The organism is Kumtagia ephedrae (assembly GCF_003012745.1).
Taxonomy (GTDB): Bacteria; Pseudomonadota; Alphaproteobacteria; order Rhizobiales; family Rhizobiaceae; genus Kumtagia; species Kumtagia ephedrae.
The window spans coordinates 1-191,279 of sequence record NZ_PXYK01000008.1; the positions used below are offsets into that span (position 1 = coordinate 1).

Annotated in this window: 172 protein-coding genes and 2 tRNA genes; 102 read left to right on the forward strand and 72 right to left on the reverse strand. The window is 66.9% G+C overall.

Annotated features, from left to right (window positions below):
- The first annotated feature begins 199 nt into the window (after positions 1 to 199).
- The 8 genes from fabD (at position 200) to gmk (ending at position 6,917) form a co-directional block, all read left to right on the forward strand.
- Positions 200 to 1,135 (forward strand): ACP S-malonyltransferase, encoded by a 936-nt coding sequence (gene fabD, locus C7I84_RS09915; RefSeq protein WP_106772022.1) that lies wholly within the window; start codon positions 200 to 202, stop codon positions 1,133 to 1,135.
- Positions 1,136 to 1,150: 15 nt separating this feature from the next.
- Positions 1,151 to 1,474, forward strand: coding sequence for a hypothetical protein (locus C7I84_RS09920; protein WP_106772023.1), 324 nt, complete (start codon positions 1,151 to 1,153; stop codon positions 1,472 to 1,474).
- A gap of 7 nt (positions 1,475 to 1,481) precedes the next feature.
- Positions 1,482 to 2,219: a 3-oxoacyl-[acyl-carrier-protein] reductase gene (fabG, locus tag C7I84_RS09925; RefSeq protein ID WP_106772024.1), complete on the forward strand. Its 738-nt coding sequence runs from the start codon at positions 1,482 to 1,484 to the stop codon at positions 2,217 to 2,219.
- Positions 2,220 to 2,437: 218 nt separating this feature from the next.
- Positions 2,438 to 2,674 (forward strand): acyl carrier protein, encoded by a 237-nt coding sequence (locus C7I84_RS09930; protein ID WP_106772025.1) that lies wholly within the window; start codon positions 2,438 to 2,440, stop codon positions 2,672 to 2,674.
- Between the two features lie 37 nt (positions 2,675 to 2,711).
- Positions 2,712 to 3,974 (forward strand): beta-ketoacyl-ACP synthase II, encoded by a 1,263-nt coding sequence (fabF, locus tag C7I84_RS09935; RefSeq protein WP_106772026.1) that lies wholly within the window; start codon positions 2,712 to 2,714, stop codon positions 3,972 to 3,974.
- Between the two features lie 79 nt (positions 3,975 to 4,053).
- Positions 4,054 to 5,259: an endolytic transglycosylase MltG gene (gene mltG / locus C7I84_RS09940; RefSeq protein ID WP_106772027.1), complete on the forward strand. Its 1,206-nt coding sequence runs from the start codon at positions 4,054 to 4,056 to the stop codon at positions 5,257 to 5,259.
- Between the two features lie 116 nt (positions 5,260 to 5,375).
- Positions 5,376 to 6,266, forward strand: coding sequence for a YicC/YloC family endoribonuclease (locus tag C7I84_RS09945; RefSeq protein WP_106772028.1), 891 nt, complete (start codon positions 5,376 to 5,378; stop codon positions 6,264 to 6,266).
- Positions 6,267 to 6,269: 3 nt separating this feature from the next.
- Positions 6,270 to 6,917: a guanylate kinase gene (gmk, locus tag C7I84_RS09950; RefSeq protein WP_106772029.1), complete on the forward strand. Its 648-nt coding sequence runs from the start codon at positions 6,270 to 6,272 to the stop codon at positions 6,915 to 6,917.
- 99 nt (positions 6,918 to 7,016) lie between these two features.
- On the opposite strand, the gene C7I84_RS09955 is transcribed toward gmk, so the two are convergent.
- On the reverse strand, positions 7,017 to 8,504 hold the full coding sequence (locus C7I84_RS09955; RefSeq protein ID WP_245428372.1) for a winged helix-turn-helix domain-containing tetratricopeptide repeat protein: 1,488 nt from the start codon (positions 8,502 to 8,504) through the stop codon (positions 7,017 to 7,019).
- Positions 8,505 to 8,672: 168 nt separating this feature from the next.
- On the opposite strand from C7I84_RS09955, the gene C7I84_RS09960 reads away from it, so the two are divergent.
- A complete protein-coding gene (locus C7I84_RS09960) occupies positions 8,673 to 8,888 on the forward strand; it encodes a hypothetical protein (RefSeq protein ID WP_106772031.1) in 216 nt (71 codons plus the stop codon).
- Between the two features lie 106 nt (positions 8,889 to 8,994).
- On the opposite strand, the gene rsmA is transcribed toward C7I84_RS09960, so the two are convergent.
- From rsmA to lptF, 6 genes are all read right to left on the reverse strand, one after another.
- Positions 8,995 to 9,825, reverse strand: coding sequence for a 16S rRNA (adenine(1518)-N(6)/adenine(1519)-N(6))-dimethyltransferase RsmA (rsmA, locus tag C7I84_RS09965; protein ID WP_106772032.1), 831 nt, complete (start codon positions 9,823 to 9,825; stop codon positions 8,995 to 8,997).
- The gene (pdxA, locus tag C7I84_RS09970; protein WP_106772033.1) at positions 9,822 to 10,838 is read right to left on the reverse strand and encodes a 4-hydroxythreonine-4-phosphate dehydrogenase PdxA; all 1,017 of its coding nucleotides are present in this window, start codon (positions 10,836 to 10,838) and stop codon (positions 9,822 to 9,824) included. The genes rsmA and pdxA overlap by 4 nt, the downstream gene beginning before the upstream one ends.
- A 337-nt stretch (positions 10,839 to 11,175) precedes the next feature.
- A complete protein-coding gene (locus C7I84_RS09975; RefSeq protein ID WP_106772034.1) occupies positions 11,176 to 12,114 on the reverse strand; it encodes a SurA N-terminal domain-containing protein in 939 nt (312 codons plus the stop codon).
- An 87-nt stretch (positions 12,115 to 12,201) separates the two neighbouring features.
- Positions 12,202 to 14,649, reverse strand: a complete 2,448-nt coding sequence (locus tag C7I84_RS09980; protein ID WP_425351319.1) for an LPS-assembly protein LptD — start codon at positions 14,647 to 14,649, stop codon at positions 12,202 to 12,204.
- Positions 14,649 to 15,737: an LPS export ABC transporter permease LptG gene (lptG, locus tag C7I84_RS09985; RefSeq protein ID WP_106772036.1), complete on the reverse strand. Its 1,089-nt coding sequence runs from the start codon at positions 15,735 to 15,737 to the stop codon at positions 14,649 to 14,651. Before lptG ends, C7I84_RS09980 begins: the two co-directional genes overlap by 1 nt.
- Positions 15,734 to 16,933 carry an LPS export ABC transporter permease LptF gene (gene lptF / locus C7I84_RS09990; protein WP_106772037.1) on the reverse strand — a complete coding sequence of 400 codons (1,200 nt, stop codon included), beginning with the start codon at positions 16,931 to 16,933 and terminating at the stop codon, positions 15,734 to 15,736. The genes lptG and lptF overlap by 4 nt, the downstream gene beginning before the upstream one ends.
- Positions 16,934 to 18,035: 1,102 nt before the next feature.
- Between lptF and C7I84_RS09995 the strand changes: the two genes are divergently transcribed.
- The 6 genes from C7I84_RS09995 to C7I84_RS10020 all read left to right on the forward strand — a co-directional run bounded on the left by C7I84_RS09995 (position 18,036) and on the right by C7I84_RS10020 (position 22,783).
- Positions 18,036 to 19,529 (forward strand): leucyl aminopeptidase, encoded by a 1,494-nt coding sequence (locus C7I84_RS09995; protein WP_106772038.1) that lies wholly within the window; start codon positions 18,036 to 18,038, stop codon positions 19,527 to 19,529.
- A gap of 13 nt (positions 19,530 to 19,542) precedes the next feature.
- A complete protein-coding gene (locus C7I84_RS10000) occupies positions 19,543 to 19,992 on the forward strand; it encodes a DNA polymerase III subunit chi (protein WP_106772039.1) in 450 nt (149 codons plus the stop codon).
- A 43-nt stretch (positions 19,993 to 20,035) separates the two neighbouring features.
- Positions 20,036 to 20,641 carry a hypothetical protein gene (locus C7I84_RS10005; RefSeq protein WP_245428373.1) on the forward strand — a complete coding sequence of 202 codons (606 nt, stop codon included), beginning with the start codon at positions 20,036 to 20,038 and terminating at the stop codon, positions 20,639 to 20,641.
- Positions 20,638 to 21,495, forward strand: a complete 858-nt coding sequence (locus C7I84_RS10010; RefSeq protein ID WP_106772174.1) for a 23S rRNA (adenine(2030)-N(6))-methyltransferase RlmJ — start codon at positions 20,638 to 20,640, stop codon at positions 21,493 to 21,495. Before C7I84_RS10005 ends, C7I84_RS10010 begins: the two co-directional genes overlap by 4 nt.
- 131 nt (positions 21,496 to 21,626) lie before the next feature.
- On the forward strand, positions 21,627 to 22,064 hold the full coding sequence (locus C7I84_RS10015) for a hypothetical protein (RefSeq protein WP_106772040.1): 438 nt from the start codon (positions 21,627 to 21,629) through the stop codon (positions 22,062 to 22,064).
- A gap of 8 nt (positions 22,065 to 22,072) precedes the next feature.
- On the forward strand, positions 22,073 to 22,783 hold the full coding sequence (locus tag C7I84_RS10020) for a ribonuclease T2 family protein (RefSeq protein ID WP_106772041.1): 711 nt from the start codon (positions 22,073 to 22,075) through the stop codon (positions 22,781 to 22,783).
- Positions 22,784 to 22,856: 73 nt separating this feature from the next.
- Here C7I84_RS10020 and C7I84_RS10025 read toward each other — a convergent pair whose 3' ends face one another.
- Positions 22,857 to 24,017: an acyl-CoA dehydrogenase family protein gene (locus tag C7I84_RS10025; protein WP_245428374.1), complete on the reverse strand. Its 1,161-nt coding sequence runs from the start codon at positions 24,015 to 24,017 to the stop codon at positions 22,857 to 22,859.
- A gap of 193 nt (positions 24,018 to 24,210) precedes the next feature.
- Between C7I84_RS10025 and C7I84_RS10030 the strand changes: the two genes are divergently transcribed.
- A complete protein-coding gene (locus C7I84_RS10030; RefSeq protein WP_106772042.1) occupies positions 24,211 to 24,903 on the forward strand; it encodes a winged helix-turn-helix transcriptional regulator in 693 nt (230 codons plus the stop codon).
- Positions 24,904 to 25,015: 112 nt separating this feature from the next.
- Entirely contained in the window at positions 25,016 to 25,612 is a 597-nt protein-coding gene (locus tag C7I84_RS10035) for a glutathione S-transferase family protein (RefSeq protein WP_106772043.1), read from the forward strand.
- A gap of 133 nt (positions 25,613 to 25,745) precedes the next feature.
- Here the strand turns inward: C7I84_RS10035 and C7I84_RS10040 are convergent, their stop codons facing one another.
- Positions 25,746 to 26,414, reverse strand: coding sequence for an outer membrane protein (locus C7I84_RS10040; protein ID WP_106772044.1), 669 nt, complete (start codon positions 26,412 to 26,414; stop codon positions 25,746 to 25,748).
- Between the two features lie 377 nt (positions 26,415 to 26,791).
- On the opposite strand from C7I84_RS10040, the gene C7I84_RS10045 reads away from it, so the two are divergent.
- The 5 genes from C7I84_RS10045 (at position 26,792) to C7I84_RS10065 (ending at position 31,060) form a co-directional block, all read left to right on the forward strand.
- A complete protein-coding gene (locus C7I84_RS10045; RefSeq protein WP_106772045.1) occupies positions 26,792 to 27,556 on the forward strand; it encodes an SDR family oxidoreductase in 765 nt (254 codons plus the stop codon).
- A gap of 17 nt (positions 27,557 to 27,573) precedes the next feature.
- Positions 27,574 to 29,634 carry an excinuclease ABC subunit UvrC gene (gene uvrC, locus C7I84_RS10050; RefSeq protein WP_106772046.1) on the forward strand — a complete coding sequence of 687 codons (2,061 nt, stop codon included), beginning with the start codon at positions 27,574 to 27,576 and terminating at the stop codon, positions 29,632 to 29,634.
- Positions 29,635 to 29,734: 100 nt separating this feature from the next.
- Complete coding sequence (gene pgsA, locus C7I84_RS10055) at positions 29,735 to 30,331, forward strand: CDP-diacylglycerol--glycerol-3-phosphate 3-phosphatidyltransferase (protein WP_106772047.1); 597 nt, start codon at positions 29,735 to 29,737, stop codon at positions 30,329 to 30,331.
- Entirely contained in the window at positions 30,328 to 30,594 is a 267-nt protein-coding gene (gene moaD / locus C7I84_RS10060; protein WP_106772048.1) for a molybdopterin converting factor subunit 1, read from the forward strand. Before pgsA ends, moaD begins: the two co-directional genes overlap by 4 nt.
- A 4-nt stretch (positions 30,595 to 30,598) precedes the next feature.
- Positions 30,599 to 31,060, forward strand: a complete 462-nt coding sequence (locus C7I84_RS10065) for a molybdenum cofactor biosynthesis protein MoaE (RefSeq protein ID WP_106772049.1) — start codon at positions 30,599 to 30,601, stop codon at positions 31,058 to 31,060.
- Between the two features lie 12 nt (positions 31,061 to 31,072).
- Here C7I84_RS10065 and C7I84_RS29515 read toward each other — a convergent pair whose 3' ends face one another.
- The 3 genes from C7I84_RS29515 to C7I84_RS10080 all read right to left on the reverse strand — a co-directional run bounded on the left by C7I84_RS29515 (position 31,073) and on the right by C7I84_RS10080 (position 34,061).
- The gene (locus C7I84_RS29515; RefSeq protein WP_120785116.1) at positions 31,073 to 32,566 is read right to left on the reverse strand and encodes a calcium-binding protein; all 1,494 of its coding nucleotides are present in this window, start codon (positions 32,564 to 32,566) and stop codon (positions 31,073 to 31,075) included.
- Positions 32,567 to 32,808: 242 nt separating this feature from the next.
- On the reverse strand, positions 32,809 to 33,231 hold the full coding sequence (gene ndk, locus C7I84_RS10075) for a nucleoside-diphosphate kinase (protein ID WP_106772050.1): 423 nt from the start codon (positions 33,229 to 33,231) through the stop codon (positions 32,809 to 32,811).
- Positions 33,232 to 33,368: 137 nt separating this feature from the next.
- Positions 33,369 to 34,061: a glutathione S-transferase family protein gene (locus C7I84_RS10080; protein ID WP_106772051.1), complete on the reverse strand. Its 693-nt coding sequence runs from the start codon at positions 34,059 to 34,061 to the stop codon at positions 33,369 to 33,371.
- Between the two features lie 68 nt (positions 34,062 to 34,129).
- Here C7I84_RS10080 and C7I84_RS10085 point away from each other — a divergent pair, with 68 nt between their 5' ends.
- The gene (locus tag C7I84_RS10085; RefSeq protein ID WP_106772052.1) at positions 34,130 to 34,642 is read left to right on the forward strand and encodes a DinB family protein; all 513 of its coding nucleotides are present in this window, start codon (positions 34,130 to 34,132) and stop codon (positions 34,640 to 34,642) included.
- Between the two features lie 8 nt (positions 34,643 to 34,650).
- On the opposite strand, the gene vapC is transcribed toward C7I84_RS10085, so the two are convergent.
- On the reverse strand, positions 34,651 to 35,052 hold the full coding sequence (vapC, locus tag C7I84_RS10090; RefSeq protein WP_106772053.1) for a type II toxin-antitoxin system VapC family toxin: 402 nt from the start codon (positions 35,050 to 35,052) through the stop codon (positions 34,651 to 34,653).
- Complete coding sequence (locus tag C7I84_RS10095) at positions 35,049 to 35,249, reverse strand: type II toxin-antitoxin system VapB family antitoxin (RefSeq protein ID WP_106772054.1); 201 nt, start codon at positions 35,247 to 35,249, stop codon at positions 35,049 to 35,051. Before C7I84_RS10095 ends, vapC begins: the two co-directional genes overlap by 4 nt.
- A gap of 104 nt (positions 35,250 to 35,353) precedes the next feature.
- On the opposite strand from C7I84_RS10095, the gene C7I84_RS10100 reads away from it, so the two are divergent.
- The 4 genes from C7I84_RS10100 to C7I84_RS10110 all read left to right on the forward strand — a co-directional run bounded on the left by C7I84_RS10100 (position 35,354) and on the right by C7I84_RS10110 (position 39,928).
- Entirely contained in the window at positions 35,354 to 37,231 is a 1,878-nt protein-coding gene (locus C7I84_RS10100) for an ABC-F family ATP-binding cassette domain-containing protein (protein WP_106772055.1), read from the forward strand.
- A 55-nt stretch (positions 37,232 to 37,286) separates the two neighbouring features.
- Positions 37,287 to 37,412 (forward strand): hypothetical protein, encoded by a 126-nt coding sequence (locus tag C7I84_RS30850; protein WP_280954220.1) that lies wholly within the window; start codon positions 37,287 to 37,289, stop codon positions 37,410 to 37,412.
- A gap of 82 nt (positions 37,413 to 37,494) precedes the next feature.
- Positions 37,495 to 37,761, forward strand: a complete 267-nt coding sequence (locus C7I84_RS10105; protein WP_106772056.1) for a toxin-antitoxin system HicB family antitoxin — start codon at positions 37,495 to 37,497, stop codon at positions 37,759 to 37,761.
- A gap of 43 nt (positions 37,762 to 37,804) precedes the next feature.
- Complete coding sequence (locus tag C7I84_RS10110) at positions 37,805 to 39,928, forward strand: molybdopterin-containing oxidoreductase family protein (RefSeq protein WP_106772057.1); 2,124 nt, start codon at positions 37,805 to 37,807, stop codon at positions 39,926 to 39,928.
- A gap of 27 nt (positions 39,929 to 39,955) precedes the next feature.
- On the opposite strand, the gene C7I84_RS10115 is transcribed toward C7I84_RS10110, so the two are convergent.
- The 4 genes from C7I84_RS10115 to purM are packed head-to-tail and all read right to left on the reverse strand — an operon-like array spanning position 39,956 to position 43,381.
- Positions 39,956 to 40,480, reverse strand: a complete 525-nt coding sequence (locus C7I84_RS10115; protein ID WP_106772058.1) for a SixA phosphatase family protein — start codon at positions 40,478 to 40,480, stop codon at positions 39,956 to 39,958.
- Between the two features lie 58 nt (positions 40,481 to 40,538).
- Positions 40,539 to 41,570, reverse strand: a complete 1,032-nt coding sequence (locus tag C7I84_RS10120; protein WP_207770989.1) for a phytanoyl-CoA dioxygenase family protein — start codon at positions 41,568 to 41,570, stop codon at positions 40,539 to 40,541.
- 45 nt (positions 41,571 to 41,615) lie between these two features.
- On the reverse strand, positions 41,616 to 42,320 hold the full coding sequence (gene purN / locus C7I84_RS10125; RefSeq protein ID WP_106772059.1) for a phosphoribosylglycinamide formyltransferase: 705 nt from the start codon (positions 42,318 to 42,320) through the stop codon (positions 41,616 to 41,618).
- Positions 42,317 to 43,381, reverse strand: a complete 1,065-nt coding sequence (purM, locus tag C7I84_RS10130; protein WP_106772060.1) for a phosphoribosylformylglycinamidine cyclo-ligase — start codon at positions 43,379 to 43,381, stop codon at positions 42,317 to 42,319. The genes purN and purM overlap by 4 nt, the downstream gene beginning before the upstream one ends.
- Positions 43,382 to 43,531: 150 nt before the next feature.
- Between purM and C7I84_RS10135 the strand changes: the two genes are divergently transcribed.
- The 7 genes from C7I84_RS10135 (at position 43,532) to iolB (ending at position 51,390) form a co-directional block, all read left to right on the forward strand.
- Complete coding sequence (locus tag C7I84_RS10135; protein ID WP_106772061.1) at positions 43,532 to 44,089, forward strand: CDP-alcohol phosphatidyltransferase family protein; 558 nt, start codon at positions 43,532 to 43,534, stop codon at positions 44,087 to 44,089.
- A complete protein-coding gene (locus tag C7I84_RS10140; RefSeq protein ID WP_106772062.1) occupies positions 44,061 to 45,224 on the forward strand; it encodes an AI-2E family transporter in 1,164 nt (387 codons plus the stop codon). Before C7I84_RS10135 ends, C7I84_RS10140 begins: the two co-directional genes overlap by 29 nt.
- Before the next feature lie 52 nt (positions 45,225 to 45,276).
- Positions 45,277 to 45,975 carry a DnaA regulatory inactivator HdaA gene (gene hdaA, locus C7I84_RS10145; RefSeq protein WP_106772063.1) on the forward strand — a complete coding sequence of 233 codons (699 nt, stop codon included), beginning with the start codon at positions 45,277 to 45,279 and terminating at the stop codon, positions 45,973 to 45,975.
- A gap of 438 nt (positions 45,976 to 46,413) precedes the next feature.
- Positions 46,414 to 48,342, forward strand: a complete 1,929-nt coding sequence (locus C7I84_RS10150; RefSeq protein WP_106772064.1) for a bifunctional 5-dehydro-2-deoxygluconokinase/5-dehydro-2-deoxyphosphogluconate aldolase — start codon at positions 46,414 to 46,416, stop codon at positions 48,340 to 48,342.
- 76 nt (positions 48,343 to 48,418) lie between these two features.
- Positions 48,419 to 50,269 (forward strand): 3D-(3,5/4)-trihydroxycyclohexane-1,2-dione acylhydrolase (decyclizing), encoded by a 1,851-nt coding sequence (gene iolD / locus C7I84_RS10155; protein WP_106772065.1) that lies wholly within the window; start codon positions 48,419 to 48,421, stop codon positions 50,267 to 50,269.
- Positions 50,270 to 50,365: 96 nt separating this feature from the next.
- Entirely contained in the window at positions 50,366 to 50,578 is a 213-nt protein-coding gene (locus tag C7I84_RS10160) for a hypothetical protein (RefSeq protein WP_106772066.1), read from the forward strand.
- Positions 50,578 to 51,390 (forward strand): 5-deoxy-glucuronate isomerase, encoded by an 813-nt coding sequence (iolB, locus tag C7I84_RS10165; RefSeq protein WP_106772067.1) that lies wholly within the window; start codon positions 50,578 to 50,580, stop codon positions 51,388 to 51,390. The genes C7I84_RS10160 and iolB overlap by 1 nt, the downstream gene beginning before the upstream one ends.
- Positions 51,391 to 51,409: 19 nt before the next feature.
- Here the strand turns inward: iolB and C7I84_RS10170 are convergent, their stop codons facing one another.
- A complete protein-coding gene (locus C7I84_RS10170; RefSeq protein WP_106772068.1) occupies positions 51,410 to 51,616 on the reverse strand; it encodes a hypothetical protein in 207 nt (68 codons plus the stop codon).
- Between the two features lie 9 nt (positions 51,617 to 51,625).
- Positions 51,626 to 51,886 carry a hypothetical protein gene (locus C7I84_RS10175; protein ID WP_106772069.1) on the reverse strand — a complete coding sequence of 87 codons (261 nt, stop codon included), beginning with the start codon at positions 51,884 to 51,886 and terminating at the stop codon, positions 51,626 to 51,628.
- 102 nt (positions 51,887 to 51,988) lie between these two features.
- Here C7I84_RS10175 and C7I84_RS30000 point away from each other — a divergent pair, with 102 nt between their 5' ends.
- A complete protein-coding gene (locus C7I84_RS30000) occupies positions 51,989 to 52,159 on the forward strand; it encodes a hypothetical protein (RefSeq protein WP_165816040.1) in 171 nt (56 codons plus the stop codon).
- A gap of 45 nt (positions 52,160 to 52,204) precedes the next feature.
- Here C7I84_RS30000 and C7I84_RS10180 read toward each other — a convergent pair.
- From C7I84_RS10180 to C7I84_RS10200, 5 genes are all read right to left on the reverse strand, one after another.
- Positions 52,205 to 52,281, reverse strand: a tRNA-Arg gene (locus C7I84_RS10180).
- Positions 52,282 to 52,325: 44 nt separating this feature from the next.
- The gene (locus tag C7I84_RS10185) at positions 52,326 to 52,631 is read right to left on the reverse strand and encodes an ETC complex I subunit (protein WP_106772070.1); all 306 of its coding nucleotides are present in this window, start codon (positions 52,629 to 52,631) and stop codon (positions 52,326 to 52,328) included.
- A gap of 24 nt (positions 52,632 to 52,655) precedes the next feature.
- Positions 52,656 to 52,732 (reverse strand) — tRNA-Pro (locus C7I84_RS10190).
- 92 nt (positions 52,733 to 52,824) lie between these two features.
- On the reverse strand, positions 52,825 to 55,917 hold the full coding sequence (locus C7I84_RS10195; protein WP_106772071.1) for a calcium-binding protein: 3,093 nt from the start codon (positions 55,915 to 55,917) through the stop codon (positions 52,825 to 52,827).
- Positions 55,918 to 56,224: 307 nt separating this feature from the next.
- On the reverse strand, positions 56,225 to 57,397 hold the full coding sequence (locus C7I84_RS10200) for a cystathionine beta-lyase (protein WP_106772072.1): 1,173 nt from the start codon (positions 57,395 to 57,397) through the stop codon (positions 56,225 to 56,227).
- A gap of 367 nt (positions 57,398 to 57,764) precedes the next feature.
- Between C7I84_RS10200 and C7I84_RS10205 the strand changes: the two genes are divergently transcribed.
- The 5 genes from C7I84_RS10205 to C7I84_RS10225 all read left to right on the forward strand — a co-directional run bounded on the left by C7I84_RS10205 (position 57,765) and on the right by C7I84_RS10225 (position 62,692).
- Positions 57,765 to 58,793, forward strand: coding sequence for an amino acid ABC transporter substrate-binding protein (locus C7I84_RS10205; RefSeq protein ID WP_106772177.1), 1,029 nt, complete (start codon positions 57,765 to 57,767; stop codon positions 58,791 to 58,793).
- Positions 58,794 to 58,851: 58 nt separating this feature from the next.
- On the forward strand, positions 58,852 to 60,042 hold the full coding sequence (locus tag C7I84_RS10210) for an amino acid ABC transporter permease (protein WP_106772073.1): 1,191 nt from the start codon (positions 58,852 to 58,854) through the stop codon (positions 60,040 to 60,042).
- A 1-nt stretch (position 60,043) separates the two neighbouring features.
- On the forward strand, positions 60,044 to 61,201 hold the full coding sequence (locus C7I84_RS10215; RefSeq protein ID WP_106772074.1) for an amino acid ABC transporter permease: 1,158 nt from the start codon (positions 60,044 to 60,046) through the stop codon (positions 61,199 to 61,201).
- Between the two features lie 16 nt (positions 61,202 to 61,217).
- Positions 61,218 to 62,021, forward strand: coding sequence for an amino acid ABC transporter ATP-binding protein (locus C7I84_RS10220; RefSeq protein WP_106772075.1), 804 nt, complete (start codon positions 61,218 to 61,220; stop codon positions 62,019 to 62,021).
- Between the two features lie 95 nt (positions 62,022 to 62,116).
- The gene (locus C7I84_RS10225; protein WP_342587160.1) at positions 62,117 to 62,692 is read left to right on the forward strand and encodes a TIGR02117 family protein; all 576 of its coding nucleotides are present in this window, start codon (positions 62,117 to 62,119) and stop codon (positions 62,690 to 62,692) included.
- Positions 62,693 to 62,794: 102 nt separating this feature from the next.
- Here C7I84_RS10225 and C7I84_RS10230 read toward each other — a convergent pair whose 3' ends face one another.
- Positions 62,795 to 64,021, reverse strand: coding sequence for an FAD-dependent monooxygenase (locus C7I84_RS10230; protein WP_106772076.1), 1,227 nt, complete (start codon positions 64,019 to 64,021; stop codon positions 62,795 to 62,797).
- Between the two features lie 22 nt (positions 64,022 to 64,043).
- Positions 64,044 to 64,292, reverse strand: a complete 249-nt coding sequence (locus C7I84_RS10235) for a zinc-finger domain-containing protein (protein WP_106772077.1) — start codon at positions 64,290 to 64,292, stop codon at positions 64,044 to 64,046.
- 150 nt (positions 64,293 to 64,442) lie between these two features.
- On the opposite strand from C7I84_RS10235, the gene C7I84_RS10240 reads away from it, so the two are divergent.
- Together C7I84_RS10240 and ppx are read left to right on the forward strand one after the other, a co-directional pair.
- Positions 64,443 to 66,665: an RNA degradosome polyphosphate kinase gene (locus tag C7I84_RS10240; RefSeq protein ID WP_106772078.1), complete on the forward strand. Its 2,223-nt coding sequence runs from the start codon at positions 64,443 to 64,445 to the stop codon at positions 66,663 to 66,665.
- Positions 66,665 to 68,179 (forward strand): exopolyphosphatase, encoded by a 1,515-nt coding sequence (gene ppx / locus C7I84_RS10245; RefSeq protein WP_106772079.1) that lies wholly within the window; start codon positions 66,665 to 66,667, stop codon positions 68,177 to 68,179. The genes C7I84_RS10240 and ppx overlap by 1 nt, the downstream gene beginning before the upstream one ends.
- A gap of 43 nt (positions 68,180 to 68,222) precedes the next feature.
- Here the strand turns inward: ppx and C7I84_RS10250 are convergent, their stop codons facing one another.
- The 7 genes from C7I84_RS10250 to add form a co-directional block, all read right to left on the reverse strand.
- A complete protein-coding gene (locus C7I84_RS10250; protein WP_133170082.1) occupies positions 68,223 to 68,462 on the reverse strand; it encodes a hypothetical protein in 240 nt (79 codons plus the stop codon).
- A 192-nt stretch (positions 68,463 to 68,654) separates the two neighbouring features.
- On the reverse strand, positions 68,655 to 69,056 hold the full coding sequence (locus C7I84_RS10255; RefSeq protein WP_106772081.1) for a DoxX family protein: 402 nt from the start codon (positions 69,054 to 69,056) through the stop codon (positions 68,655 to 68,657).
- Between the two features lie 112 nt (positions 69,057 to 69,168).
- Positions 69,169 to 70,104 (reverse strand): ABC transporter permease, encoded by a 936-nt coding sequence (locus tag C7I84_RS10260; RefSeq protein WP_106772082.1) that lies wholly within the window; start codon positions 70,102 to 70,104, stop codon positions 69,169 to 69,171.
- Positions 70,105 to 70,111: 7 nt separating this feature from the next.
- The gene (locus tag C7I84_RS10265) at positions 70,112 to 71,164 is read right to left on the reverse strand and encodes an ABC transporter permease (protein ID WP_106772083.1); all 1,053 of its coding nucleotides are present in this window, start codon (positions 71,162 to 71,164) and stop codon (positions 70,112 to 70,114) included.
- Between the two features lie 2 nt (positions 71,165 to 71,166).
- Positions 71,167 to 72,759 carry an ABC transporter ATP-binding protein gene (locus C7I84_RS10270; RefSeq protein WP_245428375.1) on the reverse strand — a complete coding sequence of 531 codons (1,593 nt, stop codon included), beginning with the start codon at positions 72,757 to 72,759 and terminating at the stop codon, positions 71,167 to 71,169.
- A gap of 23 nt (positions 72,760 to 72,782) precedes the next feature.
- A complete protein-coding gene (locus C7I84_RS10275) occupies positions 72,783 to 73,898 on the reverse strand; it encodes a BMP family ABC transporter substrate-binding protein (RefSeq protein WP_106772084.1) in 1,116 nt (371 codons plus the stop codon).
- A 26-nt stretch (positions 73,899 to 73,924) separates the two neighbouring features.
- Complete coding sequence (gene add, locus C7I84_RS10280; RefSeq protein WP_165816041.1) at positions 73,925 to 74,965, reverse strand: adenosine deaminase; 1,041 nt, start codon at positions 74,963 to 74,965, stop codon at positions 73,925 to 73,927.
- 258 nt (positions 74,966 to 75,223) lie between these two features.
- On the opposite strand from add, the gene C7I84_RS10285 reads away from it, so the two are divergent.
- The 13 genes from C7I84_RS10285 to C7I84_RS10345 all read left to right on the forward strand — a co-directional run bounded on the left by C7I84_RS10285 (position 75,224) and on the right by C7I84_RS10345 (position 89,929).
- Positions 75,224 to 75,499: a hypothetical protein gene (locus tag C7I84_RS10285; RefSeq protein WP_245428376.1), complete on the forward strand. Its 276-nt coding sequence runs from the start codon at positions 75,224 to 75,226 to the stop codon at positions 75,497 to 75,499.
- Entirely contained in the window at positions 75,496 to 76,215 is a 720-nt protein-coding gene (locus C7I84_RS10290) for a Rieske (2Fe-2S) protein (protein WP_106772086.1), read from the forward strand. The genes C7I84_RS10285 and C7I84_RS10290 overlap by 4 nt, the downstream gene beginning before the upstream one ends.
- Entirely contained in the window at positions 76,215 to 76,847 is a 633-nt protein-coding gene (locus C7I84_RS10295; RefSeq protein WP_106772087.1) for a glutathione S-transferase family protein, read from the forward strand. Before C7I84_RS10290 ends, C7I84_RS10295 begins: the two co-directional genes overlap by 1 nt.
- Before the next feature lie 61 nt (positions 76,848 to 76,908).
- A complete protein-coding gene (locus tag C7I84_RS10300) occupies positions 76,909 to 78,711 on the forward strand; it encodes an adenine deaminase (RefSeq protein ID WP_106772088.1) in 1,803 nt (600 codons plus the stop codon).
- Between the two features lie 3 nt (positions 78,712 to 78,714).
- Positions 78,715 to 79,635 carry a LysR family transcriptional regulator gene (locus C7I84_RS10305; protein ID WP_106772089.1) on the forward strand — a complete coding sequence of 307 codons (921 nt, stop codon included), beginning with the start codon at positions 78,715 to 78,717 and terminating at the stop codon, positions 79,633 to 79,635.
- A 110-nt stretch (positions 79,636 to 79,745) separates the two neighbouring features.
- On the forward strand, positions 79,746 to 80,246 hold the full coding sequence (locus C7I84_RS10310; RefSeq protein ID WP_106772090.1) for a thiamine pyrophosphate-binding protein: 501 nt from the start codon (positions 79,746 to 79,748) through the stop codon (positions 80,244 to 80,246).
- Entirely contained in the window at positions 80,243 to 80,851 is a 609-nt protein-coding gene (locus C7I84_RS10315; protein ID WP_106772091.1) for a thiamine pyrophosphate-dependent enzyme, read from the forward strand. The genes C7I84_RS10310 and C7I84_RS10315 overlap by 4 nt, the downstream gene beginning before the upstream one ends.
- Positions 80,852 to 80,874: 23 nt before the next feature.
- Entirely contained in the window at positions 80,875 to 82,482 is a 1,608-nt protein-coding gene (locus tag C7I84_RS10320) for a GMC family oxidoreductase (protein ID WP_106772092.1), read from the forward strand.
- Complete coding sequence (locus C7I84_RS10325) at positions 82,479 to 83,876, forward strand: amidohydrolase family protein (RefSeq protein WP_106772093.1); 1,398 nt, start codon at positions 82,479 to 82,481, stop codon at positions 83,874 to 83,876. Before C7I84_RS10320 ends, C7I84_RS10325 begins: the two co-directional genes overlap by 4 nt.
- Entirely contained in the window at positions 83,873 to 84,739 is an 867-nt protein-coding gene (locus C7I84_RS10330; protein ID WP_106772094.1) for an aromatic ring-hydroxylating oxygenase subunit alpha, read from the forward strand. The genes C7I84_RS10325 and C7I84_RS10330 overlap by 4 nt, the downstream gene beginning before the upstream one ends.
- Before the next feature lie 17 nt (positions 84,740 to 84,756).
- Positions 84,757 to 87,891, forward strand: a complete 3,135-nt coding sequence (locus C7I84_RS10335; RefSeq protein WP_106772180.1) for a molybdopterin cofactor-binding domain-containing protein — start codon at positions 84,757 to 84,759, stop codon at positions 87,889 to 87,891.
- A complete protein-coding gene (locus C7I84_RS10340) occupies positions 87,891 to 88,427 on the forward strand; it encodes a (2Fe-2S)-binding protein (protein WP_106772095.1) in 537 nt (178 codons plus the stop codon). The genes C7I84_RS10335 and C7I84_RS10340 overlap by 1 nt, the downstream gene beginning before the upstream one ends.
- Positions 88,424 to 89,929: an aldehyde dehydrogenase family protein gene (locus C7I84_RS10345; RefSeq protein ID WP_106772096.1), complete on the forward strand. Its 1,506-nt coding sequence runs from the start codon at positions 88,424 to 88,426 to the stop codon at positions 89,927 to 89,929. Before C7I84_RS10340 ends, C7I84_RS10345 begins: the two co-directional genes overlap by 4 nt.
- A gap of 80 nt (positions 89,930 to 90,009) precedes the next feature.
- On the opposite strand, the gene C7I84_RS10350 is transcribed toward C7I84_RS10345, so the two are convergent.
- The 6 genes from C7I84_RS10350 to C7I84_RS10375 form a co-directional block, all read right to left on the reverse strand.
- On the reverse strand, positions 90,010 to 90,429 hold the full coding sequence (locus C7I84_RS10350) for a DoxX family protein (RefSeq protein ID WP_106772097.1): 420 nt from the start codon (positions 90,427 to 90,429) through the stop codon (positions 90,010 to 90,012).
- 102 nt (positions 90,430 to 90,531) lie between these two features.
- Positions 90,532 to 91,929 (reverse strand): class II fumarate hydratase, encoded by a 1,398-nt coding sequence (fumC, locus tag C7I84_RS10355; RefSeq protein ID WP_106772098.1) that lies wholly within the window; start codon positions 91,927 to 91,929, stop codon positions 90,532 to 90,534.
- A 374-nt stretch (positions 91,930 to 92,303) separates the two neighbouring features.
- Complete coding sequence (gene groL / locus C7I84_RS10360; RefSeq protein WP_106772099.1) at positions 92,304 to 93,947, reverse strand: chaperonin GroEL; 1,644 nt, start codon at positions 93,945 to 93,947, stop codon at positions 92,304 to 92,306.
- A 63-nt stretch (positions 93,948 to 94,010) separates the two neighbouring features.
- Entirely contained in the window at positions 94,011 to 94,307 is a 297-nt protein-coding gene (groES, locus tag C7I84_RS10365) for a co-chaperone GroES (RefSeq protein ID WP_106772100.1), read from the reverse strand.
- 318 nt (positions 94,308 to 94,625) lie between these two features.
- On the reverse strand, positions 94,626 to 96,464 hold the full coding sequence (locus C7I84_RS10370) for a pilus assembly protein TadG-related protein (protein ID WP_245428377.1): 1,839 nt from the start codon (positions 96,462 to 96,464) through the stop codon (positions 94,626 to 94,628).
- 195 nt (positions 96,465 to 96,659) lie between these two features.
- Positions 96,660 to 97,082: a hypothetical protein gene (locus tag C7I84_RS10375; protein WP_106772101.1), complete on the reverse strand. Its 423-nt coding sequence runs from the start codon at positions 97,080 to 97,082 to the stop codon at positions 96,660 to 96,662.
- Positions 97,083 to 97,266: 184 nt separating this feature from the next.
- Here C7I84_RS10375 and C7I84_RS10380 point away from each other — a divergent pair, with 184 nt between their 5' ends.
- The 3 genes from C7I84_RS10380 (at position 97,267) to C7I84_RS10390 (ending at position 100,050) form a co-directional block, all read left to right on the forward strand.
- Positions 97,267 to 98,118: a TIGR01459 family HAD-type hydrolase gene (locus tag C7I84_RS10380; RefSeq protein WP_106772102.1), complete on the forward strand. Its 852-nt coding sequence runs from the start codon at positions 97,267 to 97,269 to the stop codon at positions 98,116 to 98,118.
- A gap of 12 nt (positions 98,119 to 98,130) precedes the next feature.
- Positions 98,131 to 99,117, forward strand: a complete 987-nt coding sequence (locus C7I84_RS10385; protein WP_106772103.1) for a bifunctional riboflavin kinase/FAD synthetase — start codon at positions 98,131 to 98,133, stop codon at positions 99,115 to 99,117.
- 114 nt (positions 99,118 to 99,231) lie between these two features.
- Entirely contained in the window at positions 99,232 to 100,050 is an 819-nt protein-coding gene (locus tag C7I84_RS10390; RefSeq protein ID WP_425351320.1) for a MipA/OmpV family protein, read from the forward strand.
- A 24-nt stretch (positions 100,051 to 100,074) separates the two neighbouring features.
- Here C7I84_RS10390 and C7I84_RS10395 read toward each other — a convergent pair whose 3' ends face one another.
- Together C7I84_RS10395 and parS are read right to left on the reverse strand one after the other, a co-directional pair.
- Positions 100,075 to 100,509: an RES family NAD+ phosphorylase gene (locus C7I84_RS10395; protein ID WP_106772104.1), complete on the reverse strand. Its 435-nt coding sequence runs from the start codon at positions 100,507 to 100,509 to the stop codon at positions 100,075 to 100,077.
- A gap of 2 nt (positions 100,510 to 100,511) precedes the next feature.
- Entirely contained in the window at positions 100,512 to 100,964 is a 453-nt protein-coding gene (gene parS, locus C7I84_RS10400; RefSeq protein ID WP_245428378.1) for a type II RES/Xre toxin-antitoxin system antitoxin, read from the reverse strand.
- 290 nt (positions 100,965 to 101,254) lie between these two features.
- Between parS and ileS the strand changes: the two genes are divergently transcribed.
- Both ileS and C7I84_RS10410 read left to right on the forward strand, forming a co-directional pair.
- Positions 101,255 to 104,353 (forward strand): isoleucine--tRNA ligase, encoded by a 3,099-nt coding sequence (gene ileS / locus C7I84_RS10405; protein ID WP_106772105.1) that lies wholly within the window; start codon positions 101,255 to 101,257, stop codon positions 104,351 to 104,353.
- Between the two features lie 172 nt (positions 104,354 to 104,525).
- The gene (locus C7I84_RS10410; protein ID WP_245428379.1) at positions 104,526 to 105,191 is read left to right on the forward strand and encodes a hypothetical protein; all 666 of its coding nucleotides are present in this window, start codon (positions 104,526 to 104,528) and stop codon (positions 105,189 to 105,191) included.
- On the opposite strand, the gene C7I84_RS10415 is transcribed toward C7I84_RS10410, so the two are convergent.
- Positions 105,192 to 105,644: a nucleoside deaminase gene (locus C7I84_RS10415; RefSeq protein ID WP_106772184.1), complete on the reverse strand. Its 453-nt coding sequence runs from the start codon at positions 105,642 to 105,644 to the stop codon at positions 105,192 to 105,194.
- Between the two features lie 73 nt (positions 105,645 to 105,717).
- Here C7I84_RS10415 and C7I84_RS10420 point away from each other — a divergent pair, with 73 nt between their 5' ends.
- The 5 genes from C7I84_RS10420 (at position 105,718) to C7I84_RS10440 (ending at position 112,177) form a co-directional block, all read left to right on the forward strand.
- Positions 105,718 to 107,949, forward strand: coding sequence for a pseudouridine synthase (locus C7I84_RS10420; protein ID WP_106772107.1), 2,232 nt, complete (start codon positions 105,718 to 105,720; stop codon positions 107,947 to 107,949).
- On the forward strand, positions 107,950 to 108,504 hold the full coding sequence (rsmD, locus tag C7I84_RS10425; RefSeq protein WP_106772108.1) for a 16S rRNA (guanine(966)-N(2))-methyltransferase RsmD: 555 nt from the start codon (positions 107,950 to 107,952) through the stop codon (positions 108,502 to 108,504).
- Between the two features lie 97 nt (positions 108,505 to 108,601).
- Positions 108,602 to 109,972 (forward strand): M16 family metallopeptidase, encoded by a 1,371-nt coding sequence (locus C7I84_RS10430; RefSeq protein WP_106772109.1) that lies wholly within the window; start codon positions 108,602 to 108,604, stop codon positions 109,970 to 109,972.
- A 22-nt stretch (positions 109,973 to 109,994) separates the two neighbouring features.
- On the forward strand, positions 109,995 to 111,335 hold the full coding sequence (locus C7I84_RS10435; RefSeq protein ID WP_106772110.1) for a M16 family metallopeptidase: 1,341 nt from the start codon (positions 109,995 to 109,997) through the stop codon (positions 111,333 to 111,335).
- A complete protein-coding gene (locus tag C7I84_RS10440; protein WP_106772111.1) occupies positions 111,335 to 112,177 on the forward strand; it encodes a patatin-like phospholipase family protein in 843 nt (280 codons plus the stop codon). The genes C7I84_RS10435 and C7I84_RS10440 overlap by 1 nt, the downstream gene beginning before the upstream one ends.
- Before the next feature lie 8 nt (positions 112,178 to 112,185).
- On the opposite strand, the gene C7I84_RS10445 is transcribed toward C7I84_RS10440, so the two are convergent.
- Positions 112,186 to 113,616, reverse strand: coding sequence for an MATE family efflux transporter (locus C7I84_RS10445; protein WP_245428380.1), 1,431 nt, complete (start codon positions 113,614 to 113,616; stop codon positions 112,186 to 112,188).
- Between the two features lie 212 nt (positions 113,617 to 113,828).
- On the opposite strand from C7I84_RS10445, the gene C7I84_RS10450 reads away from it, so the two are divergent.
- The 6 genes from C7I84_RS10450 (at position 113,829) to lpxK (ending at position 119,494) form a co-directional block, all read left to right on the forward strand.
- Positions 113,829 to 115,205 carry a TldD/PmbA family protein gene (locus C7I84_RS10450; RefSeq protein ID WP_425351321.1) on the forward strand — a complete coding sequence of 459 codons (1,377 nt, stop codon included), beginning with the start codon at positions 113,829 to 113,831 and terminating at the stop codon, positions 115,203 to 115,205.
- Positions 115,192 to 116,001 carry a 3'(2'),5'-bisphosphate nucleotidase CysQ gene (locus C7I84_RS10455; RefSeq protein ID WP_106772113.1) on the forward strand — a complete coding sequence of 270 codons (810 nt, stop codon included), beginning with the start codon at positions 115,192 to 115,194 and terminating at the stop codon, positions 115,999 to 116,001. The genes C7I84_RS10450 and C7I84_RS10455 overlap by 14 nt, the downstream gene beginning before the upstream one ends.
- An 88-nt stretch (positions 116,002 to 116,089) precedes the next feature.
- Entirely contained in the window at positions 116,090 to 116,347 is a 258-nt protein-coding gene (locus C7I84_RS10460) for a DUF4170 domain-containing protein (RefSeq protein WP_106772114.1), read from the forward strand.
- A complete protein-coding gene (locus tag C7I84_RS10465) occupies positions 116,344 to 117,132 on the forward strand; it encodes a lysophospholipid acyltransferase family protein (protein ID WP_106772115.1) in 789 nt (262 codons plus the stop codon). Before C7I84_RS10460 ends, C7I84_RS10465 begins: the two co-directional genes overlap by 4 nt.
- Positions 117,129 to 118,457, forward strand: coding sequence for a lipid IV(A) 3-deoxy-D-manno-octulosonic acid transferase (gene waaA / locus C7I84_RS10470; RefSeq protein ID WP_106772116.1), 1,329 nt, complete (start codon positions 117,129 to 117,131; stop codon positions 118,455 to 118,457). Before C7I84_RS10465 ends, waaA begins: the two co-directional genes overlap by 4 nt.
- Positions 118,458 to 118,477: 20 nt before the next feature.
- Positions 118,478 to 119,494, forward strand: coding sequence for a tetraacyldisaccharide 4'-kinase (gene lpxK / locus C7I84_RS10475; protein WP_106772117.1), 1,017 nt, complete (start codon positions 118,478 to 118,480; stop codon positions 119,492 to 119,494).
- Here the strand turns inward: lpxK and C7I84_RS10480 are convergent.
- On the reverse strand, positions 119,491 to 119,727 hold the full coding sequence (locus C7I84_RS10480; protein WP_106772118.1) for a DUF2093 domain-containing protein: 237 nt from the start codon (positions 119,725 to 119,727) through the stop codon (positions 119,491 to 119,493). The genes lpxK and C7I84_RS10480 overlap by 4 nt on opposite strands.
- Before the next feature lie 245 nt (positions 119,728 to 119,972).
- Here C7I84_RS10480 and C7I84_RS10485 point away from each other — a divergent pair, with 245 nt between their 5' ends.
- From C7I84_RS10485 to C7I84_RS10495, 3 genes are all read left to right on the forward strand, one after another.
- Positions 119,973 to 120,746: an amino acid ABC transporter substrate-binding protein gene (locus tag C7I84_RS10485; RefSeq protein WP_106772119.1), complete on the forward strand. Its 774-nt coding sequence runs from the start codon at positions 119,973 to 119,975 to the stop codon at positions 120,744 to 120,746.
- A gap of 208 nt (positions 120,747 to 120,954) precedes the next feature.
- Positions 120,955 to 121,635 carry an ABC transporter permease subunit gene (locus C7I84_RS10490; protein ID WP_106772120.1) on the forward strand — a complete coding sequence of 227 codons (681 nt, stop codon included), beginning with the start codon at positions 120,955 to 120,957 and terminating at the stop codon, positions 121,633 to 121,635.
- A complete protein-coding gene (locus C7I84_RS10495; protein ID WP_106772121.1) occupies positions 121,632 to 122,378 on the forward strand; it encodes an amino acid ABC transporter ATP-binding protein in 747 nt (248 codons plus the stop codon). The genes C7I84_RS10490 and C7I84_RS10495 overlap by 4 nt, the downstream gene beginning before the upstream one ends.
- Positions 122,379 to 122,384: 6 nt before the next feature.
- Here the strand turns inward: C7I84_RS10495 and mutL are convergent, their stop codons facing one another.
- Positions 122,385 to 124,214, reverse strand: coding sequence for a DNA mismatch repair endonuclease MutL (gene mutL / locus C7I84_RS10500; RefSeq protein ID WP_106772122.1), 1,830 nt, complete (start codon positions 124,212 to 124,214; stop codon positions 122,385 to 122,387).
- Positions 124,215 to 124,300: 86 nt separating this feature from the next.
- Positions 124,301 to 124,738, reverse strand: a complete 438-nt coding sequence (locus C7I84_RS10505) for a YqaA family protein (protein ID WP_106772123.1) — start codon at positions 124,736 to 124,738, stop codon at positions 124,301 to 124,303.
- 250 nt (positions 124,739 to 124,988) lie between these two features.
- On the opposite strand from C7I84_RS10505, the gene C7I84_RS10510 reads away from it, so the two are divergent.
- Positions 124,989 to 125,453, forward strand: a complete 465-nt coding sequence (locus C7I84_RS10510; protein ID WP_133170083.1) for a hypothetical protein — start codon at positions 124,989 to 124,991, stop codon at positions 125,451 to 125,453.
- Positions 125,454 to 125,593: 140 nt separating this feature from the next.
- Entirely contained in the window at positions 125,594 to 126,271 is a 678-nt protein-coding gene (locus C7I84_RS10515) for a superoxide dismutase (RefSeq protein ID WP_106772125.1), read from the forward strand.
- Between the two features lie 64 nt (positions 126,272 to 126,335).
- Here the strand turns inward: C7I84_RS10515 and C7I84_RS10520 are convergent, their stop codons facing one another.
- From C7I84_RS10520 to C7I84_RS10535, 4 genes are all read right to left on the reverse strand, one after another.
- The gene (locus tag C7I84_RS10520) at positions 126,336 to 127,091 is read right to left on the reverse strand and encodes a polysaccharide deacetylase family protein (protein WP_425351322.1); all 756 of its coding nucleotides are present in this window, start codon (positions 127,089 to 127,091) and stop codon (positions 126,336 to 126,338) included.
- A 79-nt stretch (positions 127,092 to 127,170) separates the two neighbouring features.
- A complete protein-coding gene (locus C7I84_RS10525) occupies positions 127,171 to 127,683 on the reverse strand; it encodes a hypothetical protein (RefSeq protein WP_106772127.1) in 513 nt (170 codons plus the stop codon).
- A 13-nt stretch (positions 127,684 to 127,696) separates the two neighbouring features.
- The gene (locus C7I84_RS10530) at positions 127,697 to 128,080 is read right to left on the reverse strand and encodes a hypothetical protein (protein WP_133170084.1); all 384 of its coding nucleotides are present in this window, start codon (positions 128,078 to 128,080) and stop codon (positions 127,697 to 127,699) included.
- Between the two features lie 456 nt (positions 128,081 to 128,536).
- The gene (locus tag C7I84_RS10535) at positions 128,537 to 128,899 is read right to left on the reverse strand and encodes an SPW repeat protein (RefSeq protein ID WP_106772129.1); all 363 of its coding nucleotides are present in this window, start codon (positions 128,897 to 128,899) and stop codon (positions 128,537 to 128,539) included.
- A gap of 272 nt (positions 128,900 to 129,171) precedes the next feature.
- Here C7I84_RS10535 and C7I84_RS10540 point away from each other — a divergent pair, with 272 nt between their 5' ends.
- Positions 129,172 to 130,362, forward strand: coding sequence for a glycine C-acetyltransferase (locus tag C7I84_RS10540; protein WP_106772186.1), 1,191 nt, complete (start codon positions 129,172 to 129,174; stop codon positions 130,360 to 130,362).
- A 229-nt stretch (positions 130,363 to 130,591) separates the two neighbouring features.
- Entirely contained in the window at positions 130,592 to 131,635 is a 1,044-nt protein-coding gene (gene tdh, locus C7I84_RS10550) for an L-threonine 3-dehydrogenase (protein ID WP_106772131.1), read from the forward strand.
- On the opposite strand, the gene C7I84_RS10555 is transcribed toward tdh, so the two are convergent.
- Positions 131,626 to 132,036 carry a type II toxin-antitoxin system VapC family toxin gene (locus C7I84_RS10555; RefSeq protein WP_106772132.1) on the reverse strand — a complete coding sequence of 137 codons (411 nt, stop codon included), beginning with the start codon at positions 132,034 to 132,036 and terminating at the stop codon, positions 131,626 to 131,628. The genes tdh and C7I84_RS10555 overlap by 10 nt on opposite strands.
- Positions 132,033 to 132,287 (reverse strand): type II toxin-antitoxin system Phd/YefM family antitoxin, encoded by a 255-nt coding sequence (locus tag C7I84_RS10560; RefSeq protein ID WP_106772133.1) that lies wholly within the window; start codon positions 132,285 to 132,287, stop codon positions 132,033 to 132,035. The genes C7I84_RS10555 and C7I84_RS10560 overlap by 4 nt, the downstream gene beginning before the upstream one ends.
- Before the next feature lie 206 nt (positions 132,288 to 132,493).
- On the opposite strand from C7I84_RS10560, the gene C7I84_RS10565 reads away from it, so the two are divergent.
- Positions 132,494 to 133,003, forward strand: coding sequence for an HPP family protein (locus C7I84_RS10565; RefSeq protein ID WP_106772134.1), 510 nt, complete (start codon positions 132,494 to 132,496; stop codon positions 133,001 to 133,003).
- Here C7I84_RS10565 and C7I84_RS10570 read toward each other — a convergent pair whose 3' ends face one another.
- Positions 133,004 to 133,489: a MarR family winged helix-turn-helix transcriptional regulator gene (locus C7I84_RS10570; protein WP_245428381.1), complete on the reverse strand. Its 486-nt coding sequence runs from the start codon at positions 133,487 to 133,489 to the stop codon at positions 133,004 to 133,006.
- Positions 133,490 to 133,636: 147 nt separating this feature from the next.
- On the opposite strand from C7I84_RS10570, the gene C7I84_RS10575 reads away from it, so the two are divergent.
- The 3 genes from C7I84_RS10575 to C7I84_RS10585 are packed head-to-tail and all read left to right on the forward strand — an operon-like array spanning position 133,637 to position 135,491.
- Positions 133,637 to 134,662: a fumarylacetoacetate hydrolase family protein gene (locus C7I84_RS10575; protein WP_106772135.1), complete on the forward strand. Its 1,026-nt coding sequence runs from the start codon at positions 133,637 to 133,639 to the stop codon at positions 134,660 to 134,662.
- The gene (locus tag C7I84_RS10580; protein WP_245428382.1) at positions 134,659 to 134,943 is read left to right on the forward strand and encodes a hypothetical protein; all 285 of its coding nucleotides are present in this window, start codon (positions 134,659 to 134,661) and stop codon (positions 134,941 to 134,943) included. The genes C7I84_RS10575 and C7I84_RS10580 overlap by 4 nt, the downstream gene beginning before the upstream one ends.
- 11 nt (positions 134,944 to 134,954) lie before the next feature.
- On the forward strand, positions 134,955 to 135,491 hold the full coding sequence (locus C7I84_RS10585; protein WP_106772136.1) for a DinB family protein: 537 nt from the start codon (positions 134,955 to 134,957) through the stop codon (positions 135,489 to 135,491).
- Here C7I84_RS10585 and C7I84_RS10590 read toward each other — a convergent pair.
- Positions 135,486 to 135,719 carry a hypothetical protein gene (locus C7I84_RS10590; protein WP_106772137.1) on the reverse strand — a complete coding sequence of 78 codons (234 nt, stop codon included), beginning with the start codon at positions 135,717 to 135,719 and terminating at the stop codon, positions 135,486 to 135,488. The genes C7I84_RS10585 and C7I84_RS10590 overlap by 6 nt on opposite strands.
- A gap of 149 nt (positions 135,720 to 135,868) precedes the next feature.
- Positions 135,869 to 136,978 (reverse strand): 4-hydroxyphenylpyruvate dioxygenase, encoded by a 1,110-nt coding sequence (hppD, locus tag C7I84_RS10595; protein WP_106772138.1) that lies wholly within the window; start codon positions 136,976 to 136,978, stop codon positions 135,869 to 135,871.
- A gap of 128 nt (positions 136,979 to 137,106) precedes the next feature.
- On the opposite strand from hppD, the gene C7I84_RS10600 reads away from it, so the two are divergent.
- Positions 137,107 to 137,574 carry an Lrp/AsnC family transcriptional regulator gene (locus C7I84_RS10600; RefSeq protein ID WP_106772139.1) on the forward strand — a complete coding sequence of 156 codons (468 nt, stop codon included), beginning with the start codon at positions 137,107 to 137,109 and terminating at the stop codon, positions 137,572 to 137,574.
- Between the two features lie 217 nt (positions 137,575 to 137,791).
- Positions 137,792 to 138,985, forward strand: a complete 1,194-nt coding sequence (locus C7I84_RS10605; RefSeq protein ID WP_106772140.1) for a M14 family metallopeptidase — start codon at positions 137,792 to 137,794, stop codon at positions 138,983 to 138,985.
- A 181-nt stretch (positions 138,986 to 139,166) separates the two neighbouring features.
- Here the strand turns inward: C7I84_RS10605 and C7I84_RS10610 are convergent, their stop codons facing one another.
- Both C7I84_RS10610 and C7I84_RS10615 read right to left on the reverse strand, forming a co-directional pair.
- Positions 139,167 to 139,505 (reverse strand): protein tyrosine phosphatase family protein, encoded by a 339-nt coding sequence (locus C7I84_RS10610; protein WP_106772141.1) that lies wholly within the window; start codon positions 139,503 to 139,505, stop codon positions 139,167 to 139,169.
- A gap of 116 nt (positions 139,506 to 139,621) precedes the next feature.
- Positions 139,622 to 140,623, reverse strand: a complete 1,002-nt coding sequence (locus tag C7I84_RS10615; RefSeq protein WP_106772142.1) for an aldo/keto reductase — start codon at positions 140,621 to 140,623, stop codon at positions 139,622 to 139,624.
- 114 nt (positions 140,624 to 140,737) lie between these two features.
- Here C7I84_RS10615 and C7I84_RS10620 point away from each other — a divergent pair, with 114 nt between their 5' ends.
- Complete coding sequence (locus C7I84_RS10620; RefSeq protein ID WP_106772143.1) at positions 140,738 to 141,634, forward strand: LysR family transcriptional regulator; 897 nt, start codon at positions 140,738 to 140,740, stop codon at positions 141,632 to 141,634.
- A 33-nt stretch (positions 141,635 to 141,667) separates the two neighbouring features.
- Here the strand turns inward: C7I84_RS10620 and aztD are convergent, their stop codons facing one another.
- The 4 genes from aztD to aztA form a co-directional block, all read right to left on the reverse strand.
- Positions 141,668 to 142,879, reverse strand: coding sequence for a zinc metallochaperone AztD (gene aztD, locus C7I84_RS10625; RefSeq protein ID WP_106772144.1), 1,212 nt, complete (start codon positions 142,877 to 142,879; stop codon positions 141,668 to 141,670).
- A gap of 304 nt (positions 142,880 to 143,183) precedes the next feature.
- Positions 143,184 to 144,128 carry a zinc ABC transporter substrate-binding protein AztC gene (aztC, locus tag C7I84_RS10630; protein ID WP_106772145.1) on the reverse strand — a complete coding sequence of 315 codons (945 nt, stop codon included), beginning with the start codon at positions 144,126 to 144,128 and terminating at the stop codon, positions 143,184 to 143,186.
- A gap of 17 nt (positions 144,129 to 144,145) precedes the next feature.
- Entirely contained in the window at positions 144,146 to 145,015 is an 870-nt protein-coding gene (gene aztB, locus C7I84_RS10635; RefSeq protein WP_106772146.1) for a zinc ABC transporter permease AztB, read from the reverse strand.
- A 296-nt stretch (positions 145,016 to 145,311) separates the two neighbouring features.
- A complete protein-coding gene (gene aztA, locus C7I84_RS10640) occupies positions 145,312 to 146,097 on the reverse strand; it encodes a zinc ABC transporter ATP-binding protein AztA (protein ID WP_106772147.1) in 786 nt (261 codons plus the stop codon).
- Positions 146,098 to 147,162: 1,065 nt separating this feature from the next.
- Between aztA and C7I84_RS10645 the strand changes: the two genes are divergently transcribed.
- Complete coding sequence (locus C7I84_RS10645; RefSeq protein WP_106772148.1) at positions 147,163 to 148,278, forward strand: NAD(P)/FAD-dependent oxidoreductase; 1,116 nt, start codon at positions 147,163 to 147,165, stop codon at positions 148,276 to 148,278.
- A gap of 37 nt (positions 148,279 to 148,315) precedes the next feature.
- A complete protein-coding gene (locus C7I84_RS10650; protein WP_106772149.1) occupies positions 148,316 to 148,660 on the forward strand; it encodes a RidA family protein in 345 nt (114 codons plus the stop codon).
- Positions 148,661 to 148,916: 256 nt separating this feature from the next.
- On the opposite strand, the gene hutC is transcribed toward C7I84_RS10650, so the two are convergent.
- Positions 148,917 to 149,651 carry a histidine utilization transcriptional repressor HutC gene (gene hutC / locus C7I84_RS10655; RefSeq protein WP_106772150.1) on the reverse strand — a complete coding sequence of 245 codons (735 nt, stop codon included), beginning with the start codon at positions 149,649 to 149,651 and terminating at the stop codon, positions 148,917 to 148,919.
- 11 nt (positions 149,652 to 149,662) lie between these two features.
- Positions 149,663 to 151,018 carry a formimidoylglutamate deiminase gene (locus tag C7I84_RS10660; RefSeq protein WP_106772151.1) on the reverse strand — a complete coding sequence of 452 codons (1,356 nt, stop codon included), beginning with the start codon at positions 151,016 to 151,018 and terminating at the stop codon, positions 149,663 to 149,665.
- A gap of 74 nt (positions 151,019 to 151,092) precedes the next feature.
- Here C7I84_RS10660 and hutI point away from each other — a divergent pair, with 74 nt between their 5' ends.
- The 8 genes from hutI (at position 151,093) to C7I84_RS10700 (ending at position 168,946) form a co-directional block, all read left to right on the forward strand.
- The gene (hutI, locus tag C7I84_RS10665) at positions 151,093 to 152,328 is read left to right on the forward strand and encodes an imidazolonepropionase (protein ID WP_106772152.1); all 1,236 of its coding nucleotides are present in this window, start codon (positions 151,093 to 151,095) and stop codon (positions 152,326 to 152,328) included.
- Positions 152,325 to 153,857 (forward strand): histidine ammonia-lyase, encoded by a 1,533-nt coding sequence (hutH, locus tag C7I84_RS10670; RefSeq protein ID WP_106772153.1) that lies wholly within the window; start codon positions 152,325 to 152,327, stop codon positions 153,855 to 153,857. The genes hutI and hutH overlap by 4 nt, the downstream gene beginning before the upstream one ends.
- Positions 153,858 to 153,983: 126 nt before the next feature.
- Positions 153,984 to 154,796, forward strand: a complete 813-nt coding sequence (hutG, locus tag C7I84_RS10675) for an N-formylglutamate deformylase (protein ID WP_106772154.1) — start codon at positions 153,984 to 153,986, stop codon at positions 154,794 to 154,796.
- A 92-nt stretch (positions 154,797 to 154,888) separates the two neighbouring features.
- On the forward strand, positions 154,889 to 156,559 hold the full coding sequence (hutU, locus tag C7I84_RS10680; RefSeq protein ID WP_106772155.1) for a urocanate hydratase: 1,671 nt from the start codon (positions 154,889 to 154,891) through the stop codon (positions 156,557 to 156,559).
- Entirely contained in the window at positions 156,556 to 157,143 is a 588-nt protein-coding gene (locus C7I84_RS10685; RefSeq protein ID WP_245428383.1) for a HutD/Ves family protein, read from the forward strand. The genes hutU and C7I84_RS10685 overlap by 4 nt, the downstream gene beginning before the upstream one ends.
- 250 nt (positions 157,144 to 157,393) lie before the next feature.
- Positions 157,394 to 165,964: a glycoside hydrolase family 94 protein gene (locus C7I84_RS10690; RefSeq protein ID WP_106772156.1), complete on the forward strand. Its 8,571-nt coding sequence runs from the start codon at positions 157,394 to 157,396 to the stop codon at positions 165,962 to 165,964.
- 219 nt (positions 165,965 to 166,183) lie between these two features.
- On the forward strand, positions 166,184 to 167,959 hold the full coding sequence (locus tag C7I84_RS10695) for a glucan ABC transporter ATP-binding protein/ permease (RefSeq protein ID WP_106772157.1): 1,776 nt from the start codon (positions 166,184 to 166,186) through the stop codon (positions 167,957 to 167,959).
- 198 nt (positions 167,960 to 168,157) lie between these two features.
- Positions 168,158 to 168,946: a heme ABC transporter permease gene (locus C7I84_RS10700; protein WP_106772158.1), complete on the forward strand. Its 789-nt coding sequence runs from the start codon at positions 168,158 to 168,160 to the stop codon at positions 168,944 to 168,946.
- On the opposite strand, the gene C7I84_RS10705 is transcribed toward C7I84_RS10700, so the two are convergent.
- The 5 genes from C7I84_RS10705 to C7I84_RS10725 all read right to left on the reverse strand — a co-directional run bounded on the left by C7I84_RS10705 (position 168,933) and on the right by C7I84_RS10725 (position 174,306).
- Positions 168,933 to 169,169 (reverse strand): Lrp/AsnC ligand binding domain-containing protein, encoded by a 237-nt coding sequence (locus C7I84_RS10705; protein ID WP_106772159.1) that lies wholly within the window; start codon positions 169,167 to 169,169, stop codon positions 168,933 to 168,935. The two genes, C7I84_RS10700 and C7I84_RS10705, sit on opposite strands and share 14 nt — an antisense overlap.
- Before the next feature lie 98 nt (positions 169,170 to 169,267).
- Positions 169,268 to 170,290, reverse strand: a complete 1,023-nt coding sequence (locus C7I84_RS10710) for an aldo/keto reductase (RefSeq protein WP_106772160.1) — start codon at positions 170,288 to 170,290, stop codon at positions 169,268 to 169,270.
- Between the two features lie 60 nt (positions 170,291 to 170,350).
- Positions 170,351 to 171,268, reverse strand: a complete 918-nt coding sequence (locus tag C7I84_RS10715) for a carbohydrate ABC transporter permease (protein WP_106772161.1) — start codon at positions 171,266 to 171,268, stop codon at positions 170,351 to 170,353.
- A gap of 172 nt (positions 171,269 to 171,440) precedes the next feature.
- Entirely contained in the window at positions 171,441 to 172,556 is a 1,116-nt protein-coding gene (locus C7I84_RS10720) for a carbohydrate ABC transporter permease (protein ID WP_245428384.1), read from the reverse strand.
- 103 nt (positions 172,557 to 172,659) lie between these two features.
- Positions 172,660 to 174,306, reverse strand: coding sequence for an extracellular solute-binding protein (locus tag C7I84_RS10725; protein ID WP_106772162.1), 1,647 nt, complete (start codon positions 174,304 to 174,306; stop codon positions 172,660 to 172,662).
- Positions 174,307 to 174,560: 254 nt separating this feature from the next.
- Here C7I84_RS10725 and C7I84_RS10730 point away from each other — a divergent pair, with 254 nt between their 5' ends.
- The 5 genes from C7I84_RS10730 to rbsK all read left to right on the forward strand — a co-directional run bounded on the left by C7I84_RS10730 (position 174,561) and on the right by rbsK (position 177,732).
- A complete protein-coding gene (locus C7I84_RS10730; protein WP_106772163.1) occupies positions 174,561 to 174,833 on the forward strand; it encodes a CopG family ribbon-helix-helix protein in 273 nt (90 codons plus the stop codon).
- Complete coding sequence (locus C7I84_RS10735; protein WP_425351323.1) at positions 174,830 to 175,114, forward strand: type II toxin-antitoxin system RelE/ParE family toxin; 285 nt, start codon at positions 174,830 to 174,832, stop codon at positions 175,112 to 175,114. The genes C7I84_RS10730 and C7I84_RS10735 overlap by 4 nt, the downstream gene beginning before the upstream one ends.
- A gap of 134 nt (positions 175,115 to 175,248) precedes the next feature.
- Positions 175,249 to 176,298 (forward strand): ABC transporter ATP-binding protein, encoded by a 1,050-nt coding sequence (locus tag C7I84_RS10740; protein ID WP_106772165.1) that lies wholly within the window; start codon positions 175,249 to 175,251, stop codon positions 176,296 to 176,298.
- Between the two features lie 53 nt (positions 176,299 to 176,351).
- A complete protein-coding gene (locus tag C7I84_RS10745; RefSeq protein WP_106772166.1) occupies positions 176,352 to 176,804 on the forward strand; it encodes an RbsD/FucU family protein in 453 nt (150 codons plus the stop codon).
- Between the two features lie 4 nt (positions 176,805 to 176,808).
- Positions 176,809 to 177,732 carry a ribokinase gene (gene rbsK / locus C7I84_RS10750; RefSeq protein ID WP_106772167.1) on the forward strand — a complete coding sequence of 308 codons (924 nt, stop codon included), beginning with the start codon at positions 176,809 to 176,811 and terminating at the stop codon, positions 177,730 to 177,732.
- On the opposite strand, the gene C7I84_RS10755 is transcribed toward rbsK, so the two are convergent.
- Positions 177,729 to 178,541, reverse strand: a complete 813-nt coding sequence (locus C7I84_RS10755; RefSeq protein ID WP_106772168.1) for an SDR family oxidoreductase — start codon at positions 178,539 to 178,541, stop codon at positions 177,729 to 177,731. The two genes, rbsK and C7I84_RS10755, sit on opposite strands and share 4 nt — an antisense overlap.
- A gap of 179 nt (positions 178,542 to 178,720) precedes the next feature.
- Between C7I84_RS10755 and C7I84_RS10760 the strand changes: the two genes are divergently transcribed.
- Together C7I84_RS10760 and C7I84_RS10765 are read left to right on the forward strand one after the other, a co-directional pair.
- Positions 178,721 to 180,343 carry an LTA synthase family protein gene (locus tag C7I84_RS10760; protein WP_425351324.1) on the forward strand — a complete coding sequence of 541 codons (1,623 nt, stop codon included), beginning with the start codon at positions 178,721 to 178,723 and terminating at the stop codon, positions 180,341 to 180,343.
- Positions 180,340 to 181,641: a capsule biosynthesis protein gene (locus C7I84_RS10765; RefSeq protein WP_106772170.1), complete on the forward strand. Its 1,302-nt coding sequence runs from the start codon at positions 180,340 to 180,342 to the stop codon at positions 181,639 to 181,641. The genes C7I84_RS10760 and C7I84_RS10765 overlap by 4 nt, the downstream gene beginning before the upstream one ends.
- Before the next feature lie 30 nt (positions 181,642 to 181,671).
- Here the strand turns inward: C7I84_RS10765 and C7I84_RS10770 are convergent, their stop codons facing one another.
- Both C7I84_RS10770 and C7I84_RS10775 read right to left on the reverse strand, forming a co-directional pair.
- Complete coding sequence (locus tag C7I84_RS10770; RefSeq protein WP_106772171.1) at positions 181,672 to 183,072, reverse strand: aminotransferase class I/II-fold pyridoxal phosphate-dependent enzyme; 1,401 nt, start codon at positions 183,070 to 183,072, stop codon at positions 181,672 to 181,674.
- Entirely contained in the window at positions 183,069 to 190,538 is a 7,470-nt protein-coding gene (locus C7I84_RS10775; protein ID WP_106772172.1) for a type I polyketide synthase, read from the reverse strand. The genes C7I84_RS10770 and C7I84_RS10775 overlap by 4 nt, the downstream gene beginning before the upstream one ends.
- Between the last annotated feature and the right edge of the window lie 741 nt (positions 190,539 to 191,279).

Genomic DNA, 191,279 nt, shown 5'->3' on the forward strand with positions numbered 1-191,279 from the left:
AGGATGGCGCGCGACGAAACGGCGGGACGGGTCATAAACGGCTCCGATCTAGCGAAGCCGCCCATGAATCACACATCACACCTGATCCGCTACCCCAACCGCGTTAACCTGAAGCGATTGCCCTGCGAATCGCCCGGCCTGCCCTTGACTTTCGCGGCGGCCTCGCGCGACAGGCAGGCCGCAAAGGCAGGAGACCATCATGGCGATAGCGTTCACCTTTCCCGGGCAGGGCAGCCAGGCCGTGGGCATGGGCAAGGATCTGGCGGCGGCTTTCCCCGAAGCCAGGGCGGTGTTCAACGAGGTCGACGAGGCGCTCGGCGAGAAGCTTTCCACGATCATGTGGGAGGGCCCCGAGGAGACGCTGACGCTGACCGCCAACGCGCAGCCGGCGCTGATGGCGGTGTCGCTGGCCGCGGTGCGCGCTCTGGAGGCGCGCGGCTTCTCCTTGAAGGACAAGGTTACCTATGTCGCCGGCCATTCGCTCGGCGAATATTCGGCGCTCGCCGCCGCCGGCACGTTCTCGATCGCCGATACCGCCCGGCTGCTGCGCATCCGCGGCAACGCCATGCAGAAAGCGGTGCCGGTGGGCGAGGGCGCCATGGCGGCGATCCTCGGGCTCGCGCAGGATGACGTGGAAGCTGCCTGCGCCGAGGCCGGGCCGGGCGTGCAGATCGCCAACGACAATGGCGGCGGGCAACTGGTCATCTCCGGTGCCAAGGCGGCGGTGGAGAAGGCCGCGGCGCTGTGCACGGAGAAAGGCGCCAAGCGCGCCATCATGCTGCCGGTCTCCGCTCCTTTCCATTCGGCCCTGATGGCGCCGGCGGCGGAGGCCATGCGCGAGGCGCTGGCGGCCGTGGCAAAGTCGCGGCCGGTCGTGCCGGTGGTGGCCAATGTGGTGGTGCGGCCGCTCACCGATGCCGACGAGATCGCTCGGCGCCTGGTCGAGCAGGTGACGGGCCAGGTGCGCTGGCGCGAGACGGTCGAATGGTTCGGCGCCAACGGCGTCACCACGCTTTATGAGGTGGGCGCCGGCAAGGTGCTGTCGGGGCTGGCGCGGCGCATCGACAAGGAGATCGCGACGGCTTCGATCGGCACGTCGGCCGATGTCGAGGCGGCGCTGATTGCTTTAGGCTGACGAAGAGCCGGGCCTATGTTCACCAGGCGGCAAACGATCAGACTTTGCTTTGTGACGGTTGTCGCATTTCTGGTGTGGACGGTAGGCGGTTGGCTAATTCTCAAAGATCAGCCGGAGGCTGCCCCGGCAACCCAACTGTTTACAATGGCTGGAATGGCCATGTTGTTATTCGCAATCCTGCTTACATTCTCCATCTTTTTCTCCAGCCTGTTCCATCTGTCTTTCGTCGCCACACGTGCCGACGACATGGTCAGGAACTATGGCCACCTCATGTATTATGTTTTGTGGAAAGAACTGCAGGATCACATAGACGCGTGCGCAAAGGCTAACCCGAAGTGAGGAAAGAATGTTCGATCTGACCGGCAAGAAAGCCCTCGTCACCGGCGCCACCGGCGGCATAGGCGAGGCGATCGCCCGCACCCTGCACGCCCGGGGCGCCATCGTCGGCCTGCACGGCACGCGCGTCGAAAAGCTCGAGGCGCTGGCCGGCGAACTCGGCGAACGGACAAAACTGTTCCCGGCCGACCTCACCAAGCGCGACGAGGTCAAGGCGCTCGGCCAGAAGGCGGAGGCCGATCTCGAAGGTGTCGACATCCTGGTCAACAATGCCGGCATCACCAGGGACGGGCTGTTCGTGCGCATGTCGGACGCCGACTGGGATGCGGTGCTGGAGGTCAACCTGACTGCGGTTTTCCGCCTCACCCGCGAGCTGACGCATCCGATGATGCGCCGCCGCAAGGGCCGCATCGTCAACATCACCTCCGTGGTCGGTGTCACCGGCAATCCCGGCCAGGCCAATTATTGCGCCTCCAAGGCCGGCATGATCGGCTTCACCAAGTCGCTGGCACAGGAGATCGCGACCCGCAACGTGACCGTCAATTGCGTCGCGCCCGGCTTCATCGAATCGGCCATGACCGGCAAGCTGAACGACAAGCAGAAGGAGGCGATCATGGCCGCCATCCCGGCCAGGCGCATGGGCACCGGCGCCGAAGTCGCCGCCGCTGTCGCCTTCCTCGCTTCCGACGAGGCGGCCTATGTCACCGGCCAGACCATCCACGTCAACGGCGGCATGGCGATGATCTGAGCGCCGCGGGCGCTGCCGCGCCGCGCCTCGTTCGCGGCACGGCCTGCCGCGTTTTCGCCTTGGACGGCCCAGTATTTTCGTGTAATGCGCGAGACAAGGGACGAGGAAGACAATCCCCGACAGCAACGGCCGCGCCGTGGCAAACGCCATCTTTCAGCTTGATTAGCGGCACTCCGCCCGCTAACGAAGGCCACTAACCTGAGACGAAGGAAGCCAACATGAGTGACACCGCAGAGCGCGTCAAGAAGATCGTGGTCGAGCATCTCGGCGTCGACGCCGAGAAGGTGACGGAAGCCGCGAGCTTCATCGATGATCTGGGCGCCGACAGCTTGGACACGGTCGAACTCGTCATGGCTTTCGAGGAAGAATTCGGCGTGGAAATTCCGGACGACGCGGCCGAGACCATCCTCACCGTCGGCGACGCGGTGAAGTACATCGACAAGGCCTCGGCCTGATTTCCCGGACATGCCGTCAACGCATCGGGAAACTGCGATGAGGCGTGTCGTGGTCACGGGTCTTGGTCTGCTGTCGCCGTTCGGCGTCGGTGTCGACCATAGCTGGAGCCAGATCCTTGCCGGCAGGAGTGCCTGCCGGCGGGTCGACAGTTTCGACGTCGAGGATCTTCCCTGCAAGATCGCGCATGTGATCCCGCGCGGCCCCGGCAACGAGCATGCCTTCGATCCGGAAGCCTATCTGGAGCCGAAGGAGCTGCGCAAGATCGGCGATTTCATCCTGTACGGGATCGCGGCGGCCGACGAGGCGCTGAAGGATGCCGGCTGGGAGCCGAAGTCGGCCGAGGACCGCAACGCCACCGGCGTGATGATCGGTTCGGGCATCGGCGGCATCGACGGCATCGCCGACAACGCCATCCTGCTCAAGGAGCGCGGCCCGCGCCGCATCAGCCCGTTCTTCATTCCCGGCAACATCATCAATCTCGTCTCCGGCCAGGTGTCGATCCGCCACGGCCTCAAGGGGCCGAACCATGCGGTCGTCACCGCCTGCTCGACCGGCGCGCACGCCATCGGCGACGCGGCGCGGCTGATCATGTTCGGCGATGCCGACGTGATGCTGGCCGGCGGCGCGGAAGCGCCGGTGACGCGGCTGTCGCTGGCCGGCTTCGCCGCTTGCCGGGCGCTCTCCACCGACCGCAACGACGCGCCCGAGACGGCGTCGCGTCCGTTCGACCGCGACCGCGACGGTTTTGTCATGGGCGAGGGCGCGGGTGTCCTGGTCCTTGAGGAACTGGAGCACGCCAAGGCGCGCGGCGCGAAAATCTATGCCGAGATCGTCGGCTACGGCCTGACCGGCGACGCCTATCACATCACCGCCCCGGCGGAGGACGGCGACGGCGCCTTCCGCTGCATGGCCGCCGCGGTGAAGCGTGCCGGGCTGCAGCCGGCCGATCTCGACTACGTCAACGCGCACGGCACCTCGACCATGGCCGATACCATCGAGCTTGGCGCGGTCGAGCGGCTGGTCGGCAACGCGGCGTCGAAGATCTCGATGTCGTCGACCAAGTCGGCGGTCGGCCACCTGCTCGGTGCCGCCGGCGCGGCGGAGGCGATCTTCTCGATCCTGGCGATTCGCGACAACATCGCGCCGCCGACGATCAACCTCGACAATCCGGAGCGTGAAACCGCGATTGATCTGGTGCCGCACAAGGCGCGGTCCCGGCCGATCGACGTGGCGCTGTCGAACTCCTTCGGTTTCGGGGGGACGAACGCGTCGCTGGTGTTCCAGCGCTTCGACGGCTGAGCGCCGGCTGGCTGCGGCCCGCCGGGAATTTTGCCATATTCGCGCCTAGTCTCTCGGCGCGATCAGGTTTTTCGAGGCGATGAGCGACACACAGACACCTCCTGCCGAGTTCGGACGGCGGCCCGAGCCGCCCAAGCCGGAAGAAGAAGCGGCGAAGCCCAAGGCTGCGAGCGAGGCGCTGCGCCCGCAGCCGGCTGCGCAGCCCGCCGCGCCGCGCCGGTCGCGCGCCTCGCGCAACCAGATCGTCGTCTTCATGAATTTCCTGATCTCGCTGGTGATGCTGGCGATCGTGGCGGCCGGCGCGGCCGTCGTTTTCGGCAAGCGCGCCTTCGAGGCGCCCGGCCCGACCACCGAGGCCAGGACCTTCCTGGTCAGGCCGAACAGCGGCGTCGGCCAGATCGCCACGCAACTCGAGCAGAACGGTCTGATCAGCGACGCGACGGTGTTCCGCCTGGGTGTGCGCAGCTATGGCGGCGAGGCGACGATGAAGGCCGGCGAATACGAGGTCCAGGCCGGCGCCTCGATGCACGACATCATGAAGCTGCTGCAGAGCGGCCGCTCCATCATGTATTCGCTCACCATTCCCGAGGGCCTGACCGTCGCCCAGGCGTTCCGCCGCATCGCCGAGGCCGAGGCGCTCGCCGGCGACATGCCAACCGAGATCCCGCCGGAAGGCAGCCTCGCCGCCGACACGCAGCGCTTCACCCGCGGCGCCGAGCGCAAGGTGATCATCGACAAGATGCTGGCGCAGCAGAAGGCGCTGATCGAAGAAGTGTGGGCCAAGCGCCAGCCGGACCTGCCGGTCGCCGACGTCAACGAGTTCGTGACGCTCGCCTCCATCGTCGAGAAGGAGACCGGCATCGATGCCGAGCGCCCGCAGGTCGCCGCGGTCTTCGTCAACCGCCTGCGCAAGAAGATGCGGCTGCAGTCCGACCCGACCATCATCTACGGCCTGTTCGGCGGCGCCGGAAAGCCGGCCGACCGGCCGATCTACCAGTCCGACATCGAGAAGCCGACGCCCTACAACACCTATGTGATCAACGGCCTGCCGCCGGGGCCGATCGCCAATCCGGGCCGCGCCGCGCTCGAGGCGGTGGCAAATCCGGCCGACACCGAAGACCTCTATTTCGTCGCCGACGGCACCGGCGGCCATGTCTTCGCCAGGACGTTGCAGGAGCACAACCGCAACGTCGCGCGCTGGCGCGCTTTCCAGAAGCAGCAGGCCGAGGCGGCCAAGGCCGGCGCTCAGGACGGGGCCGGGCAGGAAGCGCAGCCCGCCCAATAGCTAGCGCGCCCACTGGACGGGACGGCGCGGACGCTTTACCGCATAGAATGGTCCTCCCGGGCCCGCCGGCGCCCGGGGAATGACGCCTTGGCTTTTTGCTGGAGGTAACCGGCGCCATGAACCTACAGAGCATGACCGGCTTCGCGCGCTCGACCGGCGACTTGGACGGCACGTCGATCGCCTGGGAGCTGAAGTCGGTCAACGGCAAGGCCGTCGAGATCAGGCTGCGCCTGCCGTCGGGCAGCGACCGGCTGGAGCCGGCCGTGCGCCAGGCGGTCCAGCGACGCTTCGCCCGCGGCAATTTCCAGGCGACCCTGACCATCGGCGCGAGCGGTGCGGCTGCGGCCGTGCCGGTCGTCAACGAAGCCTTTTTGAGGGATCTCGCCGGGCTCGCCGTGCGGCTGACCGAGCAGTTCGGCGTCGCTCCGGCCAGCGCCGACGGTCTGCTGGCGCTGCGCGGCGTGCTCGAGCTTCCCGAGGCGGCGGAGACCGAGGAGAGCCGCGCCGCCCTCGATGCGGCGACGCTCGCCGTGCTCGATCGCGCCCTGGACGATCTCGCCGAGGCACGCAAGGCCGAGGGTAAGGCGATCGGCGAGGTGCTTTCCGGCCACATCGCCGCGATCGAGGCGCTGACGGAACGCGCCGAGGCCGATCCGTCGCGCGAGCCCGCCGTGATTCGCGCCCGCATCGCCGAGCAGGTGGCGCTGCTGATGGACGCGGCGGCCGGCCTCGACGAGAGCCGGCTGCACATGGAGGCGGCCTTCCTTGCGACCAAGGCCGACATCCGCGAGGAGATCGACCGGCTGAAGACGCATGTGGCCTCCGGCCGCGCGCTGCTCGCCGCAGGCGGCCCGGTCGGCCGCAAGCTCGACTTCCTGGCGCAGGAATTCAACCGCGAATCGAATACATTGTGCTCGAAATCGAACGCCGGAACGATCACCGCCATCGGCCTCGAGCTCAAGGCGGTGGTGGACCAGTTCCGCGAGCAGCTACAGAATCTGGAGTGACCGATGGGCGACGTTCCTGCAGGCATTCGCCGCCGCGGGCTGATGCTGGTGCTGTCCTCGCCTTCGGGCGCGGGAAAATCGACGATCGCGCGCAACCTTCTCGAAAGCGATCATGAGCTCAGCCTGTCGGTCAGCGTGACCACGCGGCCGCGTCGCGGCAGCGAGATCGACGGGGTGCACTACCACTTCGTCACCCAACGCGAGTTCGACCGGCTGCGCGATTCCGACGCGCTGCTGGAATGGGCCGAGGTGCACGGCAACTGCTACGCCACGCCGCGCGAGCCGGTTGAGGCGGCGATGGCGGAAGGCCGCGACATGCTGTTCGACATCGACTGGCAGGGGGCGCTGCAACTCAAGGACAAGATGCGCGCCGACATCGTCTCCATCTTCATCCTGCCGCCGTCCATGGCCGAATTGAAGAGCCGGCTGAAGCGCCGCGCCGAGGATTCGGAGGAGACGATCGAGCGCCGGCTGCAGAACGCCCGCCTCGAGATCGAGCACTGGCGCGATTACGACTACGTCGTGATCAACCGCGATCTCGATCGCGCCTTCGCCCAGGTACGCGCCGTCGTCGCCGCCGAGCGCCTGCGCCGCGACCGCCGGCCGGGCCTGTTCGACTTCGTCTCGGGGCTACTCGACGAGAAGGTGTGAAGGGGCGGGGGCCGAAAGCGACGTTCGACAGGCGCCCACGACCGCCAGACGCGGACGCTACTGCATGCCTGGACTTCTCGCCGTCGAGACCTGCTGGCGCTACGGGTCGTCGCGGGCCGCAGCTGAGGCGAAGCTCATGTCCTGATCGACGCGCCGCAGGATGGCGCGATAGCGGCTGAACACGGCGGGATCCTCGAAGAAATCCAGTTCCCAGTCGGCGATCGCGTCGATGTCCAAGCCCGGCCAGTTGGCCTTGAGTTTTGCCAGCGTGTCTTGTGCCTGTCTGGTTTCGCCCAACTCGGAGTGGCAGATGACCAAGCGAGCAAGCGACCACGATGGAATGGTTGGCATTTTCGCGTAGCAGGCGATCGCCTCGCGATATCGCCCGGCCGTCGACAGTATGATGCCGCGAAAGTCCTCGTACCATCCCACCGCGAACGGGTCGCGGCGCTGGGCTTCGTTGATCCCGCCAAGCGCCTCGTCCGGCCTGCTGGTGTAGCTGAGCAGGAGAGCATGGATGCTGAGGATGAACGGGTCGTTCGGGTTGAGCGCGATCGCACGGTCAAGACTGATTTCGGCCTGTCTGAACTCACGCAGATACAGGAGGGCAAATCCGGTGGCGAGATGCCCGTACGCCTCGTCGGGGTCAAGCTGCAACGCGGTTTTTGCCATCTCCAGGCCCGAATGCAGATGACGCGGGTCGTCATAGACCCAGTAGAATTTCATGGATTCGACGAAACCGAGCATGGCGTGGGCGGCTGCAAAGCGCGGATCGAGCTTGACCGCCAGGCGCAGAAAGTGCTCCGCCTCATGCGCCGTGTCATAGACGGCCGCCAGCGGCAGCGCCCGCAGATAGAATTCATAGGCCGACATGTTGTCGGTCGGCCGGGCCCTGGCCCGCGACGCGATCGCGGTTCTGGCCTGCCGGGCCAGGCGGGCGGCGATCATCTGGGTGATTTCGTCCTGGATGGCGAAAATGTCGTCAAGGTCCCGGTCGTAGCGCTCGCCCCAGATATGCGCCGCCGAGGACGCGTCGATCAGCTGGACGGTGACCCGAACCCGGTTGCCGATCTTGCGCACGCTGCCTTCGACGACATACTGGACGCCAAGCTTCTTCGCCACGCTGGCCGGGTCGTTCGCCTTGCCGCGGAACTGGAAGGAGGAGTTCCGCGCAATGACTAGGAACTCCCTGAACTTGCCGAGCTCGGCGATGATGTCCTCGGTGATCCCGTCGCTGAAATAGTCCTGCTCCTGGTCGCCGCTCATATTGTCGAAGGGAAGTATGGCGATGGACGGTCTGGCCGGAGCCTCCGCCGCGGCCACCAAGGGTTTGGGGCCGGCATATTTATACCCACGGCCATGCACGGTTGCGATCATCTCGGCGGGCAGCAGCTTTCGCAGCGCCGAAATGTGGACCTGCAGCGTGTTCTCCTCCACCACCAGGCCTGGCCAGGCCGCGTCGAAAAGCTCGGCCTTGCCGATCACGTCGTCCGGCCTGTCGAGCAACATGGCGAGGATGTCGAAGGACCGGGCCGAAAGCTCCACCGGCCCTTTCGGCCCCAGCAGCAGCCGTTCGGCTCGTTTCAAACGATAGTTCCCAAACTCCAAGTCCATTGGCCGAGAACCCATCCCTTGCGGGCAGGATAGCTCAAGTCGGCCCGCAAGGCGAACTTCAGCGCTGTTCAGGACTCTTCAGGTCCGGACCAAGGACCTGAGTGGGACGCGGTGTCATCCTCGCCGTAACAGGAGGGCACCATGACCGACATCTCCAAGGCCCCGATCGCCACCCGCCGCCCTGGCCTGCCGCGGCCAGGCGTTCCGAGACTCGGCATCGGAGCATCGCTATGGGAAATATTCGCTCTGTGGAACGATGCGCTCAAACTGGCCTATGTCGACCCCTACACCAGTCTGCGCCGCCAACCGCAGGTCGTCCCGGACGACGATCTCGATGGCCGCGATCCCAGTTGGTGAACTGCAAGTCCCAGTCGAGCAAACCGTCAGTCAGCGCGGGCTCTGGCACCGGCCGCCGTTCTCGGCGCGCGAGACATGGGACTTCGGCGCATGTCCAGACGTCCGCTCAAACCAGATTCGCCAGCCTGACAAACTCCTCCACGCTCAGCGTCTCGGCCCGCCGCGTGCCGTCAATGCCGGCGGCGTCCAGCAGCCTCTCCCCGCCCAGACTCTTCAAACTCTGCCGCAGCATTTTTCTCCGCTGCCCGAAGGCGGCCTCGGTGACGCGCTCCAGCTTGCGCATATCCGCCGGCAGCGGGTTTTCGCGCGGAAAAATGTGGACGACGGCCGAGGTCACCTTGGGCGGCGGGGTGAAGGCGCGTGCCGGGATGTCGAAGGCGATGTCGGCGCGGCTGCGCCAGCCGGCGAGCACGCCGAGCCGGCCGTAGGCGTCGGCGCCCGGTTGGGCGACGATGCGCTGCGCCACCTCCTTCTGGAACATAAGCGTCAGCGAGCGCCAGAAGGGCGGCCATTCGGCCACCGTAAGCCAGCGGACCAGAAGCTCGGTGCCGATGTTGTAGGGTAGGTTGGCGACGATTTTTACCGTCTCGCCCGGCGCCAGCGCGGCCATGTCGACCCTCAGCGCGTCGGCCGCCACGACCTCCAGCCGGCCGGGATAATGCGCGGCAATCTCGGCCAGCGCGGCGAGGCAGCGCTCGTCGCGCTCGATCGCGACCACCCGTTTTGCGCCGTGCATCAGCAGCGCCCGGGTCAGCCCGCCGGGGCCGGGACCGACCTCGATCACCGTCGTGTCGGCGAGGTCGCCGGCCGTCCGTGCGACCTTGCCGGTCAGGTTGAGGTCGAGCAGGAAATTCTGGCCGAGCGCCTTTTTGGCGTGCAGTCCGTGCCGCTCGATCACGTCGCGCAGCGGCGGCAGGCCGTCGGCGGCGAGGCTCATGCGGCGCTCCGCGCGGCCATGTCGCCGGCGAGTTTTAGCGCCGCCACAAGGCTGTCCGGCTTGGCCACGCCCTTGCCGGCGATGTCGAAGGCGGTGCCGTGGTCGGGCGAGGTGCGGATGAAGGGCAGGCCGAGCGTGACGTTGACGGCGTCGTCGAAGCCCAGCGTCTTGGCCGGGATCAGCGCCTGGTCGTGATACATGCAGATCGCCGCGTCGTAGGTTTCTCGGGCGCGGCCGTGGAACAGCGTGTCCGCCGGCAGCGGCCCGCGCGCGTCGATGCCGGCGGCCCGCAGCGCCGCGACGGCCGGGCGCACGACCTCCTCGTCCTCGCGGCCGATCGAGCCGTCCTCCCCGGCATGCGGGTTCAGCCCGGCGACGGCCAGCCGCGGTCCCGCGATGCCGAAGCGGCGCGCCAGCTCGGCGGCGACGATCTCGCATGTCTCGACGATGTCCCCGGTCGTCAGCGCCCTGGGCACGGCGGCGAGCGGGATGTGGATGGTGACCGGCACGGCGCGCAGCTTTGGCCCGGCCAGCATCATCACCGGCCGTGCCTCGACGCCGGTGCGTGCTTTCGCCAGCTCCGCCAGATATTCGGTGTGGCCGGGGAAGCGGAAGCCGCCGTCGTAAAGCACCTTCTTGGCGATCGGGCAGGTGACCACGGCGGCGGCGTCGCCCGCAAAGGTGTCGGCCACGGCCCGGTCGATCGATTCGAGGATGCCCGGCACGTTCGCCACGTCCGGCCTGCGGGGATCGTCGTGAAATTTTGCCGCGAGCGGCACGATGGGCAGGGCTTCGGCAAAGCGCGGCGCGGCTTCTCCAGGCTCCACCTCCGCCAAGGGAACCTCCATGCCGAGCCGCTTCGCCCGCGCCGCCATCAACGCGGCGTCGCCGAGCAGATAGAAGGCGGGCAGTGCGTGCTGCCTGCGCGACAGCCAGGCGGCGAGCGCGATCTCCGGACCAATTCCCGCCGGGTCGCCGACGGTGAGGGCCAGGGGGAGGGGGTGATGGGTCATGCTGGACGGCCTTGCTCTGCACCGCTGGAGCATCTCGTTGCCGGTAGGGCATGGATTCTAGGGTCTGCGCCTTCGCTGCGCTCCGGCTTCGCCTGGGATGACGAAGGCGATTGGGGCCAACGCCAATCACCAACGTTGGAGATTGGCGGAGAACGCATTTCACTTCGTCATCCTAGGGCGGAGCAGGCCGAAGGCCGTCGCGAAGACCCTGGGATCCATGCCGTACCGGCGACGACATGCTCCGGCGATGCAGAAATCACAATCCGTGGGCTGGCGCCATACCATCGCGCGCAAGGCGGTCGCGATTCAACGCGAAACCGAGATTCGCCCGCGCGCCTTACCGCTCCACGATCTTGGCGCGTCCCCTGAGCTCGGCGATGTATTTCTTGTCGAGCTCTTCCGCCTGCTGGTCTTCCGTACCTTCGGCCTGGAACACCGACTTGGCCACGCGATCGTCGGAGACCTCGCGGGCGTTGCAGATGCCGATGAACTCGACGCCGCGGTCGGTCTCGCGCACCTGCGTGGCGCCGCCGGTGCGGGTGGCCTTGATCTGCTCGGCCCAGTCCTTCGGCAGCTCCGGCGCGAGCACCCGGCCGACGTCGAGCACGGTCACGTCGACCAGCCCCTTGGCGAATTCGCGGGTAGTGTTGCAGCCGGTGAAGCGGGCGCGCATCGCCTCGGCCTCGCGCTTGCGCTTGGCCACATTGCCCTTCTCGCCGGCCGGCACCACGAAGATCACCCGCTGCAGCGTGTATTCGGTCGCCGACGGCTTGCTGCCGCCCTGCTGCAGCATGCGGCGCACCGCGTCCTGCTCGCTCATCGTTCCGCCCTGCGAGCGGAAGCGCGACGACAGCGCCTGGTTCCAGCCGAGCTGGGTGCGGATGAAGTCCTTGAAATGCTCGGGCGTGACGCCGGCCTGGTTGAAGACGCCGTCCAGCTGCTTGGCCGTCATCTTGTTGCCTTTGGCGAAACGCTCATAGGCCGTCTGGACGTTGGCGTCCGACACACGGATGCCGAGGCGGCGGATCTCGGCCTGGCGCAGTGTCTGGTCGACCATCTCGTCGCCGGCCATCTTGGCCAGGTCGCCCTTCTTGCGCTGCAGTTTCAGGAAGGCCACGCGCCGCTGCACGTCATAGCTGGTGACGGCGGTGTTGTTGACGACGTATTTGATCTCGCTCGCCCTCGCCGGCGTTCCCGAGAGGGAGACGGACAGCGCCGCGACCGAGGCAAGGATCGCGATGTTGAGCGACAGAAGCGTTTTTCTCACGGAGGCCATCCCTGCGGATCTGGTTCCCATTCTTGCCGTTGATCTAATCCGGTCGTTGGCCGAATTCTGGGGCGAAACGATGGCGCCGGCGACGATTTACTGCACGAAGGCGGCATTGCTGGCGCTGCTGGCGCCGCTGTTGCCGATATCGCCCAGCGTCCTCAGCGAGATGTTGAACCCGAAGGTCCGCTCGTCGTCGTCCTCGCCGTCGGCATCGCGCGTGGTCGACATCGTCAGCGTATAGGAGAAGCACTCGTCGTCATAGGCGAAGCCGAGCGAATCGGAGACGAGCACGCTCGACTGGAAGTCGTAGGTGCCGGAGCCGAACACCCGCCAGTTCTCGCGGAAGCGCAGCGAAGCGCCGGCCGAGACCTCATGCCGGTCCTCGCTGAAGCCGTAGAGCGGCTGCGCCTGGATGAAGGTGTAGTTGCTGGTGACCGACACCGTGCCGTTCGAATAGCCGGCCTTGGCTTCCACCCGCCGCACCTCGAAGGTCTGCTCGTCGAAGCGTCCGCTCAGCGACGCCGAGGCGCCGAACGGAGTGGCGAAGCCGACCAGGCCGACGAAATCCGACCGGTCGGTCTCGAGGCCCGAATAGGCGCCGGCATGGACGAGGTCCGGCGAGGCGAAGGAATTGTCGCCGCCGAGGTGGTAGGACTGGCCGAACAGCGCGTTGGTCGACCAGCCATTGTCGTAGCTGCCGCTGTAGCGCAGGCCGATATTGGCGCGAGAGCCGCCCTCGATGCGGTCGTAGCCGGAGAACTTGTCGCGCTCGAACAGCGTGGCCGCGTCGAACACGAAGCTCTGCGCGTCCTCGTTGGGGATGCCGAAGCTGCGGGCGTAGTCCTCGTCCGGACGGGCGAAGACCTGCGCCATCGGCTCGAGCACATGCGAAGCGCTGACGCTCGAGAACAGCACCGGCCAGCGCAGTTCCATGCCCGCCGTCGCCATCAGCCGGTAATAGGCGGACTGGATGTCGGTGCCGATGCCGGTAGCCGGCGTGTTGGCGAGCGCGTTGATCGCCGCGACCGACGCGTCCGACTGATCGACATAGGTGCTGTCGGCCTGGAAGCCGAGCAGCGGCGTGACCACCAGCCCGCCGTCGGTGATGATCGAGCGCTTCCACTCGGCCTCGGCGGTCACCCGCGTCGAAGTGCCCTCGATGCCCGGGATGACGTCGCCGCGCTGCTGCCCGTCATAGAGGTTGTCGAACGTGTCGTCGTCGAGCTCCTCGCGATAGATGGAACGCGCGTTGAGGTCGATCTGCAGCTCGCCGCCCATGACCGGCTCGTCGGGGATGTAGGCATAGTCGAAGCTCGGCAGCACCCAGGGCTGGTACTGGTCGACCGACAGCGGATCGCCGTTGAGGTTGTCCTCCTGGACGTCGAACTTCATGCCGCGCAGGTCGAAATAGTTCCGGTCGTGCAGTCCGGTCAGGTAGATTTCGGAGCGGTGGGTATATTGGCTGAAGCCCTCGATGCCATAGGTGCGCGAGAAGTTCTTGTCGCTCTGCAGCATGATGTCCCATCCGAGCTGCCAGCGCGGATTGAGGTCGAACTGGCCCTTGCTGCCGACCATGCCGCGGAAGCGGTTCGGGTTGCCGTCGGGACCCGAATCGACCGTGTCGGCGTCGAACTCGTCGGGATTGGCCTGGTGGATGCCGGCGATCTTCAGGCTGTACTGGCCATTGTCGAAGCGCTGCCGCCACTCCGCCTCGCCGAGAAAACCCTGCTTGGTGTAGCCGGTGCCGGAAACCGTCAGGTCGTAGGTCGGTGACAGGGCGAAGTAGTAGGGGACGGTCACCCCGACGCCGAGATCCGAATCGATACGCACCGACGGCATCAGGAAGCCGCTCTTGCGCTTCACCGTCGGGTCGGCGATCTCGAAGGCCGGCAGGCTGGCGATCGGGAAGCCGAAGAACTCGAAGCGCGACTGCTCGAAGCGCACGGTCTTGGCCTTGCCGTTCCAGATGATCTTCTTGGCCTTGATGCGCCAAATCGGGGCGCGGTCGGGCTGCTCCTCGCAGGGCGCGCAGGCGGTGTAGACGCCGTTGTTGAAGGTGGTCAGCAGCCCGCCCTTGCGCTCGGCGCTCTCGGCCGCGAAATAGGTCTTGTCTATGGTCTCGACGCGCAGCGCGTTGACGAAGCCGTCGGCGAAATCGTCGGTGATGTCGATCTCGTCGGAAAAGACCTTGGTGCCGGTGCTGTCGATGATCTGCACGCCGCCGCTCGCCACCAGGCGCGACGTCTTGCGGTTGTAGCTGACGCGCTGCGCCACCAGCTTGTTGCCGCCATAGTCGATTCGCACGCCGCCGACCGCCGTCACCATGTCGGCGTCGATGTCGTAGACCAGCGTGTCGGCCTCCATCAGCATCTGCGAATCGCTGGGAACCTCGCCGCCCATGCGTTCGGCCAGGTCTCCGATTTCCTGCGCGCGCACGCCTTCGGCGGCGGTGCCGAGCAGAAGCGCCAGCGCCAGCGCGGTCGAGCCGTAGAGGCCCGCGATTCGCGCCCGCCCGCGGCTATGTGCAACTCCGGACGCCACTAGCCGTCTTCCTTGTAAAGCAGGAATGTAACCCCGAAAAACAACGCAACCACCACCGGCAACCATGCAGCGACATAGGGCGGCACGAATCCGGCGTTGCCAAATGCCCTCACAAGAACGGAGACAACATAAAGCAGAAAGCCCGCCATCACGCCACCCAGAATCATCGTCGCCGACTGCCCCAGGCGGGCGAAGCGCATCGACACCGTCGCCGCGATAAGCGTCATGGCGACCAGCAGCATCGGCAGCGCCAGCAGCGAGTGGAACTGCATGGCGAAGGCGTTGGCCCGCAACCCGAACGAGCGGGCGACCTCGATCTTGGAGGGCAGGTCGAAGAAGGGAATCGTCTCCGGCCGCGCCAGCCGCTCCTGCACGAATTCCGGCTTGAGGTTGGTGGGCACCCGGTCCTCGGCCAGCGTCTCCACCTTGGCGCCGTCGCGCATGCGCCGCACCCCATCCAGCTCCCAGTAGCCGTCGCGCAGATAGGCGTGGCGCGCGTCGCGGCGCTCGACGATGTCGCCGTTGGCGTCGATCGAGAAGAACACCGCGTCGGCCAGCTCGACACCCTGGTTGAGCACGGCGCGCGCGCCGATGATGGTGTCGCTGTCCTCCGTCTTCTGCCGGATCCATGGGGCGGAGAAGGCCGAGACCTTGTTGGACGAGCCGGAGCGGATCTGCGTCTCCAGCAATTCGGACTGCGAGAACCCGCGGGCGGCGAGCGGGTTGAGCAGGAGCACGATGATCACGCCGAAGGCGAACGCGCCCAGGCAGGGTGGCAGCAGGAACTGCCAGGCCGAGACGCCGGCGGAACGGGCGATCACCAGCTCGTAGGTGCGGTTGAGCGAGATCAGCGTCGCCATCGCCGAGAACAGCGCGATGAAGGGCACGGCCTGCAGCAGGATCATCGGCACCCGGAACAGCGACACGCCCAGCGCCGACAGGAAGGTGAAGCCCGGCAGTCCCGACGTCCGGCTCGACAGCTCGGTGAAGTCGATCAGGAAGACCAGGGCGAACATGCCCAGGAAGATCCAGAAGGTGATGACGGCGTAGCGGCGGAAGAAATAGCGCCCGAGCGTGATGCCGATCATGCCCGCCTCCGCGCGGCGCCGCCGTTTCTCAGCCGGTTCCAGAAGCTCGACAGGCGCTCTCCCAGACCGCCGCTGTCGACCAGGCGGTCGGTCCAGGAGACGGGCAGTTCCATCGTGCGGTTGGCGTGGATGAACCAGCCGGCGACCGCGACCGCTCCGAACGGCACGAGATAGATGGCCGGCGTCAGCCACGCCGCCGTCTGCGCCTGGTTGGTGACGAAGAAGCCCAGCCAGCGCACGAACAGGCAGATGGTGATCGCCGTGATCAGCGGATTGATCCGGTTCTCCCGGTGCGAGCGTGCATCGCCCGCCACCGCCAGCGCGATGCAGGCGAAGACGATCGAATAGAGCCATTCGCTGAGGCGGCGGTGCAATTCCACCCGGAAGGAGCGCGGGTTCTCCTGGAACACGCGGTCGTTCGGATCCGGGTCGAGCAGATAGGCGATGGTCCGATCCTTCGGATACATGGTGATCGATTCGGACGCCTTGGAGAAGGCCGAGAGGTCGAAGGCATAGGAGCTGAAGCGCACGATCGACACGTCGCCCGACGGCCGCTTGCGGTGCACGACGCCGTCGCTCATCACCAGCAGTTGCTTGCCCTGGTCGTCGTCCACCACCGCCCCGGTCTTGGCGTAATAGACGAGGTCGATGCCCTCCTCGCGCGAATCGGCGACGAAGATGCCGCCGAGCCGCCCGTCCGGAAGCCGCTCGCCGACCTGCACGAACAGCCCGTCGTCGACCCTGCGGAAGGTGCCTTCCTGGATGACCAGCGACAGAAGGTCGGCGCGCGCCGCCGCGACGAGATGGCGTCCGCGCTCGCGCGCATAAGGATCGACGGAATTGTCTATGGTGAAGGACAGGACGCTGGCGGCGGCGGCGAGCAGCAGGATCGGCTTCATCACCGTGCCGCGCGAGGCGCCGGCCGCGTTGATCACCACCAGTTCCGAATCGGTGTTCATGACGCTCAGCGTCTGCGCCACCGCGATCACCAGGGCGAAGGGCACGACGATGGTGATGATCGAGGGCAGGATCAGCGTCGCGATCTCGAAGAAGGTCAGCGCCGACTGGCCGTTGTCGGTGACGAGGTCGATGCGGGTCAGCACCTGCGTCGTCCACACGATCGCCAGCGTCCAGAACAGGGCCGCGGCGAAAACCTCCACCGTCCGCCCCAGGATGTAGCGTTCAACGACTTTCATCTACGCGGCGCGATCCTTGTCGGCGGGGTCTCTCGGCGGCTGCCGAAGCGGCCGAAACTACCCGCCCTCATTGGGCAAGACAATCCTGCCGGAAAGATGACGATCGTCGCAGGCAGTCCCGGCTGTCTCGAATTGTCGGCATCTTTGGATAAGAAAGCGGCAACCGACATGGTGAACGCATCGCTAATGGTTGCCTCCGCTGTCGGCCGGCATGCGCACCGACATGCCGCGGAAGATGGTGAGCGCAAAGCCCGCCGGCAACAAGCGACTCACTTCACGTAAGGGCAGGGCTATCGCATATGAGTATCGGAGGGGCAGACAGCTCTGCGTCGTCATTCCGGGGCCGCGCAGCGGAACCCGGAATCCAGAGTGCGGACGCTGCTCGAAATTCCTGGATATTTGCGAGGTCTCGCTTTTCCTTCGACACCAACGCTATGGATTCTGGGTTCCGCTGCGCGGCCCCGGATTATCATCGGCATATGCGATTTGCCCTGGCACGTAAGGGGATGGAAAAACCGCACAGTCCAGGACAAGCCCTGTCTTTTCAGCCTTTTGCAGCTTTCGTGACGAAAATCCCGCCCATTTTATCCCCATCCCCTCCGCCTCCTTTATGGTTTCACCCAGTCCCTCCTGCGGGAACGCCGATCATGACGGTGGTCTGCGGGGAGGGGCCGGTGTCCGGAAGGTAGCGGCTAACGTGGCCGCGAGGGCCGGCGCTGCTTCAGAGTTCCAACGATCCCGTCTTTGAGCGGGACGGGGCTCCGGTATGGCCTCAGGAGCCGTCATGAGCGGGATATCGCCGGCGTCACCTGAGCCGGAGTAGCGAGTACGATCCCATGACCCGGAAATGAAGCGGCGAAGAAGCACCGGACGGGCGGCCGAAAGGTCGCATATAAAATTAGATGAGCGATCTCGCGGCCGCCCGTCTTCCCATCGAATCCAACCCGACCGGCAAACCGGCCGGAGGGCGAGTCATGCGCGGGGGAAGCCGCATGGCCGGCCGTGGCGAGGCGCCAGGCAGCCCCTTCGGCTTGCCAAACCGGCTCAAACCGGCGAAATGTCGTTCGGGGGACCACGTCACTCGGCTGGAATTGGGGCATAGATGACTTCTCGACCGACCATCACCTTCGCCAGGTTCGCCGCTCCGAAGAAGGGTATGGCCATCGTGCTGGCCCCGGAGGCGGGCGACCTCGGTGCTGCCGCCAAGGCCTGCGATCCCGGCAACGTGCTTCCCCGCGCCTTCGCGGTTGCGGAGTTTCGCGGCCGCTTCGGCAGCGCCGTCGACGTGATCGCGCCGGAAAAATCGCCGCTCGACCGGCTGATCGCCGTCGGTGTCGGCAAGACCGCCACGCTCGTCGAATCGAGCTGGCTTCGCCTCGGCGGCACCATTGGGGCGCAGCTCAGGCGGGCGCGGGACGTGATCGTCGTGGCCGAACTGTCCGGTTTCGCCATCGGTGCGGCTGAGACCGCCGACATTGCGGCCGGCATCCTGCTCCGGAGCTACAGTTTCGACACCTACAAGACCCGCAAGGACGAGGCCGATGGCGGCGCGCCAGACAAGCCGGCGCGCATCGTCGTCCAGTGCGCCAATCCGGCGGCGGCCAGGAAGGCGTTCGTGCAGGCGGAGGCCGTGCTCGACGGCGTCCTGCTGACGCGCGACCTGGTCAACGAGCCTGCCAACGTGCTCGGGCCGGTCGAGTTCGCGGCGCGTGCCATCGAGCTGCAGACGCTCGGCGTCAAGGTCGAGGTGCTGACCGAGCGCGAGATGCGCAAGCTCGGCATGAACGCGCTGCTCGGCGTCGCCCAGGGCGCGGCGCGGCCGCCGCGGCTCATCGTCATGCACTGGAACGGCGGCAAGCCGAAGGACAAGCCGGTCGCCTTCGTCGGCAAGGGCGTCGTCTTCGATTCGGGCGGCATCTCGATCAAGCCGGCGGCGGGCATGGAGGACATGAAGGGCGACATGGCCGGCGCCGCCGCCGTCCTCGGCCTGATGCGTGCGCTGGCGGCGCGCAAGGCGAAAGCGAATGTGATCGGCATCGCCGGCTGCGTGGAGAACATGCCCGACGGCAACGCGCAGCGGCCCGGCGACATCGTCACCTCCATGTCCGGCCAGACCATCGAGGTCATCAACACCGACGCGGAGGGGCGGCTCGTGCTGGCGGACGCGCTCTGGTACTGCAACGACCGCTTCCAGCCGCGCTTCATGGTTGACCTGGCGACGCTCACCGGGGCGATCATGGTCAGCCTCGGCAATCACTATGCCGGGCTGTTCTCCAACAATGATGAACTGGCGCAGCGCCTTTTCACCGCCGGCCAGATCACCCAGGAACGCGTCTGGCGCATGCCGCTCGGCAGCGAATACGACAAGCTGATCGACACCAAGAACGCCGACATGAAGAACACCGGCGGACGCAATGGCGGCGCCATCACCGCGGCGCAGTTCCTGCAGCGCTTCGTCAAGGAAACGCCCTGGGCGCATCTCGACATCGCCGGTACCGCCATGGGCTCGCCGGCGACCGAGATCAACCAGTCCTGGGCCTCCGGCTTCGGCGTCCGCCTGCTCGACCGGCTGGTGCGCGATCACTACGAGGCATAGAATCGCAGCGGGCATGGCCGAAATCCTCTTCTACCACCTGACCGAATCGACGCTCGAGGACGCGCTGCCGGCGCTGCTGGAACGGACGCTGCAGCGCGGCTGGCGTGCCGTCGTGCAGGCCGGCAGCCCCGAGCGGCGCGACAGCCTCGACAGCCATCTGTGGACCTATCGCGACGATGCCTTCCTCGCCCATGGCAGCGACCACGAACCGCATGCCGAGGCCCAGCCGGTGCTGCTGACCACCGGCCAGGACAACGGCAACCAGGCGACCGTGCGCTTTGTCGTCGACGGCGCCAGCCCGCCGCCGGCCGAAAACTACGAGCGCATGGTCTTCATGTTCGACGGCCACGACGCCGCCCAGGTCGAGGAGGCCCGCGCCCAGTGGAAGACGCAGAAAGCGGCCGGCCACGCGGTGACCTACTGGCAGCAGACGCCGGAACGGCGATGGGAGCGCAAGGCATGATGCGGCGCGTCCGCCGCGGGCATGGCGTGGGAGCCGCCGCGCCATGCTGATGCGCATCGCCTTCCTGCTGCTCTTCCTGATCGGCGCCGCCGTCGGCCTGGTCTATCCCTGGGCGATCCGCAATCTCGCCGGCCACGAGATCGGCACCTGGCGCGTCTACGAGGCGGGCAGCGGCTTCCGCGCGATCGACGCGCGGCTCGGCTCGACCGACGCGCCGGTAAAGGCCTTCCTCGACATGAGCGCGGCCATGCCGACCGGCGCTTTGCCGGGAGGCCGCGTGCTCACCGTCACCGCCTCGACGCAAGGCCGGACGGTGCTTGCCGAAACCGTCGATCTTTCCGCGGCGGAGCGGCGGGAGGAAGCGCCGCAGGCCCTGCACCAGCTCTGGCGGCTGCCGGCTGGCACGCTTCCGGCGATCGAGGACGGCGACTACAGCTTCGTCGTCGGCCCGGGCGATGCCGAGGGCATCGATATCCGCTCCGTCGACCTGCTGCTGCTCGGCGGCGGTGGTGCCTATGACGAGCGGGCGCAGCCGGTCGGTTTCTCGATCATGGCGATCGGCTTCATCGGCTTCGTCCTGTCCTTCCGCCGCCGCGGCAAGGATGGCGGCCAGCCGCCGGCGCCGCGTTGGGGCCGCGGCGGGACGTGAACTACCGCCACGCCTTCCACGCCGGCAATTTCGCCGACGTCGTCAAGCATGCGGTGCTGGTTCGGCTGGTCGAATACCTGAAGAACAAGGAAAAGCCCTTCCGCGTCATCGACACGCATGCCGGCGTCGGCCTCTACGACCTTTCGGGCGGCGAGGCGCAAAGGACCGGCGAATGGCGGGCCGGCATCGGCAGGCTGCTCGACGCGCCGCTGCCGGGCCAGGCCGCCGCGCTGCTGGCGCCCTATCTCGACGCGGTCGCGGCAGCCAACCCGGGACGGGACCTGCGGCACTATCCCGGTTCCCCGGCGATCGTGCGCCACCTGCTGCGCCGCCAGGATCGGCTGACGGCGATCGAGCTGCACCCAGACGATGCCCGCGACCTCGCCGCGCTGTTTGCCGGCGACCACCAGGTACGCGTCATCGCGCTCGACGGCTGGCTGGCCCTCGGCGCCCATCTGCCGCCCAAGGAGAAGCGGGGCCTGGTCCTGGTCGACCCGCCCTTCGAGCTGGGCGGCGAGTTCGACCGGCTGGCGGCTGGCCTCGCCAAGGCGCACCGGCGCTGGCCGGGCGGCATGTTCGCGCTTTGGTACCCGGTCAAGGACCGCGCGGCGGTGGCCCGTTTCGCCGAGGACCTGCGCGGGGCGGGCATCCCGAGAATCCTCGACATCCGCTTCGCCGTCCGCCCGCCCTCGACCGAGCCGCGCCTCGACGGCACCGGCATGGTCGTCGTCAACCCGCCCTATACGCTGGAGGCCGAGCTGCGCCTCCTGCTTCCGGCGCTGGAGCCGGTACTCGCGGAAGCCCCCGGCGCCGGCTGGTCGGTGGAATGGCTGGCCGGGGAGGGGCCGTCCTGATGTCCATCGCGGCAGGGCGCACCGCTGCGAAGCATCGGCCGAAGGTTGCCGGGTGCTTGACCCGTATCCGGCGATTGCGCCATGGTGGCCGCGGGTGGCAAAGCTCTTTCAGGACCGTTCGCGAGGGACCCATGTCGCATGTCGTCAAAACTCTGGCCGTGGCCGCGCTGGCGCTTGCCGGACTGGCATGGACGTCGGTCGCCGAGGCAGCCGATCCCGCGGTGGGCCTGTACCGGGGCGCGGGGCCCTGCGCCGACCAGCGCTACCTGAACAAGATCGCCTCCCGCTTCGACTATCAGGTCCGGCACGTGCCGAATCTTCCGGACGTCGCGATTACCGATTTCCGCGACATCTACGAGCGCCGCTACCAGCCCGAGAGCGAGGACTGGCCGATCTCGCGCCGCTATTGCGGCGCCACCGTCATTCTCTCCGACGGCCACAGCCGCAACATCTGGTACCTGATCGAGGGCCGCATGGGCTTCATCGGCATCGGCCACAATGTCGAGTTCTGCGTGTCCGGCTTCGACCGCTGGTACGTCTATAATGGCGGCTGCCGCGTCCTGCAGTGATTCGCCCGATGCCGCGCCGGCCGGCGGGCGTGTTCTGCCGCGCCGCGGCGCTGTTGCTCGTCCTGCTGGCCGTCGGCTGCGAGCAGGAAGCCAAAGCGCCCGAGAGCGGCGGGCCGGTCGCGGCGCCGGCGCAAATCCCCCAGGGAAGCGGCTTCGATTTCTACGTGCTCGCGCTATCCTGGTCGCCGAGCTATTGCGAGGCCGAGGGCGAGAACGCCAACCGCCAGCAATGCAATACCGGCCGGCCCTACGCCTTCGTGGTGCACGGCCTGTGGCCGCAATTCGAGCGCGGCTTTCCGGCCGACTGTCCGGCCGGCGAGCGCGACGTCGCTGCCGACACGATGCGCTCGCTCTACGACCTGATGCCGTCGGCCGGCCTGATCCGGCACCAGTGGCGCAAGCACGGCAGCTGCTCCGGCCTGTCGCAGTCCGACTATTTTCGAGTGCTGCGCTCGGCGCGCGAGAAGGTGATGGTGCCGGAGGAGTTCCGGCATCTCGACGACTACCGCACTCTGGCGCCGGGCGAGGCCGAGCAGTCGTTCCTGAAGGCCAATCCCGGACTGGCGGCCGACGGCATCGCCGTCACCTGCGACCGCCGCTACCTGCGCGAGGTCCGCATCTGCATGACCACGGACCTGCGCTTCCGCGACTGCCCCGAGGTCGACCGCCGCGCCTGCCGCGCCGGCAAGGTGGTGATGCCGCCCATGCGCGGAGGATAGGTCGGCCCGCGATGCCGCGCGTGCCTAAGGCGGCGCGGCATCGCTCCATTGCCCGTCGAATGGTGGCGGACAATCAGAATATCGTCGCCACCGGCAGTCCGAGCGCCATCGCGCCGGTGTATTCGGCCTGTGGGCCGGCCTGCAGCGGATGGAAGCGCGCGCCCTGCACGTCACGAAAGCAGCGCTCCAGGCCGTTGCCACGATAGAAGCTGGCGCCGCCGGCGAGTTCCATCGCCAGCTCCACGGTGCGGATCGCATTCTTCGCCACCAGCGAGCGGCCGATCATCACCTCGTTCACCGATTCGGCCGACGGCGCGTTGCGCTCCACCGTTTCGATCATCCAGCGGTGCGCGAGTTGCGCCGCCCTGAGCGTCGTGTCCATCTCGCCGGCGAGCCGCATCGCGTGCTGCGCCTGCCGCTTGCCCTTGGCCATGCCGAGGGCGATGTCGCGGGCGCTTTCGGCGACGCCGAGATAGACCGCGTAGATCAGCGGGAAGGCGATAGTGGCGATGATCTGGAACAGCGGATGCCATTCGCCGCTCTTGCGCTTCACCGCCACGCTGGCGTCGGGCACGAACAGGCCCTCGATCAGCACGTCGTTGGAGCCGGTGCCGCGCATGCCGAGGCTGCGCCACGTGTCGAGGACGGTCACGCCGGGCGCCGCCATCGGCACGGGGAAGTGGATGACGGCGTCGGGCTCGCCTTCCTTGTGGACGACGGCACCGGTCATCAGCACATTGCCGGCCGCCGCGCCCGAGGTGAACACCTTTCGCGCCGAGATGCGGTAGCCGCCGTCCACCTTCTCCGCCTTGCCGGAGCCGGCGATCCAGTCGGAGCCGCCGCTGGAGAGCAGGACGATGCGCTCGCTGGCGACCCGCTTCAGCAGAGGCTCGACCGCCACGGCGTTCTGATGGCGCCAGCGCCAGGCGGGGATCGCCACCTGGTGAGTATGCATGGAGAAGGCGAGGGCCGTCGAGCCGCAGTGCCGGGCAAGCTCGCGCAGCATGGCGGCGAGGTCCCGAACCTCGGCGCCGCCGCCGCCAAGCTCGGCCGGCACGCCGGCTTCCACCAGCCCGGCGGCCTTCAGCGCCTGGTAGTTGTCTGCCACGAACCGGTCGTTTTCATCGACCTCGGCAGCACGCTCGGCGAAATCGGCGCCGAGCCGGCGCGCCGTGTCCACCAGATCAGCTCCCCTTGTAGTTGTGACGCTTTCCTTCTGCATTGGATTGGTCATTGCCTGTTTCTCCCTTGGCGGAATGCCATTGGCCGAAGATCATACGGCCTTGGATCGAAGACAAGTTCAGGAACTGTACCAGTCGAGGGGTAAAGAAAAACGATGGCGCAGCGATGCGCCCTCGGCCACAATCAAGTTCTTGGCAGGAGAATGCTTCACCATTATTCTGCGTCGGTTGTTCGATGGAGGTTTTATGGAGGACCGTGGTGGATATGGGCAGTTCTGCCCGGTCTCGATGGCGGCCGAGATTCTGTGCGCGCGCTGGACCGTTCTGGTGATCCGCGAATTGCTGTGCGGATCGCGGCGCTTCAACGATCTCAGGCGCGGGGTTCCGCGCATGTCGCCGGCGCTGCTGTCCAAGCGGCTGAAGGAGTTGGAGAAAGCCGGCGTGATCGCAATCGTCCCGCGGGACGGCGGCGCGCCGGAATACCGGCTCACCCCGGCTGGAGAGGAACTCGAGCCCATCGTTCTGTCGATGGGTTTCTGGGGCCATCGCTGGGTGGAATCGCGCCTGTCGCTGAAGAATCTCGATCCGTCGCTGTTGATGTGGGACATCCGCCGCAGGCTCAATCCGCAACCGCTTCCGCCGAAACGCTGCACGATTCAGTTTCAGTACCCCGAACTGCCGGAGGCGCAGCGCAACTGGTGGCTGGTGATCGAGAACGGCACGGTCGACCTCTGCGGCTTCGATCCTGGTTATGAGGTCAACCTGCTGGTGCGCAGCTCGCTTCACACCATGACGGCGATCTGGATGGGGATCACGCTCATCCCCTCCGCGCTTGCGTCGCGGCAGCTCGAGCTGGAAGGCGAGCGGCCGATCGCCAAGGCGATCCAGATATGGCTCGGCCTGAGCGGCTTCGCCAGCGGCCAGAGAGCCGTCGCTTGACAGGCATGGCCACTGTTCTGGCGCAGAGAAAGCCTGTTGCTGGCGCGGTTTGGCATGTTGCCTGCGGCGGTGTCGCGCAATAGCGTCCGCGGCAGTCCCCTGGAGAGCCGAAATGCCGAAGGTGCTTTATTCGCCCGCGTCCCCCTACAGCGCCAAGGTGCGCATGGCGGCCGCCTATGCCGGGATTCCGCTGGAAGCGGTGAAAGTGGAGACGGGGCCGCAGCCGCCCGAGCTCACCTCGGTGAACCCGCTCGGCAAGATCCCCTGCCTGGTCACCGATGACGGGCAGGCGGTCTACGACAGCCGCGCCATCACCCAGCATCTCAACCGGATTTCCGGCAACGCTCTGTTTCCGCGCAACGCGGCAAAGCGGCTCGATGCGGAACTGCTGGAGGCGCTCGCCGACGGCATCTGCGACTGCGCGCTCGCGCATGTCTACGAGCGCCGCATGCGCCCGGCCGAGAAGGTGCACCAGCCCTGGCTCGACCTGCAATGGTCGAAGGTCGTGCGGTCGCTCGACCTCTTGAACGGCCGGCTGCCGCGGCTCGGCAAGAAGCCGACCGCCGGCCATATCGCGCTGCGCGCCTGCCTCGGCTATCTCGACCTGCGCTTCGTAGGCCAGTGGGAGCGCGGCCGCGCCAAGCTGAAGCGCTGGGCCGCCCGCTTCGACGAGCGCTTTCCGGAGCTGAAGCCATACCTGCCGGCGTGAGCCCGGCAGGGGATGCAGTTGATTTTGGCCAGGCTTGTTGATCCTGTCGAAACTGGCTGCGTCCCCGGTGTTTGCTCAAAGAAAAAGGCCGGGCTTGCGCCCGGCCTTTTGGCAGTAACCCTGTCGGCTGCGATCAGAACTGCAGGCCGAGACCGACCTGCACGCGGTGGTCCTTGGCATCGACCTTGCCCGAACCCGTACCGGTGGAGAAATCCTCGCTGCCGTAGTCGGTGTAGCGATACTCGACGCGGCCGAACACCTTCTCGGTGATCTTGACGTCGGTGCCGACGCCGGCGGTCCAGCCAAGCTGGGTCTGCGAGTCCTTCTCCCCGCCTTCCTCGACGGACATGCGCTTGGCGGCGCCACCGGCGGTGACGTAGCCGAGCACGTCGGGGGTCAGCGTGTAGCCGAGGCGGGCGCGCAGCGAGCCGTCGACGCCGCCCTTCACCTCGGTGCCGGCATTCGAGCCCTCGACGCCGCTGTAGCCGACGTCGCCCTCGACGCCGGCGACGATGCCGCTGCCGGTGTCAACCTGATAGCCGAGGAACGCGCCGCCGACGAAGCCGTCGGTGTCGATCTTGTTGTTGTTGGTATCGTCGTGCGAGCGTCCGGCAAAACCGTAGCCGGCGGTGACGCCCGCATAGGCGCCGCTCCAGCTCGCGACCGGCGCCACTTCCATGGGAACGGCCGGCTGCGGGGCTTCTTCGATGACGTCGGCGGCATTGGCTGCGCCGATGCCCACCAGGGCGGCGAGGCCGAGGGCCGCCGCGACCGGGCGCGCGAATTTGATAGATGCAGACATTCAACTTCTCCTTACCCACAGGATACTCAGGACACTGTGGTCACGTTCAAGAAGAGCCGGCCCGAGGCGGGAGGAGACGGGCAGGACTCGACGGTCCGAATGTCGTGGGCAAATGCGGCCGCAGCGCACCCTAACTTTGATGATTCCCGGGCGCGAATGCGGCCGAAATCCGACGTGACATTCCGGCAACATGGCCTGTCAGCAGGGTCGCTGCCGCCGGCGCCTGGCCGCTTGGTGCAAGGGGTCCGTAGCCCTATATTGCGGCTGCCGGTGCGCCGGTTGAGCTGCTCGCACCGCCGGACGAGGGTGATTTCGCCACATTCCCGCCCGATGAGCGAACACCTCGTAAACGAATCTGTCTGAGCGGGAAGGTGACCTTGTCTGAAACACGGACCAACGTGCTGGTGACCGGAGGGGCGCGCCGTATCGGCCGCGCCATCGTCGAGGACCTGGCGAGGAACGGCTTCGGCGTGGCGATCCACTGCCACCGCTCGCGCGACGAAGCGGAGCTTCTGGTTCAAACGATTCGCGCCGCCGGCGGCGCCGCGGCGGTGGTGACGGCCGACCTGAGCGAGCCCGATGCCGCGGCCGCCCTGGCCGGAGAGGCGGAGGACCGGCTCGGCCCTCTGTCGATCCTGGTCAACAACGCGTCGATCTTCGAGCCGGATACGGTCGCGGATTTCGACTGGGAGCTTTGGGACCGTCACTTCGCCATCCACCTCAAGGCGCCGGTCGCGCTGGCAAGGGCGTTCGCCAAGCGCCTCCCAGCGGAGGCGGAGGGGCTCGTCGTCAACGTCATCGATCAGCGTGTCCTGCACCCCAATCCGCGCTATTTCTCCTACATGCTGTCGAAATCGGCCCTGTGGACGGCCACCATGACCATGGCGCAGGCTATGGCGCCGCGCATCCGCGTCAATGCGATCGGTCCCGGCCCCACCTTCGCCAGCAGCCGGCAGCAGGCCGCCGACTTCGCCGCGCAGGTCGACGGGCTGATCCTCAAGCGTCCGCCGGCGCCGGCCGAGTTCGGCGCAACCGTACGCTATCTCTGGGAGGCGCGCTCGATCACCGGCCAGATGATCGCGCTGGATGGCGGCCAGCATCTTGCCTGGGAGACGCCGGACCTGGCAGGCATGACCGAATGAGTGCTCGCCAGCTAAAGATGCCGCCGATCCCGCGCAAGGACAGCGCGGCGGAGGACATTGCCGGCTACCTGCCCGACGCCGAGGCGGACGAGGAAGAGGATATTGTCGTCGAGCCCGCGCCAGCCGAAGGTCCCGATCTGCCGTTCACCGCCATCGACTGGAGCGGGCAGGCTGGAGAGGCTGCTGGCAAGGCGGGCGCCGACGTCATCCAGGCGCTGGTCAAGCGGCTGCCCAACGCGCCCGGCGTCTACCGTATGATGAACGCTGCCGGCGACGTGCTCTATGTCGGCAAGGCGCGCAGCCTGAAGAAGCGTGTCACCGCCTACGCGCAGGGCCGCTTCCACACCAACCGCATCGGCCGGATGGTGCGCGAGACCGTCACCATGGAATTCGTGGTGACGCGCACCGAGATCGAGGCGCTGCTGCTCGAAGCCAATCTGATCAAGCGCTTGCGCCCGCGCTTCAACGTGCTGTTGCGCGACGACAAGTCGTTTCCTTATATCGTCGTCACAGGCGACCATCCGGCGCCCGGCATCTTCAAGCACCGGGGCGCGCGATCGCGCAAGGGCGACTATTTCGGCCCCTTCGCCTCGGCCGGCGCGGTCGGCCGCACCATTAACGCGTTGCAGCGGGCTTTCCTGCTAAGAACCTGCACCGACTCGGTTTTCGAGACGCGCACCCGGCCCTGCCTGCTGTTCCAGATCAAGCGCTGCTCGGGTCCGTGCACCGGCGAGATCTCGCCGGTCGACTATGCCGAACTGGTGGGCGAGGCGAAGGACTTCCTGTCCGGCCGCAGCCAGAAGGTGAAGACGCAGATCGGCGCGGCCATGCAACTGGCCTCCGACGATCTCGATTTCGAACGTGCCGCAATCTACCGCGACCGCCTCGCGGCGCTGTCGCATGTGCAGAGCCATCAGGGCATCAACCCGCAATCGGTCGAGGAGGCGGACGTCTTCGCCCTGCATCAGGAGGGCGGCCAGAACTGCATCCAGGTGTTCTTCTTCCGCACCGGCCAGAACTGGGGCAACCGCGCCTACTTCCCAAAGGCAGACCCCGCCTTGGAAGCGGGCGAGGTGCTGGGCTCCTTCCTCGCTCAGTTCTACGACGACAAGCCCAGCCCGCGGACGATCCTGCTGGCGCAGCAGGTCGAGGAGCAGGAACTGCTCGCCCAGGCGCTGGCGACCCGGGCCGGCCACAAGGTGTTGATCGGCGTGCCGAAGCGCGGCGAGAAGAAGGACCTCGTCGACCATGCGCTGCAGAACGCGCGCGAGGCGCTGGCGCGGCGGCTGGCCGAGACGTCGACGCAGGCGCGGCTGCTGGAAGGTCTGAAGGAAACGTTCGGCCTGGAAAAGATCCCGACGCGCATCGAAGTCTACGACAACTCGCACATCATGGGCACCAACGCCGTCGGCGCCATGATCGTCGCCGGACCGGAAGGCTTCGTGAAGAACCAGTACCGGAAATTCAACATCCGATCGACCGAGATCACGCCCGGCGACGATTTCGGCATGATGCGCGAGGTCATGGAGCGCCGCTTCTCCAGACTCCTGAAGGAAGAACAGGAGAACGGCGCTTCCGCCGGCGACGATGCGTTGGCCGAGGAGAACGGCAACGGCGCCTTTCCGGCCTGGCCGGACGTCATCCTCATCGATGGCGGGCAAGGGCAGATGTCGGCGGTGCGGGGCATTCTCGACAAGCTCGGCGTCGCCGGACGCGTCACCGCCATCGGCGTCGCCAAGGGCGTCGACCGCGATGCGGGGCGGGAGCGGTTCTTCGTCGCAGGCCGCGAGTCCTTCACCTTGCCGGTGCGCGATCCCGTGCTCTATTTCGTCCAGCGGCTGCGCGACGAGGCACACCGCTTCGCCATCGGCTCGCACCGCGCGCGCCGCAAGAAGGAGATGACGAAGAACCCGCTCGACGAGATCGCTGGAATCGGCCCGGGCCGCAAACGCGCCTTGCTGATGCATTTCGGAACCGCGAAAGCGGTCAGCCGGGCGGCGATGGACGACCTGATGGCGGTCGACGGCATCTCGGAATCGGTCGCTCGCGCGGTTTACAATCATTTTCACGAGAATTGATGCGGCTTCGCCCTAATTGTGCCTTGGTCCAACCGACTTGGCCTGTTGACCCGCTGCAACACCTTCTGATTTGAGTACGCAGATGGCTACGACGGAAAAAATGGCAAAGCGCGCGTTCAACCTTCCGAACATGCTGACCTACGGGCGCATACTCGCTGTGCCGCTGGTCGTGCTGTGCTTTTTCCTGGAGGGCCGGCTGCAATCCAGCGAGTTCGCACGCTGGAGCGCTTTCCTGATCTTCATCGTGGCGAGCCTGACCGACTATCTCGACGGCTATCTCGCCCGCGCCTGGCAGCAGACCTCCAACATCGGCCGCATGCTCGACCCGATCGCCGACAAGCTGCTGGTGGCGACCTGCCTGCTGCTGCTTGCCGCCGACACCGATCATCGCGGCGGCATCGCCGGCTGGTCGCTGTGGGCGGCGATCATCATCCTGTGCCGCGAGATCCTGGTTTCGGGCCTGCGCGAATACCTGGCCGAGCTCAAGGTGAGCGTGCCGGTGACGCAACTCGCCAAGTGGAAGACCACGGTGCAGATGGTGGCGATCGCCTTCCTGCTGCTCGGGCCGGCCGGCGACAATATCGTGCCCTACTGGACGCAAACCGGTCTCGTCCTGCTTTGGGTGGCGGCCCTGCTCACCCTATATACCGGCTACGACTATTTCCGCGCCGGGCTGAAGCACATCGTCGACGAATGAGCGAGCAAACCGTCAAGCTGATCTATTTCGCCTGGGTGCGCGAGCGCATCGGCCGTTCCGAGGAGGACGTGGCCCTGCCGGCGCAGGTCCGGTCGGTGCGCGACCTGCTCGCCTGGCTGCAAGGGCGCGGCGACGAATATGCGAACGCGCTGCGCCATCCCGAGGCAATCCGCGTCGCCATCAACCAGGAGCATGTCGACCACCGCGAGGCTGTCGCCGGGGCGCGCGAGATCGCGCTGTTCCCGCCGATGACCGGAGGCTGATCCGGTGGCAGTCGAGCCGACCGTGCGCATCCAGCGCCGGGATTTCGACGCCGCCGCCGAGAGCGCGCGGCTGACGGCCGGCCGCTCCGATGTCGGCGCCGTCGTCACCTTCACCGGTCTGTGCCGCGACGAGGCGGGCACGCTCGCGGCGCTGGAGCTGGAACATTATCCCGGCATGGCCGAGGCCGAGATCGGCCGCATCGCCAGGCAGGCGGCCGAACGCTGGCCGGTCAGCGGCCTGACCGCCATCCACCGCTTCGGCCGCATCGAGCCGGGCAAGAACATCGTCCTGGTGGTCGCGGCCTCGGCGCACCGCGAGGCGGCGTTCGCGGCCGCCTCCTTCGTCATGGACTACCTTAAGACGCGCGCGCCCTTCTGGAAGAAGGAGCATCGCCGCGACGGCAGCAGCGGCGACTGGGTCGAGGCGAAGGCGGCGGACGACGCCGCCGCCTCTAGGTGGAAGTGAGCCTGAGCCGGCTCAGGCGAACAGGAAATCCGAGTTCCATTCGAGCTGCCACAGCTGCAGCCCCGACAGCAGGATCGAGCCCGAGCCGACCTGCAGCAGCACGCCTTCCGACGTCTGCACCGCGCCGGCCTGCACCTGCGCGAGCGTCGCGTCGGTCCAGGTGAAGTCGATGCGGTCGGCGCCGTTGCCGAAGTCGGTGATCGTATCGTGGCCGTTGCCGTAGTCGAACCGCACCAGGTCGGCGCCGGCGCCGAGCGTGAAATTGTCGTTGCCTTCGCCCAGCACGACAAAATCGTCGCCGGCACCCGCCTGGATATTGTCGTCCCCGGCTTCGCCCCACAGCACGTCGTTGCCGTCGCCGCCCTCGATATAATCGTTGCCGTTGCCGCCATAGACGATGTCGATGCCGGCCTCGCCGAATAGGCCGTCATTGCCGTCATTGCCGGACAGCGTATCGTTTCCGTCGCCGCCGAAGAGGGCATCGTTGCCGCCATCGCCGGTCAGGGCGTCGTTGCCGGCCTGGCCGAAGATCGAATCGTCGCCCAAGCCGCCGGAGATGCGGTTGGCGGCCGCCGATCCGATGATCGTGTCGCGAAAATTGCTGCCGGTCACGTTCTCGATGCTGATGAAGCTGTCGCCCTGGGCGTCGCCGCCGGCGCCCGCTCCCGAGGTGAGGTTGACGTCAACGCCGGCGCTGGAAGTCGAATAGGTCGCCAGATCGGTGCCGGCGCCGCCGTTCAGCACGTCGGCGCCCTTGTCGCCGCGCAGCGTGTCGTTGCCGTCGCCGCCCAGCATGGTGTCGTTGCCGTCGCCGCCGAGGAGCTGGTCGTTGCCGGAACCGCCATCGAGCTTGTCGTGGCCGCCCAGGCCGTAGAGCTTGTCGTTGCCGGCATCGCCGACCAGCACGTTGTTGGTGGCGGAGCCGCTTATCAAATCGGCATGCGCGGAGCCGATGGCATATTCGATCGAGATCAGCTGGGCGTTGGTGCCGGTGCCGGTCGCCGTTCCGGTGGCGAGATTGACGGTGACGGCGGCCGTGTGCCCTCTGAACGAAACCGTGTCCGTGCCCGCCCCGCCATCGACGATTTCACGCGCGCCGCCGGCCGCGTTCGGGCCGGGCAGCAGCGTGTCGTTGCCGCTGCCGCCGAAGAGCTGGTCGGTGCCGTCGCCGCCGAAGAGCTTGTCGTTTCCGATGTCGCCCGTGAGTTTGTCGTCGCCGCCATATCCGTAGATGATGTCGTTGCCGGCCCTGCCGTTCAGGGTGTTGTTGAAGTCGTTGCCGTAGATCGTGTCGTCGCCGGAAAGGACGAGCGGCATGATGTTGGCCAGATTGGCGAGCAGCGTCGCCTTGGCTATCGACAGGCCGCTGACCTGGAACTGCGGAAGCGTCGAGTGAATGTAGCTCGAGGCATAGCTGAGGGCGGTCACGTTGTTGGCCGCGTCGAGCGTGACCGAGACCTTGCTGGGCACCGTCGTCGGGCTTGACGCGGGTGCCGTGAAGGTCATTCCGCCTGGAAAGGTGGTCGTCGACCACCCCGAAAGGGAAAGCGTTTCGGGAAGAGAGCCCGCCTGGGTTTGGCTGGCCGGATTTGCAACGCCCAACTTCACGACTGCCACGACACATCTCCTGATTGAGTTCAGGAGGCTTCAGTGCAGTATCCGGATGCAGGCGGCAAGAAGATAGTAAAGATAACGTTAACGCGGAACCTCTGACGGCTCCGCGTTAACCATCGCCGTTCGGCTTGGGATCAGCCGACGATCTCGGTGTCGGAGAACCAGTAGCGGATCTCCTGCGCGGCGGTCTCCGCGCCGTCGGAGCCGTGCACGGAATTCTCGCCGATCGACAGCGCATGCACCTTGCGGATGGTGCCCTCGTCGGCATTGGCCGGGTTGGTGGCGCCCATCACTTCGCGATTCCTGGCAATGGCGTTCTCGCCCTCGAGGACCTGCACGATGGTCGGACCGGACGACATGAATTCGACGAGCTCGCCGAAGAACGGCCGCTCCTTGTGCACGGCATAAAAACCCTCCGCCTCGCGGCGGCTCATCCACACGCGCTTCGACGCGACGACGCGCAGGCCGGCCTCCTCGAGCATCTTGGTGATCGCGCCGGTGAGGTTGCGTCGGGTCGCGTCGGGTTTGATCATCGAAAACGTGCGTTCGATCGCCATGATATGTCCTTGTCAAGCGTGAAAGGGGAAGGTGGCGGTGCGTATACAGGCCGTCCGATCCCTTGCCAAGGGGCCGGTTGCCGCGCGGGGCGGGTTACCGGCCAGCTTCCGGGAGCCTGGGCCGGACGCCGAGGTTTTCAGGTTGCCGCGCTGACGCTTCGCCCGAGGCCACCATGAAGGTCGAGGCAGCGCTCGAACCAGACGGCGACCGGGTCATCCGCCAGGAGAACCTGGAACGGCGAGCTGATGCGCATCCACTGGAAGGCGCCGAAGACGATGTAGTCGGCGAAAAGCGGCGAGGCCCCGCCGATGAACGGCTGGTAGGCAAGCATGCTGCGCAGCGGCTCCAGTGTTGCGCGAAAGGCGGCGAGCCGCCTTTCCCGGTCGAGGGGAACTTCCTCCAGCCTTTTGCCGAAACGCTTCTCGCGGCTGTCGCGGAAATAGGCCTGGTCCTCCGCTGCCAGCATGGAATGGATATCGAGCAGCGCCGCCGCGCCGAGATAGGGATGGACGGTAAGTTGCGACCAGCGCTCGATGAAGCGTGCCGCAGCGATGCCGCCCGGCCCGCCGAACAGGCTCGGGCGCGTGGGATAGGTCTCATCCAGGTAGAGCGCGATCGAGAAGGAATCAGGGACGACCTTGTCGCCGTCGCGGATCACCGGGACGGTTCTGGAGATGCCACCCTCGATCGCTCCGACCCGGGTGAACGGTACGGTCCGGCGTTCGAAATCGAGTCCCTTGTGCGCCAGCGACAGCACCGTCTTCCAGCAGTGCGGGCTGAAGGGGCGCGACGTGTCGGCGCCGGCGAGTTCGTAGAGGAGGATGGTCATTGGCGGCCCGTGTCCTTGCGGATAAGAGGAGCGTGACTGTCGCCGCACCGAGCCCGGAAGGGAAGCCGATGAAGCAGCATTTCCAGATGTTCGCCGCCTACAACCGTTGGGCCAATCAGCGCGTCTACGACGCTGTGGCCGAGTTGACGGCGGAGGAGTTTTCACGCGACACCGGCGCGTTCTTCACGTCCGCCATGGGCACGCTCAACCATCTGCTCGCCACCGACCGCATCTGGATGAAGCGTTTTACCGGCGAGGGCGACGCGCCGGCCAGGCTGGACGCGATCCTGCACCGGGATTTCGCGCCGCTGCGCAAGGCGCGGATCGCCGAGGACGACCGCATCGTCGGATGGATCGCCGGCCTGGGCGAAGAGCAGTTCGCCGGCCGTTTCACCTACATCACCGCCACCGACGTGCGCACCATCTCGCAGCGGCTGGCGCCGGCGCTGGCGCATCTGTTCAACCACCAGACCCACCATCGCGGCCAGATGCACACGATCCTGACGGGCCTGGGCAAGCCGTCGCTGACGCTCGACCTCATCTATTTCCAGCGCACCGACGAGGGCAGGGCGTTTGCGTGAGACCGGGGTCACACCGAACGATTGTAGGCCTTCAGGCCGAGTTCGGATTCCATGGCGATGAAATCGCGGTCGTTGTGCAGCAGCGGCACGTCGTTTTCGATGCACCAGGTGGCGATGACGACATCGACTGTGCCGCGAATGGTTACACCCTTCGCGCGCAGCCTGCGGTAGTTCCCGGCAGCCTTGAGGGCAATCTCCATCCCGCACAGGTCTCTGGACGGAAGGCGCAGCAGCGCTGACGCGACCAGCTTCTCTTCCCTCGCGCCCTTGATGCCTTGCAGGACTTCCGCGGCGATCAGGTCGCCGACGAGAACTTTCTTCGCCGCCAGCAGATCATCCAGAGCGAGAGTATCCGTTGAGGCGTGCTGTCTGAAGAACGCGACCCATACCGATGTGTCGACGAGGATCAAAAACGGTCACGCCGCATTGCGTCGAGGTCGCCCTCCCATTCGACCTTGCCCCGCAAGCTGCGCAAAACATTGATGGCGCGCTGCTGCCTCAACTGATCGCGCACGGCGTTGTTGACGGCTTCTTTCATGGTCCTGGCGCCGGTCATGGCCATCAACTCTTTCACGGCCTTCTCGTCGATATCAATGTTCGTGCGCATGCCGGCTCTCGATGTGTATTGTCGTTGCCAGTATACACATCGCACCATATTTGTTCAACGCCCGCCTTGCCCTTGCTCCAGCCTTCGGCCAAAAGCGCAGGGCCATGCTGACCATCACCGATCTTTCGCTCCGCGTCGCCGGACGGCTCCTCCTCGATCATGCCTCGCTCTTCCTGCCGGAAGGCACGAAGGCGGGGCTGGTCGGCCGAAACGGCACGGGCAAGACCACGCTGTTCCGCGCCATCACCGGCGATCTTTCCAGTGAGACCGGTTCGATCGCGCTGCCGAAGAACACGCGCATCGGCCAGGTCGCTCAGGAGGCGCCCGGGACAGAGGAGCCGCTGATCGACATCGTGCTGTCCGCCGACAAGGAGCGCGCCGCGCTGCTGGCGGAAGAGAAGACCGCGACCGACCCGGAGCGCATCGCCGAGATCCACATCCGGCTGGCCGACATCGACGCGCATACGGCCGAGGCGCGCGCCGCTACCATTCTCGCCGGCCTCGGCTTCGACGCCGAGGCGCAGCAGCGGCCGGCCTCGTCCTTTTCCGGCGGCTGGCGCATGCGCGTGGCGCTGGCCGCGGTGTTGTTCTCGGAGCCGGATCTGCTGCTGCTCGACGAGCCGACCAACTATCTCGACCTCGAAGGCACGCTGTGGCTGGAGACCTACGTCGCCAAATATCCGCGTACGGTGCTCCTGATCAGCCACGACCGCGACCTGCTCAACCGCGCCGTCAACTCGATCGTCCATCTCGACCAGCAGAAGCTGACCTTCTGGCGCGGCGGCTACGACCAGTTCGAGCGCCAGCGTTCCGAGCAGCTTGAACTGCAGGAGAAGAGCCGCGTCAAGCAGGAGGCGCAGCGAAAGCACCTGCAGTCCTTCGTCGACCGCTTCCGCGCCAAGGCGTCGAAAGCCAGGCAGGCGCAGTCGCGCATCAAGGCGCTGGAGAAGATGAAGCCGATCGCGGCCGCGATCGACGACACGGTGCGGCCGTTCAACTTTCCCGAGCCGGTGAAGACGGTGGCTTCGCCGATCGTGGCGCTGGACGGGGTTTCGGTGGGCTATCAGCCCGGCAGCCCCATCCTGAAGAAGCTGTCGCTCAGGATCGACGCCGACGACCGCATCGCCCTGCTCGGCGCCAACGGCAACGGCAAGTCGACCTTCGCCAAGCTTCTGGCCGGGCGGCTGAAGGGGGACGCCGGCACGATGACGATCGCGCCCGGACTGAAGGTGTCGATCTTCGCGCAGCACCAGCTCGACGACCTCAGGCCGGAAGAAAACGCCTACGAGCATGTGCGCCGCATGATGCCGGAGGCGCCGGAATCGAAGGTGCGGGCGCGCGTCGCCCAGTTCGGGCTGACGACGGAGAAGATGAACACGCCGGCCAAGGATCTGTCGGGCGGCGAGAAGGCGCGGCTGCTGATGGGGCTGTCCGCCTTCGACGGGCCGAACCTGTTCATCCTCGACGAGCCGACCAACCACCTCGACATCGACTCGCGCGAGGCGCTGATGCTGGCGCTGAACGATTTTCCCGGCGCCGTCATCCTGATTTCCCACGACCGCCACCTGATCGAGGCGACGGCCGACCGGCTGTGGCTGGTCAAGGACGGCGCGGTGAACCCGTTCGACGGGGACATGGCCGACTATCGGCAGATCGTCACCGGCGTCTCGGCCGACCGGCGCGAGAAGCGCGAGGCGGAGAAGGCGTCGAAGGCCGACCGCCGCCGCGAGGCGGCCGCGCGCCGCGCCTCCGCCGAGCCGCTGGCCAAGGAAATTCGCGCCACCGAGGCGCTGATGGACCGGCTGCGCAAGCGCATCGACCAACTCGAGGACCGGCTCGCCGATCCGGCCGTCTACGAGAAGGACCCGACGACGGCCACCCAACTCGCCAAGGAGCGCGCGCAGCTTGCCGCGCAACTCGGGAGCCAGGAAGAGCGCTGGCTGGAGATGTCGGCGGAGTATGAGGCGGCGACGGCGGAGTAGGCGACTTTTTGTTGTATATTACCGGCTTCGGGCGGCCGACGACAAGGTCTTCCGAATGGTGGCGAGCGTACCGCTTTTCCTGGAATACGAGGCGGTTCTGACACGGCCCGAGCATTTGCTGGCGACGGGACTGAATGTCGGCGCGGTCGCGGGTTTTCTGGATTATCTGGCTGCATCGTGACCTTCAACTCTGGGCATTTTGCGCCGGCCTCGCGTTTCGGGATCGAGATAGTTACTCCAGCGGAACTGATGAGGAGACTGGCATGACCAAAGCGAACTACGCCCTGCGCCTCCAGCCTTCGCTCAAGAACGCGGCCGAGCGCGTCGCCTCGGCGGAAGGGACGAGCCTCAACCAGTTCATTAACGTGGCGGTCGCGGAAAAGCTCTCTGCGCTGGAGACCGAAGAGTTCTTTCGCAAGCGCGCCGCCCGCGGCGACCGCAAGACGTTCCTGGCGTTTCTCGACGCAGCCGGCCACGAGCCGCCGGAAGACGGGGACGTCTTCGCGCCGCAGCCCGGCAATAAGGAATAGCTGGCCCTACGCACGCCTGCAGAAAATTGCTAAGCGTCGCTTCATGAACCAGCACGCCCGCATCGCGTCAGCAAAACTCAAGATTGGCCATTCGGCCTGCCCGCACGACTGTCCGTCGACCTGCGCGCTCGACGTCGAGCTGATCGACGAGCGCACCATCGGCCGCGTCCATGGCGCCAAGGACAATTCCTACACGGCCGGGGTCATCTGCGCCAAGGTGGCGCGCTATGCCGAGCGTGTGCATCATCCGGGCCGACTGCTGAAGCCGCTGGTGCGCGCCGGCGCCAAGGGGGAAGGCGCCTGGAAGGAAGCGAGCTGGGAGGCGGCGCTCGATCTGGTCGCCGAAAAATTCGAGGCGGCCGAGGCGAAGTTCGGCAGCGAGACCGTCTGGCCCTATTATTACGCGGGCACGATGGGGCTGGTGCAGCGTGATGGCATCCACCGGTTGCGGCACGCCAAGAAATATTCCGGCTTCTTCGACACCATCTGCACCAATCTCGCCTGGACCGGCTGGGTCATGGGCGCCGGCGCGCTGCGCGGCGCCGATCCGCGCGAGATGGCGAAGTCCGACTGTGTCGTCATCTGGGGCACCAATGCTGTGGTCACCCAGGTCAACGTGATGACCTACGCCGTGCGCGCCCGCAAGGAGCGCGGCGCGAAGATCGTGGTCGTCGACATCTACGACAATCCGACGGTGAAGCAGGCCGACATGGGGCTGATCGTCAGGCCGGGCACCGACGGCGCGCTCGCCTGCGCGGTCATGCATGTGCTGTTCCGCGATGGTCTTGCCGATAGGGCCTATCTGGAGAAGTACACGGACGATGCCCGGGGGCTGGAGGAGCACCTGCGCACGAGGACGCCGGAATGGGCTTCGGCGATCACCGGGCTTTCGGCCGCCGAGATCGAGGCTTTCGCGCAACTGGTCGGCACGACGCAGAAAACCTTCTTCCGCCTCGGCTATGGTTTTGCCCGCCAGCGCAACGGCTCGGTGAACATGCATGCGGCGCTGTCGGTCGCCGCCGTCACCGGCTGCTGGCAATATGAGGGCGGCGGCGCCTTCCATTCCAATTCGGGCGTGCTGAAACTCAACACCGAGCTGCTGGATGGCGCGCGGCTGCGCGACCCGAACATCCGCTTCCTCGACCAGTCGCGCATCGGTCCGATCCTGACGGGTGCGCCGGAAGCGCTGAACGGCGGCCCGCCGGTGACGGCGATGCTGATCCAGAACACCAACCCCGCCAATGTCTGCCCCGAGCAGCGGCTGGTGAAGAAGGGGTTTCTGCGCGACGACCTGTTCACCTGCGTGCACGAGCAGTTCATGACCGATACGGCAAAACTCGCCGACGTCGTGCTGCCGGCCACCATGTTCCTGGAGCACGACGACATCTACAAGGGCGGCGGCAACCAGCATGTCACGCTCGGGCCGAAACTGATCGAGCCGCCGGAAGGGCCGCGCCCCAACCATTTCGTCATCGAGGAACTGGCCAGACGGCTCGGCGTCGCGCATCTGCCGGGCTTCGGCATGACCGAGCGCGAGCACATCGAGGTGATGCTGGAAAAGAAGGGGCTGGGCACGTTCGACAGCTTCCGGGAGGAACGCTGGGCCGACCTCCAGCCGGATTTCGAGACCGCGCATTTCCTGAAGGGTTTTGGCCACGCCGACGGAAAATTCCGGTTCCGGCCGGACTGGACCGGCACGGTCGCGCCTAACCGGCCGCCGAGGAGCATCGGCATCCAGGGCGATGTGGCGCGGCTTCCGGAATTCCCCGACCATGTCGAACTGATCGAGGTTCCGGACGCCGAGCACTCGTTCCGCCTGGCGACCTCGCCGGCGCGCTCCTTCCTCAATTCCAGCTTCACCGAGACGCCCGGCTCGCGCCAGCGCGAGGGCCGGCCGGAGTTGCTGGTCCACCCGGAGGACGCCGCGGCGCTCGGCTTCGAAGGCGGCGACCGCGTCGAGATCGGCAACCGGCGCGGCGAGGTGGTGCTGCATGCAAAGCTGTTCGAGGGGGTGCGCCGCGGCGTCGTCATCGCCGAAGGCATCTGGCCGAACGACGCGCACGAGCGCGGCGAGGGCATCAACGTGCTGACCGGCGCGGACGCGCCGCCGCCCTATGGCGGCGCGGCGTTCCACGACAACCGGGTGTGGGTGCGCAAGGCGGCGTGAGGCCACGCTTGGTCGCAGTGTTCGCAGCTAAGGCCCCTGGTCTAAATCCTTCGGCCGCAGGCAATGGGTGAGCCGCGCCGTGCCGAGGCGCAGGTCTGCCCAACCGGCATCGAAGACGAGACGGGCGAGGGCGGCCGTCGGAAATTTCTCATCGAGCTGCTTCAGGGCGAGGGCGTCCGACGCGGGGGCGGCGAGCTGCTTTGCCAGATCACCGAGCCCGGGATTGTGGCCGAGCACCAGCAGCGTGCGGATCGCTCCGGCCGTCTTTCGCAGTTCGTCCAGCACCTGCTCCGCCGATGCCTCGTAGAGTTCTTTGCAGAATTCGACCTGGGGCGTCTCCGGCAGTTCGGCCGCAACAAGGTTCCAGCTCTGCACGGTGCGTCGGGCAGGCGACACGAGCGCCGCGTCCGGCAGCCAGTCACGCCAGGTGAGTTCGCGCCCCATTCGAGGCGCCGCCTTCATGCCGCGCAGGGCGAGCGGCCGGTCGAAATCGTCGAGCGTGTCGTCGGCCCAGCTCGACTTCGCATGGCGAAGCAGCAGCAGCGTCTTCATGCAGCTATCCTTTGATGCAGCGCATTTCGCTGCGTCCAGAACGAGGCACCTCGGCCGATCAGGCTCCGGAACGCTGCCATGGACTGACACGTCCGACCTTCTTCCAGATCCGCCGCGTCAGGCCCAGGCTTACGAGCAAGTCCTCCATCCACCAGCCGATCTGTAGCTTCCGCCCGTGCACGAACGGCAGCAGGGCCGTGTCCAGGAAAGTCAGCGGATTGAACGGGTTCGGCCGCATCGAGGCATAGATCTCCACACGCGTCGACGGCCGCAGCGACAGACCGCGTGCATGCAGGCCGAAGGTGTCGGCCACCACCAGCGTGTTTCCGGGGACGGCGAAGGTATGCCTGCCCGGCAGTCGCAGGATCGGGAGCTGTTCGTCGGCGACGCGGAATGCGCCTCCCTTGGTGACCTTCCGAGACGCGAGCACGCTCCGGCGCTTGTGCCAGGCCTGACGCCGCTTCGTCGGCCGATGCGAGCCGGGCACGTAAGTGAACGGCCCCTGATCCGGTTCGACGCCATGGAGGAAGAACCAGGCCTTCATCGTCGGGTGGAATGTGTCCATGTGCAGCTTCGTCTGAGGGTCGGACCTGGACCCGCCCGACAGTGCGAAGATCGTCTGGATGCAGACGATCGGCTCGGCGTTGAAGCCGCCGATATAGCGGGTGAGACCGCGCCACTCGGCCGATTCGAGCAGCAGGCGCAGATGCGGCGCCCGCGCCAGGACTGCCGGCGTGACCGCGATGCGCCGGGTCACGGCGTTGCCCTCGATCATGTCGCGGGCGGGTGCCGTGAGCACGCGGATTTCCTCGACCAGCGCGGCATAGTCGGTTTCCTGGAGGAGGTTGCGCTTCTCGACGAAACCGTGTTCGGCAAAGAAGGCCCGATCCACCTCCGGCACGAGCCTTGCCAGCCGGCCACGCCGCATGTCGGCGATGCGATGCGCAAGGCGCATCCGCCAGACATGCAGCCCCCGCCGGTTGAGGCCGGCGTCTCCAATCAGCGGGTCGGCGAAGGACTTGTAGCCCGAGACCAGCCTCAGCGCCGACAGCGGAAAAAGCAGATAGCCGAGTGGCCCGCGGAGATTCATCAGGGATGCCTCATGACCTCGCGCCTGATGGGTCGCAATCCATGCTCACGGCGTGAACCGTGCCAGCGCCTCCAGGTCGATCTGGCCGGCCGACGCTACCAGGGAATCGAGCGCGGCCATCTCCGAGACAACCGGGGTGGAAGGATCGAACACGGTCGCGCCGCTCACCATCCGGGCCTTGCCCTCGGCGACCAGCTTCAATGCCCGCGGATAGAGGCGATGCTCGGCCTTCAGCACCCGAACAGCCAGCGTGTCGGCGTCGTCGTCCGGCAGCACCGGCACGGCCGCCTGCGCTATGATCGGCCCGCCATCCATCTCCGCCGTCACGAAATGCACGGTGCAGCCATGGATACGCACGCCCGCTGCCAGGGCCTTGCGATGCGTGTCGAGGCCCCTGAACAGCGGCAGCAGCGCCGGGTGGATGTTGATCATCCTGCCCTGCCATTCGGCGACGAAGGCGTCGGTCAGGAGCCGCATGTAGCCGGCCAGGCAGACGATCTCGGTACCGAAGGCATGCAGCGTCGCATCGATCGCCTGATCATGCGCTTCCTTGCCGGAATAGTCGGATCGGGGCACGACCCGGATCGGGATGCCGGCGGCCTCGGCAACGAGCAGGCCGGCAGCGTCCGCCTTGTCGGAAATGACGCCGACGATTTCGGCGGGGAAGTCGGCCTCCTTCGCGGCGGCGATCAGCGCCGCCATGTTCGAACCGCGTCCGGAGATCAGGATGGCGACGCGCTTACGGGTCATAGGTCGAGCGATCCCCGGTAGATGACGCCGGCGTCGCGCCGCGGCACGATGCGGCCGACCGGCGTCACCGTCTCGCCGGCTTCCTGGAGCACCGCCGCGACCTGTGCGGCCTGTCCGGCGGCCACGACGGCGATCATGCCGATGCCGCAATTGAAGGTGCGCATCATCTCCTCCGGCGCCACGCCGCCGGTCTTGGCCAGCCAGGAGAACACCGGCGGCACGTCGATCGCGGCGAGGTCGAGCTCGGCCGAAAAATCCTTCGGCAGCACGCGCGGGATGTTGTCGGGAAAGCCGCCACCGGTGATGTGCGCCAAGGCCTTGATGCCGTGCGTGCCCCGGACAGCCTTGAGGATCGGCTTCACATAGATGCGCGTTGGCTCCAGCAGCGCCTCGCCGAGGCTGGCTCCGTCGGCGAACGGCGCGGGATCGCCCCAGCCGAGGCCGGACATTTCGACGATGCGGCGGATCAGCGAAAAGCCGTTGGAATGGGCGCCGGAGGAGGCGAGGCCGAGCAACACGTCGCCCTCGACGATGTCGTCGGTGGGCAGCAGCTGGCCGCGCTCGGCGGCTCCGACGGCGAAGCCGGCGAGATCGTAGTCGCTGCCGTGATACATGCCGGGCATCTCGGCCGTCTCGCCGCCGATCAGCGCGCAGCCGGCCTGCCGGCAGCCGGCGGCGATGCCGGCGACGATCGCGGTCCCCTGGTCGGGATCGAGCTTGCCGGTGGCGAAATAGTCGAGGAAGAACAGCGGCTCGGCACCCTGGACGACGAGATCGTTGACGCACATGGCGACGAGGTCGATGCCGATCGTGTCGTGCCTGCCTGAATCGATGGCGATCTTCAGCTTGGTGCCGACACCGTCATTGGCGGCGACCAGCACGGGATCGGTGAAGCCGGCGGCCTTCAGATCGAAGAGGCCGCCGAAGCCGCCGATTTCGCCGTCGGCGCCGGGGCGCCGGGTCGACCGCACCAGCGGCTTGATCCGCTCCACCATGTCGTTGCCGGCGTCGATGTCGACGCCGGCCTGGGCATAGGTGAGCCCGTTTTTCTGCCCGCTCATCGCTTGCTTCCCGGCTGTTCGCAGACCCGGCTCTTCGCATGAACCGTATCGCCTCGCAAGGCGGCCAGTGCAAGCGCGGCTTCTGGCACTTGCGGGTTGCCGGCCTCTCGACCATGTATGCCAATGGAATGATTTGGGGAGAAACGGTTCGTGACCATCCCGAACCTGATCACCATCCTGCGTTTCCTGCTGGTGCCGGGCGTCGTATACGCCATGCTGTCGGGGCGCATGGACTGGGCCTTCGCGGGTTTTGTCATCGCCGGCGTCTCCGACGCCGTCGACGGCTTCATCGCGCGGCAGTTCAACCAGCGCAGCGAGTTCGGTGCCTATCTCGACCCGGTCGCCGACAAGCTGCTTCTGGTCAGCGTCTTCGTCGTGCTCGGGATGATGGGCGAGCTGCCGCTGTGGCTGGTGATCGCGGCCGTAACCCGCGACGCGCTGATCGTCACCGCGGTCATCCTGTCCTCCGTGATGGCGCGGCCGGTGGAGATGAAGCCGCTGCTGGTCTCCAAGGCCAACACGGCGCTGCAGATCGTGCTGGTGATCGTGGTCCTCGCCGAACTCGCCTTCCGGACCGATTTCGGCTGGCCGCTCGACGGCCTCGTCTATCTCTGCGGCCTCTTGACCGTCGCTTCCGCAGCGGCCTATCTCGTCGCGTGGCTGAGGCACATGAACGGCTATGGCGAAAGCACGACAACGCAGCGCTGAGGCTCCCGCCGGGGAAGCACCGTCGGGCACGCTCCAGCGCCAGATACGGTTCTGGATCATCGCCGCCGTAATCGTCGCGTTCTTCCTCTACATCTTCAGCGAGATCCTGCTGCCCTTCGTCGCCGGCATGGTGCTCGCCTATTTCCTCGATCCGGTCGCCGACAGGCTGCAGCGGCTCGGCCTGTCGCGCCTCATGGCGACCATCGTCATCCTGATCACCTTCGTCCTCGTGCTGGTGATCGCTCTGGTGATCCTGGTGCCGCTCCTCGCCTCGCAGCTCTCGGACTTCGCCGCCAAGGCGCCGGAATATCTGAGCCGCCTGCAGGCGCTCATCACCAGCTTCGACCCGCAGTGGCTGGAACGCCGCTTCGGCGTCAGCGCAAACGACCTGCGCGAGGGCCTGAATTCGCTGCTCGCTTCCGGCGCCGGCTTCGTGACCACCATCTTCACCTCGATCTGGAGCTCGGGCATGGCGCTGGTCAGCGTCGCCGGCCTGTTCGTGGTGACGCCGGTCGTGGCGTTCTACATGCTGCTCGACTGGGACCGCATGGTCGCCAAGGTGGACAGCTGGGTTCCGCGCGACCACGTCGGCACGGTCCGCCAGATCTTTGCCGATATCAACGCTGCGACGGCAGGCTTCGTGCGCGGGCAGGGCACGCTCTGCCTGGTGCTCGGCATCATGTATGCTGTCGGCCTTACCTTGACCGGACTGAATTTCGGCATCCTGATCGGCCTGTTCGCAGGACTGATCAGCTTCATTCCCTATGTCGGCTCGCTGGTCGGCCTGACGCTTTCGATCGGCGTTGCCTTCGTGCAGTTCTGGCCGGACTGGCTGATGATCCTGGCGGTGGCGGTGGTCTTCTTCATCGGCCAGTTCATCGAGGGCAACATCCTGCAGCCGCGGCTGGTCGGCAAGAGCGTCGGCCTGCATCCGGTATGGCTGATGTTCGCGCTGTTCGCCTTCGGCGCGCTGTTCGGCTTCGTCGGTCTGCTGATCGCCGTGCCGTCCGCGGCGGCGATCGCCGTGCTGGTGCGCTTCGCCATCTCGCGCTACCTCGATTCGCCGCTTTATGTCGGCCACTCGCAGGACGAGGCGCCGCCTGTGCGTGCCGGCAGGTCCGAACCCGTGGACTAGCGGCCATGGTTGCCTTCCTTCCCGCCGCCGCCCTTCGGGGCGCGTGAAAGACATGCCCATGCCCGACCGCCCGCGGCAATTGCCGCTCGACCTCGGCCACGTCGCCGGCCTCAGCCGCGACGACCTCGTCGTCTCCGCCGCCAACCGCGATGCCCTCGTACTGGTGGAGCGCTGGCCCGACTGGCCGTCCCCCGTGGTCGTGCTCGCCGGCCCGCCGGGGTCGGGCAAGTCGCACCTGGCCGCGATCTGGCGCGAGCGTGCCGCCGCCGCGCCGCTCAGCGCCGAAGCCGTCGCCGAGGCGGGCACACGCGAGGCGAGGCTGGAGTTCCTCGTGGAGGACGCCGACACGCCGCGCCTCGATCAGACCGGGCTGTTCCACCTGATCAACCGCGTGCGCGCCGGCGGCGGGCATCTGCTGCTCACCGCGCCGCGCTTCCCCTCGGCATGGAGCGTAACGCTCCCCGACCTCGCCTCGCGGCTCAAGGCGGCGACCGTGGTCGAAATCCAAGAGCCCGACGACCAGTTGCTCGCCGGCGTCATCACGAAACTCTTCGCCGACCGCCAGGTGGAGGTGGAGCCCAGCGTCGTGCAGTTCCTGGAACGGCGCATCGAGCGCTCGCTGTCGGCGGCCATCCGTATCGTCGGCCGGCTCGACGCCATCGCCCTGGAACGCAAGTCGCGCATCACCCGCGCGCTGGCGGCGGAAGCGCTGGCGGAGATGGAGCACGGCCGCGGGGAGCCGGGTATCTAACGCCGGCAGTCGGCTCCTCCGGACGGCGGTCCTGCCGATCGGCGCGGTCGCCGCCGGCCGAGCCTGCATTGCCGACAATCCCCGGCTAAGGCTTTGGTGGCAGCCGGGGGCGAACGGCGCTCCGTCCGCTTCTCCTCGCATGGAATAAGTCGTGTCGATGTTGTTCGCGTCGGCGCGATGTCCAGGAGCGATCCGCGTGGACAAAGCCGGCAGACCGGACCCGATCGCAACGCGGTCGCGGAGCCATTCTCGACCAGCCGCCCGTCCGGCGCCCGCCTTGGTCACCAGCCGTTACAAGTCCAACGGGTCGCCTGGCTGGGCGCCGTCGCGTGGGGGCCTCTGCTGCAATGGAATATAAATTCCATGTTGACTTGGCTAGGGAGTTATCGTTTCATTCTGTTGGTGAGGCAGGGACGGCTGAGCGAACCGGAGGCGATCATGGCGAATCCGCAGGACCAGGCCGCCCTGGACGTCATCACGATCGGCCGCGTCTCGGTCGATCTTTATGGCCAGCAGATCGGCTCGCGTCTCGAGGACATTGCTTCCTTCGCCAAGTCGGTCGGCGGCTGCCCGGCCAACATCGCAATCGGCACGGCGCGTCTCGGCCTGCGCTCGGCGCTGCTGTCGCGCGTGGGCGACGAGCAGATGGGCCGTTTCGTGCGCGAGCAGTTTTGCCGCGAGGGTGTTTCGGTGGATGGCCTCGTCTCCGACAGGGATCGCCTGACGGCTCTGGTTCTGCTGGCGGTGGAGGAGGAGGGCGTCTCGCCGATGATCTTCTACCGCTCCGACTGTGCCGACATGGCGCTCGACGAGCGAGACGTCGACGAGGCCTTCGTCGCCTCCGCCCGCGCGATCGTGGTCACGGGCACGCATTTCTCGCGGGAAAATACCGAGGCGGCCCAGCGCAAGGCGATCCGCATCGCCAAGGCGCATGGCCGCAAGGTGGTCTTCGACATCGACTACCGTCCGAACCTGTGGGGGCTCGCCGGCCATGCCGCCGGCTTCGAGCGCTATGTGAAATCCGACCGCGTCTCGGCGCGGCTGAAGACGGTGCTGCCGGACTGCGATCTGATCGTCGGCACCGAGGAGGAGATCATGATCGCCTCCGGCGCCGACGACGTTCTCTCCGCATTGCGGGCGATTCGCGCCGTTTCGCCGGCGACCGTGGTGCTGAAGCGCGGTGCGATGGGCTGCATCGTCTATGACGGCGAGATCAGCGACGACCTGGAGGGCGGCATCGTCGGAAAGGGCTTTCCGATCGAGGTGTTCAACGTGCTCGGCGCCGGCGACGCCTTCATGTCCGGCTTCCTGCGCGGCTGGTTGGGCGGCGAGAGCCTGGAGACCGCCGCGACCTGGGCCAATGCCTGCGGCGCCTTCGCGGTCTCGCGGCTGCTGTGCTCGCCCGAATATCCGACCTGGACCGAGCTGCGGCATTTCCTGGAGCATGGCAGTCCGCATCGGGCGCTGCGCAAGGACGAGACGATCAGCCACATCCACCGCGCCACCACCCGCCGCAAGCACATTCCATCACTGATGGCGCTGGCCGTCGACCATCGGGGCCAACTCGAAGCTGCCGCCGAGGCGGCGGGAGCCGCGCCAGAGAAGATCGGGCAATTCAAGGTGCTGGCTGTGAAGGCCGCCGCGCGAGTCGCGGCCGGACGGGAAGGCTACGGCATGCTGATCGACGAGAAGCATGGCCGCGACGCCATGTTCGAGTTCGCCCGCCATCCCTTCAGCTGGCTCGGTCGACCGGTGGAGCTGCCCGGCTCGCGGCCGCTGCGCTTCGAGTTCAGCCAGGATCTGGGCTCGCAGCTGGTCGAATGGCCGGTCGACCATTGCATCAAATGCCTGTGCTTCTATCATCTCGACGACCCGGCCGAACTGAAGGCCGAGCAGCAGGACAAGCTGCGGGCGCTCTCGGACGCCGCCCGCAGGGTTGGCCGCGAACTGCTGGTCGAGATCATCGCCGGAAAGCACGGGCCGCTTGCCGGCGATACGGTCCCGCGCGCGCTGGAGGAACTTTATGGGCTCGGCATCAGGCCCGACTGGTGGAAGCTGGAGCCGCAGGTCTCCGCTGCCGCGTGGCGGGGGATCGGCGCGACGATCGAGCGCAACGATCCCTATTGCCGCGGTGTCGTACTGCTCGGACTGGAGGCGCCGGAGGAAGACCTCATGCAGGCGTTCGACGCCGTTGCCGATGTCCCGGTGGTGAAGGGCTTTGCCGTCGGCCGCACGATCTTCGCCGCTTCCGCCGAGCGCTGGCTGGCCGGAAGGATCAGCGACGAGGAAGCGATCGACGAGATGGCCGGGCGTTTCGGGCGGCTGACCGAGGCTTGGCTTTCGCAGCGCGAGCCGAAGGCGGCGTAGCAGACCGACTTTGTGGTGGCGGGGCCGCCTAGCCTATCTTCGTCGCTCGCTTCGAGACGGCACGGGAGGAAAAGACATGAGCAAAACCATCCGCCTCACCATGGCACAGGCCCTGACGCGCTACCTTGCCGCCCAGATGACCGAAATCGACGGCAGCAAGGTGCCGCTGTTCGGCGGGGTATGGGCGATCTTCGGTCATGGCAATGTCGCCGGCATGGGCGAGGCGCTCTATCAGCAGCGCGACAGCCTCCCCACCTTCCGCGCCCACAACGAGCAGGCCATGGCGCATGCGGCGATCGCCTTCGCCAAGGCGCATTTCCGCCGCCGCATGATGGCCGCGACCACCTCGATCGGCCCGGGCGCGACCAATCTGGTGACGGCCTGTGCGCTGGCCCACGTCAACCGCCTGCCGCTGCTGCTGTTGCCCGGCGACGTCTTCGCCAACCGCAGGCCCGATCCGGTTCTGCAGCAGGTAGAGGATTTCGGCGACGGCACCGTCTCGGCCAACGACTGCCTGCGGCCGGTGTCGCGCTATTTCGACCGCATCACCCGGCCCGAGCAGATCATCACGGCGCTCGGCCGCACGATGCAGGTGCTGACCGATCCGGCGGAGTGCGGGCCGGTGACGCTGGCGCTCTGCCAGGACGTGCAGGCGGAGGCTTATGACTATCCGGAAAGCTTCTTCGCCGAGCGCCTGTGGCTGCCGCGTCGTCCGCGGCCCGACCGGCGCGAGCTGGAGGCAGCCGTCGCGGCGCTGAAGCGGGCGCAAAAGCCGCTGATCATCGCCGGCGGTGGCGTGCTCTATTCCGGCGCATCGCAAAAGCTCGCCGCCTTCGCCGAAAAATTCGGCATTCCGGTCGGCGAGACGCAGGGCGGAAAATCGTCGCTGCCCGACAGCCATCCGCTCAATATGGCGGCCCTCGGCGTCACGGGTACCACGGCGGCCAACCGTCTGGCCGCCGAAGCCGATCTGGTGCTGGCCGTCGGCACCCGCCTCCAGGACTTCACCACCGGCTCCTGGGCGCTGTTCAAGCGCGACAGCAAGGCGATCGTCGGCCTCAACGTGCAGCCTTTCGATGCCGGCAAGCACCGGGCGCTGCCGCTGGTGGCCGATGCCGCCGAAGGCCTGGACGCGCTGGCCGATGCCTTGGAGGGCTGGAAGGCGCCTGGCGGCTGGGTCGAGACGGCGAAGCAGGGGAAGGCGGACTGGCGTTCCGTGGTCGAGCGCGTCACCGCCTCGACCAACGTTCCGCTGCCGTCGGACGCGCAGGTGATCGGCGCGGTGCAGCGCGCGCTCGGCGAGGAGGTCGTCCTGCTGCACGCGGCCGGCGGCCTGCCCGGCGAGTTGCACAAGCTCTGGCGCGCCGGCTCCCCCGGCTCCTATCACGCCGAATACGGCTATTCGACCATGGGCTACGAGATTGCCGGCGGGCTCGGCGTCAAGATGGCGAAGCCGGCGCAGGAGGTGGTCGTCATGGTCGGCGATGGCTCCTACCTGATGCTGAATTCCGAGGTCGCTACTTCGGTCATGCTTGGATTGAAGCTGATCGTCGTGCTGCTCGACAATCGCGGCTTCGGCTGCATCAACCGGCTGCAGATGGCGACCGGCGGCGCCAGCTTCAACAACCTGCTGGGCGACACCCGCCACGAGATCTTGCCCGACATCGACTTCGCCGCCCACGCCGCGAGCCTGGGTGCGATCTCGGAGAAGGTGGCCTCGATCGCCGGCCTGGAGGCGGCCTTGGCCAAGGCGCGGGGCAACGACCGCACCACCGTCGTGGTGATCGACACCGACCCGCTGGTATCGACCGACGAAGGCGGCGCCTGGTGGGATGTCGCGGTGCCGGAAGTGAGCGCGCGCGAGCAGGTGGTCGCGCGCAGGCGCGACTATGAGCAGGCACTGGAGCGCCAGGCGATTGGGGATTGAGGCCGGCCGTTCCGCCTTCGGGATTAAGCTATCCGCGGATCGAAGCGATGCGCTAGAAGGGACGGCGCGACCTTCTCGATCCGATGGCAGGCCTTGATGACCAAAGACACCGACCACCCGTTCCTCCGCCCCCTCTGGCGCCGCGTCGCGCTGGTGGTCTTCTGCGCCGCCTGGGCGGTCTGGGAGTTCTCCAACGGCGAGACCTTCTGGGGCACGCTGGCCGCCGGCATGGCGGTCTACGGCGCCTGGATTTTTGTCATTTCCTACAAGGCGCCCGTGGACGGGCCGACGGAAGAAAGGAAGGAGTGATGTCGAAACTCCTGGTCAGGCCGAAGGGCGGCAACGGGCTGCTCGCCAAAGTCACGCCGGAAAGCGCCGGCTGGCGCTATGTCGGCTTCGAGCTGCACCGGCTCCGGCCGGGAGACACGGTTTCCGCCGAAACGGGAGGGCAGGAGGCGTGCCTGGTGTTCGTCAGCGGCCGCGGCCGGGCGACTGCGCAAGGCCGGGATTTCGGCCTGCTCGGCGAGCGCATGTCGCCCTTCGACGGCAAGCCGTGGTCGCTCTACGTGCCGCAGGACTGCGACTGGTCGGTCACGGCCGAGACGGATCTCGAGCTTGCCGTCTGCCTGGCGCCAAGCCTGGGCGGCGGCCTTCCGGCCCGTGTCGTCGGCCCCGACGATGTCAGCCAGGAGGTGCGCGGCAAGGGCACCAACACGCGCTATGTCACCAACATCCTGCCGGAGGGCGAGCCGGCCGATTCGCTGCTGGTGGTCGAGGTGATCACCCCGGGCGGCCACACCTCCAGCTATCCCCCGCACAAGCACGACCGGGACGACCTCCCGACCGAATCCTACCTGGAGGAGACCTATTACCATCGCATCAACCCGCCGCAGGGTTTTGCCTTCCAGCGCGTCTATACCGATGCCGACGCGGACGGCAGGCGCTCGCTTGACGAAACGATGACGGTGGAGGACGGGGACATCGTCATCGTGCCCGAGGGCTATCACCCCTGCGCGGCCTGCCACGGCTACGACCTGTATTATCTCAACGTCATGGCCGGCCCGACGCGCACGTGGAAGTTCCACAACGCACCCGAGCACGCCTGGATGCTCAAGGCGTAAGGCCGCCGGCCGGCAAAGCTCAACTCGTGCGGGCTGAGCGGGATGCGGCGCGCGGGGCCGTTCGACGCTTGGCTGCCGGCTTGCGACCATTGCTGCCGGCCCGGGCCGGCCGGCGCGGGGCCTCGGGCACCGGCTCGAAGTCGGACGGGACGGCGTTCAAAAATTCCTTGCCTATCCGGTAAGCCGCATAGAAAGCGGCGCCGGCGATAACGAGGCGGATCACCATCGCTTCCTCCTAGCGGTCCACGAACTTGTTGAAGCGGCTCGGCTTGCCGTCGCCGGTCTTGTCTTGGTGCAGGAAAGCCAGCCGGTTCTTGTCGAAGATGTCGAAGAACTCGTCCCATCCGATATGGTCGAAATTCTCCTCCTTCTCACCGAAATCGATCCGCAGCACGCCGCCGCTGCCGCCCGTGCGGACCACGGCGGGTTTGCCGTCGCGCTCCTCGGTCCATTTCCTGATTTCGGCGTGGTCAGTGGTGGTGGTCGCTTCGCTCATCGGAACCTCCATGTCGTGCCCGACTAACGGGTGTCCGCGCTACGGGTTCCGGGAACCGCCGCCGCCCTGCGTCATTGATTCCGCAGCCGAAGGGAGACCGACATGGCTGACATCCTCGATTTCAGCGCCGACCGGGTGTTCGTGAGGCCAGCCGAACGCGGCTGGATGGTGCGCATCGTGGAGGGCGGCCGGAGGATGGACTATGCCTTCGAGCGCAAGGCGTGGGCGGAGATTTTCGCGCGCTACGAGCGGCAAAGGATGTTCGGGAGATGAGCGTGCCGGAGCGACGCTATAACCCATTGAAAAAGAGAACGAATTTGGCGATCCCGACAGGATTCGAACCTGTGACCATCGGCTTAGAAGGCCGGTGCTCTATCCAGCTGAGCTACGGGACCGTCGCGCCTGGGCGCAGCCGCACGGGTACTGCGAAACTGTCCCGTCAATGCGTCCAGGGTATCTTGCGGTCATAGCGGAAATTCTCCGCATAGGAAATCTGCCGCCGCTTGGCTTCCTTGGGCTCCTGCACGCGATAGGCGAGGCCATGCTTCTCGGCGTAAGCCACCGCTTCCTCGCGCGTGTTGAAGGTCAGCCGGATCTGGCTCTTCATGTCGGAGGAGGTGGTGTAGCCCATCAGCGGGTCGATCTTGCGCGGCGTTTCCGGATCGAATTCGAGTACCCAGTAGCCGGTCTTGGCCGTGCCGGACTGCATGGCGGTCTTGGCGGGGCTGAAAATGCGCGCTGACATCGGTTCCCTCATGCATGCTGCCGCTGGTCGGAGTGGCAGGATTCGAACCTGCGACCCCCTGATCCCAAATCAGGTGCGCTACCAGGCTGCGCTACACTCCGATGGTCGGAACCCCTAGTGAAGCGGACGGCTTCGCGCAAGCGGAAAACCGTCGCAGCGATCTCGTGACTGTCGCAGGCGGCCGGGGCGTCCGCTAGATGATGACGAAGTCGGCCACCGCGACTGTCGGCGCTCCGGTGAGTGTCGCGATCACGATCGCCGCTCCCGCGCCGCTGCCGTCGGCGTCGTAGCGCAGGATCCCGGTATCGGTCTCGTAGAGGAAGCGATGGTCGACGGTCGTCGCCGTGCCGGTCGTGTCGGCGAGGAACCGGTTCGCGGCCAGTGCGCCAGCGGGCAACCCTCCGAAGACGGAGCCGGTGAAGCGGAAGTAATCGTCGTTGCCGGCCGCGCTCGGCGAAAAGTCCCTGATCGTGTCGCCGCCATGAGCCGTCGAGGTGTAGTCGAAGCCGTCATTGCCGCCCCCGCCGGTCAGCGCGTCGGCACCGGTGCCGCCAAGCAGCGTGTCGTTGCCCTCCATGCCTTGCAGCGTGTCGTTGCCGCTGCCGCCGAGGAGCCGGTTGACGGCGGCGTCGCCGCGCAGCACGTCGCCGAACTTCGTGCCGGTGACACGCTCGATCGACACGATGGTGTCGAGCGCCGCCTCGCCTTCGGCGGCAAAGGAGGCGTCGAGGGCAAGCTTGATGCGCACCGTCGCCACGTTGGCGTAGGTGATGGCGTCGAAATCGTCGCCGCCGTCGAGCGTGTCCGCCCCATCGCCGCCTTCCAGCGTATCGTTGCCTTCCCCGCCGTCGAGGCTGTCGTCGCCGGTGCCGCCGATCAGCGTATCCGTGCCGTCGAGCCCCGAGAGCGCGAAAGCTGCGTCGAGCACCGTCATCACGTCTGCGTGGGCGGAGCCGATCACGGCTTCCACGTTCACGGCGCCGTCGCCTGCCGCGCCGTCGGCGCCCTGCAGGACGGAACCAACCTGCGTGATCGTCACGCCCGTTGCGCTTCCGCTGTAGTCTACGGTGTCGTAGCCTTCGCCGCCGTCGAGAATATCGGCGAAACCGGCGGCCACGAGCGTGTCGTCGCCGCCGCGACCGAACGCCTGGCTGACCGATCCCCAAATCTCGAGCCGGTTGTTGTTGGCGTCGCCGAAGAGATCGGCGCGGTTGGTGCCCAGGTAGCTTACGTTCTCGATCGAATCGAGCGTGTCGCCAGCCGCGGCCTGTCGGTTGAGCGCTGCATCCTCGAGATCGACCAGCAGATCCGTCGTACCGAGTGCGTCGGAATAGAGGACCGTGTCGATGCCTTCATCGCCATGGAAGGCGTTGATGCTGTTGTTGGCTTTGAAGACGTCGTTGCCCGCCTTGCCGTGCGCTTCCGCCCAGTTGTAGAGCGTGTCGTCGCCGCTCCCGGCGATGATGATCTCGACGCTGGTGAGCACGTCGTAGCCGATGTCGTCGCCGTCGGCGATCGTGATGCCGGTCGTGTAGGTGGAAACGACGTCCGCGACCGAGAAGCTGTAATCCACGGTGTCGTTGTCGGCGCCGCCATAGGCGGTGTCGTTGCCTGTGCCCGGCAGCAGGATGTCGTCATTGTCGTCGCCATATAGCGTGTCGGCGCCGTCGCGGCCGGCAAGCGTGTCGTTCCCGTCTTCTCCCTCCAGAATGTTGGTATTGGCGTCGCCCTGGATGATGTCGCCATCATATGTGCCGATGACGTTCTCGATCGCGGAGAGCTGATTGACGTAGACCCCCTGGGTCTGGTCGACCGCGCGCTCCAGATCGACATCCACGCCGGATACCGGAAACTGATAGCTCGCGGTGTCGATGCCGCTGCCGCCGTTGAGCGTATCGCGACCGCTGTCGCCCTGCAGGAAATCGTTGCCGTTGCCGCCATTGAGCACGTCGTCGCCGAGTCCCCCGTAAAGCGTGTCGTCCTCGCCGTCGCCGTACAGCGTGTCCATCTCGGTACCGCCGTAAAGTGTATCCTTGTCCTTCCCGCCACGCAGGGTATCGACGCCCTCGCCCCCGTCCAGCGAATCGTCGCCGTTTTCGCCGTGCAGCACGTCGTTGCCGCCGAGGCCGGTCAAGACGTCCTTGCCGTCGCGCCCATACATCGTGTCGCCCTTGCCGGTACCCTCGATGGTGTTGGCGCTCGAATTGCCGGTCGCCTTCATGGCGGCGGTCCCGGTGTAGTCGAGGATCTCGATGTTGACTGGCATGGTGAAGACGGCCAGCGCGGTCTGCACCGTGTCGGTGCCGTCGCTGAGAATCTCGTTGACGAGGTCGCCGCTTTCGACGCCGACATAAATGTCGTCGCCGTCGCCGCCCGCAAGGATATCGGCCTGGCCGCCGCCGATTAGTGTGTCGTCGCCGTCGCCGCCGGCAAGGCTGTCCGAATCTGCGCCGCCGTCCAGTCTGTCATCGCCGTTGCCGCCGCTCAGCACGTCGTTGCCACCATTGGCTTCGATGAGAAAGTTCTCCCAGCCGTGCTGATAAAACGGGCTGTCCAGCGAATTGACCTCGATGGTGTCGGCAAAAGCGCCACCCTCGACATGGACGGTCACGTCGCTGCCGCCGTAATATTTGCTGCTTTCGATGGTCACATCGTTGATCGCGCTGACCAGGAGCATCGATTCGATGCCGGTCATTGCGAGCGTGAACGTTCCGGCCGACAGCATGACGAGCGTGTCGTAATCCGCACCGCCGTCGATCCTATCGCCGTCGATCTCAGCGACGGTACCGGAAAAATCGTCGTCGTCATCCCCGCCGAGCGCCTCTTCGATGCCGGAACCAAGGTAAAACCGGTCGTCTCCTTCGCCGCCGGTGTACTTGCTGCCGCTGCCGCCGCCGGTAATCGTGTCGTTGCCGTCCTCGCCCTCGATCCAGATCGGCAGAGGGGAGGTTACATCGGAGGCGTCGATGGTGTCCCATCCGCCGCCGCCACGCGTGATCAGGCGATAGACCGCCGTGCCGGGTGTCGAGGTCACCATGCTGTCGGGGATCTCGACGATATCGCCGAGGTCGTCGAAATAGAGGAATTCGACGCTGCTCACATTGGCCAGGGCGTTCCAGCTGCCCCAGGCAAGCAGCTGGCCGCCTGAGAAGTGGATCTCGTCGGCAGCAGTTCCTCCGATAATGACATCGTTCGACGAGAGTTTGCCGGTCTCGAAATAGTAGTAGTTGACCTCGTTCGGCCCGATGAATTTGTCGTCCGAGCTGGTTCCGTAGAATTTCGCCATGATCGCCTCGCAGTGGTCGAATGCGAAAACAATGCGGCATGCAGTTCGAAAATCTGTTTGTGGCTAACCTGCCCTTGCCTTGTTTCTGGACTGTGTCGCCGGAAACGCGGAAAGTCCGCGTTGGGCATTCATGCTGGAACGGAAATGCACGGGAACCCGGCCGGGTGCTGTTCAGTCGTTGCAACGATGACGGACTTCACCGCCGCGCACGATGGACCACGGCCTGATCCGGGGCCGGGCCTGTTTGTACGCGTTTCCGAAGGTCAGAAAGCCAGCCTGGCAATCAAATGACGCTCTGGCGCCGCTTCTATGCCACGGCCGCTGCGGCCAGCGCGCACTCCAGATCGGCCTTGAGGTCGTCGACGTCCTCCAGGCCGATCTGCAGGCGCAGCACCGGCCCGTCATACTGGCCGGTGGCCATGGTGCGGTCGGTGAGCCGCACCGGCACGGCGAGGCTTTCGAAGCCGCCCCAGGAATAGCCCAGGCCGAAGATTTTGAGCGCGTCGAGGAAGGCGTGGGCCTGGCGAACGCCGCCGCCGACGAGCACGATCGAGAAGATGCCGCTCGATCCGGAAAAATCGCGCTTCCAGATCGCATGGCCGGGATGGCTGGGCAGGGCAGGGTGCAGCACGCGGGCGACGCCGGGCTGCTCCTCCAACCAGCGGGCGAGCGTCAGCGCGCTCTCCTGATGGCGCTGCAGCCGCACGCCCATGGTGCGAAGCCCGCGCAGCGTCTGGTAGACGTCGTCCGGGCCGGAGCAGCAGCCGAGTGTGTTGAACGTCTCGCACAGCGTTTCCCAATGCGCCTGATTAGCCGAGACCGTGCCGATCAGGACGTCGGAATGGCCGGCCGGGTATTTGGTGGCCGCATGGATCGAGATGTCGACGCCGTGGTCGAGCGGCCGGAAATAGAGCGGCGTCGCCCAGGTGTTGTCCATCATGACCACGGCGCCACTCGCCTTGGCGGCCTGGGCGATCGCCGGGATGTCCTGCATCTCGAAGGTGTTGGAGCCGGGGGACTCGGTGAAGACAACCTTCGTGTTGGGCTTCATCAGCCGGCCGATGCCGGCCCCCACAAGCGGATCGTAGTACTCGACCTCGACACCGAGCCGCTCGAGCATGGTGTCGGCGAAGTTTCGGGTCGGGTGGTAGACGGAATCCGTGATCAGGAGATGGTCGCCCGACGAGAGGAAGGCGAGCAGCGGCACGGTCACCGCGGCGAGGCCGGACGGCACGACGATGGTGCCGGCCGAGCCCTCCAGTGCGTCGATGGCCGAAGTCAGCGCATCGGTGGTCGGCGTGCCGCGCGTGCCATATGTGTATTTCTGGTTGCGTTCGGCCATGGTGGCGGCATCGGGAAAGAGCACGGTCGAGGCATGCACCACCGGCGGATTGACGAAACCGAAGAAGTCGCGCGGATCGTTGCCGGCATGCGCCAGCTTCGTGTTGATGCCTTGGGGAGTGTCGTCGCGGCCTGCCATTTTCCGTCCTTGTCGTCCGATCGCGCGACCAGCCTTACGGCTGCCGCCCTCCGGGCGCAACCGTGATCGCCCGCCAGTCCGGGGCCAAGCGATTGCGCCGAGGCGCGCCGCTCCCGCCTCGCGGGAATATGTGGTTCGGGAAAGCGTCCTCGGCGCCAAGGCATGCCACGCGGCGGCCGCTCCGCGACAAGTGATTTCCTGACCTTGCGGCATCCGGTCATTCCGCTTGACCTCGCCGAAATTATCGCCTTCGATGCGCAAACGGGGTCAAAGATGCGGCGTTCCGGAGATGGGCCGGAGCGAAAAACGCCACCTCGCAGGGGAAATCGGGATGGAATCCCGCCAAAGCAGAAAAGGGTTCGAAAACATGAAAAACACTGTGAAGGTCATTCTCGGCGCGGCCGCGCTCGGAATGGCGGCCTCTGCCGCGTCCGCCGCCACGCTGGACGACGTGAAGGCGAAGGGCTTCGTGCAGTGCGGCGTGAACACGGCGCTCGCCGGCTTCTCGGCGCCCAACGACAAGGGCGAATGGACCGGCTTCGACGTTGATTTCTGCCGGGCCGTGGCCGCTGCCATCTTCGGTGATCCGACCAAGGTGAAGTTCACGCCGACGAATGCCAAGGAGCGCTTCACCGCGCTGCAGTCGGGCGAGATCGATCTGCTGGCGCGCAACACCACCTGGACGCTGAGCCGCGACACCTCGCTGGGCTTCAACTTCGCCGGCGTGAACTATTATGACGGCCAAGGCTTCATGATCAACGGCAAGAAGCTGCCGGGCGTCAACTCGGCGTTGCAGCTTTCCGGCGCCTCCGTCTGCGTGCAGAGCGGCACCACCACCGAGCTCAACCTCGCCGACTATTTCAAGGCCAACAACCTCGAATACAATCCGGTCGTGTTCGAGAAGCTGGAGGAGGTCAACGCCGCCTACGACTCCGGCCGCTGCGACGCCTACACCACCGACCAGTCCGGCCTCTATTCGATCCGCCTGACGCTGGCCGCTCCCGACGATCACGTCGTGCTGCCGGAGATCATCTCCAAGGAGCCGCTCGGCCCGGCCGTGCGCCAGGGCGACGACCAGTGGTTCGACATCGTCAAATGGACCCTGAATGCGATGGTGCTGGCCGAGGAGCTCGGCATCACCCAGGCCAATGTCGAGGAAATGAAGGCTTCGCCGAACCCCGACATCAAGCGCGTGCTCGGTCAGGAAGCCGACAGCAAGCTCGGCGCCGGTCTCGGCCTGTCCGAGGACTGGGTCGTCAACATCGTCAAGGGTGTGGGCAATTACGGCGAGGTCTTCGAGCGCAACATCGGCCAGGGCAGCCCGCTGAAGATCGCGCGCGGTCTCAATGCCCTCTGGACGAAGGGCGGCATCCAGTACGCAATACCGATCCGCTGAGGCCAGGCGATCCGGGAGGCGGTCCGCGCCTCCCGGTCTCCATCGAAGGGAGACCATCATGGCCTCGCAAGATGCATTCGGAAGGACGGCCGCGCCGCGGTCGTCGGTCCTCAACGACCCGCGCGTGCGCGGCGTCCTCTACCAGATCGTCCTGTTCGTTCTGCTCGTGCTGTTCATCTACTGGATCGTCGGCAACACGGTCGACAATCTGCGACGCCTCAATATTTCGTCGGGCTTCGCCTTTCTGAACCAGCGGGCCGGCTTCGACATCAGCCAGAGCCTGATCGCCTATACGTCCGATTCCCGCTATTCCCGCGCGCTTCTGGTCGGCCTGCTCAACACGCTGCTGGTCGCGGCCGCGGGCATCGTCACCGCGACGATCATCGGCTTCGTGGTCGGCATCGCGCGGCTCTCCAACAACTGGCTGATCCGCAAGATCGCGCTGGTCTATGTCGAGGTGTTCCGTAACATCCCGCCGCTGCTGGTCATCTTCTTCTGGTATTTCGGCGTCATCTCGGTGTTGCCGGCGGCGCGCGACAGCATCGCGCTGCCCTTCGGCGCCTATCTCAACCAGCGCGGTTTTTATCTGCCCAAGGCGATCTGGGGCGACGGTGCCTGGCTGATCCCGCTGGGGCTGGCGCTCGCCATCGTCATGGCGGTGTTCGTCGCCCGCCGCGCCCGCCAGCGCCAGGAGGCGACCGGCCAGCAGTTCCCGGTCATGTGGACGAATCTCGGCTTGATCGTCGGCCTGCCGCTGCTTGCCTATTTCGCCGCCGGCATGCCGCTCAGCTTCGACTATCCGCAGAAGCAGACTTTCAACCTCACCGGCGGCTTCGCGGTGACGCCGGAGTTCCTGTCGCTCTATCTCGCTTTGTCCTTCTACACCGCCTCCTTCATCGCCGAGATCGTCCGGGCCGGCATTCTGGGCGTCAGCAAGGGGCAGAGCGAGGCGTCCTTCGCGCTCGGCCTGCGCTCCGGCCAGGCGCTACGGCTGGTGGTGGTGCCGCAGGCCATGCGCATCGTCATCCCGCCGCTCACCAGCCAGTATCTCAACCTGACAAAAAACTCGTCGCTGGCCATCGCCATCGGCTATCCCGACCTGACGGCCGTCGGCGGCACCATCCTCAACCAGAGCGGCCAGGCCATCGAGATCGTCGCGGTGTGGATGGTGATTTATCTCGGCATCAGCCTGGCGACCTCCGCCTTCATGAACTGGTTCAACGCCAAGATGGCGCTGGTGGAGAGATAGGATGCAGGAACACGATCTCTCCTGGGTGCGTACCGAGATGGCGCTGGCGGAGAAGGCGCCGGCGCGCGAGCGCGGCGTCGTCGCCTGGCTGCGCAAGAACCTGATGGCGACGCCAGTCGACGGCATACTGACGTTGATCGGCCTTGTCGTCGTCGCGCTGATCGTGCCGCCGATCCTCAACTGGGTGCTGTTCAGCGCGCAGTGGACAGGCGCAGACCGGGCGGTCTGCGCCACGGTCGCGCAGGGCGGCAGCCAGCCTGAGGGCTGGTCGGGCGCCTGCTGGGCCTTCATCAACGCAAAATTCGCGCAGTTCATGTTCGGCCGCTACACCGACAGCGAGCGCTGGCGCGTCATCCTGGTGGCGGTCATGTTCGTGGCGCTGCTGGTGCCGCTGATGATCCCGCGCGTGCCCCGCAAAGGCCTGAACGCCATCCTGCTTTTCCTCGTCTTCCCCGTGATCGCCTTCTTCCTGCTGGTCGGCGGCGCCTTCGGCCTGCCTTATGTCGAGACGCAGCTGTGGGGCGGCCTGCTGGTGACGCTGGTGCTGTCGACGGTGGGCATCGCCGTGTCGCTGCCGCTCGGTATCCTGCTGGCGCTCGGGCGCCGCTCGCGCCTGCCGGTGGTCAAGGCGGTCTGCGTCATCTTCATCGAGACGGTGCGCGGCGTGCCGCTGGTGACGGTGCTGTTCATGGCCAGCGTCATGCTGCCGCTGTTCCTGCCGGCGGGCATGACCTTCGACAAGTTCCTGCGGGCGCTGATCGGCGTCGCGCTGTTCGCCTCCGCCTACATGGCCGAGGTGATCCGCGGCGGCCTGCAGGCCATCCCGAAGGGGCAGTACGAAGGGGCGGACTCGCTCGGCCTGACCTATTGGCAGAAGACCGGCCTGATCGTCCTGCCGCAGGCGCTCAAGCTGGTCATCCCCGGCATAGTCAACACCTTCATCGGCATGTTCAAGGACACCAGCCTGGTCTACATCATCGGCATGTTCGACCTGCTCGGCATCGTCCGGCAGAACTTCGCCGACGCCACCTGGGCGTCCGCCCAGACGCCGATGAGCGGGCTGGTCTTCGCCGGCTTCGTATTCTGGATATTCTGCTTCGGCATGTCGCGCTATTCCATCTACATGGAGCGGCGTCTCGACACCGGCCACAAGCGATAACAAGGGACGACTATCAATGGCGATCGAAAACGCTGTCAGCGCCGAAGAGATCAAGGTCGACGTCAAGAAGATGCACGTCTCCGACACGGACGTGGCGATCGAGATCGCCGGCATGCACAAATGGTACGGCGACTTCCACGTGCTGAAGGACATCAACCTCAAGGTGATGCGCGGCGAGCGCATCGTCATCTGCGGCCCGTCCGGCTCGGGCAAGTCGACGATGATCCGCTGCATCAACCGGCTGGAGGAGCACCAGAAGGGCAAGATCGTCGTCGACGGCAAGGAACTCACCAACGATCTCAAGAAGATCGACGAGGTCCGCCGCGAGGTCGGCATGGTGTTCCAGCACTTCAACCTGTTCCCGCATCTCACCATCCTCGAGAACTGCACGCTGGCGCCGATCTGGGTGCGCAAGGTGCCGAAGAAGCAGGCGGAGGAAGCCGCCATGCACTTCCTGCGGCGGGTGAAGATCCCCGAGCAGGCCAACAAATATCCTGGCCAGCTCTCCGGCGGCCAGCAGCAGCGCGTGGCGATCGCCCGCTCGCTGTGCATGAACCCGCGCATCATGCTGTTCGACGAGCCGACCTCGGCCCTTGACCCCGAGATGATCAAGGAAGTGCTGGAGACCATGGTCGGCCTGGCGGAAGAAGGCATGACCATGCTGTGCGTCACCCACGAGATGGGTTTTGCCAGGAAGGTTGCGAACCGCGTGATCTTCATGGACCAGGGCCAGATCGTCGAGCAGAACACGCCGGCCGAGTTCTTCGACCATCCGCAGCACGAGCGGACGAAACTCTTCCTCAGCCAAATCCTGCACTAAGCGGCCAACGACGGAATTGCCTTGAGCCCGGCGCAATCGCCGGGTTTTTCCGGCGCGGGCCTGCGAATCGCGCGGATACGGGCGGGGAGATGGGAATGAGGCGGCTTTTCCGCATGATGGCGTGGGCCGTCGGCCTGTTCGCGGCGGTGGTCGCGCTGGGCGCGCTGGTGCCGCGGCCGCTGCTCGGGGTGGCGGCCGACGAAGGGCCGAAGACGCGCCGGATTCTTGTGCTGTCCAACCCGATCCACACCGACATCGCCGTGCCGGTGGACGACGAGGTGCTGGAGACCTTCGGCTTCCTGCTGCGCGACGGCATGCCGCTCGACGCGCCGGAGGTCAAGTATCTCGTGTTCGGCCGCGGCAGCCGTGAATTCTACATCGCCACGCCGACCTGGGACCAGTTGCGGTCGCTGCCCCTGCTGCGCGGCCTGACGCTCGACCGCGCGGCCATGCACATCGACATCGCCGGCGCCATCGCCGAACCGCATACCGATGTCGCCGGCTTCGAGGTCGGCGAGCGGCAGTTCACCGCGATGCTGGCCTTCATCCGCGACAGCTTTTTCGACGACGCCGAAGGGCCGCTGATCATTCCAGGCGTCGGCTACGGCCGCTTCGACAAGTTCTACGAGGCCGACGGCACTTTCACCGCGCTGCTCGGCTGCAACACCTAGACGGCCCGCGCCTTGCGCGAGGCCGGCATCACCACCGGCCTGTGGAATCCGCTGCCGGCGACGCTGCGCTGGTCGCTCGACCTGTACAATTGAGGCCGGTGCTCAGCCGGGCTTGTTCTCCGGCCCGTAGAGCCAATCCAGATCGGCCATCAGCTTTTCGGGCGCCCGCAGGGCGAGCGCGAGATCGCGCGCCAGCGCGACCGGCCCGGCCGCATGCCAGACGAAGCGGTTGAAGGCGCCGCGCCGGGCGACGCGGCTGATGCGCGGGCGGCGTGACGCCTCCCAGTCCGCCAGCGCCTCGGCAAGCCTGTCCGGCCGCGCCGCGACGAAGGCGGCAAGCGTGTCCGCATCCTCGATCGCCATAGCCGCCCCCTGCGCGGCGAACGGCGTCATCGCATGCGCCGCGTCGCCGATCAGCGTGAGGCCGCCGGGATCGGTCCAGCGATGGTTGTCGTCGGCGGTATGGATCGGCCACGCCGTCCATGCCGCGTCGTCGTCGGCGAGCGCGGCGAGGGGGCGTGCCGTATGCTCCATCGCCCGGCGCAGCGGCTCCGGGTCGGTTTTGGCGGACCAGTCCTCGGCCAGGCTCCTGCCCGGCGTGAAGGCCACGAGGTTGACTTCGGCGCTGGCCCGCACCGGATAGGCGACGAGGTGAAAGCCCGGATGCAGGAAGGCGTTGACCGCGCTGCCGAGCGACAGGCCGGCGGCCAGCGGATGGTTGGCGGAGAGCGTACGGCGCCAGGCGACATGGCCTGCAAAGCGGCTCATGCCACCCGCCGGGTGCATCTTTTGGCGCAGCCCGGACCACACGCCGTCGGCGCCGACGACCAGCCGGCCCACGACGGTCTGCAAGGGACCGCCGTGCACGGCGTCGCCGGTTTGAACGGACGTCGCCGCGCCATCAGCGCCGGCCGTCATGCCGAGCACAGTGGCGCCGGTCTCGATCCTGATCGTGCCGTGGCGCGCGATCGCCGCCAGCAGTACCGCCTGTAGATCGGCGCGGTGGACGACCAGATAAGGCGCCCCCCAGCGCGCTTCCGCCTGCTCGCCGAGCGGGACGCGGGCGAGTTCCCGCAGATCCCTGGCACGGCGCAGCACGATGGCGGGCGGACGGACGGCGACGGCTTCGATGTCGCCAAGCACGCCCAACCGGCCGAGGATGCGCGTCGCGTTGGGGGAGAGTTGCAGCCCGGCGCCGATGTCGCGCAGTTCCGGCGAGCGCTCGAACACCCGGACGGGAAAGCCGCGTGTGGAAAAGGCGAGCGCCGCGGTAAGCCCGGCGATGCCGGCGCCGGCGACGATGATGTCGGACGGGTGGTCGACGGGCACCGCGGCCCCGCCGGGCCGTGGGTCAGGCTGCCGAACGCTGGTGGTAAAAGCAGCCGTCGGGGCGCGTCTCGGTCGCCTTCAGCGCCGGGTCGTAGCGGAAGAGCGTCGAGCAGTAGGGGCAGACCTTCTCGTCCTCGACGCCCATGTCGAGGAAGACATGCGGATGGTCGAAGGGCGGATTGGCGCCCACGCACATGAACTCCTTGACGCCGATGTCGATCGCCGCATGCCCCGCGTCGTTCTGGAAATGGGGAATGGAACCGCCGGCCATCGCTGTCTCCTGAAAGTTCTGGCAGCCTCTTATCAGGCTCGATGCCGTCCGCCAATCGTCTTGCGCTTTCTGAAATCAAACTGTCACATTCGCCTGTCAGGAGGTAGGCTTGCCGCGTTAGGTGCGGGCGATAGCCGGGGTTTTGCCGCCATGAACGAACTGAGACCATTGCAGACCGAGTTCGCGACCGCCGAGGTGCCGGCGGGCGACGCGGCCGCGGGCAATCCCGACCGTTTCGTCAACCGCGAGTTCTCGTGGCTGCAGTTCAACCGCCGGGTGCTGGAGGAATCGCAGAACGATCATCATCCGCTGCTGGAGCGCGTGCGCTTCCTGTCGATCTCCGCCGCCAATCTCGACGAGTTCTTCATGGTGCGCGTCGCCGGCCTTGCCGGCCAGGTGCGCGAGGGCATCACGCTGCGCAGCCCGGACGGGCGCACGCCCGAGCAGCAGCTCGAGCAGTTGCTGCTCGAGGTCAGCCGTCTGCAGGAGGACCAGCAGACCAGCCTCGCCGCGCTGATGGTGCTGCTGAAGGCCGAGGGAATAGAGACCCTGACGGCCGAGGCGCTGACCAGGGAGGAGCAGGCCTGGCTGGAGGACCATTTCCAGGAGCAGATTTTTCCGGTGATGACGCCGTTGTCGATCGACCCCGCGCATCCGTTCCCGTTCATTCCCAATCTCGGCTTCTCGATCGCTCTCCACCTGAGGCATCTGAAGGATCGCGAGGAGATGAACGCCCTGCTGAGGCTGCCGGTGGCGCTGAAGCGCTACATCCGGCTGCCGGACGGCAAGTCGGCCAACGGCAAGTCCAAGGTGCGCTTCATCCCGCTCGAGGAGGCGGTCGGCATCTTCATCGGCCGGCTGTTTCCGGGCTACGAGCTGCAAGGCTCCGGCACCTTCCGCCTCATCCGCGACAGCGACATCGAGGTCGAGGAGGAATCGGAGGATCTGGTGCGGCTGTTCGAGACGGCGCTGAAGCGGCGCCGGCGCGGCTCGGTCATCCGCATCGAGTTCGACGGCCGCATGCCGGCGGAGCTGCGCGATTTCGTCGCCGGCGAGCTCGGCGTGTCGTCGAGCCGAATCAGCGTCATCGACGGTCCGCTGGCGCTCGGCCAGATTTCCGAGATCGTCGCCGTCGCCCGCGACGACCTGAAGTTCGTGCCGTACAATCCGCGCTTTCCCGAGCGCATCCGCGAGCATCGCGGCGATTGTTTCGCGGCGATCCGCGAGAAGGACATCGTCGTCCACCATCCCTACGAGTCCTTCGACGTGGTGGTGCAGTTCCTGCGCCAGGCCGCCGTCGATCCGGACGTCGTCGCGATCAAGCAGACGCTCTACCGCACCTCCAACGACAGCCCGATCGTGCGCGCGCTGGTGGATGCCGCCGAGGCCGGCAAGTCGGTCACCGCGTTGGTCGAACTCAAGGCGCGCTTCGACGAGGAAGCCAACATCCGCTGGGCCCGCGACCTGGAGCGCGCTGGCGTGCAGGTGGTATTCGGCTTCCTCGAGCTGAAGACCCATGCCAAGATGTCGCTGGTGGTGCGCCGCGAGGACGGCCGGCTGCGCAACTACGTGCATCTCGGCACCGGCAACTACCATCCGATCACCGCGCGCATCTACACCGACCTGTCGTTCTTCACGACCGACCCGCGTATCGCCCGCGACGTCGCCCACATCTTCAACTACATCACCGGCTATGCCGAGCCTGCCGAGGAGATGGCGATCGCCATGTCGCCGCTGACGCTGCGCAGCCGCATCCTCAAGCACATAGCCGACGAGATCGAGCACGCCCGCGGCGGGCGCCCGGCGCGCATCTGGATGAAGATGAATTCGCTCGTCGATCCGACGGTCATCGACGCGCTCTACGAGGCGAGCCGCAACGGCGTCGAGATCGACCTCGTGGTGCGCGGCATCTGCTGCCTCAGGCCGCAGGTGCCGGGCCTCTCCGACAACATCCGGGTGAAGTCGATCGTCGGCCGTTTCCTCGAACACAGCCGCATCTTCTGCTTCGGCAACGGCCACGGCCTGCCGGACGACGAGGCCATCCTCTATATCAGCTCGGCCGACATGATGCCGCGCAATCTCGACCGCCGCGTCGAGACCCTGGTGCCCATCACCAATCCCACTGTGCATGAACAGGTGCTGGGCCAGATCATGCTCGGCAACATCATGGACAACCAGCAGAGCTTTGAAGTATTGCCTGACGGCACCTCGCGGCGGATCGCGCCGGACGAGGGCGAGGAACCGTTCAACGCCCAGGAATATTTCATGACCAATCCCAGCCTGTCCGGGCGCGGCGTTGCGCTCAAGAGCCACGCTCCCAAGCAGATCGCTCCGTTCCGTCGTCGCAAGAAGGCGGCTGCGACCGCCACCTGATGCAGTCGCAATCGCAAGGTCGGCTGCAGGATCGCAGTCCGGTCTCCATCATCGACATCGGGTCGAACTCGATCCGCCTCGTCATCTACGAGGGGATCGCCCGCTCGCCCACGGTGCTCTTCAACGAGAAGATGCTGGCCGGTCTCGGCCGCGGCATCGTCTCCACCGGCAAGCTCGATCCCGAGGGCGTCACCCGCGCCGTCGATGAGTTCCGCCGCTTCCGCGCCTTGTCGGAACAGGCAGGGGCGGGTGAGCCCTATGTGATCGCCACGGCGGCGGCGCGCGAGGCCGTCAACGGCCCGGATTTCATCCACCGGGCCGAGGAGATCCTCGGAACCGGCATCCGCGTGCTCAGCGGCCGCGAGGAGGCTCATTATTCGGCTCTCGGCGTGGTCTCCGGCTTCCATCCGGCCCAGGGAATCGCCGGCGATCTCGGCGGCGGCAGCCTGGAACTGGTCGATGTCGACGGCGATCGGATCGGCGACGGCATCACCCTGCCGCTTGGCGGCCTCAGGCTGCAGGACATGGCGAAGAATTCGCTTGCCGCCGCCGCGAAGATCGCCCGCGACGAGCTTGCCAGAGCGAAGCTGCTCAAGGCGGGGGAGGGACGCGCCTTCTATGCGGTCGGCGGCACCTGGCGAAATCTGGCGCGGCTGCACATGAACGCCACCAGCTATCCGCTGGCGGTGATGCACCACTACGAGATGGGCATCGAAAGCTCTCTTTCCTTCCTGCGCCAGGTCGCCAGGGGCGAGGTCGAGAAGATCAAGGGCATCGAGGGCGTCTCGAAGAACCGGCGGGCGCTGCTGCCTTATGGCGCGGCGGTGCTGCTGGAGATCATCGCGGCGATGAAGCCATCGAAGATCGTCGTCTCGGCGCTCGGCGTGCGCGAGGGTTTTCTCTATTCGCTGCTGTCGGCGCAGGAGCAGCGCGCCGACCCGCTCATCTCGGCTTCGGAGGAACTTGCGCTGCTCAGGGCCCGCTCGGTCACGCATGCGCGCGAACTGGCGGAATGGACGGGCTACTCCTTCGCCGCCTTCGGCCTCGACGAGACCGAGGAGGAGACGCGCTACCGGCGCGCGGCGTGCCTGCTGGCCGACATCGGCTGGCGTGCGCATCCCGAATACCGCGGCACCCAGTCGCTCAACATCATCGCGCACGCCTCCTTCATCGGCGTCGACCATCCCGGCCGCGCTTTCCTGGCGCTGACCAATTATTTCCGCCACGAGGGCGTCTTCCAGGATTCCGGAGTCGCCGAGATCGCAAAACTGGCGACGCCGCGCTACCTTGAGCGCGCGCGCCTGCTGGGCGCGATGATGCGTGTGGTTTACCTGCTTTCGGCATCGATGCCGGGCGTCATCCCCCGGCTCAGATGGGAAGCCCGCGCGAACGGCGTCTTGGCCCTGGTGGTGCCGAAGGATCTGGCGGGCCTTGCCGGCGAACGCCCCGCCGGACGGCTCGGTCACCTTGCCCGCGTGACCGGCCGCAAGCTGGAACTGGCGATCGGGGAGTAGCGGGGGCGTCTCGCGGTGGAATGGCGGCCGGGCTGTCGCCCGCCTATGAGGGGCGTTGTGTCCGAGGGCGGGCGGATACCGTCGCGTTGGCTTCGATGATCGCGTCCAGACCCTCCTCGAGTTGCAGGGGATCGATCGCGCCTTGCCGGAAAAGCTGCATGACCAGGTATGCGATGTGGTCGCGCGCCGGACCGTCTGCGACCCGGTGCTCGCGGCAGTAATCGTCGACGGCTTTCGTCAGGATGCGCAACTCGGCGGAATTCGCCATCCCATTGGCGGTCATGCCATGCCTCCCCACAGCCGGCGAAAGCATGATCTGCTCTTTCAAGCGCCCTGTATGCCACTGGAGACCGGGGCGACGGTCCATTCTATGTAGTTTGCCAAATCGGCACCATGAAAAAGCGATGCAGGCGAGAGGAAAATAGCTGCCAATTCCCGGCCGGGCGACTTGAATGTCGTTCGTCTCGGCGCGGGGCTAAGGCCACGCCACGTCGATCGAGAACCGTCCGGGGCCGGCCAATGCGAGGGCCAGGAAGCCGCCGGCGAGGCCGATATCCTTGAGCAGCGCCTGCATGTGCATGAAGGCCAGCGCCGGATCGTCGCCGTCCTGGCCGGCATGACCGAGCGCTCCGGCGATGAGGCAGAACGCGGCGAGCAACACTGCCGCGATGCGGGTCTGCAACCCCGCCACCACGCACAGGCCGGCGATCAGCTCGAACAGCCCCGCCGCCCAGGCGAGCGCCAGCGGCGCCGGCAGGCCGAGCCCCGCGAAATAGCCGGCGGTTGCCGGGATGTCCGTGAGCTTCATGATGCCGTTGGGCAGGAATACGCAGGCGAGCAGGAAGCGGGCGATCAGGGCTGCGGCATCGACAGGCATGGCACGGCTCCGGCAGGGAGCGGGAGTGTGCGCCATTGCGCGGCGGCTGTCACAGCGAATTTCGATGCCCGTGCCGGGATACCCGCGCGCTTAATGCATCTTTTGACGCCGCTCACCGCACGTCGCGATAATAGGGCTCGCCAAGAGCGGCAGGCGCCGCCATCAGCCGCCTGACCTTGTGCCAGGCGAGCACCGGCACGATGATCAGCGCGATGGTGCCGAGATAGGGCAGCATCGACAGGAAGGGCGCGGCGATCGGCCAGTTGCGCGCTTGGCCGACGAAGCCGAGCGAGGTGATCAGGCCGAACAGCAGCGCCGCCAGCACGGCGTTGAGCGGGCGATATCCGGCGAAGATGACCAGCGACACGGCGATCCAGCCCCGGCCCGCCACCACGCCCTCCGACCAGGACGGCACGAAGGCGAGCGTCAGGTAGGCGCCGGAACCGGCGGCCAGCGCGGCCCCGGCCGACACGTACCAGAACCTGATCTTTTGCACCGGGATGCCGGCGGCATCGGCGGCTGCCGGATTCTCGCCGACCGCCCTGAGATCCAGCCCGTGGCGGGTGCGGAACATCAAATGATGCAGCGCGAACGGCAGGACGATGTAGATCAGGTAGACGAGGATGTTCTGGGTGAACAGCGCTCGCCCGACCAGTGGAATGTCGCTGAGAATGGGGATGGCGATGGGCGCGAAGGTCGCCGGCGCCGGCATGCCGGAATAGGCCTTGCCGATGGTGGCTGCTAGCCCGGTGCCGATGAGCGTGAGCGCCAGGCCGCACAGGATCTGGTTGGCGCGGACATGGACCGTCGCCGTCGCGAAGATCATGCCGAAGAGGAGCCCGACGAGCAGCGCCAGCAGGAAGCCGAGCGTCGGGCTCGGCACCGCGACCACCGTGGCGATGCCGGTGATCGCCCCCAGCGCCATCAGCCCCTCGACGCCGAGATTGACGACGCCGACGCGCTCGGCCAGCACCTCGCCAAGGGCAGCGAGCGCCAGGACGCCGCCGGCGAGGATAGAGGTCTGCAGAAGGCCTGCGATCAGATCCATGGCTCTCTCATGCCCCCACGGGTTTGGTCCGGGTGACCCGGTAATGGGCGAGCTCGTCGCCGATGGCGGTGAAGAAGAGGATCAGGCCTGTGATCGCCAGCACGGTCGACACGGTGATGCCCTGCGTCTGCAGGATGATCCCCGAATTGAGGATCACCGCCATCAGCGCCGCCCCCGCGAGCACGCCGAGGGCCGAGCCGCGCGCCAGGACGGCGACCATGATGCCGAGATAGCCGAAGTTGTTTGAGATGCCGCCCTGCAGCCGGTGCACCGTGCCGGCCACCTCCAGCATCCCGGCCACGCCGGCGATGGCGCCCGACAGCAGCATCACCACGATCAGGCGGCGGCGGAACGGCATGCCGGCATAACGCGCGGCCTGCGGGTTTGAGCCGGCGATGCGGACCTCGTAGCCCCAGCGGGTGAAGTTCAGGACGGCGGCAACGAGAACCGTGAGCAGGATGGCGAGCGGAAAGCCCCAATGTACGATGCCCCAGAATTCCGGGATGTCGTGCGGCAGCCGCGCGGTCGTGGCGAGCGCATGGCCGCTGGGGTCGAGCCACGGGCCGGTCGACACGTAGTAGACCATCAGCGTGGCGACGAAGTTGAGCAGCAGCGTGGTGATCAGCTCGCTGACATCGGCGTAGGCGCGCGCCAGCGTCGGGACGAGGATCCAGACAAGGCCGCCCAAGGCGCCGGCGAGGAACATCAGCGGCAGCATGAGCACGGTCGGACCGGGCACGAACAGCGCCACCGCCGTGGCGGCGAAGGCGCCGGCATAGAACTGGCCCTCCGCACCGATGTTCCAGGCGCCGATCTTGAGCGCCACCGCCACCGACAGGCCGGTGAGGATCAGCGGCGTGACGAGAAGGCCGACATCCTCCAGGCCGAAGCTGGACCCGAAGGTAGCGCCCAGCACCTGCGAGGCAAGCCTGAGCGGATCGGCGCCGCTTGCCGCCAGCACCAGCCCGGCGACGAGCAGCGCGAGCACGATGGCGACGGCTCGCGCCGCAAGCGCGGCGGCGGGCGGGGCGGAGGGAATGCGCTGGATGCGGATGGCCATGATCACAGTCCCGCGGGCTGAGGGGTCGGCGCCTTGCGCTGGCCGCCCATCATCAGCCCGATCTCCTCGATGTCGGACGCCGCCGTGTCGACGACGCCCATGATCGCGCCGTGGAACAGCACGGCGATGCGGTCGGAGAGGTTGAGCAGTTCCTCGAGTTCCTCGGAAATCACCAGAACGGCGACGCCGGCATCGCGAAGCTCGACCAGGTAGCGCATCATGGTGTTGATGGCGCCGACGTCGAGGCCGCGGCTCGGATAGGCGGCGATGAGCACCTTCGAGGCGATGCGCATCTCCCGGCGGGCGACCAGGCGCTGCTGGTTGCCGCCGGAGAGGTTGCGCACCGGCATGCCGAAGTCCGGGACCGTGACGGATGCCGCCTCGGCGATCGAGCGGGCGAGCGCCGCCGCCTCGCGCGGCCGATAGAGGAAGCCGGCCGAAACGGGCGCCTTGCCGTATTCGCGGATGACCGCGTTGTCGGTGACCGAAAGAGCCGGTGCCAGGCCGCTGTGCAGCCGGTCCTCCGGGATGTGGCCGACGCCGAAGCCGGCAAAGGCGGCCGCATCGGCCGCCGAGAAGTCATGACCGTCTACGATGATCTTTCCGGAAGTCGCCGGCCGCATGCCGGTCAGCACCTGACTCAGCTCCTTCTGGCCGTTGCCGGCCACTCCGGCGATGCCGAGAATCTCGCCTGCATAGATGTCGAGGTTCACCCGATCGAGCGCGGTGTGGCCGAGATCGTCGCGCGCTGAGACCCCGCGCAGGCTCATCACCGGCTCGGCCGAGATCTTCGCAGCGCCGGAGGAGCGGGCACGCAGGTCGCTCAGCACGATCTCACGGCCGACCATCAGCCTCGCCAGCATGGTCTCGCTGCAGTCGGCCGTCTTCTCGGTGGTGACCTTGCGGCCGCCGCGAAGCACCGTCACCCGGTCCGAGATCTCCAGCACCTCGTCGAGCTTGTGGCTGATGAAGATGACAGCGTTGCCGCGCGCGACGAACTGCTTCAGCGCCCTGAACAGCTCGCGCGCCTCGGCCGGGGTGAGCACGGCGGTCGGCTCGTCGAGGATGAGCACGCGGGCGTTGCGGGCAAGCACGCGCAGGATCTCGACCCGCTGCTGCTCGCCGGTCGACAGATCGCTGACGCGCGCGCCCGGCCGCACTGCGAGGTTCAACGAGGCGGCAAGATCGGCCGTGCGCGCCTCGAGCGCGGCGGCGCTGATCCGCTTCGGCGTCTGCGACCAGCCGAGATGGATGTTCTCGGCCACCGTGAAGGCCTTCACCAGCTTGAAATGCTGGTGGACCATGCCGATGCCGGCGGCGATGGCGTCGACCGGCGAGGCGAAGTGTTTTGCATACCCGTCGACGATGATCTCGCCGGCATCGGGCTGGTAGATGCCGGTCAAAATGTTCATCAGCGTCGACTTGCCGGCGCCGTTCTCGCCGAGCAGCGCGTGGATTTCCCCCGGCATCACGTCGAGGTCGACGTCCTGGTTGGCGACGACGCCGGGGAAATACTTGGCGATACCCTTCAGCAGCACCAGCGGCGGCGTACCTGGGGCAAGCTGCGCCGGGGCGTTGTCGGGCATCGCATCCATGGGTTCGGGCCTGCGGGGATGGATCAGAGGCCGCTCACGCCCTCGATAGACCAATCCCAATTGTAGAGCTCTTCCTCGGTCATGGTCTGGCCGGCGGCGACGCGGACCGCGCCCTTGGCGTCCTTGATCTCGCCGGCGAACGGGCTCCAGCCGCCGAGGATCTTGTCGCGCGCCGCGTCGGCCTGCTTGCGCACCTCCTCCGGCACGCTCTCGCCCCAGGCGTCGCGGTCGACGCCGCCGGTCATCGGCAGGATGTTGCCGCTCGGCACCCACTTGCCCTCCAGTCGCTGGCGCACCTGGTTCACGTAGAACTCCTTGAAGTCGACGATGATGGAGCTGACGTAAGCCTTCGGCCCGTAACGGCGGATGTCGGTGTTCCACATCACCGCCTTGGCGCCGCGCTGCTCGGCGACCTGCAGGTAGCCGGCCTCGTCCATGATGCCGAACAGCAGGTCCGCGCCATTGTCGATCAGCGCCGTGCCGGCCTGGGTGGCTGCCTGCGGATCGAACCAGGAGTTGATGACGATCGTCTGCAGGGTGGCGTTCGGATTGACCGAACGCGCGCCCATCAGGAAGGCGTTGGTGCCGGAATAGACCGACGGGACCGGGAAGGAGGCGACATAGCCGAGCTTGCCGCTCTTGCTCATCAGACCGGCGGCAACGCCGGTCACATAGGACGGGTACCAATGGGCGACATAGTAGGTGCCGAGATTGTCGAGCGGGCTGCGGCCGTCGCATTCGAAGAAGGCGACGTCGGGCGAACGCTTGGCGACGTCGTAGAGGAAGTCGCCGTAGTTCGAGGTGGCGAACACCATGTTGGCGCCTTCCGAGATGAACTGGCGGAAGGTGCGGGTGGCATCGGCCGAATAGGGGATGCTCTCGACGAACAGCGTCTTCAGCTTGGGGAAGGCCGCCTGCACGGCCTTCATGCCCTGGTCGTGGCTCCAGGTCCAGCCTTCGTCGGTGACCGGGCCGGTGTGGCCGAAGGCGATGACGGCATCCTCCTCGGCGACGGCCGCGAGCGGGGTCTGCGCACGCGCCGGCGTGACCAGGCCGGATTTCGGCAGGAGCAGCGAGGCGCCGGCGGCGGCGCCCATGTTGAGGAAACCTCGGCGGGAGAGATTGCGCAGATCGATCATGCTTCGGTCCTTTGTTCGGTGTCGGTTCAGCTCGGGAGAGGAAGTTCGGTGTCGATGAGGCGGTCGATTTCGGCCGACCAGTCGGCAATCCATGCCTGCTTGACGCCGTCATCGAGCCAAGCGGCCTGGAGGCCGGCGAGCGCGATCGTCTTGAGAGCCTGGGGGGAAAGGCCGAAGTTTTCCGCAACCAGCGCATACTCCCGATCGAGCGTCGTGCCGAACATCGCAGGGTCGTCGGTGTGGATGGTGACGTTGAGCCCGGCCTCGATCATCCGGCGGATCGCATGGTCGGGCGCGGCGAGGTTGCGCCAGACGGTGGTCGTCAGCGTGGTGGTCGGGCAGCAGGTGAAGACGATGTTGCGTTCCCGGCAATGCTCGACCAGGGCCGGATCGTCGACGACGTGGTAGCCGTGGTCGACGCGGCCGAGGCCGAGCACGTCGACGCTGTCGCGGACATAGTCCGCCGGGCCGTCCTCGCCGGCATGGTTGGTGACGTTCAGGCCGGCAGCCCGTGCCCGCTCGACGATACCAGCGAACATCGGCGGCGGGTTAGGGCGCTCGTCATAGTCGAAGCCGATGCCGATCACCTCGGCCGGCCGCTCGGCCAGCACCATGTCCAGGAAGCGCTCGCCGCCTTCCACGCCAAGCGGCTTGGCATGCGCCGGTATCAGCTTCGCCACGAGGCCGTAGCGCTCCTTCGCGCGGCGAAAACCGTCGAGGATGCCGTCCAGCATGGTCGCGTAGGCCACGCCATGGGCAAGATGCGCATGCGGGCTGAAGAACATCTCGACATAGCGCGCGCCGCCGAGGGCACAGCGCTCCAGCGTCTCGAAGGTGACGCGCGAGAAATCGTCCGCGGTCCTGATCGAGGCGCAGACGAGATCGTAGACCTTCAGGAAGTCCTGCAGATTGCCGTAGCTGTAGAGTTCCGCAACCGGCTTGCCGGCCGGCAGGGCGACCCCGTTGCGGGCAGCCAGTTCGGCAAAGGTCGAGGCTGAAACCGCACCTTCAAGATGCAGGTGCAGCTCCGCCTTCGGCATGCGCTGCACGAAACTCGCCAAAGACATGATGCTACCCCGTATTGCCGGAAGGAAGCGCCGGGCCAGCCGGCGCGCCATCCCCCGTCCCCTGTGTGTCCGGCCGCCGGCATGTTCGATATTCATGCTCTTTCAAGGCCGTCTTGTCCTTCTATACGCAACACATGTCAGGGAATTTGGGCTTGCACAAGCCTAAAAATGATGCCTAATTAGACAAGAAATCAAGTTGCCTAATCAACAGGCAGACGGCTCGAATTCCAGGCAGGCGATGCGACCGGATCGGCAGCAATGGCCGCAGTGACCGAAACGACACGGCTTTCTTTCGTCGGACGGCTGGCGCAGCCCGGCTTCGCCGCCTTCGTTCGCCAGCGCGCCGCCAGGCTCGAGCTGGAGCTCGCGGTCCACGGCGCCGGCAGCGGCCGCTTCACCGTCGACGTGTCCGGCCAGCCGGACCTGATCGACGCGTTCGAGATGGCGTGCAGCCTCGGCCCGCTCGACAGCCTCGTGCTCGACTGCGAGCGGACTGCAACTCACCGAACGTCCGGAGGAGACCAGGAACGATGACCATGACCGGCGGTTGGCATCCGGTGGCGCTATCGACCTCGATCGAGCCCGCGAGCTCGGCCGGCACCCATATCGGCGGAGGCGAGTTCGTGGTGTGGCGCGACGGCAGCGGCGCCGCCCATGTGTGGGAGGACCGCTGCCCGCATCGCGGCATGAAGCTCAGCTTCGGTTTCGTGCGCGGCGACCATATCGCCTGCCTCTATCACGGCTGGCAGTACGACGCGGCCGGCCGCTGCCGCTACATCCCCGCCCATCCCGACCTCGAAGTGCCGAAGACGATCACCGTGCCGGCCTACCGGACGGTCGAGGCGGCCGGCATGATCTGGGCGAGCAGGGATCCGGAGCCGGCAACGGCCCCGGCCGATCCGGGCGAGGTCGTGCCGGTGCGTAGCCTCTATCTGGCAGCCTCTGCAGAAACAGTGCTGCAGGTGGTCGAAGGTTTTCCGCCACGCCCGTTCGGCGGCGATGCCGGTCCAGCCGGGCTCGAGCCCGTGGGCGCCAACCTCCACCGACTGGACATCGGACCGGACACGCTGCTGCTCGGCCTGCAACGGCTTTCCGACGAGCGCACCGCCCTGCACATCGTGATCGCCGGCCCGGCCGAAACCTATTCGGGGGAAGGCCAGAAACATTTTCTCGCCTGGACGGCGGCGCTGCGGCACCGCCTCGAATCGGCGCCGGCAGCCGACGCCGTCCTGTCGACGGAGGCCGTGTGATGGCGGGGATTGTCTTCCACAACTACGAGCTGGACGAATGCTGCTACAAGGTCCGGCTGGCGCTCTCCATGCTGGGTCTCGAATGGCAGACGGTCGCGGTCGATGCCTTTCCCGGCAGCGAGCAGGTCTCGCCGCTCTATCTGGCGATGAACCCGCTCGGCAGCCTGCCGATCCTCAAGGACGGCGGCCTCGTCCTCCACGGCGCCGAAACCATCCTTGCGCACCTGGCTCGCAGCCGCGATCCATCCGGCCGCTGGCTGCCGGCCGGCGGCGGCGAGTTTGCCGGCGTGATGCAGTGGCTGGTGTTTTCCGCCGCCTCCCTCTCGGTGACGGTCCGCGCGCGCAGCAGTGCGCTGTTCGACACGCCCGGCGACGAGGAGGCGCCGCGCGCGTCGGCGGCGAAGGCGTTGCGCATCATGGATGACCACATGACCGCCCGCGGCTTCGATGGTGCGGACTGGTTCGCCGCCGGCCACGCGACCATCGCCGACATCGCGCTGTTTCCGGCCTTCGCACTTAGCCGCGACTACGGCGTCGACCACGATGAATATCCGGCGCTGCGCCGCTGGGCTCGACGCTTCCGCGCCGTGCCGGGCTTTATGACGATGCCTGGCATTCCGGACTATCATTGACACGGAATCATCCCAGGCGGACTCCCCCGCCCGTCGCGTCGATCGCAACCAAGGAACACGCATGAGCCCGCTGACCCGCTTCTCCGTCCAACCGCTGTCGGCCATGACGCGAAAACTGGCCGACGTCGCCTCGGGACGGTCCGATCCCGACTTGGTCATCGCCGGCGCGCGGGTGCTGTCGACCTATTCGGAACGCATCCTCGACGGCCGGGAAATCTGGCTGTCGGGCGGCCGCATCGCCGCGGTGAAGTCGGCCGGCACGTACAAGGGTGGCGGCGCCAAGATCTACGACGCCAAAGGCGGCATCGTCGCGCCCGGCCTCGTCGACCCGCATATCCACATCGAATCCTCGATGGTGACCGCCTGCGCCTATGCAGAAGCGGCGCTGCTCAACGGCACCACGACGATCTTCTGCGACAGCCACGAGATCGGCAATGTGATGGACGTGGCCGGCGTCGAGGCAATGCTTGAGGACGCCCGCCAGGCGCCTTTGTCGATCTTCCTCACCGTGCCCAGCACGGTGCCTGCGACCTCCGCGCTACTGGAAACGGCGGGCGGCGACCTGACGGCGGAAAAGATCGGGGCGCTGTTCGACAAATGGCCGGAAGCGGTGGCGCTGGGCGAAAAGATGGATTTCGTCCAGGTCGCCACGGGCGACGAGCGCAGCCATGCCATCCTGGCGGCGGCGCTCCGGCGCGGCCGGCCCGTCTCCGGCCATGTCTACGGGCGCGAGTTCGTTTCGGCCTATGCGGCGTCGGGCGTGACCGACACCCATGAGGCGATCGACCGCGAGATCGCCGACGACATGCTGGAGGCCGGCATCTGGCTGTTCCTGCGCGGCGGCCCGCCGACAACGCCGTGGCACAGCCTGCCGCAGGCGATCAGGACCATCACCGAGCTCGGCGCCTCGCACAAGCGCATCGCGGTCTGCACCGACGACCGCGACGCCGACGACCTCTTATTGTTCGGCCTCGACTGGGTGGTGCGCGAGGCAATCAAGGCCGGCATGACGCCGGAGCAGGCATGGGCGATGGGCTCGCTGCACGGCGCCACCCGCTTCGGCATGGACGGCGAGATCGGCGGGTTGGGCGGCGCCCGGCGCGCCGACCTGGTGCTGCTCGACGATGCCTTCAAGCCGGTCAGCACCTGGTATGGCGGCGAGCTGGTGGTCGAGGACCGCAAAATCACGCCGCTGCTCGACCAGGCCTTGTCCTCCCGCTACCGCTATCCGGAGGCGGCCTACCATACGGTGAAGCTGCCGAAGCAGATCCGGCTGACCCCCGAGCTTCCCGCCGGGACGGTAGTGGCGCATGCCATCCGCACGGAGCTGCCCGGCATCACGCTCGGCCACGAGACGATTACGCTGGAGCCGGCCAACGACTGGCGGAGCCATTTCGACCGCCATGGCCTATGCTTCGTCACGGTGGTGGAGCGGCATGGCAAGTCGGCCGGCAACGTGGCGCACGGCCTGCTCAGCAATTTCACGCTGAAGCACGGCGCCGTCGCCTCCTCCGTCGGCCATGACAGCCACAACATCATCATCGCCGGCGTCGACGAGAGCGACATGCAGGTGGCGCTGCGCGCTATCGAGGACAAGCAGGGCGGCGTCTGCGTGGTGGTGGATGGCAAGGTGAGGGCGATGGTCGAGCTGCCGATCGCCGGGCTGCTGTCCGACAAGCGCGTGACCGAAGTCGCCGAAGAGGTGAAGGCGCTGAAGCGGGAATGGGAAGCCGCCGGCTGCTCCATCCCCTATATGGGCTTCAACCTCATCCCGCTCTCGGTCATCCCGGAGATACGCATCACCGACAAGGGCCTGGTGCTGGTGCCGGAAATGGAGATCGTGCCGCTGTTCGAGGCGGCCTGAGCGATGGACCTCTACCGGCTCGGCCTGGTCTCCCCGCGCATCCACTATTTCCAGCTGGTCGCGCGGCTGGGCTCGATCCGCCAGACGGCACAGGTGCTCAACGTCGCCCCGTCCTCGATCAGCCGGGTGATCAAGGGGCTCGAGGATGAGATCGGCACGCCGCTGTTTGAGCGCGTCCGGCAGCGGCTGAAGCTGACCAGCGCCGGCGAGCTGCTGCTCTACCACGCCCGCCACAGCACCACCGAGCTGGCGCGCGCCTGGTCGGAGATCAACGACCTGCGCGGGCTGAACCGCGGCGCCGTTTCGGTCACCGTGGTTGAGAGCGTGGCGCGCGGCCTGATGCCGGCGGCACTCGCCGAATTCTGGGCACGCCATCCGCTGATCACCGTCGACGTGCGGGTGGCGGCGTCGCAGCAGGCCTGCGACGCGGTCGCCGAGGGCGATTGCGACCTGGCGCTCGCCTTCGACGTGCGCGTGCCGCGCAGCGTGCGCCGGATCGCTGCCGTGCCGCTGCCGCTGGGGGTGGTCACCCATCCGGGCAGTCGCTTTGCCGGCCGCAAGGAGCTGAAGCTGTTCGACCTCTCCGGCGAGCAGGTGATCCTGTCCGACGGCAGCCTCGCGCTCGGCCTTTCCGTGGAGGAGGCGATCAGCCGCTCGATCATCGACCTGACCCGGCGCTCGCGTACCAATTCGATCGGGCTGATGATCGAGCTGGCGAGGATGAAGCTCGGTACCGTGCTGCAGACGCGCATCGGCGTCGAGCCGGAGATCGCCGACGGCACGCTGATCTTCGTGCCGCTGCGCGACACGAAGATACCGCCGCGCCGGCTGATGCTGCTGACCCGGCCGGAGCGCGAGATGTCGGACGCGGCCTCGGCATTCGCCGCCCAGCTCGCCCGTACGGTCGAGGGGCTGGCACGGTAGGGGATCGCCGCCGTCCAAGTTGTTGCGTTTGACGCATCACAATCGCGCGGACATTTGTCCTATCCGGAACAGCCTGCTTCTGCGAATCTCAGCCGCATGGAGAGACATCGATGAAGCAGAGCGCAGTCGACGCCGTCATTCGCGGGCTGAAGAAGGCGGGTGTCAGCATCGTCTGCTACCTGCCGGATTCGCTATTCAAGGAGCTTTACCCCGCGCTCGACGCCGATCCCGACATCCGCACGATCCGCGTCACCAACGAGGGCGAAGGCGCGGCGATCTGCGGCGGCGTGTTCCTGTCGGGCAAGCGGGCGGCGCTGGTGATGGAGAATTCCGGCCTGCGCGCCTCCGTCGAGCCGCTGGCGCGCATGGGGCTCGGCGCCGGCATACCCGTAGTGATGCTGATGAGCTATCGCGGCGAGCTCGGCGAGAACAACTGGTGGGCCATTCCGCACGGCATCACCATGGAGCCGGTGCTCGACGCGCTGCGCATCCCTTACCGCGTCGTGCGCGAGGAAGCCGGCATCGAGCAGGCGATCGCCGATGCCTATTCCTGGTCCTACGCCTCCTACTATCACTCGGCGGTGGCGCTCGGCGGAGAGGTGGTGCGATGAAGCGCTTCGATTGCATGAAGGCGCTGGCCGCCCGGCTGAAGGACGAGCTGGTCATCCTGTCGCTCGGCGGCAGCGTCGACGAATGGTACAACGCCGCCCCGCACATGCGCGAGGCCAGCCTGTTCCAGCAGCAGCTCGGCTGCGTGACGCCGCAGGCGCTGGGTCTGGCGGCCGGCCTGCCGCATCGCCGCATCGTCTCGCTCGACACCGACGGCGGCCTGCTGTTCAACCTCGGCATACTCGCCACGCTCGGCAACGAGCAGCCGAAGAACCTGTTCGTCGTCGTCTGGGACAACGAGTGCTACCAGTCGATCGGCGGGCCGCCCACCCACACCGCCTTCGGCCGGGTGGACCTTGCGGCGATCGCCCGCGGCGCCGGTATCCGCCACGCCCACACGGCCACCACCGTCGAGCAGTTCGACGGCCTGTGCGCCGAAGGGCTGGCGAGCGAAGGGCCGTTCGTCGTGGTCGCCAAGGTCTCCGGCACCGTGCAGCCCGACATCAAGCGCAAGCACAGTGACGGCCGTGAGGACAAGTACATCTTCGTGCGCCATGTCGAGGCCACCGAGGGCATCGTCATCATGGGCCCGAGCGAGCACAACTGACCGGAGTGCTCGCGTTGCCGTCCATGCCGCCCCCGCCACTCCTTCCGTCGAGATCGCTGAAGCGCGGCTACGACTACATCGTCGTCGGCTCCGGCTCGGGCGGCGCGGCGGTGACGCGGCGCCTCGTCGATGCCGGCGCAGACGTGCTGCTCATCGAAGCCGGGCCGGCGGGGATCGGCGTCGCCGACATCGACGATCCGGCCCGCTGGACGGCGCTGATCCGCAGCGGCTTCGACTGGGGCTACGACTACGCGCCTTCCCCTCTGGTGGACGGCCGCACGATCGGCATTCCGCGCGGCCGCGTGCTCGGCGGCTCGTCGGCCACCAACGCCATGCTGTGGTATCGCGGCCATCCGGCCGACTATGACGCCTGGGAGGCGGTCGGCGCGATCGGCTGGAGCTTTGCCGACGTGCTGCCCTATTTCCGGGGCTGCGAGGACTGGCAGGGCGGAGAAAATGCCTGGCGCGGCGCGGGTGGACCGCTGCGCATCGAGCGCGATCCCGATCCGCATCCGGTGCCGCTCGCCCTTGTGGAAGGCGCGCGCGAACTCGGCGTGCCGGCGGTCGATGACGCCAATGGGGCCGACAACGAAGGCGCCGGTCTTGCCGACTTCAACATCTCCGGCGGCAGCCGCTTCAGCTCGGCGCGCGGCTATCTCTGGCCGGTCTTCGAGCGCGAAAACCTGACCGTCGCCGTGAACTCACCGGCGGTCGAACTCGGCATCGATGGCCGGCGCTGCATCGGGGTGAAGTACTTGCACGAGGGTACGCTCGTCGAGACCCGCGCGGCGGAAGGCGTCGTGCTGGCGCTCGGTGCGATCGGCACGCCGCGCCTGCTGATGCTGTCGGGCATCGGCGACCCCGCCGATCTCGGCAGCCTCGGCATCGCCACAAGGCACGCCTTGCCGGGCGTGGGCCGGAACCTGCAGGACCATCCGCTCGTCCAGGCGATCAACTTCCGCGCCAAAAGGCCGCTCGGCCCGGTGCGCGGCAATGGCGGCGGCACCATGGTCAACTGGAAGACGCAGGCCGGCCTGGCCCAGGCCAACGCCCACGCCTTTCCGGTGCAGGGGCCGAGCGCCACGGCGGAAGCGGCGGCCGCGCACGACCTTTCCGGCGACGTCTTCGCCATCGGCGCCGGGCTGATGCGCTCGCGCAGCCGCGGCCATCTGCGCCTGCTCGGCGCCGAACCCGACGCGCCGATGGAGATCCAGCCCAATTTCCTCGCCGAGCCCGAGGACGTCGCCGACCTGATCGACGCAGTGGACTTTGTCATGGCGCTCACCGGCACCGCCGCCTTTCGCGACTGGTTCGCCGGCCACGCCGCGCCGGCGCGCCGCCTCGACCGGCGGGAGACGGTCGCCTTCATCCGCTCCGCCTGCTCGACCTTCTTCCACGCCTGCGGCACCTGCCGGATGGGCGAGGACGAGCTGGCCGTTGTCGACAGCCGGCTGGCGCTGCGCGGCATCGACGGGCTGCACGTCGCCGACGCCTCGGTCATTCCCGTCATTCCGACCTGCAACACCCATGCGCCGGCGACCATGATCGGCGAACGGGCCGCCGACTTCCTGCTCGAACCGGCGCGCAACTTGCATGTCGGACGCCGGACAAGGACGGAGGAACTGCCATGAGTGCCGAGAGCATGATCCTGGCGGGCGATCATTTACTCACCATGGATGCCCGGAACCGCGTGCTCGCCGGCGGCGCGGTCCTGATCGAGCACGGCCGTATCGCTGGGGTCGGCAGGCTCGCAGATCTCGCGCAGACGCATCCCTCGGTGCCGGTCAAGAAAATCGTCAACAGCGTGCTGATGCCGGGCCTGGTCAACGCGCATGCCCATTCCGGTTTTTTGCGCGGCACCGCCGAGCACCTGCCGGTGTGGGACTGGCTGACGCTGCACATCAACCCGATGCACCGGATGCTGCAGGCGCACGAGGCGGAGGCCGCGTCGTGGCTCTGCTATGCCGAATCCGTGCTCGGCGGCACCACCACAGTGGTCGACATGTGGCGCTTCATGGACGGCAGCGCCAGGGCGGCCGAAGCGATCGGCAACCGCCTCGTCGCCGTGCCTTACGTCGGTGCACATCCCGACTACGGCTATTTCGACACGCTCGACATGAACGAGGCGATGATCGAGACGTGGCACGGCAAGGCCGGCGGGCGCGTCAACGTCTGGGTCGGCCTGGAGCACCTGTTCTACGCCGACGAGGCCGGGCAGCGGCGCGCCGTCGACATGGCGAAAAAGCACCGCACCGGCTTCCACACCCATTGCAGCGAAGCCGAGATCGAACTGGCGGAATTCGACAGGCGCTACGGCAAGCGGCCGATGTTCGTCCTCGACGATCTCGGCTTCTTCGAGACGCCGCGCGCCATGATCGCCCACGGGGTGTGGCTCGACTCGGCCGAGATCGAGCTGATCGCCCGGCGGCGCGTGTCGGTCGCCCACAATCCCGTCTCCAACATGAAGCTCGCCAGCGGCATCGCGCGGATCGGCGAGATGCTGGCGGCCGGCGTGCCGGTCGGCATAGGCACCGACGGCGAGAAGGAGAACAATAATTTCGACATGTTCGAGGAGATGAAGGTCGCCTCGCTGCTCGGCAAGCTGAAGGACCTCGACGCCGCCGCCATGGACAGCTGGCAGGTGCTGCGCATGGCAACGATCACCGGCGCGCGGGCGATCGGCCTCGATCACGAGATCGGCTCGATCGAGCCAGGCAAGCGCGCCGACATCATCGCCGTCAGGACCGACACGCCGCGCATGACGCCGGTCTTCGGCGAAGGGCCGTACTTCAACCTCCAGCACAACCTCGTGCATGCGGTGCGCGGCGGCGACGTCGCCATGACCATGATCGACGGCAGGATCGTCGTCGACGACGGCGTTCTGAAGACCGCGGACGTGAACGAGATCATCGCCGAAATCCACATGGTCGCGCCCGGCCTGTTTGCCCGCCGCGCCGCCTGGCTGGCCGAGCATCAGAGCGGCACCCGGCAGTGGACGCAGGAAGCCGAGGGAAGCGATCGATGAAAACGACGGATCGGGCGGCGCTGGACGAGTGGTATGCGGTTGAAACCGGTGCGAAACTGCGAAAGACGCCCGTAAAAACACGGCTTCTGGGGCAGGATATCGAGCTTTTCCGGGACAAATCGGGGATGCCTGTCGCCCGCGAGATCCTCGATCACGGCGCCAGGGGGCCATCTCTGCTAGTGCAGGAGCGCTACGGCTGCCTCTGGACGACGCTCGGCCGGCCGAACAAGGGCCTGTTCGACATCGCCGAAGCCGCCGAGCCGGACCGCCGCTTCGTGCCGTGCGGCTGGGTGAAAATGCGCGCGTCCGGGTTGCGGGTGGTCGAGAACTTTCTCGACATGGCGCATTTCCCCTTTGTCCACACCGACATCCTGGGTTCCGAGCCGCACACCGAGGTGCCGTCCTACGTCAGCGAGATTCGCCGCGACGTCGACGAGGTGTGGGCCACCAACTGCACCTTCTTCCAGCCGCGCATCGCCGCCACCGAAAGCGCCGGCGATTTCGTCCATCTCACCTACCGGGTGCCCAGTCCCTTCGTCGTCATGCTCTACCGGGTCTGCCCGACCGCTCCCGACCGGCTGGACGCGATCGCCCTGTTCATCCAGCCGATCGAGGAGGATCTGTGCCGTGCCCAGCCGGTCATGTATCTCGTCGACGGCACCTCGACCGACACGGCGCTGCTCAATTTCGAGCAGGTCATCTTCCTGCAGGACAGGATCATCGTCGAGAACCAGCGGCCGCTGCGCCTGCCGCTCGAGCCGCGCACGGAGATCCCCACCAGGGCCGACAGCTCGTCCATCGCTTATCGCCGCTGGCTGAAGGAAAAGGGCATACGCTTCGGCACGACGGCGGGAGCCGCATGACGACGGCCTGTGCCGGAATGCAAGTCGTCCGCCCGGTTACAGCTGCCGAGGCCTTGGCCTGCGTCACGACGGGCAGCGCCCGGCTGGTCGCCGGCGGCACGGCCCTGCAGCTCGACTGGGCGAAGGGCCTGCCGAGGCCGGACCGGCTCATCGACCTCGGCCGTGTCGCCGGGCTGCGCGGGATCGAGCGGTCCGCCGGCGGAATTCGCATCGGCGCGCTGACCTCGCTCGGCGCGCTGGAGCGTGACGGGACGATCAGCGAGGCACTGCCGCTACTCGCGGCAGCAGTGCGCGCAACCGCCGGCCCGGCGGTGCGCAACCTGGCCACCATCGGCGGCAACGTCGCCGGCCGCACTGGCTGCCTGCTGCCGGCCCTGCTGGCGCTGGACGCGGACCTGGAGATCGTCACCCAAGCCGGGCGCGGCAGGAAACCGCTGTCGCAATGGCTGGCCGAGACTCGTGACCAGCCCGCAATCGTCGAAGCCGTCATCGTGCCTCTCGGCCAGGACACGGCGCGCTGGACGCACCGCAAGGTCGGCTTGCGCGCCGCCTTCACCCCGAGCGTCGTCGGCGTCGCCGGAATGATCGAGACAGCGGACGGCGTCGTGACCGCGGCGCGCCTCGCGGTCGGCGGCGGCGTAGCGCCCACGCGCCTCCACGAGGCAGAGGCGCTGCTTGCGGGCGAGGCGCTTGCGGACGTCGACTGGCGCGCGCTGCATGCCGCGATCGAGCAAACCGTCGATGCGCCGGACGATGCCTTCCGTTCAGGCCGCTACCGCCGCAAGGTGGCCGCCAACGCTTTCGTGCACGGGCTGGGCGGCACGCTGCCGGGGCGTGTTCCGCATCGGCCGCGGCCAGTCCCGCGGCCCTGCGAGCCGCCGCTTGGCGAACTCGTCCTGGCGCGGGCGGACGCCGGCGCGCGCTGGCATGTGCGCCCAGACGGACCGGCAAAAATCGCCGGCCGGCTCGAATACCTCACCGACCGCCGCGCGCCGGGCATGCTGGTCGGCCGCATCCTGCGCGCCGGCATCCCGCATGCCCGCATCCTCGGCATCGATACCCGCGCCGCCGAGGCGCTGCCCGGCGTCGCCGCCGTCGTCACCCACCGCGACGTGCCGGGCAGCAACGCCTTCGGCATCGTCGTGCAGGACCAGCCGGCGCTGTGTTTCGACAAGGTCCGCTATGTGGGAGATGCCGTCGCTGCGGTGGCGGCAGTCGACGCCGAGACCGCTGAGCGTGCGCTCGCGCTGATCGAGGTCGACTACGCGCCGCTGCCGGTCGTCGCTGATCCCGAACAGGCGCTGGTGGCCGGCGCTGAACCCGTGCATGAGACGGGCAATCTCCGGCGGTCCCTGAATTTCGGGCGCGGCGACATCGCGCACGGTTTTGCGCGGGCGGCGCATGTCGTCGAGGCCACCTACGAAATGCCGCGCCAGATGCACGGCTTCATGGAGACCGAGGGTGGCTATGCCTTCGTCGATGCCGACGGCACGCTCAATGTCTGCGCCGGCGGGCAGCATGGCCGCCGCGACCGCCTGCAGCTTTCGCGCATCCTCGGCATGGCCGAGGAGAAGATCAGGGTCGTCACCAGCCCGACCGGCGGCGCCTTCGGCGGCAAGGACGAGCTCACCGTCCAGCCGGCGCTGGCGCTGCTCGCCCTGAAGACCAGCCGTCCCGTGCGGCTTCAGCTCGATCGCGCCGAATCCGTCATTGCCGGGACCAAGCGCAATCCGATGACCATCCGAATGCGCACTGCCTGCGACGCCGACGGCCGGCTCGGCGCGCAGCAGGTGGACGTGATCGCCGATGCCGGCGCCTATGCCTCGCTCGGGCCCGGCGTGCTGGAAACCGCGCTGGAGCATGCCTGCGGACCGTATGTCGTCGCCAACGTGCAGACGACCGGCCGGCTCGCCTACACCAACAACGGCGTCTGCGGGGCGTTCCGGGGATTCGGCGCCAACCAGATGGCCTATGCGGTCGAATGCCAGATGGACCGGCTGGCCGATGCCTGCGGCCTCGATCCGGTCGAGATTCGCAGGCGCAACCTGCGCCAGCCGGGAATGCCGGGCTATCTCGGCCAGACGGTGGCGCCGACCGAGCGGCTGCGCGAGATGCTGGACGCGGCAGCGGCCGATCCGATCTGGCTGACGCCGCGGGGTCTCTCGGGCGACAGTACCGAGATCATCGGCGTCGGCATGGCCATGAACCACCAGGGCACCGGGCTCGGCACGATACCGCCCGATCCGGCCGGCGGCGCCCTGAGGCTGGCGCCTGACGGGGCGATCGAGGCGCTGCTCGGTCTCGACGAGATGGGACAGGGCCTGCTGACCTCCATCCAGTCGGCGGTGGCGGCCGCGCTCGGCTGCGGGCGTGACGACGTCCGGCCGCTGACCGGCGACACGGCGAAGGCCCCCGAATCCGGATCGACCACCGCCGCTCGCGGCGCGCATGTGGTGTGGCGGGTCGCCGAGACGACGGCGCCTGTCCTTGCCGCGAAGATGCTTTCCGCTGCCGGGGCTATGCTCGGCCGCGATCGGCAAGGTCTGGCGATCGCGCCGGGCGGGATCGTGGAGCTGCATTCGAACAGTGGCGAGTTGCTGCTGACCTTCGCCGAACTCGCTAGGGCACTGCCGCCGGACCAGCTGCCTTCGGCCGCCACGAGTTTCGAATTCCCCAAGAGCGACTATTTCGAGGGCAATGCGCGGCTGATCTTCGCCTTCGGCGCGACTCTGGCGCGTGTCGCGGTGAACCGCATCACCGGCCGGGTCAGGGTGCTCGACCTCCACCAGCATACGGCGGCAGGGCCGGTGATCGACGTCGCCGCCTATCTCGGCCAGATCGAGGGCGGAGGCGTCCAGGGCCTCGGCTTCACGCTGACCGAGGATGCGGCGATGCGCGACGGCCGGTATCTCACCGGCAATTTCGATACCTACATGCTGCCTGGCATCGCCGACACGCCCGAATCCATGGCGACTTTCGCGCTCGAAGACCTCGATGCCGCCGATCCGTTCGGCCCGCGCGGCGTCGGCGAGCTCGGCATCGGCGCGGTGACGCCGGCGATCGCCAATGCGGTGGCCGACGCCATCGGCCTCTGGCCCGAGCGCCTGCCTTTCGATCCCGAACGGATACTCGACGCCGTGGAGAGGCCTTGATGGCGGAGCCGATCGCCTTTCGCCTGAACGGCGTGGACCGTCGGACAGAGGTGCCGCCGGATACGCGACTGATCGATTTTCTGCGCGACAGGCTCGGACTGACCGCGGCCAAGAAGGCCTGCGGCATCGGCCGCTGCGGCGCCTGCGCGGTGCTGATCGACGGGAGGGCGGTGAACGCTTGCCTCGTCATGGCGTGGCAGATGGATGGCGCCGACATCGTCACGCCGGAAGGCCTTGAAACCTTGCCTCACGCGAAAACCGTCCGGCAGGCGCTCGCCGAAGCGAATGCCTTCCAGTGCGGCTACTGCGCCTCCGGCTTCGTTGTCGTACTTACCGCCTACCTGCGCGACCACCCGGGCGCCCAGGAGCAGGACATCCGCGCCGCGCTGGAAGGCAACATCTGCCGCTGCACGGGCTATCGCTCGATCCTGCGGGGAGCGATGGCCGCGGCCAGGGTGCTGGCCGAACCTGACCGGGACGTGCCGTCCGACGGGTCACAATCCGATGCCTCTCAGACCGTCGAAGCGAGCCAATGACCATCGTCATCCGTAACAGCGAGCCCGCCCACCCCGGCGTAAAATCCTTCCTCGCCACGCCGGCCAAGCGGCATCTCATTGCCGGCCGATGGTGCGACGCTTCCGAAGGCGACACCTTCGACAGTTTCGATCCCGCGAGCGGCCGGCATCTCGCCCGGCTGGCGCGCGGCACGGCGGAGGACTGCGACCGGGCGGTGGCGGCGGCGCGGTATGCCTTCGAGGATAAGGTCTGGCGCGACATGACGCCGTCCGCGCGCGGCAAGCTGCTGTGGCGGGTCGCCGAGTTGATCGATGCGCACGCCGATGAACTTTCCGAGCTTGAGACGCTGGACCAGGGGAAATCGCTGCGCACCGCCCGCTTCGGCGAGATACCGGCGGCGGCGGAGCAGTTCCGCTATTTCGCGGGCTTCGCCACAAAAATCCTCGGCACGACCATCCCGACCTCGATCGCCCACCAGCCCGCCGGCCGAAAGATCTTCGCCTATACGACACGTGAGCCCATCGGCGTCGTCGCGGCAATCACGCCCTGGAACTCGCCGCTGCTGATGGCCGCCATGAAGCTCGCGCCGGCGTTCGCCGCCGGCTGCACGGTGGTGCTGAAGCCGGCGGAGGAGACTTCGCTCACCGCTCTGCGGCTCGGCGAGCTGCTGATCGAGGCCGGCCTGCCGGACGGTGTCGTCAACATCGTCACCGGCTTCGGCGAGACAGTCGGGGCGGCCCTCGCGGCGCATCCCGACGTCGACAAGGTCGCTTTCACCGGCTCGACCGAGGTGGGCAAGCTGATCGTGGCGGCGGCACGGGGCAATCTGAAGAAGCTGACGCTGGAGCTCGGCGGCAAGTCGCCGGCCATCGTCATGCCCGATGCGGAGATGGAGCTTGCCATCGAAGGCGTGGCGCGCGGCATCTTCGCCAATGCCGGCCAGGTGTGTGTCGCCGGGTCGCGTGTCTACGCCCATCGCTCGATCGCCGACCGGCTGATCGAGGGCCTGGCCCGCGAAGCCGCGAAGCAGCAGCTTGGCCACGGGCTCGATCCCGAGACCGCACTCGGTCCGCTGGTCAACGCCGTCCAGGCGCAGAGGGTCGCGTCCTATGTCGAGGAGGGCAGGGCGGCGGGCGCCGACATCGTGGCCGGCGGTACGCGGTCGGGCACGTTCTTCGAGCCGACGGTGGTGACCGGCGTCAGCCAGGACATGCGCATGATGCGCGAGGAGATTTTTGGCCCGGTCGTCGCCGTCTCGCCCTTCGATGAGGTCGACGAGGCTGTCTCCTGGGCCAACGATTCGCCTTACGGGCTTGCCGCCAGCGTGTGGACGCGCGACCTTTCGGCGGCGCACCGCCTCGCCGCCCGCATCCGCTCGGGCACGGTCTGGATCAACTGCCATTCCTATTTCTCGCCCGAGCTGCCCAAGGGTGGCCACAAGCAGTCGGGCTGGGGATACGAGAACGGCGCGCCCGGGCTCGAGAACTATCTGGAGAGCAAGACCGTCTGCGCGCTGATCTAGACTGGACGCACATCGACAGTGGCGGGTGAAGACGAAAAAGGCCCGGACGAAGCCGGGCCTTCGAGGAATGTGCGGAAAGATCAGCCGCGCCGGGCGTCGACCGACAGCGATCCGGCGCCGAGGCCGGCAAGCACCAGCAGCCCGCCGGTGACCGACAGGTTCTTCAGGAAGAACAGCTGCTGCACCTGGTCGGCGAGGTTGGTGTGCGCGATCAGCGTGGCGCCGATGGTGAAGGCGGCGATCGCCAACGCGGCGATGCGTGTCTTGTAGCCGACGAGGATGGCGAGGCCGCCGAAGAACTCGAGCAGGCCGACCAGCACAGCCAGGATCGTCGGCAGCGGCAGGCCGATGCTGCCGAACCAGCCGGCGGTGCCGCCGATGTCGATCAGCTTGCCGAAGCCGGCGTAGATGAACATCAGCGACAGCAGTACGCGGCCGACGGCGACGATCGCGCCGGCGGCCGCCGTGGGCTGCGCGGCGACGGAAGAGTTGATGGACATGGGGAAGCGCTCCGATGGGTTGAATCCACCGGCAACATAGATCGGCGCCATCGTTCACAGAAGAGACGAAAACGTCGACACATCGTTCACTTTTGGAACAAGTTACCCCGGCCGCGTCATCTCCTCCGGCCGCACGATCCGGTCGTAGTCCTCGCCGCTGACCAGTCCCGTCGCCAGCGCCTCTTCGCGCAGCGTGGTGCCGTTCTTGTGCGCGGTCTTGGCGATCTTGGCGGCGTTGTCGTAGCCTATGGTCGGCGCCAGGGCCGTCACCAGCATCAGCGAGCGCTCAAGTGCTGCCTTGATGTTGTCCTCGCGAGCCTCGATGCCGACCACGCAATTGTCGGTGAAGGAGACCGCCGCGTCGCTCAACAACTGCACGGACTGGAGGAAATTGTAGGCCATCAGCGGATTGTAGACGTTGAGCTCGAAATGCCCCTGGCTGCCGGCGAAGGTGATGGTGGAATTGTTGCCCATCACCTGGATGCAGACTTGGGTGAGCGCCTCGCACTGGGTGGGGTTCACCTTGCCCGGCATGATCGACGAGCCCGGCTCGTTCTCCGGCAGCGACAGTTCGCCGAGGCCCGAGCGGGGGCCGGAGCCGAGCAGGCGGATGTCGTTGGCGATCTTGAACAGCGCGGCGGCGGCCGAGTTGATGGCGCCGTGCGAGAACACCATGGAATCGTGCGCTGCCAGCGCCTCGAACTTGTTGGGAGCGCTGACGAAGGAAATGCCGGTGATGGCGGCGATGCGCTCGGCCACCTTTTCCGCGAAGCCGATCGGCGCGTTCAGCCCGGTGCCGACCGCCGTGCCGCCCTGCGCCAGTTCCTGCAGGCCGGGCAGCGTCGTCTCGATGCGCTTGATCGACGAGGCGACCTGCGCGGCATAGCCGGAAAACTCCTGGCCGAGCGTCAGGGGGGTGGCGTCCTGCGTGTGCGTGCGGCCGATCTTGACGATGTGCGCGAATTCCTTCGCCTTCGCGTCGAGCGCGCCGTGCAGGTGCTTCAGGGCCGGCAGCAGGTCGTGGATGATGCGCTCGGCGCAGGCGATGTGCATGGCCGTCGGATAGGTGTCGTTCGACGACTGGCTCATGTTGACGTGGTCGTTGGGATGGACCGGCTTCTTCGAGCCCATCTCGCCGCCGAGCAGTTCGATGGCGCGGTTCGAGATCACCTCGTTGGCGTTCATGTTGGACTGCGTGCCGGAGCCGGTCTGCCACACGACCAGCGGGAAATGCTCGTCGAGCTTGCCGTCGATCACCTCCTGCGCGGCGGTGATGATGGCGCCGCCGATCTTTGCGTCGAGCTTGCCGAGCGCCATGTTGGCCTCCGCCGCTGCGCGCTTGACGATGCCGAGCGCGCGCACCACCGACAGCGGCTGCTTCTCCCAGCCGATCTTGAAGTTGCCGAGCGAGCGCTGCGCCTGGGCGCCCCAGTAGCGGTCTCCCGCAACCTCGATCGGGCCGAACGTGTCCGTCTCGGTCCGCGTGGATGTCTCGCTCACAGTCGCCTCCGTGCTTTTTGCGCGCGGCATCGCTACCGCGTTGCACAACGGGCTTCAAGGGCGGAGTGGGCAACGGCGGGAACCAAATCGGTTAGATATCGGAAAGGCCTGGGCAGCGGGCAGGGGAGCTTTCGCTGCCGGCACCGGGGAGCTTTATCGGAGCACCATAAAGAACGCCTCCTGCACCTGTTACAGTGCTGGAGGCGCCCTTTTTGTCCTCAGCATTCTTTCGAACTGCTTTGGACACCAGCACAATGCGCAGCCGGCGAAAAGGTTGCAGGCCGGAAACGGACTTTTCGAACTTTTTTTGCCGTACGAAAAAGGGCGGCATCGCTGCCGCCCTTTCCGTATTTCCGAGCCTTGGTCGGCTGGACTTAGAAGTCCATGCCGCCCATGCCGCCCATGCCGCCGCCCGGCATTGCCGGAGCGCCCGACTCCTTCTTCGGAGCCTCGGCGATCATGGCCTCGGTGGTGACCAAGAGGCCGGCGACCGAAGCGGCGTCCTGCAGGGCCGTGCGCACGACCTTGACCGGGTCGACGATGCCCATGGCGATCATGTCGCCATATTCGCCGGTCTGGGCGTTGTAGCCGAAGGTCGCGCCCTTGTTCTCCAGGATCTTGCCGGCGACGATCGAAGCTTCCGCTCCGGCGTTGGCGGCGATCTGGCGGGCCGGAGCCTGCAGCGCGCGGCGCACGATGGCGATGCCGGCGGTCTGGTCGGAGTTCACGCCGGTCGACTTCAGGTTGGCCGAAGCGCGCAGCAGGGCGACGCCGCCGCCGGCCACGATGCCTTCTTCCACGGCCGCGCGGGTCGCGTTGAGGGCGTCGTCGACGCGGTCCTTCTTTTCCTTGACCTCGACCTCGGTGGCGCCGCCGACGCGGATGACGGCAACGCCGCCAGCCAGCTTGGCGAGACGCTCCTGCAGCTTCTCACGGTCGTAGTCCGAGGTGGTCTCCTCGATCTGCTGCTTGATCTGGGCGACGCGGCCCTGGATCTCGGCCTTCTTGCCGGCGCCGTCGACGATGGTGGTGTTCTCCTTGGAGATCGACACCTTCTTGGCGCGGCCGAGCATGTTGAGGCCGACATTCTCCAGCTTGATGCCGAGGTCTTCGGAGATGACCTGGCCGCCGGTGAGGATGGCGATGTCCTCGAGCATGGCCTTGCGGCGGTCGCCGAAGCCCGGAGCCTTGACGGCGGCGATCTTCAGGCCGCCGCGCAGCTTGTTGACGACCAGCGTGGCCAGAGCCTCGCCCTCGACGTCTTCCGAGATGATGACCAGCGGCTTGGAGGTCTGCACGACGGCTTCCAGAACCGGCAGCATGGCCTGCAGGTTGGAGAGCTTCTTCTCGTGCAGCAGGATGTAGGCGTCCTCCAGCTCGGCGACCATCTTGTCCGGGTTGGTGACGAAGTACGGCGAGAGATAGCCGCGGTCGAACTGCATGCCTTCGACGACTTCCAGCTCGGTCTCGGCGGTCTTGGCTTCCTCGACGGTAATGACACCCTCGTTGCCGACCTTCTGCATGGCTTCCGCGATCATCTTGCCGACCGACTCGTCGCCGTTCGCCGAGATGGTGCCGACCTGCGCGACCTCTTCCGAGGTCTTGATCTTCTTGGCGGCCTTGCCGAGATGGGCGACGACCTCGGTCACGGCGAGATCGATGCCGCGCTTCAGGTCCATCGGGTTCATGCCGGCGGCAACCGCCTTGTGGCCTTCCTGGACGATCGACTGCGCCAGAACGGTCGCGGTCGTGGTGCCGTCGCCGGCGATGTCGTTGGTCTTGGAAGCGACCTCACGGATCATCTGCGCGCCCATGTTCTCGAACTTGTCGGAAAGTTCGATCTCCTTGGCGACGGTGACGCCGTCCTTGGTGATGCGCGGGGCGCCGAACGACTTGTCGATGACGACGTTGCGGCCCTTGGGGCCGAGCGTCACCTTGACGGCGTCGGCGAGGATGTTGATGCCGTGCAGCATGCGCTCACGGGCATCGCGGGAGAATTTTACGTCTTTAGCAGCCATTGCTTAGCTCCTGGGCTCGAAGCCCTCGAATGAAGTGGAATGGATGGCGAAAGGGATCGCGGGTCAGCCGATGATGCCCATGATGTCGGATTCCTTCATGATCAGAAGGTCCTCGCCATTGAGCTTCACCTCGGTGCCCGACCACTTGCCGAACAGCACGCGGTCGCCGGCCTTGACGTCCAGCGGCACCAGCTTGCCGCTCTCGTCGCGGGCGCCGGAGCCGACGGCGATGATTTCGCCTTCCTGCGGCTTTTCCTTGGCGGTGTCGGGGATGATGATGCCGCCCTTGGTCTTCTCCTCGGACTCGACGCGGCGAACGACCACGCGGTCATGCAGCGGCCGGAATTTCGACTTTGCCATGTTTGACTATCCTTGAAACGGACGTTGAAAGGGTTCCTCCGTCCGGCATGCCGGACTGCCGTTAGCACTCACGAGTAGCGAGTGCTAACATGGGAGGCGAAATAGGAGTGCCCCGTTTCGATGTCAAGACGATGACGTCGTGGGAAGGCGCATTTTCGTGTTGCGGCGCATCCGGACGGCCTGCGGATCGCATGGGCACGGCCGACTTGTCAAATCATGCTCCGCCGCGCGGCCGACGGAGAAAACCATCCCGCCGGCCGGCGGGATGGTTTGGGCAATTGCAGCAGGCCCGAGAGGGGCGGGGCTTAGGAGCGTGTTTCAGCCGACGATGCGCAGGTTGGAAAGCTCGTCGCCGATCTTCTTGAAATCGTCGGACAGGGTCTTGCCGGTCGAGTTCCAGAACAGTTTTGCCGGCTTGCTCGGATCGTCCGGGTCCTTGCGGAAGCGGGAATCCGAGGCGCATTTCTTGAGCATCTCGATCTGTGTCTTTTCCGCCGGCTTCGAGTTGCTGAGGTCGAGCGCCACGGTCATCACCATGATCTTCTTCGCCTTGGCGTTGTCGCATAGCTTCTTGAAGTGTTCGTTCATCGCGGCGGTGTAGTTGGCGTTGTCGTAGTTGGTGTTCGAGATCGAACTGCTGGTGCCCTGGAACATGCGCCCGAGGTTCGTTGTGTAGCCGGGGGTTACGAGCTTGACGTAGCCCAGGGCGGAATAGACCGACTTGTTCCCGGCGCCGTCGGAATATCGCCCTTCCCAGTCTCCAAGCGATCCCGGTGTGTAGTAGGTGTTGGCGCCGTCGGTAACGACGATCACCACCTTGTCGTTACCCTTTTCGGACTCGGGCCGGCCTTCCGTGAAGGGAGCACCGCTCGAGACGGTTCGCCAGCCCCATGCCATGCCTTCCGGCACGTTGGTCGCTCCATTCGGCTGCATGCCGTCGATCGCCGCATCGATTACGGCTTTGCCTGCTGCGACGGAAACATCGGTAAGCGGCGTGATCGCCGTCGTCGAGCAACTCTTGTTGGGGCCGTCGGTGGTTTCGCTGGACGCGATCTGCGGCGGCGTGCCCGGGAAATATTTCGGCATGAAACTCTGCCGGGCAACGTGGTTGGTGGTGCCGGTTATTGATCCGTCCGGCCACCAGCTGTTTTCAGGGTTGGCGTCGACACTGGACTCGTCCGGAGCGAACATTGGCACGAACAACGTGGCCGGCGTAGCGGAGGAGGGCGGCGTGTCGTCGACGTTGTACGGGCTCGGCCGCGCTTCCACGCACCCCTTCCAGTTCGCGAACTTGACCGCCGTCGTAGACCAGGTCCTGCAAGAGCCGTTCCAGTTGGTTGCGGTGCAGGAATAGTGCTGCATCTCCTTGTACATGGTGAAGCGGGTGATTTTTCCGTTCTCCTGAGTGCCCCAGTCCTTCCCCCGTCGGTACCAGACCCCGCCGACGTTCTCGACATACTTGTTCACGTTCTTGGCCTTGCTCATCGTTGACCAGTCGAAATTTTCGTGATGGATCGGAGAGATGCCGTCTCTATCCATCCAGGTAGCTTCCTCGTAGCCCGAACCGACATTGACGGAAGAGGCAAAGGGCACGACCGAGAACTGGACGGGCTGGGACACCTGCTTCATCTGCTCGCCCTGCTTGGCCAGCGTGCTGACCAGTTCCTTGGCCGCGGCCTTGAGCAGGTCGATGCGAAGCTGGTTGGAACTGCCGCCCTTGTCGGACATCGACCCGGAATTGTCGAGCACCAGCGCCACCTCCAGCGTGTTCTTGAGCTGGACTTCCGAGAAGGCGCCGAGATCGATTTCCGTGACCGCGTTCTTGCCGAGCAGGCTGGTCAGCACCGGCAGGAAATGCGGGCTGTATTTCAGGTCGGCGGTGAGCTTCACCGTTCCCCCGCCCGTGTCCGCGTTGGGAAGCGCCAGCGTCAGGTCGACCTTGCTCATGTCGAGCCCGTTCGAATTGATCCGGAAGAACTCCTCGGCGAAGGCCGGCAGTTGCTCCTCCGGCGTGCCTGCCTGATAGGCGCGCGCCGTTGCCAGCGCGGCGGCATCGAGCGCGTTGAGCGCCTGGCTGCGCTCGCGCGTCATCTCCGAATAGTCGATCGCCACCGCCAGCCCACCCATCAGCGGCACCATGGCGATGGCGGTCAGCATCGCGTAGTTGCCTCGCCGATCCGCCCAGAATTTTCGCAACATCCGATAGCCCCCGAATTTGATCGGCGGCACTGTCGCAGGAAGACCTGAAAATCCCGTCTTTCGCGACGCTTCAAATTGTAGGGAAACGTTCAGTCATGGTTAACCAGCGCGGCCGTGCGCCGCCTGTCGGCGGCAGTTCTCGCCGCGGCGAGCCTAGTGGCGCCGCCCGTTCGGCGCCGCTTTCTCGCCGGGGAGGGCGGCCGCCAGCGCGATGATCTTGGCCTGCACGGCCTGCGCCTCGGCCGCCGCCGCATGGCCGGCCGGCTCGGCGAGCGCGGCATCCGCTGCGGGCGCGCCGATGCTGATGCTCCTGCTGTCGCCAGCGGTCTTGACGGCCTGCATCGCCGCGTCGACCGAGCGCGCCAGCCGGGCGATCTCTTGACGCGCCTGGCGCGCATGCACCAGCGCCAGGACGGCGAAGCCGGTCCCGGCCGCCGCCAGCACCAGCGTCGCGACGGTGGCGGCCAGAACCACGTCCGGCAGGCTCAACCCGAGCCCGGTGATCCGTTTCAACACGAAAAACCCCACGCCGCTTACCACGGCGGCGCCGGCTATGCCGACCAGTCCCCGCTGCATTGTCCCGTCCCCGGTGAGGCGCAGTCCCGTGCGCCGCGACGTGCCCTGTCGCGAGCATGAGTCTCGCACGACCGGGCGACGCTGTTAAGTCAAAGCTGGTGACAGAGTGAAAACTCTCGGTTAATTCCGGTCACCGCGCACGCGACGCGCATTTTTTCACAACAACGACGGGACGTGCCGGGCCTTGGTCAAATTTGTCGGATCCCTCCAGGATATTGCCGCTTCCTATTCTGTGCTGCTGTGCGACGTATGGGGCGTGGTGCACAATGGCGTGCGGCCCTTCGACGATGCGGTCGCCGCCCTGATCGAAGCGAGGCAAAAAGGTGCCGCCGTGATCCTGGTCACCAATTCGCCGCGCCTGACCGCCGGCGTCACCCGGCAGATCCAGGGGATCGGCGTGCCGGACACGGCCTGGGACCGCATCGTCACCTCGGGCGACGTGACGCGCGAGCTGATCCGCCACGGCCCGCGCCGCGTCTGCCACATCGGCCCGGATCGCGAGGAATCGATCTTCGACGGCCTCGACGTCGAGGTGGTCGAGGAATGGGAGGCCGCGGCGGTGGTCTGCACCGGTCTGCACGACGACGAGAGTGAAACGCCGGAGGATTATGCCGAGCAATTGCGCCGGCTGCGCTCGCGCGACCTGCCGATGATCTGCGCCAATCCCGATCTGGTGGCGGAGCGCGGCCACAAGATGGTGTTTTGCGCCGGGGCGCTCGCCCGCGACTATGCCCTGCTCGGCGGCCGCACGCTGATTGCCGGCAAGCCGCATCGGCCGATCTACGATGCGGCGCTCGAGGCGGCTGCGGAAGTGCTCGGAGGCCCGGTTTCGGCGGGCGACGCGCTCGCCATCGGCGACGGCATGCTGACCGACGTCAAGGGCGCCGCCGACTACGGCATCGACGTTCTCTACGTGTCGGCCGGCATCCACGCCGCCGACTACGGCGATCCCGACCGGCCCGATCCCGAGCGGCTTGCCGCCTTCCTGGCGCATCACGGCCAGGCGCCGGTCGCCGTGATGCCGCGGCTGCGCTAGGAGAAGACAATCATGGCGGCCAAGGACTTCGTCTGGTGTCGCGACGTGGCGGGGCTGCCGCGGCACCTGCGCGGCGGCGTCGTGGCCATCGGCAATTTCGACGGCATGCATCGCGGCCACCAGGCGGTGCTCGACCGCGCGCTGGCCGAGGCCGCCGCCGCCGGCGTGCCGGCGCTGGTGCTGACCTTCGAGCCGCATCCGCGCTCTGTCTTCCGCCCGGATATCCCGCTGCCGCGCATCACGCCCGCTCCGGTCAAGGCGCGGCTGGTCCGGCTGCTTGGCTTCTACGCCATCGTCGAGCAGGAGTTCACGCGCCAGTTCGCTGGCAAATCCGCCGACGACTTCATCGGCGAGACCCTGATGAAGCATCTCGGCGTCAGCCATGTCGTCACCGGTTTCGATTTCCATTTCGGCAGGAACCGGCAGGGCGATCCGGCCTTCCTGGCCGCCGCGGGGCGCAGGCATGGTTTCGGCGTCACCCAGGTGGAGGCGTTCCGCGACGAGGGCGGCGCCGTCGTTTCGTCGAGCCGCATCAGGGCGCTGCTCGGCGAAGGCGATGTGGCCGAGGCCGCCGGGCTGCTCGGCTACCGCTTCACCATCGAAGGCGAGGTCGTGCACGGAAAGAAGCTCGGCCGCACGATCGGGTTTCCGACCGCCAACATGGTCCTGCCGGAGGATGCGGTGCTAAAGCACGGCATCTATGCGGTCCGGCTGCGCCGCGCCGACGGAACGCTGTTCGACGGCGTGGCGAGCTTCGGCCGCCGTCCGACCGTGGAGAGCGACGGCGTCCCTTTGCTGGAGACCTATGTCTTCGGTTTCGGCGGCGACCTCTACGGCGAGGTCTGCGACGTCTCCTTCTTCGGCTTTCTGCGCGGCGAGGAGAAGTTCGACGGGCTCGACGCGCTGATGGCGCAGATCAGGCGGGACGAGGAGGAAGCGCGCGCGCTGCTCTCGGGTGTGCGGCCGCTGTCGGAACTCGACCTGCGCCTGGCCTTCTGAGGTCCGCTGGAAAAGCGCTGCCGGTTCGCGCGAAGTCGCCGGCATTTAAGTCAAACTTTACCGTCCTGGTTGCAAATCCTGCTCGTCCTCATTTGGTCGGAGTCCGGGCACCCCATGGCAAAAGCTCTCCTCGTCGGCAGCGTGAGCGTCTTTCTCGCCGGCGCCACGACCATGGCCGCGGCCGGGGAGAAATCCGGCTTCTTCGACTGGATCCACGGCGACTGGTATCTCACCGTCGGCGCGGCCGGCTTCGCCGCCCCCGAGTTCGAGGGCGCCGGCGATACGATCTTCAGGGCGACGCCGATGATCTCGCTCGGCAAGGTCGGGCCGGAAGCCCGCTTCGTGTCGCGCAACGACAACATCTCCTTCTCCCTCTACGACAGCGGCGCGTTCCGGACGGGCGCGGTCGGCAAGATCGTCTTTCCGCGCGACGCCGACGACGCCGACGATCTGAACGGCCTGAGCGACGTCGGCTGGGGCGCCGAGCTCGGCGCCTTCGCGGAAGTCTATCCGACCGACTGGCTGCGGGTGCGCGGCGAACTCCGCCAGGGCGTCGGTGCCCATCACGGCGTCGTCGCCGACGTCGCCGTCGACGCCTTCACCGACGTGACCGAGACGGTGCGGGTGTCCGGCGGGCCGCGGCTGTCGATGGCTTCGGCCGACTATTTCCGCACCTATTACGGCGTCGATGCCGGGGAAAGTGCTGCCTCCGGCCTGAGCGAGTACGATCCGGGCGGCGGGTTGAAGTCTGTCGGTGCCGGCGGCGCCGTCACCTGGAAGACGACGGACCGCATCACCACCAGCGCCTTCGCCGAATATGCACGGCTGCTCGGGCCGGCGGCCGACTCGTCCCTGGTGGAGGAGCGCGGCTCGAAGAACCAGTTCATGATCGGCATGTCGGCGACCTACCGGTTCGATTTCACGGTTCCCTGAGCCGTATGGTCCGCGGACCGAAACCTATCCAATCAGGCGCGGGTCGATCGGATGCTCCGTCCGGCTGTCGATCGTGATCGAGGTATTCTCGAGCAGTGCCGGGCTGAGCAGGTAGTTTGTGGTGAACGGCGCGACGACCGACGGCACAGCCATCACCGCGTATCGGCCTTCGCTGACGAAGCGCGTGCCGATGTCCTGCGTCAGGCCGAGATTTTCGGCCCAGTCGTCCGGCAGGGACGGTGCGAAGATTTCAGTTCCGTCGGGGACATGGATTCCGAGAAGCTGGTAAGCGGCCGGCGCATCCTCAAGGTCGATATGCACCAGCATCTCGAGGAGTGCGGCCGCCGGATGGTCGGCGCAGTAGACGATCGGGGTCCCCAGCCTGTTCCAGCGCGCCGTCGAAAGCTCGCCGCCTCGACCCGAGAGGTCGGCGTGGCTGGAAATGCGCCAGACGCGCACGATCAGGCGAACATGCCGTAGTCGATGCGGTGCAGTTCCTGCTCGACGATGTGAGCGCCGGTCTCCGAACGCAGCAGGTCGATCGGCCGGGCGTTTTCAAGCGCCCGGCTTTCCTTGCGAAGCCAGCGCTGAGCCTTCTCATGGTTGCCGAAGACCCGGTCCGCCATGTCCGAGATGCGCTCGAGCCGCAGGACGCGATCGGATTCGACCAGGCTCAACCGTTCGGCTTGCTCCTTCCTGCGGGCGAGAGTGCGCCGGGGGCCGACAATGGCGTGGATTTCTGCGTTGGTGAAACCTCGATCGCGCAGGGCTTCGATACTGTCGGGCATCAGCCGGAATTCGCCGGCGCGTATCTCCGAGCCCTGGAATTCGCCTCTGTGCCGTCCGACGTCGATGTAGACGCCGTGGCTCGGCAGCTCTTCCTCGACGATCTTGTTCACCCGGGTTCCGGCCATTGCCGCCTCCAAGCCAATTGCGCTCCAGGATAGGTGCAATTGGCCTTGCCTTCAAGAAAATGCCGGCCGATGCGCACTTTTCAATACACCGCGGCTCCGTTAAAGAGCGTGGCATGACTTTCGCAGCGCGTAGCGTCGCCGCCACGATACGAATTACCGGCCCGGCCTTCCGGGCGGCCTGAGGTCGCCGGAAGCCCCGGGAGAATTTTGCCTCGGCGCACTCGCGCTTTTCCCAGATCGTGATAGTTGGACGCCTGGCACCTTGCGGCCGGGCGAGACATGGCAAGACGATGACCGACACCACCGAAAAACGCGACTATTCGAAGACGCTCTACCTGCCGCAGACGAATTTCCCGATGCGCGCCGGCCTGCCGGAGAAGGAGCCGCAGATCGTCGCCCGCTGGCAGGAGATGGACCTTTACAGGAAGCTGCGCGAGGACGCCGCCGGCCGTCCGAAATACGTGCTGCATGACGGCCCGCCCTATGCCAACGGCAACATCCATATCGGCCATGCGCTTAACAAGATCCTGAAGGACGTGATCACCAAATCCTTCCAGATGCGCGGCTACGACTCCAACTATGTGCCCGGCTGGGACTGCCACGGCCTGCCGATCGAATGGAAGATCGAGGAGGAGAATTACCGGTCCAAGGGCAAGGCCAAGCCAGACCTGTCCGACCCCGCCGCCATGGTCGCCTTCCGCCAGGAGTGCCGCGCCTATGCGGAAAAGTGGATCGCCGTGCAGGGCGCCGAGTTCCAGCGCCTCGGCGTGGTCGGCGACTTCAAGGACCCGTACCTCACCATGAGCTTTCATGCCGAGTCGCGCATCGCCGGCGAGTTGCTGAAATTCGCCGCTAGCGGCCAGCTCTACCGCGGCTCGAAGCCGGTGATGTGGAGCGTGGTCGAGCGCACCGCGCTGGCCGAGGCCGAGGTCGAGTATCAGGATTACGAGAGCGATACGGTCTGGGTGAAGTTTCCTGTAAGGTCTTTGACCGGGGATGAGAGGCGTAAGCAACTCTTCGCTGATTTGGCGCATGCAAACGTCGTCATCTGGACCACGACGCCTTGGACGATCCCAGGCAACCGCGCCGTCGCCTTCTCGCCGCGCGTTGCTTACGGGCTCTATGAAGTAACGGCTGCCGAGAACAATTTCGGCCCACAGCCGGGGGAGAAACTGGTCTTTGCCGATGCCTTGGCGGAAGAGTCGTTTGCGAAGGCGAAACTTCAATTCGAACGCCTCCATTCACTAGTCGACATTGATCTTGCCACTTTGGTCTGTTCCCATCCGCTAAAAGGCCTCGGCGGCGGTTACGAATTCCCCGTCCCCATGCTCCCCGGCGACCACGTCACCGACGACGCCGGCACGGGTTTCGTGCACACCGCGCCCGGCCATGGCCGCGAGGACTTCGACGCCTGGATGGACGCGGCGAAGGACCTGCGCGCGCGCGGCATCGACACGGCCATCCCCTTCACCGTCGACGACGCCGGCTTCTTCACCAAGGACGCACCGGGCTTCGGCCCCGACCGTGAGGGTGGGGCGGCGCGTGTCATCGACGACAGCGGCAAGAAGGGCGACGCCAACAAGGCCGTCATCGACGCGCTGATCGAGCGCAACATGCTGTTCGCGCGCGGGCGGCTGAAGCACAGCTATCCGCATTCATGGCGCTCGAAGAAGCCGGTGATCTTCCGCAACACGCCGCAATGGTTCGTCTATATGGACAAGCCGCTGCCGCAATTCTCCCCCCTCGGGGGGGAGATGGCCGTGAAGCGGCCAGAGGGGGTAACCTCAGAAGGCACCGCCAGAACGTCGAGCGCTGCCGAGGCTACCCCCACCGCCGCCTTCGGCGGCACCTCCCCCGCAAGGGGGGAGGGAGCGCCGACGCTCCGGCAACTCGCCCTCGCGGCCATCGACGCCACCCGTTTCGTGCCGGCGGCGGGCCAGACGCGGCTGCGCGCCATGATCGCCGAGCGGCCTGACTGGGTCTTGTCGCGCCAGCGCGCCTGGGGCGTGCCGATCTGCGTCTTCGCCGACGCCGACGGCAACGTGCTGAAGGATGACGCCGTCAACCAGCGCATCCTCGACGCCTTCGAGAAGGAGGGCGCCGACGCCTGGTTCGCGGAGGGCGCCAACGAGCGGTTCCTCGGCAACGCGCACGACGCTGCCAAATGGACCATGGTCAAGGACATCCTCGACGTCTGGTTCGATTCCGGCTCGACGCATACCTTCACGCTGGAGGACCGGCCGGACCTCAAATGGCCGGCCGACGTCTATCTGGAAGGCTCGGACCAGCATCGCGGCTGGTTCCACTCCTCGCTGCTGGAAAGCTGCGGTACGCGCGGCAGGGCGCCCTACGACACGGTCGTCACCCATGGCTTCACCATGGACGAGGACGGCCGGAAAATGTCGAAGTCGCTCGGCAATACGGTCGTACCGCAGGACGTGATGAAGCAGTCCGGCGCCGACATCTTGCGCCTGTGGGTGATGACCACCGACTACTGGGAAGACCAGCGGCTGGGCAAGAACATCCTGCAGACCAACATCGACGCCTACCGCAAGCTCAGGAACACCATCCGCTGGATGCTGGGCACGCTGGCGCATGACGACGGCGCGCAGGTGCCGCTGGCCGAGATGCCGGAACTGGAGCGGCTGATGCTGCACCGGCTTTCGGAACTCGACGAGGTGGTGCGGGCCGGCTACGACGCCTTCGATTTCAAGCGCATCGCCAAATCGCTGCTCGACTTCATGGTGGTCGATCTGTCGGCCTTCTATTTCGACATCCGCAAGGATGCGCTCTACTGCGACGCGCCGTCGAGCCTCCGCCGGCTGGCCTCGGTGCAGGTGGTGCGCCATCTGTTCGACCATCTGGCGACCTGGCTGGCGCCGATGCTGCCCTTCACCATGGAGGAGGCTTGGCAGGAGCGTTATCCCGACTGCGTCTCCATCCATCTGGAGCAGTTCCGCGAGGTGCCGGCCGGCTGGCGCGACGATGCGCTGGCGGAGAAATGGCGCAAGGTGCGCAAGGTGCGTTCCGTGGTGACGGCGGCGCTGGAGATCGAGCGCGCGAGGAAGGTGATCGGCTCGTCGCTGGAGGCGGCTCCTGCGGTGTTCGTCGCCGATGCCGACCTCTTTGCGGCGGTCAAGGACGTCGACCTGGCCGAGGTGGCGATCACCAGCGCCATCACGGTGTCGCCGGCGGAAGGTCCGGTGGAGGCGTTCCGGCTCGACGAGGTGGGCGGCGTCGCGGTGGTTCCCGGCCTTGCCTCGGGCACCAAATGCGCGCGGTCGTGGCGCTACACCGACGACGTCGGCTCCGATCCGGAGTTCCCGGACGTGTCGGCACGCGACGCGGCGGCGCTGCGCGAGCTGCGCCAACTCGGCCGGTCTGTGTGAAAAGATGTGGCGGTCGTTGTGAACGGCCGCCGCATGAAGTAGAGAATTAACCATTCTGGCCGACAAACTATCGCCGGATTTGCCGGCCATTGCCGTACCGGGGACATTCGGGCGATTTGAGAGGCTTATCGCGTTGACACTTCTTGGCATGACGGGAAACCGCCGCGCGGGCTTGACCGCCGCAGGTCTGGTGGCCGCCGCAGCGGCGCTTTCGGGCTGCATGAGCGGCCCTACCTATGGCACGGACAAGACCTCGTCCGAGCAGCTCGTTGGCGATGTCAGCAACATCCTGTCGCTGGGCCCGCCCGAGCGCCCGGCGATCGACTACAAGCCGAGGCCGGACCTCGTGAAGCCCGCAAAGGGCGAAGCCAAGGGCGCATTGCCGGCGCCGCAGGAGAGCGTCGCCTCGACCGCCAATCCGGCCTGGCCCGAATCGCCCGAGCAGAAGCGGGCGCGGCTGCGTGCCGACGCCGACGAGAATCGCGACAATCCGTTCTGGAAGCCGCAGATCGAGCCGGACATGGCGCGCGCCAATGCAGGGCCGACCGAGAAGAACCCGGTCATGAACACCCGGCATCTGGAGACCGGCGTCGCGCCGGTCGGCTTCAACACCGCCAAGCAGCAGAACGAGGCGTTCCGCAAGAAGCTTGCCCAGGAACGCCAGGGCAGCCCGACCACCCGCAGATATCTCAGCGAGCCGCCGCTTGATTATCGCCAGGCCTCCGCGACCGCGCCGACCGGCGACCTCGGCGAGGACGAGATCAAGAAGGAGCGGCGGCTGAAGGCTGCGGCGCGCAAGAAGAACGACCGGAGCTGGGCAGACATCCTGCCCTGGTAGTCAGTCGTCGCGGCGCTCGCGAAAGAAGCGCTTGAGCAGGTCCGAAGCGGCTTGCTCGCCGATCCCCGAATAGATGTCCGGCGCGTGATGGCAGGTCGGCGAGGTGTAGAAGCGGACACCGCTGACCACCGCGCCGCCTTTCTCGTCCGCCGCCCCGAAATACAGCCTTCTGATACGGGCGAAGGAGATGGCGGCCGCGCACATGGCGCAGGGCTCCAGCGTGACGTAGAGGTCGGCACCGGTCAGCCGTTCGGCGTCGAGCCGGTGCGACGCCTCGCGGATCGCCAGCATCTCGGCATGGGCGGTGGCGTCCTTCAGTTCGCGCGTGCGGTTGCCGGCGCGCGCCACCACCGCGCCGTCCACAACCAGCACGGCGCCGATCGGTACCTCGCCCCGCAGCGCCGCGGCCTCGGCCTCGGCGAGCGCCAGGCTCATGAAATCCGGGCGTTTCACCGGCACATCCTTGGACATTTCCCTCGCACCTAAAGAACGTTACTGCTACACCCCGCCCGGAAAGGCAAAGGCCATGGACGACGAACAAAGAAAACCCCCGCGAAAAGGCGGCCATGGCGGCCCGAAGGGCGCCGGTGCGCGCGCCGGCGGCAAGGGCGGCAAGCCCGGATTTGCCGGAAAGGGGGGCAAACCGCGGCCGCGCTCCGAAGAAGGCCGGCCGGCTTTCGGCGGCAAGGGCGGCAAGCCGTTTCGCGCGGCACCGGCACGCGGCGGGGCCGAGGGCGATTCCGCGCGGCCGCGCGGCGACAAGCCGTTCCGCAAGCCGCGCGAGGAGGGCGATGCCGGCCGCGCCGAGACGCGCGGTGGCCCTCGCGGCGAGCGCAAGCCTTTCAAGCGCTATGATGAGGGCAAACCGCAGGGCGGAGGCAACGCCGGGCCGGGCCGCCGCGAGCGGCGCGACGGCGGCGATGCGGCCAAGCCGGAGCGCGCCGACCGGCCGTTCCGTGCCGGCCCGCGCCCCGAGGGAAAGCCATTCGCCAGGCGGCGCGACGACGGCGCTCCCGAGGGCGAACGCCCGCGCCGTTTCGATCGCGACGACCGGCCCAGAGGCGACGGCGAGCGCCCGCGCCGTTTCGAGCGGGACGAACGTCCTCGCGGCGAAGCGGATCGCCCGCGTCGCTTCGACAAGCCTTCCGGCGCGGGACCGCGCCCCGATCGCAAGCCTTTCGAAAAACGTCCGGCGGGAACGGCAAAATTCGGCGGAGACAGGAAGCCGTTCGCGCCGTCCGCGAATTCCGGCGAGGCAGCCGGCGGCGAGCGCCCGCGCCGTTTCGAGCGCGATGACCGCCCGCGCGGCGAAGCGGATCGCCCGCGTCGCTTCGACAAGCCTTCCGTCGTGGGCCCGCGCCCCGAGCGCAAGCCTTTCGACAAGCGTCCGACTGGATCTGGAGGAGACAGAAAACCGTTCGCGCGGCCGGCGATCTCCGCCGAGGAAGCCGGCGGCGAGCGCATCGCCAAGCGGCTGGCCCGCGTCGGCATCGCCTCGCGCCGCGACGCCGAGGAACTGATCGCCGCCGGGCGGGTGCGCGTGAACGGAAAGGTGCTGGAAAGCCCGGCTTTCAACGTGTCGACCGACGACGTCATCGAACTCGACGGCAAGCCGCTGCCGCCGGTCGAGCGCACCCGGCTGTTCCTGTTCCACAAGCCGGCCGGCGTGGTCACCACCAGCCGCGATCCGGAAGGCCGGAAGACCGTCTTCGACGTGCTGCCGGCTGAGCTGCCGCGGTTGATCACTGTCGGCCGCCTCGACATCAACACCGAGGGGTTGCTGCTACTCACCAATGACGGCGGGCTGGCGCGCACGCTGGAACTGCCGGCGACCGGCTGGCTGCGCCGCTACCGGGTGCGCGTGCACGGCAAGGTCGACGAGAAGGCGCTGGCCGAGCTTAAGGACGGCATTGCCGTCGACGGCGTGTTCTACGGCTCGATCGAGGCATCGCTCGACCGCGAGCAGGGCAGCAGCAATGCCTGGCTCACCATTGGGCTGCGCGAAGGCAAGAACCGCGAGGTCAAGAACATTCTCGGCGCGCTCGGGCTCGACGTGACGCGGCTGATCCGGATCTCCTTCGGTCCGTTCCAGCTGGGCGAACTGCCGGAAGGCCATGTCCAGGAGTTGAAGGGGCGCATGTTGCGCGACCAGCTCGGCGAGCGGCTGATCGAGGAATCGGGTGCCAATTTCGAGGCGGACATCGTCAGGCCGTTCTCCAACAAGCCGACCCGGCGCAGCGTGGACGACAGGCCTGAAGCGGCCGAGCGGGCGGCGGCGCGGCCTCTGAAGATCGGCGAAGGCGGGCTGATCAAGGCGCGCGGACGCGACAAGGATCGCATGCGCGAGGACGCTCTGGGCAGGCTTTCGACCAAACCGCGGGGTGGCGGCTTCGGCAAGCACGGAAAGCCGGAAAGCGGTGGTTTCGCCAAGCCGGAGCGCGGCGCGAAGGATGCGCATGGCGAGCGCCGGCCGAAGCCGGCCTTCGGCGATCGGACACCACGCGGCAAGGGCGAGCGCGAGCAGCGGCCGATCGAGCCGCCGGGTGGCCGCAAGGCCAATGTGTGGATGGCTCCGGGCGCCCGGCCGTTGAGCAAGAACCACGCCCTGGAGGAGGAGAAGTCCGCCAAGCGGACGGAGGGGGGCAGCGCGGGGCGCAAGAGGGCGCCGAGTTCGTCGTCGGCTACCTCATCCCCGGCCTCCGGCCGGACCCTCCCCACAAGGGGGAGGGATGGCCGCAAGCCGCGCAAGGACGACTAGATGCGCATCGTCGGCGGCGACCTGCGCGGCCGGCCGCTGGCCGCGCCGCGCTCCCAGGACATCCGCCCCACCACCGACCGTGCCCGCGAGGCGGTGTTCAACGTCCTCGCGCACCGCTTCGCCGATCGCCTGGCCGGCGCGCGCGTGCTCGATCTCTTCGCCGGCACCGGCGCGCTCGGGCTCGAAGCCATGTCGCGCGGCGCCGCCTTCTGCATGTTCATCGAGGAATCGGCCGAGGGCAGGGGGCTGATCCGCACCAATGTGGAAGCCTTCGGGCTGACGGGCCGCACGAAGATCTTCCGGCGCGACGCCACCCGGCTGGGCGAGGCCGGCAACATCCAGCCTTTCGGCCTGCTGTTTGCCGATCCGCCTTATGGAAAAGGTCTCGGCGAAGCGGCGCTGCGCTCGGCGCGCGGTGGCGGCTGGCTGCTGCCCGGGGCGCTCTGCCTGGTCGAGGAGACCGCCGCGGTGCCGTTCGGGCCGGTCGAGGGTTTCGAGCTTCTTGACGAGCGCGGCTATGGCGAGACGGTGATCCGCTTCCTCGAGGTTGCCTGACTTCGGCCTCTTTCAGGGTCAAGATGACGAACAATTCACTTTCCGGTCGCAGCGGACCATCCCTATAAGGCCGGACCGACCCGTCTCAGGAGCCTTCATGAGTCTCGCCGCTCAGCCGGTCCGCCATCTCGCAACTGCTCTCCTTCTGCTCCTCCTGTCGCTCGCGCCCGCTTTCGCGGAAGCGCCGCGTCCGCAGGAGCGGGTCGAGAATTTCCTGCTCGGCAACGGCATGGAGGTGGTGGTCATCCCCGACCATCGCGCGCCGATCGTCACCCACATGGTCTGGTACAAGGTGGGCAGCGCCGACGAGCCGCCGGGGAAGTCCGGCATCGCCCATTTCTTCGAGCACCTGATGTTCAAGGGCACGACGAACCACAAGCCCGGCGAGTTCGACGCCGCGGTGGCCGAGATCGGCGGCGATCAGAACGCCTTCACCTCCTACGACTACACCGCCTATTTCCAGACGGTGGCGCCGGACGCGCTCGGCGGCATGATGGGGCTGGAAGCCGACCGCATGCGCAATCTCACCCTCACCGACGACGTGATCGCCACCGAGCGCGACGTGGTGCTGGAGGAGCGCCGCTCCCGCATCGAGGGCGATCCGCAGTCGCTGCTGTCGGAAGAGGTGCAGGCGACGCTGTTCCAGAACCATCCGTACCGCGTGCCCGTCATCGGCTGGATGCACGAGATGGAGCAGCTCAACCGGGAAGATGCGGTGGCCTTCTACGACCGCTACTATACGCCCAACAACGCCGTGCTCGTCGTCGCCGGCGATGTCGACGCGGCGACCGTCAAGCGGCTGGCCGAGGAAACCTACGGCAAGGTGGCGCGCGGCCCCGACCTGCCGCCGCGCCTGCGTCCGATCGAGCCGGAGCAGAACACCAGCCGCACCGTCACCATGGCCGACCCCAGGGTGACCATACCGGGCTTCGCGAAATACTGGCTGGCGCCGTCCTATCGCACCGCCGAGCCCGGCGAGGCCGAGGCGATGGACCTGTTGTCGGAGATACTCGGCGGCGGTACCCGCAGCCGGCTCTACCAGCAACTGATCGTCAAGAGCGACCTGGCCGCCGGGACCGGCGCCTTCTATGACGGCACGGCGCTCGACGAGACCAGTTTTGTCGTCCACGGCTCGCCGCGCGGCCCCGACGGGCTGGCGAAGCTCGAGGCGGCGGTCGATGCCGAGATCGTCCGCATCCAGCGCGACGGCGTTTCGGCCGACGAGCTGGACCGGGCGAAGAACCGCCTGGTGCGCAGCATGATCTTCGCCCGCGACAACCCGGCCGGCATGGCCAACATGTATGGCGCGGCGCTCACCACTGGCAACACGGTCGAGGACGTACAGCAGTGGCCGGCCCGCATCGAGGCGGTGACCGCCGAGCAGGTCAAGGCGGCGGCGCTCAAGTATCTCAAGCCCGACCAGTCGGTGACGGCCTATCTGTTGCCGGCCGCCGGCACGTCGAACTGAACGGCAGGACGAGAACCCGGACATGCGAAATCGGCTTGCCTCATCCGCTGCCGCCGCCGCGGCGCTTGCGTTCCTCATGCTGATCGTCAGCCTTCCCGCGCAAGCGGAAGTAAGGATTCAGCAAGTCCGCTCGCCCGGCGGCATCACCGCCTGGCTGGTCGAGGACTATACCGTGCCGATCGTGGCGCTGCGTTTCGCCTTTGCCGGCGGCGTGTCGCAGGACCCGCCCGGCAAGGAAGGCATCGTCAACCTGATGACCGGCCTGTTCGACGAGGGCGCCGGCGATCTCGACAGCGACGCCTTTCAGACGCGCCTCGACGATGCCGGCGCGGAAATGAGCTTCCGGGCGAGCCGCGACAATGTCTACGGCTCGATGCGCATGCTGGCCGACCAGAGGAACGAGGCGCTGGAGCTGATGCGGCTCGCGGTCACCGCGCCGCGCTTCGACCAGGCGCCGATCGACCGCATCCGCAGCCAGATCGCCGCCGGCATCCGCGCCCAGGAGCGCGACCCCGAGGTGGAGGCCGGGCGGCGCTGGCTGGCGGCGCTCTATGGCGACCATCCCTACGCCAGGCCGGACGAAGGCACGGCTCAGTCGCTCGCCGCCATCACCGCCGACGACCTGCGCGTCCTCCACAAGGCGCTGTTCGCCCGCGAGCAGCTCGAGGTGGCGGTGGTCGGCGCCATCGACGCCAAGAGCCTGGGTGCCGAGCTCGACCGGCTGTTCGGCGCGCTGCCGGAAAAGCCGGCGCTGCGGCCCGTCCCCGACATCGCGCCGAAGCTGGCGCAGCGCATCGACTATGAATATGCGCTGCCGCAAACCAGGCTGCGCCTCGCCTATCCCGGCGTCGCCCGCAACGATCCGGAGTTCTTTCCGGCGGTTCTCATGAACCATATTCTCGGCGACGGCACCTTCACCTCGCGACTGTTTCGCGAAGTGCGCGAGAAACGCGGCCTGACCTACGGAATCAGCTCGTCCCTGGTGAACTACGAGCATGCCAACGCCCTGGTCATCGGCACCTCGACGCGCGCCGGCAAGGGCGGCGAGACGCTGGGCATCATTCAGGACGTCGTGAAGGGGATGGCCGAGGACGGGCCGACCGAAGCCGAACTGGCCGACGCGAAGAAATATCTGATCGGCGCCTATGCCATCAACAACCTGAATTCCTCGGGTTCGATCGCCTCGACCCTGGTCGAATTGCAGCTCGACGAGCTCGGCGCGGATTACATCGACCGTCGCGCCGACTATATCAATGCCGTGACGCTTGATCAGGCCAGGGCCGCGGCGCGCAGGCTTCTCGGCGCCGAGCCGGCGATCATGCGATTTGGACCGGCGGAGGCCGAGGAAAAAGAGGGCAATTGATGAGCCCGACATTTGCGGTCGCATTCGGCGGCGGGGGCGCAAGGGGCCTCGCCCATATCCATGTGATCGAGACGCTGGACGAACTCGGCATCCGCCCGGTCGCCATCTCCGGCTCGTCCATCGGCGCCATCATGGGAGCCGGCATGGCCGCCGGCATGTCGGGCCGCGACATCCATCATTATGCCGGCGCGATCCTCGGCCGCCGCGCCGAGGTCGCCAGCCGCATGTGGCGCGCCCGCCCGGAAACGTTCGCGGCGGCGCTGCAGGGCGGCATCCGCGTCAGCCAGTTCAATATCGAGCGCATCCTCAAAGCGTTCCTGCCGGACGCCATCCCCGACAGCTTCGAGGAGCTGAAGATCCCGCTCAAGGTCACTGCCACCGACTTCTACGGCCACAAGCTCGCGGTCTTCGAGGAAGGCGACCTCGTCTCCGCCCTCGCCGCCTCGGCGGCCATTCCCGCCGTGTTCAGCCCGGTGCAGCGCGACGGCGTGCTGTTGATCGACGGCGGCATCTACAACCCCGTACCCTTCGATCTCGTCTCGGGGCTGGCCGACATCGTCATCGCCGTCGACGTCGTCGGCGCGCCCGAGCCTGGCGGGCGCACGCGGCTCACCTCCATCGACATGATGTTCGGTGCCACCCAGTTGATGATGCAGTCGATCATCGCCGGCAAGCTCGAGCACGCCCAGCCCGACATCCTCATCCGCCCGCCGGTCTCGCGCTTCCGCGTGCTCGACTTCATGAAGGTGGAGTCGGTGCTCGCCGAGACGGTCGGCGTCCGCGACGAGCTGAAGCGCGCGGTCGACAAGGCGATCGACCTGCGCGAGAAGCGGCGGGCGTAGGGAGCAACCTATCCCTGCAGCGTCGCCGCCTTGCCGCTGGTGAACGGCGACTGCCCGGATGGCGGCGGGTCGGGCATCGGTTGGTCCGAGGGCGGCTCGGCGGCGATCCGGTTGATGACCCGGAAGCAGACGACGACCGACAGCACGCCGAACACCACGGCGCCCAGGCCCCAGCCGGCGACCACGCCGATGGCGCCGTAGAGCGAGGCGCCGGCCCATACGAAGGGGATGACGCCGAGCGTGGAGCGGCCCCAGTTGAACAGCGTCGAATAGGTCGGATAGCCGAGATTGTTGAAGGCCGCACTCGCCACGAACAGCGCGCCGTTGAACAGGAAGCTGCCGGCGGCGAAAAGGCAGAAGAACACGATCAGCTCGCGCGAGAGCCCCTGTGCTCCGAACAGTCCGGCGATCGGACCGGCGAACACCGCCAGCAGCGCCCAGACGACGGCGACATAGGCGACCGTTACGACAAGGCTGTCGCGCATGGTCGTCACGATGCGGTCGTAGCGCTTCGCTCCGAAATTCTGGCCGAGGATCGGCCCGACCGCGCCCGACAGAGCGAAGACGACGCCGAACGCCACCGGTATGATGCGCCCGATGATCGCCCAGCCGGCCACCGCCTGGTCGCCGAAGGCCGCCATCTCGACGGTGACATAGGTATTGCCGACTGGCGTCGCGACCTGGGTGAGCACCGCCGGCCAGCCGATGGCGAAGAACGGCCGCGCCGCCTCCCTGAGCCGCGCCCAGTCGGGCAGCCGCACCAGCCGGTGAACGTGGTGGGCGCCGTGGATGCCGATCGCCAGCATGACGACCCGCGCCAGCACTGTAGAGATCGCCGCGCCGTCGAGCCCGAGGCCGAGGCCGAAGATCAGGATCGGGTCGAACACGGCGGCGGCCAGCCCGCTGCCCAGCGTCACATACATCGCCCGCCTGGCGTCGCCGACCCCGCGCAGGATGCCGGTGGCGCACATGCCGAGCGCCACCAGCGGCGTCGACGGCAGCACGATCTGCAGGAAGCGCACCGACAGCGTCAGCGTCTCGCCGCGCGCGCCCATCAGCGCCACCAGCTGGTGCAGGAAAGGCCACACGGCGGCGGTCAGAATCGCCGTCGTCGCCGCCATGAAGACGAGCGAGGCGCCGCCCATGCGTGCCGCCTCCTCGCGGTCGCCGCGGCCGAGGCAGCGCGATACCAGCGCGCCGCAGGCGATGGTGAAGCCGATGGCCACCGAGATCGTGAAAAACAGCAGGGTCGAGGCGAAGCCGACAGCGGCCGCCAGTTCCTCGACGCCGAGCAGCGAGATGTAGAACAGGTTGAGCGCGTCGACGACGAAGATGGAGATCAGGCCGACCGATCCCGTCGCCGTCATCACCACGACGTGGCGCATTGTAGAGCCGACGGTGAAAGTCGCGGCCTGCGCCTGCCTGGGTGTACCGGTCATGACGTCGGGACGGCCGGGATCTCCGGTCCGGTTACGGTTGGCCGTCTCGCCGGGCCGCGCCGTTCGTCACCTCTTCCCCGTTTGGTAGGGAAGGCGAGGTGGAAAGGCGTCATGGCGTGCTCCCGGAAGTGCTGCCTTGTCTGCCGTCGAAAGCCGGGTGACGGAGCGGCGTGCTGCCGCAAGCCATTGCACAAGCCGGAGCGGAACAATAGATGGTGCAGCACAAAACGCAGGAAAAGTCGGATCGCCGGATGGACATCGAAGCTGCAAGCCTGATCGATCGCGTCTCCGCCCTCGTCGACGCCGCGAAGGCGGCGGGTGCGGATGCCGCCGACGCGGTAGTGGTGCGCGGCCGCTCGACCAGCGTCTCGGTGCGGTTGGGCAAGGTCGAGGCCACGCAGTCCGCCGAGGGCGACGACGTCTCGCTGCGGGTGTTCGTCGGCCAGCGCGTGGCGAGCGTCTCCGCCACCGCCGCTTCCGATCCCAGGACGCTCGCCGAGCGGGCGGTGGCGATGGCCCGGGTGTCGCCGGAGGACCCGTATCAGGGCCTTGCCGACGCCGCGCTGCTGGCAAGGACCGTGCGCGACCTCGATCTTTTCGACCCGGCCGAGATTTCCGCCGATCGGCTGAAGGAGGATGCGCTGGCGGCCGAGGCGGCCGCGCTCGGCGTTTCCGGCGTGACCAATTCCGGCGGCAGCGGCGCCAGCGCGGGGCTCGGCGGGCTGGTGCTCGCCACCTCGCACGGCTTTCTCGGCCAGTATGTCGGCACGCGTTTCTCGCGCTCGGCCAGCGTGATCGCCGGCGAGGGCACGGGCATGGAGCGCGACTACGATTTTTCGTCGCGCCTGCATTTCGCCGATCTCGATGCGCCCGAAGCCATCGGCCGCAGCGCCGGCGAGCGCGCCGTGCGCCGTCTCAACCCGCGCAAGGCCAGCACCGGCGAGGTCACCGTCGTCTTCGACCCGCGCGTGGCGCGCGGCATCGCCGGCCATCTCGCCGGCGCCATCAACGGTGCCTCGGTAGCGCGCAAGACCAGTTTTCTGCGCGACATGATGGGCAAGCAGGTGGCGTCGAGCGCCATCACCGTCGTCGACGAGCCGGCGCGCCGGCGCGGCCAGGCATCGCGCCCCTTCGACGGCGAAGGCGTGGATGGCTCTACCCTGACCATGGTCGACAAGGGGGTGCTGCAGCACTGGTTCCTGTCGACGTCCGCCGCGCGTGAACTCGGCCTCGAAACGAACGGCCGCGGCGTGCGGGGCGGCTCCTCCGTCTCTCCCTCTTCGACCAACCTGTCGATCGAGCCGGGCGGCGAGACCCCGGAGGCGCTGATCGGCGCGTTGAAGTCCGGCTTCTACGTCACCGAGGTGTTCGGCCAGGGCGTCAACATGATCACCGGCGAATACAGCCGCGGCGCCTCTGGCTTCTGGATCGAGAACGGCGCGCTGACCTATCCTGTGTCGGAGGTGACGATCGCCTCCAACCTCAAGGACATGTTCCTGCGTATGGTGCCGGCGAGCGATCTCGACCGCAACTACGGTACGGCCGCCCCGACGCTGCTCATCGAAGGGATGACCCTTGCCGGAAGCTGACACCAGCGCAATTGACGCCGGGCTTGCGGCCGATCTCGATCTGCTGCGCGAGGCGGCGCGGGAGGCCGGCCGCATCGCCATGCGCTTCTTCCGCCAGAAGCCGGAAGTGTGGATGAAGGGCGGCAGCTCGCCGGTCAGCGAGGCCGACTACGCCGTCGACCGCTACCTGCGCGAGACCCTGCTCGCCGCCCGCCCTGATTATGGCTGGCTGTCGGAGGAGACCGCCGATACGGCTGCGCGGCTTTCCGCCCGCCGCACCTTCGTGGTCGATCCGATCGACGGCACGCGCGGCTTCCTGGAAGGCCTCGACGTCTGGTGCGTCAGCGTCGCCGTGGTCGAGGCCGGCCGGACGATCGCCGGCGTGCTGGAATTGCCGGCGCGCGGCCAGACTTTTTGGGCGCTGCCGGGGCAGGGCGCCTTCCGCAACGATCAGCGCATCCGGGTGCGCCAGCCCGCCGCGAAGCCGGTCGTCGCCGGCCCCAAGCCGATGATCGACGCGCTGCCGCAGCACTGGCTCCGCCGGCTGGAGCGTCGCGGCTACATCCCGTCGCTCGCCTGCCGCATCGCCATGATCGCCGACGGCACCCTGGACGCCACCTTCGTCAAGGCCAATGCGCATGACTGGGATCTGGCGGCGGCCGACCTCATCCTGCGCGAGGCGGGAGGCGACATAGCGAACGGGCGTGGCGAGCATCCTCGCTACGCCGGCGAGACGGTGGCCCATGGCGCGCTCGCCGCCGGCAGCGGCGAACTGCTTGACGCGATGGTCGGCGTCATGGCCGCACAGGCCCCGTAGCCATCGTCGCCTGCAAGCGGATCGGTTCCAAATTTCGCCGAATTCCTCTAGACAAGGCACGCTCTCCCACACGACTCAGGGTTTCGGCATGGCTGAACAAGATGACAAGAAGCAGCTGTTGCACCTCGTTTTCGGGGGCGAGCTGAAGTCGCTCAAGTCCGGCGAGTTCCGCAACCTGGACCAACTCGACATTGTCGGCATCTTCCCCGATTACGCTTCGGCGCTGGCTGCCTGGAAGGGCAAGGCGCAGGCCAGCGTCGACAATGCGCATATGCGCTATTTCGTCGTCCATCTGCATCGGCTGCTCGATCCCGAGAGCGGCGCCCCGGGTGGTCCGAAGGCATGAGCGATAGTCCCGTCGCGCCGCTGGCCGTCCGGGCCGCGGCGAAGAAGGATCGTCGCGCCGGTCCGCTCAAGTCGTTCTGGCGCAGGATCCGCAAGCCTCTGGCGCAGTCGCGCCTGGTCAAGGCCACGGTCGCCTCGCTGCTGGCGCAGGTGCTGCGCTTCGTTCACGCCACCAACCGGCAGGCGTCCGGCTCGACCGATGCAGGAAAGGCCTACGCGGCGGTGACGCCGGCGATCATCGCCATCTGGCACGGCCAGCATCTGCTCGCGCCGGCCATCTATCCGCGTGGCGCGCCGCTCACTGCCATGGTGTCGCGCAGCGCCGACGCCGAGCTCAACGCCCTGGTGATCGAGAAGTTCGGCTTCGACGCCGTGCGCGGCTCGGGCGGGCGCGAGAAGGCGAACAAGCGCGACAAGGGCGGCGCCCAGGCATTGCTTGCCCTGAAAAAGGCGCTCGATGCTGGCAGCAATGTCTGCATGATTGCCGACATTCCTCATGGCACCCCGCGCCAGGCCGGCATGGGCATCGTCACGCTGGCGCGCCTGTCAGGGCGGCCGGTGGTGCCGGTCGGGCTCGCAACCAGCCGGCGCAAGGTGCTGGAAGGCACCTGGGACAAGACCACCATCAACCTGCCCTTCGGCCGCCGGGCGCTGATCGTCGGTGATCCGATCGCCGTTGCGGCCGACGCCGACGACGCCGAGCTGGAACGCAAGCGCCAGGAGATAACGGCGGGACTCAACGAGGCGACGGAGCGGGCCTACCGGATCGTCGACGGTCGCGCATGAGCGAACGCTGGGCCCGCGCCGTTCTCAATACCTATCGGCTGGCCGGCGCCGCCGTCTTTCCGCTGATCGGCACCTATGTCGGCTGGCGCGCCAGCCGCGGCAAGGAGGACCGCCTGCGCCGGCGCGAGCGCTACGGCCGCGCCAGCAAGCCGCGCCCGCCCGGGCCGATCATCTGGGTGCATGCGGCAAGCGTCGGCGAGACCAACGCCATCGTGCCGCTGGTACGGCGCATCCTCGATTACGGCGTCAACGTCGTGCTCACCACCGGCACCGTCACCTCGGCGCAGGTGGCCGACGAGGTGCTGGGCGACAGCGTCATCCACCAATACGTGCCGCTCGACCTGAAGCCGGCCGTCAGCCGTTTCCTCGATCACTGGGAGCCGGACCTCGCCATCATCGCCGAATCGGAGATCTGGCCGATGACCATCCTCGAGCTCGGCGAGCGCCGGGTTCCGCAGGTGCTGGTCAACGGCCGCCTGTCCGACCGTTCCTACCGGTCGTGGAAGAAGCGGGCCTTCCTGGCCGAGGCGCTGTTCGAGAACCTTGCGCATGTCGTGGCGCAGTCGGAACTCGACGGCGAGCGCTTCCAGTCGCTGGGCGCCCGTCCGGTGACCGTGTCCGGCAATTTGAAGGTCGACGTCACGCCTCCCGAGGCCGACGAGGCGGCGCTCTCGGCGCTGCGCGACCAGATCGGCAAGCGGCCGACCTGGGCGGCGATCTCCACCCATGACGGCGAGGAGAAGGTGGCCGCGGAAGTGCATCTGGCGCTGCTGCGTGCCCGCCATCCCGAGCTGCTCACCATCGTGGTGCCGCGCCATCCCGAGCGCGCAGCCGCCATCGAGGCGGAGATCGCCGCGATGGGCCTCAAGACCGCCCGGCGATCCAGCGGCGACAGGATCACGCCCGAGACCGACGTCCTGGTCGGCGATACGATCGGCGAGATGGGCCTCTATCTCAGGCTCACCGAGATCGCCTTCGTCGGCCGCTCGCTGACGGCGGAAGGCGGCCAGAATCCGCTCGAGCCCGCCATGCTTGAGACCGCGGTGCTCGCCGGGCGCAACGTCCAGAATTTCCGCGACAGCTACCAGCGCCTGATCGACAGCGGCGGTGCCAGGCTGGTGCGCGACCGCGACATGCTCACGGGCGCGGTCAACTACCTGCTCTGCAACGAGGCTGCGCGCCGCGACATGATCTCCGCCGCCGCGGCCACCGTGGGCGACATGCGCGGCGCGCTTGCGAGGACGCTGAAGGCGCTCGACCCCTTCATCCATCCGCTGGTGGTCAAGTCGCGGCTCGACGGGACCAACGGAATGCGGGGCCGATGAGGGCGGCGAGGCGGCGTTAGATGCTGGCGGAGGCGCCTCCCTTCTGGTGGCAGGCCGAGGCCGACTGGCGCGCCACGGCGCTCACGCCGCTGTCGCTCGTCTATGCGGCGGCGGCCGGTCGCCGCCTGGTGCGGGCGCCGCGCGAGAAGGTGGCGCTTCCGGTCCTGTGCGTCGGCAACTTCACCGTCGGCGGCTCCGGCAAGACCCCGGTGGCGATCGCGCTGGCCCGGAGGGCCAGGGCGATGAAGCTGAAGCCCGGCTTCCTGTCGCGCGGCCATGGCGGCAATGTCGGGGCGTCCCGAATCGTCGATCCGGTGCTTGAGGACGCCCGCCATGCCGGCGACGAGCCGCTGCTGCTGGCGGCCCACGCGCCTGTCGCGGTCTCGCCCGACCGGGCGGCCGGCGCGCGGCTGCTGGCGGCGCGCGGCTGCGATTTCCTCATCATGGACGACGGTTTTCAGAGCGCCCGCATCCACATGGACTATGCCTTGCTGGTGGTCGATGCCGGCCATGGCGTCGGCAATGGCAGGGTGCTGCCGGCCGGGCCGCTGCGCGCGCGTGTGGTCGACCAGCTCCGCCATGCCGACGCCGTGCTGCGCATGGGCGAGGGGACAGCCGCCGATCCCGTGGTGCGTCAGGCGGCTCGCGCCGGCAAGCCGGTCTACGATGCGGTCTCGCGCCCGCGCGATCCCGATCGCTTTGCCGGCCGCCGCTTCCTGGCCTTCGCCGGCATCGGCCATCCCGAGAAATTCTTCGCCATGCTGCGGCGGGTCGGCGCCGAGGTGGCGGTCGCCCGGCCGTTTCCCGACCACCACTTCTATACGACGGACGAGCTGCGCGCGCTGATGGCGGAGGCTCGAACTGAGCGGCTGACCCTTGTCACCACCGCGAAGGACATGGCCCGTCTGTCGGAAGAGCGTGTGCCCGCCGGCTTCCTCGCCATGACGGAGACCTTCGAGATCGATGCCGTCTTCGACAGCGACGCGGTGCCGCGAAGGATCATCGACGAGACCTTGCGCGCCTGGCGTCGGCGCTAGCTGAGGCGGCGCTTGCGCAACTCCGGATTGGTCTCGATCTCGCGCTGCAGCGAGGCGGCGGCGTCGATATACGGCTCCTGGCGCGCCACGCTCCAGTATTTCAGCTCGTCGAGCGCAATGCGCCCGCCGGTCACCGCGCAGGACACGAAGGATCCCGGGCTGGTTACCTGAAAATCGCCGTCGAGATAGCGGACCCCGGCTTCCCTTGCGCCTGGACCCTCGAAACGGTTCATGCTCGATCCTTTCAATCCCGCTTCTTCCGCCATAAATCGGCAGGGAGGTCAAGCGTAGCGGCCCGTTGATCTTCCGGACCATCCATACGATCACGCTCGCCCGCGGCGGCGGGAAATCCTGGCGCTTGAGGATGCAGTTCGTCCAAGGTGGCAGAATTAGGAATGAAATTCCTTATCGGTTTCCCATTTATCTTCGATAAGCGGCCATCTCAGCATTTCGATCCAACCAAAGGTAGGATTCTGTCATGAAGCTCTTCAAGTCGCTGCTCGTCGCCGGGGCCCTACAGCTCCTGGCGCTGGCCCCTTCGCATGCCGGCGAGAACCTGGCGAAGATCCAGTCGGCCGGCATCATCAAGATCGGCACCGAGGGCACCTACGCGCCCTTCACCTATCACGACACCACCGGGGCGCTGGTCGGCTTCGACGTCGAGATCGGCCAGGCGATCGCCAAGCGCCTCGGGGTCAAGGCGGAGTTCCTGGAGGGTAAGTGGGACGGCCTGATCGCCGGCCTCGACGCCAACCGCTACGACGCCGTCATCAACCAGGTCGGCATCACCGAGCAGCGCAAGCAGAAATACGATTTCTCCGTTCCCTACATCGCCTCCAAGGCGGTGCTGATCGTCGGCGCCGACAACGAGGAGATAAAGTCCTTCGCCGACCTCAAGGGCAAGAAGTCGGCGCAGTCGCTGACCAGCAATTTCGGCCGCCTGGCGGAAGCCAACGGCGCCGAGCTGGTCGGCACCGACGGTTTCGACCAGTCGATCCAGCTTCTGCTCAGCGGCCGCGCCGACGCCACCATCAACGACAGCCTGTCCTTCCTCGATTTCAAGAAGCACAAGCCCGACGCCCCGGTGAAGATCGTGGCGCAGGAGGACAAGGCCGACCATTCCGGCGTGATCATCCGCAAGGGCGAGCCGGAACTGCTGGAGGCGATCAACAAGGCGCTGGCCGAGATCAAGGCCGACGGCACCTACAAGCAGATCTCCGACAAATATTTCGGTCAGGACGTCTCGCAGTAGGAAACCGCCGGAAGTCCTGGAGCATGATCCCGAAAGGTGCAGACTTTTCGTATAAGATCATGCGGCGAAACAAAGGGTTGGAGCAGGATGGCTTCGCTCGAAGTCATCCTGCTCTGACGGGCGGCCGGTCGATCGACCGGCCGCCCGTTTGTTTGCCCGCTTGCTTCATGCCAAGGTCTGCCGCCCTCGTGGTTTCGGGAGATGACGCGTGCCCCACTGGCTTCAACTGATGCTGGACTCGCTCGGCCCGCTGTTGTGGGCGGCGGTGAAATTCACAGCGCCGCTGACCATCCTGTCCTTCGCGCTGGGGCTGACAGTCGGCCTGATCGCCGCGCTGGTCCGGCTGTTCGCACCGGCGCCCTTCGCCGCGGCGATCCGCTTCTACGTCTGGATCATCCGCGGCACGCCGCTTCTGGTGCAGCTCTTCCTCATCTTCTACGGCCTGCCCAGCGCCGGCATCGTCATCGACGCCTTCCCGGCTGCCCTCATCGGCTTCACGCTCAACATCGGTGCCTATTCCTCCGAGATCATCCGCGCCGCCATCTCCTCGGTGCCGCGGGGCCAGTGGGAGGCCTCCTATTCGATCGGCATGAGCTTTCAGCAGACGATCCGCCGCACCATCCTGCCGCAGGCCGGCCGGGTCGCGGTGCCGCCGCTTTCCAACACCTTCATCTCGCTGGTCAAGGACACCTCGCTCGCCGCCGCCATCACCGTGCCGGAGCTGTTCCAGGCGGCGCAGCGTATCGTCGCCACCACCTACGAGCCGCTGATCCTCTACATCGAGGCGGCGCTGATCTACCTGGCGCTGAGCTCGATCCTGTCGGCCCTGCAGGTGCGGCTGGAGGAACGGCTCAACCGCTATGGCGGCTTCCTGGAGGCGCGGTCGTGATCGAGCTCGTCGACATCGAAAAGCGTTTCGGCGACAACGTCGTGCTGAAGGACGTCACGCTGCGCATGCGCGAGGGCTCGGTGACCGCGCTGGTCGGCCCGTCCGGCGGAGGGAAAAGCACGCTGCTGCGCTGCATCAACCTCCTGGAGATCCCGACCGCCGGTACGGTGCGCATCGGCGAGGATTCCCTGCGGTTCCATCCCGGCCAGAAGGTCGGCTGGGCCTCGATCCAGAAACTGCGCCGCCAGACCGGCATGGTCTTTCAGAATTTCCAGCTCTTTCCCCACAGGACTGCCATCGAGAACGTCATGGAGGGCTTGGTTACGGTGCTCAGATGGCCGGCCGGCAAGGCGCGTGAGCGGGCGCAGGCGCTGCTCGACAAGGTCGGGCTGGCTGAAAAAGCCGACGCCTGGCCGGCGACGCTGTCGGGCGGCCAGCAGCAGCGTGTGGCCATCGCCCGCGCGCTGGCGCCGTCGCCGCGCGTGCTTTTGTGCGACGAGCCGACCTCGGCCCTCGACCCGGAACTGTCGGAGGAGGTGGTCGACGTGCTCGGCCAACTGGCGAAGGAAGGCACCACCATGGTGATGGCCACCCACGACCTTAGGCTCGCCTCCCGGGTCGCGCACGAGGTCGTGTTTCTTGAAGCGGGCAAGGTGGTGGAGAAGGGCGAGCCGGCGAAAATCTTCGGCAGCCCCGAGCGCGAACGCACGAAACGCTTCATCGCCACGCTGACGCAGCGGTGAGGGGCGTCAGCGCCTTCCGAACAGCCTCTCGATGTCGGCGAGTTTCAGCTCGATATAGGTCGGCCGGCCGTGGTTGCAGGTTCCCGATCCCGGCGTGGCCTCCATCTGCCGGAGCAGGGCGTTCATCTCGTCCGGCAGCAGCCGGCGGCCGGAGCGCACCGAGCCGTGGCAGGCCATGGTGGCGGCAATCGCGTGCAGCCGCTCCTTCAGCGTGTCGACCGTGTCGGTCTCGGCGATCTCGTCGGCGAGGTCGCGCACCAGCTGCTCGACATTGGCCTCGCCCAGCATGGCCGGTGTCTCGCGCACGGCGACCGCGCCGGGGCCGAAGCGTTCGATGCCGAGGCCGAAGCGCTTCAGCGTATCGGCATGCCGCGCCAGCCGCTCGGCGTCGTCCTCGCTGAGGTCGACGATGGTCGGCAGAAGCAGCATCTGCGCCGGCATTGGCCGCGCCTCCAGCGCATTCTTCAGCGCCTCGTAGACCAGCCGCTCATGCGCGGCGTGCTGGTCGACGATGACCAGCGAATCGCCGGTCTGCGCGACGATGTAGTTTTCGTGCACCTGCGCCCGCGCCGCGCCGAGCTGGAAACCCAATGCCTCCGGCGCCGGCTCGTCGGTCCCTGCGCGCGCGTCGGCGCTGTCGAGCGGCCCAGTATCGAAGGCCGCCTGCACGTCCTCGGCAAAACCCGCCGCCAGCGGCCGCTGGAACGAGCGCGCGGCGTCGAACACGCCGGGAACGGCACTGCGGAAGGCCGGATTGTAGCCGCGGTGGCCGCCGCTCGGGCCGGGATGGCCGTAGGTCGTCGGGCCGGCGCGGAAGGCGCCCAGCATCGCCGCCGCGCCGGTCGAAGCCGGACGGATGCCGGCGCCGGCCAGCGCCTCGCGGATCGCCCCGACGATCAGGCCGCGCACCAGGCCGGGGTCGCGAAAACGCACGTCGGCCTTGGCCGGATGCACGTTGACGTCGACCAGCGCCGGGTCGAGCGACAGGAACAGCGCGGCCACCGCATGGCGGTCGCGCGCCAGCGTGTCGGCGAAGGCGCCGCGGATGGCTGACGCGATCAGCCGGTCGCGCACCGGCCGGCCGTTGACATAGACATATTGCTGCAGCGCGTTGGCGCGCGAATAGGAGGGGATTGAGACGTGTCCGTCGAGCCGCACGCCTTCGCGCGCCGCATCGATCGCCAGCGAATTCTCCGGGAATTCGACGCCCATCACCTGGGCGATGCGCTTCAGCCGGTCGCCGGCGGTGGTGAAGTCGAGCGTCGAGCGGTCCGAACCTGACAGCGTGAAGCGGATATTCGGGAAGGCGATGGCGATGCGCCTGATCACGTCGGCGATCGCGCTCGCCTCGGCCCGCTCGCCCTTCATGAATTTCAGCCTGGCCGGGGTGGCGTAGAAAAGGTCCCTCACCTCCACGGCCGTGCCGCGATTGGCGCCGGCCGGTTTCACCGCCGAGACGCGCCCGCCCTCGACCGTGATCTCGGCGGCCTCGCCGTCGGCGGTGCGCGAGCGGATCGAAAGCCGCGACACCGAGCCGATCGACGGCAGCGCCTCGCCACGGAAGCCGAGCGAGCGGATGTCGTGGATGTCGTTGCCGAGTTTCGACGTGCAGTGCCGCGACACCGCGAGCGCCAGCTCGCCGGCGGCGATGCCGAACCCGTCGTCGGTGACGCGGATCAGCGACAGCCCGCCGCCCGCCGTGGCGATCTCGATGCGGGTGGCGCCGGCGTCCACCGCGTTCTCGACCAGTTCCTTGACCACGCTCGCCGGCCGCTCGATCACCTCGCCGGCGGCGATCTGGTTGACCATCGTTTCGGAAAGCTGGCGGATCGGCATGGCGCCATTTTATAGGGGATTCGCCGGCGGGACGAAACGGCGAGCGCTTCACGTAGCTTGGGACGCGCTGTATTGATTGGAAGCGCCTACACGAACTGCAGCGTCGCCGCCGCGAGCGCCAGGTAGCGCCCGGTCTTGGCGATCGCGACGATCGTGACAAAGCTCCACAGCGGCTCGCGCAGCACGCCGGGGACCACGGTCAGCGCGTCGCCGCCGATCGGCAGCCAGCTGAGCAGCAGCGACCAGCGGCCATAGCGGCTGTACCAGCGCGTCGCCCGCTCCAGCGCCGCATCGCTCGCCGGGAACCAGCGCCGGCCGCGAAACCGCTCGATGCCGCGCCCCAGCACCCAGTTGACCACCGAGCCGAGCACGTTGCCGATGCTCGCCACGAGCAGCAGCAAGGCAATCGAAAAGCGGTCGGCGACGAGCAGCCCGACCAGCACCGTCTCCGACTGGGCGGGAAGCACGGTCGCCGCGAGGAAGGCGCTGCCGAACAGGCCGAGATAGGCGGCGAAGTCCGTCATGGCGCTTCGCGGCGCCGGGGCGCATCGGGCGGGTGACGCAGGTTTTGCATGAGACGAGCTAATGCAGGGAGACAGGATTTTCAAACGCTGCGTCCCCCGTGCGCCGATAGCTCGGTGGCGGCCCCGTGCCGAAGCGACGATGACCGGCCGCCCAAGGACGCGATCGCCGCGGCGGCATTCCATCGCCCGCAAAAAAGCCGCGATGGCCGATGCTTGGTTCCGAACCGACATCGGCTTGCGAGGAATCGCGATGCTTGCGCAGAAAACGCCACTCGTCAGGCTGGTTTTGCCCTGTGCGCTCCTCGTCTGCGCGCTGTCGCCGGCGCAGGCGGCCGAAACGCCGACGGAGGCGGTCATGGCCTTCTACGACCGGCCCGGCCTCGAAAATGATCCGGCGGCGCGGGACCGCTTCGCCGATCCTGCCAGGAGCGTGCTCGACGGCAGCGACCGGCTGCGGCGGTCGGGGCAGGGCGAGTGCCTCGACCCTCATATGGCGCTGGACAATGTCGAGGGCGACGCCGCGGACCTGCGCAGGACGCTCAGAACGCGCGAAGTCGTCCAGGCCGAGGAGGCGAAAGTGCTCGTCGCCTTCACCGCGCAAGGCGCGCCGCATCGCATGGAATGGAAGCTGAAGAAAGTCGGCGGCGCGTGGAAGGTCGTCGACATCCTGTCGGTTACCGGCGAATGGGCGCTCAGCCAGTACAATTGCGAATGACGTCGAGCCGCCTCGACGCATTGCGTCCGATCCGCCAGGTCACGGATGCGCGGCGCGCAGCCGCGATCGACCAGGCGGGAGGGAACGCATCGGGCGAACGGGTGTTGGGAGCACAACCATCCCGCAAAGGAGTCGATACGATGATCGTTACACGCCGTTCAGCCCTGATGATCGCCGCCGGAGCCGCCGTGGCCGCGACGGCACGTCCCTCGATCCTGCGCGCCGCCAGCCCGTTCGAGCAGCCGCCTTTGCCTTACGGCGAGGATGCGCTGGCGCCGCAGATCTCGGCGCGTACCGTCGGCCTGCATTACGGCAAGCACCACAAGGCCTATTTCGACAAGCTGAACCAGCTGGCGCCGGGCACGCCCTACGCCGACATGGAGCTCCGCGAGGTGGTCGTCGCCGCGAAGAAGGACGGCGAGGACAAGATTTTCAACCAGGCCGGCCAGGCCTGGAACCACGTCTTCTACTGGGAGCAGTTCAAGGGCGGCCCGGCCAAGCCGGCCGGCGCGTTCGCCGAGGCGATCGAGCGCGATTTCAACGGCGAGAAGGGCCTGTTCGACGCTTTCGCCAAGGAGGCGGACAACGTCTTCGGCACCGGCTGGGTCTGGCTGGTCGCGGACGATGGCAAGCTTGCGCTCAAGGGCTACCAGGACGCCGGCAACCCGCTCCCGGACGGCCTGACGCCGCTGGTCGGCATCGACCTGTGGGAGCACGCCTACTATCTCGACTACGAAAACCGCAAGGCAGAGCACATCGCCGCCGTATTGTCGGAGCGGGTCAACTGGCAGGCGGCGGGGGAGAGGATGGGGTCTTAGCCCGACGCTCTCGAGATCCCAGGATCCGTCAGCAATCCGCTATGCCGGGAAACGGCTCCTCGCCTCAATCGTCGTAGGTTTCGATCGAGCCGAAGGCATAGCCCCGCTGCCTGAGTGCGGAGATCAGGGCTGAAAGATTGGCGTTGCCGTCGTAGTTGTCCCGGAACATCTCGTCATGCATCAGGAGGATGAGCTTGCCGGGACGGACGAACCTGCCGCCGAGGAACAGGTGGTCGATCTCGGAGACGAGGTGTTCGACCGTCTGCACCGGCTTGCCGCGGCTGTCGTGGACCCATTCGTGATCCCAGCCGTAGAGATTGAAGCCGGACGCCGAGACGAACTCGAAATCGATCTCCTCGATTTCGTCCTCGGTCCTGCCGATCGAAAGATCGTCCTTGTAGACGTCGGGCAGGCGGAACACGTCGCGGCCGGGCAGGCGCGCCTGCACCGGCTTGGCCGTCAGGCCGAGCACCTCGTTGGCGCGCATCATGTCGGCGACCACGCCCTCAGTGTCGGCATAGAAATGCCGGTAATGGTCGTGCGCATGGCTGTAGCTGTGGTTGCCGACGGTGACGTGGGGAAGGGATTTCGCCCGTTCGACCAGCGCCCTGTGCGCGGCGCTCGCCTCGGCATGCTTGCCCACCATGAACATCGCCGCCGGAACCTTCTCCGCCTCCAGCACGTCCAGGATGTTCTCGGTTCCCGTCAGCGGCCCGTCGTCAAAGGTGAGATAGATGATTCGGTCGCTTGCCCAGACGGCGGAAACGGCAAGGAAAAGCGACACCGCGGCTGTCAGCAGTGGAGCGAAGCGCAAGGGCACCTCCGGTTGTGACTGGAGGGCGACCTTCGCGAATGGCGACGCATCGTGTCAAGCAGGCCCTGGCCCGCCGGTTGAAATCTCACGGCCTGATCTGGAACCAGCAGGTCACCGGGCTGATCTGCCCGGTGAAGTTGTTGGAGACGATCTGCACGCGCGGCATGATCGGCGCGCTGGCCTGCACGTTGAGGATGCCCGAGCAACTCGTGCCCGCCGTGACGCCGTTGAGGTACTGCAGGTAGACGGCCATCTTGTAGACGTGCTCGCCCTTCTCCAGCCGCAGCACCTGCTCGTCGAACTGCGACGCGAAATTGGCGTGGACGACCGTCTCGTCGTTCACGGTCAGCGAGAAATAGCTGTTGTAGAAGTCGACGAAGCCCGGATTGATCGTGTCCGAGAGCACGATGTTCTGGAAGTCGCGGGTGATGATCAGCGTGGCGGTCTGCGCGGCCGTGGTGCCTCCGGCCTGGCAGTTGACGGTGATGTAGTTGCCGGAGCCGACGATGTTGGCGTTGCAGTTACCCTGATTGTCGATCTGGGCGTGGGCCGGGGCCGAAGCGAGGATCAGAAGGAACAGCCAGGCGCTCGGTCTCATGAAGTGCTGGGCCTTATTGGTTGACGGTGTTGCCGCTGCCGATGATGTTTGCGTTGCCGTCGCCGGTATTGGTGATCGAGCCGCCCTGGCGGGCCTCCTTGAGCAGCGGGGACAGGTCGCCGTAGACCCGAAGCCGGCAGTCGCGCACGCTGTTGAGCTGCGAACCGACTTCCGTGCGCAGCACGCCGACATAGTCCTCGCTGTTGAAGGTCGCAGCGCCCGACAGGCCGAGATCCGCCAGCTTCTTCATCAGACCGCTGAGCTTGGCTTCGGCATTGCCTTCGATCTTCAGGCTGTTGGCACTGCCCGTGTTCTGGAAGTCCCCGCAAACGGCGGCCATCATCGACTGGATGATCTGCTGTGGCGTCTCCTGGGCGGAAGCGGGGCTGGAAAACATACCGGCGCCAGCAAGACCAGCCAGGCATATGCGCCATGCCGGAAAGGATCGTTTCATGATTGGACCCCCGCTGGCGTCGTGTACCGGTTAGAAATAGCCGAGCCGTCACCGCTACAATTACTGTAGCATGCTGCATGCGCGGCCTCCAGCGAAATACTTCGCTGCCGGAGGCGTCCGCTTAGCTTCGGTTTGGCATGTAGATCGTTCGTTCCATTCCGGTGCGGACTTGCCGAGAAATCCTTCGCCGGCGCGACGGATCGGACAGCCGCGCAGGGCGATCTGACCCCCTTGGCTCGGCCGCCGGTGGACCCGAGGCATCGTAGAATAGGCGCGGATGCGAAGACATATGAGATCTCACGCAACTCCGGCGCCGGGGAGGGCCCCGGCGCGGAGACCACGCCTGTTCTCGTGCTCAGGCCGCCGTGCCTGGCGATCTAGGCTCGCTGGTCGGTCCTGTCACGCATGCGCGTGCGGGTCCTGCCTGTGTCCCCAGACGGCCCAGGCCGAAGCCGCGGCGACGAGCACGCCGAGGATGACGTGGGTCCATGCCACCGTCATGTTCGCGGCGAAGCCGAGCAGCCAGGGCGAGACGATCAGCCAGACGCCCAGCGCGAAATTCGCCCATTCCTCCCATTCGGCGAACGCCGTCAGCGTGCCGATCGCAAGGGCGGCGAGAACGACGCCGACGATCCACGCATTCCAGGCGGGCGTGGTTTCGGCGGCGAAGCCGATGACCCAGGGGGAGATGAACAGGCATGCCGCGAGGACGAGGTTGATCCAGTCCTGTCCGGTTCTGCCTTCCGTGAGTGAGCCAGCCATGACAACCTCCATACGAAGCTTGACCGAAGCGTTGACTCCGCGTGCGGAGCACGCTTGCCTTCGAGATGGCTCCGCAATCCCTGCCTTTCAAGGGTTGCGCCCTGTCAGCGGAACAAACCGCGAAACAATTGTTCGTGAACGCGGGCGTGCTCCTGAACAATGAGGTCGATCGCCTGATCTGGGAGGCACTGTACGTGCGCCGTGTCGATTTTGCGCTAGACTGGCGCCCGGCGAAGCGGCACAGCTTCCGGCAGAACAGGGACGACCGGCCAATGAGCGCAGCTTTCCTTTCCCATCTCGCCTCCGAGCTGGAGGGCCTCAGGTCCGCCGGCCTGTATAAATCCGAGCGCGTGATCACCTCCATGCAGTCCGCCGAGATCGAGGTTGCCGACGGCGATAGGGTGCTCAACTTCTGCGCCAACAACTATCTCGGCCTCGCCGACAGCGAGGAGCTGCGCGAGGCGGCGAAGAAGGCCCTCGACCGCTACGGCTACGGCATGGCTTCGGTGCGCTTCATCTGCGGCACGCAGGAGGAGCACAAGCAGCTGGAGGCGAGGATTTCGGCCTTCCTCGGTATGGAGGACACGATCCTCTACGGCTCCTGCTTCGACGCCAATGGCGGTCTGTTCGAGACGCTGCTGTCGGAGGACGACGCCATCGTCTCCGACGCGCTCAACCACGCCTCGATCATCGACGGTGTGCGGCTCTCCAAGGCCAAACGCTTCCGCTATGCCAACAATGACATGGCGGCGCTGGAGGAAGAACTGAGAAAGGCGGCAGGCAGCCGCTTCAAGCTGATCGCCACCGACGGCGTGTTTTCCATGGACGGCATCATCGCCAACCTGAAGGGTGTCTGCGATCTCGCGGAAAAATACGATGCGATGGTCATGGTCGACGACAGCCACGCGGTCGGCTTCGTCGGCAAGCATGGCCGCGGCTCGCCCGAGCATTGCGGCGTCGAGGGCCGGGTGGACATCGTCACCGGCACGCTCGGCAAGGCGCTTGGCGGCGCCTCGGGCGGCTATACGTCGGGCAGGAAGGAAGTCGTCGACTGGCTGCGCCAGCGCTCGCGGCCTTATCTGTTCTCCAACACGCTGATGCCGGCGATCGCCGCGGCCTCGCTGAAAGTGTTCGACCTCATCGAACGGGGCGAGAGCCTGCGCGCAAAACTCTACGACAATGCCGCGCGGTTCCGCACCTCGATGACGAAGCTCGGCTTCACGCTCGCCGGCGCAGACCATCCGATCATCCCGGTGATGCTGGGCGACGCGTCGCTGGCGCAGGAGATGGCGGCAAGGATGCTGAAGCGCGGCATCTACGTCATCGGTTTTTCCTTCCCTGTCGTGCCGAAAGGCCAGGCGCGCATCCGCACGCAGATGTCGGCGGCGCATTCGAGCGCGGATATCGACCGGGCGGTGGAGGCGTTTGGTGAGGTGGGGAGGGAACTGGGGGTGGTGGGATGATATATTCGCTAACGACCGCGCCTCGTCGCACTCCCCTCTGTCCTGCCGGACATCTCCCCCGCAAGGGGGGAGATTGGCAGTTTCGACGAAACCGGTTCTTCTGCAGCGTGGAGGATTGGCGAAACCAAAGCGGCCGGCCAATCTCCCCCCTTGCGGGGGAGATGTCCGGCAGGACAGAGGGGGGTGCGACGAGGCGCCACGCTTCGTGGTTTGCGGACGAGGTTTCCCAATGTCCAACATGATGCGCGCCCTCGTGAAAGCCAAGGCCGAACCCGGCATCTGGATGGAAGAGGTACCGGTCCCGGAGATCGGCCCGAACGACGTGCTGATCAAGGTCCGCAAGACAGCGATCTGCGGCACCGACGTCCACATCTACAACTGGGACAAGTGGGCGCAAAAGACCGTGCCCGTGCCGATGGTGACCGGCCACGAATTCGTCGGCACCGTCGCCGATTTCGGCGCGGCGGTGACGGAGTACAAGGTCGGCCAGCGCGTTTCCGGCGAGGGCCACATCGTCTGCGGCCATTGCCGTAACTGCCGCGCCGGCCGCGGGCATCTCTGCCGCAACACCCAAGGCGTCGGCGTCAACCGGCCGGGCGCCTTCGCCGAATATGTTGCTATCCCGCAGCACAATGTCGTGCCGATCCCCGACGACATTCCCGACGAGGTGGCGGCGATCTTCGACCCGCTCGGCAACGCCGTCCACACCGCGCTCTCCTTCGACCTCGTCGGCGAGGACGTGCTGGTGACCGGCGCCGGGCCGATCGGCATCATGGGCGCGCTCGTCGCCCAGTGCGTGGGTGCGCGAAAGGTCGTCATCACCGACATCAACCCGACGCGGCTGGCGCTGGCCAAAAAGCTCGGCGTGCATCACGTCGTCGACGCCTCGACGGAAAAGCTCGCCGACGTGATGCGCGAGGAGGGCATGCGCGAGGGTTTTGACGTCGGCCTGGAGATGTCGGGCTCCGCCGCCGCCTTCCGCGACATGATCGACGCCATGAACAATGGCGGCAAGATCGCCATTCTCGGCATCGCGCCGACCGGCTTCGAGATCGACTGGAACAAGGTCATCTTCAAGATGCTGACCTTGAAGGGCATATACGGCCGCGAGATGTTCGAGACCTGGTACAAGATGATCGCCCTGGTGCAGGGCCCACTCGACGTCACCGGCCTGATCACCCACCGCATCGGCGTCGACGACTACATCGCCGGCTTCGAGGCGATGAAATCAGGCAGTTCCGGCAAGGTGGTGATGGATTGGGATCAGACCTGATCCGAAATGACCTGCAGGCCTTCCGACAAGCCCGCGTGAGCCAGCCTCCTGTCCAGAGTTGCCAAAACGGCACCCTTGCGTTTCGCCAGCTCCAGATAGGAGGCGTCATAGGCTGTCAGCAAGTGGCGGCGCGCGAGTCCCAGCACCGCAAAATGGTCATCTGATGCATCGATCTCCGGCGACAGATCGACGATCACCGAAATTCCCGTCTGCGTCTCGTCAGCCGTCAGGCGCCCGCGCCGCTCGGCGACCAGGAGGACATTGCGAAGTTCGTGCCAGAAGACGCTCGGTACGACAATCCTATCGGATCTCGCGAGCATCAGCGCCTTCAACGCCGCCGGGGAACTCTCGTCCGGCAAAGCCCAGCTTGCGGCGACCGAACTGTCGACGACAAGTGTCACAGCGGCTTGCGGCCTTCGTCACGCGCCGACAGAATTTCCTCTGTCGTGATCCCGGTCTTTCGGCCTGCCTTCTTCCGATCGAGGATCGCCTGTACCGCGCGCCTTCGACGTTCATGTTCGCCCGTTCCGACTGGAACGATCCGCGCGATCGTCCGCCCATGACGTGTGATGTCGATCGTCTCGCCGCGCTCGACATCGCTCAAGAGGGCTGAGAATTTGGCCTTCGCCTCGGCAGCTTGCACGATCTTCATCGTTTGCTCCAGTTTGACCAGTCGTTTGACCGGTCAATTTACTGATCCGCGCCGTCTTCGGCAAGAATCGATTGCTCTCGCTCGATGCGGCTTCAGGCCTACACGGCGATGAAATTTTCATCTTCTGCCCAAAATTCGAACTTTGTTCGTTGCCCGAAGCGCGGACATCTTGCTATCGGAGCGGGCCCTTCGTTTTAGGTCCGCCGATGCGCCGCCATTTTCGCTCCTTCACCGCCCGGCATGAACCCGGCGGCCAGTTCGTCTCGCACCTGAAATCGGGTGCCGGCGCCGTCCTTGGCATCGGTGCCGTCGGCGGGCTGGCGACGCTGACCGGGCTGCCGCTGCTGATCGCGCCGCTCGGCGCCACGGTGGTGCTGCTGTTCGGCCATCCCGCCAGCCCTCTGGCGCAGCCGATCAACATTTTCGGCGGCTATCTGCTGGCGACCATCCTGGGCGTCGCCGCCGCGCTGGCCTTTCCCGGCCTCTGGTGGGTCGCGGCCGTGGCCGTCGGCGCGGCCATCGCCGGCATGCTGATGCTGCGCATCACCCATCCGCCGGCCGGCGCCATTCCCCTGGTGGCGCTGGCCTCGCCGCTGCAGAGCACGTCGCTGTTCATCACCGTCTTCGTGAGCTGCGTCAGCCTGGTCGGCCTGGCGCTGCTGCATCACCGGCTGCCGCCGCGCATCCAGTATCCGCGGCCGCTGCCGGAGGCCTGATCAGAGCTTCAGCGCCCGCTCCAGCACCTCGATCGCGTTCTGGATCGCCTGCCGCTCGCTGGCGCTCGCCCGGCCGAGCAGCCGCGCCTCGTGCGCCTTCATCAGCGGCACCAGATCGCGGTAGGCGGCGTGCCCGGCGCGCGTCAGCGTCAGGTGCTCCAGCCTGCGGTCGAGCGGATCGATGCCTCGCGCCAGCCATTTGCGCTTCTCCAGCGCCGAGACGGCGCGGCTGACCTTTGTCTTGTGCATGGAGGAATGCGCGCCGATCTCCGTCGCCGTCATCGTGCCGAACTGGCCAAGCGTCGCCAGCGTCCGCCATTCCGGCCGCGTCAGCCCGTGCCGGTCCGCATAGATCTTGGAGAACTCGCGGCTGACCTTGTCCGCCAGCCGGTTCAGCCGGTAGGGCAAAAACTCTTCGAGGGCGAGCAGCGGCTCCTGGCCGGCCCTGCTGGCCGGCATCGGGCGCGGGGCCGAGCGGGCAGGCATGGCGTGCTCCGGCTTGATGGTTGCAAATCCAATTGTTACGGCCGCAACCAAATCGCGTCAACGGCCGGTTCGCTGCCGCTCGATTGTCGAATGCGCCTTGACGGCCGACGCCGATCGCCGTGTTGTAGCTCGACCAGGGAGGATTTGATGAAGCTTGCCAGCCTGAAGAACGGTTCTCGCGACGGACGGCTCGTCGTCGTCTCGCGCGACCTGACGCGCTACACCGACGCCTCCTTCCTCGTGCCGACGCTGCAGGCGGCGCTCGACAATTGGGCGCGGCTGGCACCGCATCTGGAGGCCATGGCCGAATCGCTGGAGACCGGCGCGGTGCCCTCGGTGCGCTTCCACGAGCACGACGCGCATTCGCCGCTGCCGCGCGCCTACCAGTGGGCCGACGGCTCGGCTTACGTGAACCACGTCGAGCTGGTGCGCAGGGCGCGCGGCGCGAAGATGCCGGAAAGCTTCTGGACCGAGCCGCTGATGTATCAGGGCGGTTCCGACGCCTTCCTGCCGCCGCGCGACGCGATCGTCATGGCCGACGAGGCCTGGGGCATCGACCTCGAGGCCGAGGTGGCCGTCATCGTCGACGACGTGCCCATGGGCGCCACGGTCGACGAGGCGCGCTCTGCGATCCGGCTGGTCATGCTGGTCAACGACGTCAGCCTGCGCGGCCTGATCCCGGCCGAGCTGGAGAAGGGATTCGGCTTCTTCCAGTCGAAGCCGTCCTCCGCCTTCTCGCCTGTCGCCGTCACGCCGGACGAGCTCGGCGATGCCTGGGACGGCGGGCGGGTCCGCCTGCCGCTCTCGGTCGAGCTCAACGGCAAGCCGTTCGGGCGCGCCGATGCGGGCGTCGACATGACCTTCGATTTTCCGCAGCTGATCGCCCATGCGGCGAAGACGCGGCCGCTCGGCGCCGGCGCGATCATCGGCTCGGGCACCGTCTCCAACAAGCTCGACGGCGGACCGGGCAGGCCGATCGCTGCCGGCGGCGTCGGCTATTCCTGCATCGCCGAGCAGCGCATGGTCGAGGCGATCGAGGCCGGCGCGGCCAAGACGCCGTTCCTGCGCTTCGGCGACACCGTGCGCATCGAGATGAAGGACAGGAGCGGCCACTCGATCTTCGGCGCCATCGAGCAGACGGTGCGGCGGGCGGGAGAGCAGGAGGGGCAGTGAGCCTCTGGTTTCCGATCCTCACCGGCCTTTGGGGCGTCGTCATGCTCGTCGTCTTCGTCCAGGCGATCCGGCTCTCCTACCGCATCGAGGCGCGCTCGCCGGACCTCGCCAACCGGTCCGGCCTGCCGCGCAACGCCCTGATCTTCCACACCGTGACGAATTCGGGCGTGGCGCGCGATGCCGGGACGCAAGCCATGCGGCGGCGCATGAACGGCCTGCTCGTCGCCAATCTGGTCGGTTTTTTGCTGTTGTGGGCGGGGCTGCAATTTATCGGGTATTAGGAGGCAGAGATATGGAGCTTCTCACCCATTTCCGCCGCATGGCCGAAAACAATCTCTGGTCCAACGACCGCCTCTACCGCGCAGTGCTGGCGCTGCGACCCGGCGAGCTGGATGCGCCGCGCACCAGCTTCTTCCCGTCGATCAGGGAGACGCTGAACCACATCCTGTCGGTCGACCTCTATTATCTCGACATGCTGGAGGAGGGCGGGCTCGGCCTGAATATCTTCGACACCTATGCCGAGAGCGGCGACGCCCGCCAGCTTGCGGAGAGCCAGGCGGCGTTCGACCGCCGTCTTCTCGCCTTCTGCGAGAACCTGGCGGCGGAAGACCTCGACCACCGCGTGCCGACGGACCGCGGCGAAGACGGGATGATCCCCGAACGCATCGGCTACCTGCTCACCCATCTCTTCCAGCACGACATCCACCATCGCGGCCAGGTGCACGCGATGCTGTCGGGCACCTCGGTCAAGCCACCGCAGCTCGACGAGTTCTTTCTCGATTTCGACCGGAAGCTGAGGAAGGAGGAGGTGGAGCGGCTGGGCCTATAGGCTGACGCCGCCTAGCCGATCTGCGAATACGCGCGCCATCAGTTCCGCGGTGCGCGGGTCCTGAACAATCCGGTGCAGTCGGACCAGTTCGGCGAAGACTTCGTCCAGATCGCCGGAATAGATTAGCTCCATATGGTCGTTGACCAGATTTGCCCGGTCTTCGGCCTGCCGCCGAAGGCGCATTTCCCGATCCTGGGCGGTCTCCTTCGAGAAGTCACGCGGCTGCATGGCGCCCTCCCTGACAGAAGCGACATTACCCCTCGGACCTGCAAAAGGGAACGGCTGGCCTTCATTCGTGGAATGCTCATTCGAACACCTTCACCGACTTTGCGTCAAAGCCGGTGAAGAAAATGGCCGATCAGAGCAAAAAACCGCGCCTACGCCGCCTTCTCCTTCAGAACCCCGCGCCGGATCTGGTCTTCCTCGATCGATTCGAACAGGGCGCGGAAATTGCCCTCGCCGAAGCCTTCGTCGCCCTTCCTCTGGATGAACTCGAAGAAGATCGGGCCGATCACGGTCTTGGAGAATATCTGCAGCAGGATCTTCGTCGTGCCGCCGTCGACCACGCCTTCGCCGTCGATCAGGATGCCGTGCTTCTTCATGCGCTCGACGGGCTCGTCATGGCCGGAGACTCTGGCGAACGAGCGCTCGTAATAAGTGTCCGGCGGGCCGGGCATGAATTTCAGCCCGTTGCCGTCCAGCCGGTCGGTGGCGCCGTAAATGTCCTCGGTGCCGACGGCGATGTGCTGGATGCCTTCGCCCTTGTACTTCTTCAAAAATTCCTCGATCTGGCTGGTGTCGTCCTTGGACTCGTTCAGCGGGATGCGGATCTTTCCGCACGGGCTGGTGATGGCGCGGCTGACCAGGCCGGTGATGCGCCCGTCAATGTCGAAATAGTGGATCTGCTTGAAGCCGAACAACTCGCGGTAGAACGCCCACCACTTGTCCATCTGGCCGCGATAGACGTTGTGGGTGAGGTGGTCGAGGTAATAGAAGCCGACGCCTTCCGGCTTCGGATCGCGCTCGCCCAGCCATTCGAACTCCTGGTCGTAGGCAGAGCCCTTCTCGCCATAGTAGTCGACGAAATAGAGCAGCGAGCCGCCGATGCCGACGATCGCCGGCACATCGAGCGTCTTGTCCTGGCCGGTATACGGCGTCGCCCCCTTCGACACGGCATGCTCGAAGGCATGTTTCGCGTCGACCACGCGCCAGGCCATCGACGGCGCGCAGGGGCCGTGCTTCTCGACGAAGCTCATGGCGTGCGAGCCGCGCTGGGCGTTGAGCACATAGTTGATGTCGCCCTGGCGCCAAACGGTGATGTTCTTGGTGCGGTGGCGCGCCACCGGCGTATAACCCATGCGCTCGAACAGCGTGCCGAGCTTCTCCGGCTCGGGATGCGCGAATTCGACGAACTCGAAGCCGTCGGTGCCGGCCGGGTTGGCCTTGCTGATCTTGGCGGGCGGCGCGTCGTGCGGGAAGGGGCCCATGATGTCCTCCAGGCGGTCAGAGTGCGGACTTGCCGGAATCATACGCCGATCGGCCCGCATTGTGCTTGCATTCGCGGGCGCCCGGTGCTGCATTGATGCACGGTTCGTGCATGTGAGCGGAAAAGACGATGAACGGCGAGCGTCTGGACGATTTCGACCGCAAGATGCTGGCGCTTCTGCAGGACGATGCGCGGCTCACCAACAACGATCTGTCGGAACGCGTGAACCTGTCGCCGTCGCAATGCTCGCGCCGCCGCCAGCGGCTGGAGGAGGAGGGCTTCATCACCGGCTACCGGGCGCGGCTCGACCGCGACCGGCTGGGCTTCCCCCTGGTCAGCGTGATCTCGGTGACGCTCGCCACCCACAACCGCGACAATGCGCGCCGCTTCGGCGAGCTGATCGCCCGCCTGCCCGAGGTGCAGGAGGCGCACGCGCTCACCGGCGAGATGGACTATTTCCTCAAGGTGGTGACTCCCGACTTGAAGGCGCTGTCGCGCTTCGTCAACGACGAACTTTTGCCGCACGATTCCGTGCAGCACGTGAAGACGGCGATCGTGCTGGAGACGCTGAAGGAGACCGGAGCGCTGCCTTTGTGAATGCGCTCCAGGTTCGGGAGTTGGAAACGGTGGACCGAAAACGAGCGATCACGCCACTTCCAGACCTTGCCGCAAATCCTCGTATCGCCGGCAGGGTTCTCGCAAACCTTGCCAGGTCATGAGCCCACTGGTAGCGTCAAGTCGAGTGGGGATATCTACTTTAGATGTGCATGCCGTTGTTCGAACATAGCTTTTCACATTGCAAGGGATCTCCGTCATGTCGGACACACCTCAACAAGGCCTCGATCGTCGCGACTTCATGATCGCATCGATTGCCACGCTCGGGGCGTCTGCTGCCCTCGCCGCCGGCAGTGGTGATGCGAATGCCCAGGAGGCGGCGACACCCCCTGCCGATCCGGCATCGGGCACCGTCTACACCGGCGAAACAATCCAGGGAAAAAAGGTCGTCAGCGGGCTCGACGTCGACGATCTCGAGCCGGGGCAGAAGCACTTCCTGTATTTCCAGGGCGTGCAGATGCCGAGCGGACAGCACTGGTATGTGTCCGTGACGGTGGCCAGGGGGGCGAAGCCGGGCAAGCGCGTCGTGCTCACCAGTGGCGTGCATGGCGACGAGATGAGTTCCATCCACACAGTCCAGACGGTGATGAACCAGCTCGACCCGGCCGCCATGTCGGGCACGGTCATGGCGGTCACGGATATTGCCCGCCCGGCCATCGAAAGCATGCAGCGCAGATGGCCCAACTCGGGCAGGGGCATCGATCTGGTCGACATGAATCGGGTGTGGCCGGGGAACGAGAACGACATCACCGCACCCAGCCGGCATGCCGGGCTGCTGTTCAACCGGCTGCTGCGGCCGAACGCCGACTTCGCGATCGACTTCCATACCGGTACGACCGGGTTCGAGGTCGCCGCGTTCAATATCGCCGAGATGGACGTGCCCGAGATCAAGGCGATGGCGGAGCTATATCCCGTCGGCCAGATCTTCGACAACCCTACCTATCCCAGCGTGCTCCATAACGCGTTCAACGCCGCGGGCATTCCGTCCTTCTGCCCGGAGATCGGGGCTGCCCGGCACCTCGACCTCGAAATGATCGCGCTGTTCGTGGAAGGCACGATGAACGTGCTCAAGCATCACGGTATCGTCGCCGGGCCGATGGGGCGCACCGGCAAGGACGTGCATGTCTTCGTCGGCAACAGTGCCTTCCCGATTTTGGCGACGGAGGGCGGGATCGTCGAGCATCTGGTCAAGCTCAACGACAAGGTCGAGCCCGGCCAGAAGCTGGCCATCCAGCGCAACGGTTTTGGCGAGGTGGTCGCGGAATATACCAGCGGCGTGGCCGGGGAAGTGACGGGCCAGCGCAGCGACGCCATGTCCGAGCCCGGCAACCCGCTGGTGTTCGTCCTGTTCAACAAGCCGACGCCGGAGGGTGCTGAATCCTATCCCGAGTAATGTTCACGCCGACACCTTGGCGACCGGCCTTGCCGGCCGCCAGTGCTCATGGCGAGAACATTGGCGACTGGCCTGCCGGCACAACTATTCTCATCCTGCGGTGCGAGCCCGCACGATATTGGATGGAAGCGATATCATCGACGGGCGAGCGTCGAGGGACGCACCACAAATTGCAGTCCGCTCACCCCTTCGCCTGTTTGGCCGCCATAAAAATATTGGTCGAGCGCGCGCCGGAGCGGCAGTAGGCGAAGACCGGGCCGGGAATCTCGTCGAGCGCCTCGGCCATCTCAGCAACATCCTCTTCGGTCATCTGGCCGCTGGTGAAGGGGATGTGGCGGAAGACGAGTTCCGCGGCTTCCGCCGCCACCGCGATCTCGGCCGCGCTCGGCTGGCCGGGCTGCTCGTCGTCGGGGCGGTTGCAGATGATGGAGCGGAATCCCGCCTCCTTGATGGCGCGGATGTCGTCGGCGGCGATCTGGCCGGACACGGCGTAGTCGTCGGTAACCTGGCGGATGTCCATGGGTAGAAGCTCCGGAGAAATCTCTGCCGGTGTCATGCCACCGCGCGGGCGTCGCCGCAACCGCTGCATTGCGCCGCGGCCGGCTTCAGGGCGACGCACCGCCCCTGAAGCGGGGATCAGACCGGTCGCTCGCTATCAAGCATTGCCATCTGGTGCTCGTCGTAGCGCGAGCCCGCCGCGGCACCCTTCGGCGCCGCCCGCTCGATCGCCGCCAGATCGTCCGGCGACAGCGCGAGGTCGAGCGCGCCCAGCGCCTCGGCGAGCCGGTCGCGCCGCCGCGCGCCGATCAGCGGCACGATGTCGTCGCCCTGCGCCAGCACCCAGGCGATGGCGATCTGCGCGACGCTGGCGCCGCGGCTGTCGGCCACACGCCGCAGCGCCTCGACGAGGGCGAGATTGCGCTCGAGATTGCCGTCCTGGAAGCGCGGGCTGCGGCCGCGGAAATCCCCGGCCTGCGTCGCCCGCTGCCTGTCCCAATGGCCGCTGATCAGCCCGCGCGACAAGACCCCATAGGCGGTGATGCCGATGCCGAGCTCGCGGCAGGTCTGCAGGATGCCGTTCTCGATGCCGCGCGAGATCAGCGAATATTCGATCTGCAGGTCGGCGATCGGGTGGACGCTTGCCGCGCGCCGGATCGTCTCGGAGCCGACCTCCGACAGGCCGATATGTCTGACATAGCCGGCCTTCACCAGATCGGCGACGGCGCCGATGGTCTCTTCGATCGGCACGTTGGGGTCGAGGCGCGCCGGCCGGTAGATGTCGATCGCCTCGACGCCAAGCCGCTTCAAGCTGTAGGCGGCCGCGGTCTTCACCGCGCTGGGGCGGCCGTCGAAGCCGAGCCAGGAGCCGTCCGGCCCGCGCTGCGCGCCGAACTTCACGCTGATCGCCACCGTGCCGGTGCTGCGGGCGCGCAGCGCCTCCGCGATCAGCAGCTCGTTGTGGCCCATGCCGTAGAAATCGCCGGTATCGAGCAGCGTGATGCCGGCGTCGAGGGCCGCATGCAGCGTCGCCAGGCTTTCCTCGCGGTTGGCCGGACCGTAGAGGTCCGACATGCCCATGCAGCCCAGCCCGAGCCTCGACACGAGCGGGCCGGTTTTTCCGAGGGTGCGTTCGTCCATCTTTCTCTCCATTCGCGACGCGGCTCATGCAGGAGCCTTGAGCGCGAAGATGGCGCATGCTCTACTGTGCGATAAGCTGCCCTTGTCGAAACAGACCGTGCGGAATTCCGTACAATGCCGAACGACCTCAACCTGCTCGCCGCTTTCGCCGCCGTCGCCCGCCGTCGCAGTTTTCGCGCTGCCGCGGCCGAGCGCGGTGTGTCGCCGTCGACGCTGAGCCAGCAGGTGCGCGACCTCGAGGCGGTGCTCGATCTGCGCCTGCTCAACCGCACCACGCGCTCGGTCGCCCCCACCGAGGCGGGGCGGCGCCTGCTGGAGCGGCTGTCGCCGGCGCTGGCGGACATCGCCGCAGCCGTCGGCGACCTGCGGGCCGCCGACGACGCGCCGGCCGGCACGCTGCGCATCAATGCGCCGCAGCCGGCCATCGAGCTGGCGCTGGCGCCGCTCATGGGTCCGTTCCTCGCCGCGCATCCGCGCGTAAAACTGGAGATCGTCGCCGAGACGGCGTTCATCGACATCGTCGCCGCCGGCTTCGATGCCGGCGTGCGCTGGGGCGAAAGCCTCGCCCAGGACGTGATCGCGGTGCCGCTCGGGCCGCCGCAGCGCTTCGTCGTCGTCGCCGCGCCAGAGCTCGTGGCAGCCGGTCCGCCAGTCGAGCGGCCGCGCGACCTGCTCGGCCGGCCGTGCCTGCGCATCGTTTATCCCAGCGGCCTCAGGCCCGTCTGGGAGTTCGAGCGCGACGGCGTCGTCGAGAAGATCGACGCCGACGGGCCGCTGCTGACCACCAACCTCACCGCCCAGCTCCAGGCCTGCCTCGACGGCGTCGGCTTCTGCGCCACCTTCGAGGACTATGTGCGCGAGCATATCGAGGCCGGCCGCCTCGTCACCGTGCTCGACGACTGGTGCCCGCCCTTTCCGGGACCCTATCTCTATTATCCCGGGCGGCGCCACGTGCCGGCGCCGCTGCGCGCCTTCGTCGATTTCGTCAGGCGGCGCAACCGCTCCGGCTAGCTGCCGGAACGATCCGCCATACGATGCACCGGCTCACTCCGTCGCGTGGCTCTCGCCCGAACCGCCGACCGCGACGATGTTGAACGGTTTTCCGTCGACCGCGATCTCGCCGGCCTTCTCGAAGGAGGCGGCATCGACCGTGTGCAGCACGCCCTTCAGCGGGTCGGTCACGACGACGCTGTTGCCTGCCACTGCCACGCGCGGCCGCGGGTCGCTCCAGTGCCCGTCCATGGAATAGGGTTCGGTCAGCTTCACCGACTTCGTTATCGCCCCGGCCACCACGTCGAGCTGGTGCAGCTGCCCGTCCTCGGTGAACACATAGGCGAATTTCGGCCGCACCGGATCGACGGCGAAATGCACGCGCCGCGTCGGCAGCTCGACCAGCCGGAAGGCGTCTTCCGCCGCCGTCGGGTCGATCAGCACGACCTTGTCCGGCCCATAATTGCCGAGGAAATACTGCAAACCCCTGCCGCCGGCGAGCGTCGTCGCCTTGCCCTCGGGCAGCGCGTCGGCATAGGGCAGGTGCTCGATCGCCGGGCCGTCCTCGCCCTTGCTCACCACCAGCAGGCCGGTGGCGCAAGCGAAGGCGAGAAGGTTGCCGGAAGACGCCTCGCCGTGCAGGTCCGGGCAGGCATGCACGTCGCCGACCCGGCTCCCGCTCCTGTCGACCACGCGGATGCCGACCGGCAGCTCGTCCGGCTTCTCCCTGTTCGGCTCGGACACCAGCACGTGCTCGCCATAGGCGACCGCCACGCCGTGATGCGGCGCGTCCGTCCTCACCTCGCGCACGGCCGAATTGCCTTGCAGCACGGTCTTTTCGTCGGTGATGCGGACGACCCCTTCGCCGTCGAAGAACAGGGCGATATCGCCGCCATGCTCGACGAAATGCGACGGTTTTTTGCCAGAAACCTCGAAGCCGCTCGGCTTCGGCGCCGACACCTCGATGTCGCCGTGGTCGCCATGGTCGTCGAAGGAGATGCCGGAGGAGAAGGCCGTGACCGTGCCGGCCGCGCCCTGGATGGCAAAGACGCTCCGGCCGCTGTCGCTGCGCTTGAGCGACGCCGGACCCTTCACCGGGAAAGTCTCGATCGGATCGCCGCTCAGCGCATCGATGACGGTGACGACCGACTCCGCATGGTCGGACACGAACAGGCGCCAGGCGGTCTTTTCCTCCGCCGCGGCCAATGTCGGCGCGAGGCCGACGAGAAGGGCGATGAGCGAGGACGTGGCGAGATGACGGGTCATGGGTTTTCTCCTTGTAATGTTATTTTGTAACAGTCAAAGTCAGATGAAAAGTGAGGTCTTCACAACTTGCGGCCTCGGCTCTGGACCCCCTCTCCGTCTCGGGCTTCGCCCTCGACACCTCCCGCCTTGCGGGGGCGAGGAACCGATGCCGCGCGGGCGGCGCTTATCCAGCCTGGGTTCGTCGCCCCCACGCAGTGGGGGAGAGGTGGCGAGGGCGAAGCCCGAGACGGAGAGGGGGCCGAGCGCGGGACTTGTCGCAACCACCTCTCACCGCAGGCCAGCGTCCACGAAATGCTTCTGGTCCTCAGCTCCCCAGAATGGCGCCCTTGATGGTCCGCACATTGTTGAGCATCAGGTCGACATAGGTGCCGGCGGGACCGTCCGGCTGCGACAGCGCGTCGGAATAGAGCGTGCCGCCGACCGTCAGCCCCGTCTCGCGGGCGATCTGCTCGATCAGCCGGGCGTTGGTGATATTTTCGACGAAGATCGCCGAAGCCTTGTCCTCCCGCACCTGGCTGATCAGCGCCGCGACGTCGGCGGCCGAGGCCTCGGCCTCGGTCGAGATGCCCTCGGGGGCGAGGAAGGTGAGCCCGTAGGCATGCTCGAAATAGCCGAAGGCGTCGTGCGAGGTGATGACCACGCGCTTGTCCGCCGGGATCGCCGCGATCTCTTCCTTCACCGCCGCCTCGGTCTCGGCGAGCTTCATGTCGTAGGTGGCGGCGTTTGCCTGGTAGGTCTGGCAGCCCGCCGCGTCGGCGGCGCAGAAGGCATCGGCGATGTTCTTCACATAGATGCGCGCATTGGCGATCGATTGGAAAGCGTGCGGGTCGGTGTCGCCGTGATGGTGATGGCCTTCGTGCGCCTCCTCCCCACCTTCATGGCCCTCGTGCTCCTCCTTCATCTTCAGCGGCTCGACGCCCTTCGTCAGCTCGACCACGGCCGCCTTTGACGCGCTGGCCGCGGCGAGCCGGCTGAGAAAGCCTTCGAAATGCAGGCCGTTGACCAGCACCACGTCGGCGCCCGCCATGGCGGCGGCGTCGGCCGGCTTCGGCTCGTAGACATGGGCGTCGCCGTCAGGCCCGACCAGCGTGGTGAGTGCGATGCGGTCGCCGCCGACATTCTTGGCGAAGTCGCCGATGATGGAGAAGCTGGCCACCACCTTCAGCGGCTCGGCGGAGGCGGGCAGGGCGGCGAATGGCAGTAATGTTATAACGCTCGTGGCGAGGGCGAGACGGATCGACTTCAGCATGGAAAATTCCTTTCAGGTCAGGCGGTGCGGTGGCGATGCGGGTGGCGGATGCGCGCCAGGAAGGCGCCGCGCGTCCCGAACAGCGTGGACAGCAGATAGACGGCGCCGGCCGACAGGATGATCGACGGGCCGGAGGGCAGGGCGGCGTGGTAGGAGAGCAGCAGCCCCGACAGGCACGAAACGATGCCGATGGCGACGGCCAGCGTGCACATGGTGATCACCCGCCCGGTCCAGAAGCGGGCGGCGGCCGCAGGCAGCATCATCAGCCCGACCGAAAGCAGCGTGCCGAGCGCCTGGAAGCCGCCGACGAGGTTGAGCACGACAAGGCCGAGGAAGAGGAAATGCACCGGCGTGCCCAGCCGGCTCACCGAGCGCAGGAATAGCGGGTCGAGGCATTCGGCGATCAGCGCCCGCCAGAAGATGGCGAGACTTGCCAGCGTGACCACGGAAATGCCGGCGATCAGCGTCAGCGCCGCGTCGTCGAGCGCCAGCACCGTGCCGAACAGCACGTGCATCAAATCGACGCTGGAGCCGCGCAGCGACACGATCATCACGCCGAGCGCCAGCGAGATCAGGTAGAAGGCCGCCATCGAGGCGTCCTCCTTCTGCAGGGTGAAGCGCGACACCGCGCCGGCGCCGATCGCCACCACCACGCCGGCGATCAGCCCGCCTATGGTCATAGGCACGATCTGCAGCCCGTAGAGCAGGAAGCCGGCGGCCGCGCCCGGCAGGATCGCATGCGCCATGGCGTCGCCGGTCAGGCTCATGCGCCTGAGCATCAGGAACACGCCGACCGGGCAGGCGGCGAGCGACAGCAGCAGCGAGCCGGCCAGCGCGCGCTGCATGAAGCCGAACTCGACGAAGGGAGCGATCAGCAGGTCATACATCGGCCTGGCTCTCTCTTAGAAAGAGGCTATCGGCTGTGGGATTACCTCCACCCCTGACCTCTGCCCGCAAGGGCGAGGGGGACCGGCTTGCGTCACCGCTGGGCGCAAATCGTCGATGGTTTTGCTCCGCAGGGCGGCCGCAAGATCCCCCTCCCCCTTGAGGGGAGGGGTTAGGGGTGGGGGTACGAGGCGTCCGAACTGCCCCGGCTCCTTGCGAGAGAAGGTGGCTGCGAGGCGCCCGGATGAGCGGTGACCCAGCCCGGCACCCTTTCCGCGCGGAAACGAGACGGAACCAACTACGCATGGGCGTGATGCTTGTGATCATGATCGCCATGGTCGTGATCGTGCCCCGCCGGTTCGCACCACGGCGCATCCTCGTGCCAGGCCTCGTCGAAACGCCGCGCGTGCAGCAGGTTTTCCGGCTTCAGCGCCTCGCCGGTGGCGCCCCAGGCGATCGGGCTGCGCGCCATCAGCAGCGTTTCGGGAAAATGCGTGCGCACCAGGTCGAGGTCGTGGACCACCACCATCACGGTGAGACTGTCGCCGTGCCAGCGTTTGATGACGCCGATCAGGTCGCCGACCGTCTTGGCGTCGATGGCGTTGAACGGCTCGTCGAGCAGGATGATGTCGGCGTCCTGCACCAGCACCCGGGCGAACAGCGCCCGCTGCAGCTGGCCGCCGGACAGCGTGTCGATGGAGCGGCCCTCGAAGCCGCCCATGCCGACGGACAGCAGCGCCTTGCCGACCGCCTCGCGGTCGGCTTTCGTGGTGCGGCCGAGCAGCCCGCGCTTCGGCCACAGCCCCATCGAGACGAGGTCGACCACCCGCGCGGGAAAGCTGCGGTCGAGCTCGGATTGCTGCGGCAGGTAGGCGACGCGCGCGCCGGGCTCGACCGTGCAGGCGCCGGCCATCGGCTTCAACACGCCGACGATCCCCTTCATCAGCGTCGACTTGCCCGAGCCGTTCTGGCCGACGACGGCCGTCAGCGAGCCGCGGCGCACCGTGCCGTTGAGGTGGTGCACGGCCGGGTGGCTGTTGTAGCCGAGCGTCAGGTCGCGGAAGGTGATGGCGGCTTCGGTCATCGGGCGGTCGCGTGAGTCAGGGTGGCAGTCAGTATGTTATACTATAACATGTGTCAACCGGAATGCGTTCGGCTGGTTCGGCGCAGGGGATAGTTTTCTTGCGTTCCGCCCGTGCAGGCCTTGAAGCAAGTTGTGCGCTTCTGCGGAAAAGGCTAGCTGTTTCCCGCACTTGCCTCTCGTCGCCGCGATAGCCGCCGCGGAGAGGCAGGCACTTTTCCTGCTGGTTTTATCCCCGCCCCTCCCGCCTCTCGCATAATCCCGGCAGTCCCTCCTGCGGGAACGCCGATCATGACGGTGGTCTGCGGGGAGGGGCCGGTGTCCGGAGGGTAGCGGCTAACGTGGCCGTGAGGGCCGGCGCTGCTTCAGAGTTTCTAACGATCCCGACGAATGAGCGGGACGGGGCTCCGGTATGGCCTCAGGAGCCGTCATGAGCGGGATATCGCCGGCGACACTTGAGCCGGAGTAGCGAGTACGATCCCATGACCCGGAAATGAAGTGGCGAAGAAGCACCGGATGGGCGGCCGAAAGGTCGCATATAAATTTAGATGAGCGATCCTGCGGCCGCCCGTCTTCCCGATCTTCTCAATGGCCAGACGGCGGTGCCGGGCGTGGCGAGAATGACGTATGCTCAAGGGATGCTCAGGGGACAGTTTACTATCTTTCGGCAGAAAGGCCGCAGCAGTTCAGAGGTCGCGCGGGCCGAAAAAAGTAAACTGTCCCCGGCGCTTCCTCTCCCGGCGCTTCCCCCTCTCCGTCTCGGGCTTCGCCCTCGACACCTCTCCCCTGCGGGGGCGAAGAACCGCTGCCGCGATGCCGGCGCTCCTCCAGCCTGGGTTCCTCGCCCCCACGGAGTGGGGGAGAGGTGTCGAGGGCGGAGCCCGAGACGGAGAGGGGTTTGGAGAGAGCGTGCACCGGCGTGGCGATGCCTTGCCTAAAACGGCCGGTCCCGACTGTCGAGGACGGCGGGGCAGATCGAGAGAGGCGTGGGGCGGCCGAGACGGGACACGCTTGCGCCGGCCGCGCCCGGCGGCTAGTCGTCAGGCAACACGAACGGGAGGGCCCGACATGGCCGAGAGGCTCGAAGCCGATATTGTGGTGATCGGGGCGGGCATCGCCGGGGCGGGCGCCGCCGCCGACCTGGCGCGCGATTTCCGCGTGCTGGTCGTCGAGAGGGAGGAGCGCCCCGGCCATCATTCCACCGGCCGCTCGGCGGCGATTTTTATCCAGAACTACGGCAACGCCGTCATCCGCGCCCTCAACCGCGCCAGCGCACCGCTGTTCGAGAATCCCGACCGGGCTTTATTCCCTTATCCGCTGCTGTCGCCGCGCGGCTGGCTTTCCGTCGCCGATGCGGGCGGCCTCGACCATCACGCCGCTTTGATGGCCGAGTCCGAGGATCTGCGCGAAATCTCCGCCGAGGAAGCCGTCGCCATCGTGCCCATCCTGCGGAAGGAGGCGATCGCCGTTGCCGCCTATGAGCCCGACGCCCGGGACATCGACGTGGCGGCTCTCCACCAGGGCTGGCTGAAGGCGGCGAAGGCGGCGGGGGCGAGGCTCGTCACCGGCAACGATGTCTTCAGCGGCGAGCATGTCGACGGGCAGTGGATTCTCGAAACCCGTGACTGCCGTATCAAGGCCCCGGTGGTGATCAACGCCGCCGGCGCCTGGGCCGATCATGTGGCGAAGTCGCTAGGAGTCTCGCCGATCGGCCTGCAGCCGCTGCGCCGGTCGATGGCCGTGCTGCCGGGTCCCGAAGGGCTCGATTTCCGGCAGTGGCCGCTCTTTGCCGACGCGCAGGAGACCTGGTACGCCAAGCCGGACGGCGGCCGCCTGTTCGTCTCGCCGGCCGACGAGGACCCGGTCGAGCCGCATGACGCCTTCGCCGACGACATGGTGCTGGCCGAGGGCCTCTACCGGTTCGAGCAGGCGGTGACGATGCCGGTCACCCATGTCGAGCGCAGCTGGGCCGGGCTGCGCACCTTCGCGCCCGACCGCACGCCCGTCGCCGGCTTCGACGCCGCCGCGCCGGGCTTCTTCTGGCTGGCGGGGCAGGGCGGCTACGGAATCCAGACCTCGCCGGCCTTGTCACGGCTGGCCGGACAGTTGATAAGGCGGGCCTCGCTGCCGGCCGACATGCAGGCGATCGTGCCGGCGCTGTCACCCGACCGTTTTCGCCTGTAGGGCCGCAATGACCGGTCAGTCAGAAAGAGGAAGAAAGATGAGCATTCGCAGAATCGGTGTCGGCCCGCGCATGAGCGACATCGTCATCCACGGCAACACCGTCTATCTGGCCGGCCAGGTCGGCGCGCCGGGCGAAAGCGTGACCTCGCAGACCAAGGCGATCCTTGCGACCGTCGACGAGCTGCTGGCCAAGGCCGGCACCGACAAGACCAAGATCCTGCAGGCCATCATCTGGCTGTCCGACATGTCGAATTTCCAGGAGATGAACGCCGTGTGGGACGCCTGGGTCGCCCAGGGCCACACGCCCGCCCGCGCCACCGGCGAGGCAAAGCTCGCCGCCCCGGAATATTCGGTCGAGATCATCATCACCGCGGCGGTCTGAGCGGGAAAACGCTGCCGCGATCTGAGGGAGGAAAACGCTGCCGCGACGGCGGCGCCTCGCCAGCCTGGGTTCCTCGCCCCACGAAGTGGGGGAAAGGTGGCGAGGGCGAAGCCCGAGACGGAGAGGGGCTGCTTCGCCGACGGAAGACGAGGAACTACCGGGGACAGTTTACCTTCTTTCGGCAGAATAGCCGCCGCGGTTCAGACCTCGCGCGGGCCGAAAAAGTAATAAAACTGTCCCAGGAGCTTGCACTCTCCTACGGCGTGAACCGCGCCACCAGCATGTGGCTGTCGCCGGCATAGGTGAAGCGCACATGCGTCACCGGCGCCTCCGCGCTCCAGGTCCGGCGCTCGACCACCAGGCAGGGTGCGCCGGCCTCGATGTCGAGGAGCGCCGCGATCGAGGCATCGGCCCCGCTGGCGCGGATGCGGTGCTCGGCGACGCTCCACGGCACGCGGTCGACCAGCCAGGGACCGGGCGCGCTTGCCTGAAATGCCTCGCCCTCCGCCTCGGGCACGGCGGCGAGGCTGATCACCCGGTCCTCGTGGCAGAAGGGCCGCGCCCCAGCGAAATGCCGGCAGGCGAGGGCAATGACCGGCGAAGGCCCGGCGAGGCCGAGGCGCTCCCGATCACCGGCCGTGGCGCGGCGCATTGTCCGCCCCAGCAGCTTGTAGCGGTAGGGCAGGCCGAGCGCCTGCACCTCGGTCTTGATGTCGTGGATCTCGAGGATCGCCGCCTGCGATTTCGGCTGGCTGACGAAACTGCCGGAGCGTCGCCGCCGCTCGATCAGCCCGGCCTTGGCGAGCTGCGACAGCGCCTTGTTCACCGTCATGCGCGAGCAGCCATACTGCGCCGACAGCTCGTATTCGAACGGAATGCGGTGGCCGGGCGGCCATTCGCCCGAGACGATCTTGTCGGTGATGTCGGCGAGGATGCGCCGGTGCAGCGAGGGTGCTTCCTGGACCTGCGGAATGTCGTGCAGCGCCGTCATCGCCCGCCTTTTCAACCCGCCGACAGCGCGATCATCGCCGTCCTGAACCGCTCGGCGATCGCCTCGCGGCGGATGTGGCGGCCCTGCGAGACCAGTTTCCTGCCGCCGATCCAGACGGCGTCGACCCGCGCGCCGTTGGCGAAGATCCAGGCGTCGAGGAGGGCGTCGCCGGATTTGCCGGCGAGCGTCGGGTGCGATGCGTCGAGCGACACCAGGCTGGCGGCGCCTCCGACGGCGATGCCCGACGGCCGGCCGCTGAGCGCCTGGTTGCCGCCAGCAAGTGCTGCGTCGAACAGAGCCCGACCGTTCGAGGCGCCTGCCGGTGCCAGCACGTTGCGCTGGCGCGTGAGCAGGCGCTGCGAATATTCGAGCTGCCGCAATTCGTCCGGCACGCCGATCAGCACGTTGGAATCGGAGCCGACGCCGAAGCGTCCGCCATGGTCCAGGAAGGCGCGGCCGGGAAAGATGCCGTCGCCGAGATTGGCTTCGGTGATCGGGCACAGCCCGGCGACAGCGCCGCTCCTGGCCATAGCCGCCGTCTCGGCCTCCGTCATGTGGGTGGCGTGGATCAGGCACCAGTTTTCGCCGACCGGTGCGTTGGCTAGCAGCCATTCGACCGGCCGGGCGCCCGACCAGGCGACGCAGTCCTCGACCTCGCGGGTCTGCTCGGCGACATGGATATGGATCGGCCCGCCCATGCCGAGATCGGCAACGGTGGCGAGTTCTTGCGGGGTGACGGCACGAAGGCTGTGCGGCGCGACGCCGACGACAGCATCTCCGAGCTCCGCCACGGCTTCACGGCTTGCCTCAACAAGGCGGGAGAAGGATTCGATATCGTTAATGAATCGCCGCTGCCCGTCATTCGGCGCAAGTCCACCAAAGCCGGAATGCGCGTAGAAGACCGGCAGCAGCGTCAGCCCGATGCCGGTTTCAGTCGCGGCGGCGGCGATGCGTTCTGCCATCTCGGCGATATCGGTATAAGGCCGGCCGTCGTGATCGTGGTGGAGATAGTGGAACTCGCCGACGCGGCCGAAACCCGCCTCCAGCATTTCGACATAGAGCTGCGCGGCGACCGCCTCGACCTGCTCCGGCGTGATCGACAGCGCGAAGCGGTACATGACCTCGCGCCACGACCAAAAGCTGTCGTCGCCGGGACCGCGCGTCTCCGCCAGCCCGGCCATGCCGCGCTGAAAGGCGTGGCTATGCAGGTTGGGCATGGCGGGCAGCAGGATGGCGGCGCGTTCGTCGCCGGCCACCGGAGATGCGTCGGCTTCCACGGAGACGATCGCGCCGCCGTCGAAGGCGATGTGGACATCCACGGCCCAGCCGCTCGTGAGCAGCGCTTCCCTGGCGAAAACACCCTTCATATGCCGCCCGCTCGCTTGCATCTTCGTTCGTTATGTATATACATATTGATGCCGATTGGGAAACGGAAAAGTCGATGACCGAAAAGGAACGGAGAGTGGCGGCGGGCAAACGCATCTGGCGCAATGCCAGGCTGGCGACCATTTCGCCGACGCTTCCGGGACTGGGCGTCGTGGAGCGCGGCGCGGTCGCGTCGGTCGACGGCAAGATCGCTTTCGCTGGTCCGGAAGCCGACCTGCCGGCGAGTTTGGCCGTCAATGCCGATATGGTCGACTGCGATGGCCGCTGGATCACGCCGGGCCTGATCGACTGCCACACGCATCTGGTCCATGCGGGAAATCGCGCCAACGAGTTCGAGATGCGGCTGGCCGGCGCGACTTATGAGGAGGTGGCAAAGGCCGGCGGCGGTATCGTGTCGTCGGTGCGCGCCCTGCGCGCGGGGAGCGAGGACGAGCTTATCCGCCAGACCCTGCCGCGCCTCGATGCGCTGATTGCCGAAGGCGTGACCACAGTCGAGGTGAAATCCGGCTACGGTCTCGATCTCGACAACGAGGCGAAGTCGCTGCGCGCCGGCCGCAGGCTGGCGGAAGAACGGCCGATCTCGGTCAAGACAAGCTTCCTCGGGGCGCACGCATTGCCGCCCGAGGCGGCGGGTGACAAGGATATGTTCGTCGCGAAGGTGGCGGACGAAATGCTGCCTGCGATCGCCGCGGAAGGGCTGGCCGACGCCGTCGACGGGTTTTGCGAGGGCATCGCTTTCTCGCCCGAACAGATTTCCCGGGTGTTCGACAAGGCGAGAGTGTTGGGCCTGCCGGTAAAACTGCATGCCGATCAGCTTTCCAACCTGCATGGAGCCGCTCTTGCAGCCCGTTACGGCGCGCTGTCGGCCGACCATCTCGAATATACGGATGCCGAGGGCGCGGCCGCGATGGCTGAGGCCGAAACCGTCGCGGTGATCCTGCCCGGCGCCTATTATTTCATCCGCGAGACCAGGAAGCCGCCGATCCAGCTTTTCAGGGATGCCGGCGTCACCATGGCCGTGGCAACGGATTGCAATCCCGGCACCTCGCCGCTGACCTCGCTGCTGCTGACCATGAACATGGCGGCGACGCTGTTTTCCATGACGGTCGAGGAGTGCCTGCTCGGCGTCACCCGCAATGCGGCGACCGCGCTCGGCCTGGCGGCCGAAACCGGCACGATCGAGGCTGGCAAATGGGCCGACCTCGCCATCTGGGACATCGAGCGGCCGGCCGAACTGGTCTACCGCATGGGATTCAATCCGTTGCATCAGCGTGTCTGGAGAGGGTCATGACCGAAATCGTCCTGCGGCCCGGCACCGTTCCGCTCGACCACTGGCGGGCGGTGCTGGACGGTGCCGTGCCGTCGCTCGATCCGGCTGGGCGGGACCGCATCGCGGCGAGCGCGGCGGTGGTCGCCGGCATCGTCGCCAAGGGCGATCCGGTCTACGGCATCAACACCGGTTTCGGAAAGCTCGCCAGCGTGCGCATTCCGGCCGGCGACGTCGAAACGTTGCAGCGCAACCTGATCCTGTCGCATTGCTGCGGCGTCGGCGAGCCGCTGGCGCCGGAGATCGTGCGGCTGGTGATGGCGCTGAAGCTGAATTCGCTGGGGCGCGGCGCGTCGGGCGTGCGGCCGCAAACCATCGCGCTGATCGAGGCGATGCTGGCGAAAAATATCGTGCCGGTCGTTCCTGAAAAGGGATCGGTCGGCGCTTCGGGCGACCTTGCCCCGCTGGCGCATATGACGGCGGCGATGATCGGCGTCGGCGACGTGTTTTTCGAAGGCGCGCACATGCCGGCCGAGGCCGCGCTGCAAAAGGCCGGGCTGAAGCCGATCGTGCTGGCCGCCAAGGAAGGGCTGGCGCTGATCAACGGCACCCAGGTGTCGACCGCGCTAGCGCTGACCGGCCTGTTCCGCGCGCATCGGGCGGCGCGGGCAGCGCTGATCACCGGCGCGCTGTCGACCGACGCGGCGATGGGCTCCTCCGCGCCGTTCCATGCCGAAATCCATGAACTGCGCGGCCATCGCGGCCAGATCGACACGGCCGCGGCGCTGCGCGCGCTGCTGAAGGGCTCGGAGATCCGCGACAGCCATCTCGAAGGCGACGAGCGCGTGCAGGATCCGTATTGCATCCGCTGCCAGCCGCAGGTCGACGGCGCCTGCCTCGACCTGCTGCGCATGGCGGCGCGCACGCTGGAGACCGAGGCCAACGCCGTCACCGACAACCCGCTGGTGCTGGGTGACGGGTCGGTGGTTTCGGGCGGCAATTTCCACGCCGAGCCGGTTGCCTTCGCTGCCGACCAGATCGCTATCGCAGTCTGCGAGGTCGGCGCCATCGCTCAGCGCCGCATCGCGCTGCTGGTCGATCCGGGGCTGTCCTTCGGTCTGCCGGCCTTTTTGGCGAAGAAGCCGGGGCTCAACTCCGGTCTGATGATCGCAGAGGTGACATCGGCGGCGCTGATGAGCGAGAACAAGCAGATGGCGCATCCCGCCTCCGTCGATTCGACGCCTACCTCCGCTAACCAGGAGGACCACGTCTCCATGGCCTGCCATGGCGCCCGGCGGCTTCTGCAGATGACGCAGAATCTCGCCGGCATCATCGGCATCGAGGCGATCACCGCGGCGCAAGGCGTGGATTTTCGGGCTCCGCTCAGGACCGGGACCGAATTGCTCAAGGCGCATGCGGCGATCCGGGCGGTTGTGCCCGAGCTGGAAGTCGACCGATATATGGCCGACGATCTGGCGGCGGGTGCGGAGCTTGTGCTGTCGGGCGCCTTGAATGCCAGCGTGTCGACAGAAATATTGCCCGAACTGGCATAGGTCGACTTCCATGCAGCACCCCTCATCCGACCTCCCCCTCGGGAGAAGGTGGCCGACCCCGAGCTTGCCGAGGGGTAGGTCGGATGAGGGGTACTGGACGGAGCGCGACGTTGATGGGGCGCGGCCATGACCCCGGTCGAAATCCGTCGCGGCTCCTCACCGGTCATCCTCGCCTTTCCGCATGTCGGCGCCTACGTGCCCGAAGACATATGGTCCCGCCTGAACGACGAGGGCCAAAAGCTTCGCGACACCGACTGGCATGTCGACCAGCTCTATGACGGCCTGCTGGCCAGCGCCACCATGGTGCGGGCGACGTTCCATCGCTACGTCATCGACGCCAATCGCGACCCGTCCGGCCAGAGCCTCTATCCCGGCCAGAACACCACGGGTCTCGTGCCGCTGACCGATTTCGACGACCAGCCGATCTGGCGGGACGGCGAAGCGCCGGGCGACGCGGATATCGCGACGCGGCTTGAGGCTTTTCACCGGCCTTATCACGCAGCACTCGCCGCCGAGATCGAGCGGGTGAGGGCCGAGCATGGGATCGCCGTTCTCTACGATTGCCACTCGATCCGGTCCGTCTGCCCGTTCCTGTTCGAGGGCAAGCTGCCGGACTTCAACATCGGCACCAACGATGGGCTGACCTGCGCGCCCGAGATCGAGACGGCGGTGCGGGAAACCTGCGCGAAAGCAGATGGTTACACGCATGTCGTCAACGGCCGCTTCAAGGGCGGCTGGACGACGCGACACTATGGCCGGCCGCAGCAGGGCGTGCATGCCATTCAGATGGAGTTGGCGCAGGCGACGCATCTAGCGAGCGAATCGCCGCCCTTTGCCTACGAAAAAGGGGACAAAACCCACCGGATGCGATCGGTTCTCCGCGAAATTCTGGAGGAACTTCAGACACTTGCGTTTGAACTGGCTGGAAAGGCCGGCTGAATCTGTTCACAAGCCGATTTCCGCTGGCGAAAGCGGCGGATCTGGCGGCGCTGCGCTCCGACGGAGCGCCGAAACGTGCGAAGGGCAACGACATGACCAATCCCCGCCACAACATCCGCGAGGTCCGCGCTCCACGCGGCGACAAACTCAACGCGAAATCCTGGACGACCGAGGCGCCGCTCAGGATGTTGATGAACAATCTCGACCCGGACGTGGCCGAAAACCCCAACGAACTGGTCGTCTATGGCGGTATCGGCCGTGCGGCCAGGACGTGGAACGATTTCGACGCAATCGTCGCAGCGCTGAAGACGCTGGAGAACGATGAGACGCTGCTGGTGCAGTCGGGAAAGCCGGTGGGCGTGTTCCGCACCCATGCCGACGCGCCGCGCGTGCTGATCGCCAACTCCAACCTGGTGCCGCACTGGGCCGACTGGGCGCATTTCAACGAGCTCGATAAGAAGGGCCTGATGATGTACGGCCAGATGACGGCCGGCTCGTGGATCTACATCGGCACGCAGGGCATCGTGCAGGGCACCTACGAGACGTTCGTCGAGGCCGGCCGCCAGCATTATGGCGGCAACCTCACGGGCAAGTGGATCCTGACGGCCGGTCTCGGCGGCATGGGCGGCGCCCAGCCGCTTGCCGCCGTCATGGCCGGCGCCTGCTGCCTCGCCATCGAATGCAATCCGGACTCGATCGATTTTCGCCTGCGTACCCGCTATGTCGATGAGCGCGCCGATACGCTGGACGAGGCGCTGGAAAAGATCGAGCGCTGGACCAGGGCGGGCGAGGCGAAGTCGGTCGGCCTGCTCGGCAACGCCGCCGACATCGTGCCTGAACTGCTGCGGCGCGGCGTGCGACCGGACATGCTGACCGACCAGACTTCTGCCCATGACCCGCTGAACGGCTATCTGCCGAAGGGATGGTCGCTGGCCGAATGGCGCGAGAAGCGCATCAGCGATCCGACGGCCGTGGAGAAGGCGGCCCGCGCCTCCATGCGCGAGCATGTCGAGGCGATGGTCGGTTTCTGGAACGCCGGCGTGCCGACGCTCGACTATGGCAACAACATCCGCCAGGTGGCCAAGGACGAAGGTTTCGAGAACGCCTTCGCCTTCCCCGGCTTCGTGCCGGCCTATATCCGCCCGCTGTTCTGCCGCGGCGTCGGTCCGTTCCGCTGGGCGGCACTTTCGGGCGATCCGGAAGACATCTACAAGACCGACGCCAAGGTGAAGGAGCTGACGCCTGGCAACAGTCACCTGCACAATTGGCTCGACATGGCGCGCCAGCGCATTTCCTTCCAGGGCCTGCCGGCCCGCATCTGCTGGGTCGGGCTCGGCGACCGCCACCGGCTCGGGCTGGCCTTCAACGAGATGGTGGCCAAGGGCGAGCTGAAGGCGCCGATCGTCATCGGCCGCGACCATCTCGATTCCGGCTCGGTCGCCTCGCCCAACCGCGAGACCGAGGCGATGAAGGACGGCTCCGACGCCGTCTCCGACTGGCCGCTGCTCAATGCGCTGCTCAACACGGCCTCCGGCGCCACCTGGGTGTCGCTGCATCACGGCGGCGGCGTCGGCATGGGCTTTTCCCAGCACGCCGGCATGGTCATCGTCGCCGATGGCACGCCGGAAGCGGCGCGCCGTCTGGAGCGGGTGTTGTGGAACGACCCGGCCAGCGGCGTCATGCGCCACGCCGACGCCGGCTACGAGATCGCCCTCGACTGCGCCCGCGAGAAGCAGCTCAACCTGCCCGGCATTCTCGGGTGAGCGGTTTTGCCGTCATCCGAGCCGCCGACCACCGCATCATGCGCTGGAAGAACGGAGGCGGCGAGACGGCCGAGGTCCTGATCTGGCCGGCAGGCGCGACGCTGGACGATTTCGACTGGCGGCTGTCGATGGCGCGGGTCGAGACCGACGGGCCGTTCTCCGCCTTTCCCGGCATCGACCGCACGCTGGCCGTGCTCGAGGGAGAGGGTATCCGGCTGGTGGTCGGCGACGATTCCGCAGTCACGCTGACACAGGATTCGCCGCCCTTCGCCTTTGCCGCCGACCGGCCTGCCGCCGCCGACCTCGTCGGCGGACCGATCGTCGACCTCAACATGATGTCGCGACGCGGCCGCGTCGCGCATACGATGACACGCCTTGTCCTGGACGGTGCCGCCGCGATCGAGCTTTCCGACGCCGGGACCCTCGTCTTCTGCGCGGAAGGCGAACTCGCAATCCAAGCGGTCGACGCCACGGCGGTGCTCGGCAGGCGGGACACGCTGATGTGTTCCGGCGTGATCGCCGCCGCGGTCCTGCGGCCCCAGCCTACAGCATTGATTTATGTGACAAAGATCGTACGCGGCTGACGCCGTTCACAGAGATTTCATCGCATTCTCGTATCACCACGAAAAAGCCAAAAATCGCTGCGCTTTCCATCATCGACCGGACGGTGTCGGCGGTCAATGCGTGAGCGGGGCGATGGTGACGTGCGTCGCGAACTGAAATCGAAGATCGACCGGTACAGGATGCAACCTTTCCAGATTGAAACGGTTAAGCGCTCTTAAGGCCACGGCGTCCGCCGCGGCCTTTCCTTGTGTGAGTGGAACCCGACATTTAATGAATATTCAGGCCAGGCCCGATGCGGCCAAGACCGCGAGCCCGCTCTTTCCCGCCGCGGCGGAACAGCCGATCCGTTCGACTTTCTTGCAGGAAGACCGTCTGCATGCCTTGGGACAGAGCCTGGCGCGCAACGAGCCGGTTCCGCTGAGCGGCCTTGAAGCGTTCGATTTCCAGGCACGGCATCGCGAGAACGCCGCCAGGATTCTCGAAACCTACCGCTCCACCAATTCCGCCCAGGCTCGCGGCGAACCGATAACGCCGGCGGCCCAGTGGCTGCTCGACAATAATTACGTGGTCGAGGAGACCATTTTCCAGATCAAGCGCGATCTGCCGCCGCGCTTCTATCGCCAGTTGCCGAGCATGAAACTGCCGGGCGGCGGAGAAGTTCCGCGCGCCCTGGCGCTTGCCTGGGTCTATGTCGCCCATTCCGACAGCGCCGTGTCCGCGCAGATGCTGAAGGCGCTGGTCGATGGCTATCAGAGCATCCAGCCGTTCAAGATCGGGGAATTGTGGGCGCTGCCGTCCCTGCTGCGCTTCGTGCTGGTGGAGAACCTGCGCCGCATCGCGGTCCGCGTGAAGCGGGCGCGCGAGATGCGCCAGATCGCCAACGAGGTCGCCGACAGGGTGCTGGCGACCGGCGAGGGCGAGGATCGCCGCGCCATCATGGCTGCCTATGCGACGCATGCGCGCGACACCACCTTCGCCACCCAGCTGCTCTACCGGCTGCGCGACGGCTCGCAGAATGCCGGCGAGGCGCTGGTTTGGCTCGAGGACGAGCTGGAGAAATTCGGCTCGGATGCCGAGCAGATCACGCTGGGCGAGCATCACGTGCTGTCCAGCGGCAACGTGACGGCCGGCAACATCATCCGCGGCCTGCGCCTGATCAACGACGTCGACTGGCCGGAGTGGTTCGAGGGCGTCAGCCGCATCGACGGGCTGCTGCGTGAGCGCGGCGACTATGCGGCACTCGATTTCGAATCGCGCAACCAGTATCGCGGCGAGATCGAGGAGCTTGCCCGCCGCTCCAATCTCTCGGAATACGAGGTGGCCGTGCGGGCGACCGAGATGGCCGGCAAGTCGGTGCGTCCGGGCGCCGCGATCGATGCGCTCGGCATGCCGGAAGCCACGGATGTCGGCTTCTTTCTCGTCGGCGAAGGCCGCCGGCAACTGGAGAGGGCGATCGGCTACAGACCGGGGTTCGGCCGCCGCCTGGTACGCTCCTTCCATGCCGCCGGCTGGCTGGGCATCGTGCTGCCGGTGTTCGCGCTGACGGTGATCCTGCTCGTCGCGACCGGGTCGGCGCTTGCCAGCCTCGGCCTCTCGCCGGTGTCCATCGCCCTGCTGCTGATCCTGTTCGCTGTGCCGGCGAGCGAAGGCGCGCTTTCCTTCTTCAACACCGTGGTGCTGCTGTTCCTCGAGCCGACCAGGCTGCCCGGCTACGAGTTCAAGGACGGCATCCCGCCCGAGGCGCGCACGCTGGTCGTGGTGCCGTCGCTGATCAGCTCGCGCGACGACGTCGAGGAAAGCGTGCGCACGCTCGAGGTGCACCATTTGGCCAACATGAAGGGTGCGCTGCATTACGCGCTGCTCTCGGACTGGCCCGACAGCGACACCGAGCAGAGCGCGTCCGACCTGGAGATCCTCGCCCATGCGCGCACCGAGATCGCCCGGCTCAACGAACGCTATCCCTCGGAAGGCGCGCCGAAATTCTACATCCTGCACCGCCGCCGGCTCTACAACGAGCAGGAAGGCCGCTGGATGGGCTGGGAGCGCAAGCGCGGCAAGCTGCACGAGCTGAACCTGCTGCTGCGCGGCGATGCCGACACGACCTTCATGCCGCCGGAGCAACCGCTGCCGGCCAGCGTCGTCTACGTCATGACGCTCGACGCCGACACCAAGATGACGCGCGACGTGGTCACGGAACTCGTCGGCAAGCTGTGCCATCCGCTGAACCGGCCGGAAGTCGACCCGAAGACGGGCAAGATCACGCACGGCTATTCGATCCTGCAGCCGCGCGTCACCGCCTCGCTGACCACCGGCGACGAGGCGTCGTTCTTCCAGCGCGTGTTCTCCGCCAATCGCGGCCTCGATCCCTATGTCTTCGCCGTCTCGGACCTTTACCAGGACGTGTTCGGCGAAGGCACCTTCACCGGCAAGGGCCTCTACCACATCGACGCCTTCGAGGCGGCCCTCAAGGGGCGCATCCCCGAGAACACGGTCCTCAGCCACGACCTGCTCGAGGGCGCCTACAGCCGCTGCGCGCTCGTCACCGACGTCGAGGTGGTCGAGGATTATCCGACCCGCTACTCCGTCGACGCCTCGCGACAGCACCGCTGGGCACGCGGCGACTGGCAGCTCCTGCGCTACATCCTCGACCCCGCCTCGGGCGTGCCGGCGCTGTCGCGCTGGAAGATGGTCGACAATCTCCGCCGCTCGATCACCCCGATCTTCTGGGTGATCGCGGCGATCGCCGGCTGGACGCTGCTTCCCTTCACGCAGGCGGCGCAGTGGCAGGCGCTGCTCATCCTCAGCCTGTTCATGGCGCCGACCTTCGACGTGGTCGACGGGCTCCTGCCGAAGAGCAAGGACGTCACCGCGCGCGGCCACTTCAATGCACTGTTCCGCGACGCCGTCTTCGCGACGGCCATGGTGGCGCTCAAGGTGGTGCTGATGGCGCATACCGCCTGGATGATGGGCGACGCCATCGTCCGCACCCTCTACAGGTTGTTCGTCAGCCGCCAGCACCTGCTCGAATGGCGCACCGCCTCGCAGGCGCACAAGGCCGGCGGCAACACGCTGACGGCCTATTACGGCATGATGTACGGTGCCGTGGTGATTGCGGTGATCGGCCTGGTCATCCCGGTCGCCGCCGATTCGACCGGCGCCTTCGTCGCCTTCTTCTTCACTATCTTCTGGGCGGGATCGCCGGCCTTCGCCTGGCTGATCAGCCGCTCGGCCGAGACCGAGGACCGCCTGCGGGTCTCGCCGTCCGACCGCAAGGCGCTGCGCGTGGTGGCGCGCCGCACCTGGGCCTATTTCGAGACCTATGTGACGGCCGGGCAGAACCATCTGCCGCCCGACAATTTCCAGGAGACGCCGGTTCCGGTCGTCGCGGCGCGCACGTCTCCGACCAATATCGGCGTCTATCTGCTGTCGATCGTGTCTGCCCGCGACTTCGGCTGGATCAGCCTGTCGGAAGCCGTGACCCGCATCGACCGGACGATGGCCACGCTGGAGCGCATGGAGCGGTTCAGGGGCCATCTTTACAACTGGTACGAGACCGACACGCTGCGGCCGCTCAACCCGCCCTACATCTCCAGCGTCGACAGCGGCAACCTGGCCGGCCATCTCATCGCCGTCGCGGCCGCCTGCGCCGAATGGGCGGAGGCTCCGTCCGTGCACCTGCAGGGCGAGTTCGATGGCCTGCTCGACACGGTCACCATCCTCGAGGAGAGCCTCAACGAGCTGCCCGACGACCGGCGCCAGCTCAGGCCGCTGCGCCAGCGCCTGCGCGACCGCATCGAAGGCGTGCAGCGCGCCGTCGAGACGATCAAGGGCCAGCCGGAAATGGCCTCGATCCGAACCATCAACCTGACCGTGCTGGCCGGCGAGATCCGCAAGCTGGCGGCGGCCATGCACACCGAGGTCGGCTCGGTGAAGAGCGAGATTCTTTCGGACTGGGCGGAGAAGCTGCAGGCGACCTGCGAGGCGCATGTGCATGACGCGCACAGCGACGACCGCAGCGTCGAGGCGCTGCGCGTGAAGCTGCTGGAGCTGCGCGAGCGCACGCGCAAGTTCGCCTTCGAGATGAACTTCTCCTTCCTGCTCCGGCAGGACCGCAAGCTGCTGTCAATCGGCTACCGCGTCGAGCAGCACCAGCTCGACGAGAGCTGCTATGACCTGATCGCCTCGGAGGCGCGGCTCACCAGCCTGTTCGGCATCGCCAAGGGAGACCTGCCGACCGAACACTGGTTCCGCCTCGGACGGCCGATCGTCGAGATCGGCTTCAAGGGCGCGCTGCTGTCCTGGTCGGGCTCGATGTTCGAGTACCTGATGCCGCCGCTGGTCATGAAGGAACCGCAGGGCGGCATCCTCAACCAGACCAACAACCTGATCATCAGCCGGCAGATCCAGTACGGCCGGCAGAAGCGCGTGCCGTGGGGCATCTCGGAGGCGGCCTACAACGCCCGCGACCGCGAGATGACCTACCAGTACACCAATTTCGGGGTGCCGGGGCTCGGGCTGAAGCGCGGCCTCGCGCAGAACACGGTGATCGCGCCCTATGCGACGGTGCTCGCCGCGCAGTTCATGCCGGCCGAAGCGGTGCGCAACCTCAGGCGGCTGAAGGGCGTCGGCGCGCTCGGCCGCTACGGCTATCACGATGCCGTCGACTATACCCCGCAGCGCGTGCCCGAGGGCACCGACCATGCGGTGGTCTACAATTATTATGCCCACCACCAGGGCATGACGATCGTCGCGGTGGAGAACGCCATCTTCGAAGGCCGCATGCGCGACCGCTTCCACAGCGACCCGGTGATCGAGGCGGCCGAGCTGCTGCTGCAGGAGAAGGCGCCGCGCCACATCCCGGTCGCCACGGTGCGCACCGAGGCCGACGACGAGGTGAGCGTCGAGCAGGACGAGGCGAGCGTCGACAGCCGCACCATTCTCAACCCCTCGCACGCGCTGCGCGCCACCAACCTGATGTCGAACGGCCGCTATTCGGTGATGGTGACGGCGACCGGTACCGGCTACAGCCGCTGGAACGACTTTGCCGTGAGCCGCTGGCGCGCCGATCCGTCGGAGGACCGCGACGGCTCCTTCATCTTCCTGCGTGACGTGGCGTCCGACGACTGGTGGTCGGCCACCGTCGAGCCGCGGCGGGCGGAGGGCGAACGCGCCTACGCCCACTTCACCGACGACAAGGCGACCTTCACCAAGATCGTCGGCACGCTGCGCTCGGAAGTCGAATGCATCGTGGTTTCCGAGGGCAATGGCGAGGGCCGGCGCGTCACGCTGCACAATGACGGCGACGTCGACCGCCATATCGAGGTGACGTCCTTCGTCGAATGCGCGCTGGCGCCGGAACTCGACGATGCCGCCCATCCCGCCTTCTCGAAGATGTTCGTGGAGACCGAGATCGGCGGCGCCCGCAAGGTGATCTTCGCCCGGCGCCGCAAGCGCTCCGGCGGCGATCCCGACTTCGAGGCGGCGCATTTCGTGACCGACGCCTCCGGCATCGAGCGCGACACCGAGGCCGAGACCGACCGGCGCGCCTTCATCGGCCGCGGCCGCAGCATCGCCGATCCGGCCGCGCTCGATCCCGGCGCGACGCTCGGCGGCAATGCCGGCTTCGTGCTCGATCCGATCATGGCGCTCCGCCGGCGCGTGCGCGTGCCCGCCAACAAGAAGGTGCAACTCACCTTCTGGACGGTGGTCGGCGCGAGCCGCTCCGAGATCGAGGCGGTTGTGGCGCTGCTCGACCATCACGACAGTTTCGCCCGCCAGGCCATGCTGTCCTGGACCCGCTCGCAGGTGCAGACCCGCCACATGGGGCTCAGCCTCGCCGATGCCGCCAACGTGCAGCGGCTGGCGCGCTACCTGATCTATCCCGACGCGCATCTGCGCGCCGCGCCCGAGGCGATCGCCGGCGGCCTCGGCAAGCAGTCGGCGCTGTGGCCGATGGCGATTTCCGGCGACTTCCCGATCTTCGCGATCCGGATCGGCGACGTCGCCGATCTCGAGATCGTCGCCCAGGCGCTGCGCTACCAGGAATACATGCGGGGAAGGGGGCTGGTCGCCGATCTGGTGATCCTCAACGAGCAGGCGGCCTCCTACGTGCAGGACCTGCAGCAGGCGATCGAATCGCTGTGCGAGAACAGCCGGCTGCGCGGCTCCGAGCTCGGCCCGCGCCAGCATATCTTCGCCGTGCGCCGCGACCTGATGGACGAGGAATCCTACCGCACGCTACTGGCGGTGGCGCGCATCGTCCTGCACACCCGTAACGGCACCGTGTTCGACCAGGTCGAGCGCGCCGAGGCGGCGGCGATCCAGGCGCGCGAGGCTGCCCGCGAGGCGACGGAGGCGGCAGGAGTGCCGCATCCGCCGGCGCCCGCGCCTGCCGAGCATCGCGACGTCGCAGCCGACGGGACCGGTCTTGACCATTGGAACGGCTTCGGCGGCTTCGCCAATGGCGGCCGCGACTATGTGGTGCGGCTGACCGGCACCCGCACGACGCCGCAGCCCTGGATCAACGTGATCGCCAATTCCGCCTTCGGCTTCCATGTCTCGGCCGAGGGTGCTGCCTTCACCTGGAGCCGCAACAGCCGCGACTTCCAGCTCACGCCGTGGTCGAATGACCCGGTCTCCAACCGGCCGGGCGAGGCGATCTATGTCTTCGACCACGCCAGCCGAAAGGCGTTCGCGCCCTTCGCCGCCGTGGCGCGCGACGCGGCGGTGACCTACGAGGCCCGCCACGGCCAGGGCGTCAGCACCTTCACGGCGAAGCGGGGCACCGTGTCGCTCGAGCTGCAGCAGGTCGTCGACCCGGCCGACCCGGTGAAGGTGGCGCGGCTGACCATCCGCAACAGCGGGTCGCTGGCCGCGAAATTTACCGTCTATGCCTATGCGGAGTGGGTGCTCGGCAACAACCGTCCGCGCTCGGCGCCCAACGTCGTGCCGGCGCTCGACGCCGAGACCGGTGCATTGCTGGCGTCCAACCCCTACAGCCTCGACTTCGCCGATCGCGTCGCCTTCCTGGCGAGCGATACCGCGGCGCAGTCGGTGACCACCGACCGCGGCGAATTCCTCGGCCAGGACGGTACCGTCGAATGGCCCCGGGCTGTCACGGCGGGCGCCGCTCTTTCCGGCAAGGTCGAGGCCGGCCTCGATCCCTGCGCGGCGATGGCACGCGAGGTCGAGATCCCGGCCGGCGGGGAGGTCTCGCTGCTATGGCTGATGGGCGATGCGGGGTCCGCCGAGGAGGCTGGAGCCCTGGTCGCGCGCCATCGCGCGAGGGACTTCGACGAGCGGCTGGCCGACAACGAGCGGACCTGGCGCGGCTTCCTCGACACCTTGCAGGTGGAGACGCCCGACAAGGCGCTCGACGCCATGGTCAACCACTGGCTGCCCTACCAGAGCATCGCCTGCCGCATCCGCGCGCGCTCGGCTTTCTACCAGGCAAGCGGCGCCTACGGTTTCCGCGATCAATTGCAGGACACGCTGGCCTTCCTGCTGCACGATCCGAAGCTGGCCGAGGCGCAGATCCTCAACGCCGCCAGCCGCCAGTTCATGGAAGGCGACGTCCAGCACTGGTGGCTGCCGCGCACCGGCGCGGGCGTGCGCACCATGATCTCCGACGACGTGGTGTGGCTGGGCTATGCGACCGCGCACTTCGTCGAGGTCACCGGCGACGTCTCGATCCTCGAGAAGAAGGTGCCGTTCGTCTCCGGGCCGGTGCTGAAGCCGGGCGAGCACGATGCCTTCTTCACGCCGGAGCCGACACGCGAGACCGCGACCATCTACGAGCACTGCGCGCGCGCCCTCGACCTGGCGGTCGCCCGCACGGCCGAGAGCGGCCTGCCCCTTATCCTCGGCGGCGACTGGAACGACGGCATGAACCGGGTCGGCGAGCACGGCAAGGGCGAGAGCGTCTGGCTGGGCTGGTTCCTGCTGAAGACGCTGGACGACTTCACGCCGACCGCCCGCAGGCGCGGCGACACGGCGCGCGCCGACAAATGGAAGGCTCACGCCAAGGCGCTCAAGGCGGCGCTGGAGGAGAAGGCCTGGGACGGCGCCTGGTACCGCCGCGGCAGCTATGACGACGGCTCGCCGCTCGGCTCGCGCCAATCCGACGAGTGCCAGATCGATTCGATCGCGCAGTCCTGGAGCGTGCTGGCGGGCGGCGATGCCGAGCGGTCGCGGACGGCGATGGATTCGGCCCACGAGCGGCTGGTCGATTCGGAACTCGGCATCATCAAGCTATTCACGCCGCCCTTCTCGGCGACCGACAAGGAGCCCGGCTACATAAAAAGCTATCCGCCGGGCGTGCGCGAGAATGGCGGCCAGTACACCCACGCGGCGACCTGGTTTGTCATCGCCCTGGCGAAAATGGGGCGCGCCGACGATGCCTGGCGCTGCTTCGACATGATCAACCCGGTCACCCACGCGGCCGACGAGGAGGCTGCCCGGCGTTATCGCGTGGAGCCCTATGTCGTTGCCGCGGACGTCTATTCCAGCGCCGACAAGGGTGGGCGCGGCGGCTGGACTTGGTACACCGGATCGGCCGGATGGCTCTATCGCGCCGCCGTCGAGGCCGTTCTCGGCATTCGCCGTCACGGCGACGAGATAGTCGTCGACCCAGCGATTCCAAGCACTTGGGACGGGTTTTCCGCCTCGCTGAATCTGGCCGGCAGATCGTACCGCATCCGTGTTTCGAGGAAGGGTGGCGACGGATCGCTCGCTGTGGAAGTCGATGGAAATACTCTCGACGGAAATACATTCCGCCTTGCCCAGGGCGAAAGCTCCGGTCGTGGCGGCAAGGTCGTACGGCTGCGGGAGACCGGAAGCTGAGTTCACGAATTGGAGCCGGGTCGCCATGATTTCGCCGCAACGCCGCCTTTTTTGTTGAAAACTCAAACCGTTATCGGATCACGGGAGATTTCGGTTTGTTACGATCTTTTGTTCGGAAAGTTGGAACCGGGCGGGTAGGGGGGCATTGAAGTGCGATGCCGCAGCCGATACTTGTGGTCGGATTGCTGCGCTGCACAATAATTGGCGTGAGGGATTGGCGTGACTTTACTTGAAGTCTACTGGCGAGCGCTGAGATACCTCGGCGCCGAAAAGCACAAGGTGGTGCTGATCTGCGCGGCGAACGTCGCGCTCGGCATGGTCACCATCGCCGAACCCGTCCTGTTCGGACAGATCATCGACGCCATCGCCGAGAAGGAGGATCTGGTCGATCCGCTGGCGTTGTGGGCAGGCCTGGGCGCCTTCAACATCGTCGCCTTCGTGCTGGTGGCGCGCGGCGCCGACCGCCTGGCGCATGCGCGGCGCGTCAGCGTGCTGTGCGAATCCTTCGAGCGCGTGATCTCGATGCCGCTGTCGTGGCACCAGAAGCGGGGCACCTCCAATGCCCTGCACACGCTGCTGCGCGCCGTCGAGACGCTGTTCACGCTGTGGCTGGAATTCATGCGCACGCATCTGGCGACGGCCGTCGCCCTGCTGCTGCTCATCCCGACGGCGCTGTCGCTCGACCTGCGCATGTCGATGGTGCTGTTCGCGCTCGGCGTGCTCTACGTGCTGATCGGGCGCATGGTCATGCGCAAGACCAAGGCCGGCCAGGCCCAGGTCGAAGGCCATTATCACGAGGTTTTCTCGCATGTCACCGACACCGTCAGCAACGTGACGGTGCTGCAGAGCTACAACCGCGTCGCCCAGGAGACAGAGGCGCTGCGCGGCTACACCCGCCGCCTGCTGGATGCGCAGTTCCCGGTGCTCGACTGGTGGGCCCTGGCCAGCGCCCTGCACCGGCTGGCCTCGACCATCTCGATGATGATCGTGCTGATCATCGGCGCCATGCTGGTATCCAGCGGCCAGCTGCGTATCGGCGACATCGTCGCCTTCACCGGCTTCGCCACGCTGCTGATCAGCCGGCTCGACCAGCTTTCGGCCTTCGTCAACCAGATTTTCGAGGCGCGCGCCAAGCTGGAGGCCTTCTACCAGCTCGAGGACGCCTCCGCCGAGGCGGTCGAGCCCGAGGGTCTCGACGAGCTCAAGAACGTCGGCGGAACGATCCGCTTCGAGGACGTCAGCTTCTCCTTCGCCGACACCGGCGAGGGGCTGGAGGATGTGTCCTTCGAGGTGAAGGCCGGTCAGACGGTAGCGATCGTCGGGCCGACCGGCGCCGGCAAGACGACGCTGATCAACCTGCTGCAGCGGGTGCACACGCCAAGACACGGCCGCATCCTGATCGACGGCGTCGACACCCGCACCGTGACCAAGCAGTCGCTGCGCCAGTCGATCGCCGCGGTGTTCCAGGATGCCGGCCTGTTCGACCGCTCGATCGAGGAGAACATCCGCATCGGACGCGAGGGCGCGGCCAACACCGAGGTGCATGCCGCAGCCGAGGCCGCCGCCGCGCAGGAGTTCATCCTGGCCAAGAGCGAAGGTTACGACACGCGTGTCGGCGAGCGCGGCGGCCAGCTCTCGGGCGGCGAGCGGCAGCGCGTGGCGATCGCCCGCGCCATCCTGAAGAACGCGCCGATCCTGGTGCTCGACGAGGCGACCAGCGCGCTCGACGTCGAGACCGAGGCGCGCGTCAAGGACGCGATCGACGGACTGCGCCGGGGCCGCACCACCTTCATCATCGCCCACCGCCTGACGACGGTGCGCGATGCCGACCTCGTCATCTTCATGGATAAGGGCCGCATCATCGAGATGGGCGGCTTCGCCGAGCTGTCGGCCACCAATGGCCGCTTCGCCGCGCTGCTGCGCGCCGGCGGCCTGCTGGCGGACGACGATGTGCGACGCCTGAGCCACGTCCCGGTGCGCGAACGGGCGGCCTGACACAGGTCCTCCTTTTCCGAAGGGGCGGTTCCGGGCTTCTCCCGGGGTGCAGGCAGAAGGACTTGCCGCTCCTTCTATCTGCTGGAACGGCCGCTGGCATGAGACACGGCCGGCAGGCCGCGGGCGGCGGAGAGACGCGTGCTTCCGCTTCGTTCGGCCGCGTTGCGGCAGGCACGGCACGGCGCTATGTAAGGCCCCATGAGCGAGACCAGCACCCGCGACCAGACGGCCCGCCCCGGGCGATGGGCGGAGCTTGCCAATCCGACGCGCTTCCTCGCGCTGGCCGACCGGCTGATTCCCTGGCTTGCGGCCGCGGCCACGGTCGTCCTGGCCGCCGGGCTCTATATATCCTTCACGGCGCCCGAGGATTACCAGCAGGGCATCACGGTGCGGATCATGTACATCCACGTGCCGTTCGCCTGGCTGTCGATGCTCTGCTATTCGCTGATGGCGCTGTCGGCGCTGGGCACGCTGGTGTGGCGCCATCCGCTCGCCGACGTCGCGCTGAAGGCGGCGGCACCCATCGGCGCCCTGTTCACGGCCCTCGCGCTGGTCACCGGCTCGATCTGGGGCAAGCCGATGTGGGGCACCTGGTGGGTGTGGGATGCCCGCCTGACCTCGGTCTTCGTGCTGTTCCTGATGTATCTCGGCATCATCTCGCTGACGCGGGCGCTCGACGATCCGTCGCGCTCTGCCCGCGCCGCGGCCATCATCACGCTGGTCGGCTTCGTCAACATCCCGATCATAAAATTCTCGGTCGACTGGTGGAACACGCTGCATCAGCCGGCTTCGGTCATCCGCTTGGACGGACCGACCATTCATCCGAGCCTTTTGTGGCCGCTGCTGGTGATGGCGGCCGGCTTCACCATCCTGTTCGTCGCGCTGCATCTGATGGCGATGCGCAACGAGATACAGCGCCGCCGCGTCGCCGCCATGCGGCAGGTCGCGGCACGGCGGGCCGAGCGGACGGCGCTTAGAACGCCTTGAAGGTCAGCGTCGTCAGCGAGCGCACGATGCCCGGCACATTGGCGACGTTCTCGTTGATGAACTTTCCGATGTCGACGCCGTCGTCGATATAGACCTTCATCAAAAGATCGTACTCGCCGCTGGTCGAATAGAGCTCCGACGCCACTTCGCGTTCATAGAGCGCGTCGGCCACCTCGTAGGTCTTGCCCGGGGCACATTGCAACTGGACGAAAACGGCTCGCATGGGACCTCCGGTTGTCTGAGCGGCCCCTTCTTACATCGCCCGCCTTGGGCCGGCCAGTGCCGCCGTGATGTCCGGCCGCCGACGCACCGGACGTCCTGTCAGCCGGTCGGCGCATCCGGGCGCAGCAGGCCTTCGGTCTTCAGGTCCTCCCACAATGCCGGCGGAATCCTCGCGTCGAGCAGGGCGCGGTTGCTCTCAACCTCAGCCACCCGCTGGCCGCCGGGGATGACCGAGACGACGGAAGGGTGCGCCAGCGGGAACTTCAGCGCCGCCTCGATCAGGCGGACGCCGTGGCGCTTGCAGACGGCTTCGATTCTCGCCACGCGGTCGAGAACTTCCTGCGACGCTTCCGAGTAATTGTAATAGGCGCCCGGCTTCGCGCCCGTGGCGAGGATGCCGGAATTATAGGGGCCGCCGAGCACGATGCCGATGCCGCGCTCCTGGCAGAGCGGCAGGAAACTCTCCAGTGCCTCCTGCTCCAGCAGCGTGTAGCGGCCGGCGAGCAGGAAGAGGTCGAAGTCGCCGCGTTCGGCCAGCGCCTGCGCCGCCTGCCATTCGTTGATGCCGGCGCCGATCGCCTTGATCACGCCCTGGTCGCGCAGCGACACCAGCGCGCCGTAGCCGGAGCGCATCAGCTCGTCGATGCGGGCGTCGGCGGCGGCGCGGCTGCCGTGGGTGAAGACGTCCACGTCGTGGGCGAAGAGGATGTCGATGCGGTCGACGCCGAGGCGCTCCAGCGAGAACTCGACCGAGCGCATGACGCCATCATGGCTGTAGTCGTAGACCTCGCGCCGCGACGGCGTGTCGAAGAATTTTCCTATGCCGGTGCGCCGGTCCGGCGAGCAGACCTCGAGCAGGCGGCCGATCTTGGTCGACAGCACGTAGTCGTCGCGGGGCTTGCCGCGCAGGAAGCGGTTGAGGCGGGTCTCCGACAGGCCGAGGCCGTAGAGCGGTGCCGTGTCGTAATAACGCACGCCGGTCTCCCAGGCCTTTTCCAGGATGGCATGGGCGTCGTCATCGGAAACGGCGCGGTAGAGATTGCCGAGCGGCGCCGTGCCGAAGCCGAGCTCGGTGAAATCCAGGCCGCCATTGCCGATGCGGTCGAAGTGCCGAACGTCCATTCCGTTTCCTCCCGATGGACCGGGACATCAGCCCGGTCCGTAGTGCATGACGATGCGACTCTACTTCACAGCACCCGCCGTCATGCCCTTGATAAGATAGCGTTCCAGCAGAACGCCGATGATCGCCAGCGGCGCGATCGCGGCGGTCGACAGCGCCGCCATCGACCACCAGTTGATGCCTTGCGAGCCGGTTTGGCTGGCGACCATGACCGGGATGGTGTTGGCGTTGGTCGAGGTGAGCAGGGCGGCGAAGAAATATTCGTTCCAGCACAGCACCATCGACAGGATGAAGGCCGCCACCATGCCGGGCAAGGCGATGGGGAGCACGATCTGAAAGAAAGCGCCCCAGACCGACAGGCCGTCGACGAGGGCCGCCTCCTCCAGTTCGACCGGGATCGAGTTGAACTGGTCGCGCATGATCCAGATCACGATCGGCAGCACCATCAGCGTGTAGAGCAGGATCAGGCCGATGCGCGTGTCGAGCAGGCCGAGCCCCTTGTAGAGCGCGAGGAAGGGCAAGGCGAGCACGACGGGCGGCAGGATCAGCTGCGACAGGAAGAAGAAGGAAATGTCCTCGTTCTTCATCCAGCCGAACTTGTAGCGGAAGCGGGTGAGCCCATAGGCGGCGAGGCTGCCGATGACGATCGCCAGCGCCGAGGCGCCGACCGAGGTGATCACCGAATTGAAGAAGCGCTTGAGAAACTCGTCGCGCACGGTGGAGGTGCCGCCGATGGTGTCGGGCGACAGGCCGAGCGAACGCCAGCCGCGCCAGTCCGGCGTGAAGTCGACCCATGGGATCAGATGGCCCTGGGTGACGTTGGGCGCGGTCTTGAACGAGGTGGTGATGGTCCAGTAGATCGGGAACAGGCAGATGAAGGCCCAGAAGATCAGCGCCCCGTAGATGAAGACGCGGCTGGTGAGGAAGGCCGCCGGCGAGCGGACTTCCGAAGGGGCGTGTTCGATGGCTTCGGCAGTCATGCGGCCACCTCGAATCTGGTGTGCAGAGCACCCCCACCCCTAACCCCTCCCCACAAGGGGGAGGGGGATACTGCGACCGTTGCGCCAACAGTGATGATGATAGCGCCGCGTTGTTCCCCTCCCCCTTGTGGGGAGGGGTTAGGGGTGGGGGTACGGTTCATCTCCATCGCCATCACGTCACATTCCGCACGAAGCGGCTCGCGAGCTTCAGCAGCAGCGTGACGAACACGATGATGATGATCAGATAGACCATGGCGAGCATGGTGCCGTAGCCTACGTTCGACCGGTCGCGGTACTCGCGGAAGATGAAGCTGGTCACCGTGTCGGTCGCCCCGCCCGGACCGCCGGAGGTGACGGTGATGACGATGTCGGCGAGCTTCAGCTTGAAGATGATGCGCAGGATGAGCGCGGTCACCGACACCGGCAGCATCAGCGGGAAGGTGACGCCCCAGAAAGTCTGCCAGGCGGAGGCGCCGTCGACCTTGGCGGCTTCCAGCACGTCGCGCGGCATCGCCTGCAGGCCGGCGAGCAGCATGATCATCAGGAAGGGGATGAAGGTCCAGGCGTCGAGCAGCATGATAGAGATCTTCGCCGACCACGGGCTGGCAAAGAAGGCCGGGTTTTCCCAGCCGAGTTTTCTGGCCAGCGTGGCGGCCGGGCCGAAGCGGTATTCCATCAGCGACTTGCCGATCATCCACGACACCGCCACCGGCGACAGCATCAGCGGCAGCAGGAAGACGACGCGGAAGAATTTTCGCGCGCGGATCTGGGCGTTGAGCAGCAGCGCCAGGCCGAAGGCGATGACGTATTCGACGAACACAGCCAGCACGTAGAAGACCATGTTGAGCAGCGCGTTGCTGTAGAACGGGTCGCGCAGCATCTGCCAGAAATTGGCGAGGCCGTTGAATTTCGGCGTGCCGCTGAGATTCCAGTCGAGCGTGGCGATGTAGAAGCCGAACAGGGTGGGGAACACCACCATGGCGATGGTGAAGAGCAGCGCCGGCAGCAGGAACAGCGCGCGATACCCTTCCTCGCCGCGCGTCAGCACCTGGCCGACGCCGAGCGCCACGCCCCACAGGATGTAGGCATAGAGCAGCGGCCGCCAGGTCGAAAAGCCGAAGCCGATGGCGCCGGCGGCATGAAAAATCTGGATGAGTGCGACAATGGCAAGGCCCGCCGTGGCGAGCGCCATGAGGGCGCGGCCGAGGTTTTTGCGACCCGGCGCGATGGTATCGAGCGAGGCGCCGAGCGACGTGTTCTCAGCGATTGCCGTGGCTTGTTCGGACACGCGGGGTTCCACAAGATGGGTGACAGGAAGCCTATCCCGGCTTGCCGGTCAAAAAAAGCCCGGCGGCAACGCCGCCGGGATGATGTCCAAGCGTTTCGCCGGGCTACATGCCGAGCGAGGCCTTGTAGAGCTTGATTTGGTTCTCGCGGCCGATCTGGTCGGTGATCTTCTCCCACGCGGCGGCGATGGCGTCGGCCGTCTCCTGAGCGGAGGCATACTGGCCGTTGACGCCCTTCACCAACTCGTCCTCGGCGATCGAGTAGTACTGGAAGATGCCGGGGATGCGCGGTTCGATGGCGGCATTCGGGTGATTGTAGCTGTCGAGGTTCGAGCCCAGATAATCCTCGACGAAGGCGCGGTCGTAGCCCGCCGCTTCCCACTCCTCATACTGGAAGTGCGAGTTGCGGTAGGGCTGGAAGCCCGACGGGTAGGCCGAGGTCCACAGCGACAGGTCCTTGCCGCCAAGGTGCGCGGCGGCCGACCAGGCGGCCTTGCGCTTCTTCTCGTCGGACGAGACGCGGCTCGTCACATAGACGCCCCAGCCGAGATAGGCCATGTTAGGAGCGAAATTCTCCTTCTCCTCCCAGGCGCTGGTCTTGGCGTTGTAGACGCGCTTGGCGCCGGGATTGATCGAGAAGCCGACCACGTCGCCGACCACGGAGGTGTCCGAGGTGCGGGCATTGGAGCCGACGTCGCCCCACCAGCAGAGCGCAGCACCGGTGCCGCCGAGGAACTGCGAGAACGCGGTGGCGTTCGGGTCGGCATTGAGCTGATCCGGCGGATAGGCATTGGCCTTGACGAGGTCGAGCACGTCCTGGATCGCCTGAACCCAGGCCGGATTGTTGATGCGCGGCTTCATGGTGTCGGGGTCGAACAGCCACGCCGCGTCGTCCGGATGCTTGGCGTAGGCGCTGGCGCGGTCCCCGAGGAAATAGAAGCCGAAGCCGCCCCACTGGTATTTCAGCGGGTCGAGGAAGCCGAAGGCCGGCGTTCCGGTGATCGGGTCGTTCTTGCCGGCAAGGGCGGCGGCGAGCGCCGGGAAATCCTCCCAGTGCGTCGGCACATCGGCCATGCCGCTGATCGAGCCGTCGCCGAAATAGTCCTTGCGATAGGCGAAGGTGTGGCAGTCGCCGTCGATCGTGATACGGTAGGTCTTGCCGTCCCAGGTGCCGACCGGCGCCTTCAGATAGTTGACGAGGTCGTCGGCCTCGATCTGGGTAGCGACCCAGTCGGGCATCTCGTCGAGCAGGCCGCGGCCGGCCGTGTCGCCCTCGAAGGGCGCGCCCATCTCGATGATGTCGAAGTCGACCGTGCCGGTGGCGATCGACTGCTGCAGGCGGGCGTTGTAGTCGGCCTGGGCGAGGTCGATCCAGTTGATCTTGGCGCCGGTATAGGCCTCCCACGGCTTGAGGAAGCCGCGGAACAGGAAGTTGTGGAGGTTCTGGTTGTTGAGCCCCATGAAGGTGAGCTCGACGCCGGCGAACTCGCCTTCCTTGACGTTGGCCTTGGTGGCGCCGAGGCAGAGCTCGCCGACCTTCTGCCAGTCGGCGTCGGTGGGCGAGCCCTTGCCGACGCCCGGAATCTTCAGGATCTCGGCGCGCACATTGTCCTGCGCGGACGCCCCCCCGGCCAGCGCGCCGAGGCCCGCCGACGAGGCGGCGGCGACCGCCGCCATGCTCGCGGCGCCCTTCAGCACGTCGCGGCGGGTCGCCCCCATGCGGACGAGATGGTTATAGAGACTTACCTTCATGTCGTTCTCCTCCCGGACATGTTTGGAATTTTTGCTACGGCCAGTGGTCTGTCGCGGGTGCGCCTGTCGTTCCCCTTATCTCGCGCTGACGAGCGAGCTTTTCCCTCGGCCGTTCATTGGTGCATGACTATTTCATGCGCGCAAGGGGCGCGCAACTGGTCTGGCGGGCATTGTCATTGGCCGATTGCTGATGGACGCCTGGCCATTTCGGCGGTAATATCAAGAGGTATCACCAAGCGCTAACGGCAATTCCAATGGCGACATCGATCAAGATCGACGACGACCTCAAGGCTCGCGTTCAACAGTTGGCCGGGCAAAGGCAGAGGTCGCCGCACTGGGTCATGCGCGAGGCCATCCGGCAATATGTGGAGCGCGAGGAAGCCCGGGAAAGTTTCAAGAAGGAAGCCCTCTCCTCTTGGACGGAATATCAGGAGACGGGTCGCCATCTCACCGGAGAAGAGGTGCGCGGTTGGCTCCGGACCTGGGGCGGTGACGACGAGCAGGCAGTGCCCGATTGCCACGAGTGATCGTCACCGAGGCGGCGGCCCTCGGGCTGGAGCGGTACCGCCGCATTCTGACCGGCAAGAATCCGCATGCTGCGAAACGCGCCGCCCAGGCGATCGAGCGGCAGTTTCTGCTGCTGGAAATGACGCCGGACATGGGCCGTCCATTCGCCGATGCCCCTGAACTGCGCGAAATTCTGATCAGCTTCGGCGATTCCGGGTATGTGGCCTTGTACCGCCATGAACCGTCCGACGATGCCGTGTACGTGCTGGCGTTCAGGCATCAGAAGGAAGCGGGGTACTGATCCAGGGCGGAAAGGAGGCGCGTTCCTCCTCGTGAGCTTTGCGCGAGCAGGATGGCCAAAACCTCCGCTGTGGACTCCCGCCCGCCGGCCCGTTAGCTTCGCCGCAAAATGGCCGAGCGGCCGATGGGGGGACGATGGCTCAGGTGGCGATCCGGGACGTGTCGAAGGACTTCGGGGCCGTCAAGGTGCTGCACGGGGTCAGCGTCGACATCCCCGACGGCGCCTTCGTCGTGCTGGTCGGGCCGTCCGGCTGCGGCAAGTCGACCCTGCTGCGCATGGTGGCCGGGCTGGAAAGCGTCAGCGGCGGCACCATCGCGATCGGCGAGCGTACCGTCAACAACCTGCCGCCGGCCAAGCGCGACATCGCCATGGTCTTCCAGAACTACGCGCTCTATCCGCACAAGACGGTGGCGCAGAACATGGCGTTCGCGCTGAAGCTCAGGAAGACCGAGCCGAAAATCATCGCGGAACGGGTGAGGAAAGCCGCCGAAATCCTTGACCTGACTCCCTATCTCGGCCGCTACCCCCGCCAGCTCTCCGGCGGCCAGCGCCAGCGTGTGGCCATGGGCCGGGCGATCGTGCGCGACCCGCAGGTGTTTCTCTTCGACGAGCCGCTCAGCAATCTCGACGCAAAGCTGCGCGTGCAGATGCGCACCGAGATCAAAGAACTGCACCAGCGGCTGAGGACGACTACCATCTATGTCACCCACGACCAGGTCGAGGCCATGACCATGGCCGACAAGATCGTCGTCATGCAGGCCGGCCGCATCGAGCAGATCGGCGCGCCGCTCGACCTGTTCGACCGTCCCGCCAATATATTCGTGGCGGGCTTCATCGGCTCGCCGGCGATGAACCTGCTCAAGGGCCGGGCCGTGGCCGGCGGCGTCGACATCGGCGGTACGGTCATGCCGGTTCCGGCCGCCGCAAGGATCGAGGAGGGCCGGGAGGTTCTCTACGGAGTACGGCCGGAGCATTTCGACCTGGCCGAGGATGGATTTCCCGCGCAGATCAAGGTGGTGGAGCCGACCGGCTCGGAGACCATGGTGTTCCTGCGCTTCGGCGAGCGCGAGATCGTGACGCTGTTTCGCGAGCGGCACAATTTCAAGCCGGGTGACACGCTCGCCTTGCGCCCGCGCGCCGAACTCGTGCATCTGTTCGACCCGCAGAGCGGAAAGCGTCTCTGACCGGGACAGCCCTTCATGCGGACGTCGCCGCGATCTATTCGGGAGAAGATTCGATGCTCAAGGGAATAAACCCGCTGCTCAACGCCGACGTGCTCCAGGCGCTGCGGGCGATGGGCCATGGCGACGACCTGATCATCGCCGACAGCAATTTCCCGTCCGATTCGGTGGCGCGACAGACGCGGCTTGGCAGGCTGCTGAGGATCGACGCGCCGGCGCCCGCGGTGGCCAAGGCCGTGCTGTCGCTTTATCCGCTCGATACCTTCGTCGACGACGCGGCGGCGCGCATGGAGGTGGTCGGCAGCCCCGACGAGGTGCCGCTGGTGCAGCGCGAGGTGCAGGCCGCGATCGACGCGGCCGAGGGCAAGCCCTGGCCGATGATCGCCGTCGAGCGCTATGCCTTCTACGAACGTTCCAAGCGGGCCTATTGCGTCATCCAGACGGGGGAACGGCGCTTCTACGGCTGCTTCGCCTTCCGCAAGGGCGTGATCCCGCCGGACGCGGCCTGACGCCATGGCGAAGCCGATCGTCATCCTCGGCGTGTTCGTCGCCGACACCGCCTATAGGGCGCAGCGCCAGCCGCGCATCGGCGAAACCCTTCTGGGCAACGGCTTCAAGCTCGGCCCGGGCGGAAAAGGCTCGAACCAGGCGGTGGCCGCCGGACGCCTCGGCGCGGATGTGAGCTTCGTCACCAGGCTCGGTTGCGATCCCTTCGCCGAGATGGCGCTGGCGACCTGGAAGGAAGCGGGGGTGAAGCCCGCGGTGATCGAGACGCCGGAGAGCTATACCGGCGCCGCCTACATCTTCATCGAGGAGGGAACGGGCAACAACGCCATCATCGTCTCGCCGGGTGCTGCCATGCTGATCTCGCCCGCCGACATCGACCGGCATGCCGGGCTGATCCGCTCGGCCGGCGTCTTCGTCACCCAGCTCGAGCAACCGGTCGACGCGGCGATCCGGGCGCTGGAGATCGCCCGCGGGGCAGGCGTCACGACGATCCTCAATCCAGCGCCGGCGGCGAGCCTGCCGGAGCGCATCTTCGCGCTCTGCGACTACGTCACCCCCAACGAGACCGAGACGGAGGAAATGACCGGCATCAAGGTCGAGTCGGTCGAGGACGCCCGCCGGGCCGCCGAGGCCTTTCTCGCAAAGGGTGCCGGAGCGGCGCTGATCACCTTGGGCGAGCGCGGCGCGCTGCTGCATGACGGCCGGCGCTCCGAGCTGGTGTCGGCGGTGACTGCCGGTCCGGTGGTGGAAACCACGGGGGCAGGGGATGCCTTCAACGGCGGCTTCGCCGTCGGCCTGTCGCGCGGGCTCGACCCGCTGGACGCGGTACGCTTCGCCTGCGCGGTGGCCGGCATCTCGGTGACCCGTCCGGGCACGGCGCCGTCCATGCCGTCGCTTGCCGAGGTCGAGGCGTTGCTGGCGCGCTTCTAGGCGCGCCGTCCGGCCGCGCGGCCCGCAGCCGCGATCCGGCGGTCGAAGAACGGCCGCAGGAAGGGCATGGCGACCGAGCCGAACATGCCGAGCATCTTCATCTGCACACCGGGATAGATGGCGAAGCGGCCTCGGTCGAGGCCGGCGAGCGCTGCCCGGGCCACGGCCTCGGCGCTCCACAGGCCGCCTGCGCCGATCGCCGCCTGCGCCTCGGCCGGGCGCAGCGGCCGCTCGGCGGCAAGCTGCGGCGTCTCGGTATCCGGCGGAAAGCAGATCGAGACGGTGATGCCGAGCGGCCTGGCCTCCGCCCTCAGCGCCTCGGCGAAGCCGGCGACCGCGTATTTCGACGCGCAATAGGCGGTGTAGCCGAAAATGCCGATCAGCCCGGCGCCGGAGCCGAGCATCAGGATTTTTCCCTGCCGCCGCGCCTTCATGCCCGGATAGACGGCGCGCACGGCGTTGACCGTGCCGAAGAAATTGGTGCGGATCTGGTTTTCGAAGGCCTCAGGCGCCTGTTCATCGAAGCGACCCGGCAAAACGATGCCGGCCGAACTAACGAGCGTCGCGCAGGGGCCGAGCACGGCCTCGCATTTCGCGATTGCGCGTACGATCTCGCGGGTTTCCCCCGCGTCGGCGGCTTCGGCATGGAACCGGCCCTTGCCGAATCGCGTCTCGAGATCGCGCAGCCGCTCGTCCAGGCGGGATTGCGAGCGGCCGATCAGCGACACGCTATCGCCGCGCGCCGCGCTCGCCTCGGCGAGAGCCGCGCCGATGCCGCTCGATCCCCCGGTGATGATCACATGCGCCATGCTGCCCTCGACCGTGCGTTCTTACCATCCTGCCGTGAGGTCAACAAACCGAACGCGCTTGCGCACGGATATTGGATCACGTCACCTTGATTTGCCGTGAAAAAATTGCGAACACCCATGCGCCGACGGCAATACCAGAGGGGGTTGAGCCGTTCTGACAGGCATCAGACCTCGCTGTCCTGCGGGGGTCCTCGACGGGGAACGGCTTGAGTTTGGGACTGTTCGAGCACCCTCTCGCGCTTTTGACCGCGGCCCCTGCCGCGGTTGTCATCGTGGCTGCGATAGCGGATCGCTTTGCCCTGCCGGCCAAGGTATGGCGCGGCAGCCGCCCGGTCCGCTCGCCGGCGGCCACGGCAGTCGACTTCGCCGCGTGGATCGCCGTCGTGCTGCTGGTATACGCGCTGTTCTTCGCCATCTCCTGGCGACCGCTCTACGCACTCGCCGGGAGCCTCAGCACCTTCATTATCTTCACGCTGATTTCACGCGCCAAGTTCCAGTTCATCCGCGAGCCGCTGGTCTTCTCCGACGTGGCGCTCGCCTTCCTGGTCCTGCGGCACAAGGAAATGTTCTATGCGACATGGCTCAACGTCGCGTTCTGGGTGGTGGCGCTGGGCTATGTGTTCGGCGCATCGGCGCTGTTCATGATCTTCGAGGAGCCGATCCTGCCGGGTGTCGCGCAGGAACTGGCGATCGCGGCCGTGCTCGTGGCTGCGGCGGCGCCGGGGCTGCTGCTGTTCCTGTCCGGCATCCGCCAGCCGCTCGCCGGACTTTCCGCAGCGCTCATCGGCAAGGACGACATCAAGACGCTGACCGTTCGGCTGGGCACATCGGCGGCGCTGCTCTACGGGTTCCTTGCGTGGCTCGGCCGCCGCGAAGCTCCGCGGCTGCGTCCGGCTGCTTCGAGCTTGTCGGGCGCCGCGGCGCCCGTCGATGCCGCCGGCAAAGGCGACATGCCGCTGCTGGTCGTGTGGCAGTCCGAATCGTTCATGGACATGCGCCATTTCGGCGTGAAGCTTGCCCTGCCCAATCTCGATCGCCTGCGTCGGCGCGCCGTGGAATGGGGCCGCATGTCGAGCGTTTTCGAAGGTGGCTACACGCTGCGCACCGAATTCTCGGTCATTTCCGGGCTGCCGCCTGAGGCGCTGGGCCCCGACGCGTCCTATCCATATCTGCGCGCCGCCGCCTATTCCGAGATCGCGTGGCCCAACCGCCTCCGCAAGGCCGGGTGGAACACGCATTTCCTGCACCCCTACGACCGCCGCTTCTTCTCGCGCGACCGCGCCCTGCCGCTGCTCGGCTTCGAGGCGATGACCATGCTCGACGGCTTCGAGCACGACCCGCGACACCAGGGCCCCTACGTCTCGGACATGACTCTGTCGGAACGGCTGCTCGATCTTTGCCGGGGCGACGGCTCGAAGGGACAGTTCCTGTTCGCCGCCTCGGTCGAGAATCATGGGCCGTGGCGCCCCAGCCCGCGTGGCGGCGGCGAGCCGCTCGACATCTATCTCGCCATCCTGCAGCGCTCCGATGCCGCGCTGGGCTTCCTTGCCGACGAACTCGACCGGCTCGACCGCCCCGTCTGGCTCGCCTTCTACGGCGACCATGCGCCGATCCTCAAATCCTTCGCCGATCCGTTTCCCGATCCGAGGACGGACTACGTGATCGTGCCGATGGCCCGTGCCGCCGAGGGCGCCGCCCCGCAGCCGTCTCCGGTGGAGAAGGCGCCGTGGGAGCTGATCGCCGATATGGTAAGGCATGCCGGCCTGCGCGGCCCGCTGGCCGATGCCGGAGGCGCCCGATGAGCCCCGGCGACTTGCTCGGCCCGCCGCTGCGCGGCCGCACCTTCCTGTTCCTGCAGGGGCCGTCGTCGCCGCTGTTCGCGCGCATCGCCGCGCATCTGGATAAGCTCGGCCACCGCTGCCTGCGCGTCAATCTCTGCGCCGGCGATTGGGTTTTCTGGCGCCGCCAGGGCGGCATCAATTACCGGGGTAGGCTTGCCGACTGGCCTGCCTTCATCGCGAAGCTGATGGATACCGAAGGGGTCGGCGGCATCGTGCTGCTCGGCGAGGAGCGGCCGCACCACCTCGCCGCGGCGGAGGCGGCCAAAGCGCGCGGCATTCCTGTCTATGCCGTCGAGATGGGCTACCTCAGGCCGGACTGGATCCGCATCGAACGCGACGGCAGCGGCTATCATTCGCATTTCCCGACCGATCCTGCCGTGATCCTGAAGGCGGCCGCGGGGCTGCCCGAGCCAGACTTGAAGGTGCAGCACTACACGCAGTCCTTCCTGGCGGACGCCGTTTACGACCTGCTCTTCAACCTGCCCAACGTCTTTCTGCGGTTCCTGTATCCGCATTACCGCTGGCACGCGATCTTCCATCCGCTCGCCGAATACGCCGGCTGGGTCGCCCGGCTGCTGCAGGCGCGGGGCCGCGCCCGCCGGCGCATGATGACGCTGCAGCGTATCCACGATGCCCGCGATCCCTATTTCGTCTTTCCGCTGCAACTGGAGACGGACTACCAGATCCGTGCCTATTCGAACTTCCGGAGCCAGCGGGACGCCATCGCCCTCGTCATCGAGTCGTTCGCGGCCAACGCGGCACCGGATGCGCGCCTGCTGTTCAAGGTGCACCCACTCGACAACGGCCTGATCCCCTGGGAGAAGGAGATCGCGGCCCATGCGAGGCGCAAGGGCATCGCCGACCGCGTTCACTTCGTCGACGGCGGCAATCTCGCGCGCATGATCATGCTTTCGGCGGGCGTGGTCACCATCAACTCGACGGCCGGCATCGTCGGCCTGCAGCGCGGCAAGCCGGTCAAGGCGCTCGGCGTCGCCATCTTCGACATACCGGGACTGACCGACCCCGGGCCGCTCGATCGCTTCTGGCGGGAGGGCGCCGCGCCCGATCCCGAACTGGTCGACGCGTTCCTGCGCCTGATCGCGGCGACGCTGCACGTTCGCGGCAACTTCTACTCGTGGGCGGGCGTGGAGGCCGGCGCCGAGGCGATCGCCCGACGCCTGCACGAGGGCAGGGTCAACGAGCCGGGCGGCTTCGTGTCGGTACCGCCACGCATGCGGCCGGTGGACGCCGCGCCGTGAACGCGCCGCCCTGGCCTTGGGGCTGTAGCGCTATGATTCGGCCGCCATCCGGCGCAGGACGGCCTCGATATCGACGGAACCCACACCGAAATTGCGGGCGATGAGGGCCTCCAGCTTCTCGGCAGTCCTGCTCACGGCGAACTCGATCTGCTCGGGCGTGTGCTCGGCGGTGATGAAGAAGCGCAGCCGCGCCTGTCCTTCCGGGACCGCCGGATGGATGATCGGCATCACGTTGATGCCGGCCTCCAGCAGGTCGTTGCAGAGCTGCGCGGCGCGCATCGAATCGCCGACGATGACCGGGATGACCGAGCAGCCGACGCTCACCCCGGTGTCGAGTCCGCGGGCGCGCGCCAGATCGAAGAACAGGCGGCCGTTGGCGCGCATGCGCGTGACGCGCTCCGGCTCGCGATCGATCAGGTCGAGCGAGGTCCAGGCGGCCGCGGCGAGCGCCGGCGCCAGACCGACGCTGTAGACGAAGCCGCCGGCATGGCCCTTGAGCAGGGTGACCAAGGCCTCGTTGCCGGCGACATAGCCGCCGCAGCTCGCGGTCGTCTTCGACAGCGTGCCCATCCAGATGTCGACGTCGCGCGGATTGCAGCCGTGATACTCGGCCGTCCCGCGGCCGGTCCCGCCGATGACGCCGAGCGCATGCGCGTCGTCGACCATCAGCCAGAAACCGTAGCGCGCCCTGAGTTCGATCAGCCGGCGCAGGTCGGCGACGTCGCCGTCCATGGAGTAGACGCCTTCGACCAGCACCAGGGTGCGCCGGTGCCGGCCGGCCACCGAGCGCAGGACGCGCTCGAGATCCTCGGCGTCGTTGTGGCGGAAGAAGCGCCGATGCGCGCCGGACAGCTTTGCGCCCGTCAGCGCGCTGTTGTGGATGAACTCGTCGTGGATGATAAGGTCTTCCGGCCCGAGCAGCGTGCCGATCGCAGTGACGTTGGTCAGATAACCGCTGACGAAGACGATCGCCGCCTCGACGCCGTAGAAGGACGCGAGCTTGGCCTCGAGCTCGCCATGGATCGGGCGCTCGCCGGCGACCAGCCGGCTGGCGGAGGCCGAGATGCCGTAGCGGTCGATCGCCTTCTTGCTGGCCGCGAGCACCTCAGGATGGCGGTTCATGCCGAGATAGTCGTAGGAGGCGAAGTTGACCAGTTCCCGGCCGTCCACGACGGTGGTGGCGCCCGCCGCCCCGGCATGGCTGCGGAAGAATGGGTTGTCGATGCCGAGCTGGTCGCCGGCCGCGGCCTGCGCCATGATCTGCCTGTGCTCAGGCAGGTCGGCGAAGGACGGCACCTGTTCCGTTGGAAACGGCGCGGCCGGCCGCGCGACCCGCTTCGCCGCCGGACGGGCATGGTCCTTCATGAAACTCAGCACCTGGTCGCGGACGGCGCTGGCGTCTCGGTTCCTGGAGCTCGGAGCGTCCTTCATTGCGAGCCTGCCTTTGCCAGCGTCGTATGGCGCGTGGCGAGGTGGTCGACGACGGTGACATTGGCGGCCTTGTCGTCGGCCATGCCGGTACCGGCGTGCTCGGTGACCTTGAGGTAGAGCTTGCGCGCGACGTCGCCGACCGTGGTGCTCTGGGTGACGCTGGACAGCGGCATCTCGAACCCTGTCTTCTGCCGGAAGCTCATGCCAAGCTCCATCGCCATCAGGCTGTCGAGCCCGACATCCTTGATGATTTTCAGCGGCGAGATCTCGGTCGCCGGGATGCGCAGGATGGTCGCGATCTCGGTGGCGACGAGCTGGAAGATCAACTGCTCGCCTTCCTCCTGGGTCTTGCCCTGTACCAGCCAGACGAGGTCGATGCGGTCGCCGTCGCCGCCGGCCGACTGGGTCTTGGCCGAGCGCGCGACCACTTCGAAGAGCGGCGCGGCGACCGTCTTCAGGTGCCGGGCCATGCCCATGTCGATCTCGGCGATCGCGATCACCGCCGCCTCGACCGTGCCGGGGTCGCGTCCCACATAGGCGTCGACATAGGCGAGCGCCTGCGCGGCCGACATGCCGGTCTTGCCGATGCGCTTCGACAGGAGATCGTTGACGTCGCTGTTGCGGGCAAGGAAGCCGGTGTCGGAGATGGCGCCGAAGCCGACGGCGAGCGCCGGCCGGCCTGCGTGCCGGCGCGCCCGGGCCAGCCCTTCGAGATAGCCGTTCGCCGCGACATAGTTGGCCTGTCCGGGGTTTCCGACCAGCGTCGTCGCCGACGAGAACAGGATGAAGTGATCGAGGGCGTCCTGCCTGGTCAGCCGGTCGAAGATTGCCGCTGCCCTGGCCTTGGGCGCCACGACCGCGCGCACCCGCTCTTCCGTCAGGTTCTCGATGAGGGCGTCGTCCAGCACCATGGCGGCGTGGACGACCGTCTTCAGCGGCCCCGAGGCGCGAACGGCCTCGAGCATACCCGTAACCGCCGCCTCGTCGGTGATGTCGCAGGCATGGAGTGAGGTCTTCACGCCCTGCGCTGCCCACTTGGCGATGGCGGCTGTCGTATCGTCGTCGGCCACGCCGCGGCGCGAGCAGAGCGCGATCTTGCGCGCGCCCTTCTCCACCAGCCAGTGCGCCGTCGCCAGTCCGAAGCCGCCTATGCCGCCGAGCACGAGATGGACGCCGGCGGGATCGGCGCGCAGGCCGGCCCGCGGAGCCACCAGCACGGCATCCTCGCCGGGAACGGGCGCCTTGACCACGATCTTGCCGATATGGCCGGAGCCCTGCATCAGTCGGAAGGCGGAAACGATCTCGTCATGCCGGAAGGCGCGGTAGGGCAGGGGCGTCAGGTCGCCCTTCTCGAACAGCGCGGACAACTCGGCGAGCAGACTGGCGCTCAGCTCCGGCTGGGCGTTGAGCAACTGGTCGGCGTCGATGCCGAAATAGCTGATGTTGCGGCGGAACGGCCGCAGCCCGATCTTGGTGTCGGCGTAGAAGTCGCGCTTGCCCAGCTCGAGGAAGCGGCCGAACGGCTTGAGCAGCGACAGGCTCCGCTCCATCGCCTCCGAGAACAGCGAGTTGAGCACGATGTCCACGCCCTTCTGGCCGGTCGCGGCGAGCACGTCCTCCACGAAGGTGAGCGTGCGCGAGTTGAACACATGGTCGGCGCCCAGGGTCTCCAGCAGCCGACGCTTCTCCACCGATCCCGCCGTGGCGATCACCGTGGCGCCGCGTGCCTTGGCGACCTGCAGCGCCGCCAGGCCGACGCCGCCAGCGCCGCCATGGATCAGGATCGTCTCGCCGGCGCGGATGCGGGCGAGTTCGACGACCGCGTAGTAGGCGGTGAGGAAGGCGACCGGCAGCGTCGCCCCGGCGATCGGGTCGATACCGGCCGGCAGCCGCGCCACGCCCGAGCGCTTCACGCAGACATGTGTCGAGAAGGCCGCCGGGGCGACCGCCATGACGGCTTCGCCCACCGCGAGATCCTTGACGCCGGCGCCGATGGCCAGCACGTGGCCGGCGCACTCCATGCCGATCGTCGGGCCGGCAAAACCGTCCTCGAGCGCCTCCTCGGGCAACATGCCCATGGCCCACATGACGTCGCGGAAATTGAGCCCGGTGGCGGCAACGGCAATGAGCACTTCGTCCGGGCCGGGCATGGACGGCGTCGCCGTCTGCCAGACGATGCTGGCGACCTGCGAGGCGACGGCCTGACGGACGGTCGCCGCTGTGAAGTCGTGCGTGCCGGATTGCCCGCCGCTGGCGGGGCCGGGCACGATCCGCAGTTCCTGCGCATTGCCGGTGTCGGGATCGATCGCCCACTCGCGGTTGTCGCTGTCGCCGGTCATCAGCGCCAGGGTCTTTTCCAGTCCGACAGCCGGGCCGCCGTCGCAGCCCGACAGATCGACGCTGTGCAGGTCGATCGCCTCGACTTCGTTGCGCAGCACGCGCAGATAGCTGCGCAGCCCCTCGTCGCGGGCCGAAAGCGGTGTTGCACCGTCCGGAGACTTGCCGGCGGGACTGCCGAGCAGGACGGCGAGCCGCTTCTTCGCCGCGGCATCGCCGACCTGCAGCGCCTGTGCGACCATGGCCACCTGCATCACGCTCTTCGCCAGCCAGTCCGAGTCGTCTCCCTCGACCGCCGCCGGCACGTAGATGACGTTGCGTGCTGCCGGATCGAGGCCGGCAAGGGCAGACGAAAACGCCTGCCGGTCCGCTTCGGCGTCACCTAGGAGACGGATCGATGCGAAGGGCGGCCTGCTCTCGAAGGCCGCATCGCCATGATGGACGACCAGCGCCGGCTGCCGTTCCGCCGGCCAGGCCGGCAGCGCGATCGTGCCGCGTGCCGCCGCTTCCACGGTGACGACGGGTCCCTCCGCAAGTCCGTGCTGCGTTACGGCCGATGCCTCCAGCGGCAACAGGCGCAGCAAGGACTGCCAATCCTCCGCCGAGGCCAACTGGCCCACGGGGAACTCGATGCTCTTGCCGCGATCGAACCAGCCATCGCTCAGACCGAAAGCGAAATCGGCAAAGGTGCTGGGCGCGGGTGCGCAGATCATCAGCTGCGTCGCCGGGCCGAACAGCGCTTCGATGGTCCTTCCGGCGTCATCGCCGCTCATCAGTGCGAAGGCGTGGTCGGCCGCGCTGATCACGATATCGGCGAGGCCGATCTGGACCACGTCGGACGGACGCGCGATCGTCACCAATGGAGCGGCCTCGAAGGCGATCGAGAGTTCGGCAAAGGCGGTGTCGCGCGATTCGACCGCGACAAAGGCCGCGCCGGTCTCCGCAGCCAGGCGCGCCAGATTGGCGGTTACCGACCGCGAAACGGTGCCGAGTTCGACGATGCGGCGCACCGGCCGGACCTCTCCTCCGCCACGAAGCGCCTTGCGCAGCGCAGAGGTGATCATCTTCACCCGCGCGGCGCTGGCCGGCGAATGCGCCCTGAGCGTATCGATCGTGGTGTCGCTCAGCACGTTCGGCCGCGTCGATGCCTCGTCGAGGCGCTCGACCGGTCCCGCGTGCAGCCTGTCGAGGCGGTCCATCGCCTCCAGGTGCACGTCGTTCACCGCGACGATCTCGGCGATGCGGTCCGGCCTGTCGCGATAGACGGCACCGACGATCTCGGCCACCGCGGGCAACGAGCAGTCGGTCTCGATCCTCCAGTCCCCGTCTTCGCGCCGGGCCAGATCCACCGACTCCAGCAGGTACAGGCAGTTCGCCAGGAAGCATTGGAAGTCGGCATCGCCGGGCAGCGCGACGGCGGCGAGGATGCCGGTGTTGCGGCTTGCCTTGCGGGCGATCTCGAAGCTGGCGCGGTAGATCGCCGCCTCGATCATCTGGGAAGAGCCGTCGCCCTGGTCGTCGCCGGCCTCGAAAAATGGCCCAGGCTTGGCCGGCATCTCCGCAGCGGGCTGGAACGGCGGAACCCGGCTCGGCACAAGCGCCTGGTGATAGGTGACGTCGTCCAGCGGCTTCTGCTGGCGAAGGTAGGTACGCTTGAAGCGGCAATCTTCGATAACCGCGGCGATTTCGCCGGATTTGTCGAAGAACGTGAAATCGGCCTTGATCGAGCCTGCCGAAACGCGCCGGATGTCGATCACCGCCCGCGTGAGCGTGCCGCCGGCACCGTAAAGGCGCGTGCAGCCGAAGCGGACGGGAATATAGGGCGCGCCGCGCGCCTCTCCGGAGATGTCGCCGAACACGGCGACGAGGCCGTGGAAGGCGGCGTCCACGGAGACCGGGTGCAGGTTATAGGTCACATGCGGATTGCGCGGCGCGGCCGGCAGGTCGAGCGCGACGTCGATCCGGTCCTCGCCGATCCGCGAGGCCTCGCGCAGAAGCTGGAAGGTCGGACCGTAGTCCAGTCCGAAGTGACGGGCCGTCTCGTAGGCCACGGCACCGGCAATCGGTTCCTTCTGCGCGCGCTTGCGCGCCGGGACCGGTTTCGGTCGGCCGGCCGGGAGACGGTGGCAGCGGGCGATGGCATGCACCGTCCAATCGTCGCTGCTCAGCCTGTCGCGCGACCTGATCTCGATGTCGCCGGTGTCGCCGGAAATGGTCGTCGACAGCTCGCGCAAATGGCTGTCGGACAGTTCGAGCGGACGGAAGATTTCCAGATTGGAGATTTCGACCTGCTCGGTCTCCAGGAACTGGCTCGCCGCCGAGATCGCAATGTCGAGGAAGGCGCTGCCGGGCAGGATCGGCTGGCCGTCGACGACATGTTCGGCGAGGTCGGGGAAGAGGTGCGCGTCGACATGGTTCTTCCAGCTTCCGCCGGACCGGTCGATGCGCCAGCCGGCGAGCGTATGCGGCGTATCGAGGCGCCCGTAGAGGTCGATGGCGTCGCTGGTGAACTCGTGGCGCATGTCGATCGGCTCGAACGGCAGCGACGGCAGTTCGACGCGCGCGTTGCGTGTGCCGAAGGCCTTCCGCCGGTCGAAGGCGCCGCCATTGGCGATCACGCGGGCGAAGGTGGTGGAGACCGGGTCCGCGGCGTTATCCTCGCGCAGCAGCGAACCGATGGCGGCCGCGGCGACCGAGCGGTCCTTGATCGTGTCCTTCAGATAGGACGTCAGGATCGGGCGCGGGCCGATCTCGACGAACAGGGTGCAGCCGAGGTCGATCGCCGTATGCGTGGCCTGCACGAAATGCACGGGCTCGCGCACGTTGCTCCACCAGTAGGCCGGATCGAGGCTGTTGCCGGACAGCACGCCGCCGGTCACCGTCGATATGAACGGCACCTGCGAGGTCCTGAGCGCGATCTGCGACATGTCCTCGAGGAAATCGTCCTTGGCGATCTCGATCAGCGGATGGTGGAAGGGATAGTTGATGTCGAGAACCTGCCCGACGACGCGTTCCGCCCGCATGACATCGCGCAGCGCCGCGATCTGCTCGGTCGGTCCGGAGACCGACACCGATCCCTTGGCGTTGACGGCGGCCACGGTGATCTGGTCGAGGCCGTGGCGTCGGAAGAAGGCCATCGCGTCGTCCGGCGCGAGCTGCACCGCGGCCATGCCGCCCGAGCCGGCCAGCCGGTCCTGATGGTAGGAGCGCTTCGCCACCACGGAGACGGCGTCGACCAGCGAGATCGCCCCGGAGACGTAGGCGGCAGCCACCTCGCCGACCGAATGGCCGTAGACGGCAGCCGGCTTCACTCCGAGCAGGCCGAGCACGTCGGCGAGAGCGGCCTGTATGGCGAACAGCAGCGGCTGTCCGATCTTGGTGTCGCGCAGCTTCGTGTCGAGCTCGGGGTCGAGCAGCAGGTCGATGAGGCTGATCTGAGCGCGGACCTGGAACAGCGCGTGGATGACGTTGAAGCGGTCGCGGAAGGCCGTGTTGCGCCGGTAGGCGTCGATCGCCATGCCGGCCCATTGCGAGCCGTTGCCGGAAAACACGAAGGCGATCCTGGCGTCGTCCTGTACGGCTTCGGCCTGCACGCCTTCCTTGGCGTTGCGATCGCGCAGGCGCGCGTCGAGCGCCCTGACAATGGTTTCCGGGTCGTCGCCGACCGCGACGAACCGATGTTTCAGGCGTGCCCGATTCGCTCCCGTGGCCGCCACGAGCGGACGGCGCTCGTGGGTCGCGACATCCTTCAGCCTGGCGCGGTGGGATTTAAGCAGCGCTTCCAGCGCGGACGCGGTATGGGCGCTGGCGAGAAACACCTTGCCGCCGGCCTCCGGCTTGTCGCGGACGGGCCCGTCATGCGGATCGCTGATGATGACATGCGCGTTGGTGCCGCCGAAGCCGAAGGAATTGACGCCGGCGAGCCGCGCATGCTTGCCGTGCAGCAGCTCGATCGGTTCGCCAGCGACATGGACGTTGAGCGCCTTGAAGTCGACCGACTCGTTCGGCGTGTCGAAATGCAGCGACGCCGGGAAGAAATTATGTTCCAGCGCCAGCATCGCCTTCATCAGGCCGAGCAGGCCGGATGCAGGCTCGGTGTGCCCGATGTTGGTCTTGATCGAGCCGATGGGGATAGGCGCCCGGCGGGAAGCCCCGATGACGGTGCCGATCGACCAGACCTCGGCCGGATCGCCCACCTTGGTGCCGGTGCCGTGGCCCTCGATGAAGGCGAGCCGGTTCGGATCGATGCCGTTGCCTTCGTAGAGAGATCTCAGCAACTGCGCCTGCGCCTGCTGCGAGGGAAGCGAGATGCCGTTGGTCCGGCCGGCGGAGTTCACGCCGGAGGCGAGGACGCGGGCATAGCTGCGGTCGCCCTCGGCAAGCGCGGTATCGCTGCGGCGCAGGATCACGACGGCGCCGCCTTCGGCCCGGACATAACCGATGCCGTCATTGTCGTAGGCACGGCAAAGCCCCTCAGGCGACAGCATCCTGGCCTGCGCGAAGCCGACGAAGGCGAGCGGATGGGTGAGCGCGTTGACGCCGCCGACGATCGCCGTGTCGACCTCTCCGTCCTCCAGCGCCTTCATCGCCAGGTCGAGCGCCACCAGCGACGACGAGCAGGCGGTGTCGACGGTGAGGCTCGGGCCGTTCAGACCGAAGACATGGGAAATGCGGTTGGAAACGATCGACAGCGTGTTGCCGGTCATGAAATGCGGGCCGGCCGCGGCGGGGTCCTCGACGATGAGGTTGCCGTGGTCGAGCGCCGATGCGCCGATATAGACGCCGACGCGCTGGCTGCGCAGGTCGGTGAAGTCGAGGTTCGCGCTTTCGAGCGCCCGCCAGGTGAGCTGCAGAATCATCCGCTGCTGCGGATCCATCAGCTGCGCCTCGCGCTGCGACAACCCGAACACTCCCGCGTCGAAGCTGAAGCAGTTGTCGATGATGCCCGCGGCAAACGTGTAGGTCTTGCCGCGCGTTCCGATTTCGGGATGCCAATAGCGCGATTGATCCCACCGGTCGGCGGGCACCTGCGTGATCATGCAGCGACGCTGCCGCAGGAGTTCGAAAAGCTGCTCTGGCGTGTTTGCGCCCGGCGCCAAAACGGCGCGACCAATGATTTCTACCGACATGTCCCCTGACGCCGTTACACCAAGATCATGAACCTGGACCGCCCCGTTCGAAGTCGGTTATTCAGGAAAAGAAACTCCCGATCCTGTTCTCGTTGCGCCTCCCATGAGGAGACGAAAGTCTGGTAACGACGCCATTGGCACGACCGACCGTTCCGGTACTTTGCATTGTTCAGCTCGTATTCTTTTTGCTGCCTGGTCACATGCCCCAACAAATCGGTAGTAGCTCATGTAACGGCGCGAGACAATCGAAGAAGGCAAAAAATGATGGAATATGACGCGGCATACCCGGAACAACGTTTCCGTTCAGTAGCTTAGCCCGGTCATGCGCGCCCGTCCTGTAGTCCTGCCACAATTTCGTCCCTATTGTCGTTTTCCAGGGACAATTGGTCGACGCCCGCTGAATACAGCCGTGGTATTCTTTAGTCACCTGATGACGAATATGAACATCATCTGGCAACCATTCTGATTTTTTGTGACGATCGTGGATGCCGCCGTCACTTCATCCATCCGATAATCGATGCGCTTCGACGTCTGGAGAGTCAAGGGCACGGCCATTGACAAGCCGTTTGCGCGCGATCATTGGACGTTCTACGCCCGGAAAACGGTCGCTCGGCACGGGGTTGAATGGTTGCTTTCGGAACAAGCGGGCTTCGCGGTCTGGCGACGGATCTCCTTTCGGGGCCTGGCTACGTGCATGTTTCGGCTTTTGCCGCCCATCTTGCGGAGGCGGGGCGGGCGGCT

Excerpts from the sequence above, each read along its gene's own strand:
- fabD (WP_106772022.1), top strand. The coding sequence starts at position 200 with ATGGCGATAGCGTTCACCTTTCCCGGGCAGGGCAGCCAGGCCGTGGGC.
- C7I84_RS09920 (WP_106772023.1), top strand. The coding sequence starts at position 1,151 with ATGTTCACCAGGCGGCAAACGATCAGACTTTGCTTTGTGACGGTTGTC.
- fabG (WP_106772024.1), top strand. The coding sequence starts at position 1,482 with ATGTTCGATCTGACCGGCAAGAAAGCCCTCGTCACCGGCGCCACCGGC.
- C7I84_RS09930 (WP_106772025.1), top strand. The coding sequence starts at position 2,438 with ATGAGTGACACCGCAGAGCGCGTCAAGAAGATCGTGGTCGAGCATCTC.
- fabF (WP_106772026.1), top strand. The coding sequence starts at position 2,712 with ATGAGGCGTGTCGTGGTCACGGGTCTTGGTCTGCTGTCGCCGTTCGGC.
- mltG (WP_106772027.1), top strand. The coding sequence starts at position 4,054 with ATGAGCGACACACAGACACCTCCTGCCGAGTTCGGACGGCGGCCCGAG.
- C7I84_RS09945 (WP_106772028.1), top strand. The coding sequence starts at position 5,376 with ATGAACCTACAGAGCATGACCGGCTTCGCGCGCTCGACCGGCGACTTG.
- gmk (WP_106772029.1), top strand. The coding sequence starts at position 6,270 with ATGGGCGACGTTCCTGCAGGCATTCGCCGCCGCGGGCTGATGCTGGTG.
- C7I84_RS09960 (WP_106772031.1), top strand. The coding sequence starts at position 8,673 with ATGACCGACATCTCCAAGGCCCCGATCGCCACCCGCCGCCCTGGCCTG.
- rsmA (WP_106772032.1), bottom strand. The coding sequence starts at position 9,825 with ATGAGCCTCGCCGCCGACGGCCTGCCGCCGCTGCGCGACGTGATCGAG.
- pdxA (WP_106772033.1), bottom strand. The coding sequence starts at position 10,838 with ATGACCCATCACCCCCTCCCCCTGGCCCTCACCGTCGGCGACCCGGCG.
- C7I84_RS09975 (WP_106772034.1), bottom strand. The coding sequence starts at position 12,114 with ATGGCCTCCGTGAGAAAAACGCTTCTGTCGCTCAACATCGCGATCCTT.
- lptG (WP_106772036.1), bottom strand. The coding sequence starts at position 15,737 with ATGATCGGCATCACGCTCGGGCGCTATTTCTTCCGCCGCTACGCCGTC.
- lptF (WP_106772037.1), bottom strand. The coding sequence starts at position 16,933 with ATGAAAGTCGTTGAACGCTACATCCTGGGGCGGACGGTGGAGGTTTTC.
- C7I84_RS09995 (WP_106772038.1), top strand. The coding sequence starts at position 18,036 with ATGACTTCTCGACCGACCATCACCTTCGCCAGGTTCGCCGCTCCGAAG.
- C7I84_RS10000 (WP_106772039.1), top strand. The coding sequence starts at position 19,543 with ATGGCCGAAATCCTCTTCTACCACCTGACCGAATCGACGCTCGAGGAC.
- C7I84_RS10005 (WP_245428373.1), top strand. The coding sequence starts at position 20,036 with ATGCTGATGCGCATCGCCTTCCTGCTGCTCTTCCTGATCGGCGCCGCC.
- C7I84_RS10015 (WP_106772040.1), top strand. The coding sequence starts at position 21,627 with ATGTCGCATGTCGTCAAAACTCTGGCCGTGGCCGCGCTGGCGCTTGCC.
- C7I84_RS10020 (WP_106772041.1), top strand. The coding sequence starts at position 22,073 with ATGCCGCGCCGGCCGGCGGGCGTGTTCTGCCGCGCCGCGGCGCTGTTG.
- C7I84_RS10025 (WP_245428374.1), bottom strand. The coding sequence starts at position 24,017 with ATGACCAATCCAATGCAGAAGGAAAGCGTCACAACTACAAGGGGAGCT.
- C7I84_RS10030 (WP_106772042.1), top strand. The coding sequence starts at position 24,211 with ATGGAGGACCGTGGTGGATATGGGCAGTTCTGCCCGGTCTCGATGGCG.
- C7I84_RS10035 (WP_106772043.1), top strand. The coding sequence starts at position 25,016 with ATGCCGAAGGTGCTTTATTCGCCCGCGTCCCCCTACAGCGCCAAGGTG.
- C7I84_RS10040 (WP_106772044.1), bottom strand. The coding sequence starts at position 26,414 with ATGTCTGCATCTATCAAATTCGCGCGCCCGGTCGCGGCGGCCCTCGGC.
- uvrC (WP_106772046.1), top strand. The coding sequence starts at position 27,574 with ATGCCGCCGATCCCGCGCAAGGACAGCGCGGCGGAGGACATTGCCGGC.
- pgsA (WP_106772047.1), top strand. The coding sequence starts at position 29,735 with ATGGCAAAGCGCGCGTTCAACCTTCCGAACATGCTGACCTACGGGCGC.
- moaD (WP_106772048.1), top strand. The coding sequence starts at position 30,328 with ATGAGCGAGCAAACCGTCAAGCTGATCTATTTCGCCTGGGTGCGCGAG.
- C7I84_RS29515 (WP_120785116.1), bottom strand. The coding sequence starts at position 32,566 with ATGACCTTCACGGCACCCGCGTCAAGCCCGACGACGGTGCCCAGCAAG.
- ndk (WP_106772050.1), bottom strand. The coding sequence starts at position 33,231 with ATGGCGATCGAACGCACGTTTTCGATGATCAAACCCGACGCGACCCGA.
- C7I84_RS10080 (WP_106772051.1), bottom strand. The coding sequence starts at position 34,061 with ATGACCATCCTCCTCTACGAACTCGCCGGCGCCGACACGTCGCGCCCC.
- C7I84_RS10085 (WP_106772052.1), top strand. The coding sequence starts at position 34,130 with ATGAAGCAGCATTTCCAGATGTTCGCCGCCTACAACCGTTGGGCCAAT.
- C7I84_RS10095 (WP_106772054.1), bottom strand. The coding sequence starts at position 35,249 with ATGCGCACGAACATTGATATCGACGAGAAGGCCGTGAAAGAGTTGATG.
- C7I84_RS10100 (WP_106772055.1), top strand. The coding sequence starts at position 35,354 with ATGCTGACCATCACCGATCTTTCGCTCCGCGTCGCCGGACGGCTCCTC.
- C7I84_RS30850 (WP_280954220.1), top strand. The coding sequence starts at position 37,287 with ATGGTGGCGAGCGTACCGCTTTTCCTGGAATACGAGGCGGTTCTGACA.
- C7I84_RS10105 (WP_106772056.1), top strand. The coding sequence starts at position 37,495 with ATGACCAAAGCGAACTACGCCCTGCGCCTCCAGCCTTCGCTCAAGAAC.
- C7I84_RS10110 (WP_106772057.1), top strand. The coding sequence starts at position 37,805 with ATGAACCAGCACGCCCGCATCGCGTCAGCAAAACTCAAGATTGGCCAT.
- C7I84_RS10115 (WP_106772058.1), bottom strand. The coding sequence starts at position 40,480 with ATGAAGACGCTGCTGCTGCTTCGCCATGCGAAGTCGAGCTGGGCCGAC.
- C7I84_RS10120 (WP_207770989.1), bottom strand. The coding sequence starts at position 41,570 with ATGAATCTCCGCGGGCCACTCGGCTATCTGCTTTTTCCGCTGTCGGCG.
- purN (WP_106772059.1), bottom strand. The coding sequence starts at position 42,320 with ATGACCCGTAAGCGCGTCGCCATCCTGATCTCCGGACGCGGTTCGAAC.
- purM (WP_106772060.1), bottom strand. The coding sequence starts at position 43,381 with ATGAGCGGGCAGAAAAACGGGCTCACCTATGCCCAGGCCGGCGTCGAC.
- C7I84_RS10140 (WP_106772062.1), top strand. The coding sequence starts at position 44,061 with ATGGCGAAAGCACGACAACGCAGCGCTGAGGCTCCCGCCGGGGAAGCA.
- hdaA (WP_106772063.1), top strand. The coding sequence starts at position 45,277 with ATGCCCATGCCCGACCGCCCGCGGCAATTGCCGCTCGACCTCGGCCAC.
- C7I84_RS10150 (WP_106772064.1), top strand. The coding sequence starts at position 46,414 with ATGGCGAATCCGCAGGACCAGGCCGCCCTGGACGTCATCACGATCGGC.
- iolD (WP_106772065.1), top strand. The coding sequence starts at position 48,419 with ATGAGCAAAACCATCCGCCTCACCATGGCACAGGCCCTGACGCGCTAC.
- C7I84_RS10160 (WP_106772066.1), top strand. The coding sequence starts at position 50,366 with ATGACCAAAGACACCGACCACCCGTTCCTCCGCCCCCTCTGGCGCCGC.
- iolB (WP_106772067.1), top strand. The coding sequence starts at position 50,578 with ATGTCGAAACTCCTGGTCAGGCCGAAGGGCGGCAACGGGCTGCTCGCC.
- C7I84_RS10170 (WP_106772068.1), bottom strand. The coding sequence starts at position 51,616 with ATGGTGATCCGCCTCGTTATCGCCGGCGCCGCTTTCTATGCGGCTTAC.
- C7I84_RS10175 (WP_106772069.1), bottom strand. The coding sequence starts at position 51,886 with ATGAGCGAAGCGACCACCACCACTGACCACGCCGAAATCAGGAAATGG.
- C7I84_RS30000 (WP_165816040.1), top strand. The coding sequence starts at position 51,989 with ATGGCTGACATCCTCGATTTCAGCGCCGACCGGGTGTTCGTGAGGCCA.
- C7I84_RS10185 (WP_106772070.1), bottom strand. The coding sequence starts at position 52,631 with ATGTCAGCGCGCATTTTCAGCCCCGCCAAGACCGCCATGCAGTCCGGC.
- C7I84_RS10195 (WP_106772071.1), bottom strand. The coding sequence starts at position 55,917 with ATGGCGAAATTCTACGGAACCAGCTCGGACGACAAATTCATCGGGCCG.
- C7I84_RS10200 (WP_106772072.1), bottom strand. The coding sequence starts at position 57,397 with ATGGCAGGCCGCGACGACACTCCCCAAGGCATCAACACGAAGCTGGCG.
- C7I84_RS10205 (WP_106772177.1), top strand. The coding sequence starts at position 57,765 with ATGAAAAACACTGTGAAGGTCATTCTCGGCGCGGCCGCGCTCGGAATG.
- C7I84_RS10210 (WP_106772073.1), top strand. The coding sequence starts at position 58,852 with ATGGCCTCGCAAGATGCATTCGGAAGGACGGCCGCGCCGCGGTCGTCG.
- C7I84_RS10215 (WP_106772074.1), top strand. The coding sequence starts at position 60,044 with ATGCAGGAACACGATCTCTCCTGGGTGCGTACCGAGATGGCGCTGGCG.
- C7I84_RS10220 (WP_106772075.1), top strand. The coding sequence starts at position 61,218 with ATGGCGATCGAAAACGCTGTCAGCGCCGAAGAGATCAAGGTCGACGTC.
- C7I84_RS10225 (WP_342587160.1), top strand. The coding sequence starts at position 62,117 with ATGAGGCGGCTTTTCCGCATGATGGCGTGGGCCGTCGGCCTGTTCGCG.
- C7I84_RS10235 (WP_106772077.1), bottom strand. The coding sequence starts at position 64,292 with ATGGCCGGCGGTTCCATTCCCCATTTCCAGAACGACGCGGGGCATGCG.
- C7I84_RS10240 (WP_106772078.1), top strand. The coding sequence starts at position 64,443 with ATGAACGAACTGAGACCATTGCAGACCGAGTTCGCGACCGCCGAGGTG.
- ppx (WP_106772079.1), top strand. The coding sequence starts at position 66,665 with ATGCAGTCGCAATCGCAAGGTCGGCTGCAGGATCGCAGTCCGGTCTCC.
- C7I84_RS10250 (WP_133170082.1), bottom strand. The coding sequence starts at position 68,462 with ATGACCGCCAATGGGATGGCGAATTCCGCCGAGTTGCGCATCCTGACG.
- C7I84_RS10255 (WP_106772081.1), bottom strand. The coding sequence starts at position 69,056 with ATGCCTGTCGATGCCGCAGCCCTGATCGCCCGCTTCCTGCTCGCCTGC.
- C7I84_RS10260 (WP_106772082.1), bottom strand. The coding sequence starts at position 70,104 with ATGGATCTGATCGCAGGCCTTCTGCAGACCTCTATCCTCGCCGGCGGC.
- C7I84_RS10265 (WP_106772083.1), bottom strand. The coding sequence starts at position 71,164 with ATGGCCATCCGCATCCAGCGCATTCCCTCCGCCCCGCCCGCCGCCGCG.
- C7I84_RS10270 (WP_245428375.1), bottom strand. The coding sequence starts at position 72,759 with ATGGATGCGATGCCCGACAACGCCCCGGCGCAGCTTGCCCCAGGTACG.
- C7I84_RS10275 (WP_106772084.1), bottom strand. The coding sequence starts at position 73,898 with ATGATCGATCTGCGCAATCTCTCCCGCCGAGGTTTCCTCAACATGGGC.
- add (WP_165816041.1), bottom strand. The coding sequence starts at position 74,965 with ATGTCTTTGGCGAGTTTCGTGCAGCGCATGCCGAAGGCGGAGCTGCAC.
- C7I84_RS10285 (WP_245428376.1), top strand. The coding sequence starts at position 75,224 with ATGGCCGCAGTGACCGAAACGACACGGCTTTCTTTCGTCGGACGGCTG.
- C7I84_RS10290 (WP_106772086.1), top strand. The coding sequence starts at position 75,496 with ATGACCATGACCGGCGGTTGGCATCCGGTGGCGCTATCGACCTCGATC.
- C7I84_RS10295 (WP_106772087.1), top strand. The coding sequence starts at position 76,215 with ATGGCGGGGATTGTCTTCCACAACTACGAGCTGGACGAATGCTGCTAC.
- C7I84_RS10300 (WP_106772088.1), top strand. The coding sequence starts at position 76,909 with ATGAGCCCGCTGACCCGCTTCTCCGTCCAACCGCTGTCGGCCATGACG.
- C7I84_RS10305 (WP_106772089.1), top strand. The coding sequence starts at position 78,715 with ATGGACCTCTACCGGCTCGGCCTGGTCTCCCCGCGCATCCACTATTTC.
- C7I84_RS10310 (WP_106772090.1), top strand. The coding sequence starts at position 79,746 with ATGAAGCAGAGCGCAGTCGACGCCGTCATTCGCGGGCTGAAGAAGGCG.
- C7I84_RS10315 (WP_106772091.1), top strand. The coding sequence starts at position 80,243 with ATGAAGCGCTTCGATTGCATGAAGGCGCTGGCCGCCCGGCTGAAGGAC.
- C7I84_RS10320 (WP_106772092.1), top strand. The coding sequence starts at position 80,875 with ATGCCGCCCCCGCCACTCCTTCCGTCGAGATCGCTGAAGCGCGGCTAC.
- C7I84_RS10325 (WP_106772093.1), top strand. The coding sequence starts at position 82,479 with ATGAGTGCCGAGAGCATGATCCTGGCGGGCGATCATTTACTCACCATG.
- C7I84_RS10330 (WP_106772094.1), top strand. The coding sequence starts at position 83,873 with ATGAAAACGACGGATCGGGCGGCGCTGGACGAGTGGTATGCGGTTGAA.
- C7I84_RS10335 (WP_106772180.1), top strand. The coding sequence starts at position 84,757 with ATGCAAGTCGTCCGCCCGGTTACAGCTGCCGAGGCCTTGGCCTGCGTC.
- C7I84_RS10340 (WP_106772095.1), top strand. The coding sequence starts at position 87,891 with ATGGCGGAGCCGATCGCCTTTCGCCTGAACGGCGTGGACCGTCGGACA.
- C7I84_RS10345 (WP_106772096.1), top strand. The coding sequence starts at position 88,424 with ATGACCATCGTCATCCGTAACAGCGAGCCCGCCCACCCCGGCGTAAAA.
- C7I84_RS10350 (WP_106772097.1), bottom strand. The coding sequence starts at position 90,429 with ATGTCCATCAACTCTTCCGTCGCCGCGCAGCCCACGGCGGCCGCCGGC.
- groL (WP_106772099.1), bottom strand. The coding sequence starts at position 93,947 with ATGGCTGCTAAAGACGTAAAATTCTCCCGCGATGCCCGTGAGCGCATG.
- groES (WP_106772100.1), bottom strand. The coding sequence starts at position 94,307 with ATGGCAAAGTCGAAATTCCGGCCGCTGCATGACCGCGTGGTCGTTCGC.
- C7I84_RS10370 (WP_245428377.1), bottom strand. The coding sequence starts at position 96,464 with ATGCTGACCGCCATCGCCATGGTGCCGCTGATGGGTGGGCTGGCGGTG.
- C7I84_RS10375 (WP_106772101.1), bottom strand. The coding sequence starts at position 97,082 with ATGCAGCGGGGACTGGTCGGCATAGCCGGCGCCGCCGTGGTAAGCGGC.
- C7I84_RS10385 (WP_106772103.1), top strand. The coding sequence starts at position 98,131 with ATGGCGGCCAAGGACTTCGTCTGGTGTCGCGACGTGGCGGGGCTGCCG.
- C7I84_RS10390 (WP_425351320.1), top strand. The coding sequence starts at position 99,232 with ATGGCAAAAGCTCTCCTCGTCGGCAGCGTGAGCGTCTTTCTCGCCGGC.
- parS (WP_245428378.1), bottom strand. The coding sequence starts at position 100,964 with ATGGCCGGAACCCGGGTGAACAAGATCGTCGAGGAAGAGCTGCCGAGC.
- ileS (WP_106772105.1), top strand. The coding sequence starts at position 101,255 with ATGACCGACACCACCGAAAAACGCGACTATTCGAAGACGCTCTACCTG.
- C7I84_RS10420 (WP_106772107.1), top strand. The coding sequence starts at position 105,718 with ATGGACGACGAACAAAGAAAACCCCCGCGAAAAGGCGGCCATGGCGGC.
- rsmD (WP_106772108.1), top strand. The coding sequence starts at position 107,950 with ATGCGCATCGTCGGCGGCGACCTGCGCGGCCGGCCGCTGGCCGCGCCG.
- C7I84_RS10430 (WP_106772109.1), top strand. The coding sequence starts at position 108,602 with ATGAGTCTCGCCGCTCAGCCGGTCCGCCATCTCGCAACTGCTCTCCTT.
- C7I84_RS10435 (WP_106772110.1), top strand. The coding sequence starts at position 109,995 with ATGCGAAATCGGCTTGCCTCATCCGCTGCCGCCGCCGCGGCGCTTGCG.
- C7I84_RS10440 (WP_106772111.1), top strand. The coding sequence starts at position 111,335 with ATGAGCCCGACATTTGCGGTCGCATTCGGCGGCGGGGGCGCAAGGGGC.
- C7I84_RS10445 (WP_245428380.1), bottom strand. The coding sequence starts at position 113,616 with ATGACCGGTACACCCAGGCAGGCGCAGGCCGCGACTTTCACCGTCGGC.
- C7I84_RS10450 (WP_425351321.1), top strand. The coding sequence starts at position 113,829 with ATGGTGCAGCACAAAACGCAGGAAAAGTCGGATCGCCGGATGGACATC.
- C7I84_RS10460 (WP_106772114.1), top strand. The coding sequence starts at position 116,090 with ATGGCTGAACAAGATGACAAGAAGCAGCTGTTGCACCTCGTTTTCGGG.
- C7I84_RS10465 (WP_106772115.1), top strand. The coding sequence starts at position 116,344 with ATGAGCGATAGTCCCGTCGCGCCGCTGGCCGTCCGGGCCGCGGCGAAG.
- waaA (WP_106772116.1), top strand. The coding sequence starts at position 117,129 with ATGAGCGAACGCTGGGCCCGCGCCGTTCTCAATACCTATCGGCTGGCC.
- lpxK (WP_106772117.1), top strand. The coding sequence starts at position 118,478 with ATGCTGGCGGAGGCGCCTCCCTTCTGGTGGCAGGCCGAGGCCGACTGG.
- C7I84_RS10480 (WP_106772118.1), bottom strand. The coding sequence starts at position 119,727 with ATGAACCGTTTCGAGGGTCCAGGCGCAAGGGAAGCCGGGGTCCGCTAT.
- C7I84_RS10485 (WP_106772119.1), top strand. The coding sequence starts at position 119,973 with ATGAAGCTCTTCAAGTCGCTGCTCGTCGCCGGGGCCCTACAGCTCCTG.
- mutL (WP_106772122.1), bottom strand. The coding sequence starts at position 124,214 with ATGCCGATCCGCCAGCTTTCCGAAACGATGGTCAACCAGATCGCCGCC.
- C7I84_RS10505 (WP_106772123.1), bottom strand. The coding sequence starts at position 124,738 with ATGACGGACTTCGCCGCCTATCTCGGCCTGTTCGGCAGCGCCTTCCTC.
- C7I84_RS10510 (WP_133170083.1), top strand. The coding sequence starts at position 124,989 with ATGCTTGCGCAGAAAACGCCACTCGTCAGGCTGGTTTTGCCCTGTGCG.
- C7I84_RS10515 (WP_106772125.1), top strand. The coding sequence starts at position 125,594 with ATGATCGTTACACGCCGTTCAGCCCTGATGATCGCCGCCGGAGCCGCC.
- C7I84_RS10525 (WP_106772127.1), bottom strand. The coding sequence starts at position 127,683 with ATGAGACCGAGCGCCTGGCTGTTCCTTCTGATCCTCGCTTCGGCCCCG.
- C7I84_RS10530 (WP_133170084.1), bottom strand. The coding sequence starts at position 128,080 with ATGTTTTCCAGCCCCGCTTCCGCCCAGGAGACGCCACAGCAGATCATC.
- C7I84_RS10535 (WP_106772129.1), bottom strand. The coding sequence starts at position 128,899 with ATGGCTGGCTCACTCACGGAAGGCAGAACCGGACAGGACTGGATCAAC.
- C7I84_RS10540 (WP_106772186.1), top strand. The coding sequence starts at position 129,172 with ATGAGCGCAGCTTTCCTTTCCCATCTCGCCTCCGAGCTGGAGGGCCTC.
- tdh (WP_106772131.1), top strand. The coding sequence starts at position 130,592 with ATGTCCAACATGATGCGCGCCCTCGTGAAAGCCAAGGCCGAACCCGGC.
- C7I84_RS10560 (WP_106772133.1), bottom strand. The coding sequence starts at position 132,287 with ATGAAGATCGTGCAAGCTGCCGAGGCGAAGGCCAAATTCTCAGCCCTC.
- C7I84_RS10565 (WP_106772134.1), top strand. The coding sequence starts at position 132,494 with ATGCGCCGCCATTTTCGCTCCTTCACCGCCCGGCATGAACCCGGCGGC.
- C7I84_RS10570 (WP_245428381.1), bottom strand. The coding sequence starts at position 133,489 with ATGCCTGCCCGCTCGGCCCCGCGCCCGATGCCGGCCAGCAGGGCCGGC.
- C7I84_RS10575 (WP_106772135.1), top strand. The coding sequence starts at position 133,637 with ATGAAGCTTGCCAGCCTGAAGAACGGTTCTCGCGACGGACGGCTCGTC.
- C7I84_RS10585 (WP_106772136.1), top strand. The coding sequence starts at position 134,955 with ATGGAGCTTCTCACCCATTTCCGCCGCATGGCCGAAAACAATCTCTGG.
- C7I84_RS10590 (WP_106772137.1), bottom strand. The coding sequence starts at position 135,719 with ATGCAGCCGCGTGACTTCTCGAAGGAGACCGCCCAGGATCGGGAAATG.
- hppD (WP_106772138.1), bottom strand. The coding sequence starts at position 136,978 with ATGGGCCCCTTCCCGCACGACGCGCCGCCCGCCAAGATCAGCAAGGCC.
- C7I84_RS10600 (WP_106772139.1), top strand. The coding sequence starts at position 137,107 with ATGAACGGCGAGCGTCTGGACGATTTCGACCGCAAGATGCTGGCGCTT.
- C7I84_RS10605 (WP_106772140.1), top strand. The coding sequence starts at position 137,792 with ATGTCGGACACACCTCAACAAGGCCTCGATCGTCGCGACTTCATGATC.
- C7I84_RS10610 (WP_106772141.1), bottom strand. The coding sequence starts at position 139,505 with ATGGACATCCGCCAGGTTACCGACGACTACGCCGTGTCCGGCCAGATC.
- C7I84_RS10615 (WP_106772142.1), bottom strand. The coding sequence starts at position 140,623 with ATGGACGAACGCACCCTCGGAAAAACCGGCCCGCTCGTGTCGAGGCTC.
- C7I84_RS10620 (WP_106772143.1), top strand. The coding sequence starts at position 140,738 with ATGCCGAACGACCTCAACCTGCTCGCCGCTTTCGCCGCCGTCGCCCGC.
- aztD (WP_106772144.1), bottom strand. The coding sequence starts at position 142,879 with ATGACCCGTCATCTCGCCACGTCCTCGCTCATCGCCCTTCTCGTCGGC.
- aztC (WP_106772145.1), bottom strand. The coding sequence starts at position 144,128 with ATGCTGAAGTCGATCCGTCTCGCCCTCGCCACGAGCGTTATAACATTA.
- aztB (WP_106772146.1), bottom strand. The coding sequence starts at position 145,015 with ATGTATGACCTGCTGATCGCTCCCTTCGTCGAGTTCGGCTTCATGCAG.
- aztA (WP_106772147.1), bottom strand. The coding sequence starts at position 146,097 with ATGACCGAAGCCGCCATCACCTTCCGCGACCTGACGCTCGGCTACAAC.
- C7I84_RS10645 (WP_106772148.1), top strand. The coding sequence starts at position 147,163 with ATGGCCGAGAGGCTCGAAGCCGATATTGTGGTGATCGGGGCGGGCATC.
- C7I84_RS10650 (WP_106772149.1), top strand. The coding sequence starts at position 148,316 with ATGAGCATTCGCAGAATCGGTGTCGGCCCGCGCATGAGCGACATCGTC.
- hutC (WP_106772150.1), bottom strand. The coding sequence starts at position 149,651 with ATGACGGCGCTGCACGACATTCCGCAGGTCCAGGAAGCACCCTCGCTG.
- C7I84_RS10660 (WP_106772151.1), bottom strand. The coding sequence starts at position 151,018 with ATGAAGGGTGTTTTCGCCAGGGAAGCGCTGCTCACGAGCGGCTGGGCC.
- hutI (WP_106772152.1), top strand. The coding sequence starts at position 151,093 with ATGACCGAAAAGGAACGGAGAGTGGCGGCGGGCAAACGCATCTGGCGC.
- hutH (WP_106772153.1), top strand. The coding sequence starts at position 152,325 with ATGACCGAAATCGTCCTGCGGCCCGGCACCGTTCCGCTCGACCACTGG.
- hutG (WP_106772154.1), top strand. The coding sequence starts at position 153,984 with ATGACCCCGGTCGAAATCCGTCGCGGCTCCTCACCGGTCATCCTCGCC.
- hutU (WP_106772155.1), top strand. The coding sequence starts at position 154,889 with ATGACCAATCCCCGCCACAACATCCGCGAGGTCCGCGCTCCACGCGGC.
- C7I84_RS10690 (WP_106772156.1), top strand. The coding sequence starts at position 157,394 with ATGAATATTCAGGCCAGGCCCGATGCGGCCAAGACCGCGAGCCCGCTC.
- C7I84_RS10700 (WP_106772158.1), top strand. The coding sequence starts at position 168,158 with ATGAGCGAGACCAGCACCCGCGACCAGACGGCCCGCCCCGGGCGATGG.
- C7I84_RS10705 (WP_106772159.1), bottom strand. The coding sequence starts at position 169,169 with ATGCGAGCCGTTTTCGTCCAGTTGCAATGTGCCCCGGGCAAGACCTAC.
- C7I84_RS10710 (WP_106772160.1), bottom strand. The coding sequence starts at position 170,290 with ATGGACGTTCGGCACTTCGACCGCATCGGCAATGGCGGCCTGGATTTC.
- C7I84_RS10715 (WP_106772161.1), bottom strand. The coding sequence starts at position 171,268 with ATGACTGCCGAAGCCATCGAACACGCCCCTTCGGAAGTCCGCTCGCCG.
- C7I84_RS10725 (WP_106772162.1), bottom strand. The coding sequence starts at position 174,306 with ATGAAGGTAAGTCTCTATAACCATCTCGTCCGCATGGGGGCGACCCGC.
- C7I84_RS10730 (WP_106772163.1), top strand. The coding sequence starts at position 174,561 with ATGGCGACATCGATCAAGATCGACGACGACCTCAAGGCTCGCGTTCAA.
- C7I84_RS10740 (WP_106772165.1), top strand. The coding sequence starts at position 175,249 with ATGGCTCAGGTGGCGATCCGGGACGTGTCGAAGGACTTCGGGGCCGTC.
- C7I84_RS10745 (WP_106772166.1), top strand. The coding sequence starts at position 176,352 with ATGCTCAAGGGAATAAACCCGCTGCTCAACGCCGACGTGCTCCAGGCG.
- rbsK (WP_106772167.1), top strand. The coding sequence starts at position 176,809 with ATGGCGAAGCCGATCGTCATCCTCGGCGTGTTCGTCGCCGACACCGCC.
- C7I84_RS10755 (WP_106772168.1), bottom strand. The coding sequence starts at position 178,541 with ATGGCGCATGTGATCATCACCGGGGGATCGAGCGGCATCGGCGCGGCT.
- C7I84_RS10765 (WP_106772170.1), top strand. The coding sequence starts at position 180,340 with ATGAGCCCCGGCGACTTGCTCGGCCCGCCGCTGCGCGGCCGCACCTTC.
- C7I84_RS10770 (WP_106772171.1), bottom strand. The coding sequence starts at position 183,072 with ATGAAGGACGCTCCGAGCTCCAGGAACCGAGACGCCAGCGCCGTCCGC.
- C7I84_RS10775 (WP_106772172.1), bottom strand. The coding sequence starts at position 190,538 with ATGTCGGTAGAAATCATTGGTCGCGCCGTTTTGGCGCCGGGCGCAAAC.